The following is a 222,851-nucleotide window of genomic DNA, read 5'->3' as shown; positions in this document are numbered from 1 at the left end:
CTCGCGCGGGATCATCTGCTCGCTCACCTGGCGGCGCACGCCGGCCAGCAGTTCCTGGAATGCCTCGGGATCTCGGATCATGTTCGTCTCCTTCTTCAGATGACGCGGGCAGCGCGCAGCGCGGCCAGGTCGGAATCGGTCAGGCCCAGCGCGCCGTAGATGGCGGCGTTGTGCTCGCCGGTGGCGGGGCCGGTGCGCGGCGGCGCCGGCGTGTGCTGGCCGAAGCGCGGCACGGCGGCCGGCGCGGGCACCGAGCCCAGCTCGGCATCGGGCAGGCGCCAGAACGCCTCGCGCGCCTGGAAGTGCGGGTCTTCCAGCACGTCGGCGATCGAATAGATCTTGCTGAAGGGCACGCCGTGCGCCTCCAGTTGCGCGGCCAGCCCGGCGTACTCCTGCGTGGCGAACCATTGCGCGATGGCCCCGTCGATCTGGTCCAGGTGCCGCAGGCGCTGCGGGTTGCTCGCGAAGCGCGCATCGTCGGCCAGCCCGGGCTGCCCCATCGCCGTGCAAAGCCTGCGGAAGATCGCGTCGGAGGAGCCCACCAGCGTGATCCACTGCCCGTCCTGCGTGCGGTAGATGTTGGATGGCGCCGTGTAGCTGGCCCGCGCGCCGGTGCGGCCGCGCACCTCGCCCAGGCATTCGTGCTCGGCCGCCAGCGGCTCCAGCACGCGCAGCAGCGCCTCGGTGGCCGAGAGGTCGACCTCGCGCCCCGGCGCCTGCGGGTCGCGCGCCCGCTCGGCCGCCAGGCTCGCGATGGCGAAGGCACCGAACAGGCCGGCGATGGAATCGCCGAGCGGGAAGTTCATGTGCAGCGGGTTGCCGCCGGCCTCGCCCGTCAGGTGCGCCAGCCCGCCCATGGCCTCGAAGATCCGCGCGAAGCCGGGCCGTCCGGCATAGGGCCCGGTCTGGCCGAAGCCCGTGAGCCGCAGCACCGACAGGCGCGGGTTGGCCGCCTGCAGCGTGGCCCAGTCCAGGCCCCACCGGTCCAGCGTGCCGGGGCGGAAGTTCTCCACCAGGATGTCGAAGCCCGCGATCAGCTGCAGGAACAGCGCCCGCCCCTCGGGCTTGCGCACATCGAGCGAGACGCCGGCCTTGCCGCGGTTCAGCACCTTCCAGTACAGGCCGGTGGGCGCCAGGCCGCGCAGCGGGTCGTTGCCCTCGGGCAGTTCCAGCTTGACGACCTCGGCGCCCGCATCGGCGCACAGCGTGGCGCCGAAGGGCGCGGCCACCACGGTGGCCATGTCCAGGATGCGCAGGCCGGCCAGCGGGCCTCCAGTGGCGTGGGCCGCGGCGTGGGCCGGGGCGTCGGGCGTGGTGGGGGTCATGGCGCCGCCTTGGGCAGCGTTGAGCAGGGGTTCACCGGCATCGTTCGTCTCCGTCGTTCAGGTCGATCCGGTGCGCAGCTTAGGTTTGGCACCCTCCCGCCGCCAATGCTTGTTTCGCTATATTGAACGCGTGCACGCCGCCGCCGATCCCCGCTACGCCAGCAGCCTCGCCCATGGCCTGGCCCTGCTCGACGCCTTCGCCGACGCGCCGGCCGGCCTGTCCAACAAGCAGCTGGCCGAGCGCACCGGGCTGTCCAAGGCCAGCATCTCGCGGCTGAGCACACAGTTGCTCGCGCGCGGCCTGCTGCTGTTCGACGCCGGCACGCGGCGCTACCGGCTGGGCAGCAGCGCGCTGACGCTGGGCTATCCGCTGCTGGCCAGCCTGGGCGTGCGCCGGCTCGCGCGGCTGCCCATGAGCCAACTGGCCGAGGAACTGGGCGGCGCCGTCTCGCTGGCCATGCGCAACCACCGCCACATGGTCTATGTGGAGACCTGCCGCTGGCACCAACCTTCGGCCTTCAAGCCCGACGTGGGCGCCGCCCTGCCCTTGCTGGCCAGCGCCGTCGGCCGCGCCTGGCTGGCCAGCGCCGCGCCCACCGAGCGCGCCCAGGCGCTGGCTGCGCTGCGCGCGCACGAACCGGCCCAGCTTGCGGCCTGGGCGCCGGCGCTGGCCCAGGCCCGGCGCGACTTCGCGCAGCGCGGCCTGTGCTTCTCGCCCGGCCATTTCCAGAGCGAGGTGCACGCGGTGGCCGTGCCGCTGGACGTGCGCCTGGGCGGCGAACGCCTGGTGCTCAACTGCGGCCTGCCGGCCCGGCGCCTGGCACCCGGCGAACTGGCCGGCCGCGTCGCCCCGCGGCTGCTGGCCCTGGCCCGGCGCATCGAGCAGGAATGGCGCGCCGAATCCGCCGGCACCGCGCCGCCCGCTGCCGCCTGGCCGCCGCAGCCCGCACCCGCGCCGCCCGCGCGCCGCCGTGCCGGCGACGACCCGGCCACCGCCGCCGCGCAAACGCTGGCGCGCGGCCTGGACCTGCTGGCCTGCTTCCAGCCCGGCGACGAGGTGCTCGGCAACGCCCAGCTCGCGCGCCGGCTCGGCCTGTCGCCGCAGACGGTGGTGCGGCTCACCCACACGCTGGTGCAGCTGGGCCTGCTGCGGCGCAACCCGCTCGGCAGTGGCTACCGGCTGGGCGCGGCCACGGTGGCCATCGCCTACCCCATGCTGGCCGGGCTGCGCCTGCGCGCGCTCGCGCGGCCGGGCATGCTGGCGCTGTCGCAGCGCATCGGCGGCGCGGTCTCGCTGGGCCTGCGCCACCAAGCCGGCATGGTCTACGTGCAGACCGCCTGGCGCACCGACAACCGGCTGCTGCCGCCCGACACCGGCGCGGTGATGCCCATGCTGTCCACCGCCATGGGCCGCGCCTGGCTCTGCGGCGCGCGCCCCGCCGAGCGCCGTGCCGTGCTCAACGAGATCGCCGTGCGCGACCCGGCCGCGGCACACCGGCATGCGGGTGTGGTCGAGCGCGCCATGGCGCAGTTCGCGCGCCACGGCCATTGCAGCTCGCGCGACTTCCGGCCCGAGATCGAGGCCGTGGCCGTGCCCTTCGCCCAGCCCGTGGACGCGATCCGCTTCGTGCTCAACTGCGGCGTGCTGGCACCGCAGCCGCTGCCGGCGCGCCAGGTGCTGGCGCTGGGCAGCGCGCTGACCGAGCTGGTGCAGGAACTGGAGGCCGCGCTGGCCCCCTAGCGCCTCAGGCGCCTGCCAGCACGCGCATCGCGCCGTAGAACAAGGCCGCCAGGAACACCGTCTCCAGCACCATCAGCGCCACCGGCCTCCAGCCCACGTCCAGGATGTCCTTGAGGTGTGTCTTCATGCCGATCGCCGCCATCGCGGCGACCAGGAAGACCTGGGAGGCCTGGTTGCCCGCCGCCACGGCCGCAGCGGGCAGCACGTCCAGGCTGTTGACCGCCACCAGCACGACGAAGGCCGCCGCGAACCAGGGCAGCGGCGGCTTGTCCTGCGGCGCAGCATCGGCCGCCATGGGCTGGCGCGCCGCCTGCGCGTGCGTCAACCAGGCCGCCAGGCCGATCACGGGCACCAGCATCGCCACGCGCATGAGCTTGACCACGGTGGCCGCATCTCCGGTGGCGTGGCCCATGCTGTAGCCTGCGCCCACCACCTGCGCCACGTCGTGGATGGTGCCGCCCAGGAACAGGCCCGCCTGCAGCGGGTCCAGCCCGAGCCAGCGCGCCAGCAGCGGGTACAGCAGCATCGACAGCGTGGACAGGCTGCTGACCCCGATGACGGTGAACAGCGTGGCGCGCTCCTTCAGCGGGTGCTGCGGGAACGCCGCCGCGATGGCGAGCGCGGCCGATGCGCCGCAGATGCCCACGGCAGCGCCGGACAGCAGGCCGAAGAAGGTCTTGAAGCCCATGGCCCGCGCCATGGCGATGCCGAACGCGATGGTCGCGACGACCGAGATCGCCACCATCGCCACCGGTTCCCAGCCCATGGCCTGCACCTGCGCGGCCGTGATGCGCAGGCCCAGCAGCGCCACGCCCCAGCGCAGCACACGCCTGGCCGTGAACTCGATGCCGGGCCGGCAGCGCCCCTCCTGCGAGAGGAAGTTGACGGCCATGCCCAGCAGCAGCGCGAACAGCATGACCGGCGCGCCGTAGTGCCCCGACAGGTACAGGGCCGCCACCGCGACGATGGCCACCACCACCACGCCGGGCGACAGCGCGGACAGCCGGGCGCGCAGGGCGTGCATGGGTTCAGGCGGCCTTGCGCAGGAAGCCCTGCTGCGCGCCGTTGCGGTTCGGCGCGAAGCCATTCGCCAGCAGCGTCTCCTCCACCGTGTCGTAGAACACGCCGATCTTGCAGATCTCGCGCGCTTGCTGCGCCGTGGCGATCGGCCGGCCGAACTCGCGGCTGATGCGCACCAGTTGCTCCACCTGGGCCACGGTGCCGATCTTGGCGCTGCGCGACTGGTTCCACAGGTTGTCCTCGGTGCCGCAGCGCACATGCAGGCCCATGGCGATGCCCATCATGTTCACCGGCAGCACGTTGAGCACCGAGCTTTCCACCGTCAGCATCGCGCCGTCGGGCACGGCGCGCACGAAGTTGGCCAGGTTGTAGATATTGGGCGCGTCCATGCCGCCGCCGATGGCCACCCAGTTCAGCACCAGCGGGCCCTTGTAGATGCCGCGGCGCATCAGCCGCTCCACCGACTCGAAGCTGTTGATGTTGTAGCACTGGAAGGCGCTCTGGATGCCTGCGGCCGACAGGCGCCGGATGTGCTCCTCGGCCCAGCCCGGCTGGGCCGGCACCGTCATCTCCTTGTAGGCGTTGAACACCGCCGGGTCTTCCATCGAGGTGCCCTGGATGTCGCGCAGGTCGAACTGCTCCAGGATGTTCATCTGCGAGGTGTTGATCGTCACCGTGACCTGGTCGGGCTTGGGGTCGAGCTCGGCCAGCATGTGCCGCGTGTCGTCGCTGAGCCACTTGGCGGCCGCGCCGTCGCTCTCGGGTGCGAAGCTGATCGAGCCGCCGACCTGGATCACCATCTCGGGCACGCGGGCGCGCACGCCAGCGATGAGTTCGTTGAACTTGGACAGCCGCTTGCTGCCCTTGCCGTCCAGCTCGCGCACATGCAGGTGCAGCACCGTGGCGCCGGCGTTGTAGCAGTCCACCGCCTTCTGGATCTGCTCTTCCATGGTCACGGCGATCTCGCCGGGGAAGTCCGACGGCACCCAGGAGGGCGCGTACGGGGCGGCGGTGATGACCAGGGGCTGCTGGTTCTCGGGGAACAGGTGGCCGTCGAGGAAGTTCATGGCAAGGGTCTCCGTTGGGGTGGTTGTTCAGAAGGTCGGCGTGCCGACGATGCCCGCGCGTTCCATCTTGCGGTGGCAGGGCGGGTAGTCCATCACGGCGTAGTGCTGCGTGGCGCGGTTGTCCCAGATCGCGACGCTGTGGGGCTGCCAGCGCCAGCGCACCTGGTATTCGGGGATGGCGGCCTGGTTGACCAGGTACTGCAGCAGCGCGCTGGCGCCCTGCGTGAAATCCTGGCCAACCCTGACGTTGGCGGCGGTGTGGAAGTTGGTGAAGTGCGTGGTGAAGCCGTTCACGAACAGCAGCTTCTCGCCCGTCTCCGGGTGGGTGCGCACCACCGGGTGTTCGGCGTCGGGGAACTGGGCCTTGAGCGCCAGCCGCTTGTCCAGCGGCATGGCCGCGCCGAAGGTGGCTTCGATGCTGTGGCGGGCGCGCAGCGGCGCGATCAGGTCCTTGATGTGCTGCGGCAGCTTCTCGTAGGCCAGCGCCATGTTGGCCCACATGGTGTCGCCGCCCACAGGCGGGCATTCCACGCAGCGCAGCACGCAGCCCATGGCCGGCGTCTCGCGCCAGCTGCCGTCGCTGTGCCAGGAGTTCTCGTAGCGGTCGTTCGGCTGATCGGGCGACTTGTAGATGCGCACCAGGCCCGGGTGTTCCGGGTCGCTGCCGGCCACGGGGTGGTCTTCCAGCGCGCCGAAGCGGCGCGCGAAGGCCACATGCTCAGCACGGCTGAAGTGCTGGCCGCGCAGGAACAGCACCTTGTGCGCCAGCAGTGCAGCCTTGATCTCGGCGAACAGGGCGGCGTCGTGCGCGGCGTCGGACAGGCTCACATCCAGCAACTCGGCGCCCAGGGCGCAGCTCAGGGGTTCGATGCGCATGGCGTCTGCTCCTCAGATGACGAAGATGGACGAACCGGTCGTCTTGCGCGATTCCAGGTCGCGGTGCGCCTGCACGCAGTCTTCCAACGCATAGCGCTGGTGGATCTCGATGCGGATGCGGCCCGCCGCGATGTGGCCGAACACCTCGGCCGCCAGCTCGGCCTTCTCGGCCGGGTCGGCGATGTAGTCGGCCAGCGCGGGGCGCGTGACGAAGAGCGAGCCCTTGCGTGCCAGCAGCGCCGGGTCGAACGGCGGGATGGGACCGCTGGCCGTGCCCACGCAGACCAGCAGGCCGCGCCGCTTGAGCGAATCCAGCGAGGCCATGAAGGTGCTTTGGCCCACGCTGTCGAACACCACGTCCACGCCGCGCCCGCCGGTCAGTTCGCGCACGCGCTGCGCCACGTCCTCGTGGCTGTAGTCGATCGTGTGGGTGCAGCCATGCGCGCGCGCCAGTTCGGCCTTGGCCTCGGTGGAGACGGTGCCGATCACCGTGAGCCCCAGCAGAGCCGCCCACTGCGCCACGATCAGCCCGACGCCGCCCGCCGCGGCGTGCAGCAGGATGGTGTCGCCCGCCTTGAACGGGTGGATGCGGCGCATCAGGTAGGCGGACGTCAGGCCGCGCATGGTCATGGCCGCCGCCGTCTCGCACGAGATCGCCTCCGGCAATCTGATCAGCGCATCGGCGGGAACCAGGCGCTCCGTGCTGTAGGCCCCCAGGGTGTTGACGAAGCCCGTGTAGCTCACGCGGTCGCCCACGGCCACGTGGTGCACGTTGGCGCCCAGCGCCTGCACCACGCCCGCGCCCTCGACGCCGATGCCGCTGGGCAGCGGCACAGGGTAGGTGCCGTTGCGGAAATAGGTGTCGGCGTAGTTCAACCCGACGGCCACATGGCGCAGCAGCACCTGGCCCGGGCCGGGCTCGCCGACCTGCACCTGCTCGACACGCAGCACTTCGGGGCCTCCGGTGGTGTGGAATCTGACGGCTGTGGCCATGGCTTGTCTCGCTTTCGTTGGGGGGATTCGGTCTCTGGACTGTAGGAACCGGGGGCACGGCGCGCTTTGCAATCCATGCCAGGTGCTTAGCTTTCGATGCCAGAATCGCGTCCACCACAAGGGGGACGTTATGGCGGTGCAGGTGCGCGCGGCGGCGCTGACGAACTTCGCCGAGGTGGCCGCCAGCCTCGGGCTCGACGCCGCCCTGGCCCTGCGGCGCGTGGGGCTCCAACCCCGCGTGCTGCGCCAGCCCGACCAGCGCATCCCCACGAGCGCCGTGGTGCAGCTGCTGGAGCAGGCCGCCGCCGCCACGGGCTGCGACAACTTCGGGCTGCGCATGGCGCGCTCGCGCCAGCTGTCCGACCTCGGCGTGGTCAGCCTGCTGCTGACGCACCAGCCCACGCTGCGCGCCGTGCTGGCCACGCTCATCGCCTACCTGCACCTGGTCAACGAATCGCTGGCGATGCAGACCGAGGACGCGGGCCGCCTGGTGATCGTGCGCGAGGAGATCGTCTCCAGCCTGCCGGCGCGCCAGTCGGTGGAGCTGGCCATCGGCGTGCTGTACCGCATGTGCGCCGCGCTGTTCGCCGAGCGCTGGCGCCCCGTCAGCGTGCACTTCGCGCACGGCGCGCCGGCCGATGCGGGCCTGCACCGGCAGCTGTTCCGCTGCCGGCTGGTGTTCGACAGCGGCTTCAACGGCTTCGCCTGCGCGGCGGCCGATCTGGACGTGCCCAACCCGGCTGCCGACCCGGGCCTGGCGCGCTACGCGCAAGGCCTGGTCGAGGCGCAATCGCCCGGCCGCGACTCGGCGCAGCAGCAGGTGCGCAGGGCCATCTACCTGATGCTGCCCACGGGCCGCGCCACCTGCGAGGCGGTGGCGCAGGGCCTGGGCACCAGCCTGCGCACGCTGCAGCGCCAGCTCGACGCCGAGGGCGCCACCTTCGCGGCGCTGCTGCACGAGGTGCGGCGCGACCTGGCGCGCCAGTACCTGGCCAACGCGCGCTATGGCGTGGGGCAGGTGGCGGCCATGCTGGGCTACAGCACGCACAGCGCATTCACGCGCTGGTTCGTGGCCCAGTTCGGGTGTGCGCCGGAGGCATGGCGGCGGCAGGGCAAGCCGCTCGTGTGAGGGCGGCCTCGGTCGGCCTATCGCTCAGCTGCGCCCGCCACCGTGGTCCGGGCGGCGCCTGTCGTGTTTGACCACGAGAACGTGGATGTCCGCAGGATATGCGCGGTAGATGACTGTGTAGGGGAACCCTGTGGTCGGAAAGCCCCTGCGGCCTTTCGTTCTGGGGGTGCCGATGCCGGGGTTCGCGTGCAGGAGTTTGGCGACCCGGTAGAACTCTGCAAGGAACCTGGCAGCTACCGCAGGTGAGCCCTCGCGCTCGTAGAAGGATGCGGCTTCCTCGAGGTCTTGTTCCGCCAGGGGATGCAGGAAGATGCTCATCCGGGGAAGCGGGCCCGAAGCCGGGCCATTGCATCTTCCAGCGGAACGCCTGCGACGGTGCCGGAAGCCAACTCCGCGTCGCGTTCCGCGGCCACCGTCTCCCACTCTTGCTCCGCGTCGGCATCCACATCCAGGCTGGCGACCAGCCGTTCGAGCAGGCGGGAACGATCTTCCTTTGACAGACCCAGAATCTGGGCCTGCAGAATCTCAAGGGTGGCTGACATGGCCGGTCCGATCACGATGGTCCTCAGGAGGCGATAGCTTGCCACAAGCCTGTTGCCAGGACGGGCGACAGTGGCTTGCCGACCTACGCCCCCGCCTGCCTGCGCCATTGCAGCGCGCTGCACCCGAAGCTCGCCCGAAACCAGTGGCTGAACGCACTGGCCGACGAGAAGCCCAGCAGCGCAGCCACGTCGGCCAGCGGCAAATCACTCTCGCGCAGATGGCGCTGCGCCACGTCCACGCGCACCTGCTGCAGCAGGCCGGTGAAGCCCAGGCCGTCGGCCGCCAGGTGCCGGTGCAGCGTGCGCCGGTCCATGCGCAGGTGGTGGGCCACCTGCTGCGCGGTGCAGCGCCCGCCCGGCAGCAGGGCCAGCATCAGCTGGCGCACCGTCTCGACCGAGCCGACGCGCCGGCTCGACAGCGCTGATTCGAGGTAGCCGCGCGCAAAGCCCGCCACGCCCGGGTTGCTCGGCGCCTGCGCGATCTGCAGATCGGCGGCCGCGCACAGCAGGCCGTTGTAGTCCTGGTGGAAGGCCACGCGGCGGCCGAAGAAGGCGCGGTGCGCCGCCGGGTCGGCCGGTGGCCGGTGCGTGAAGCCCACGCCCAGCGGCCGCCACTGCGGGCCGATCAGCTCGCGCAGGATGCGGAACATCACGCCAATGGCCAGTTCCATGGACTGGCGCATGGCGCGCGGGCGGCGCAGCACGAGGTCTTCGCGGATCAGCACGGCGCTGCCCACCTCCTCGATGCGCGTGACGAGCGAGGCGTTCAGCAGCCGCAGGTAGCGGCACAGCGTGTCCAGCGCCTGGCGCGGCGTGGGCTCGTCGCGCAGCACCAGGCTGATGGGCCCGAGGTTGGACAGGTCGCGCATGGCGGCCAGGCGCAGCGCGAAGTCCTCGGTGCGCGTGGCGGCGGCCGTGTCTTCCAGCAGTTCGCAGACCGCGTCGGACGAGATCAGCGTTTCGGGGTCCTTCAACAGCCGCGCCGAGAGGCCGGCCGCGCGCAGCAGCGGCTGCGGGTCGTGGCCCAGCGCGTGCACCAGCTCGGTGTAGCCGCGCAGGCTGGCGCTGCGGATGGGTAGCAGGGTGTCGGTCACGGGCGATGTCCCAAGTGCGCAAGTATGTGTCCCAGATCATCAACTGCGGCCTGGGGAGTCTCCCTAGCATCGGGCCACGGCTTCCACCAGAGAAGACCTGCAAGGAGACAACGATGAAACACCGCAGCGCGTCCTGCGCACCCCTGCTCGGCCTCGCCGGCCTGGCCCTGCTGGCCGGCCCGGCCCTGGCCCAGACGCCCCCGCCCGCAACTGCGGGCGTGAGCCTGTACGGCGTGCTCGACGCCGGCGTGCTGTCGATCTCCAACACCTCGGCCGGCAGGGCCGGCTACGTGCCGGCCGCCAGCACCGGCGCGCGGCTGACGGGCTACAAGGACGGCGGCCTGGGCGCCAGCAACTGGGGCCTGCGCGGGCACGAAGACCTGGGCGGCGGCTATGGCGCCTTCTTCCAGCTGCAGGGCAACGTCAACACCGCCAGCGGCACCATCGGCGGGCCCAACAGCGCATCGGCCACGGCGGCGTTCAACCAGTTCTCGGTGGTCGGGCTCTCGGGGCCGTTCGGGCAGCTCAAGCTGGGCCGCCAGGTCACGCCGATGTACTTCGCCATGGCCAGCACCGACGCGCGTGGTGCGCGCTACTTCGGCAGCGCGCTGACGGCGCTGGTGGGGCTCAACAGCGCCAGCGGGGTGTTCATCGGCAACAACTCGAACGCGGCCTTCGGCGCCATCTACAACGACAACGCCGTCGTCTACACCTCGCCCACCTGGCAGCACCTGACGCTGAACCTGAGCCATGCCTTCGGCGAAGGCAACGGCGCGTCGAGCGCGAACCGGCAGCAGAGCGCCACGCTGCTCTACAACGACGGCAGGCTGCGCCTGTCGGCCCTGCTGTACGACGGCCACGGCAACAACCTGCCGGCCGCCACCGCGCTCTACACCGCGGCGCTCGGCAACGCCGCCGCCGGCCAGGCCGCCGCCACTGCCGCGGGCTTCACGCCCACCGCCCACACCAACCGGCTGGTGTCGCTCGGCGCGCTGTACACCTGGGATGCCTACACCGTCAGCGCAGCCGTCTACCGCGCGCGCAACCCGGCGCGCGCGCTGGTGCCGGGCGGCTCGGCCAGCCTGAACCTGTGGACCGTGGCCGCGGGCTGGCGCATCGCGCCGCTGGTGAACCTGACGGCCGGCTACTACCGCATGACGGACAACACCAACGCCGGCCACCAGGCCACCCAGTTCGCGGCCGGCGTGGACTACGCACTGTCCAAACGCACGATGCTGTACGCCCAGGGCGCGTCCGTGCGCAACGCGGGCGGCAACATGAACCTGAGCCCCGTCTATGCCACGCCAGTCGCCGCCGGCAAGAATGTGAGTGCCTGGATGGCCGGCCTGCGCCACACGTTCTGACGCCCACGCACCACGAACAGGAGACGCCATGACCACCCCGAATTTCCTCCCCACCGCACGCCGCACGCTGCTCGCCCTGGGCGCCGCGCTGCTGCTGTCACCCGCCCACGCCTGGACCGACAAGCCCGTGCGCATCGTCGTGCCGGCGCCGCCCGGCGGCACCATGGACGTGGCCGCGCGCATCGTCGCCGAGGCGCTCGCGCGCGAGATCCACCAGCCGGTGATCGTCGACAACAAGCCGGGCGCCGGCGGTGCCATCGGCGTGCAGGCGCTGCGCGCCGCGCCGCCGAACGGCCAGACGCTGATGTTCACGGCCAGCAATGTGCTGACCGAGATTCCGCTGGTCATGAAGGGCAGCTTCGACCCGCTCGTCGACGTGAAGCCCGTGGCTTTCGTCGCGCGCGGCACCATGGTGCTGGTCGGCACGCCGGGCCTGCCGAAGGACCTGAAGGGCCTGGTCGCCCAGCTGAAGAGCCAGCCGGGCAAGCTCAGCTTTGCCTCGTACAGCGCGGGCACCAGCTCGCACTATGCCGGCGTGATCTTCAACCAGAAGGCCGGGCTGGACCTGCAGCACGTGCCGTTTCCCGGCTCGCCGCCCGCGCTGGTGCAGGTGATGGCCGGCACCATCCCGATCATGTTCGACGGCCTGTCCACCTCACGGGCCATGGTCGCGGCCGGCAAGCTGCAGGTCTACGGCGTGGCCGCCAAGGCGCGTTCGCCGCAGCTGCCCGACGTGCCCACGCTGGCCGAACAGGGCTACCCCGAACTGGACTTCAGCAACTGGGTGGGCCTGGTGGCCGCCGGCAATGTGCCGGCCGAACTGATGGGCAAAATCCACGCCGCCGTGCTGCGGGCGGCCGCCCAGCCGCGCGTGCGCGAGCAGCTGGTGGCCAACGGCTTCGACCTGGTGGAAGACCTGGAGCCAGAGCAGATGGCGCAATCGGTGCGCGCCGAATACCAGCGCAACGCCGGCATCGTGAAGGCCTTCGACATCCGGCTGAACCAGTAACCATCGCCAACACCGCGCAGCCGCGCTGACCGAGCGCCGGTGCAGGCGCTGGAGAACGCGCCGGCGCCCCGGGCGCGCGGCCCGGTTCCAACCGGCCTCAGCGCAGGCGGCGTCGACCCAGACCCACCAGTCCGAGCAGGCCCGCGCCCAGCAAGGCGATGGACCCTGGTTCCGGCACCTCGATGGCCCTGCTGGTGATCGCCAGGTTGAAGTTGACGTTCGTCGTCATGAACTCCTGCGTGGTGAAGCCGATGCAGCCGGGACCAGCCGCCGCTGCCGCGCAGACGGCGTCGTCCAGGGTGCCCAGCGCAGGCGCCGCGAAGAAGCTCACGAAGTACTCGAAGCCGTCGTACACGAACGCCTCGTTGAGCGAACCGGCGATGACGAAGATGTCGTCGCACGCAACCGCGCTCTGCACCGCACAGGTGCCGGACACGTTGGGCGTCTCCGCGAAGTGGACCGTGTAGCTCGCCAGGTAGGAGGCGTAGGGCAGACCGGAGCCGCTGGGCCGCAATTGCAGCTGCGCGTCGATCTGCGTCGTCAGCAGCGACACGCTGTTGCGACCCAGGTTGCCGTTGTTGATGTGCGTGTAGGTGTTGGCCAGCTGCGATGCGCCGTCGGTCACCAGCACGCCGCTGCTCGGCGTGGCCGAGATCTGCAGCGCGCTGCGGTTCACGCCGACGTTGCCGTTCCCCACGCCCCAGCTGATCTGCAGGTTGGACGGCGCCACTGTGCCGCTGCTCGACGCGCGTCCGGCCGAGAACGTGGTTTGCGCGGCATCGAAGGCGCTGTCCACGATGTAATCCCATTGCGTGACCTGGGACGAGAACGCCGGGGCCGCCGATAAGGCTGCCGCGGCAACAAGACCTAATTTGACAAAATCCATTTTCTACTCCGGGTTGTCGCCATCATTTTTTCATCGGTACCGCACCAGCCATTGCCGCGGGCAGAAATGCGAAAGAGATATTCACAGGGCAAGAATCTTCCGATTGTTGATCCTCACCCTGTTACAAGGAAATGGCCTGCGCCGCCTCGCTTTTGAGCCGGGCTTCCAGCCAATGCGAATGCGGCCCATGCTCTGCCAATGCCTCCGCCAGCCTGGCGCGCAAAAGCCATCGGTTCATTTGGGAGCCCTCCATCCATTCGCAGTCAAACCGACGGCCGTTGGAGCGGACGGATGGCGGGTCGCATGAGATTCTGATTTGCTGCATGCTGTCCATGGCGAAAGCATCCTTGCGTTGTACAGAAGGAAACTGGTGAATCGCAACCGGCTTTGTGGTTCAAAGCCAGCGCAGTGGTTTCATGGCTTTTGTTGCAAGGCGCGGTACATGGCACTGCCAATCAGGCCATGCACCTGCGTGGTGGGATGCATCACGTCCCAGAACAAAAATGGCGGCAAGAACGCAGAGAAATTCACGTCGATACAGGTCGCCGGATTGCGGAACAGGCAATCTGCCGCGCCAGAACCGGGCGCAAGGTATTCCAGCGCGGGCAGTTCCGCCGACACCTGACCGGCGCCGACCACCGCTGCCCCCAGCGCAAACACGTCGACCGCCACGATGCGCGCTGCCGGCAGTTCATTCGAGAGTCGTCCCAGCGCTTCCTGCAGCAAAGCGTTGTGCGCCTGGCTCAGCTGCGTGAATGCCGGCCCCGCGTTCTGGACCTGGACGAAAGGCGTCAGCCCCAGGTCGGCCAGATTCGGCACCAGGAACGAACGTGCGCCCATGGCGTAGAGCTGCCGCACCGAGGCCGCGACGTTGTTCACCACCGTCGCGGGGGTGCTGGTGACGCCTTGCAGATAGTCGTTCGACCCACTCCAGACCACATACAGCGCATTGGCCGGCGCCTTTTTACCGGCCAGCAGTGCGTTGAACATCTGGATCTGGCCCAGCAGCCCCGGAACGGTGAACCCCAGCGGCGACTGTGAACTGACACCGGAGGTGGAACCACCGAAGGCGAAACTGACCCCCGCCTTCTTCACACGGCCATCGAGAACCAGGGACGGGGTCAGTTCTGAACCGTTCTTGCGGTTCATCAAATCCCAAAGATATTCAGCGGCGACCGGCCCATTGGTATAGCGCCCCTGCCAGTAAGTGGCATTGGGGGAACGTGAAGGCGGCAAGGCCGGCACCATTTGCTGCGCAGTGGTGGCGACCAAGGAGTTTCCCGTGTCCGACAGGCTGTCGCCAAACACATAAAGCTCTTGGTAATTCGACCGCCCGGCCCAGGAAAGCTGGGCCGCCCCGATTCCGACGACGACCAACAGGCTGCGACACAGGCTCTTTACACACGATTTCATGACTTACCTTTCAGGGGGCGGCCGCACTATAAGCGGGCAATCATGTGGGCGGCTGCGCGCCGGCGCTGCTTACAAAAAAAGAAGGAACTGTCTTACAAATGGGATTACCAGCCGCGGTTGGGCCGGCCTACGGGATTCCGGGTGCGCTGATTCACACAATAGCGCTGCCAATAAGCATTCGCATTTGCAACATTGGGTGGGGAAGCAGTACCGCGGGAGCGCCGAAACGGCTCCCCCGCTGCTCAGCCTCGCGGCATCCCGTCGAGCCAGCGCAGCCGCTCCGGCGCCCCGGCCCACAGCATGAGCCGCGTGTCCAGCCCCTCGGCCAGGGCGGGCGCCACGTTCGTGCCCAGCCAGCGCAGGCGCCGGCCCGACAGCTGCACGTAGCCCAGGCCGTAGCGCCGGCCCAGCGCCTGCCACAGCGCGTGGGCGCCGGGCGACTGGCGCGCGCCGCTCACCAGGCAGATGCCGCTGTCCAGCGCCCAGGCATAGACGGCGGCGGCGATGCCGCGGCGCTGGTAGGCCGGGCGGTAGCGCGAGTGCGGCGAACGCACATGCGGGTCCACGGTCCGGCCCACCTCGACCAGCCGGTTGAACACGGTGGTGCCGGCCAGGCAGCCGGCGGCCATGTCTTCCACGTAGACGTAATGCTCGCCGTCGGCCTGCCGATGCCACAGTCGCAGGCCCGGCAGGGGGCCGGGCAGCAGCAGGCAGGAGGCCTGCAGCGTGCCGTCGAGCAGGCGGCCGTGCAGGCCGTGCAGCTCGCGCGCCAGGCCGTCCAGCGGCCGGTCCACGTCGACGCGCAGGCAGGCCCATGGCGCCAGCCACCCGCGCAGCCGCTGCAGCGCACCGGGCAGCGGCCATGGGACCGTGTGCGCCGGGTGCCATGGCAGCGCGGCGCTCATGGCTGCGGGCGCACGCCGGCGCGCTGCGGTGCCAGCACCGACGGGCCACCTGGAGGCGCCAGCGGCACCGGCGCATCCACGCGGCGCATGCGTTGGCGCGCCAGCTCCGCGCTGGGCAACGGATCCGGCAGCCACAACACGTCGCAGGCCACGCGCGCGGCCAGTTGCCGGGCCAGGGCCGGGCGCAACAGGTCGGCCCAGCGGCTGCGCCGGGGCTTGCCCACCACCAGCAGCGAGGCGGCGCGGCTGTGCTGGGCATGCAGCAGCCGCGCCAGCGCCGGGCCCTGCAGCACCAGCGCCTGCCCGGCCTGCAGCCCGGCCTGCACGAGCTGCTGGCCCAGGGCCAGTTCGGCGCGCTGCTTGGCCGTCTCCACCCACGACTGCACGGTGTGCAAAGGCAGATCGGCCGCATGCAGGTGCCGCTGGATGGCCGGGTCCAGCACATGGCAGGCCAGCACGGCATCGGGGCGGCACAGCCACCCGGCCGCGCGCAGCAGAGGGCCTGCCTCGTCCGGGCCCGTCGCCACCAGCGCGCTGCGGTGCGCCGTGCCCGCCGGGCGCCGCACCAGCAGCACCGGCGCGCCCGCCTCGCGCAGCAGCCGCTCGGCCAGGCTGCCGTGCCACCAGGCCGTGGCGCCTGCCGGGCCCGCCGACGCGGGCACGACGACGAGGCTGGCCGTGCGCACCTGCCGCTGCAGCAGCGCGCCGCCCTCTCCTTCCAGATCCACCGCCACCGCCGGCCGGATGCCGATGGCGGCGGCCATGGTGCCGGCCAGGTCGCTCAGCGCCTCGCGCATGCGCACCGGCGGCGCACTGGGGCCATGGCGCGAGACGGGATGCCGGTCGGGCAGCGCCATCGGCGCCACCAGGCTCAGCGTGGCGCCATGCGCCCAGGCCAGGCGCGCGGCGCGCCAGCCCGCCTGCACACCGGCGGCGGACGCATCGACAACGGCAACGATCTGCCGCAATTGCATGGGAACTCCTTCATCGCACGAAGTGCGAACGCAACGACCACACCCGGCGCGCAGGCGCACCGGGACCTTGGGGCTGTGGGGCCCGGCGATCGGCAGCGAGGAAGGGGGAAGTGCTTCTGGTGCGGACCGCCGGGCTCAGGAATGGCCGGCGGTTCGGCGCGGAGCGGCGCACCGGGCCAGCACGCTGCGCGCGCGGCAAGGCCTGTCGGCGTGCGGGCGGGCGTGGTGGCGTGAAGGCATGGGCGGGGAGTCTAGGCCGCCTGGGTGGCATGCAGGCTCATGGCCCCACGGTCCTTGCCAGATTGGCAGCCTGGTGCGCTGCGCGAGGATGACTGCGGACTGCGCGGTGCAGCGAGCGTGCGCAGGCCGATACGGCCATGCCTTGGCGGCACGCGGGCTGCGCCCATGCGCGTACAAGCGGCACGCGGCCCTGGCTCAAGGGCTGTCGCCTGGCGCGCCCCAGCGCCCGGAGAGCAGGCGCCGCACGGTGACCAGGGCGATGGCATCAGCAGACGGCGGCCCGGCCTCGGGCTTGGTCACGGTGGTCCGCCACGGCCCGGCGGCCGACACCGCCGCACCGATGGCGCGCAGCAACTCGCGCATCTGCGCGTGCTCCTGCACCCAGCGCATGCACGCCGCGATGCCCACGGCCACGGCCAGCGCCGCGCCCAGCACCAGGCTGAACAGGTCGTAGCCGCCCATGCGCAGCACCTGCGGCGCAGGCGTGAGCGGCGGCGCCGGCACCGCGGCCCGGGCTGCCAGTTCCAGGGCTACCACGCGCTCGCGCAGCCGGGCCGCCTCGGCCTTGGCCTCCACCAGTTCCACCATGGCGGCCTTGAACTGCGGCGAGTCCTGCAGCGCGCGCAGCTGCGCATCGGACAGCTGCGGCTCCGGCGCCAGCGCCAAGCCCGCGAAGAGGCCCAGCACCAGGGCCAGCAGGGCCGCCAGCCACGGCCAGCCACTGGCCGGTGCCGTGCTGCCCCCGGCCGCCACCACGGGCCTCGACCGCAGGACGTGGAACAGCACCGCGATCACCGCCAGCGCGCACAGGCCGGTCAACACCCAGGCCAGCCACCCGGCGGACTGGAACTTCAGGCCGATGCCCTTGCCGAGGTTGATCTCCACGGAGGTGGGCACGGTCGTGGGGTCGACCGTGCATGGCGTGGCCGGCGCAGGCAACGGGCACGCGGCCGTGGGCGCCGTGGCCGGCGCCGATGCCGGTGCCACGGCGGCACTGGCGACGGCGACCGGCACAGGCGCCGATGGCGGTGCCGGGCTGCAGTACACGAAGTTCTGCAATAGCAGCGGCGCGGCCTTGGGCACTGGCACGGCCACGGGCCGCCCGGGCTGTCGCGGTGCCGATGCCGTGCAGGCAGGCGGTGCAGGCACGGGGTTGGGCGCATCGGCCAGCGCAGCTGCCGCGGCCAGGGCCAGCGCCCACGCACAGAGAAGCTGCACCAACCGCCGCGCCCCAGCGGAGCGAAGACACTGCACCATGGTCCCTCCCGTGCCGCCCTGATGGGCTGCGCGCAGCGTACTGCAGGAGCGTGCCGCCTTCCTCCTCCACCCGATGGAAGGATGGCGCGGAAGGGCCCGCCGCCGGCCCCCGCCGGCCATGGCGCACGGCCCGTTCAGCCCTCGCGCAGGAAGGCCAGCAGCGCGTCGTTGAATTGGCGCGGGTGCGAGGTGTTGAGCCCGTGCGGCGCACCAGGCACCGTCACCAGCTTGCTGTGCGGCACGGCGCGGTGCGTGCGCAGGCCCGAGCCCTCCAGCGGCACGATGCCGTCGGCATCGCCATGCAGCACCAGCGTGGGCACCGTCAGCTTCTGCAGGTCGTCGCGGAAGTCGGTGGTGCCGAAGGATTCCATGCAGGCCAGCGCCGCGTGTGGGCCAGACTGGCGGCACAGCGCCACGGCCTCGGCGCGCTGCTGCTCGCTGACCTGCAGCGCACCATTCGCCGAAAAGAAATCGCGTGTGAACTGCTCGAAGAAGGCCTCGCGGTCCTGCGCCAGGCTGCTCTTCATCTGCTGCGCCTTCTCGGGCGTGAGCGGGCCCTCGGGGTTGTCGGGCCCCTGCATCAAGAACGGCGGCACGGCCGCGGCGAACACCACGCTGCGCAACCGCGCCTGGCCATGGCGGGCCACGTAGCGCGCCACTTCGCCGCCGCCCATGGAGAAGCCCACCAGCGTCACGCCCTGCTGCAGGCCGCAGTGCTCCAACACCTGGGCCAGGTCGTCGGCCAGCTGGTCGTAGCCATAGCCGCCTGCGGGCTTGGCCGAGCGGCCGAAGCCGCGCCTGTCGTAGGCCACCACGCGGTAGCCGGCCGCGCTGAGCAGCGGCACCTGGGCCTCCCACGCCTGGCCGGACAGCGGCCAGCCATGGATCAGCACCACCGGGCGGCCGTTGCCGCCGCTGTCTTCGATGTGCAGGTCCACGCGCTCGCCGGCCATGGCCTTGCCGGCCGCCGCACCGCCCACCGCGCCGGCCACGCCGCCAAGGGCCCCGCCCACCACCACGCCCACCGGCCCGCCCACCACGGCGCCGACGGCCGCACCCGCCGCAGCACCGGCCAGCACGCCGCCGCCCGCCAGGGTGCTGCCGGCTTCGCGCGCGGCCTCGGCCGGCGACAGCGGCTGCTGCGCGCCCGGCCGCGGGTCTTGCGAGGGCACGCCGTAGCCCGGGCTGGCCTGCGCGGCCAGATCCGGGTCGGCGCCTGCAGGCGGCGTGATGGGGGTCGGGCTCTCGGGCTGGGACATGGCTGCTCCTGGTGGTTGGCAGCGGGCCGGCAAGGGGCGGCCCGCACCTTGTATTTGTAGAAGCCCGGGCCCGCCGCCAAGGCCGGCAGCCGCACCCTGGCACCGTGGGCTTGGCATGCCAGAGGCCGCGGGCCGGCACGCACTGCACCTGGCGGCCTGGGCGCAGGCCGGGCGTCGGCCGAGGCCTTGCCGGCGCAGGCGCGCCCGCCAGCGCGATCCCCTTGCGGTACCCGTGTAAACCCTAGGGCTTGCTACAGTGCGCCGCTTTCAAGGCAAGGGAGGCCCGGGCATGGCAGGCATGTTGGCGATCGTGGTGTCGTTGGTGTTATTGATGTATCTCGCGTACCGCGGTGTCACGGTGCTGCTGCTGGCCCCGCTGATGGCCGCGCTGGCCGTGCTGCTCTCGGGCGATGCGGCGCTGCTGCTGCCCATCTACACCGGCACCTTCATGCCCGCGCTGGCCAACTACGCGATGGCCTTCCTGCCGATTTTTCTGCTGGGCGCGCTGTTCGGCCAGCTCATCGCCGATTCGGGCGCGGCGCACACGCTGTCGGGCTGGATCGTGCGCGTGGTGGGCCAGCGCCATGCGGTGGTCGTGGTGGTGGCGGCCTGCGCGCTGCTGACCTATGGCGGCGTCTCGCTGTTCGTCGTCGCCTTCGCGGTCTACCCCATCGCCAAGGACTTGTTCCGCGCGGCGCAGATCCCCAAGCGGTTGATCCCGGCCAGCATCGCGCTGGGTTCGTTCACCTTCACGATGACCGCCCTGCCCGGCACGCCGGCCATCATCAACGCCATCCCGATCAAGTACTTCGGCACCAACAGCTTCGCGGCGCCGGGGCTGGGCGTGATCGCCGCCGCCATCATGCTGGGCGGCGGGCTGTGGTGGCTGCAGTCGCGCGTGGCGGCGGCGCGGCGCGCGGGCGAAGGCTATGGCAAGCACGAGGACGATGGCGCCACCGTGCCCGCCGGCGAGGCCATCAGCACGGCCGAGATGCCCGTGTGGCAGGCCCTGCTGCCGCTGCTGCTGGTGGTGGGTGTGAACGCACTCTTCACCTACATCGTGTTCCCGCGCATGGACCTGGGCTTCATGCGCGAGGCCTTCCCCAACCTCAACACCGCCACCAGCACCGGCCTGTGGTCGCTGATCGTGGCGCTGGCCCTGGCCTGCACGGTGCTGGTGCTGATGCGCCTGGGCCATTGGGCCGACCTCAAGGCCAGCGTGAACAAGGGCGTGTTCGGCTTCATGCTGCCGCTGTTCAACACCGCATCGGAGGTGGGCTACGGCGCGGTGGTGGCCAGCCTGGCGGGCTTCGCCATCATCAAGGAGGCGGTGCTCAACGTGTCGCCCGGCAACCCGCTGATCTCCGAAGCCATCGCCATGAACATCCTGGCCGGCATCACCGGCTCGTCGTCGGGCGGCCTCAGCATCGCGCTGGAGGCGCTGGGCGGGGACTATCTGCGCATGGCGCAAGAGGCCGGCATCAGCGCCGAGCTGCTGCACCGCGTGGCCGTGCTCGCGGCCGGCGGCATGGACACGCTGCCGCACTGCGGGGCCATCATCACGCTGCTGGCGATCTGCAAGCTGACGCACAAGCAGTCGTACCTGAACATCGCAGCGGTGACGATGGTGTTCCCCCTCGTGGCGCTGGTGACGGTGATTGCGCTGGGGACGGCGTTCGGCAGCTTCTGAAGCCGCAGCGCCCCCGCGTCGGGCGCCCGGCACCGCCAGCCGCCCCAGACCGCGCTGGCGGCCAACCGGCGCCGCCGGCGCCGCAGCGCCTCAGCTCGCCTTGCGGCGGCGCATGACCAGCAGGCCCGCCAGCGCCGCGCCCATCAAGGCGGTCGTCGCGGGCTCGGGCACGGCCGTCACCGTGACCGCATCCAGAGACAGGAAGCCGGCAGGGTCGAAGAAGTCGAAGCTCAGCGTCATGTTCTCCGCCGTGGTGAAGCCGCTGAACTGGTAGACCATGTAGTCGCTCGCACCGGTATCGGTCAGCGACAGCAACGTCTTGCCGCCGAACATCACCGTGAAGCTGTTCGGCAGGCCGCCATCGGGCAGGAACGCGAACGACAGGTTCCACATCTTGCCGACACTGCCGACATCGATGGTCTGCGCGATCCCGCTCTGCGACTCGGGGGAGCCGAAGTAGGCGCTGCAGTTGCCCGCATACACGCTGGGGCCCGGCCCGGCGCACTGGACGCCGTCGAACACGGCGTCACCGGTCTGCGCCCAGCCGGAGAAATCGCCGGTCTCGAACCCGCCGTTGGTGACGAGGTTGGCCTGCGCCGGCGCCGCAAAAGCCGCCGTGGCGGCCAGCACGATGCCTGCGATCGACGAACTGATCTTCTTCATGCTCTTTTCCTTCAGTAGACAAACAAAACAAGTGCGGGGCGCCATTACACAGCGGTGACCGTCACGCGGCCGCCCTGGTAGGAGATGCGGTACTGCCGCCCGCCCGACTGGAAGCTCGCACCCTCGGGCAAGCCTGCGAAGGTGCCGAGGATGCTGCTGCCCTGGATCAGGGTGTAGGTGTCGCCCGGGTTGGATGGCGCCGCCACCGACAGGCTCAGGTTGCCGCCGAGCGCCACAGCGCCGGAAGCCACCAGGCGCGAAGACACGCCGCCCGCCTTGAGCGTGGCGGCAAACGCGCCGCCGAAGCCGATCTTGGCGGTGCTGGCACGCAGCACATCGCCTGCGGCCACCGTCACATCGGCCACGACGGCGGGGATGCCCGCAGCCTCGGCCGCGGTGACGCCCGGCGACAGCACGCCGCCGGTCATGACGACGATGGCGCCCGCCACCGTGCCCGTTCCGCCCAGCGTGCCGCCGCTGGTGACCGTCACGCCCGAGCCGTTGGTGCCGACGACCGACAACTTGCCGCCCGCCACCGTCGACCCACCCGCATAGCTGTTGTTGCCCGTGAGGATGAGCGTGCCGCTGCCGGTCTTCGTCAGCGAGGCCGTGTACTGGCCGCGGTCGATCTTGCTCTGGATGTAGGCCGCGCGCGCGTCCATCCATTCCTTGCGCCAGGCCACCGCGTCCGCATAGGGGATCTTGTCGTAGGTCTCGGGCCGGCCGTTGGTGATGGCCTGGATGGCGGGGTCGTTCAGCAGGCCCTGGACCATGAAGGCCTGCGGGCTGAGCGTGCCGTTCTGGTTCAGCACGTTGGGGCTGAAGGGGCCGGCCAGGGCGATGCCCTGCTGCTTGTAGCTGGCCAGCCATTGCCGGTCTTCCTGCTCGCGCTGCTTGATCGCGACCTGGCCGATGTCGTTGGACCAGACATCCAGCGGCGCCTTGTTCATGGTGTAGACCATGGGGCTCAGGAACTGGCCCGGCCCGTGCACGCCCTTGGCCAGATCGGGAATGCCCCAGCCCCAGCGGTCGTCCGGCAGACCGTCGGGTGCCGTCCAGGCGATGGATGCGCCGGTGGGCGAGGTCTGGCCCATGCCGAGGAAGCGCGTGCGGTCGGACATCCGGTTGTTGGCCGTGGTCAGCATCAGGTCACGGACCTGCTTGGCGTCCATGTTCGGAAAGCGCGAGAGCAGCACGCCCATCACCGCGGTGGCGACCGGCGTGGCCGGCGACGTGCCGCTGGAGTTGGAGTAGGTGGTGTCGCCACCGCTGCCCGTGGTGCGCACGCTGTTCGACGGGGTCGACACCGACCACCACTTGGCCAGCCCTGCCTCGTTGTAGCCGAACTGCTTGGTGTATTCGGGATTGGCGGCCGTGGGCGGCTGCACCCCGCCCACCGCCACGAACTGGTTCTCCGCCAGGGGGTTGAACAGCGGATACGCGGGCCGGAAGTAAGGGTTGCTCCAGTCGTTGTTGCCGGCCGACCGGACGTTGACGGTGCCGGTGACCCTGATGGCCTCCCAGATGGCATCCATGAACGAGCGCCCCGGGTAGTTCGGGTTGTACTGGATGCCGCCGACCGAGTAGGTCTTCTTGGTGAAGAAGTACTGGTACTCCAGATCCTTCATCGTCTCGTTCGGGATCATGGACGCCATCGCGGCGGGGTTGGCGCTGTCCTTGCCGGCGATCTGGTACGCATTGGCCAGGTTGCCATTGGCGCCCAGATCGTTGCCCGAGCCGTCGAACTGCGAGCGGTTCAAGGTCTGGACATACGAGCCCCAGCTGCTGTTGATCACCTGGGCGCCGGCGTCCACCAGGGCCTTGTTGGCCGTGTACCAGTAGACGTAGTCGTGGAAGGGGCCGTGCGATTGCGTGTCGGAGCCGCCGGTCTTGGCCACCACCATCTTCGAGCCGAAGGCGATGCCATGCTGGTCGAGGCCATCGCGGATGCCGGAGGTCACGCCCAGCATGCCGGTGCCGTGCGAATAGTCGCTGGTTCTCGCCTGGTCGCCATCCACCACGAAGGACTCGCCCGCCGTGAACGGATTTCCCGGCGTGGGCGTGCTGCGGTAGCCGAAGCCGGAGGTGGCGTAGACGCCGCTGGCCCGCACCGGCGCGATCATCGTGGTCTGGAAGCCCTGGTGCGTCGTGCGGTAGCCCGAATCCATCATGCCCAGCGTGACGCCCTGGCCGTAGTAGCCCAGGGCGTAGGCCGTGGACGCGTTGACGGCGACGAGCTGCCACGGCGCATTGATGGCCGTGCCACCGCCCAGCGGGTTGACGCCGGTGTAGTAGCCGTACTCGGGCGTCTCCCAGCTGGCCCTGGCGCCGGGCACTTCCGGCGCGCTGCGCGCGACGAACCCGGGGTCGCCCGGATAGGACCACTGGTTGGCGCCAGCCGGCGCGGCCATCAAGGCCAGAAGCGACAGACAGGCCATGTGCACCTGCATGTTTTTCACCGCTGGTTTCGGTCGCCGCTTGATCCCCGTGCCATTCGTGCAGATTGGCTGATACATCCCTGAACCCTCCGTCGAAATTCTTCAATTGGTGTGCCGCCGTGCGCGCGCTGGACATGCCGGTGAAGGGCATGCGCGCGACTGGCAGAGCTGCTTGAGGGCGAGAACCCCCAGGGGCACTGCGCACGATCCATGCCACCGGCCGGACGCGGTGTTTCGGGGCCGCGCACCGGCCTGCGTGCGCGCCGGCTCGTGGGGCAAAGCCGCTGTGAGCACGCTCCGATCACCGGCCTGCACGCCCGCGGACAGAGCCATTCAGGAGAGCGCAGGCCCTGTGCGGCAGCACTCGCAGGCCGGCGGGTGGACCGGGCCGGCAGATCGATGGCGGCCGTCGACGGGGCGGGCAGGCAGACGGTTTTCCGAACGACCGGCACGCCAGCGTTCGGCTACCCGAACGCAGGGCCGCCGGGCGGCGCGCGCCCTGGGCTGTGCGATACGCCGCCAGGTGACGACTTCATCGTCGGAGTGGAAACGCGCCTGCTACCGGCCGCGCCAGCACCTTCATGCCCGCGCCGATCCACACGTACTTCGGCACCAACAGCTTCGCAGCGCCCGGCGTGGGCGTGAACGCGGCTGTAATCGTGCAGCGTGGGCTGTGTGGCTGCAGCCGCACGTGGCAGCGGGAGCGATGACACCCGCTGACTTGACGCAAATCAAGCGCGTGCAATTTGGTCGAAGCGCTGGCAAGCGCCATCTCCACCAATTGGTGGATATCACGCGCGCCCAAATTTCAACGCCCGCGCGAATCCCTCTTAGGATTGTTTCAGAAGGTTTCTGAATCGACATTCTGTACGAGAGGGAGACGATGGCAAGACGGCGCAAGTCCAGCACGGCCGACGATCTGATGGACCTCGTGGCGCTGCTGCCCTGGTGGGGCGGTGTTGCGCTGGCCGCGGTGTCGTACTGGGTGCTCCACGCCGTTGCCACCCGCCCCTTGCTGGCGGTGAAAACAGGCAAGCAGCTCAGCGAAGCGCTTCCCTCCATGCTCATCCAGGGCCTCGCCACGGGCGGCCAGTACCTGCTTCCGTTCATCTGCCTGCTGGGCGCCCTGGCGTCGTTCCTGCGTCGGCGCAAGCGCAAGGCACTGTTCGACACGGCCTCGCCAGCATCCGGCGCTGACGCACTCCAAGGCATGTCATGGCAGGAATTCGAGATGCTGGTCGGCGAAGGCTTCAAGCGCCGGGGCTACGGCGTGCGTGAGACCGGCGGCGGTGGCGCGGACGGTGGTGTCGACTTGGTGCTGACCAGGGGTGGCGAGAAATTCCTCGTGCAGTGCAAGCAGTGGAAGGCGTTCAAGGTGGGGGTGTCCACGGTGCGGGAGTTGTACGGGGCGATAGCAGCGGAGGGTGTGGCCGGTGGTTTTGTTGTTACATCCGGACGGTTCACGGGGGATGCGCAAGCGTTTGCGGCCGGACGGAATGTCCAGTTGCTCGACGGGCTGGCTTTGATGCAATTGCTGCGAGACGGCCGCAGTCAGCAAGCGACAAAGTCCCGCGCAGCCGAACCCGGCTCGTCGAATAAAACGGCTGCAGATGCGCAGCCAACTCCGGCAGCCAATCCCAAGCAGCCTCCCCCGGTCGCGGAGTCTGCAATCGACCCGAAATGCCCGCGATGTTCAAAACCCATGGTTCGGCGCGTGGCCCGAAAGGGAGCGACAGTGGGGAAAGATTTCTGGGGATGCTCGGCGTATTCAACCGGATGTCGCGGCACTAGAGAAATTTCCTCAGGAAATTGACTTTGATCTCGTTTATGAAGCTTAACTATCCGTCAAAGACAAGTGGCGGACGTGGGCAAGCTTGGCAAAGCTAGTGCTGTGCGCTCAAATTTTTAGCAGAATCGTTAGCCATCCGTATATATCTCGTTAGCCAACAAATGAAGCTCTTCTTCACGTGTATGGAATGCCTAAGCTGAATGGCGTTCCATCCAACGACTATGTTCCTATTGAGCTGCGCAATGATGGGCTCTATGAGTTCACTTGCACGAACGGGCACAGGGCGCTCACTGTACTTCAGGAGCAGAAGTTTGAGATTTTATTTGAAATTGGAGCCTATGCAATCCTCGATGGTTACTACAGAGAAGCTGTATCGAGCTTCTCGGCGGCGCTGGAGCGCTTCTACGAATTCAGTCTAAGTGTTTTCTGCATGAAGGCTGGGGTGCAAGACGAAGAATGGTCTAAATCTTGGAAGATAGTTGCAGCTCAATCCGAACGGCAATTCGGTGCCTTCGTCTTCTTGCACTCAGCAATCCTTGGCACATCACCAAGCGTACCAGCAGGAAAGTGGCGCGAGTTTAGGAACGATGTAGTGCACAAAGGGCGTATTCCCACTCGGCACGAGGCTCTTGAATACGGTGAAGTTGTCAGACTCTTGCTCCAGTCGGGCACAGCCACAATCCGAGAGAATTTTCAAGAGCAAATGCATCAAGCCATCTTCAAACACCTCAAGGCATCCTCAGCCGGGGCGCCAATTGGCGTTCAGGTCGCAACAATGTCCACCACCACAACCGTGTCACTCACGAGGGCAGCTGCCGCAGAAAAGAAAATGCCAGAAGTTCTCGAAGACCTTCGAACGCGGCGGCCTATCGTTGGCTAACCCTTCCTTCAAGTGGATATGCCCTCGGCACGCAGCTTAAGTCAAACGTTAGAAATGAGTGATCCAGTCTTTGTGTGCCCACACTGCGGAAACAAGACTCCGCACAAATCGGTTTTTTCGCATAGCTACGTCGGCGACTGGTATGGTTCTGACGGACAGCTCGCCAACGATCCTCCAACTTCGTACTACACAGGCTACGCTTGTGCTACATGCGGAGACCTCAGCATTTACGAGAATCACGAGTATGACGATGGCTCAGAACCAAATCTTGTATTTCCGTCGGACGTGAACCTGGATGGCTCGATCCCGGAAGTCGTGGCAAGAAATTACCGAGAGTCGAAGCGTGTTCAGAAGGTCTCGCCCAATGCGTTCGCAGTATTAATTCGTCGTTCCCTCGAGGCGTTGTGTGATGACAGAGGCGTAGCTAAAGGTACGCTTCACACACGGCTTAGGAGCCTTGCCGAGAATGGCGAGATTCCACCCGTCTTGGTTGAAGTAACTGACGTTCTCAGGACGCTCGGAAACTCCGGAGCGCACAACACTGATCAGCAGGTCACAGTTCCACTGACTTGGCAGATGGACAAATTCTTTAGAACCTTGGTTGAGTACGTCTATGTCGCGCCGGCACGATTGAAGGAGTTTCGTGAGAGTGTCGGTGTCGATGAAGCGGAGTGACGCTCATATCTAACCGATGAGTCGAGTGGAGCGCCTTCGGCGTCCGCCCATCTTTACGTAAGGCCTCTCAAGGAGAAAAAAGTGAAGCTCGCAACGCTCCGAATTAGGAATTGGCGCTCTATCAAGCAGCTTGAGATTAAGTTTCAAGACTTGATGATATTCATCGGCCAGAATAATCATGGGAAGTCAAATGTATTAAGCGCGATTCTCTTCTTCTTTGGTGAGATCAAACCTCAAGATCTCGACTTCAACTGCGGAGCACAGGAGCTCTACGTAGAGGCAGAATTCGCCGATCTGGACGAAGTCGACAAGGTTACGTTCAAGAAATACCTTCGCCACGACGGCGTAATTCAAGTGCGAAAAACCGCCTATACCGGAGGCAACTTCGATTACCGCGGATTTTTGCAGAATCCTGTGGATGACTGGCTCAAGGAGAGTAATGCTTCCTCATTTGCAAAGCGAGAAGTAGCGAACAGCCTCCCGTTTCATCCATTTCTGCCCAAAGATGGACGCCTGTCGAAACAAGATATCGTTGATGCACAGGCGAATTACATTGCACACAACCAGGCGGCAGTCGCCTTCAACTTTGAGCTTGAAGAGACGAACTTCCTTGGCCTCAAATCTGTCGCCAAAGGAATTTTCGGCGATATTTATTTCATCCCCGCAGTTAAGGACGCGACGGACGACTTCACCACCAGAGAGGCCAGCGCATTTGGAAAACTCTACGCTGCAATCATCGAATCGATGTCCGCCACCAACACTGACTGGAAGGACACAAAGGACAAACTACGGTCACTTTTTGGAACACTAAACCGACGTGACGCGAACGGGGCCGAGAATCAAGTCCGTCCTAAAGAGCTAACGGAGTTTGAGCGCCTGCTGAGTGTGGAACTGGCCTCGTGGCGCGCTGAGATTGACGTAGAAGTACTTCCGCCAAACATCGACGATGTGTTTCGCGCAAACACCCAAGTATGGATTGACGACGGCATGCGCACCGACATCCGCAGAAAGGGACATGGCCTACAAAGAGCTCTGACCTTTGCCCTGATAAAGGTTGTGTCGGATCGACTTAAGAAAGAGCGAGAAAAGCTTGCCGCTGACGAAAACCAAGTTCGCGCCGTTTCGGCTTCAACATATTTTATCTTGGAAGAACCGGAACTCTATTTGCACCCTCAGGCACAGAGATCACTCTTCGACACTCTCGCGGCACTCTCGGAATCAAAAAATCAAGTGATTCTCTGTACTCATGCAAGCGCCCTCATTGATGTAGAACGCTACAAATCAATTTGCATAGTTCGAAAGGATGACGACGTTCGCGGAACCGAGATTTGCCAATGTTTTGATGAAATTTTTAGCGGAGATGGCAAGAAGGACTTCAATCTTTCATACTGGATCAATCCTGATCGAAGTGAGCTGTTTTTCGCCAAGCGAGTTGTGCTGCTAGAGGGGCCAACGGATGAGACCTGCATCCCACTTCTAGCCAAGCGACTCGGTGTCTTCAGATACGACTACACACTTATCGATTGCGGCTCCAAAGATAACATTCCGCTCTACGTTCAACTATTGAACAAATTCAAAATTCCATACGTCGTTGTCTACGATATGGATCATCAAGCTCATAAGAATCATGATGCTATTCAAGCGGCCGATAAAAGCACATCCTTGATAGAGGCCGTACTAGATAAAGCGTTGGGATTTCCCGTAGTTTTCGCCAATGACATCGAGGAAGAGATCGGCGTGGCCGGTGGCCAGAAGAATAAGCCCTATGCTGCACTTGTTCATATTGAATCTCTGGAATTCAACATGTCAGCTGAACTTGAAAGAAAGATCAGGAGCATCTATTCGTGAGAGGTCCAACTGGTTTCTCCAGCGACGGCTTTGCCGCCCGATAAGCTGCACGTTAGGATTTCTAGCAATCGATATAAGTACTATGCTGAAAACATTTGATTCATTCCGTAATCACTGCCGCTCCTTGCGCGGAAAAGTTCTCTATACGGAAGCAAGGGGAAGGCCGTTTCGCGTGGAGGTTGACGGTAGCACTGTGTTTTTCATTCCGGAGTCATCCGGAAAAAGGCGTACGGCCAGCGGCGACAAGACGGAGCGTGTGCTGGCACTTTTGAAAGAGTCGAACGAGTGGTCGCCGGTAGCCTACCAAGCAATCACGTATCACGCCTCATACATTCTTGCCGTTGCAAAGGATGCGGGCGCCTAACTTTTTTGCAACGGACGGCTTCGCCGCAGGATAGGCTCACACGCTAAGTTTCGGCTATGGCCTCAGAACTATCGAGAAAATCCGCAGCTTCGACTAGAAGGTACAAACCATCAAATAGTCAGCAACAAGGAGAGTAATGAAGCAACTTCCAGTACTTCTACTGCTCATCACCTCCGCGTCAGCACAGGTTCCAACCATATTGCTGGAAGCCTGCAACCAGATGGAGCCAGCAAGCAAACGCCTCGAATGCCTAAAGGCCGCGGCAGGCGCCGCCTCGAACCAACAGAAATCGCAGCCGCATGCGGCAACGGGCAGCAGCCTATCCGCCGTGCCGAGCACAGCCCGTGCAGCACCGACCTCTTCCGGCCAAACCTGCTTCGTCGGCCCCCGCGGCGGCACCTACACCATCACCCGCAGCGGCAAAAAGAACTACGGCGGCTGCTGACATCTCACCCAGCCCTCGCCCGCGCCATCCCCTCCACCAAATACCTCCCCCCCAACCCCAACGGCCTCTCCCGCGACCACACCACGTCCACGCACAGCGCCATCCCGTTGTCCAGCGTCTTGAGCGGCAACGCCACCAATCTCCCCCGGTCCAGCCGCTCCTGCACCAGGCTGGTTGGCAGCCAGCCCCAGCCCAGGCCGGCTTCCAGCAGGCCCATCGCGGCCTCGGGGCTGTCGGTGTGCCACACGTGGCGGCCGAACACCACGCGCGCGTCGGCCACGCCGCCGTCGCGGCCGGCGATGACCACCTGGCGGGTGTTGGCCAGTTGCAGCGCGCCCAGGCCGCCCGGTTGATCGGCCTCCTGCAGCAGCGCATGGCCGGGCGCCACCACGGCCACCAGCGTCTCGTTGCCCACCTGGCGGAAGGCCTCGCGCCCGTCCAGCAGCGGGCGCTCGAACACCAGGGCCAGCTGCGCGCGGCCGGTGTGCAGCATCGCCAGCGCGTCGGCCTGGGGCGAGACCAGCACCTCCACGTCCAGCAGCGGGTGCTCGGCCGCCAGCTGCGCCAGCGGGCCCGTCCAGCGCGACGACAGCAGCTCGGGCGTGATGGCCAGCGTGAGCCGCTCCTCCAGCCCCTGTGTGAGGGCCAGCGCATGCGCGTCCAGCGCGCGCAGCTGCTGCGCGATCTGCCGGGCCTGCGGCTCCAGCGCACGCGCGGCGGCGGTGGGCTGGGGCTCGCGGCCGCTGCGGTCGAACAGCTGCACGGCCAGCTCGGCCTCCAGGTTGGCCACGGCCATGCTCACGGCCGAGGGCACGCGGCCGAGCGAGCGGGCGGCGGCGGAGAACGAACCCTGGTCCAGCACGGCCAAGAACAGGACGACGTTGTCGGATGTGAAGACCATGGCCACAATCTATCAGCTGCGCTGACATGAGTTGACTTTTTCTTTCAGCGCAGCGCTCATACAGTGCGGGCCATGCAAGGCATTCAACGCAAGATCGTCTACGTCACCCTCTACGAAGGGATCGCCATCCTGTGCGCCAGCGTGGGGCTGGCGCTGCTGTCCGGCCAGGGCGCGGGCACCTCCACGGCGCTGGCCACGGTGTGTTCTGTGATCGCCGTGGTGTGGAACCTGGTGTTCAACACGCTGTTCGAGGCCTGGGAAAAGCGCCAACCGGTGCGCGGGCGCTCGGTGATGCGGCGCATCGCCCATGCGCTGGGCTTCGAGGGCGGGCTGGCCGCCATCCTGGTGCCGCTGTTCGCCTGGTGGCTGAACATCGGCCTGTACGAAGCCCTGCTGTTCGACGCGGCGCTGCTGCTGTTCTTCCTGGTCTACACCTTCGTCTTCAACTGGGGCTTCGACCGGGTGTTCGGTCTGCCGGCCTCGGCAGCGGCCCAGCCGGCCTGACACGGCCTGCGCGGGGTGGGGCGTCAGCCGCCGCGCGGTGTGGCGGCCTGGTGGTTCAGGGCGCTGAAGTCTTGGGCACGGCGTCGTAGCGCATGTCGGCGGCCGTGTGTCGCGCAATCTCGTCCTTCTGGTCGCGCTCGGCCTGCACATGGGCCGGGCGCGCCAGCACCGTCTGCTGCCAGGCGGCCAGCGCCGGCAGCTCGTCCAGCAGGTTGAGGCTTTGCGCGATCTTGAGGATGGAGCCCAACATCAGGTCGGCCACCGAGAAGGCGTCGCCCACGAACCATGGGCGCCCACCGCGCGCCTGCTCCAGCAGCGCCAGCCGCTCCTTGGCCTGCGCCACGACCACGGGGCGCCTGGCGGCCTTCACCGCCGCGTCGTCCATGAAGTATTCGACCTCGGCCACGTTGAACAGGAAGGGCTCGACGGAGTTCAGGCCGGCCACCACCCACTGGATCGCGGCCGCGCGTTCGGGCGTTCCCTCGGCACCGATGCAGCGGCCCGCGCGCATGGCCACGTCGAGCACGATGGCGCCGCTTTCGAACAGGGGCGCCCGGCCCTCCTCTTCCAGCACGGGCAGCTGGCCGAAGGGCTGCAGGCCGCCGCGGTAGCCGGGCGATTTCATGGTCGGCGCGTCGACCAGCCGCACTTCGTACGGCCAGCCGACCTCGTTCAAGATCCAGCGCACGCGGTGGTCGCGCACCTGGCCGGCCGCGAACGGCGGCGCCCACTTCATGGCGGTGACGGTGATCATGGGATGCCCTCCAGTTGCAGGCCCATGCGCGGGCCACACGGCAGGGCCCCAACAGCCCGCGCACCGCGCCTGCCCGCGGTCGGATGCGCCGGGGCAGGCGTTCGAGTGGATGGCGCCCTGGCGCATGCGCGGGTCGGCCTGTAGCGCATCCGCATGCAGGCAGATGACGACAGGCACACCCGGCGTGTGGCCATGAACCGACCGACGACACGAGAGCCACGCGGGCTTGTACGCCCGCGCGCCCTGCCCTGGCGCTCTACCCGCCGTTCAGCGCGGCTGCTCGCCGCGGGCCAGCCGCTCGGCGATGGCGTCGAGCACGGGCAGCAGGTCGGCCACGGAATCGACCACGTAGTGCGCGCCCGCCGCACGCAGCTTGGCGGTGGCTTCGGCGCGGCGGCTGGCCTGCTCGGCCGGCGGCAGCGCCTGCCACTCGGCCAGCGGCAGGCCCATGGCATTGCCGCTCACCGCCACGCCCACGGCCCAGGTGCCGGCGTTCAGGCCTTCCTCGATGCCGACCTCGGTGTCGTCCACCTTCACCACGGTGGCCGGCCAGCAGATGCCCAGGTCGGCAAAGCAGCGCCACATCATCAGCGGCGTGGGCCGGCCGGTGGCCTGGTCGCCGGCGCAGACCAGGTTGTCGGGCACGTAGCCGCCCTTGGCGGCGATGGCCGTCACCACTTCCATGATGGGCCGGTTGTAGCCCGTGGTGGAGCCCACCTTGAGGCCGCGCGCGCGCACGGCGGCCACGGCCTCCAGCGCGCCGGGGATGAAGGCGGCGAAGTCGGGCACCACGGCGGCGTTGAGCGGCGTGAAGACTTCGTACAGGCGATCGACATCGGCCTTCGTGGGCAGGTGGCCGTATCGGGTTTCCCACTGCGCGGCGACATCGGGCAGCCGCGTGAGGGCCTGGATGTGGTCCCACTTGGCCAGGCCCATGGGGCCGCGCGCCTGGGCGATGCTGATGGTGATGCCGAACTGCTCGAACAGCCGCACGAAGGCGCCCATGGGCGCGCAGGAGCCGTAGTCGAGGATGGTGCCGGCCCAGTCGAAGACGACGGCGCTCAGCCGGTCGCGGGCGGTGGAGACGGCTGCCGGTGTCGGCGCAGGCGCAGTTGCGGGTGTGGTGGCGGGGGCGGTGTGTTGCATGGTCTTGTCTCTCAGGGTCGATGGGTTCACCACGCGGCGAACACGTCCTCGGCGATGCCGAAGGCGGTGCTGGCGCCGGTGCCGCTGGTGACCAGCACGACGCGGGTGGCGTCGTCGGGCCGGTCGATCAGGCAGTCGGTCTCGGCCGACGAAGGATAGGTGCCGACCCAGCGCTCCGTCACCTCGCAGCTGCGCAGCTGCAGCGTCTCGCGCAGGTGGCGCAGGATCAGCGCGTCCACGCGCTGGTCGGCGAAGGGCTCGGGCGCGGCGCCGTAGTGGTGCGAATCGCCCACCACCAGCGTGCCATCGGCGCTCTGCACCACGATGAGGTGGATGCCGTGCGCCAGCGATTCGCCCTCCTCGCGCTGCATCTGCGCCAGCAGCGGCGCGGCCTCGGGCAGGCGGCTGTAGCCGTGGTAGCGCACCAGGCTCAGGTCGGCCATCACCGCGCCTGGCAGGCGGAAGCCCGGCTCGGGCCGCACGCGCAGCATCTGCAGCTGGCACAGGCGCAGCGCGTGCGGCGCCAGCCGCTCGGCGAACAGGCCATGCAGCTCGGTGTTGGTGCACACGGCCACGCGCTCGGCGTGCAGCACCGCGCGCGATGTGCGCACGCGCGGCGTGGCAACTTCCAGCACCGCCTCGCCGAAGCGGAACACCACGCCATGCACCTCGGCCAGCCAGCGCGCCAAGAGGCCGATGGCGGTGCGTGATTCCACGCGCATCTCGTGCGGGCTGTAGAGCACGCTCTGCGCACCTTGCAGCTGCAGCGCGGGCACGCGGCGGGCGGCGTCGGGCGTGGCCAGCAGCTCGCAGCCGGCGCCCATCTCCGTGCGCATGAAGGCTTCGAGCACGGTGTGGGCCGCCGGGCGGAAGGCCGTGAGGTACAGGCCGTGGTGCACTGCGGCGATGCCGGCCTGCGGCGCCACTTCGCCCCAGACCTCGCGCGCACGGCGGGCACGCCGCCAGGTGTCGCCGGCGCCCTGGCCGGTGACGGTGATGAAGCCGAAGTTGCGGATCGAGGCGCCGACGCAGGCCGCGTCGCGCTCGACCACGCAGACCTTGAGGCCGCGGCGCGCGGCGGTGTAGGCATGGGCCAGGCCGACGATGCCGGCGCCGACCACGACCAGGTCGAAATGGGTGGATGCGTTCAGGGTGCTCATGGGGTGTCGCGCTGCAGGCGCAAGACCGGCCAGTGGCCTTGCTGCGCGTGGGCCAGCAGCCGCGCATCGGGGTCGACGGCGCAGGGGTGGCCCACCGCCAGCAGCAGCGGCAGGTCGTTGATGGAATCGCTGTAGAAGGTGGCGCTGGCCAGCGCGGCGTCGACATCCTCGCCGCGCGCGGCCAGCCAGTCGCGCAGCCGTGCGAGCTTGCCTTCGCGCATGTTCAGCGTGCCGGCGGTGCGGCCGGTGTAGCGGCCGTCCGCCGCGGTCTCCAGTTCGGTGGCGATCAGGTGCGGGAAGTCCAGCGCCAGGGCGCTGGGCTCGGCCAGGATGCGGCTGGAGGCGGTGGTCAGCACCAGCCGGTCGCCGGCCGCACGGTGCTGCTGCACCAGCGCGTGGGCGGCAGCGGGCAGGCGCGGGGCCAGCACGGTGGCGAAGTAGTCGTCGCGCAGCGGCTGCCATTGCTGCGGCGTGCGGCCGGCGAACAGCGCGGCGTAGAAGCCGCAGAACTCCGCGGGCGTGGCTTCGCCGGCGTGGTAGCGGTGGTCCATCTCGGCGTTGCGGGCGGCGGTGGCGGCATCGAGCAGGCCGCGTGCGCGCAGGTAGTCCAGCCACAGCACCTCGCTGTCGCCGGTCAGCAGCGTGTTGTCCAGGTCGAACAGGGCGAGCCGGGGTGGAGAACCTGCGCGCTGCGCGCTTCGGTGCCGAGCACCTTGGGGCGGCCCGGCGGTGCTCATCGCGCAGGTGCCTTCCAGGCCTGCGTGCGCCGGTCCACCAGCTTGCCCACCGCCAGGTAGAGCAGCGTGACCACGGCCGAGGTGGCGGCGATCAGGACGGCCATGGCCGCGGCCGGGCCGGTGTCGCCGGCTTCGTCCAGGTTCAGGATGGCGAGCGAGGCCACGCGCGTGTCGGGCGCATACAGGAACACCAGCGCCGAGATGGTCGTCATGGCGTTGATGAAGAAGTAGCGCGACACGTCCAGCAGCGCCGGCAGGCAGATCGGCAGCGTGACACGCCGCAGCGTGGTGAGCAGCGGCACCTTGAGCGAGGCCGACACGGCTTCGAACTCGCCGTCGATGGACTTGAGCGCCGTGACCATGGTGATGTGGCCCGTGGTGTAGAAGTGCACCACCGTGCACAGCACCATGAGTGCCAGCGTCTGGTACAGCCCACCCAGGGGGTTGCCCGGCGCGTTGAAGAAGAAGATGTAGCCCAGCCCCAGCACCAGGCCCGGCACGGCCATGGGCAGCGTGGCCATGAGCCGCAGCACCGGCCGCACCGCGCCCAGGCCGCGCGTCTTCTCCAGCAGGTAGGCGCCCATGAACACCACCAGCGTGCCCACCACCGCCGTGCAGGCCGCGAGCTTCAGGCTGTTGAGCATGGCGCCGCCCAGGCCCGCATCCAGCAGGCCGGCCACGTAATGGTTCAGGCTGGGCGCGAGGTTGTAGGGCCAGAAGGTGGCGAACGAGGCGAACACCGCCATGCCGAACATGGCCAGCACCAGCGCCACGATGGCGCCGCAGTACAGCGTCATCGCCAGGTCGAAGCCACGGCTGGGCCGCGGCACCAGCGCCACGGCGCGCGCGGTCAGCGTGGCGGTCTGGCGGCGCTGCACGGCCGCGTCGATGCCGAAGCTCAGCACCGCCGGCGCCAGCAGCAGCAGGGCCACCACCGCGCCGCGCTGGAAGTCCTGCTGGCCGATCACCAGCTTGAACACATCGGTGGCCAGCACGTTGAAGCTGCCGCCCACCACCTTGGGGATGCCGAAATCGGTGATGACCAGCGTGAAGCAGACCAGCGCGGCCGACACCAGGCCGTACTTGGCGCCCGGCAGCGTGACGGTGAAGAACTTGCGCACGGTGGAGGTGCCGAGCGCATCGGCCGCCTCGTACAGCCGCGCATCGGCCAGCGCCAGCGCGGTGACCAGGATCATCAGCACGTGCGGGAAGGTGGCGAAGCACTGCGCCAGCACGATGCCGCTGGCGCCGTAGATGCCATCGAAGCCCAGCGCCAGCCAGAAGTCCTTGGCGATGCCCTGGTTGCCGAACCAGTAGATGGTGGAGATGGCCGACAGCAGCGAAGGCGCCAGCAGCGGCAGCAGCATGGCGGTGCGCAGCAGGCCCTTGCACGGCATGCAGCTGCGCGTGAGCGCATAGGCGAAGGTGAAGGCCAGCGGCACCACGATGGCCGTGACCAGCAGCGACACCCACAGGCTGTTCCACAGGCTGCCCAGCAGCGCGGGCGAGGCCAGGTAGGCGATGAACGCGGCCGCGCCGCGCCCGCCCTGGAAGGCCTGCGCCAGGATGGCGACCAGCGGCGCCAGCAGGCCCACCACCAGCAGCAGCGCCACCACCAGCAGGCCGAGCTGCGGCAGCCGCTCGCCCAGGCCCTGGCGCAGCCGCGGCACCGGCAGGCGCACGGCGGCGGCGCCTGCCGTCATGCGGAAGCCCCTGGCGCGGGGAACACGCGCAGCCGGTCGGAACGCAGCGCGAAGCGCACGCGGCCGCCATGGCGCACCTGGAACTCGTCCATCTGGTTCAGCGAGTACTGCAGCTGCAGCTGCTGGCCGCCCAGGCCGTCCACCGCCACATCCGCCAGGCAGTTGCCGCCCAGGAACTCGATGCCGCGCACCGTGCCTTCGCACAGCGTGGGGTCGTCCTCGCGCAGCGGGCCGACGACGCGGTCTTCGGGCCGCAGGTACAGGGCCACCGGGCGGCCGGGGCGCAAGCCCGCGCCCTGGCCCGGTGCGCACTGCCAGCGCTTGTCGCCACAGCGGAACCACTGCGCGCCCTCGGCCACGGCGTCGAGCCGGTTGACCTTGCCGATGAAGCCGGCCACGAAGGGCGTGGCGGGCTCGCGGTAGACCTCGGTGGGCGTGCCGATCTGCTCGATCACGCCGTGGTTCATGACGACGATGCGGTCGGCCACGGACAGCGCCTCCTCCTGGTCGTGCGTGACCATGATGGTGGTCACGCCGAGCTCGCGCTGCAGCGCGCGCAGCTCGTTGCGCAGGTGCACGCGCACGATGGCGTCCAGCGCCGACAGCGGCTCGTCCAGCAGCAACAGGCCGGGCGAGGTGGCCAGCGCCCGCGCCAGGGCCACGCGCTGCTGCTGGCCGCCCGACATCTGCGCCGGGTACTTGCCGCCGCTGTCCGGCAGGCCGACCAGGGCCAGCAGTTCGCGCACCCGCGCGGCGACCTGCGCGCGCGGCTGGCGCCGGTTGACCAGGCCGTAGGCCACGTTGTCGGCGATGCTGAGGTTGGGGAACAGCGCGTACGACTGGAACACGATGCCGTAGTCGCGCTGGGCCGGCGGCAGCACCGAGATGTCGTGCCCGGCCTGCAGGATCTGGCCGGCGCTCTGCACCTCCAGGCCCGCGATGATGCGCAGCAGCGTGGTCTTGCCGCAGCCCGATGGGCCGAGGAAGCAGACGAACTCGCCGCGCCGGATGTCCAGGTCGATGGACTCCAGGGCCGTGAAGCCGCCGAAGCGCTTCTGAACGCCGGCCAGGCGCAGGTAGGCGGCCTCGGCCACCGCCGCCCTGCGTCCGGGCGCCGTGGCCACACCATCGTGGGCGGCGTGCATCACTTCTTCGCTTCGCTCTTGGCGTCGTAGCGCTTCGTCCACTCGGCCAGCACGCGCTCGCGGCTGGTGGCGGACTGGTCGAAGTCCATCTTGATCAGGCGCGACTCGTAGTCGGCCGGGATGTGGGCCAGCTTGGGCGCCACGCCGGGCTGCGCGGTCACGGCGAAGTTCTTGCCGTACAGCAGCATCGCGTCCTTCGACGATGCCCAGTCGGCCAGCTTCCTGGCGGCGTCGAGCTTCTTCGTGCCCTTGTAGATGGCGAAGCCTTCCAGGTCCCAGCCCAGGCCTTCCTTGGGGAACACCAGTTCGATGGGCGCGCCCTTGGCCTTGTTGGTGTAGCCGCGGTACTCGAACGAGATGCCGGCCACGAACTCGCCGGCCGAAGCCATGTTGCAGGGCTTGGAGCCGGAATGCGTGTACTGGGCGATGTTCTGGTGCAGCGCGTCCATGTACTTCCAGCCGCCGCCCTTGCCGTTGTCGTCGCCCCACATCTGCAGCCAGGCCGCCACGTCGAAGTAGCCGGTGCCGGAAGAAGCCGGGTTGGGCATCACCACCTGGCCCTTGAACTCGGGCTTGAGCAGGTCGTGCCAGCTGGTGGGCACCGGGATGTTGCGCTTCTTGGCTTCCACCGTGTTGAAGCACACCGTGGCGCCGAACACGTTCATGCCCCACCAGGCCGGCGGCGACTTCTTCGCGCGGTACTGGGACATGATGGCGTCCAGGTTCAGCGGCGCGTAGGGCTCGAGCATGCCGTTCTTGTCGAACAGCGCCAGGCTGGAGGCGGCCACGCCCCAGATCACGTCGGCCTGCGGGTTGGCCTTCTCGGCCAACAGCTTGGCGGTGACGACGCCGGTGGAGTCGCGCACCCACTTGATGGCGATGTCCGGATGCACCTTGTTGAAGGCTTCCTGGTAGGCCTTGAGCTGGTCGGTCTCCAGCGCGGTGTAGACCGTGAGGTCGGTCTTCTGCGCATGTGCAGCGGCACCGAAGGCCAGGCCGATGGCCAGCGCTGCGGCAGATTTGGAGAGGGGGGCGAACGGCATGAAACGACTCCTGGGTCTGGGAAGAACAGCCGGCAATGTGCCTAGAGCAAATGTCATCCTCATGACACGGACCCAATGCAAAATGCGCGCCAGGATCGTTGATTGTCAATTGCAGATCGCACATCGTAGACAATCTGCACTCTGTAACCCACCCTTCTTCAGCATGCCCACCAGCACCCAGAGCCACCCGACGATTGCACAGCTGCAGGGCAATTCCCTGGCCAAACTGGTGCAGAACGAGATCGAGCGCATGGTTCTGGAGGGCCAGCTGCTGCCCGGCGCCAAGCTGACCGAATCCACCCTGGCCGACCAACTCGGCGTGTCCCGCGGCCCGGTGCGCGAGGCCTTCCGGCTGCTCGAAGAGGCCGGCCTCGTCCGCACCGAGAAGAACCGCGGCGTGTTCGTGCGCGACGTGCCGGTCGAAGAGGCGCTGGAGATCTTCGAGGTGCGCGCGGTGATGGACCTGTACGTGGGCCGCAAGGTGGCGCAGACCGCCACGCCCGCCCAGGTGCGCGAACTGCGCCAGCTGGTCGAGGCGATGGACCAGGCCGTCAAGGCCGGCAATGCGCAGGACTACCACCGCTTCAACCTGCAGTTCCACGACCGGCTGCTGGAGCTGGCCGGCAACGCCAAGCTGACCGCAACCTACCGCAAGCTGGTCAACGAGCTGTCGCTGTTCCGCCGCAAGAACCTGACGGACGAGTCGATGGCCGTGTACTCGCGCGAGCACCGCGCCATCGTCAAGGCCATCGCCTCGGGCGACGCCGAAGCCGCCGGGCAGGCCATGTACGGCCACGTGATGAACAGCCGCGAGCGCACGCGGCAGAACTTCGCGGCGGCCGAACCGGCCGCAGCCGCCACGCCTGCGCGCGCGGCGCGGCGTTCGGTCACGGCCTGAGGCGGCCATGGCCTTGACGCTGGAGGACATCCGCACGCTGTTCGCGCGCCGCGGCGCCGAGCAATACAGCGGCGAGCCGGTGACGCAGCTGGAGCATGCGCTGCAGAGTGCCTGGCTGGCCGAGCAGGCCGGCGCCGGCGACGCGCTGGTCGCCGCGGCACTGCTGCACGACCTGGGCCATCTGCTGAACGACCAGGGCGCATCGCCCACGCTGCGCGGCATCGACGACCTGCACCAGTTCTACGCCCTGCCCTTCCTGCGCGGCCTGTTCGGTGCTGCCGTGCTCGACCCGATCCGCTGGCATGTGGACGCCAAGCGCTACCTGTGCGCCACGCGGCCGCACTACCACGCGGCGCTGTCGACAGACTCGCAGCGCAGCCTGGTGCTGCAGGGCGGCGTGTTCACGGCACAGCAGGCCGACGACTTCATCGCCCGCCCGCATGCGCACGAGGCCGTGCAGCTGCGGCTGTGGGACGACCAGGCCAAGGCGGCTGGCCTGGCCACGCCGCCGCTGGCGCACTTTCTCGCGCGCGCAGCACGCTGCAGCACCGGCGCCGCGGCGTGACGCTGAGCGGGCCCGTCATCCTGGCCGTGCTGTTCGCAGCGCTGCTGCACGCAAGCTGGAACGCGCTGATCAAGTCGGCGCCCGACAAGGCGCTGGACACCGGACTGGTCCACAGCATCGGCGTGTTGTTCGCGCTGCCCCTGCTGGCCTTCACCGGGCTGCCGGACGCTGCGGCCTGGCCCTACCTGGCGGCCTCGGCGCTGGTGCACGTGGCCTACTACATCGCGCTGGCCGGGGCCTACCAACACGGCGACCTGGGACTGACCTATCCCGTGATGCGGGGCACCGCACCGCTGCTGGTGGCGCTGGGCAGCCACACGCTGATCGGCGAGCGGCTGTCGGCCACGGCGTGGGCGGGCGTGGTGGCCGTGTGCGTGGGCGTGGTGGTGCTGGGCCTGTCGCCGGCCAGCATGCACGCAGCCCGTGGCAGCCGCAACAAGGCGCTGCGCTTCGCGCTGTTCAACGCCCTCGTCATCGCGTTCTACACCGTGGTCGACGGCCTGGGCGTGCGCGCGGCGGGCGACGCCGGGGCCTATGTGGCGGCGCTGTTCGTGATCGACGGCATCCCCTACCTGCTGCTGGTGCTGTGGCGCCGCGGCCCGGCCGGCCGGGCCGCGGCGATGGCGTACCTGGCGCGGCGTGCGCGCATCGCCTGGCTGGGCACGCTGGCATCGCTGGGCAGCTACGCCATCGCGCTGTGGGCCATGACGCGCGCGCCGGTGGCCGTGGTGGCCGCGCTGCGCGAGACCTCGGTGCTGTTCGCCGTGCTGATCGGCGTGCTGTGGCTGCGCGAGCCCTTCGGCGCGCACCGGGCCGTGGGCGTGGTGGTGATCCTGGCCGGTGTGCTGGCGCTGCGGGCGGGGTGAGAACCGCGCCCGACCGGCCTGGCGCACGGGCAGTCGCGCTGGCAGGGCGGCGCGCCCTGCTCCGCCCCTTGAACTAGTCGTTCGGCTTGCGCGCATCCAGCTGGTGGCCGATGCGCGGTGCCAGGTGCTCGCGCACATGGGCCGTGATGTCGGCCGCGGCATCGCCGCCCACCTCGTCGATCATCTGGCAGCTCACCGCGTAGTGCATGGCCAGCAGGTTGCGCAGCTTGGCGAAGGCCAGCGGGTTGTCCACGCCGGCCACCAGGCTGTCACGCGCCAGCACGCGCGCGGCCACGCCGGGCGCCAGCAGCGGCACGTGGCAGACGATGGCCATCTGCGCCACCTCCAGGTCGATGCTCTGCAGCAGTTCTTCCCAGTGGGCGGTGGTGAAACGTTCTTCGTGTTGGCTCATGCGGTGTGCTCCAGCAGCGCCAGCGTGTGGCGCGCAATCATCAGTTCCTCGTCGGTCGGCAGCACCCAGGCCGAGGCCCGGCTGCCGGCCTGCGTGATGCAGGGCGCGTGTGCGGCGTTGGCCGCGGCATCGGGCACCAGGCCCAGCCAGCCCAGCTGCGCGAGCACGCGGGCGCGCACCGGGGCGGCGTGCTCGCCGATGCCGGCGGTGAACACCAGCGCGTCCAGCCCGCCCAGCGCGGCGGCCAGCGAGCCGATCTCACGCACCACGCGGTAGACGAACAGGTCCACGGCCAGCGCGGCACGCGGCGCATCGCTGTGCAGCAGCACGCGCATGTCGCTGGAGATGCCCGAGACGCCGAGCAGGCCCGAGCGCTTGTAGATCAGGTCGTGGATGTCGGCGACGCTCATGCCGCGCTGCTGCACCAGGTAGAGCAGCACGCCGGGATCGAGGTTGCCGCTGCGCGTGCCCATGGGCAGGCCGTCGACGGCCGTGAAGCCCATGCTGCTGGCCACGCTGCGCCCGCCCTGCAGCGCGCAGGCGCTGGCGCCGTTGCCCAGGTGCAGCACCACCACGCGGCCGGCGGCCGCATCGGGTGCCAGCTCGGCCAGGCGGCCGGCAATGTATTCGTACGACAGGCCGTGGAAGCCGTAGCGCCGCACGCCGGCGTCGTGCAGTTCCTGCGGCAGCGCGAACATCTGCGCGATGGCCGGGTTGCTGCGGTGGAAGGCGGTGTCGAAGCAGGCCACCTGCGGCACACCGGGCAGGCGCTGCCAGGCCAGCCGGATCGGCGCCAGGTTGTGCGGCTCGTGCAGCGGCGCCAGCGGGATCAACTGCTCGAGCTCGGCCATCAGCGCAGGCGTGACCAGCACGGCCTGGTCGTGCGCGGCGCCGCCGTGCACCACGCGGTGGCCCACGCCGATGAGGTGCATGCCGGGCAGCAGCGCCTGCACGGCGGTGATGGCCTGCGCCAGCGCGGCGTCGTGGCCCAGCGCGTCGGTCCAGCGCTGCTCGGCCACGGTGCGGCCGGCGGCGTCGCGCGCGTGGAACACGGGGGCGCGGTCCAGTTCCTCGACCGCGCCGCGCAGCTGCAGCACCAGCGTGCCGCCAGCGCCCACGGCGTACAGCGCGAACTTGAGGCTGGACGAGCCCGCGTTGGCGACGGCGATCAGCGGCTGGGTGTCGGCCATGGCGCGTCCATCAGGTGGTAGCCGCCGTCCACGTACAGCGTGGTGCCGGTGATGAGGCGGGCGGCGTCGGCGGCCAGCATGGCGGTGGCATAGCCCACGTCGTCGATGCTGGCCAGCGCATGGGCCGGCGCGCGCAGCGCGGCCTGCTCCAGCAGCGCGTCGAACTCGGCCAGGCCCGAGGCCGCGCGCGTGCGGATGGGGCCGGGCGAGATCGCGTGCACGCGGATGCCGCGCGGGCCCAGCTCGGCCGCGAGGTAGCGCACCGCGGCTTCGAGCGCGGCCTTGACCGGGCCCATGAGGTTGTAGTGCGGCACCACCTGGTGCGCGCCCAGGAAGCTCATCGTGAACAGCGCGCCGCCGCGGTCCATCAGCGGCTCGGCCAGCTGCGCCATGCGGATGAAGCTGTGGCACGAGACGTCCATGGCCTGCAGGAAGCCCTCGCGCGAGCTGTCGGTCAACCGGCCCTGCAGATCGGCCTTGGGCGCGAAGGCGATGGAGTGCAGCACGGCGTCGAGCCGGCCCCAGCGCTGGCGCAGCGCGTCGAACACGGCCTCCAGCGCGCCGGGCTGCTGCACGTCCAGCGGCAGCAGTGCGGCGCCCAGCTGCGCGGCCAGCGGCTCCACATGCGGCCTGGCCTTGTCGTTGAGGTAGGTCACGGCCAGTTCGGCGCCGCAGGCGTGGAAGGCCTTGGCGCAACCCCAGGCGATGGACTGGTCGTTGGCGATGCCGGTGACCAGCATCTTCTTGCCTTGCAGCAGCTCTTTCATGCCTTGCCCTCGGTGCGGAACAGCGCGGGCAGGCCGAACAGGCCGTGCGGGCCGTAGGCCTGGCTCACCCACTGTGCGGTGGCGGTGTCGCGCAGCCAGCCGAGCTGGTCCAGCCCCTGCGTGATGTTCTGCGAGAACAGGTGTTCCCAGGCCAGCCAGGGGTTGGCCGGGTCCACCGGCTTGCGCTGCGTGCGGGCCAGCGCGGCCAGGCCGGCCAGCAGCGGCGCGCCGGGGCTCAGGCTGGACAGGGCCAGGTGCTGCTGGCGCAGCGGGTGCAGCCAGCGCAGCCACTCGCCCAGCTGCGGGCTGCCCACGGCGCGCACCAGCGGCTGCAGCCATTGGCGGTAGGCCTGCATGTTGGCCTCGGACAGGCGGGCGACATTGCCGAACAGGGCTTCGTCGCGGCGGCCATCGGCATTCAGCGCGCGGATGTCGTCCACGCGGCGCGGCGCGAAGTGCACCTCCAGCGCCTGCAGCTGCGTGGTGGCGGCGCGCGTCACCTGCGCATCGGCCGGCGCGGCGTCGGCCGTGGCCAGCGCCGTGGCGGCCTGGGTGGGGGCATCGCCGCCGTCGCGCGCCGTGATGGTCATCTCATACAGCCCCGGCGCCAGCGCGTCCACCTGGTCCAGCGCGTTGATGATCTGCGCGTGTTCGCGCTTGGCCACGGCCGCGCCCACGAAGATGCCCAGGTGGCCGATGCCGGGGTGCAGCAGGTAGACGATGGTGCGGTCGGCCGCGGCGATGGCGTCCTCATGGCCCCAGACGTCGATGATCCAGTCCAGCGCCTGCTGCGGCGGCGTGATGTTGTCGCCCCAGGACGAGAAGATGACCATGGGCGCCTCGATGGCGCGCAGGTCCACCGCCCTGCCCTCGACCACGAGCTCGCCTCGCGCGAGGCGGTTGCCGATGAACAGGTTCTCGACGATGGCCTCGATCTCCTCGCCCGTCATGCGGAAGTAGCCGCCCCACCAGCGCTCGAACTGCAGGAAGCGCTCGCGCTCGCCGTCCACATCGGCGTAGAGGTGGTAGAGCTTGCCCCACAGCGTGTTGGCGAGGTTCAGGCTCTCGAAGTTCTGCACCAGCCAGGCACCGTCGAAGCGGTCGCCCGACAGGTCGGAGGCCAGCGCCGCGAGCCAGGCGCCGCCCAGCACGCCGCCCGCATAGCGCATGGGGTTCTGCTGCGGGCTGCCGGACCAGTACGACAGCGGCGCGCCGTTGAGCACCAGCGGGCCGCGGATGCGCTGGTCCACCGCGGCCAGCCCGGCCAGCGCCCAGCCGGCCTGGCAGTTGGCCAGCACGGCCGGGTGCGGCGCACGCGGGTGGCGGGCGCGCACGGCGTCGATGAAGGCAGCCTCGGCGCGGGCCACGTCGGCCAGGGTCTGGCCGTCCACGGGCTCGGGCTGGAAGGCCACGAAGTACACGGGATGGCCCTGGCGCAGCGCCACGCCGATCTCCGAGTCGGGCTTGAAGCCGCCGATGCCGGGGCCGTGGCCGGCCCGCGGGTCGACGATGACGATGGGGCGCTGGCTGGCCACCACGCGCGTGCCGGCCGGCGGCACGATGCGCAGCAGCTGGTAGTTGCAGGGCTGGGGCAGCGTGCGGCCGTCGACCAGCGTCTCGTACGCGAAGTCGAGCAGCGGCGGCTTGCCGGCCGTCAGGTGTTCGAGAAAGCGGTCACCGCGCTCGCGCAGCACATCGAGCGTGAGCACCCCGCGCTGCAGCGCGTCGACCAGGTAGGACAGCGTGGCCAGCTGCAACGCCAGCGGTGCCGGGGGCGCTGGTTCGGAAACGGAATCTGCCATCGGTGGATGCCTTGTTCAGCCAGAATGGTGCACTGCAGCATACCCGAGCACCGTGTCGAATCCGGGCTCTACACTGGGGCAGCAGGGGGCATCCGGATGCCCCCATCCACTGGACGGAGGACTTTCATGCTGCACCTGCGCCGCACCCGCGCCGCCACCACACCGAGGACCCGCTGACATGGCGCAGCCCACCCACCCGCACTACGACCGCCTGATCGCCGCCGCGCGCGCACTGCCGCCGCTGCGCATGGCTGTCGTCCACCCCACCAACGCCGTGGCGCTGCAGGCCGCGCTGGAATCGGCCCGGCTCGGGCTCATCACGCCGCTGCTGGTCGGCCCGCGCGCGAAGATCGATGCCGCGGCGCGCGAACTCGGCGCCGACCTGGCCGGCGTGGAATGCATCGCCGCGCCGCACAGCCACGCCGCGGCCGAGGCCGCCGTCGCGCTGGTGCACGAAGGCCGCGCCGACGCGCTCATGAAAGGCAGCCTGCACACCGACGAACTGATGGGCGCGGTGGTGCGGCGCGAGGGCGGGCTGCGCACCGGCCGGCGCATCAGCCACTGCTTCGTGATGGACGTGCCGGGCCACCCGCAGCCGCTGGTGATCAGCGATGCGGCCGTCAACATCGCGCCCACGCTGGAGGAGAAGGTCGACATCGTGCAGAACGCGATCGACCTGGCCCATGCGCTGCGCTTTCCCGCGGTGCGCGTGGCGCTGCTGTCGGCCATGGAGACGGTGAACCCGCGCGTGCCCTCCACGCTGGACGCGGCGGCGCTGTGCAAGATGGCCGACCGCGGCCAGATCACCGGCGCCGTGCTCGACGGCCCGCTGGCCATGGACAACGCCATCGACCCCGAGGCCGCGCGCATCAAGGGCATCGTCTCGCCGGTGGCGGGCGTGGCCAACGTGCTGATCGTGCCCGACCTGGACGCCGGCAACATGCTGGCCAAGAGCCTGAGCTTCCTGGCCGGCGCCTACGCGGCCGGCATCGTGCTGGGCGCCAAGGTGCCCATCGTGCTGACCAGCCGGGCCGACGGCGAGGCCGCGCGGCTGGCGTCTTGCGCGCTGGCCACCATGGTGGCGCAGGCCGCGCGGGCGGGCAGCATCAAGGCGGTGGGATGAAGCGCCTCGGGCGCGGCGCACCGCGCACCAGCGAAGGCATCGCAGCCGCCTGAGACGCCTTGGCGCCTAGGCCGCGGCGAGGTCGATGCGAAAGCGCAGGCAGGGCTTGCTGCCGAACTGCGGCGGCTTGTCGAAGCGCTCGTGCAGCCGTCCGCCGGCGGCGAGGATCACCTTCTGGGAGGCCAGGTTGTCGGGGTCGGTGGTGATCTCGACATAGGGCAGTGCGATCGCGCGCGCCTCTTCGAGCACGCGCACGAGCGCCGCACTGGCGTAGCCGCGCCGCTGCCGCCACGGGACGACGGCATAGCCGATGTGCCCGAGGCAGTAAGGCGGAAGCGCCACGGTGCCTTGCTGCCAGCGCAAACCGATGCTCCCTGCGAACGCGCCGTCCCACATCCAGCGCCGAAAGCCCGGCAGGCGGGGGACCACGGAGCCATCCGGCATCGCCACGGGCGGGCCCTTGGCCTGCCTGTCGTCAAGAGAGGCGAGAAAGGCCGCAGGGTCGGCTTCGATCAGCGCCAGCTCTTCGCGCGAAGCCGCTAGGCCCCGTTCGTTGTTCGGGGACCACCCGCGCCGCAGCGCTGCGGCGTAGCTGGGCAGGTACTGCGGCACCGGCACCACGAGCTGCATCATGCGTGCCATCCGCGCGCCGGGCGCCCTGCGGCAGACATGGCTGGTGCACACGGCACGGGCCTATGCCCCCGGGCCACGCCACTCCCGCACGTGGGGCGCGGGGTCGGCCCGCTCGGCGGGGCGCTGGCCGGTGTTCTGCGGCGTGCCCACGTAGACGAAGCCCAGCAGCCGCTCGTTGCCGGCCAGGCCGAGGCCGGCGTGCACGGTGGCGTCGTAGGCATTGGGGCCCGAGACCCAGAAGCAGCCGTAGCCTTGCAGGTGCAGCGCGTTGAGCAGGTTCATCGCAGCCGCGCCCGTGGCCACGGTCTGCTCGATCTCGGGCACCTTGGGGTGAGGCTGCACATGGGCGACCACGGCCACCAGCAGCGGCGCGACCAGGGCCTTGCGGCGAAAGCGCTCGGCATCGTCCGCGGGATCGCGCAGGCGCGCGGCCTGCACGAACAGGTCGCCCAGGCGCTCGCGCGCCGCACCGCGGATCAGCACGAAGCGCCAGGGGCGCAGCGCACCGTGGTCGGGCGCGCACATGGCGGCGGCGAAGGCGCGCTGCAGCTCGGTTTCGCTCGGGATGGGTTCGGCCAGGGGCCAGGGGGAATGGCGCGTCAGCAGCAGGTCCAGGGCGTGGGCCCGGGGGCTGTGTGTCGCGCCGGCAGTCGGCGCTGTGGCAAGGGTCATGCGGGCACTATAGATAGGAATTTCTCTCAACCAGGAAACGCACGGCAATGACCCTGCGCGCGCGCCTCGCGACAAGCGCCAGCGGACGGTGCCGGAGGCCGGCTGCCGCCGTCGGCCGTGCTGCGGCGGCCGGGGCTTGGCAAGCCGGACCGATCTCGCCACAATCGCGGCCTTTGGCGGCACCGCAAGGTCTGCCACACCCGGCCAGCGTCTCGACGCGAACCGGCGTGGGATCGGGAGAGTCCGCACCGCAGCAGCATGCCGCGGTCGGCGCCGAAGGAGCAACCGCCCCGGAATCTCTCAGGCACAAGGACCGGCCCCACGAACGAACTCTGAAGAGCGCCCGGCGGCATCGCCAACCGGGTGCACCGAAGGAGCAAGCGCAGCCCCTCCCCTGGGTGGCCTGCGTGAATCTCTCAGGTCCAGAACAGAGGGGGTGTCCGTTGCACGGTCGTGCAGCGGTCCAACTCCCTGGCGCGCTCTGGAATCTGACATGAACCCATCCCACATCGCCGTGGTCGGCGGCGGCATCACCGGTGTCACCACCGCCTACGCACTGGCGCGCCGCGGCTTTGCCGTGACGCTGTACGAGCGCCACCGCTATGCCGCGATGGAGACCTCGTTCGCCAACGGCGGCCAGCTGTCGGCCTCCAACGCCGAAGTCTGGAACCTGCCGGCCACCATGCTCAAGGGCCTCAAGTGGATGCTGCGCGCGGACGCGCCGCTGCTGGTCTCGCCCAAGCCGAGCTGGCACAAGCTTTCGTGGTTCGCCGAGTTCATCGCCGCGATGCCGCACTACGCACGCAACACGGTGGAGACCGCGCGGCTGGCCATCGCCGCGCGCGAGCACCTGTTCGATTGGGCCGAGGCCGAGGGCATCGCCTTCGACCACCAGCGCGAAGGCATCCTGCACATCTACCGCGACCAGGCCGGCTTCGACCACGCCGGCCGGGTGTCCAGGCTGCTGGCACAGGGCGGGCTGGAACGCCGCGCCGTGACGCCCGGCGAGATGCGCGCCATCGAGCCCACGCTGGCTGGCGACTACTACGGCGGCTGGTACACCGAGAGCGACAGCACCGGCGACATCCACCGCTTCACGGTCGGCCTGGCGCAGGCCGCGGCGCGGCGCGGCGTGCAGTGCCTGTACGAGCAGCAGGTCGAATCGGTGCTGAGCGATGCCGGCGGCGTGCGCATCACCGCCACCGGCCCCGACGGCCAGCGCCACACGCGCCAGCACGACGGCGTGGTGGTCTGCGCGGGCGTGGCCAGCCGCAGGTTCGCGGCCGCGCTGGGCGACCGCGTGAACATCTACCCGGTCAAGGGCTACTCCATCACCGTGCACCTGGACGACGAGGCCAGCCGCGCCGCCGCGCCGCAGGTGAGCCTGCTGGACGACGCCACCAAGCTGGTGACCAGCCGCCTGGGCCCGGACCGCTTCCGCGTGGCCGGCACGGCCGAGTTCAACGGCGAGAACCGCGACATCCGCGCCGACCGCATCCGTCCGCTGGTGGACTGGGTGCGCGAGTGCTTCCCGGGCGTGGACACCCGCCGCGTGACGCCCTGGGCCGGGCTGCGGCCGATGCTGCCCAACATGCTGCCGCGCGTGGGGCGTGGGCGGTCGGCCAACGTGTTCTACAACACCGGACACGGCCACCTGGGCTGGACGCTGTCGGCCGTGACGGCGGACATGGTGGCGGGCACGGTGGCCACGGCCTTCGGTGGCGCCGGGTGGGCGGTGCCGCACGGCCCGCTGGGCGCTGCCGCCTGAGGTACGGCGCCGCGGCGAGGCTGGGCCTGGGGCCAGGCGCCGGTCGTCACTACACTTGCGCGCATGCACGCCGCCATCGCCCAGCACCGCCCCGGGATCTCGGCCATTTGCCAACGCTACCGCATCCGCCGCCTGGAGGTATTCGGCTCGGCCGCGCGCGCTGGCGACTTCGATCTGGCGGGCAGCGACGTGGATTTCCTGGTCGAGTTCGCCCCCGACGCGCAGGCCGACCTGCAGTCCTTCTTCGGCGCGAAGTCTGCCCTGGAGCAGTTGCTCGGCCGCGAGGTCGACCTCGTCGAGCCGGCCGCCGTGCGCAACCCGTACGTGTTGGCCGGCATCAATGCGCACCGTGAGACCGTCTATGCAGCGTGACCCGCGCGCTTTCCTGTGGGATGCGCGGGAGGCGGCGCTGGAACATCGCGCAGCGCGCGTTGCCGGGCCTGTTGACCACCCTGCAGGCCCTGTTCGACGAACTGGCATAGGCTGGGGCGGCACCGCCGCCCGTGGTCCGGCGCCCTGCCGGTGGCGGGCGCCCGGCACGCTCAGCGCAGGTCGATCCGCACCAGGCTCTCGCGCGCATCCTTGCGATAAGCAGGATGCTTCTCGCCACGCGGCGCCTTGACCGAGACGTACAGCGTGTTGCCGTCCGGCGTGAGGGCCAGGCTGTTCGGGTGCACCGGCAGGTCGATGCTGCGCTTGACGGCGTAGCCGGCGCCGTCGATCACGGTCAGCGCACCCGTGCCCTCGGGCTTCTCGCGCGAGACGCCGCGGTTGGTGGCGTAGATCTCATTGCGCTGCGGGTTGTAGGCCACGTCCAGTGCGCCGGTACCCAGCGGGACGGTCGCCAACGGCTTGCCGCTGGCGATGTCGAACACGTAGAGCTGGTTGGTGTTGGAGTCGACACTGAACAGGCGCTGGCCCTTGGCGTCCAGCGCCAGGTTGATGAAGAAGTGCTTCGAATCCTGCGCGGTGTTGCCCTTGGAATCGCCGGTGGAGAAGCGGCGAACGACCTGCCCCGCATCGGGGTCGATGGCCAGGATCTCGTGCACGCCGCCCTGGCTCACGTAGAGCCGGTTGGCTGCTGCGTCGTAGGCGGCGCCGGCCGTCCAGATGCCTTCGCTGCGGATGGTGTGCGTGAGCTGGCCCTTGGCGCCGTCGACGATCCAGACCACACCCGGCTGGCCGGGGCTGGTGACGAACACGCGGTTGTGCTTCTCGTCCACGATCACCTTGCGCGTGTGCGGCATGCTGTCCTTGCCGTCGGCCTTTTTCTCGGCCACGCCGAGCTGGATCTGGCCCTTGACGAGGCCGCTGGCAGCATCCACCACGGTCAGCGAGCCGTCCAGCGTGTTGCCCACGTACAGGGTATTGGTCACCGTGTTCAGGCCCAGCGCGAACGCGCGGCGCGGCAGCTGCACGGTCTGCAGCGGCTGCAGGGTGCGGGCATCGAGCCGGTGAACGTAGCCGGGCGAAGCCGCGTCGAACGAGGGCGCGGTCGCCACGAACACCGTGCCGGCCGCGGGGGCAACAGCGACCTCGTAGATGCCCTGGAACAGATCCTGGCGCAGCACGGGGGCCGCGCTGACGGCCGCCGCGCCGGTGCCCGCGGCGTGCAGGGACGGGCCGCTCTGGCAAGCCACCAGCGCCAGCGCGGCGGCCATGGTGGCGCCCAGGCGCCAGGCGCGCCGATGGACAGGACCGGTGACAGGACAGATTCGCATGCGAGACATCAAGACATTTCCTTGGGAAGAGGGGCCATCGCCGGTGCGCCATGGCGGCTGCACCTTCGGGCTCCGAAGCCGGCGCTGTGCGCCGGATGGGTGGAAGCGGCGGTGGGCATGCCGACCATTCGGTGCGCATGGGGCATGGGCCTGCCAGGCTGCAGCATAACGCCAAATGAAATCGATTCTTATTTGCCAACGCCGCCCAAGCGTCTCGATCGGTTGCGCCAAGCCGGTGCGCGCCAGTGCATGCTGCACCAGCTTGAATGGGGCGTAGGCACTGCAATTTCTGCCATGCATCCGCCTGTGCTCTGGAGATTCTCCTTGTGCGATGGCGCAGAGCTTGCTATGCCAGTCCAGCGTATGCACTGGAAGTCGGCACCCTTGCCGCTCTGATGCAGCGTGCCCTGCCCTTCACCCTGGAGTAAGCCATGCGAAGCCTGCGCAATGCCACGATGCCCGCCGGTGCCGTCCTGTTGACCCTTGCCCTGACGGGCTGCGGCGGCAGCGACGGAGATCCGGAACCGATCGCGATGACGCTGGAGCAGTTCCAGGCGGCCTGCGCCGCGCTCGACGGAACGGCCGTCACGGGCGGCGCGGTGAGCGAGTCCACGTTCACGGCTGCGTCCGATGGCCCCGTCACCGCAAGCTCGGTGCCGCAGCACTGCTTGCTGCGCGGTGCGATGAACCAGCGCACCGGCATCGACGGCAAGCCCTATGCGCTGGGCTTCGAGATGAGCCTGCCGTTCGGCTGGAACAAGCGCTTCTACTACCAGGGCGGGTCGGGTGTCGACGGCACCTTGTTCCGCGCCTTGGGTGCCTACACCGGCGGTGGCAACACGCGCAACGCATTGCTCGACGGCTACGCCGTGGTCACCACCGACTCCGGCCACCGGGCCGAGGCGGGGGTGGCCAACGGCGCCTTCCTGTTCGGCGCCGATCCGCAGGCACGCGACGAGTACGGGGACCAGCAGTTGCCCCAGGTGACGGCCGCGGCCAAGGCGCTGATCCGCAAGTTCTACGGCATCGTGCCGGTGCGCTCGTACTTCGTCGGCTGCTCCAACGGCGGCCGCCAGGCCATGATCGCGGCCCAGCGTTACCCCGACCTGTTCGACGGCATCGTCGCGGCGGCGCCGGGTTTCCGGCTCACGCAGGCATCGATCCAGGGCTCCGTCTACCAGGCGCAGATCGCAGCAGCCATCGCCCCAGCAGGCGCCGATGGGCGGCCCGACATCACCAAGCCGCTGACGGCCGACGACCAGGCCGTGGTGCGCCAGCGCATTCTCGGCGCCTGTGATGCGCTGGACGGCGCCACCGACGGCATGGTCAGCCGCATGAGCGCCTGCAAGCCCGATCCACTGGCCTGGGCCTGCCAGCCGGGTGAGAGCGGCAACTGCCTGTCCGCCGAGAAGGCCGACTACGTGAAGAAGCTGTTCGACGGTGCCAGGACATCCGCGGGCGCGCAGATCTATGCGCCCTGGCCGTTCGACCCCGGCATGGCGGCGCAGTCGGGCAATCCGTTCTACACGATCTTCGCGGGCGAGGCCTCGCACATCTACACCACGCCGCTGACGATCACGGCCGACCTGCTGGGCTACGGGCTGGGCGCCAGCGTGGACGCCGAGTTCGCCAAGCTCAGCGCGACCAACGCCACCTTCACGCGCTCGGGCAACGACTTCACCAACGCCGAGTCGCCGGACATGGACCGGTTCCGCGCGCGCGGCGGCAAGCTCATCGTCTTCAACGGAGCGGCCGACCTGGCGTTCTCCATCCATGACGTCGAGAGCTACTACAACAAGGTGCAGGCGCGCTACGGCGTCGACCAGGCCGCTGGCTTCGCGCGGGCCTTCTTCGTGGCGGGCATGGGGCATTGCTCTGGCGGCAGCTACGGCACCGACCAGTTCGACGCCGTGGGCGCGCTGGTGGACTGGGTGGAAAAGGGCACGGCGCCCGACGTGATGGTGTCCACGGCGCGGGCCGCCGCCGGTGTCGCCTGGCCCGGCCGCACCCGCCCCTTGTGTGCCTATCCCAAGGAAGCCATCTACAAGGGCTCCGGCAGCATCGAGGACGCCGCCAACTTCAGCTGCCAATAGCGCGCACAGGCGCATCCCCTGCATGCCCCGCACGCCCCCTGCCCCGTCGCACGACCCGCGCAACGACTATGCCGTCACCGAGCAGGTGGGGCACCTGCTGCGGCGGGCCTACCAGCGGCATGTGGCGCTGTTCCAGGCGGAGATCCCGGACTCGCAACTGACAGCGGCGCAGTTCGTGACGCTGTGTGCGGTGCGGGACATGGGGGGCTGCTCGCTCAACGATGTCGTCAAGCGCACGGCCATCGACCAGGCCACGGTGCGCGGCGTGGTGGAGCGGCTGGCGGCACGCGGCCTGCTCACCGTGTCGGCGCACCAGCGCGATGGACGCAAGCGCGAACTGGCGCTGACGGACGCTGGGGCCGAACTCGTGGCGGCCACCGTGCCGTTCGCCCAGCGCGTCACCGAGCGCACATTCGGCGACTTCAATCCCGCGGAGCGGCTGGCGCTGGCCTACCTGCTGCAGCGCATGGCCGACATGCCCTGAAACGGCAGGCCGCTCAGCGGAGCCGGGCTCAGCGGCCGACCATGTTCGCGGCCACCACCCACTGGTCGAACTGCTCGCCCGTCACGTGGCCCGAGGCGATGGCGGCCTCGCGCAGGCTCAGGCCTTCCTTGTGGCCCTTCTTGGCGATGTAGGCGGCCTTGTCGTAGCCGATGTGCGGGTTCAGCGCGGTGACCAGCATCAGCGACTGCTCGACCAGGTGGGCGATGCGCTCGAGGTTGGGCTCGATGCCGACCGCGCAGTTGTTGTTGAAGCTGACCATGCCGTCGGCCAACAGGCGCACGCTCTGCAGGAAGTTGTGCGCCACCACCGGGCGGAACACGTTGAGCTCGAAGTTGCCCGATGCGCCGCCGATGTTGATGGCCACGTCGTTGCCGAACACCTGGGCCGCGAGCATGGTCACGGCCTCGCTCTGCGTCGGGTTGACCTTGCCCGGCATGATGGACGAGCCGGGTTCGTTCTCGGGGATGCTCAGTTCGCCGATGCCGCTGCGCGGGCCGCTGGCCAGCCAGCGCACGTCGTTGGCGATCTTGGTCAGGCTGGCGGCCAGCGTCTTCAGCGCGCCGTGTGCGTGCACCAGGCCGTCCTGCGAGGCCAGCGATTCGAACTTGTTGGGGGCCGTGACGAACGGCAGGCCGGTGATGGCGGCGATCTCCTGCGCCACGCCCTCGGCATAGCCCTTGGGCGCGTTCAGGCCGGTGCCCACGGCGGTGCCGCCCAGCGCCAGTTCGTAAAGATGCGGCAGCGCGGCCTGCACGTGTTTTTTGCCGTGCTCGAGCTGCGCGACCCAGCCCGAGATCTCCTGGCCCAGCGTGAGCGGTGTGGCGTCCTGCAGGTGCGTGCGGCCGATCTTGACGATGTGGTCGAACGCCTTGGCCTTGGCATCCAGGGTGGTCTTGAGCAGGTCGATGGCCGGCAGCAGCTTGTTGGTCAGCGCGTCGACCGCGGCCACGTGCGATGCGGTGGGGAACACGTCGTTGGACGACTGGCTCTTGTTCACGTCGTCGTTGGGGTGCACCAGGCGGCCTTCGCCGCGCTCGCCGCCCAGCAGCTCGCTGGCGCGGTTGGCAATCACCTCGTTGAGGTTCATGTTGGTCTGCGTGCCCGAGCCGGTCTGCCAGACCACCAGCGGGAATTCATCGGGGTGCCTGCCCTCGATGACCTCCTGCGCGGCGGCGACGATGGCCTCCTTCTTCTTCGCGTCGAGCAGTCCCAGCGCGTGGTTGACCGTGGCCGAGGCCCGCTTGACCTGGGCCAGCGCGCGGATGATCTCGCGCGGCTGGCGCTCGCCGGAGATGTCGAAGTTCTGCAGCGAGCGCTGCGTCTGCGCGCCCCACAGCTTGTCGGAGGGCACTTCGATGGGGCCGAAGGTGTCGCGTTCAGTACGGGTGGTCATGGTGAGAGCCTTAACAAACAAGAGCAATTCTCATCTTAACGCGCACAGCTGCGCAGGGCACTCCGGCCCCGGCCCGGCATTCGACCCCGCGCCGAGCCCGGGAGGCACCGTTTGGGATAATTCCGCCCGCCTCCTACAACGATCCCACGACATGACCACGACCATCAAGCAGGCGGACCTGATCGAATCGATCGCCGCCGCGCTGCAGTACATCAGCTACTACCACCCCACCGACTACATCGCCCACCTGGCACGCGCCTACGCGCGCGAACAGAGCGCGGCGGCCAAGGACGCCATCGCGCAGATCCTGACCAACAGCAAGATGAGCGCCACCGGCCAGCGGCCGATCTGCCAGGACACCGGCATCGTCAACGTGTTCCTCAAGGTGGGCATGGACGTGCGCTGGGAAGGCTTCACGGGCAGCCTGGACGACGCCATCAACGAAGGTGTGCGCCGCGGCTACAACCATCCCGACAACACGCTGCGCGCGTCCGTGGTGGCCGACCCGCACTTCGACCGCAAGAACACCAAGGACAACACGCCGGCCGTGATCTTCACCGAGCTGGTGCCGGGCAACACGCTGGACATCACCGTCGCGGCCAAGGGCGGCGGCAGCGAGAACAAGAGCAAGATGGCCATGCTGAACCCCGGCGACTCCATCGTCGACTGGGTGCTCAAGACGGTGCCGACCATGGGCGCGGGCTGGTGCCCGCCCGGCATGCTGGGCATCGGCATCGGCGGCACGGCCGAGAAGTCGGTGCTGATGGCCAAGGAGTCGCTGATGGACGACCTGGACATGTACGAGCTGCAGGCCAAGAAGGCCTCAGGCGCCGAACTCAGCAAGGTCGAGGCGCTGCGCATCGAGCTGTACGAGAAGGTCAACGCGCTGGGCATCGGCGCCCAGGGCCTGGGTGGCCTGACCACCGTGCTGGACGTCAAGATCAAGATGTACCCCACGCACGCGGCCAGCAAGCCGGTGGCCATGATCCCCAACTGCGCGGCCACGCGCCATGCGCACTTCGTGATGGATGGCTCGGGCCCGGTCTACCTCGATCCGCCCTCGCTCGACCTGTGGCCCGACGTGGCCTGGTCGCCCGACTACAACAAGAGCAGACGAGTCGACCTGAACACGCTGACGCGCGAAGAAGTCGCCAGCTGGAAGCCCGGCGACACACTGCTCTTGAACGGCAAGATGCTGACCGGCCGCGACGCCGCCCACAAGCGCATCAAGGACATGCTGGCCAAGGGCGAGAAGCTGCCGGTGGACTTCACCAACCGCGTCATCTACTACGTGGGTCCGGTCGACCCGGTGCGCGACGAAGCCGTGGGCCCTGCCGGCCCGACCACCGCCACGCGCATGGACGGCTTCACCGAGATGATGCTGGCAGAGACCGGCCTGATCTCCATGATCGGCAAGTCCGAGCGCGGCCCGGTGGCCATCGAGGCCATCAAGAAGCACAAGAGCGCCTACCTGATGGCCGTGGGGGGAGCAGCCTACCTGGTCAGCAAGGCCATCAAGACCGCCAAGGTGGTGGGCTTCGCGGACCTGGGCATGGAAGCCATCTACGAGTTCGACGTGGTCGACATGCCCGTGACCGTGGCGGTGGACGCCCAGGGCATCAGCGTGCACAACACCGGCCCGGCGGAATGGTCCAAGCGCATCGCCACCGACGAATTCAAGGGCATCGAGCTAGCCTCCGCCTGATGGAGAGCGCCGCGCCGGGCTGCCCCAAGCAAGCTCGCTCCCCCTCGGGGGGCAGCGAACCTCGCGCAGCGGGGAGCGTGGGGGCCATATCCTCCATGCCGATGGGCGACCCCAGACCCATCGGCGTGTTCGACAGCGGCACGGGCGGGCTGTCGGTGCTGCGCGCGCTGCATGCGGCGCTGCCGCACGAGGACTTCGTCTACGCCGACGACAGCGGCTTCGCGCCATATGGCGAGCGCGATGCCGGCTTCGTGCAGCAGCGCACGCATGCCGTCACGGCGGCGCTGCAGGCGCGCGGCGTCAAGGCGCTCGTGATCGCCTGCAACACGGCGACGGCCGCCGCGGCCGAGGCGGTGCGCGCCGAATGGCCTGCCCTGCCCATCGTGGGCGTGGAGCCGGCACTCAAGCCGGCCGTGGCGGCCAGCCACACGCGCCGCATCGGCGTGATCGCCACGCGCGGCACATTGGCCAGTGCGCGCTTCGCGGCACTGCAGGCGGCGGTGGCCGGCGACGTGACCTGCGTGGTGCAGCCCTGCGACGGCCTGGCCGCGGCGATCGACGCCTCGGTGCACCAGCGCGACGAACCCGATGCCGTGCAGCCGCTCGCGGCGCACTACCTCGCGCAGATGGGCTCTTTCGGCACCGGGCCCGGCGAGATCGACACACTGGTGCTGGGCTGCACCCACTACGTGCTGATCGCGCCGCTGCTGCAGGCGCTGGTCGGCCCCTGGGTGCGGCTGGTGGCCACGGGCGAAGCCGTGGCGCGGCAGACCGTGCGCCGGCTTGGCCAGGAGGGTCTGGCGCGCCGCGCGCGGCTCGGCGAGCTGAGCCTGCTCAGCAGCGGCCCGACCGCCCAACTCGACCGTGCCGCTCGGCATTGGCTCGCGCGCCTGCACGTGCCCAACGCCTGTGGGACCATGGGCATGACCATCTGCGCCACGAGGCTGCCATGTCCCATGAGAACTCCCCTGCCCCACTCGCCGGCTGCATCGCCGTCGTGACGGGCGCCAGCCGCGGCGCGGGCCGCGGCATCGCCCTGGAACTCGGCGCCGCGGGCGCCACCGTGGTCGTGACCGGGCGCAGCACGCGCGGCCAGGCCGCGCCGGGCTACGACGGCATCCTCGCGCTCTCGGGCCAGAGCCAGCTGCCCGGCGACATCGACAGCACAGCCGAGGCCGTGACCGCCGCCGGTGGCCGCGGCATCGCGATCGCCTGCGACCATGGCGACGAAGCGCAGGTGCAGGCCTTGTTCGAGCGCGTGCTCGGTGAACATGGCCGCATCGATCTGCTGGTCAACAACGCCTGGGGCGGGCACCAGAGCTTCGACGGCGTGTTCGACGCGCCGTTCTGGCAGCACCCGCTCGCGCATTGGGACAGCATGCTGCAGCACGGCGTGCGCCACCACCTGCTGGCCAGCCGCGAGGCGGCGCCGGCCATGGTGGCGCAGGGCCGCGGCCTGATCGTGACCACCACCTTCCACGACCGCGGCCACTACCTGCGCGGCAACCTGTACTACGACCTGGCCAAGGCCGCGATGACGCGGCTGGCCCTCGGCATGGCCGAGGAGTTGCGGCCGCACGGCGTGGCGTCGATCGCGCTGTCGCCGGGCTGGATGCGCACCGAGTTCGTGCTGCAGGGCCACCGCACCGACGAGGCGCACTGGACGGAGCGGCCGGAACTCACGCGGACCGAATCGCCGCGCTACCTCGGCCGGGCCGTCGCCGCGCTGGCGGCCGACCCGCAGGTGCTGGACTGGAGCGGCCAGGTGCTGCTGGTGGCCGACCTGGCGCAGCGCTACGGCTTCACCGATGTGGATGGCCGGCAGCCGCCGGCCTTCACGCTCGACGCGCCGGCCGGGCGCTGAGCTTCAGACCGTGGCAGGTGCCACGGCCACGCCCTGCGCCTGCGCGGCCTGCTCCTGTGCCGCCAGCGCGCGCAGGTGGCCTGGCCGCTGGCGCAGCCGCTCCCAGTAGGCCTGCACGCTGGCCGGGTACTGGCCCGACAGGCCCACGAGTTCACCCAGCATCAGCGCATAGCCGACCGAGATGTCGGCGGCCGTGAAGCGGTCGGCCGCCAGGAAGGACTGGTGCTCCAGCCGCGCGCCGATCGCCCGCAGCCGCGCCAGGAACCAGCGGCCGTAGTCCTCGGCCACCTGGGGCTGGCGCCGCTCCGGTGGCTCGAAGCGGCCATAGCGCAGCACCAGGGTCTGCGGAAAGGTCAGCGTGGCCTCGCCGTGGTGCAGCCAGTTCAGGTAGTGGGCATGGTCGCGCTCGCCGCGGCCCACCCACAGGCCCAGGCGGTTGTCCGGGTCCTGCGTCTCCGCGAGGTACTGGCACATGGCGGCCGACTCGGTCATGGTCTGGTCGCCGTCTTCGAGGAAGGGCACGGTGCCCAGCACGTTGATGTCCAGGTAGCTGCGCTGCAGTGCGCGCGGCGGGAACGGCAGCATCTTGAGCGCGTACGGCACCTGCAGTTCTTCGAGCGTCCACAGGGGCCGGAACGAGCGTGCGCTCACGCAGTGGTAGAGGGTGGGCATGGCTGCGAAGGATAGCGTTGGCGTTGCAGGATTCTTGCGTCATTGCGCTGCCCGCGCTGTCGCGCGCAGGATATCGGCGTTGTGCAGGCGCCGGGGGCGGTGTGCTCTTGCGCAGCGGCGCGTGGCGCAGTGCAATGGGTGCGACAGGCCGCATCCGGCGGACCGGGAGACGACATGCAAGCACGGCAAGACACCCAGGCCAGGCACGGGCTGGCCGCTGGCGAAGCCGGCCGGCCCGCGCGCGCGGACTGGACCATCGCGCAGGACTGGGCGCAGTACACGGCCGCGGAACACGCCGTCTGGAAGACGCTGTTCGAACGCCAGAGCCGGCTGCTGCCCGGCCGCGCTTGCGATGCCTTCGTGCAGGGCATGCGCGAGCTGCCCATCGGCCCCGAGCAGATCCCCGACTTCGACCGCCTCTCCGAGATCCTGCACGCCCGCACGGGTTGGCAGGTGGTGGCCGTGCCGGGCCTGGTGCCCGACGAAGTGTTCTTCGAGCACCTGGCCAACCGGCGCTTTCCGGCCGGCCACTTCATTCGCAAACCGCACGAGCTGGACTACCTGGAAGAGCCCGACGTGTTCCACGACGTGTTCGGCCACGTGCCCATGCTCATGAATCCCGCGATCGCCGACTACATCCAGGCCTACGGCGTGGGCGGCCTGCGGGCGCAGCAGCTCGGCGTGCTCGACAAGCTGGCGCGCGTGTACTGGTACACGGTGGAGTTCGGCCTCGTGCAGCAGGCCGATGGCCTGCGCATCTACGGCGCGGGCATCGCCTCCTCGTACACCGAGACGGTGTTCGCGCTCGACGACCCCTCTCCCAACCGCATCGCCTTCGACCTCGAACGCGTGATGCGCACGCACTACCGCATCGACGATTTCCAGGAGAGCTACTTCGTGATCGACGACCTGGCGCAACTGCTGGAGCTGGCCCGCATCGACTTCGCGCCGTTGTACGCGCGCACCGAAGGCCAGCCCGAGCATGCGCCGGGCAGCGTGCTGGCCAGCGACCGCGTTCTCGTGCGTGGCACCGGGGCCTATCACGCGGGGAAGAGAGCCAACAACTTGGTATAGAATCGTGGGCTTTTGGCGCGATAGCAAAGCGGTTATGCAACGGATTGCAAATCCGTCTAGCCCGGTTCGACTCCGGGTCGCGCCTCCAGAGATTTCTTGAAGACCAGCAGCCCCTGCAGCCCTGTGCTCCAGGGGCTGTTTCGTGTCGGCAGGCATGCTTTGCCGATGCGCCCCGATGGTGAAACTGGCAGACACAGCGGACCACTAGCGGGTTCATATGTGGCGAACACTTGAAATGCGTTGTATATCAATAGTCTAGCGATCTCCGATGTGTCGTTGTTCTTGACGATTGCACCGACAGATCGCCCTGACAGCGCGCCTTGCACGACAGTCAAGCAAGCTTCATCCAGACGTCGCTGCTTTTGTTCCGCTGTTAACAGGCCTTCCAAAGCCTAAATTGGCCACCTGGCAACTCCGGGCAGACGGCTGCGGTGGTGCGTTTTCAGCTTGTTGCTCTGCAAAAGCCGGCCAATTCTCGGTCTGCTTCACGGACTATGCGGCCCTCCGATCAGCGCGGACTACCGCAGGCAATTCTTCAAGCCGGACCCAGCAATCCGGCCAAATTGCGAATCACCGCGTGCACTCCAACCCGCATCGGTCGCCTGATCCTGCAACTTGCAGATCTTGCGTTTGAGTGCTGCCGTAAGCAGAACTAGAATACCTGAAATTGCACCCAATAAGATTCGTTTCAAGCTTGGTTTTGGTTCCCATCAAGGAGGTTTCAGATGCTCGTTCAGGAACATCGGTCGTTGCCGGACGGCCAGCGTGCACGGCAAGCGGATACGCATCCCTTTCATGTCGCGGGAAGAGTCCGGCTGTGGCTGCTTGAACGTCGAGAACCCAGTTCGGTATGCATACAGGTGACCACCAGTGAGCTCCAGTTGCATGACACGCTGCGTCGCGAAGGCAAGCAGGTCACGAGTTGCTGGCTCGTGCAGCAGAGAGGATCGATTGACAACGACCTTGTGGTTTGTCGAATCAGCCATGTTTGGCGGGGTCTAGGAAGCGATTTAGGAAAACTCGTGTTCGACGGGGACTTCTGTCATGGAGAAGATTTGATCGCGAGAAAATCTGTGCTGATCTGGAGCAGCGAGCGAAACGACCGAAATACCAAGTCGATTTTCCTTGGGCAAGCAACGGACGACGGCGTGATGGCCAATGCCGCGCGCCTGAGCCTCGAGCAGCTGCGGCACCGCTACCCTTACATGTTCGACAGCGATTCTGAAGCTACCTTGGACTTCTTCAAAGGATGGTTACCTGACTTTGCACGCGCATGCGCCGCCATTGATCGATTGCTCGGAGCCGAGAAGCGTCAATTTCGCTGGATCCATGCAGGCGAGGAGCTCGGTGGCGCTCGATACGTCTTCGAAATGGACGGCGCCCCAATGGAAGCTTACGAAGACTTGCGCCACCAGAATCTCGACGAACGTTGTGGAACAGGCGACGCAACCGTAGACGCTATTCGTGGTGTTGTCCGAGATGTTATGGCCGAGAGTGAAGAAGCCTGCATGCTCTGTGGAAATCGTGGCCGTCTCAGCGGCCTCTTCGGCGCGGTGATGTGCTTGTGCGACGCCCATCGACGCATCGAAATTGCGAAAGACGTCTGGGAAATCTCTCGTTTAAACTGAGTTCACGACGTGGGCGAAAAATGAGGCTTTGCATTTTCCTGCCGTCACCGGCCTTGCGTCATGCGGACCCGACGGAACGGCTAAGTCATGGAAATCTGCATTGCTGAACCGACATTTTTTATGTAGATTGCGTTTGATCGGATGGTTCAGCAAGGAGGGTGGCTACAATAGCCCAGCTAGATGGTGTATTGGCAAGAGAGATTATGATCTGACTGTCACATCGCCTTCAGATTCTCTCGCAACCGATTCCCACCGTTATGACCGAACAGAATCCAGAGTATTCATTAACTGACTGCCTGGCTGATGAGGCGCATTGGACTAAAAACGAGAACGAGAGAGTGGAGAGTGAAATTTCTTCTCTTCCGGGGCGCGCCTATGTTGCGGAGCGCCTGCAGCAGCTTTACCTCTTTGAGGAGCCTAGCGACCTTCAGATACGGGCTGCACAACTCTTTTTCATTCGACGGTCCATCACGACTCAGAGGGCGTCGCTGTGGTGTTGCGACGGCAAGGGTTCGGCTGAGCGAATGCTTTTAGGGGATGCGGCACAGCCATTCTCGAAGTACGTGGTTCTCGGCGAATGCCACGCGTCTGACGACGCCGAATTGATAGCGCTGTGCCTGCGTTCCCCAATTGGCGGAACAAGGCGGACGATAAGGGTACTGAGCGTCCAATCTGGCGCTCTGCATGTGGATGTGGTGCAGGCAGGCGGTCCTACCGTCGCTTGGGCTCCGGACGGAACCGGCTTCTACTACATCTGCGATCCGAACTACGTGGACTCGCTCTTGAATTTTCCCGTGTTGACCAAAGCGGCAGTTTGTTTTCATCGGTTGGGATCTTCGCAGCACTGCGACAACATTGTTTTCACCAAGCAGGATGATTATCAATACGCTGTCGACCGCCGAGAAAACGGACGCTTCCTCACCATTCGGTTTTCTCGCTACGGTGTCCACAACTGCTGCGGGCTTGCGTTGAAGAATCTAAACGATCCAAACGACGTTGCGCGCGAATTCATCCGTGAGTCCTTGTCCGACTGGACGATCGTCGGAGAAATTGGACCGCGGGTCTACGCATTGACGACGAACGGCGCTTCACAAGGGAGAATCGTCTCAATCGACGTTGAAGAACCGAATCGAAGATTGGTCCGAACGATTCCGGCAGGCGCTCCAACGGAGCCCATGACATGCGCCGTGATGCTACGCGACTGGGTGCTTGTAACATACGCGGTAAAAGGATTCACGGTCCTCCGCCGCTTCCATTCGAATGGAGAACCGGCTGGGGACATTTCACTTCCCAGTTGTGGAAACGTGCTGGAACTCGTAGCTGGCGAGCGCACAAATGAGGCAATTCTCCTCTTCACGTCATACGGAGTTCCCCCGACCCTGCTGTGTATCAATGCCTCGCTCGGATCAGTCGATGTCCGCGTGCCGCCATTACGTAATCTTAATCTACCTGTAATTGCGGTAGAGCACGTCCCTAGATCTAAGGCAAGCGGGGGCATCGTCCTTTTGCGAAGCAATGAGACGAAGGGGCCGGCTCCTACACTGATGTGCATGAGAATGGCGTGCGACGATCCATCACCCGCCTACGATGCGCCGATGGCGCTCTGGCTTGCTCAGGGCGGCCAGATTGCACTTGTAAGTCCTCGAGTAGACTTTGAACGGCAGAAATCGTGGAAGAGGATGCTGCCGAGAACAAGGCGGCGCAGGATTAAAGCGGCCTTCGTCGCCGCTGCCGAATTTATGAGACGCGGGTCACTGGCGTCTTCCGTCGCGGTGCAGTGCGACCCTGGCCATTGGAGCGTCCTAGCCGAGATGGCATATTCCGGCGGCGCTCGCTTAGATGCTGTCCTGCTCGGGCAAGGTATTGGTGAACTCTCGGCTTCTTACACAAGGCGTACCGCAAGCTCCATAGATGCTCGAAAAAGGCGACCCGCGGCGGTGGAGGAAGACGATCTCTATGCAATAGAACCGGACTCCGCCGACAAAGCCGAGCGCTTAAACATTCATCCACCGACGCTTCTCACCACTTCGAGTTTCGGACCCATCGCACCGGCCCAGGCCTTTACGTACATCAATGCGTTGCGATCAGAAGGAGGACCGGTTCGGCCAAAGCTCTTTCAATGCGACGGCGGCCAGCCCACCAATCCTCTGGAGACCATCCAGCGGCAAGCAAATATCTTCTCCTTTGCTGCTTGGTGGAGCGAGCTGCCACTGCCGACTTGACCGAAATCGGTCACGCAAAAGCTGACGCGTTGCAGTTCGGCTTCCGGAACACGCCGGAGCGCCCTGCGCGCTCTATCCCCTTCGTGTGGTGAGAGCGAGTGCGCATTGCAAGAATCCGCCGAGCATGCCCACCGATCAGGACGCCAAGGACGATTTTGCACCTCTCGGCAGGTTGCCGTCCTCGAATTGCCGGACCTGCAGGCGCTCAACATCCTCCGCAACTTGCTCGAAGGCGAGGCGCAGGGCATCAGAAGTCGCAGTCGGGCAATAGGCAAGCGCAAGCAACGTCAAAGGGTGAACGCCGAACTCCGCGGCAAGGGCATCCACCTTGGTCAGCGTGGGAACTTTTATCCCTCTCTCGATAGCGCTTACGTACGTGCGCCCCGACGTGCGATCCTGAGGCACCTTGCTGGCGACCCGAACTGTCCTCAACGCTCTGCCGAAGGAATGATGGGAAAGAAGTGTTTCGCGCTTTCTAGACACCCGCTGATTGGGACATTTCGAATCCAATCGAACTACACCCTATAAGATGCTAAATCTCACATGCAGGGATGGGGAGGACTTGGCCACTATGTGAGCTTGTGCAGCGGCTCGCTGGGGCGGCGCAGTGCCAGCCGGTCGTGCCCGTATAGGACTACACAGATGATCGTCAACCATGCCCCGCGGCCCTCCTCCACAGACCCATGGAGCATGGCATGTCTCACGATCAATAGGCTGCGGATCACCTCGCAAGCGAAGCCGTGATCCGACCAGACCGAGCTTCCGAACCTGACGCACAGACCGAGCGTCTTGAGTGGGCGCGTGAGGGTCGGCTCATCATGTCGAAACAGTTGGGCAGGGCTTGGGGCTTGAGCAGCGCAGCGCTCGCAAAGGCTTGCGAGCGCCAGGTGCTGTTCCGACTGAAGGTCGGAAAGTTCTGGCTCTATCCTGCTGTGTTCCTACGCCTTTCGCCGGACAAGGTGCACCGAATCAATCGGGTGCTCAAGGGCAATGACACCGTTGGCAAGTTCATCTTTTGGCACCGCACCCACGAAGGGCTTGGTGGGCGGGACGTGAGCCAAGCACTACGGGACGGAATGTTCGATCGCGTACTTGAGTTGGCATCGGGGTGGTCGGAAGAACGAGGACTGGACCTATGACTATCAATGGTGCAGAGCTCGTTCGACAACTGCTTTGACGGCAACAATGCGCTTGGTTAGCGGACGCGGCCTGGGGTCGTCCGACCTATCTTCCTGGGGAGTTGGTCGATGACCGGAGATGTTGTTGCCGCCGTGCTCCGCGTCCTGTTCGACCCGAGGCGCTGGACACGCGCTGTCGCTTTCGCCGAGTTCCATCGATCAAAGCGGTCGTCAATCTCAAGGCTCATGCGAGCATGGTTTGCGAATCAGTAGCGGTTGATGCGAACAAGCTGATGTCGACAGACCGGACGTGTAGAACGGCGCCAATTCGAAGGAAGACCATTGAAGATCCCGCTTAGGAATGCCTGCCCGACCTACGTCTTCGCATCAAGCGCTTTCCGCTCCCGAGGAGCAGGGCTTGCGCACAGGAATTTCCGGCAGCGCGCATGGAACAAATTTGGCGCCGATCATCCGTCCCGTGACACGTGAACCATCTTCTGCTTCCTGAACCAGAAGTCGCGGATTGTCTGGATGCGCCGAGTAAGCGAAGATGCCCGGTCGGGTGAACACGCTGGACCGAGGTAGGCCAGGACGGCTCAGCGCACGCCCTAATTTTGGAAGCAACACGCGCGCAGACTCCGAGGCGGGCGTCTTTCGGGGTGCTGGCTCAGGTCCGGTGCGCACCAGTGCGAGGCCATCGCCCACCATTGCAATCAATGTGCCTTTCACTGACCGTTTGGAAACCATGGTTGCTCCTTTCATGCAGGGTCGCACGCGTTGCCTAAGACTGCGCAAGCATGCACCAAAAAAAGTCTGCGTCTGCTTGCGGGGGCCACCGTGCGAGATGCGTTGCAGACCGCGCACGTCTGTAGACGGTCAACCTCGACGACAGTGGCCCAGCACGGCCGATGCATGAGGCACTATGGGTTCCGCGCAGGGGGTCTTCGAGATGCCTTGCACGGGCGACATCGCATTCTCGCCACCGACCCCTCCCGTCAACACGTCGTGCGGTTTGGCCTCCTGCGGTCATGCCGCATGCCCCATTCTCTGCGTGATCGCGCATGCCAGTGGTGCCCGGCGCCCTCGCCGTAGCGCCGGTTCAGCTGCCCAAGGCGGCCATCAAGCGGCGTAAGTTGGGCCCTCACGTTTCGCCCAGCTCGAGCTCACGAAAACATCTTGCAGGAAGGGGTGAAAGTCCTTTCAATCACTGCCTTCAATGCCGCCCATTTCGCAAGCCTTCGCGCTCTACAGCCATCCTTCGGAGATGGAGCCGCTGCTGCCTGGCGAGCACCGGTTGCCACCGCTTCTTGAGCAAGCCCAAGAGCTGATCCGCAGCGCCGGCCGCCTCGCTGGCATGTGCCCACCCGGGGCCTTGCTGGGTCTGCGCGGACAGCTGCGGGCCATGCACTCGTACTACAGCAACAAGATCGAGGGCGAACACGCTTCGCCGGCCGAGATCGAGCAGGCCCTGCGCAACGACTACGCCAGCGATGCCGACATTGCGCGCCGTCAGCGGCTCGCCCTGGCGCACATGGCCACCGAAACCAGCATAGAACGTCAGGCGTCGCAATGGGACTGGGCCACGGTCTGGTCGCCACGGACGTTGCAAGGCATCCACCAAGATCTGTTTGCGCGCATGCCTCTGGACAACCGACGCTCCGAGCAGGAAGAGCCGGTAGCCCCAGGGGAACTGCGCACGCAGCAGGTCGGCGTGGGCCGGCACGCTGCCCCCGATGCCGTCAAGTTGCCGGACTTCCTTGAGCGCTGGAGCCGGCTCTATGGCGGCACGCATCACGGCGAACGACGTGTGCTCGCAGCGATGGCATCGCACCAGCGGCTTGCGTGGATTCATCCGTTCCGCGATGGCAATGGCCGCGTAGCTCGTCTGCACACGCATCTGCTGCTCGCCCAGCTGGGCTTGACGAATGGCATTTGGTCCGCCACGCGCGGTTTTGCGCGCAGCCAGGACGCGTACTACGCCCACCTGGCCGAAGCCGACGAAGCCCGTGCCGGCGATCTCGACGGCCGCGGTAGCCGCACCGAACGCGGCCTGGAAAACTGGATCAGCTATGCGCTGCAACTGTGCCTGGACGAGGTGCAGTTCATGTCCGGTCTGTTGGCGGTGGACGGCATGAAAGAGCGCCTTGCAGCCTGCTTGGCTCATGAGGAGCAGGTCGTGCGCCAAGGTGTAGGAAGCCAGGCCTTGGGCGCGCTGCATCACCTGTTCGTCACCCAAAGCGAACTGGATCGCTCCCACTTCGAGTCCATCCTAGGCCTTGACGACCGGCTGGCAACGACCCAGATCCGCGCGCTGCTCAAGCGCGGCCTGCTAAACAGCGATTCGCGTGATGGCCCACTGCGCTTCGGAGTGCCGCAGCAGGCACTGCGCTTCTACTTCCCTCGGCTCTGGCCGGCGGCCGAGGCGCAGTAGCGCCCCAATGGCTTCGGCCGTGGCGAAGCAGCACCGCTGTGGGCTGCTGCGAACGCTTGCCCGCTTCGACAGTGCGCCCCCGGCGCATGGCCCGACATCCTGATGCCAGCCCCGCCTTCGCGACATGAACGACAAGGGCCGTGACGACGCCACAGTTCCAGGTTGCACCTGCGGACACCTGATGCGACGGACGACGACCTCGTCGCCGCAAGCCTTGCGCCGTGAGTATCAAAGAACGTACGGTGCGACCGGTTGGTCCAGGGCGCAGGCTTTCCAGTCCGTAGCCAAGCGCGGAGCTTGGAGTGAACTCCACAGCCCCACCAGACCCCGTCTCGCGTCGGCGCTTCCGTGGCGTGCGACCGCACTCAAAGCTTGCACACGTGGCGCGAATCCACGGACCGTCGTACGATTCCGTTCACTCGATGGCCTTCCAGATGTCGACTCAGCGTCCTCTCGCCTCCTATCTGCTCGACCCGTCGGGTTCCGTCATGGAAGCCTGCGAGGATACGGTTCCGACTCCAGCGGTCGCGATGCCGATGACCAACGGGATTGAAGTATCGGGAAGAGGTCCACGCTTGCGGTGCGACAACACACGCTTGTTAATCTTTAGCGCCATGAGCATTCCTCAGCAGAGGACGCGCGCGAAGTGCCACGGGTGCGGCGCGGTGTACTGGGCGGCTTCGAAGAAAGACATCGAGAGCGAAGCTGCAAGCTTGGCACGTTGGCAGCGCTTCGAAAGCTGCTACCGGTGCAACGCCCCAAGGGCCGGGTTCGTGCGGGCTGAGCCACGCGAGGATCGGCTCGCGGCGACCCTGAAGCCCATCGTCCTTCAACGCGAGCCATCCTGAGCCATGGCCCCTGTTCTGTACTGCGGCGACCCTCATGGTTCGTTCGACCACATCGTCGAAGCGGCACTGCGAACGGACGCTTCTGCTGTCGTGCTGCTCGGGGACCTGGAGCCGAGGCGACCCTTGCACGAGGAACTTCAACGGATACGTGACCGTATATGGTGGATTCCCGGCAACCACGACGCCGACTCCGACGACCTTTGGATCCGTGTTTGGGGCAGCGCCCTCGCCGATCGAAACGTGCAAGGCCGGGTCGTGACGCTGCCGAACGGGACGCGGCTAGCTGGGCTCGGCGGGATTTTTCGGGAGGCTGTCTGGCATCCCTCACCAGGTGCGGCTCGTGGCGGCAGACCTGCGTTCCGTTCGCGCGATGAGCATGCTGTGTCAACGCCGCCATCTGAACGCTGGCGCGACGGTCATGCGCGCAAGCATTGGGGCACGATCTACCCGGACGAGGTGGATCGCTTGGCCGAACTGCACGCCGATGTTCTCGTCACGCACGAGGCCCCGGGCTATCACCCGCACGGGTTCGACCTTCTGGACACGCTTGCGCAGTCGATGCGCGTGCGTGCGCTCGTACATGGTCACCATCACGACCGCTTGGATTCCGGTTCGCGCTGGACGTCGCAAGGATTCGCATCCATCGGCGTCGGATTCCGGGGCATCTCCGCGGTCTCTATTGCACTTGACCTTGTGCGAGTCGAAATGGTGCGTAAAGGTGACCTCGACGATCAACGCGCCCGCCGCTAGGGGTTCCAACTCGCAACGCCGTGCACCGAACGTACTGCATGCTGCGGCAGACGATGACCCAGGTATAAGGGTCCTTAACCGACGAGCGTGACGGCGACGGGCTCCTTTGCGCCCTCTGCTGTCGGTCGCCTTGCTGACCTGAGCGGCCGCAGTGCAGCGGTTGCAGTCGGTCGCGCCGATCAACAAATCAGGCAACAGGCGGCCAAAGCAGACGTTGGCGAATGTCCGCATACATGGTGGCCGACGAGCTCAGCCTCTGCAAGGCGGAGTTGCCTCCCCTGGTATCCTGTCCTCATGCGCGCCATCTTTGGCCTCTTTCTTGTCTTGCTGTTCGCGGTTCATACTGCGTACGCGGCAAGCCCACGGCAGCCTGACTGCTGCGAGGTGACGTGCGGGGATGTCCACTGCGTGCCTGCTGGCTGCGTTTGTCAGCCGGTAAGCCCTCTTGCCTCCATGACTGAGCACCTCGGGCATGTTTCCGACGCTGTGACGGTGACACCCCTATTTGTGAACTTGGGAACAAGGATCGAAGACATCTGGCGACCGCCTTGGGCGCGGGCTTGATCAATGTTTCCCCTTCACTCAACCAAACGGATCGTTCATGAAAAAGCTACTTGCAATCTTCGCCCTTACGTTGGCCTCCACTGCAGTTTTCGCTGCGCAGCCCTGCTGCGATGGTGGCGACTGCTGCGACGAGGTCACGATGCCCTGCTGCGAATAAGCAGCGCGGTAGCCAGCTAGCCTGGCAATCCTGAAAGGCTGGCACCTCGGTGCCGGCCTTTTTTGTGTCTGGGCCACTGCGCCGAGACTGAAGCGGGCGAGCTCCGCGGCTTCAGCCGCGCGGCGTGCCGTTATTTTTGGGCTTCGCGCCGTGCGCGTGGCCGCCATGGCCGCGGTGCATGAAGACGTGCATCAGCGGGCAAGCGGCCAAGATGGCAAACGGCAGCAGCGCAAGAAAGTGGTCCCTGTGGGCGATCCACAGGTAGACGCTGGCGACCACCGCGATCAGGCTCGCGGCGATGCCGAAAGGCGTCTTCCAAAAAGAAGGGCGTGCGTGCTGTTGGTCCATGGGGGGCTCCTGGCCTAGCTACAGCATGAGCTGCGGACGGTTGTCGCTCCTTGATCAATCCCAACCGCAGGCGCCTTCTTCGGCCCGCAGCCGCACCCACAACCACGGGCTGCCTGTGGAGCCGCGGGGCGGGCGGATTCAGCCTGGACCTCCTCAGGCGTGTATCCAGCGTCGTGGATAGCTCCGACCAAGACCGCTGTTGCCACTTCGCCGTTTACATGGACGAGCTTGCGCGGAATGTCGACCTCCACGCGGGCTGACCTGTCGACCGAGGTGACTGCCTTGGTGATTGTGCTGGCGCAGTGCCCGCACGTCATGTCGTTGACTTTGAAGGTGACCATTGCTTTTCCAGTTCTGGTTGGGAAGGAGGTACTGTTGACCCTCTCATCATGTCAAGGTCAAGACTTATTTTCTGAAGATGGTGTTCAGGGCAGCAGACGGGAAGCTTGAACGCCTCGAAACAGGCGACAAGGTGCTGTCTATGGCCGCCCGAGATGATGAAACGCTCATCGTCACTGCCAACGAGCGCTGAAATAGAGCGCGGCCGGCTCAGCGTGCGTTGATGCAAGTCAACTCGCTGGGCCGGAACAACCGTATTGTGTAGCTGCGGGTTGTCCCCCCTTTACCGACAGACACAAAAGGAAGTTTCATGAAGCTGATTTCACGAGTAGTCCCCCTGATTGCATCTGCGCTTTTGTCCGTGGGGCTGGCCGGTTGCGCCGCTTCTGCAAAGAGCGACGACCATGCACATGCAACGATGGGCGCGAAGGACATGCAGTCCCATTGCGAGATGCACAAGAAGATGATGAGCGGCAAGCCCTCCGCAGAGCAGCAAACCATGATGGAAAAGCACATGTCGTCCATGACGCCGGAGATGCGCCAGCGAATGCAGGCAATGCACGAGCAGTGCAAGTAGGCTCGGGATGACCAGGCAAGTGGCGGCGTCGGCGGGTACCACCGAGAGCGGCCAGCTTTCCTCAGGTGCCTTGGCGCTCGGCGGCATCATCCTGATTGGACTGGGTTTCTACTTCATCTTTATTCGCCCGGCGCTGCTCCCGGAAGACCCTCGCTTCATGGGCACGACGCTGGAGCACATTCGTGTCGCCTTTCCCGGCCTGCTGCTTTGGCTGCCGCGCGTCTTCTGGGTGTTGGGCGGCTACATGGTGTCCACTGGGCTGCTGACTTGCTACTTGGCAAGAACCTGCTTCCGCAGCCGGGCGCCCGGCGCGGCCTGGGTTGCCGCGCTGAGCGCGGTCACCTCTATCGGATTGATGGTCGTCGTGAATTTCCTCATCGACTCTGACTTCAAATGGCTCCTCCTGCTGTTCACGGCACCGTGGCTGGTAGCGCTGGGGCTCTATGTGCGCGGGAAGTAGCGTCTCACCTTTGCGGACATCAAAAATGGGAGATGGGCAGTGTCGCGGCTTCACGTGCTGTGCACTTTGTGGGCATTTCCGGGCCGGCTATTTCCACCAACCCCCCTGCGCTACTACAATTCATCGGTGGTCAGCTTTCGCACGATCTTTCTGTGGCTCATGATGTTTGCGGTGCCTTTTCAAGGCTACGCGGCAGCAGCCATGGCTGTTTGCGCCCCAGGGTCGACCATGTCGATGGAAGCTGTTTCCGCCTCGACGGGCAGTCCCCATGATCATGGGGATGCCTTGTTGGCTTCGGGCCACCACGCAGACGCCCAAGTCGACGCGCATGACCACGGCACCGATGCTGGCCATGACGACGGGGGCCACAAATGTGGCAATTGCGCCCCCTGCCATGCTGTTGGATTAACCCCGGCCGTTGCTGACGTCAAGAACTTTGGCCTTCCTCAGGCCGACCTGGTAGAGCCTCTCTACGCGCTGGCGATCGTCTCGCCCGGCGTTCCTCAAAAACCTCCTCGCGCTTAACGCGTTCGCCGCCCGGCAGCTTGGCTGTCGGCGTCTGAACGCGCATGTATCGCTTGTTGTCGCTCCAGCCTTGTGGCTGCCGACCGCACTTCGTTCATGAACATCGCGAGGAACCCATGTTCAAAAAATCGCCGGCCGCGTGGCTGGCCAGCTTGACCACATTCGTGGCTTTCACGGCAGGCGCGCAGACTGCACCCGTCGTGGACGCTCCCTCGGCGACGCCGAGTTCTCTCTCCTACAACTCGGCGATGGATGGCTACAGAGCCTTCGCTGACGAAAAAGCCATCCCATGGAAGGCCGCCAACGACACCGTCAAAAGCCGTGGTGGATGGCGCGCCTATGCCAAAGAGGCAAGTGGCGAACCCTCTGACACCAAACCGCCTGCAGCGGCAGATCCACACGCCGGGCATGTCATGCCCGCACCCAAGGAGAAGCCATGACGCGCCCGCTGCGTTTGGCGCTCGGCGCCGTTGGCCTTGCGGTTCTGACAGGCTGTGCTTCCCTCGGCATCGACGATGCCGTCAAGCAGACAAACAGCTCCGCGGCGCAGTTCACAGGAGGCAACCTGGAGCTGAGCCGCACCCAGGAACAGCGTGACGCACGCCTTGCGGTCGCCGATGAGCTTCTGGGCAAGCCCCTGACGCAAGATGCCGCAGTGCGCCTCGCCCTGGCGAACAGCCCTGCGTTGCAGGCAATGGTGGCCCAAAGCTGGGCCGAGATCTCCAACGCGAACCAGTCGGGCAACATTCCCAACCCGGTTTTCAGCTTCGAGCGGCTGCGCATTGGAGACGAGCTCGAAATCGGGCGGCTTTTGTCGTTCGGCGTGGTCGACCTGATCCTCCTGCCGCGACGCATGTCCATTGCGCGCAGCCAGGGGATCCAGGCGCAGATTCAACTCACGACCACCGTGGTGGACCAGGTGACTCAGGTTCGCCAAGCCTGGGTGCGCGCCATCGCCGCGCAGCAGTTGCTGCAATACGCCGAGCAAGTCAAGCAGTCAGCCGAGGCCAGTGCTGAGCTGGCGCGGCGGATGCAGCTGATCGGAAACTTCAGCAAGCTGCAGCGAGCGCGCCAGCAGGTGTTTTATGCCGATGCGACGACGCAACTGGCCTCGGCACGTCATGCCGCCACTTCGGCCCGGGAGGAACTTGTCCGCGCGCTGGGTCTGGACGACAGCCAGGCCGCGAAGCTGCAGCTTCCGGAACGTTTGCCCGATCTGCCCAAGGCACCCCGTCCAGCCCAGGACGTTGCCAGCACCGCCGGCGCACAACGCCTGGACGTGCAGCAGGCACGCGCGCAGCTGGAGATGGCAGGCAGGTCGCAAGGCATCAACCAACTTTCCACGTTCATCGACGTGGAAGCTGGCATCCGGCGTGACACCGTCTTCGACAACCAAGAGGGGACGCGCAGCACCGGGCGAGGGTTTGAGCTGGACATCCGGCTGCCCCTGTTCGACTGGGGCTCCGCTCAGCGCGACGCACTGAACGCTCAATCTCTGGTGGCCGCCAACCGCTACGACGCAGCCGTCCGCGGTGCGACCTCTCAGCTGCGCCAGGACTACTCGGCGTATCGCACGACTTACGACATCGCACGCCACTACCGCGACGAAATCGTCCCACTGCGCCAAGCGATGGCCGACGAGAACGTCCTTCGCTACAACGGGATGCTGATCGGTGTCTTCGAGCTCTTGGCCGAGGCACGCGATCAGATCTCGAGCGTGACCAACGCGATCAATGCCCAGCAGCAGTTTTGGTTGGCGGATGCGGCGCTCGTCGCCTCGGTGATCGGCAAACCCTCTGCCATGGTCTCCCCGGCTGCCGGTGGCGCCAGCTCCCAAGCTGCCGCCGCACCGGCCCATTGAGCAAATCTTCAAGAGCTGCACATGAACAACAGACGCAACTTTCTAAGCGGTGCGGGGGCCATCACGGGCGCCATCGCCGCCGCCACGGTGAGCAAGGTAGCGATGGCTGCCTTGCCAGAACCGGTCTTCCAGGGAAAGCCGGACACCATGCCTCCGCTGGCTCCCTCAACGGGCCGTCCTTACAACCCTGTCGTCACGCTCAACGGCTGGACCTTGCCCTGGCGCATGAACAACGGGGTGAAGGAATTCCACTTGGTCGCCGAGCCGGTGGTGCGCGAGATGGCGCCCGGCTTCAAGGCCAACCTCTGGGGCTACAACGGCCAATCGCCCGGCCCGACCATCGAGGTGGTCGAAGGCGACCGGGTGCGCATCTTTGTCACCAACAAGCTGCCCGAGCACACCAGCATCCACTGGCATGGACAACGCCTGCCCAACGGCATGGACGGCGTCACCGGTTTGAACCAGCCGGGTATTCAGCCAGGCAAAACGTTCGTCTACGAGTTCGTCGCGCGTCGGCCCGGCACCTTCATGTACCACCCCCACGCAGACGAGATGGTGCAAATGGCGATGGGCATGATGGGCTTTTGGGTCACGCACCCCAAGGCCGAGCATCCGCTGATCGAAAAGGTGGATCGCGATTTCGTGTTCCTGCTGAATGCCTACGACGTGGAGCCAGGCAGTGCGACACCCAAGATCATGACGATGCTGGACTTCAACCTTTGGTCCTGGAACAGCCGGATCTTCCCCGGTATCGACTCGCTCAACGTTCGGCAAAACGACAAGGTCCGGATCCGTTTCGGCAATCTGACAATGACGAACCATCCGATGCATCTGCATGGGCATGAATTCCTCGTCACTGGCACCGACGGCGGCCCGACGCCGAAGACCTCCAGGCAGTACGAGGTGACCACCGATGTGGCGGTCGGGCAGATGCGGCAGATCGAATTCCTCGCGGACGAGGAAGGCGACTGGGCATTCCATTGCCACAAGAGCCACCACACGATGAACGCCATGGGCCACGACGTGCCCACCATGATCGGCGTCGACCACAAGGACGTCGTCAAGCAAATCACCAAGCTCGTGCCCGACTACATGGTGATGGGCGAGCGCGGCATGGCGGACATGGGTGAGATGGAGATGCCGCTGCCCGACAACACGGCGCGAATGATGTCCGGCGAGGGACCCTTCGGCTCTGTCGAGATGGGCGGCATGTTCAGCGTGCTGAAGGTGCGCAAGGACCAGAAGCGCGGCGACTACTCAAACCCAGGGTGGTTCAAGCACCCACATGGGACCGTTGCCTACGAATTCAACGGTACCTCTGCTGAGCCGCCCCGCGCACGCGACGCGGGCTCAGCCGCGATGCCTGCGCAGAACATGCCGGCCAAAAACATCGAAGTGCAAGTCCGTAAACCAGCAGCCAAAGGCCATGCGGGCCATTGATCCCACGTCTTTTTTCAACAAAGGAAATCACATGAAGATCCAGACCATTCGCTTTGCAGCTGTCGCTGCGATCACCGCCCTTGGCGCTGTTGGTGCTTTGGCTGCCGGTAGTCATGCCGGCGGTCACGACGCCACCGACGCCATCGGCAAGCCCGGTGTGGCCGCCAAGGCAACCCGCACCGTCAAGGTGGACATGACCGACTCGATGCGCTTCACCCCCGCGAGCATCGACGTCAAGCAGAACGAGACCGTGCGCTTCCTCATCACCAACTCGGGAAAGATCAAGCACGAGCTTGTCCTGGGTACCGAGAAGGAGCTCAAGGAGCACTACGAGGTCATGAAGAAGAACCCCGAGATGGAGCACGACGACCCGAACATGGTCACGCTCGCGCCCGGCAAGAGCGGTGAAGTCGTCTGGCAGTTCACCAAGGCCGGAAAGGTCGACTTCGCATGCCTGCAGCCGGGCCACTACGACGCCGGCATGAAGGGCGCGGTCAACGTCGCCAAGTCCGCTGGAAAAAATTCGAAGTAACCCTCTTGGCTCAGCGCGAAGCGCTGGGCCTGCATCCCTCATTCAAAGGAAAAACGCTATGAACAAGTTCCATTTTGCGATCGCGGCTTCGACAGCAGCCCTCGTGATTTCCACGGCTGGTGTGGCCGGAGCGCAGAACACGAGCGCTCCTGCCGCTTCCGCCGCTTCCGCAGAGATGGCCGAGGGCGAAGTGCGCAAGGTTGACAAAGAGAACCAGAAGCTCACTATCAAGCACGGCCCGCTCAAGAACCTCGACATGCCCGGCATGACGATGGTGTTCCAAGTCCAGGACGCGGCAATGCTCGAGAAGGTTCAAGCCGGCGACAAGGTCCGCTTCGTTGCTGAGAAGTTGGATGGGAAATTTACTGTCACCAAGATGGACTCAAGTCGCTGACACCAGTCGCCGGCGAAGCGCCTCCTAGCGGTGCCTCGTCAGTTCGAACCAATTTTTCCCCGCTGAAGGAGCTTCCATGAAGATGAATTTTTTGACACGTCCCCTCTCGGTAATCGCCTTTGCTGGCGCACTGCTTCAACCAGTGGCTTTTGCACAGCCTGCGGCGCAGCACGGTCACCCAACGGCTGGTGCCCCTGGCGCCACCGGCATGCACGGTGGCATGAAGGGCAACATGGACATGAAGTCCATGATGAAGGACATGAACGACAAGATGGCCTCGATGTCCATGAGCGGCAATCCGGACGTCGACTTCGCGATGATGATGCGAATGCACCACCAGGGCGCCATCGACATGGCCCAAGCTGAATTGCAGGCAGGCAAGGACCCCCAGATGCGAAAGATGGCCACAAATGTCATCAAGGCGCAGAAAAAGGAGATTGGCGAACTCGACAAGTTTCTCGCCAAGCACGGTCACTCCGGCGAAGCGATGAAGAAATAGCCTGCTGCCTCTCAGGTAGGTTGTCCTTGGCGCCTCTCGGCGCTTCCTCCCATGCCGCGAAGCTCGCGTGCGTCTTGACCTTCCCACGATGGGAAGGCCAAGACTTACCTCCGAAAGAGGAATCTTATGCAGCCCAGCGACAAACAGAGCCACGACCACGCACATTGCGGGCACGGTGCTACGGCACCGCAGAGCGCCTCAGATGGCGTCTCTGCAAGTGCCTTGGCACCACCTTCTCACGCAGCTACTCCGGACCACGCAGCACCCGGGGGCGAGGCGGGGCGCGCTGTTGATCACGCGGGCCACCACGGTCACGTGACGCGCAGCGCGGCTGACAAAGCTTCTCCTGTAGCGGGGCAGGGGCAGGTCGAATACACCTGCCCCATGCACCCCCAGGTTCGCCAGATGGGCCCGGGCAGTTGCCCGATCTGCGGGATGGCATTGGAGCCTGTGGTGGCAAGCGCCGAGACCGGAGAAAGCCCCGAGCTGCGCGACATGACCAAGCGTTTCTGGGTGGGGCTGGCCCTGACGGTGCCTGTCTTCATCTTGGAGATGGGTGCTCACCTGGTGAACCTGCATGCGCTCATCGCGCCGCAGCTGTCCAACTGGATTCAGTTTGTCCTGGCGACACCGGTGGTGTTGTGGAGCGGCTGGCCATTCTTTGTACGCGCAGCGGCCTCCGTGAAAAACCGCAGCCTCAACATGTTCTCGCTGATCGCCTTGGGGACGGGCATCGCTTGGATTTACAGCATCGTCGGCACCCTCGCGCCGGGCATCTTCCCAGCAGAGTTTCGCGGACCGGAAGGCGCGGTGGCGGTCTACTTCGAAGCAGCCGCCGTGATCACGGTGCTTGTCCTCCTCGGCCAGGTGCTCGAACTGCGGGCCAGGGAAAAAACCTCGGGCGCCATCAAGGCACTCCTCGGGCTGACTCCAAAGACGGCCGTGAAAGTCGGTTCTGGCGGAACGGATGAGACAGTGCAGGTCGAGGCCATTCAAGTCGGCGATCTGCTGCGCGTGCGGCCCGGCGAAAAGGTCCCTGTCGACGGCAAGCTCATCGAGGGGAAGGGCAACGTCGACGAGTCCATGGTGACGGGCGAGCCGGTGCCCGTCGCTAAAGCCATCGACTCCCAGGTCACTGCCGGCACGCTGAACCAGACCGGCGGTTTCGTGATGCGTGCGGAGAAGGTGGGAGCAGACACACTGCTCTCGCAGATCGTCCACATGGTGGCGGCCGCGCAGCGCAGCCGCGCCCCGATTCAGCGCATGGCCGACCAGGTGGCGGGGTGGTTCGTTCCTGTGGTGATCGCTGTCGCCCTGCTCACCTTCGGTGCGTGGTTTATCTGGGGGCCGAGCCCGGCGTTCTCGTACGCGCTGATCGCCGCCGTGGCTGTCCTGATCATCGCGTGCCCCTGCGCCTTGGGCCTCGCCACGCCGATGTCCATCATGGTCGGAGTTGGGCGCGGCGCGCAAAGCGGCGTTCTGATCCGCGATGCAGAGGCGTTGGAGCGCATGGAGAAAGTCGACACCTTGGTGGTCGACAAAACCGGGACTTTGACCGAGGGCCGCCCAAAGGTCGTAAAGGTGCAGCCTTTGAACGGTTTCGAGGCCAACAACGTGCTCCAAAAGCTCGCGAGCGTTGAACGTGCCAGCGAGCATCCCCTCGCGGCGGCAATCGTGGGTGACGCATTGGCGCTCAAGCTCACCCTGTCACCCGTCACCGACTTCGATTCGCCGGTGGGCAAGGGGGTGATCGGCGCGGTGGACGGTGTTCAGGTTGTTTGTGGCAGTGCCAAGTTTCTGGCCGAGCACGCCATCGATGTTGGAGCCGCCGACCAGGAGGCCGAACCCATCCGGGCCAAGGCTGCCACGGTCATCTTCGTCGGCATCGGTGGTCGACTCGCGGGCTTCGTCGGCATTGCCGATCCCATCAAGGCAAGCACAGCCCAGGCCATTGCCAGCCTTCGCAAGAGCAAAATACGCGTGGTCATGCTGACCGGCGACGGCAAGACGACGGCGCAAGCAGTGGCCCGCGAGCTTGGCATCGACGAGGTTGTCGCTGAGGTGCTGCCGGAGGACAAGGCTTCTGTGGTGCAACGCCTGAAAAGCGAGGGGCGCGTTGTGGCGATGGCCGGCGACGGCGTGAACGATGCACCTGCGCTGGCAGCAGCCGATGTCGGCATCGCCATGGGGACGGGAACAGACGTCGCCATGGAAAGTTCGGGCATCACGCTGCTACAAGGCGATCTGATGGGCATTGTGAAGGCACGTCAACTGTCGCAGGCCACCATGAGCAACATTCGACTGAACCTGTGGTTTGCTTTTGGCTACAACGTGCTCGGGATTCCGATCGCGGCTGGCGTGCTGTATCCGTTCTTTGGCATCCTGCTTTCGCCCGTCGTTGCTGCTGCTGCGATGGCGTTTTCGTCGGTCAGTGTGATCGCAAACTCGCTGCGTTTGCGCACGAGCAAGCTTGAGGATTGAAGCGGGGAATTGACGCTCGGTTTTCTTCCGAGACTACGCGGTGAACACCCTTCCAGCGCGCATTGCTCAAGCTACGCGCCTCAGCCTTGCCGTGTGCCTAGCGATGGGGGAGCCGGCTTTGGCTCCCGGTGGCTTTGGGCTCGTCGTCTTCGTTGCCCTCGTGCCAATACCTTCAAGCGATGACCCGCGGGATGCCTCGCGAATGTCTGCTGTAGGGCATCTCGGCGAAGGAACTTGACCTCCGCTTGGGGCCCAATCCAGTCTGTCGAGGAGTTGAGAAGCAGTCGCTGCCGACGGCGGCGACCGATGAAGATGCCCTGCGTTTCGGTGCCAGTCAGCGTCTTGCGGCCCGCGCGGACGAGCCTTTATCGGTGGGGATGCACCACAGATTCCACCCACCTGAAGTTTCACTTGGCACCCCCGCTGGCCTTCGACACGTAGAGCGCCAGCGCCGCAATCTCTGCTTCGGTGAGCTTGTCCTTGTACGAGGGCATCTGGCCCAGCCCGTTGCGCAGCGCCTTCGCCACGCGCGCAGCGTCGGGCTTCAACTCGTCGAGGACCGGGCCGACGGCGCCCTCGGCACCTGCGGCCTGCAAGGTGTGGCACACGGCGCACGACGGGACGACGCCCTGCAGGAAGAGCTTCTTCCCCAGGGCGAGTTGCGCGCTTTCGTCGGCCGCCAGCGCGGGCAGAGCGGGCAGTGCCAGGCCTGCGACGAGCACCGACGCGACTTTCAAGGCATGCACCACGAAGTGCTGGTGGATGGTGTTGCGCATGTTCAGGCCACCGTCACTTTCACGGCGTGGTCGGCCCAGCTCGTGTTGTTGTAGCCGCCGGCGTTTTCCATCCGCTGTTCGGGCTGCACGTTGCCGGCCGTGTCGGTGGCGCGGCTGGCCAGCGTGTGGCTGCCAGCGGGCAGCTTCGCGGCCAGCACGAACTGTCGCCAGGCATAGCGGCCCAGGTCGGGCCCGGTGAGCCGCGCGTCGTTCCAGGTCTTGCCGCCGTCCAGCGACACCTCGACGCGCTTGATGCCGTTCAGCCCGCCGAAGGCCACGCCTTGCACCTGCACCAGGCCGGCCTTGACGCTGGATGCATCAGGCGCCGGCGAGTTGATCCACGACTTGACCGACATCTCCTGCACCGACGGCTGGCTCGGGTCGCCCTTGCCGCCCGGCGGCGAGATGCGGTAGCCGTGCGACATGATCTTCGCCTCGGTTTCCTTGGCCGTGAAGGCCAGGCGCTTGATGTACTTGATGTTGTTCACGCCGGTGTAGCCGGGCACGATCAGGCGCAGCGGCCCGCCGTGGGCCAGCGAGATCGGCACGCCGTTCATCTCCCAGGCCAGCAGCGCGTCGGCCATCGCGGCGGCCGGCACCGAGCGCTCGACGATGATGCTCAGCGGGTCCAGGCCTTCGGGCAGCTTCTCGCCGCCGGTGCCGGTCAGGTAACCGGCGCCCGGCACGACGCCGCCCAGCGCTTCGGCCACCACGCGCACCGGAACGCCGGTCCACATCACGCAACCCGCCGCGCCCACCTGCCAGGGTGTGCCACTGGGCTTGCTGGGGAAGTAGCCGCGACCATTGCCCGAGCACTGCAGCACCATCGCGGTCGTCTCCACGCCCATCGTCTTCAGCTCGCGCAGCGTCAGCGTGCGCGGCGCCTTCACGCCTTCGATGGCCACCTGCCAGGCGTCGCGGTCGGCGACGATGGACGCGTCGGGCGCCGGCAGGTTGTTGCGGATGTAGAGCTGCTCGCCCGGCGTGATGACCCCGCTGCCGAAGGCTGCGCGCTTGGTCTCGATGGTGGTGCTGCTGTGCACGATGACGCTGGCCGGGTCTTTCCACGCCACGTAGGCGGGCAGCGGCTTGGGCGTGGCGCTGGCCACTGGGGTTTCGCCAGCCGCGGCGGCACCGCGCGTGAAAGTGGCCAGGCCGGCCGCGGCCAGGGCGCTGGCGCTGCCGGCCAGCATCTGGCGCCGCGGCAGCGAGTTCAAGGTCTTGTTCATCGGGTCTCCTTGGGGGTCGGTGTGGAATTCGGTGGGGACATGTCGGTGGCTGGACCGAACTGGCTTTGCGCCACGGCCAGGGCCTGCTTCTTCTGCGCCACCAGCACCAGCGGCTTGCCGTCGCGCGAGGTGATGACTTTCCAGTGCACGTTGCCCCACCAGCCGCTGCCCTCCGTCAGTGCCACCGCCTTGTCGAAGGCGAACACGGTGACCATGCCGCCCTTCTCGAAGAAGGTGGTGAGGTGGTAGACGAGGTGGCCGTCGATGTCGCAAGGCCGCATCAGCTGCGGGAAGCCGGGCACCACCTGTTGGCCGGCCAGCCCCAGGTGCTGCAGCAAGGGCGCGCTGGCCATGAAGGTGCCGCGCAGCGTGCGCTCGAAGTATTCGTGTTCGATGGCGCCGCGCACGAGTTCTGGCGGGCGCATGGCCAGCACGGCGCCGGTGCCGCTGCCTGCCAGCAGCAGGCCCAGCACGGCGCGCTGGAAGCTGCGCCGCGCCATTAGCGGCTGCGCCTTGCGGTACAAGTGCGGCGGGGCGTCGATGGGCTCGAAGGCCAGCGCCAGTTCGGCGCGCGTGCGCAAGTCGAACGCGCTGTCGGGCAACTCGGGCGGCCGGAGTTCGCGCTTCATGACGGGGTCTTCCGCAAGGGCGTGACCTGGGCGCCGCCGGGTGCCCGCACTGGCACGCCCATCACCTGCTTCAGCGCGTCGCGCGCGCGAGCCAGGCGCGACAGCACGGTGCCGGGCGCAATCTCCAGCGCCTCGGCCATCTGCGCGGTGGGCATGTCGTCGAAATAGAACAGCACCAGCACCTCGCGGTGGATGGGCGCCAGCCGCGCGAGCGCCTTGACCACGTCCAGCTTGTCGTCCAGCCCGGCGTCGGGGGCGGCCTGCTCGGGCTGCTCGTCGTCGTCCAGCGACTGCATGCCCGGCGCGGCCTGGCGGAAGGCGGCGCGCCGCATGATCTGGAACAGCCAGGCCCGCGCCAAGGCCGCATCGCGCAACTGCTCGCGGTGCTTCCAGGCGTTGGCAAAACAGTCCTGCACCACGTCTTCGGCGATGGCACGCGAGCCTGTCAGCGCCCAGGCGCTGCGCAGCAGGAAGCGGTAATGGTCCCGCACCCATTGGTTGTAGCGGGACTCGGCAGACTGGAACAGCATGGTGATCAAGAGCGGACAGCGCTGCGGTTCATTCCATCGCCATCGTCAGTGCTTACCCTCAGGCTGGGCATCACGGCCCGCGCGTGCCACCCAGCGATGGAAATTCGGCTGCCGAACCCGCGCTAGAGCGCTGCTGCAAGGCCGCCAGCCGCCGCGTCATGCTCTCGATCTCGATGGTCTGGCCGGCGATGATCTCCTCCGCCAGTTGCCGCGTGGCCGGGTCGCGGCCGTGCTGCAGCACCAGCCGCGCCATGTCGACGGCGCCGGCGTGGTGCGGAATCATCATCGCCAGGAAGTCGATGTCGGCCTGGCCCACGAAGCCCGGGCCGTGCATGTCTTGCATCATGCGGGCCATCGAAGCGTCCATCTCGCGCTCGAAGGCACTGACTCCATGTTGGGCGTGTCCGCCCCTCATGCCCTTCATGCCCTTCATGCAGTCTGCCCCTTGGCACCCACGCGCACGTAGACCAGGTTGATGCTCTTCTTGTTGCGCAGCGCTCCGGAAGGCAGGGTCAGGTTGCCCAGCGGAATCTGCGCGATGAAGACCGGCTTCAGCGGGTCGCTGACGTCGAAGGCGCTGCACACTGTCTGGCCGGCGTTGGGCGTGCCGGGCAGTTCGTCCTGCTCGTGGGCGATGTAGAGCAGCGTGTTTTCGGGGTTGGTCCACAGCCCGTGGGCTTCGCGGCCGTGGCTGAAGAAGCTGCCCACCACCTTGCGCTGCCCGCCGGCGGCGCTGCGGTCGATGATGGCGATGGGGCTGGAGGCCACGCCGCCGGGGCCGCCGTCGTCGATGCGCGCCAGGCTGGCGTAAACCACGCTGCCGCGCGCGTTGCTGACGAACTCGACGTGGTTGGGCCGCGCGCCCATGCCCAGCGGCACGCTGTCAATGAGGTCGAAACCGCCCCGCGTCGAGCGAGAAGACAGCGCATCGGCCAGCTTGTGCGAGAACCACACCTCGGCGCCGTCGGGCGTGGTCTTCATGAAGGGCGTGAAGCCGGGCTTGTCCTGCGCACTGATGTCCAGTGTCGTCACGCGCTGCGGCTGGCTGTGGCCATCGGCGCCCGGGTTGACACGGAACACGTCGACCTGCGACACCTTCTGGCTGGCCACGAAGGCCAGCGTGCCTTCGCGGTTGAACCATACCTGGGCCGGGCCGTTGATCGTCGGCAGGAACTGGCGGATGGCCGTCGAACCTGTGTTGTCGGTGCCCTTCAACTGACGCAGGGCGAGTTCGACGTTGACGATGGCGATGCGGTCTTCCCCGCGCAGCGTCACCCAAAGCTCCTTGCCGTTGCGCGTGAAGGTGGGCTCGTGCGGTTCTCGGCCCAGCAGCAGGCCGCTGCTCAGGCGTTCGGGGTTGGTGGTGGGGCCGGCAGCCGGGTTCGGCGTGTTGCCGATGACGCGGCGCTGCTCGGCGTCGATGAGGTAGATGTTGCTCGAGCCGCGCCCGCTGGTGGCCAGCAGGCGGCCGTCGGGAGACGGCACCGCGCCGTGGGCGTCGATGCAGCCGTGGTACAGCGGCTTGTGGATCATCGCCGCGTGCGTGGGCGCCACGCCGGCGGTGACGTAGCGGAACGGCGGCCGCGGGTCTTCGTCGAAGCTGGTCAGGTTGATCGTGCTCTCGACGGTGTTGGTCTTGGGATCGATGACGACGAGCGTGTTGGAGTCTTCGTTGGTGATGAAGACGCGGTCGCGCGGGTCGATGCCGGGGCCAGGCGCTGTCGTGCTGGTGCTTGTGCTGGCGGCCGGTGCCTGGGCTTGTGCTGCGGGCAGCGCGCTGGCTGCCGCGGCGGCCAGCGAGTATTTGAGGATGTCGCGACGTTGGGTGGTCATGGGTGCTTTCTTTGTTCAGTGCAAAGGTGGACTGGGGCCCGTGACGCGCGACCTTGCACCCAACGAAGGGCTGTGTCGGTGCGTCAGGCGCTCGCAGCAAAGAGCGCGCTTCAGGCCAATTCATTCCATGGCGGTGCAAACCGCCTGCGCTGCGGGACTTGCCGTGGCCTTCAGCGCGGTGCGCCCAGCTGTTGGTAGACCTCGGCCGACACCCGCGCCAGCACGCTGCGGTCGGCGTCGGACGACAGCGCATAGCCGAAGGGCCCGTCGACCCAATAGAACACGTTGACGGCGCCTTCCTGCGCGAAGCGGAAGGCGGTGTCAGCGTTCTTCGCACCCGGTTTCGCATCCGGTTTCGCGGCCCCGCCCGAGCCCGCGGCGCTGCCGACGTCGGCCACGTCATTGGACACGTACAGCGTCAGCTTGCTGCCCTGCTGGTTGCGGTACATGAACTGAGCCACCGGCCCCTGGCCACCTGGCAGCAGGCGCCCACCTTCCAGCGTGTAGCCCTGCGCCTGCAGGTGCGGCGGTTTCATCGGCGCGCCCATGCGCTTGGACAGCCAGGCCACGAGCTGGTCTTCGTGCGCGGCGTCCACTTCCACGGGCCGGCGCACATCGGGGCTGTAGACCGCGTGCGCGACGGCGGCACGCTGCGCGAAGCCACCCGCAGACACCAAAGTCAAACCACCTGGGGCCGGTTGCACAGCCGCCATGCGGGCGGCATCGTCACCGGCTGTTCCAGGTCCGACGCCGCGCAGCCCCCAGCCCGTGGCGCCGCTGATGACGGCGATAGCCAGCCCGGCGGCCAAGCGCTGCAGGTACCAAGGCGTCGGCGATACGGCGCGCGGGCGCGCCGACTTCAGCAGGCGTTGCGGCGGCTGCTCGTCCAGCACGGGGTCGAACAGGGCGTGCAGCTCGCGCTTCTGCGCACGGTAGGCCTCGACGCGCTGCGCATCGTCGGGGCGCGCGGCCAGGTAGGCGGCGATCTCGGCCTCACGCTCTGCGGGCAGACGGCCATCGACAAACGCATGCAGCTCGGCCTCGGTGACCGGGGGGGGGGGGGGGGGGGTGGGCGGCGATGGGCGATCGGTACTCATAGGGTGCTTCGCAATGCATTCATTTGACGACCTTCAGCCGCACGGGTTCGGCACGACCTTCCATCAGGCCGCGCAGGCGCTCACGGCCGCGCGACAAGCGCGACATCACCGTGCCGATGGGAATGCCCAGGGCCTGCGCCACGTCGGCATAGGCCATGTCTTCCAGCGCCACCAGCAGCAGCACTTCCTTCTGCTCGACGGGCAGCAGGTCCAGCGCGGCCTGCAGGTCCAGCACCGCCAACCTGTCGCCTTGCGTCGGCATCACCGGCACCTCGGGGGTGTCATCGTCCATGGTCACGGTGTGCAGCCTGGGCCGGCGCACGCCATCGACGTGCAGGTTGTGCATGATGCTGAAGAGCCAGGCGCGCATGTCCGCCACGCTGCCCCACAGGCCCGACTTGGCCCAGGCCCGCTCCAGCGTGTCCTGCACCAGGTCGTCGGCGTCGTCACGGTTGTTCACCAGCGCCCGGGAATAGCGGCGCAAACGCGGCACCCAGCTCAGCAGTTGATGGTCGTCGTTCATCAAGATGTTGACGATGGGGTGAGCCCGCGCGAAGCTGGGTGTGCAGGCGGGTGTACAGGCGTCATTCCTTGATGATGTGCCAGACCTGTTTGAAGTTGTCGCCGCTGCGGTCGCCGGCCTTCTGGTCGGCCTTGTAGGTGTACACCGGCTTGCCCTTGTAGGCCCACTGGCGTGACCCATCGTCGCGAGTGACGATGCTGTAGGCACCCGTGGTCTGGTCGGTGGCGGTGGCCATCATCGGCGGCCACAGCGCGGCGCAGCCGCCGTTGCAGGCGCTCTTGCCGCTGTTCGCCACGTCCTGGTCGAAGGTGTAGAGGGTCATGCCGCCGGGTGTGACGAGTGCGCCGCCAGACAACATGGCGGGCGCCTTGGCAGGCGGCTCGACCATGTTGGCACAGCCGGCAGTGACCAGAAACGTTGCCGCAGATGCGGCGATGGCGAGGGTTTTGAACATGGGAAGCTCCGTGGAGGTGGTGGCGGATTGGGCAGCGTGGGTGAGATGTTGCTCACATCGGGGCAGACGGCACGCTCAGGCCTTTTATTCCGCAGGCGTGAAAAAAAGATGGGGTGTTGGTTGTGCAGGGTGGCGGGCTGCCCCTGCCCTGTGCGTCGAGCGCGGCTCCATGGTCGGAGCCGCGCGGCCTCGTTCTCAGGGTTCGGGCGTCAGGTTTTGGCCGTTCTCGACTGGGCTGATGCCCACGACGTGGCTGACGCTGCGGGTGCGATTGGCGTTGTCGGTGACCCGGGCGGTGATCGTGACCGAACGCTTGCCCGCGGGCATCAGGAGCGATCCGCCCACCACCCAATCGGCCGTCGTCACGACATAGCCGTCAGCGTCCAGCTCGCTGCCGGCAACGTTGAAGATCGGCGCCAGGTTCGAGCCCGCCGGCACCACGTTGCCGTTGGGCTGGCGCAAGGGCACGTCGAAGGTCACGTTCAGACCCGGGAAATTGCGGTTCGTGCCGTTGCTGGGATGCGTGATCGGGTTCTGGATCTGGCTGCCATCCAGGATGGTTCCCAACACCGAGCGGGCCGCCGTGCCTTGGCCGTTTTCGCTGACGCCGATGCCGTGACGCGAGCGGTCCAGCGCCGCCACTTGAATGAAGAACAGCGATGCATTCGCAGGCGGCGTCGGATTGCCGGTTTGCGGCCCGGGTGACACACGCGACGGCACGCGGGGCGCGATCATCGTCACCTCCGGTCCGTCCGCGTCGTCGATGCCGTCATCGAACACATCGATCGGAAGGGGCGTCAGTGCCTGCCCCGATGTGATACCGCCGCGCAGCACCGCCATCGAGACCCTGTCGAAGCCGATGCGACCGGCGGTGTCGACCACGGCGGTGGTGATGTTGAAGCGGCTCGTGTCGAGCGGCAGCGATTCAAGCACGTGCCAGCCCAGCCACAGCGTCACGCCCGCGCCGGGCGTGTCGTCGGTGCCCAGGATGTTGAAGAGGTTCGCCAGGTTGGTGTTCTTCGGGATCACGCCACCGTCGGGCTTGACGAGGTCGGTGTCGAGGAAGACATAGAGGCCCGGAATGTTCGGGTTGACCTGGCCGAGAAGCGCGGTGTTTCTGATGTTGAGCGATTCTTTCGCGGCGATCGGTGTCGCGTCGCGCGTGACGACCTCGATGTTCAACACGAAGCCGGTGCCATTCACGCTGCCTGCGCCAATGCGGCCTTCGCCCGGCACGATCTGCGAATCCGCCAGCGGCGAGACGATGCGTGCGATCGGTGCGAGGTCGCCGCGTGCGCCCATGCCGTCCCGTATCTTGATGATGTTCGGATACGTCAGCGATTCAGCGCCGTCTGCAGCGTGGCCGGGCAGTGAAGCAAGGCCTGCCGCGGCCGCGAGGGCAGCATGCATCAGCACGGCCGAAAGTTTGGAAAGCGGGTGTCGCATGGGGAGCTCCTGGGTGGATGGGTGAGCAGTGCGTCAACCACTTCAATCAGGTCGACGCACGGGCGCTTGCGGGTATTCCGTTGTCAACTGCGGGGAATGAACCCGAACGACGCAGGTGCGCACCGCCCCCGGTCTGGCCCGGTGCGGCGCGGCGCTGGTGGATCAGTAGGTCGCGGTCTTGCCGGCGGTTTCGGCCGTGGCTGCCAGGGCGACGTTCAACTTGGGGTCGATCTGCCACGTTTCGCTGACGATCTTGCCTTCGCGGTAGGTCAGCACGTAGCGCACCTTGATGGGCATCTTGCCTTCGAAGACGACGTTGGCGGAGACCGTCGAGCCCTTGGGGTTGGCCGATTCTTCGATGGAGCCGATGGTGAGCTTCAGCGGGCCGACGGCCTTGCCGAACTTTTCCCAGGTGCCGCGGATGGCGTCGGTGGTGGCGTAGGTGCCGTCCAGCGGGCCGCCGACCCAGTTCAGCTGGGCCTGGTCGGCGTAGGCGCGCATCACGATCTGGGTGTCGCCCGAAGCGATGGCCTGGAAGTGCGTGCGGGCGTCGTCGGAAGGGGCGGCGAAGGCGCTGCCAGCGGCAAGCGTCAGGGCAGTGGCAGCAAAGGCGAATGTCTTGAACATGGAGGGCTCCGTTGAAGGCTTGATGTGAAGTGAGGGGTGGTCGGTGGTGGATGAAGGGTCCATGAGGTCCCGACACAAGGGCAGACGGCGCCGGCAGGCGGTCTATTCCGGCCCACGCAAAAACTTTTTCTGTCACGCCATCGGCAGTTGACCCGCCCGACACGCTCCACCAATTGCTCCGATGAAGCGAACCCTGACCTTCCTGCTGCTGGCCAGCTTGTTCACCGCCGCGACCGGTGCGCTGGCGCAAGGCATCACCGACCCCATTGGCGACCTACTGCCCACGTACATCGGTCCGCAGAACGGCGACGTGGATGTGGCGAGCGCGTTCGCCGGCTACGACCCGGCCAGCGACACCTTCAGCTTCTCGGGCACCTTTGCCGACGCCCTCGGCACCACGGCGGGCGCCTTCTAGTTGCGGGGCCTGGACCGCGGTGTCGGCACCGAAGGTTTCGTGAGCGGCAGCCCATCGGTCGGCCAGCGCATGAAGTTCGACGCCGCCGTGTTCCTGTGGCCCGACGGCATGGCTCGCGTGATCACCTTCGTGGGGTTGGTAGGCACGGGCGTCGAACTCGGGGCTGGTACTGCCACTATTGCCGGCGGCTGCGCGCCTCAGGGCGCCAGCCGCTGACCGTCTTGCGCGAACACCACCCCGCCGGCGTAGTGCGCGGTGATCGACGCCTTCACAGCGTCACGCTGCGCGTCGAGCGCGGGCGACAAGTGGCTCAGCAGCAGCTGGCCGGCGCGCACCGCATCGGCCACTTCGCCGATTGCCTTGGGCGGCGTGTGCAACGTGTACAGCACGTCGGGGGAGCCGGGTGGGTCGAGCACCACGCTGTTGAAGACCAGCAGGCTGGTGCCTTGGGCGATTCGCCGCAGACCCGCCAGCCCGCTGGCGTCGATGTCGCCGCTGAAGGTGATGCTCTTGCCGGCGTGGTCGATGCGGTAGACGACGGCCGGCGCGTCGCGGTGGTGGCCGGCCACGGCGCTGATGCGCAGGCCGCCTTCATCAAACAAGGTGCGCACCTCGGGCAGCGCCGCCGCCGTGGCGGGTGCGTCGATGTCGGTCACTTGAAAGCGCAGCGGCGTTGAGAAGTCCTTCAGGTAGCCGAAGGCGCCCTGCTTGCCGAACAAGAGGTCAATGAAGCGGCTGGTGGCCGGGAAGTCGGCATCGTCGGCATCGAGCGCACGCCGCCCGGCCGGCCCGAAGATCTTGAAATCGACCGGCCCGCGGTTGGACACCGCACGGGCCTTAAAGAGGCCTGGCAGTCCACCGGCATGGTCCACATGAAGGTGCGTCAGCAGCACGATGTCGGCCCGACCCAGCGCCAGCTTGGCTTCACCCAGGCGCACGAAAGATCCCGGGCCGGCGTCGACGAAAACACGCGCCACGCCATCCACCAACACCACGAAGGCCGAGCCCGCGCGGCCGGTGGCACCCGGGCCGCCCGAGCCCAGCACCACGAGTTCCAGCGCCGGCGGGGCGGCCGTCTGGGCCTGAGCTGCGAACGCGGCGGGCAGCGTGCACATGGCCAGACAAAGTGCCGCCAAGCGGCGCCGGCAGGGGTTGGCCAGAGTTTTCATTCGATCCTTTGTGCGGGCGGGGCGACAACGGGGCGAACCGGAAGCGGCAAGCCCCCGGCTCGGTCGTGCGGTGCGCCGGTTCTCTGACAGTTCCCGGTTTTCAGTACGCCGCCACCGCCTGCGCAGCGGCCACCGTGGCGACGATTCGCTGCCCGGCACGCTCGACCTTGGAGATGCTCAGGTCCTCGTTCAGCACGTAGGCCGTCTTGGCGTCGCGCGTGAACACGATGGCCTGGCGCGGCTGCTTGAAGCCGGCGATGGTGGCCACCACCTTCAGCGTGGCCACGTCGATCACCGACACCGTGTTATCGGCCAGATTGCCCGAGTAGATGAAGCGGCCGTCCGGCGTGAGCGCAGCGCCGTAGGGGTCGCGGCCCACCGGCACGGTACTGGTGACGCGGCGCGCGGCGATGTCCACCACCGCGATGTCGTTGCTGCCGCTGTTGGCCGCAAACAGGGTCTTGCCGTCGGCGGTGACCGAGATGGCGCGGATCTTGTTGAAGCCCGCGATCTCGCCCTCGATCTTGTCGGTCTGCGTGTCGACGATGGTGACCTTATCGCCCAGGAAGTTGGTGACGTAGAGCTTTGCGCCGTCCGGGCTCAGGCGCACGCCCTGGCGCGGCTGCGCAAAGCCGGTGATCACGGCCTTGGCCTGCCCGCTGGCGGTGTCCAGTCGCGTCACGGTGCTGCTGGCCTGGTTGTTGACGTACAGCGCGCTGCCGTCCTTGCTGAGCGCGGTGCCGAAGGCGCCGGGGCCGGCCGCCAGCGTCGACGCGGTGGCCAGCGGCTTGAGCGTGGTGGTGTCCAGGCGCGTCACCGTGCCCAGGCTGCTGTCGGAGACATAGAAGCTCTTGCCGTCGGGCGCGAAGACGATGTTGCGCGGCGTGACGTAGCCGCGCAGCACACCGCGCACGGCGCCGGTGACCAGGTCGTAGACGATGACATCGGGCCGTTCGCTGTAGGACACGACGGCCGTGGCCTCGTCGGGGCTCAGGGCCAGCGAGTTGTTGCGGATCTGGCCGTCGAAGGTGACGCGGGCCGGGGTTGCTTCGGCGGCGCCTGCGGGCAGGGTGGCCGTCACGAGGACGAAGGTGCTGCACAAGGCCAGCGCGGTGGTGCGGAAGAAGGTATTCATGGGATGTCTTTCGGAGAGTGTTGAGAAAAGAGGGAAAGGCTTGCTGTGGTGGACGAGGAGAGCCCGTGGTTTATTCCGTCGGGCCGTGAATTCGAGGCTTCAGCCGAGCAGGGCCGGTACCCAGCGGTTGATCAAGGCACCGCCGACGATGAGCCAGCCGAACAGGATCAGCGCCAGCAACAGCGGCTTGGCACCGGCCTTGCGGATGGCGCCGATGTGCGTGGACAGGCCGAGTGCGGCCATGGCCATGGCCAGCAGCGCGGTGTCGATCTCGGTGGTCACCGCCACCACCGAGGCCGGCAGCCACTGCAGCGAATTGAACAACACCACCGCGACGAAGCCGAAGGCGAACCAGGGCACGGCGAGCTTGCCTGGGGCCTGGCCCGTGGCGGCGGAAGTGTGGGCGTGGCGTTTGTCGTCACGTGCCAGCCAGGCCGACAACATCACCAGGAACGGCGCCAGCATCATCACCCGCACCATCTTCGCGATGACGGCCGAGTTGGCCGCGTCCGGGCCCACCGAACGCGCCGCGGCCACCACCTGGGCTACCTCGTGGATGGTCGAGCCGGCGTAGACGCCGAAGCCGTTGGCGCCACCCGGAATCAGCGCCCAGTGCTGGTTCAGCTCGAACAGCGCCGGGTACAGAAAGATCGCCAGCGTGCCGAACACCACCACCGTGGCCACCGCCACCGTGACCTGCTCGGCTCGCGCCTTGACCACCGGTTCGGCAGCCATCACCGCGGCGGCGCCGCAGATGGAGCTGCCGGCGCCGATCAGCATCGCCGTCTTGCGGTCCAGGCCCAACCAGCGCGTGCCGATGAAGCAGGCCAGCGCGAAGGTCGAGCCCAGCACCAGCGCGTCGATGGCGACGCCGGCGATGCCGACGTGGCCGATGTCCTGCACCGTCAGCCGCAGGCCGTACAGCACGACCCCCAGGCGCAGCAGGTTCTGCTTGGACACGTTGACGCCGGCACCGCTGGCCGCGGCCAGGCGCGGCACCAGCGGATAGACCGTGTTGCCCACCAGCATGCCCAACACGATGGCCAGCGTCAGCGCACTGAAGCCGTGGTCCTGCAGCCAGCCGATGTGGCCCAGCGCGATGCCGGTCGCGGCCAGGGCGCCGCTCAAGGCGAGGCCGGGCAGCAGGGCTGCCAACTGCAAGCGCAACCGCGCTGCCCGGTGGCCGGCTGACGGGCCAGGGCTGGCTTGTGAGGTCGACAGCGCGTGCATCACGCCAGCACCCAGATCAAGGCGATGCCGGCGCACAGCAGCACGGCCGCCATCGGCACTGCGACCGGCATCCAGCGCAGCACCTGCGGGTCGATGCTGCTGTCGGCGGCCAAGGTGGTCGAGACGGCATGGGCCACGTCGCGGGTCGGCCCCATGAAGCCCGCCACTGGCCGCCGGGCAGCAACCCATTGAAGGGCATGCAGTGCCTGTGGGGCCAGCGGGCCGGGTGCTGCGGGGCGTGGGGTTGTTCGTTCAAGGGTCAGCATGTCGGGCTCCAGATGCCGGTGGTGGCGCGGCGGGCCGCCGCCCCGTGATCGAGCGGCCAGGCAAATTTAGAGCTTGGCAATCAACCCGTCCAACGGGTTGTATGACTAAGATGTACCTGCGAAATCGATAACAACGGCAATCACCGTGGACGTGCTTCGACTCACCCTGCGTCAGCTGCAGATTTTTGTCGCCGTGGCGCGCAGCGGCAGCACCACGGCGGCCAGCGCTGAGATAGCGCTGTCGCAATCGGCCACCAGTTCGGCCGTCAACGAGCTGGAACGCCTGCTGTCGCTGCGCCTGTTCGACCGCGCCGGCAAACGCCTGCTGTTGAACGACAACGGCCGCGCGCTGTTGCCGCGGGCTTTGGCTTTGCTCGACGGCGCCGCAGGCATCGAGCAGATGTCGCGCGACGGCAGCGCGCAGGCGCAGTCGCTGCGCATCGGCGCCAGCACGACGATTGGCAACTACGTGTTGCCCAAGCTGCTCGCTGGCTTCATGGGGGCACAGCAGCCCGGCAGCGCCGCCGCCTGGCGGTCGAAGGTCGTTATCGGGAACACCGCCGCCATCTGCGATGCCGTGACCGCTTTCGAACTCGACGTGGGGCTGATCGAGGGGCCCAGCCACCAGCCGGAGCTGGTGGTCACCCCCTGGCTGCAAGACGAGATGGTGGTCGTGGCTGCGCCCGACAGTGCGCTGGCCCGGTCGAGTACGGCAGGCGAGCGCATTCCCCTGCGCACGCTGCGTGAGGCGGTCTGGCTGGTTCGCGAAACGGGCTCTGGCACGCGCGAGGCCACCGACCAGAGCTTGCTGCCCCACCTGCGTTCTTACCGGCGCAGCATCGAGCTAGGCAGTTCGGAAGCCATCCAGCGTGCCGCTCAGGAAGGGTTGGGGGTGGCTTGCCTGTCCGCCTGGGTAGTGAACGATGCGCTGGAAGCTGGACGTCTGTGCCGCGTCTCCACGACATTGCCGCGGCAGCTTCGGCAATGTCATCTGGTTGTGCATCGTGAGAAGCAGTCGACGCCCGCGTTGCTGGCGTTCATCGCCCAGGCAGATGCGACCGCTGGGGCTGCCCGCTAACGTCCCGGCCCCGCTTCGCATGTCGAAGGTTCAGCCCTCGGCGACACGCGATTACCCTTCAGCTAGCTAGGCGCCGACGCCCGCTCCGCCCACCTGCCCATTGATCGAAGCTTTGATGCAATGAGCTGGTCTGGGTAATCGACGTCCGCTTCCGGACGCACCACCCAACGGCTGCTTGTGGCCGAGAGCGCCAGTTCGCAATCTCACAACCCTACGCTCACCTCGGTATAGCGGTACCTCGGCGTTGCTTCTGTTTCGAGTGCCCAACATCAGTCACCGTTCTCCGCGCTGCAAGTTTCACGGCGCTGTCACCTCAGCGTCACGTCAAAGGCAGCGCGCTTCGCCCGCTCTACTGCTCGGCAAACTCATACTGGCCGCCGGCCTCGGGTGTCTGCTCGCTCGCATAGCGCCGGGTACGACCTGGCCAATCGCTGCCATCGCGAGGCCTGCATCAACGATCTTCGGCCCATCCGGTGCGGGGACCGGCGCCACCCAAACGCCGCCCAGGCTCCAGCCGTAGCTGTCGGTCTTCGGCGCTCCAGCCTGGCCCAGCGCTGGAACGTCAACGCAGCCAGCGCCCAGCGCGCACGCTCGCCATAGGCCTGGCGCCGCTCTGGGGCATCGATGCCCGACAGTCGAACCTGACTTACAGATACGCCCCAGGCGCGTCGCAGCGGGCCGCCAAGGTGTCGCCATCGCTCACCCCACCACGAGGCACACCCGGGCCTACCCGAACGCCTGGGCCCCGGGGCATGCCATGACAGCCGCCGCCAGGATTTGTCGCCAGGCCTTCACGCTGGCGGCCGAGCGCGCTTGGCGGTCGGCGGGATCGGCGCAGCCACTGCCACCAGCATTTCCGCCGGGTACTGCTGCATGAAGTCCATGGAGCGCTCGGGCGGCGCGTCGAGCCAGGCGTCGTGCAGGATCACGACCATCCGCTTCTCGTCGTCCGGCTTGTGGAAGTTTTTCATCAGCGCGTGGTTGTCGGCGTTGACGGTCAGCATGGTGAAGCTGCCAAGACACCGCCGTCCGGCGCCCGCCAGCCCGTCCACAAGCCGGCGATGCCCATGGGCTTGCCGTCGGCACGGCTGATCCGCGTGGGCACCGCCTTGCCGCTGCGCCAGTCGGGTTCGTAGATCGCCTCGGCCGGGATGAGGCAGTGCTGCCCGCGGCGCCAGGCGTCGCGAAAGCTCGGCTTCTCGCGCACCGTCTCTGACCTGGCGTTGTACGTGCGCCGTGCGGCCACCAACGCCGCCTTGGCGTCGAGCGCCTTGGTCCAGTGCGGGACCAGCCCAAACCCACCGCCAGCTGCCTCGCGTGCCGGCACCGCGTCGTCGCCGCTTCCCCATTCCTTGGGCCGGCGGAGAAAGATCGACTCGTAGCCCGGCCACACGTCGAACTTGACGCCGGCCGGCATGATAACGCCGAAGTGTTCGGCCAGCCGCTTCGGATCGGAGACGCCTTCGTAGTGAGAACACATGGCGAGATCGTACGGCGCCCGCCTATACTGGATGTGTGAACAGTGTTGATCTGCCCTGCCCTCCCGTCCTGGTCGGCACCCCGGTGCTGCTGCCGCTGGCCGGGTGCGGCGTGCAGGCCGGGTTCCCGTCACCAGCCGACGATTTCTTGGTGCAGCGGATCGACCTCACACGGGAACTGATCACCCACCCGCAGGCCACCTTTTTGCTGCGCGTCTCTGGCGAAAGCATGCGCGATGCCGGCATCTTCGATGGCGACATGCTGGTGGTGGACAAGGCCGTAAAGCCCAGGCACGGGCACGTCGTGGTGGCTGTCGTCGATGGCGAATTCACGGTCAAGTTCCTGTACCAGCGCGCCGGACGCATCAAGCTCCGGCCGGCGAACCCTACCTTCCCCGACATCACGCCGCGCGAGGGCCAGACCATGGAAGTCTGGGGCGTGGTGACCGCCAGCATCAAGCGCTTCACGTGAGGCCGACATGTATGCGCTGGTGGACGGGAACAACCCCTATGTGAGCTGCGAGCGGGTGTTCCGGCCCAGCCTGCAGGGCCGACCGGTCGTGGTGCTGTCCAACAACGACGGCTGCGCCATCGCCCGGTCGAACGAGGCCAAGGCCCTGGGCATCAAGATGGGCGCGCCCTGGTTTCAGATCCGCCACATGGAGGACTCCGAGGGGCTGGTGTCGCTGTCGGCGAACTTCACGCTGTACGGCGACATGAGCGACCGCATGATGAGCCTGGCGGCCGGGCTCGGCCCGACGCAGGAGATTTACAGCATCGACGAAAGCTTCATCGGCTTGGCCGGCGTGCGGGGCGATCTGGTGGAGCGCGGCCGCCGCGTGCGGGCGCGCATCCTGGCCTGGACCGGCGTGCCGTGCGGCATCGGCATCGGCAGCACCAAGACGCTGGCCAAGCTCGCGAACCACATTGCCAAGACCGCAGAGCGCAAGCCAGGCTCGTACCCGCCCGATCTGGCCCAGGTCTGCAACCTGGCGGCGCTGCCTGTGGCAGGCCTGCACGCAGTGCTGGATGCCACCGAGGTCGGCGAGGTTTGGGGCGTGGGCCGCAATATCGGCGCAGCGCTGCAGGAGGCCGGCGTGCGCACGGTGCTGGACTTGGTGCGCAGCGACCCTGCCACAATCCGGCGCCGCTGGGGCGTGGTGCTGGAGCGCACCGTGCGCGAGCTGCAGGGCATGCCGTGCGTGGGCCTGGACGACGCACCGGCACCGAAGAAGGAGATCGCCTGCACGCGGTCCTTCGGCCGACCGATGACGGACATCGAACCGCTCATCGAGGCCGTGAGCGAGTTTGTCGGGCGGGCAGCGGAGAAGCTGCGCAGGCAGGACGGGCACGCGGGCCAGGTGCTGGTGTTCGCGCACACGTCGCCCCATCGGCCCGGGCCGCGCTTCCATCGCAGCTGATCGTGCCGCTGCGCCGGCCCACTGCGGACACGCCCGCCCTGGTGCGCGCCGCGGTGGCTGGGGTGCACCAGATCTTCGAGTCGGGCTACGAGCTGATCAAGGCCGGGGTGATGCTGCTGGACCTGACGCCAGCCAGCCGCGTGCAGCACGAGCTGGACCTGGAGGACGACGCAGCCGACCCGACGCGCGCGCGGCTGATGTCTGCCATGGACGCACTGAACGGGCGATATGGCAAGGGCACCGTGCACGCAGCCAGCACCGGCGTCAACGACCACCGCCGCGAGTGGGGCATGCGGCAGGAACGCAGGACGCCGAACTACACCACCGACTGGCGCGAAGTGCCGGTGGCTCGGGCGTAGGGCGTACGTGCGTGCACCTCCCTAGCGCCTATGCTGAGCATCCACCACCGGCGACCGTGAGGGCATGGACATGAGCACAGACATCGAGGCGTTGACGTTTTAACAAGCTGCGGCCGCCGGCCTGGATCTGGACAGGCGTCATCCCGTGGACCACTAGAGGCTCGTGCCGATCCTCACTGGCGAGCAAGCATTCATGTCCGCGCAGGCAGCGGACGCCGGCGGCCGGCACGCCGCCATGGTTGAGCAGCTCAGTGATTCGACGGAGCGCATGGCTGCCAGCCCCTGAGGTTCGCGGGCTCGTGGCCTGGGTCGCGCTCCAGTGCGCCCGCTCGGCAGCGCAGCCGCATGAGGCGCCAGGCGACGCCATCACGGCCGCGTTCGAATGGACCGACTGGTGTCACGGACTAGGCCAAGGCAATGTCGTCCATATGCGCGTGCGGCTCATCGGAGCGCCGCAACTGACCATCGGCCGGCGAGCGCTCGCAAGGGCACGGGTCAGCGACGTGATCCTGCGCGAACGGAAGACCTCAGACGATGCATTCGTTGCCGACAACGCCAGGCTCGCGACGGCTCTAGGAGGGCGCGGCGAAAGGGGTTCTGCAGTTGGCCATGACCGGAGCACTCAACGGCGCGCGCCGGTGGGCGTGCGCCCCAGATTCATCTTCACCAGGGGCCCGTTCCGACACACCCGGCCTATGGCTATCGACATTTGGATTGCGTATGCTTCGGCCCCTACATGGACTGGACTTCCGGATGATGATGAAGTGAGTTCGGGAAGCCCTCAAGCGGGGGCTTCCACACCGAGGTCAACGGCTGGGATGCGGCGAAGCCAGGCCTTCCCAACGCGTCTTCGACGGGGTAGGCTTGTTGCACGCACGAATCTCTGTCCATCACCTCGATGTATGCCCACGGAAGTTCGACCATCTAAGCGCCGCTCGGACCTGTACGTGTCCGCTGCCCAATCGACCGCGCTGCTACGGTCTGGCCTGCAGCACCGTCGTGATCGGCTGGAAGCCGCCGACATGATCACCATCGACGCCGCAGCCGTGCTTGCAGGAACAAGCGGCATGACGATCCACGCCTGGATCAACGCGGGGCGCTGCATTGGCGTTCCGAACCTTCCCAGTGGCTTCATGTTGCCACGCTGGCAGTTCGAGCCCGGCATCTGGCAGCTGCTACAGCGATTGGCCAAGTGTCTGGGTACGAATGACGGCTGGCAGTTGCTCTCTTTCATGGAAACGCCTTCCATGGCCTTGGACGGCACGACTCCACGCACGGCACTGGAGCAAGGAGTTCCAGGTGACCGCATCTTGGCGCTGGCAACGGCTCAGGCTCACTGAACGATTGCTTGGGAAACAGGAAAGCCGATGCCACCGTCGCGATACCACGATGTTGCCCTCCATGCAGGCGCAGATTCCATTCCGGTCGAGTGGTTACGCCAGGGCCTGCTCGTCAACTCCGGCGAGTTGAGCCACGCCTGGGGGACGAGTCTTCGGTCGTTCAACCAGTCATGCGCGCGCAACGCGCTGTTTCGTCTGAAGATTGGTAAGGACCACCTGTACCCCGCCGTCTTTGCGAGCCTTCCTGCGGAGTCCGTGCAGCGCATCAATCTGGCGCTTCAAGGCGACGACGCGGTCGGCAAGTTCATCTTTTGGCACCGCAAGCATGGTGGTCTCGGCGGGCGTGCCGTGAGCCAGGCGCTCAAAGAGGACATGCTCGACCGCGTGATCGAACTGGCTATGGGCTGGTCGGAAGAGCGCGGCTTCGGTCCCGTCATTCCGCATCCCTGATCTAGGACCCTTCCAGCACCTTCTGCCAATCAACCAGGGGGGTGGGTTCGGTCGGGGATCGGGGGCCTTGAGTTGGGCCGGAAGGTCGGCTGCTGGTTTCATTGATCTGCTCATGTAACGGCTATTGCTGCAAGGCAGGCCTGAGGCGTCACCTCAGGAAAACAGATCTCGCACGCGGGCAAAAACATGGCCGGACTCAGCCGCGTGTCGCACCTTCCGGGAAATCACGTGGTTGATGGGATCGCTCGCTCCAATGCGTCATTGAGTCGGCCGCGGTTTGCGGACTGGATATTTCCATTTACCCCAGTGGCCGAGAATGCGGGCGTGGCGCGCCCCCAGCGACTCGCGAAGGCCGGTTGGGGAACAGGAAGTCATCCGACCTCGGTCCAGCCTGTTGATCCACGCCGACGGTGCCGCTCGCACGGCGGCTGTGATCTCGAACTGGACCGGGCGCTGCGTCGTGTGCTGCATGACGATGGTCCGCGCGGCAACTTGGTCGCTGTGGCACACGTCGCGGACCTTCAGACCAACAAGGACGCACCCGCGCAGTTTGCTGTCGATGCCAACGTTCGACAGGCCAGCTCACGGCCCGGCCTTCCATCTGGAGCCGGGGCGCGCAGCGCCCAGATGCTCGCAACTTGAACGGTGCTTTCTGTCGCAATCGCTTTTGTTCCTCAGTTGGTGGTGGATGCACTGCTGGCAGTTTCCATGCTGGTCTCCCATCGAGTTGAGGGCCTTGTAGAGCGCGTGTGCGGCAGCTGTCGTCGCGAGTTGCCACGTCCGACAAGCAGGGATAAAGGCTGCATTCAACCATCGCGGTGGGTAGGCGCTCTTGGCCATCAGCAGTCGTTGCGCCCGCGGCGGTGAATGTCGGGTCAAGACTGAATCCGGAAGTCCACCAACTTCCGCTTCGAGGTGCCTCAAATCACATTGCTTTCGCGAATCAGCCCGGACTCTATTGTCTGAACTTGAGGAGATAAAGTTAGGGAAGGTCTGCGCAATGCGCTTTGAGATGTGCTGATGCGACCTGATCGAGCCGATTCGCAAACTGAGCCAGTCGCGCGGCGGCCTTGGGGGCCTTGCATACCTGCTTTGCGGCCGTTTGGCCGTTTGCAGGCGCACTCATGCCTGCACTCCCATCAGAGTTCGCCGCGCCATCCACAGGTTGGACAGCGCGAACAGCGGGTGCAGTTGCGCGGTGTTCTTCGCCAGCCCGCAGTAGCGCACCTTGACGTGGCCGAACTGGCGCTTGATCACCCGGAACGGATGCTCGACCTTGGCCCGGATGCTGGCCTTGATGCGTTCGAGCCGGTCGGTCAGGTCCTCGACCAGTTTGGTCTTGTCCAGCAGCTTGCGTTTGCCCGGGCGCATGGCGATGTTCCAGCGCACGCCGTCCTTGGCGTCAGGTCGCTTGGCCGTGCCCTGGTAGCCGGCATCGCCCCAGGCTTCGGTTTCCTCGCCGTGCAGCAAGGTGTTGGCTTCGACAACATCGTTCACGCTGCCGGCTGTTCCCCGCACGGTGTGCACCAGGCCCGAGTCGGCATCCACGCCGATGTGGGCTTTCATGCCGAAGAACCATTGCTGACCCTTTTGGCTCTGCTTCATCTGCGGGTCACGCTCGCCCGAGGCGTTCTTGGTCGAACTGGGCGCGGCAATCAGCGTGGCATCGACCACCGTGCCGGCGCGCAGCAGCAGGCCCTTGGCGCCCAGCAATTCGTTGACCAGCGCCAGGATCTGCGGGGCCAACTTGTGTTCTTCCAGCAAGCGGCGGAACCGAAGAATCGTCGTCTCGTCAGGCACGGCGGTGTCCCAGTTCAGCCCTGCGAATTCACGGAACAGCGGCACGTCGCGCAGCGCCTCTTCCATGGCCGGATCGCTCAGCGTGAACCACTGCTACTGAGATGGACCCGACGCCACCTTCGCCGCAAACTGGGCGTCCTTCACAACTTGCTACCGGGGGCTCATCATGGACGTAGACATTCTGGGCATCGACTTGGCCAAGCGCGTGTTCCAGTTGCACGGTGCCGATCGTCGCGGTCGTGCACTGCATCGAGCCAAGGTCACTCGATCGGAGTTGCTGGAATCCGTCCGGCGACTTCATCCACGAACCATCGCAATGGAGGCCTGCAGTTCGGCGCACCATTGGGCAAGACAGTTCCAAGCCATCGGCATCGAGGTCAAACTGGTCAGTCCTCACTACGTCAAACCCTTCGTCAAAACGAACAAGAACGATCGCAATGATGCTGAGGCGATCGTCGAGGCGGCTTGAACCGCCCCGGTTTTCGCGGAGGCTCAACACTCTGAGAGGATTGAGCCATGAGCAAGTCGAACAAGTTCTCGCCCGAGGTGCGCGAGCGCGCGGTGAGGATGGTGCAGGAGCAGCGTGGTGAGTACCCATCGCTGTGGGCGGCCATCGAGTCCATCGCCCCCAAGATTGGCTGCGTGCCGCAGACGCTGAACGAATGGGTCAAGCGCGCCGAGGTCGATGCCGGCGGGCGTGAAGGCGTGACCAGCAGCGAAGCGCAACGGATGAAGGAGCTGGAGCGCGAGGTAAAGGAGCTGCGCCGGGCCAACGAGATATTGAAGCTGGCCAGCGCGTTTTTCGCGCAGGCGGAGCTCGACCGCCGACTGAAGTCGTGAAGGCCTTCATCGACAAGCACCGCGATGCCTTCGGGGTCGAGCCGCTCTGCAAGGTTCTGCAGGTCGCCCCGTCGGCGTATTGGCGCCATGCTGCGCTGCTGCGCAAGCCCGACAGGCGCTGTGCCCGCGCCAAACGCGACGAGATGCTGATACCGCAGATTCAGCGCGTCTGGCAGGCCAACATGCAGGTCTACGGTGCCGACAAGGTGTGGCGCCAACTGGCGCGCGAAGGCACTGCCGTGGCCCGCTGCACGGTCGAGCGACTGATGCGCCGCATGGGGCTGCGCGGCGTGATGCGCGGCAAGGTCGTGCGCACCACCATCAGTGATGCCAAGGCTCCGTGCCCACTGGACCGGGTCAACCGGCAGTTCCGTGCCGAGCGGCCCAACCAGTTGTGGGTCAGCGACTTCACCTACGTTCCCACGTGGCAGGGCTGGTTGTACGTGGCCTTCGTCATCGACGTGTTCGCCCGGCGCATTGTGGGCTGGCGAGTCAGCAGCTCGATGCGCACGGACCTCGTGCTCGATGCGCTGGAGCAGGCCTTGTACGCCCGCCAGCCCGAGCGCGATGGCAGCTTGGTCTGCCACTCCGACAGGGGGTCGCAATACGTCAGCATCCGCTACACCGAGCGACTGGCCGAAGCCGGCATCGAGCCGTCCGTGGGCAGCAAGGGCGACAGCTACGACAACGCTCTGGCCAAGACCATCAACGGCCTGTACAAGGCCGAGCTGATTCACCGCCGGGCGCCATGGAAAACCAGGGAAGCCGTCGAGTTCGCCACGCTCGAATGGGTCTCCTGGTTCAACCACCAACGCCTGCTCGAACCCATCGGCTACATCCCGCCAGCGGAAGCCGAGGCAAACTACTACCGGCAACTCGCCAGTCAGACCACCGCGGTGGAGGCCTGACTTAAACCAAACAGCCTCCGCGGAAACCGGGGCGGTTCAAATAGATCCTGCAGTGCAGTGACCGCACGGCGCCCCAAAACTGCAAGCGGCAGCCCTTAAGTAAACCAAGAAATGCGCTTTATCTCAGACGGACCTTCGCTCCCCGATGATTTGCTGATCGCCCACGATGCCGGCGACGTCCTGTTCTTCTGCGGCGCAGGAGTCTCCTTCGCACAGGCAAGGCTGCCCGACTTCGCAACTCTGGCTGAGTCCGTTCTCAACTCGCTGGGATCCGCTTCCGAGAGTCCGGCTCGCAGGGTGTTCGAAGCCTCAAGAAAGTTCGAGGAAGAGACGAAACTCCGAGGCTTGGTCGCGACCGATCGCGTCTTCGGCATGCTGGAGCGCGAGTTCGATCCCCGCGACGTTCGGTCGGCGGTTGCAGCTGCGCTCAAGCCGAAAAACGGCGTGAGTCTTGCGGCCCATCGCATCCTGCTCGACCTGTCGACAAGCCCCACCGGATCGACCCGATTGGTGACCACGAACTTCGACCGCCTCTTCGAGCAATGCGACCCCGGACTGAAGCACTACAGTCCGCCGAGCCTGCCGGATCCCCTGAGACCGCGCGACTTCAACGGCGTGATCCACCTCCATGGTTGTGTTGACCACGCGTACCGCCATGCCATCGATGACGAATTGGTGCTTTCGAGTGCCGACTTTGGGCATGCGTACCTTTCCGACGGATGGGCCGTCCGCTACATCCAAAGGCTGCTGCAACGCTTCACCATCGTCTTCGTGGGCTACTCGGCCGACGATCCACCGGTCCAGTACTTGTTGGAAGCCCTGAACCGCTTCTCGCGAAGTGCCCATCGCATGTATGCCTTTCAGGAGGGGGTTGCCGAGCGGGCCCTTGCTCAGTGGTCGCACAAAGGCGTCGTGCCCATTCCCTTCGACGCATCGAACAACTTCGGCGCGTTGTGGAACACGTTGCTCGCATGGTCACAACGGGCCGTCGACACGGAAGGATGGCACCGAAAGACGCTTGACTTGGCGAGGGACGGACCGACATCGTTGACACCAGTTCAACGTGGGCAGTTCGTTCACTTGCTTCGGACGGAGCTTGGCACGAGCCTCCTTGCCCAAGCAATGAAACCTCCGCCAGCGGAATGGTTGATCTCCGTAAGTTGCGGTGCATTTGCGCTCGAGGTTACGAACGTCGGCGGCCGACCGGCCGAGGACGATGCGGAGCCCCTGCTGGACTTCAAGCCTGACGAAGCCGAAACCGACGACCTGCTTCCGGCGGCGCTTGCACGTCGTCCACAAGAGGCTTTCGAAGAGCGGTTCGACGCAAGCCTGGAACCCGCTGTGGCTGCGGATGGCCATTGCGCAACTGGTATCCACCTAAAGGGACCGCACTCGATCCAGCCCCCGTCCCTTTCGCCACGCTTGCTTCGTATCTCCGAGTGGATCGCCTCCGTCGCCCCACAGCCTGCAGCCTTGTGGTGGGCCAGCCGTCAGATTGCACTGCATCCCACAGCCGTGGCGCTTGTCGAACGAGAGTTGCGGTACCACAGAGAACGCTTCACGCCCGCGATTCGCGGAGGATGGCGACTGCTGCTGCAGGCGTGGCAGCAAACCACTGCGCAGCCTCCCTTCGACCGATACGACATCCAACGAGAAGCTGACTCAGACGGCTGGAGCCGAGCGCTCGTTCGCCAAGCCATAGCGCTGTTCCGACCGCGAATCGAAGTTCAGAATCACCGTTCTAACAGACCCCCTGGCGTTGCGTCGGTTGACAGTGGGGACCCGGTTGTGGATTTCGACGTCGAGTACCCGCGTCCGCCCGAGCCGTTTGAATTTCCAGACGCTCAGTTGCCATACGCGCTTGAGCAGCTGCGGCAAACGCTCCAATACGCGGTAGACCTGGAGCGGGACGTAAATCCGACTGGGTCATTGTTCTTCGATACCGTGAGGACCAACGACGGCTCGCCGCTCGACGAAGACGGGCATGGCTTGACCGGCCCACTCGCCACATTCGTCAACATGATGCGCAGACTGATGACCGTGGATTCGCAACAGGCGCGCAAGGAAGCGACCATGTGGGCGGGCAGGTCGGACGCGCTTTTCACGCACTTGCGAATTTGGGCCTTTGGCCAACAGCAACTTTGCTCTGGCGTGGAGGCTGCCGAACAGACCATGGAGCTGTGCCGAGCGGCATTCTGGGAAGACCTACATGAGCGGGATCTGTTGATCTCTCTGCGCGACCGCTGGGCTGAATTCACCGAAGCACAGCGTCGCGCGATCGAAGGACGTCTCATCGACGAACCGCAGCCGTACGACGGCATGCCCGACGAGTCGAACTTCGTCGCTCATCAGCGGCTGAACAGGCTGCATTGGCTTATGCGTCATGGTGCCAAGCTGTCCGCAGACTCCTTTGTACGACTTGAAGAACTGCGAAGACAGGCGCCGCGGTGGACCGATGACGCTTTGGAAACCGTGGCCCAGCCACGTTTCGGCCAGGTCTACGCCATCACGACCGATTTCTCACCCGCTGAGCTGACTGCGCTTCCCCTAGGGCGAATCCTTGAGGAAGATCTTCAGGCACAGCGGCGCGACGCGTGGTCAAAAGTCCAGAAACATCCGTTCCCAGGGCTAGCTCAAGAACGGCTTCCTCGCGCCCTCGTGGCGCTCACCGACGCGAAGAGGAAAGGTCAATTCCCAGATCAGGCATGGAACGTGGTCTTGCAGTCGGACGGCCCGGACGCCTCCAACTGCCGTGTGCTCCACGTGATTTCATGGCGGCTGTCGCGACTTACGCAACAGCACCTGGCGGAGATCTCTCACTCCGTGACGCAGTGGATGTTCCGCCATGCGAAGCAACTCGTGACCAGCCAACCGGAGGCGTTCGAGGCCCTGTGGAAGGCGATGCTGCGCGCACTGGCATTGGAGACCGCGATGCCGTCCGATACGTCTTGGCAGTGGAGTCAACATGCTTCGAATCGGCCCGCCGGCAAGCTGGTCGAGGTGGCCTCCATCGCGGCGGGCCTGACGTCAATTTCACCTGGTCAAACCCTTCCGACATCGTGGAAGCTGCGCATGCAGCAGCTTGTTGCGCTGCCCATTGCGCGCCGACCCTACGCCATCGCGGCGTTGACTCGCCTGCTGCCACGGCTGCATCAAGCGGAGCCAGAGTGGACGTGCGAGCTACTTCACCGCTTCGCCGAGCGATCAGGTCCCGACGGAGAGGCCTTCTGGGCGGGCTTCGCTGCCTCGCCCTCGCTTCCTGCGCCCGAGCTGTTCGGCGCACTGTGGCCTCATCTTGCCAAGCTACCTGCAAGCGAGACGCTCGAACGCCGCCTGGTAGAGAAGCTTGCCGCCACCCTGCTCAACCAGTGGCTGGAAGATAAGCCTGAGGCGTCGCATGCTCTCCTCTCGAGCACGCAGCTTCGCGACGTGCTGATTCGAGCTCGCAACAGCTTTCGCGTGGCGGTGCTCCGTCAGCTTCGCCGCTGGGCCGCTCGGCACAACGACGCGAAGGCCGGAGTGCTTAGGTTCCTCAAGGACGCTTGGCCGAAGCAGTTGACGGCCAGGTCACCGACGGCCTCTCAGGAATTGATCGAGCTTGCGCTTTCCGTGCCGGATCTCTATTCGGCCATCATGGACGTTGTTCTTCCTGCCCTCGTGCCCGTCGCGGATCCCTATCGGGTCGTCATGCCCCTGAAGACAAGCGTGTCACTTGCTCGGCAGTATCCGGCAACCATGCTCTCCATGTTGTCGGTCGCGCTCGCAGGTCACCGCTTGAGCCCAACTCCCGAACTGTCCGCGGTCCTATTGGCACTTCAATCATGCCCCGAAGTTCTACTGGATTCACAGCTATCAGAGTTGTTCCGGCGTTCGCAGATTCGTACGGCCTAGGCCTCGCTTAGGACATCCTGGTGCAGTGGAATCCCTGCCTTTGAGGGGCAAGCGCCTGTCCTTCTTGAGGGCCAACTGCTGCATTGGCTGCACGTGACCGAAACGTGAAACCGCGAATTAGCGCCAGAGCTTAACGCGGCGGCGCGGCGTCGAACTGAAAGCGCTTCCCGGTGTCGCGCATGGCCCCGCCCCGGCGTTCATTCCACACGGACCTGGCAATTTGCAGCGTCCTGCAGTAGAGCCAGCCGGCTGCCTGGAGGCCTGCCCCCTCTACCGCTGACCCCCTTGGCAGTGCACCACCATCTCCAACCTGCCTTGCCCAACCGCAACGCCGGTAGCTGGCCGGGCCATGCGCTGGTGACGCCGGAGGCTAGTTGCTGCCGTTGAAGACCGTCACATTAAGGACCTGCGGGTCGGCGCTGAACATGATGCCATGGGGCGTATGATCCACGGTGACGGTGTCCAGCGCCCGGGGCGCCGCTGGCTCAAATCGATCAGGCTGATGGTGTCGGCGTCCCCCTGCCGAAACCCAGGCTGATCACGCAGGGCCGCCCGTTGGTGGACGTCGAAGTCATATTGACCCATCCTGGCATAGACCTCGCGCGCTTCGCGCGTCGCCGTCTCGCACACCACCTTAAGCAGCCAGCCGGTTGACTAGTTCACCGACCCCCATTTGGCGCCGGGTCCGCGGCTCATACGGGCCAACTCATTAAGTGCGACGTAAGAGGGCAAGAAAGCTCAGAAGCTGTAGAGGCAGCCTACGTCCTGGATCGCGCGTCGGGGGGAACTTGCGCGCTCGCCTGCAGGATTTAGGGCCGCCGTCTATGTCCGAAGCTGAACTCCTACGACGAACTTCAGCTGGGCTGCCCGAAGGAAGGAAGTGTACTTCTTGCTGATGGCGGCACCACGATGAGCGGACGTCCCACTCGAAGCTCACGATTCTCCTCTCGAAGCGTATATACCTCTTCCAAGAGATTAAGCTCGCGTTCCAAGGATTCGTCGAGAAGGGCTGAAAGCCTCTTCACCTCCTTTTTTAAATCTTGAGACGGCTCTGTTCTTCCCGCATCCTCAAAATTTACCGGTTCCACCGATGCAGCATCGATTTCCTTGATGAGATCCGCGTAGTCCTTGCGACTGCGTTTGATCGATCCGGCCCCGCTACCGGCCTCGCGGGCGACCGAGTCCAGATTGATAGGCCCGCCGCGAGTCACGAGTCTCGCCAATGCAAGCCTGTACTTTTCAACCTGTAATTTCGCCGGCATTATTCAGCTCCTAAATTTCTCTCGAGCTTGAAGTAGGACACGTAGGTTGTCAGCTTCAAGGCGGTATTCGACGCTCCCCTGTTCGCCTACCAAGGCTGCCACCACAGACTCCTGCGTCTTAATCACATGATCAAGTCGCTTTCCAATCACAACCTGATTAACGCAGTTCTTTTGTACACAGTCCCAAGGCAGAGGCGACAACGGAGTGCTGCTGCACTCTTGGAGCGAGGTGCAGCCGCCAAGAACTGTTTCTCGATAGGCGATCTGGCCTCTCTCAAAAAGCTGCAGTGCTTCACCTTGTGTCCTTGAACCCAAGGTGTTTGACATTCGATCTGCACCTCTTCCAAACACCTCTGTCCCTTCGAGCAAGATTCCAAGAGTGTATGCCAGAAAACTGCTTTCCGCCTTGGCGGCATTCCACTCATGAGAGAAATGGTCTTTGTCCAAAACGAGATTCGTAGCCCTTGAGAACCCATCGGAATAATAAGCTCGCATTTCATCTGTGATGTGCTGTAGCTGCGCTTTTAACCCCGGCAAGCTAACCATACCGGACCTATGCGCATAGACTGATAGGCTACGACGAAGTTGATGGTAGCCAAGCGGCCAGACCGATCCCACCTCAATCCCCTCGCGCTGCCAGCCCCGCGCCAGCTCCAACTGATTCAGTTCATCTATGTCGCGTTGCTCAATGACCGGAGAAAAGTTCGCGAGCACCGCCGATCGAGATGAGCGCAGCCCACCAGCTGGCCGTTCCTTACACGAATTGCTTAAGGTCGGAAAAAGATAAGGTCTTCCTTTGCCGGAACTACCATGTCCATGCTTCTCAACGACCGCCTCGGAGATTCTTTGAGCGAGTTGCACAGCGCGCGCACCTTCCTTGCTCGTGATCCAAGACGCGGGTTTTGGCAACCCCTTATTGAATTTTGTCGTGAACCCGCAAATCTCGTAATGGGTAGATCCGCCATCCTCGAACTCACGCAAACATTCAGTTAAACGAATCGAACTAGCTTCGCTTCTACGCATTCCCGAAAATGCGACGACGCAAAGCATCAGCACTGCCTGATAATAATCAAGCCGACTCTCGACCTCGACGGGGATACCCGCCGAATCATACTCTTTTGCAGTATAGGGCCCCAGCCTGACTGGCTTTGGATTAAAATATAGTGGGATAAGAGAATCTAAATCTTTCTCGATTTCATCAAGAGAACTGACAAGACGAGACAATATCTGAAGATAGATGTTTGATGGTATAAGCGGGGTTTGCCGATAGGCGCCACGAGATGCGAGCTCTTCACCTAATACCGTCCTTGCCAATTTCAGCGGCACTTCACCGCTGAATGAAAGCCGACTACGGTTCCTTGCAAGGGTGGATATGAGTGCAGATGTCTGACTGAGATAGTTAATATTGAAGCTTCCGGCATATCCTGCGACAGCACTGGGATCTCTAAGGAGTGCAAAAAGGTCAGTCCCACACCCCCGGCAGATCTCGCACCAAGCTCGAACTGCATAATTGGAGTGGCGGATCGTACGCACCGACCGCATTCTTCCTTTGTCGATGTGGCACCACATCAACCCTTTGTTTTGCTCGCGTAGCAATGCATCCAAAGGCGTCGGACCTTTATGAAATTTGAGCGTTTCGTAGACGTCTTCCGCATCCGAATACCTGTACTTCCACTCGTCGTCGCCATAAATGGACGCCACAATTCCATCAAGATTTCTGCTTATAACGGTGCCCGGGGGAAATAAATGCGTTTCGCTCAGAAAACTAGTTTTTGGCTCACTGCCAATCCGGCATTCTTGCTTTAATAGATTCATCATGCTAAGCAATAATCTGCAAGAGATATAGCTGCTGAAGTTTTCCCTGCCAGTATACGGTTAAGTTACCTTCTTCCAGAACATCCGAAGAGACGCGGTCGTAGATCCCGCTCATAGAATCTTTCATTTCTTCAAGATAGCGATCAATTTTGTGGAGAACGGCAGAATAAACGCGATCTGCAGTTACTGAAACACCACTAAAGGGTATGAGCTTTTGCAGGACGTACCGGCACGAGAGCAATTTGCGCAAGTCCATCTCATCGGCGTGCAAACAAAAATTCTCACAGAAGAAGCATCCTTCCGCTTTCCGGCAGTCCGGCTCGACGACCACGGGCGCGTCCATGGGACGAGGATCGCCAAATTTCTGACAGCTCCCCGCCATGACACCTGTATGCGGCACCCCATTCGGACGCTCTACAGTCAGCTCGACAACGCGTTTTCCGAGCGAATCAAAAAAAGTGCTCATTTCCGCTCTAGCAGACTCAGCGTTTGCTTTACAATAACTTCGAATCGCTGTTTCAATTGTGTGACCCATTGCGTGTGCAGCGACCACCACCCCGTTTCTGCGGGCAAAATATCCGTTTTTGTGCACGCGCAACTGTTTAAACGTCACATCTGGCAAGGTAACGCCAACTCGCTGCAGGTTGCGCCGGAGAGACACCAAAAAATTTTGACTGATAGGAGCTGCACTGGTTGTTGGCCGAAAGGCTCCTTCCTCGTATCTGCCGCGGATGAGGAAATTCGGCGGCTTGAGCCCCCTCAACATGTCAATCAATCTTTTTCGGATTGCAAGATATTCAGCCAATCGACTCAAGGTTATCGCAGTGAGGTACACCGGTACCTCCTTTCCATTTGCCCGAAATTTTACGACCTTCTGTTTTAAACCGACACGGTCGGGAGTCTCCAACTGATTTTCGTGGTTTTCCGGCAGGACGTAGTCGATAGCGACTTGAAGGTTCGCCCCAGAGTCAGCCATAAAAATTGCTGCAAATGAATGACATGCGAGGTCCGCCAGTCGGGCGATGCAGTAATGACTACGCAAATGCAGAGTCACCGATCCGTTCATTGTGGACGCTTCTATGGATACAGGACCAATGATCTGGTTTTTGCCATCCGCATATCGGCGCAAGAATGCCGCTGTGGCATCGAAAACCCCTTCTGCGTAGGATACGAAGAGGGCGACGTCCTTTTCTGCTGGCGCTACAGTTCCGCTCGCTCCGCCCCGACCGAGCGGCTCAATAAGATCCACGAAATCTTTCCCGTGGATTTCGCTCATCATATTGATGACTCGTTGCTCGCGATCCGCTGCAGAACTTAGGGCGATCTCGCCGACCATCACTTGGTTTCGCAGATAGGAATGATATGCCTCGAGCGACTCAAGCGCAATTTCCTCATCGCCTAACACTCCCTCGTAACGCTGGCCGTGTTCCAGCCTGTCCGCCCACGACATGAACATGGAGAAGGCATAGAATGCTGAAGAGATAGTGCGAGGCCTCGCATTGATGATCGCATGCCACGCCGACAACCTGCCGATCGCAGCGGGAACATCAGTTATGCGAGTTTGCGAAAGTGATCGCTCATCGACGAAATGCGTGTTCCTATGGAGCCGACGAGTCGTGTAGCACCAGATCAGAAGCGGAAAATGCTTTCCATCTTCAAATTGAAGCGCGCAGTTCTCTACCAAAAACGCTTCCGGTGCGGCTGCGAAAGGGTATGGCAAGGACGGCAAAGACTTAACCGTTGCAGGTTTCAGAGTCCGAAACGCGTCGTCTGAACTAGCCATTGACTATCGGCCGTCAGCCAATTCTGTTAAGTACTTCTCCCAGCCTCGTTGCGCCTCCTCAACTGCCCGTATCTTGCCGCGATAGGTGAGGTAACGATCAGTGGTTTCTGCGCTTTTGTGCCATAACAGTTTTCGAAGTTGGTCTCGCGCCCAAGAAAACTTTTCAGGGGATGCGCTTTCGCCCATAGTGGAATCAACCCAGTTCAAACCAAAAGTGGCCCGTAGATCATGATACCGATAAGTGAAATTCGGCAATGTCTTCTGAACCTCAGGAATGACCCTTAGCTTGATGAACTCCCGAAGGTTTTGGCCTATTGGCGAAGACTTCTTAAGCGACACAGTGGAAGCGCGTAGCATCTCTACGTCATCTTTGCACTCATAGTAAGGACCTCCATGGCTTGTGAGAAACAGATAGTTTGATGGATCTTCCCTTTTTTTTGATCTAGCACGCCGCCGTTCGGCTCGACCGGAAATTGCATACATGTGCAGCTTCATATAAAGCCACTGCGGAATGGACAGCCACACATTTGTAGCGTTGTTCTTTGTGTCTATGCCAGTTCCCGGACCGCACCGAATTTTGAGCGGCCAACTGATTTCGCAAGGCATTTTCGCAAAGATGCCCCACGGCAAAGTTAGCGCCGTCATCTCCCTCGCGCCCGTTAGCAATGCTACGCAGTGCATCAGGAAATACTCCTGGTTCCCAATTTTTTTCAACGCAGCAACGAGAGCCTTCTGCTCATCGCGAGCCAGAGGCCGTAGCTTTCCGCCGTCCATGATCGACTCTAAGAATGGATCATCCCTGTTTTTCTCTCGAATGGCCAAGTCGGTGGAGGCCACCGTGCGAAGTTGGCGCCTACCCTTGGAGTCCATTAAGGCGATGGTGACATCTTTCTCGTTCCAAGGCGGGTGATCAGGCGTGAATCTCATTCGGACGTCTGTTTGCAAGAACCTGTAGAACAGGATCACCGAAGACATTCGGCCACTTGCAGTGCTAGATGCAAGCGAGCCAGAGTTCACCAGTCTTAAAAGGTGCGTTCGGTAAACATAGGTAGGGCGTGTATTTTTGTTCGCAGAAGAAAAATCTCGCCAGTCCAGGCACAGTCCCTCTAGATGCTCCAAATAGTCCCTCAAAGCGCGAGCATTTGTGCCAAGACCTGCAATGCCTGTCGGATTTGCTTGCGCCCTATTGAGGAGCCACAGGCAAGCCTCTTCCCAGGGAGCGCCGCTGCTTGTTAGCACCAGTGGCACCCTTAAAAGCACTGTCCATTTGTATGCTCCGTCAGCCTTGGGAACACGCCAATAGCCTATGCGCCGCCCAATGCTGTCCTGCCCGATTTGCAGGGAATTTGATCCAGCATCACGGCTGACCTTCGACAACCGTACGTTCGGAAGAGTGTGCAGTCTCGGGACCGTCATCTTGGTCGAGCTCCAACAACTTTATCTGGTGCCGGCGGTGGGATTCGAACCCACACACCTGAGGTCGGGGATTTTAAGTCCCCTGCGGCTACCGTTACGCCACGCCGGCTATAGATTCGATTTTACGTGAATTCCTTGCGTGTCGGTAAACAGCAAGGTACTGCGACGTGTTTAAGCACTACTCCATCGAGCGCGCCATGTGTCTTTGTGTCAAACCAGCAAGTGGGTTGTGCGGAAAAAAACCTGCTAGTAACGGACTTAAAATCCGCCGCTTACCCGCGAGGGGGCGTACCGGTTCGATCCCGGTTCGGGGCACCAAGTCCAGCAAATCAACCGCTTAGCGGTGCATTGCTGGCTACTCGTCAGTAACTGAACACTCCGAGTGTTCCGCCGTCCGCGATGACAGGACTCAGGTTCGCTGCAACGGTCGGATGGCAGCGTCCGTCGCCCACCGGCTGGCCGCAGTCACCGCTCTCGTCCTCAGGCGCGATGGCGGAGGGGTACCAGCGCCGCTTGCGCGAGACGCGCACGCGGGGCGCTTGCGACGCAAGCTGAAACGACGGGTAGGACGGCCACCCGCCCCACGCCAGCGGCCACATGGCGAGAGGCGCTGCCACGGCCGACACCCAGTGAACCGCAACGCCATCCGCGTCACGCGCACACGGGTCGTCTGGCTGCGCCAGCGGATCCTGGTCGCGCCCATCACTGCGCTCGGCAGAGCGCGAGGCACTTGCTGCACAAGCCCGACGCTGGTCATGGAAGCTCCAGGCGTGAAGACGTTCGACGCGCCGGCCTGGAAAGGCGTGGCTCAGATGCCCGCATACCACTCGTAGCCGCGGTCTTCCCAGAATCCGCCCCGGCCGCCCCACAGGCCGCTGTAGGCATCGACGACCTCGATGCGCATCAGGTACTTCGCCTGTTTGTAGCCGAGCTGCCGCTCCACCCGCAGCCGCAGCGGCGCCCCGTGCGCCACCGGCAAGTCCTTGCCGTTCATGCCGTAGGCCAGGATGGTCTGCGGGTGGTAGGCATCGACCAGGTCGATGCTCTCGTAGTAGCGGCCGCTGCCGTCGAGCGTGCGCTCCAGTTCGTCTGCGCAGTGGAAGACGACATAGCGCGCGCCAGGCTTGAGGCCAGCGGCGTCGAGCACGAGGCCGAGCGGCACGCCCTGCCATTGGCCGATGGCGCTCCATCCTTCGACGCAGTCGTGCCGGGTGATCTGCGTGCGGGACGCGAAGCGCCGCAGCTCGGCCAGCGACAAGCGCTGCGGGCGCTGCACCAAGCCGTCGACCTGCAGGCGCCAGTCCGCAAACCCATGCTCCAGCAGACGCGCGTAGTCGTCGGAATCCGGCATCTGCGTGCCGTTGGCACGGAACACCGGCGAGAGATCGGCCTCGCTGAACTCCTGCGCCAAGGCCTGCCGTCCGAGCAGCAGGCGCTGGCTGCGCAAGGTCAGCTTCTCCGTTTGCCGCAACACGCCGTCCACTTGCGCGTTCTGGGCCAGACCGTCGCAGCCTGCGAGTGCCCATGTGCCCGCACCGGAGGCCAGCCCCATCAGCAGACGCCGGCGCGAGAGGTGTGGTGCGCTCATGTCTTGTCTCCTTCATCCGTGATCGCGTAGCGGCCGCTGAGCATGGACCGCAGGTTGTTCCAGAGCCCCGAGGCGATGACCATCGCCACGTGCACCGCGACGAACAGCACCAGCAGCGCGGCGCTGATGAAGTGCAGGCTGCGCGCGGAGGCCCGGCCGCCGAACAAATCGGCCAGGAACGGGAACGCCGCATCGAGGCCAGGCGACATCGTCAGCCCGGTGAGCACCATCATCGGCAGCAGCCCGAAGACCACCGCCAGGTAGCTGAGCTTTTGCAGCGCGTTGTAGCGCCGCGCGGCGTCGCCCCGGGCAAAACGCAGGCGCGCATGGTCGCGGATCTCCTGCCACAGGTGGCGCGGCGCCAGCTGGTCGCGGCTGGGCAGCAGGTCGCGCTGAAAGTGCCGCCGCCACAGCCCATGCACCAGATAGACCAGCCCGTTGAACACCAGCAGCCAGGCGAAGAAGAAGTGCCAGCGCCGGCCTGCCCCCAGGTCGTGGTAAGAAGGCACCGTGAGCCAGGCCGGGAATGCCCGTGCGGTGGCCGTGCCGTTCTCATCGGAAACGCCGAGCCAGCCCGTGGTCTCGATGCGCAGCCGGCCGATCTCGAAGAAGCCCTGCGCGGCATCGCCTTGCTGCCTGGTGCCGATGGCGATCCAGGGTTGGTCCGCGTCGGCGCCGTACTTGCCCCAGTACAGCCGCGGGTGCGCGTTGAAGATCTGCAGCCCGCTCATCAGCAGCAGGGACAGGCACAACACGTTGAGCCAGTGGGTGATGCGCACGGTCAGCGCATGCCGCCGGATGAACTGGCGCTGGGCCGGGCGCGCATGCACCAGGGCGTGGGGCGGTGGAGGAAGATGCATAGCACTCGCTTCGGGCCGGCTGCGGCCTAGGGGTGCGACGCGCGCAACGTCGGGCTCGTCCAGGACTGCGGCGTGGCCCCCAGCGTCGGGTTGATGGAGAGTCGCGCTGACGGCCCTGCGAAGGGCCGGGCGAAGGGCCCGTCGATGCCAGCCCGCTCGGCCGGCACCGGCCTCGGCTTCCCGCCGAGGTTCAGCAGCAGGTCGATGCGGCCATAGGCATCCAGCGTGTGGGCCACCAGCATGTCGGTGCTGGCTTGGCGCGCCGGGTCTGCCGCTCTGTACTGGGCGCACCCGCCCTCCTCCGCGATCCGGGCCACCAGCGCGTGCAACGCGGACAGGCTCCGGCCTCCCAGCATCAGCATGGCGCCTTGGCTGGCCAACAACCGTGCAGCGGCCGCGCCGGCATGGCTGCACGCGCCCGCGATGGCCACGACCTGGCCGTGCATGTCTGGATTGAATGGCATGGTTGGGCTCCGGAACTGCAGTGGATGGAGGAAGAAGTGCCCCGCCGGGCGATCACATCGGCGGCACGACGCCGTTCTTGCCCACGATCACCTGGCCGGAACTGATGGCGCCGTTGGCGCCCTTCTCGGCAGGCACGAAGACCACCGCCCCGGGCTTGAGGTCCGCGGCCGTTGCCGGCGCCAGCGTGACGACCGGTGTGTCCCGCTGGATGGAGATCTTCTTGTCCTGGCCGTGGTAGCTCACGGTCACCACGCTGCCCTGCACCGACTTGACCGCATCGCCCACGGTGGCGTTGGTCATGGTGCTGTTGGGTTGAAGGTCCCAGCCGTAGCTGCCTTCGCCCGTTCCCTTCATCTGCGGCGGGAAGATCAGCACTTCCAGGGCGCCGTCGCCCCCCTCCGACTTGGGCAGCGAGGCGATGCCGACGTAGTCGCCCTGCTTGATGTCGTTCACGCTGGCTTTGGCAACCGCCGCGACCGACCAGCCGGGCTTGAGCGCGATGTGGACGGTGTCGCCTTCGCGCGACTTGACTTGCAGCTGCTCGCCGGCCAGCGCGACGACGGTGCCGCGCACGCGGATCTTCTGCGCGGCCGGCTCGGCGGCGACGGCACTGCCGAGGCTGCCGAACGTGCCGAGGGCAAGCAGTGCACCGGCAAGCACGCAGTGGAGGGACTTGGTGTGGCGTTCGATGTTCATGGGTTTCTCCGGTGCGACCTCTGTCGCGGATGGGGGGCGCGGCGCTACCAGGCCATGGCTCCGATGGCACCGCAGTGCGGAGATGCCTATTCGCATCACCGTGGTTCTCACTGTAGGGAGCGCCCTTTAGCGGACGCTTAGGGATTTCTTAGCCCGGCGTTAGCCGAACATCAGCCGGCAGACTCGAGCCGCGCGATGAGTCCGCTGCGGTCGTCCCGGTTGTGCAGGCTCAGCTTCAAGCCACAGCGCTGTGCGGCGGCCTGCGCGATGGCCAGGCCCAGGCCGCTGCCGCCCGGGGCGCTGCCGGGCACGCGGTAGAAGCGGTCGAACACACGCCCCAACAGTTCGGGCGCGATGCCGGGGCCGGTGTCGACCACTTCCACCGTGGTGCGGCCCGGTGTGTGGACGAGGCGCACGTCCACCACGCCGCCTTCGGGCGTGTAGCGCAGCGCGTTTTCGATGAGGTTGTCCAGCGCGCTGCGCAGGTCGCCGGCGCTGCATGGCAGCCGCAGCGGCCCCAGGCCCTCGGCCGCGACCAGGCCCAGGTCGATGCGGCGCTGGTCCGCCAGCGCGATCAGCGTGTGGATGCTGTCGCGCACGTGCGCCTGCACGTCCACGCTGGCGCCGCTGTCGGCCGCGGCCGCCTCCTGGCGCGACATCTTGAGCAATTGGTCCACGAGCCGCTTGGCGCGGCCCACGCCGGCTTCCAGCTGCTGGAAGTGCTGCGCCGCCGGCCCGGCGGCCAGGTCTTCGCGCAGGTTCTCCAGCTGCAGCCCCACGGCGGCGATCGGCGTGCGCAACTCGTGCGCTGCGTCCTGCACGAACAGGCGCTGCGCGGCAAAGCTGTCGCGCAGCCGCGCCAGCAGGTGGTTGAAGGACGCCACCAGCGGGCGGATCTCCTCGGGCACGCGCTCCAGCGGAAGCTCGGCGATGCTCTGCGCGTCCTGCTGCGCCGCCTGCTGGCCGATGCCGCGCAGCCGCCCGGAGATGGCACGCACCACGCCCCACAGCACCAGCATCGACAGCGGCAGCAACAGCAGCACCGGCAACGCGGCTTCGCCAGCGCGGCCGAAGGCCAGGTTGGCGCGAAAGCTGCCGCTTTGCAGCACCTGGACCATCTGGCCGTCCTGCGTCGCGGCGGCATAAACCCGCCAGCGCTGCCCGCCGTCCTCGAGGTTCTGCAGGCCCGGGTGCGGCATGCGCCGCGCCACCACCCCGTTCCACGACGCCATCAGTGGCTGGCCATCGGCGGCGAAGAACTGCAGGACGTACAGGCCACGCCCGTGCACGCCTTCGGCGCTCAGTTCCGGCGCCTGGCCAGGATGGCCCTGCCGGGCCATCGCGTCGCCCAGCTGCACCATCTGGTCGTCCAGGAAACCGGCCGCCATGTGCGTGACCATGCGGTACGACAGCCCCGCGGAGGCCAGCGCCACCGCAAGGAAGGTGGGCACCAGCCAGAGCATGAGCGTGCCGCGGATCGAGCGCATGCGGCCGGCGCCGAACAGCCAGTTCATGGCGGCGGCGCCACCACACGCCAGCCCAGGCCGCGCACGTTGCGGATCGTGTCCGGGCCGAGCTTGCGGCGCATGCCGTGGATGAGCACGTCCACGGCGTTGCTGCTCACCTCTTCGCCCCAGCCATAGATGCGGTTCTCCAGTTGCTCGCGCGACAGGATGGCGCCGGAGCGCTCCATCAGCGCATGCAGCAGCGCGAACTCACGGGCGGACAGCTGCGAACGCACGCCGCGCACCAGCACTTCGCGCGTGCCGAGATCCAGTTGCAGCGCGCCCTCCTCGCCGATCAGCGACTGGGCCGCGCCATCGCGGCGCCGGATCACGGCGCGCATGCGGGCCAGAAGCTCGCGCAGCTCGTAGGGCTTGACCAGGTAGTCGTCGGCGCCCAGGTCCAGGCCGTCCACGCGGTCGTCGAGCCCATCGCGCGCCGTCAGCACCAGCACCGGCGTGGTCTCGCCCGCCGCGCGGGCGCGGCGCAGCACCTCCACGCCATCGCGCTGGGGCAGCCCCAGGTCCAGCAGCACGCAGGCATAGTCGCCATCGGCCAGGGCGCTTTGGGCCAGCACACCGTCCTTGACCCAGTCCACCGACCAGCCCTGGCGCGTCAAGGCCTCGCGCAGGCTCAGCCCGATCATTTCGTCGTCCTCGACCAGCAGTACACGCATGGGCTGCAGCTTAGCGGGCCTCCGTTAGGCGAGCATTAGCGCGATCCGGGCAGCGCGATCATGTGCCATGGGCGCTGGGCAACGCGCTGCACACGGCACTGCCCGGGCAGGAAGTGGGGGCCATGTGCGTGCCCCGCATCTCAACGCATGCCGCCCGAGCCCAGGATCACCTCGCCGGTCACCCAACCCGCATCGTCCGACGCGAGGAATGCAACGATCGGCGCGATGTCCTGCACCTGGCCGATGCGGCCCAGCGGCGTCCGCGCCTCGTTCCACGCCTGGAAGTCCGAGCCCACGGCTCCGGCGGCGTGCGTGCCTTCGGTCTCGACCAGGCCGGGGCTCACCGCGTTGACGCGGATGCCCCGCGGCCCCAGCTCGCGCGACAGCACACCGGTGATGGCATCGATCGCGCCTTTCGTGCCGGTGTAGACCGCACTTTCGGCGGGCAGCACGCGCGTGACGTTGGAGCTGATGTTGATGATGCTGCCGCCCTTGCCCAGATGCGGCGCAGCCGCGCCCGCGACCAGCAGCGGGCCGAGCACGTTGATGTCGAACTGCTGGCGGTACAGCGCTTCGGTGGTCTCCTCGATCTTGGCGAACTGGTAGATGCCCGCGTTGTTGACGACGATGTCCAGGCGTCCGAAATAATCGATGGCCGCCTTGACCAGCGACTCCACCTGATCGCGGTTGGTGACGTCCGCGCCCACCGCCAGGGCCTCGCCGCCGGCGGCTTCGATGGCGGCGACCACCGTCTCCGCATCGCGCTTGCCCGAGGCGTAGTTGACGACCACCTTCGCACCTTCTGCTGCGAGCCTGCGGGCGATCTCCGCCCCGATGCCCTTGGACGCGCCGGTGACGATCGCGACCCGGTCCTTCAATCTGCTCATCGATGATTTCCCCGTGGAGCTGGGCCGGCACGGCCCAGCGAGGGCGCGAATGATGGTGCAGGGGACATGCTTTGCCTACTGCCATTGCTGCACGGTGCCTGTACGTTTTTGAACGGCCAGCCTCAGGCCTGCAGGTTCGCGATGTGGTCGTTCGCGGTGGCGATGAAGGCGCGCAAGCGGTTCAGCCGTCGCAGGTCGCGGTGGTAGCCCATCCAGATGTCCCGGGTTGGCGGCTCGGCCGGCAGGTGCAGGCGACGCAGGCCGCCCACCTGGTGGCCCACCACCTGCGGTAGCACGGCGATGCCGATGCCCTGGGCGCACATGCGCGCCTGCACGTTGCGGTTGTTGGACGCCAGCAGCGGCCTGGCGTTCGGGAAGCTGGCGTGCAACCATGCGATGTCGGGGAACTGGCCGGTCGAGGTGTCGTGCGTGATGAGCCGAAAGCCTGCGCCATCGCCGAACACCGGGTCGGCTGAAGCCACCGCGATGTACACCCCGTAGGGCAGCCGGACCAGCCGGCGCTGCACCACGTCCTGCGCGTTGAAGGGCACGATGCGGAATGCGATGTCGGCCTCGCGCTGCGCCAGGTTGAACAGGCGCGTGCCCGTCAGCACCTCGACATCGACATGCGGATACGACCTGGCGTAGTCCGCGACGATCGGCGGCAGCACGTAGGCGCCGAACCAGTCGGCCGACGAGATCCGCAGGCTGCCTTGCAGCTTCTCTTCCCGCCCCGCCAGGCGCCGCTCCATCGCGAGCGCGCCCTCCTCCATCTGCTCGGCGAGCGCGACGATGCCCGCGCCCTCGTCGGTGGGAACGAAACCGTCCGCGGTGCGCTGGAACAGCGTGTGGCCCACGGCCTGCTCCAGCGCCCGAAGACGGCGCCCGATGGTCGGGTGGCTCAGGTGCAACGCACGCGCCGCGCCGCCCAGGGTGCCAGACCGCACGACGGCCAGGAAGATGCGGACATCGCTCCACTCCACGCCGTACCCCTTTCAAAAATGAACGGCGAGCGTACAGCATTGGCAGTTGCCGAACAGTTTCAGATCGCTAGATTCACTCCATGCCGGTGCTGCACCGGACACCCTTTGGGATCAGCCTGCGCACCGCGCCGGCCCCGCACGACACCGAAAGGAAAGCATGGAAAAGACTTGGTTGATCACGGGCTGTTCGGCAGGCCTGGGCAGAGCACTCGCCGAATCCGTGGCCGCGCGCGGCGACCGGCTGGTGGCCACCGCGCGCTCCGCCAGCGCGCTGCAAGACCTGCGCGACCGCTACCCGGACACCGTGCAGGCGGTCTCGCTCGACGTCACCCGCCCCGGCGACGCTGCCCGCGCGGTGGCTCTGGCCGAGCGTGCGTTCGGAGGCCTGGACCTTCTCGTCAACAACGCAGGCGTCGGCTTCATCGGCGCCATCGAGGAAGGCGAACCCGGCGAGTACCGGCCGGTCTTCGAGACCAATGTCTTCGGCCTGATCGAGACCACCCGCGCCGCGTTGCCGGCCCTGCGCCAACGCAAGGGGGCGCGCATCGTCAATCTCTCGTCCGGCGCCGGGATCGCGGGCTCGGCCGGCTCCGGCTTCTACAACGCGACCAAGTTCGCGGTGGAAGGGCTCTCCGAAGCGCTGGCCGCCGAACTCGCGCCGCTTGGGGTGCGGGTGGTCATCGTGGAGCCCGGGCCTTTCCGCACCGATTTCCTGGGACGCTCGATTGCCTCGGCGGCCCGCCGGATCGACGCCTACGCCGAGACGGCGCAGGCGCGGCGCCACTACCGCGAACACAACGACGGCCGGCAGGCCGGTGATCCGGCCAAGGCCGCCGCCGTCATCCTGCAGGCCGTCGATGCCGACGACCCTCCCCTGCATCTGCCCTTGGGGCCGGCGGCCCACCGCATCGCCGCACGCAAGCTGGATGCCTTCCGCGCGGACATCGTGGCGTGGCGCGACATCTCCATCGCGACTGATTTCGAGGGGCACGCCCCCCAAGGAGGGAGGTGAGTCATGGACATTGGCATCCTCGGCCTAGGCGCGATGGGCACCGCCATGGCGAAGAACCTCGCGGCCGCTGGCCACCAGGTGCGCGCCTGGAACCGCTCCGGCGGCTCTGTGGAAGGCGTCACCCTGCTGACCGATCCGCGCGACGTGTTCGATGCGGATGCGGTCCTCACCATGCTGGCGGACGACGCGGCGGTCCGCAGCGTCGTGCTGGATGCAGGGCTGCTGGCAGCCGCGCGCCCCGGGCTCGTCCATGTCGTGTCGTCGACCATCTCGCTCGCCTTCGCGCAGGAACTGGTCGACGCCCACGCCCAGGCCGGCATCGGCTTCGTCTCGGCACCCGTGCTCGGGCGGCCGGATGTGGCCGCGCGCGGTGAACTGAACGTGCTGACCGGCGGCGCGCCGGCGGCGATCGACCGGGTGCGGCCCCTGCTGGAGGCCATCGGCGCACGCGTCTGGCCCCTGGGCGCGCACCCGCCCGCGGCCAACGCTGCCAAGATCGCCTGCAACATGATGATCGCCGTGGCCATCGAGGCCATGGCCGAGGCCGTGGTGCTGACGGAGGCCAGCGGCGTGCCGCGCGCGCGCTTCTTCGAACTCATGCTCGGCACGCTGTTCGACTGCCGGCCCTACCGGACCTACTCGGCCACCATCGCGGCGGGGACCTATGCACCGGGCTTCAAGGCCCGGCTGGGCCTGAAGGACCTGCGCCTGGCGAGCGAGGCAGCCGGTGCAGCAGAGCGCACGCTGCCGATGCTGGAGGCGGCGCGCCAGCGCATGGCGCAGGCCGTCCAGGCCGGTTGGGGCGAGCAGGACTGGTCGGCCATGGCGCGCTTCACGCTCGAAGACGGCCGGCAATTGTCATGAAGGCGGCCCTGCCCCTGTCGGCGCCCGCGCGCGACGGCAGTGATCCCCGCCGCTGGCTGGCCCTGTGCGTGCTGCTGGCCGGCACGCTGCTGCCGCCACTGGATTTCTTCATCGTCAATGTTGCCCTGCCTGCCATCCAGGCCGACCTGCAGGCGACGCCTGCGCTGGCCCAACTGGTCGTGTCCGTGTATGCCGCGGCCTATGCCGTCACGCTGATCCTCGGCGGGCGGCTGGGCGACCTGTATGGCCGCAAGCGCATGTTCATCGCCGGGATGCTGGCATTCGGCGCCGCATCGGCACTGTGCGGCTGGGCGCCCTCGCCCGGCGTTCTGGTCGCGGGCCGGCTGCTGCAGGGCATCAGCGCGGCCGTCATGGCGCCGCAGTCGCTGGCGTCCATCCATGCCATCTTCCCGGCCCAGGAAAAGGCGCGTGCGCTCGGCATGTACGGTGCCACCTTCGGCGCGGCATCGGTGGCCGGCCAATTGCTGGGCGGCCTGCTGGTCTCGGTCGATCTGTTTGGACTGGGCTGGCGCACGGTCTTTCTGATCAATTTGCCGGTCATCGCGCTGGCCGTTCCGGCGGCGGCCGCCTGGGTGCGCGACAGCCGCTCTGAACAGACAGGGCGCCTGGACATCGTGGGCGCGCTGCTGCTGGCAGCAGGCCTGCTGGCGGTGGTGGTGCCCCTCATCGAAGGGCGCGAGCGCGGCTGGCCATGGTGGTGCGTCGGCCTGCTGGCCCTGGGGCCGCCGCTGCTGCGCGTGTTCTGGCGTTGCGAGCAGCGGCAAGAGCGCGGGCACGGCACGCCGCTGGTCCCGCCATCCGTGCTGGTGTCGCCGGGCTTGCGGCGCAGCCTGGCGGCCACGTTTTTCTTCTACACCATCGCGCCCTTCTTCCTGGTGTTCGCGGTCTACGAGCAGACGGGGTTGGGCCACGGCGCGTTGGCCGCGGGGCTGGCCGTGCTGCCCTTGGGCATCGGTTTCCTGCTCGGTCCACTCTGCAGTGCGGCCGTGGCACGGCGGCTGGGCGCCGACACGGCGGCATTCGGCATGGGCCTGGAAGTGCTGGGCATGCTGGCCGCCGCAGGCCTGGCCTGGGCCGATGCACCCGCGTGGCTGTCGGCGCCGCTGTTCCTCATCGGGGTGGGCCAGGGCATCGCGCTGCCCGCGTTGGTGCGGCTGAATGTGGACCAGGTGGATGCACGCTGGGCCGGCCTGGCGGCGGGCCTGGTGAGTGCCACGCTGCAGATCAGCGCGGCCGTGTCGACGGCCACCATCGGCGGCCTGTTCTTCGCGCTGTCGTCCCATGGCACGGGCCCGGGCCCAGTGAAAACGGCCTTCCCGGTCGCGCTGCTGGCCATCGCTGCGGGCCTGGCGCTGGCGGCAGTGTTGAGCCGAACGCCAGCGCCGCCCAGGATCGGCGGTCGCTGATCGACGCCCTCACACCGGATCGCTTTGTGGACATGGTGGCGGCTTCTGCCGGCTTTCGCGCTCGGCCAGCATCTCCACGAAAGCCCGCACCTTGGCCGGCCGGAACCGCGCCGTCGGAAACACGGCATGGATGCCGCCGGAGGGCAGCACCCACTGCGGCAGCACCTGGATGAGCCGCCCGGCAGCCAGGTCGTCCGCGATGGCGAAGTCGGGCAGCACCGACAGCCCGACGCCCTCGCGCACGGCTTCGCACACGGCCAGCGTCGCGTCCAGAAAGATGGCCGGATGCACACGCACCTGGCGCCGCTCGCGCTCGCCCCGCGCAAAGCTCCAGCGTGCGTGGTCGCGCAGGACGGTGTTGGCCACGAAGGGCAGCGCAGCGATCTCGTCGGGATCGGCCAACCGGGCCACCTGCGCGCGCCAGCTGGGCGCCGCTACCAGCAGTTGGCGGAACGTACCGATCTGCCGCGCCTGCAGGTGCAGGTCGGTCAACCAGCCCACGCGGATGGCCAGTTCCACCTGGCCCGACATCAGGTCCAGCGACTGGTCGCTGAGGGCCGCGTCGACCTTGCATTTGGGGTACTTGTGCACGAACGCGGCGATGGCCGGCACCACCGCGCTGATGCCGTAATCCAGCGGCGCGGTAAGCCGCAAGGTCCCCGCCGGTTCTTCGGCCGTTTCGGCCAGTTCATCGAAGGCATCGCCCGCTTCGCGCAGGATCAGCGCGCAGCGCTGGTAGAAGGCCTTGCCGGCATCCGTGGGCAGCACCTTGCGGGTGGTGCGCGTCAACAGCGTGGTGCGAAAGTCCCGCTCCAGCCGCGCCACCTGCTGGCTGACGACGGCCTTGGTGATGCCAAGGCGGTCCGCAGCGGCGGTGAAGGAGCCCGCTTCCACCACCGCCGCGAAGTACGCCAGCCGCTTGAGGTTGGCGAAGTGGCCCAGGGCGGGCTCGGTTTGATTGTCTGCTGTTGGCATACGCTGTATCTATTTGATCGGTCTTTATCTGTCAATGCCCCTTGCCTACAGTGGCACCACCGACCGACAGCCCTCACCTCAGACCAGGACCACCATGTTGACCCGCAGAGACTTTGTTCAAGCCGCCACCGCAGCCGGCGCTGCCACGGCCCTCGCCGCAACCAGCACCAGCGCGCTGGCCGCCACCGCCTTGCAGTGGAAGCACTTCCCGGCTGGCGAGCGCGGCTTCTTCCGCGCGCCCGTTCTGCTCTCCGGCGAGAAGGAAGCCATCCTTCTCGATGGCGGTTTCTCGCTGCCCGATGGCCGCGCTGTGGCCAAGGCGATCAAGGCCTCGGGCAAGACGCTGACCACCATCTACATCAGCCAGAGCGATCCGGACTACTACTTCAGCCTGGCCCCGATCCAGGCGGCCTTCCCCGCCGCCAAGGTGATCGCAGCGTCCGCCACCATCGCCGCCATCCGGGCGAGCGTGGAGAAGAAGATCGCCACCTGGGCGCCGCAGCTCAAGGAGAACGGTCCGCAGAAGCTGGCCGACATCGTCATGCCGCAGGCCTTCGACGGCGCCGCGCTGAGCCTGGAAGGGCGCACCATCGACATCGTCGCCGCGCAGGGCCTGGACAACCGCCGCTACCTGTGGGTGCCCTCGCTGAACGCGGTGTTCGGCGGCGTGCTGGTGTTCTCGGGCCTGCATGTCTGGACGGCCGACACCGCCACGCCAGCGGCGCGCGCGGCCTGGGTCAGGAATCTGGACGCCATCGCCGCGCGCAAGCCGGCCGTGGTGGTGCCCGGCCACATGGCCGCCGATGGCGCGCTCGACGTCTCCGCCGTCATCTACACCCGCGACTATCTGCTCGCATTCGAGGAAGAGCTTGCCAAGGCGGCCGACAGTGCGGCGTTGATCGCGGCGATGACGCGCCGCTACCCCAGCGCCGGGCTGGCCACCGCGCTGCAGATCGGCGCCAAGGTGGCCAAGGGAGAGATGAAGTGGGGCTAGGCGACACCGCGCGTCCGAGGGGAAGCCGCGCCCATGCCCATGCTGCGTGAGACCCTGGCCCTGCTGCACGCGGGCCGCTGGACCGAGGCGCACAACCTCGTGCAAGACGACGGATCGCCGCTGGCCGCCTGGCTGCACGGCATCCTGCACATCCAGGAAGGCGACCTGGAGGATGCAGAGTACTGGTATGGCAACGCCAGCCGGCACTTTCGCAGCCGGGGCACGCTGCAGGAGGAACTTGCGCTGTTCGAGGCGGGGTTGCCGGCTTCGGCCGACCCCACTCTGGGAACGCCGCCCGGCACGTCTGCTTGTCACCCACGCTGAGCATGCCCGCCGTGTCGGCGTCGATGGCCTCAAGCCCGCAGACGCCACCTTGAACTGGACAAGGCCGAGCAGCGCCGGCGCGCCACCTGCAGACGCTGGTCGGCATGCGGGCCAGGCAGCAACGCCCGCATCGCAGACCGCCCCGCTACATCGCCTGGGCGGTCGGCGGCCGGCGGCAGCGGGCGGGCGCTATCGGACCGTCACGTCCACGGGCGGCGCCACGATCACATAGCTGTACGTGCCGTCGCCCATCGCGTAGCGGTAGCCCGGCATCACCACGGCGGTGCCCGGACCCGTGAAGGTGACGGTGCCGTCGGCCGCGGTGGTGTGTGGCGCGGTGCCACCCATGACGGCGGCGGCGTTGCTCGTGGCGGCACTCGGCACGCCGGCCTGCGTGGTCAGCGTGACGGCCATGCCGAAGGGCTGCCCTGCCACGGCGTCGGCGCTGCCGGCGCTGGAGATCTCCACCGGAAAGTTCTGCGCCCACCAGGCGTAGTCGGTGGTCAGCCCGTGCGTGCCGAGGCTATAGAAGCGGTGGAAGGCGGTCTGGTCGTTGATCGTCCACGGCCAGAAAGTGATGCCGCGGTGCTTGCCCGCCTCCATCGCCGCCGCGCTGAGGTTGGCATAGGCGGGGTTGAAGGTTGCCGAGTACTGCTGTGTGGAGCCCAGGATGTTGCGCAGGTCCACCAGCGGGTCGCTGCCGCCGGCCGCGCTGTTCAGGTAGCCCACCGTCACCTCGGGCAGGGTCGCGCCCATGCGCGTGAGCTGGTTGCCGTCGAAGGAGATCGCCACCACCTGGTCGCGCGCGCCCATCGCGTCGAGCTCCTGCTGCAGCAAGGGCACGATGTCGGCATTGGCGCTCTTGAGTTCCACGAAGTGCGTGACGGGGCGGCCCTTGAACTCCTGCAGGAACGCGCGCAGCGTGGGCACCTGGCGGCCCCGTGTCTTGGTCTGCAGCGCCTGCACCTGCGCCAGCGTCATGTTCTCGATGTTGCCGGTGCCGTTGGTCGTGCGGTCCACCGTCGCATCGTGCATGACGACCAGGTGGCCGTCGGTGGTCCGGTAGATGTCGTTCTCGATGGCGTCGGCGCCGGCCGCCGCCGCGGCACGCGCACCCTCCAGCGTGTTCTCGTCCTCGGTGGACGGCATGCCGCGGTGGCCGGTGACCAGCGGCTTGCGCAGCAGCGTGCCGGCCGGCAGCGCGCGCATCACCTGGGCGAACGCGCGGGTGTCGGCGGCCAGCACGCCGTTGACACCGGTGGTCAGCACGGCCGCCGCCTCAGCAGACGTGGCCGCGCCCGTGTGCGCCCAGGCCGTGATCAGGAGGCGCTGCAGGTGCGCGACCGTGGCCCGGTTGGTCATGGCCGGAGGCAGCACGGCGATCTTGGCCTTGGCCCGGTTGGTCGCGCCGACCACCTGCAGGATGTCCTGGGTGGTGTTGCCCAGCGTGGCCATGTGCGAGAAGTCCACCGCGGTCCGCACCGCCGGCAGCGCACGCCGCGCGCTGGCCAGCAGGTCGACATCGGTGGACAGCAGCGTCACGTCGCCCAGGTCCAGCTGGTCCTGCGCGGCGGCCAGCGCATTCACGGTCGCCGCGTCGGCAACGCGCAGCACCGGGATGGTTGCACGGCCAGCGCCGGCCAGGTACTGGGCCAGCGTGCCCAGGCCCTCGCCGTTCTGGGCCTGCAGGTTCAGGCCGGCATCGAGGGTGTAGAGCGCATTGCTGGCACCGCTGGCCGCGAGGTCGGTGTTGGCCGCCATGGCCTGCACCAGTGTGGGCGCCATGGCAGCCCGCGTGCCCGTCTCCTGCACTGCGACGAGCTTGCCGATCTCCGGGAGTGCCTTGCGTTGTTCGGTCACCTTCACGCTGCTCACGCGCATCACCATGCCCGTGGTTTGCAGGCCGATGCCGCCCTGGGCCATGGCCTCGTCCAGCGTCATGTCGTGCAGGAGCACGTTGTCCAGGTACTGGCGCACGCGCTTGCCATGGACGACCACGGTGGCGGTGTAGGTCTTGCTTGGGTCGATGTTCTCGCTGAACGCCTTGGTGCCCTGGACGTTCCAGCCGTTGTTGCGGCGCAGGGCGAACTCGGTGCCGTTGGCGGCGGTCGCGGCCTGGCGGATCGCGAACTGGTAGTAGGGCTCGTGCGGGACGGTGGCACCGGCCAGGCCGGCCCGGTACATCACGCTGCCCCAGCGGCTGGTGTTGTTGGCCTGCGCGAAGGTGAAGGCCACGTCGATGCGGTAGTTCGACATCTGTTCGAACTGCGCGGGCAGCATCACCGCCGTCATCAGCGAACTGTGGGCACGACCGTCGATGACCAGGGCACCGTCCGCCACCGAGACCGTGCCGCGGTTGTTGCTGGGCACAGTCCAGCCGGCGGGCAGCGCGCTCAGCCCGGCGAAGCTCTGCTCGAGCAGGACCTGGGGCTGGACCTCAGGCTCCGGCGCTGGTTCGGTGGGGCCCGGTTCGGGCGCGGGTGCCGCCTGGTTGTCGTCGCCACCGCCGCACGCTGCCAGCGCGGTTGCCAGGGCCAGAACGCCGACCCACTTCATCTTGTCCATCGCCATGCTCGGAGATTCCCTTCCAAAAAGGGGCGGACTCTAGAAAGCGCGCATGACGCCAAGATGTCTTTCGGCACGGCCTGTGCGGGAATGTGCGCCCGCCACCGGTGGGGCGTATCGCGTGCGCGCGGATGGGCGTTCAGGAGGAAACGGACACCTCGAACCAGGCCGCAGTCACGTCGGCCAGGCTCTGCAGGCCGGTGTAGCGCGCCGCGGCGTTGGCACGCTCCCAGCGACGGACCAGCTCCGGCGCCACTGCCTCGCCATCGCGCTCTGCCTGCATGAGCTGGCGCAACAGGGTGGCCACCTGCTCGGGCGGCCCCAGGCGGTCTTCCAGGGCCGCCCGGAAGCGCGTTTCGGCCGCGGCGCGTTGCTGCGCCGTCATGCCCGCGTCCTCGCGCAGCACCGCGGCATACGGCGGCGGTGGTGGCGCAGGCGGAGGTGGAGGGGCCGGAGGTTGAAGATCCAAGCAGAGCTGGACGGGATCCATCGCGCAAGGGGCAAGCTGTATTTAATTCCAGTATATGTGCCTGCATGCCCTGCCAGATCGGCCCGTTCCCGCATGTTGCAAAATACGCGCCTTGCCAACTTCCGCCGGTATCCCCATGCGAGGCGTGACACGGCCTGGCGGCCCGGCGAATGCGGTGCGCGCCCTAGCGCATCCGCGCTGCCCGACCGCGCTTGCGGCCCCGCCGGGCACCGCGTTGGCATGGCCCCACGCACCCGCTACCATCCCCCTATGTCACGTTACAACGCCCCCTTCGAGATCCACGTCCACGGCCAGGTGCCGTTGCGCGCGGACGTGAACTACGAGCAGATCCAGGAGGCGCTCAAACCCCTGTGGAAATACGCCGGTGCGCGCTCCCTGGCGGCCGCCGCGGCCAGCGCCTACGAAGAGGAGCCCGGCATCCGTTTCGAGCCTGCCGAGCACCTGCTGGACATGTGCTGGACGGTGCCCGGCGACGAGGACTTCAAGCAGGCGCTGGACGAGATGTGCATGAGCCTGAACGAACTGTCCGGACAGGGCGCGGCCATCGAGGTCAGCTTCTACGACGCCGAGTTCGATGAAGACGACGAGGAAGCGCCCGACGACGAGGAGTCGCGCGACGATTTCGTCATGCTGTTCGTCGGCCCCAACCCCGCCGCCATCATGCAGGTGCAGCGCGACCTCCTGGTGCAGGACGTGATCCACACCATGGAGCGGCACTTCGACGCGAGCGAGCTGTCCGGCGTGGTGGCCGAGATCGACAAGCTGTTCACGCAGCGCTTCGACGCGCTGACGAACTCGCTGGACCTGGGCAAGCCATCGCGCGGCCCGGGCTCCGGCGGCGGCAGCCACGGCGGCGGCGGTGGCCGTCGCCCGCGCCACCTGCACTGAAGCCCGTACCGATCAGGCGCGCGGCCCGGCGCCCCTGGTCGCTGCGGGCGCTGGCGCGCGCCACAGGTTCAGCAGGTTGCCCGCCAGGATCAGCAGCGTGCCCAGCGCCATGAGCAGGTCGATGCGCTCGGCATAGAGCAGCCAGCCGACCAGCGCAGACAGCGGCACGCGCAGGAAGTCCATCGGCACCACCACCGTCGCGTCGGCATGGCGCATGGCGCTGGCCATGCAGTAGTGCGCATAGGTTCCGGCGATGGCGATCAGCGTGACCCAGCCCCAGGTGGCCGGCGTCGGCCAGCGCCACACGGCCAGCGCGGGCCACAGTCCCAGCACCGACTGCACCAACAGCATCCAGAACATGATGGTCACCGCGTGCTCGGTCCGCGACAGCGACTTCACCAGGATGATGGACACCGCGAAACCCAGCGCCGCCGCAAGCGCAATGGCCTGGCCGGCGCCCACCGCGGAGCCGCCGCCGGGCAGCGCGATCATCGCCACGCCGATGGCGCCGAACACCACGGCCGCCACCTTCCAGCGGTTCAACCGCTCGCCCAGGAACAGCGCGGCCAGCACCACGGTCCAGATCGGCATCGTGAATTCGATGGCCACCACCTGGCCCAGCGGGATCAGCGTCAGCGCGAGGAACCAGCCGTACTGCGCAGCGTAGTGGACGATGTTGCGGCCCACGTGGCGCGGCAGCTGGCGGCTGCGCAGCACGCCGATGCCACCGGCCATGCGCACCAGCGGGACCAACAGCACCAGCCCCATCACCGAGCGCATCAGCATGATCTGGAACACGTCGAGTTCGCGCGTGGCCTGGCGGCCGGCCACCGCGACCACCAGCATCAGCAGCAGCCAGCCGGCCATCCAGGGCACCGCACGGCGGGCCTGCTGGGGCACGGTCAGCGGAATGGCGGCGGAATGCGGATGGATGCTGGACATGCAATGCACCGGCCTGCGCACTGTGGCGTGGCCGCTTGTCTCCTGGTCTTCGGGCCGCCACTGTACTGCCTGCACCAGGGCGCGGCGGTCACGCAGCCGGCGCGCGCCTCCACGCTAAGCTAGACGCATGCGTCGGCGCACCGTCGACCTGCAACAGCCGGCGCCGACCGGCACACCGGAGACAACCCATGAGCCTGCACCGCCAGCTGCAACAGCGCGCCTTTGATGACCGCCCCATCCGCATCGGCCTGATCGGCGCCGGCAAGTTCGGCTCCATGTACCTGGCACAGGTGCCGCGCACGCCCGGCGTGCACTTGGTTGCCATCGCCGACCTCTCGCCGGCGGCCGCGCGCGCCAACCTGGCCCGCGTGGGCTGGCAGGCCCACCAGAGCGCCGCCCGCTCGGCCGACGACGCCCTGCGCGAAGGCACGACCTGGGTCACCGAGGACTGGCAGGCCATCACGCGGCACCCGCAGATCGACGTGGTGGTGGAATGCACCGGCCATCCGGTGGCGGCCGTGGCGCATTGCCTGGACGCCTTCGCCCACGGCAAGCACGTGGTGAACGTGACGGTGGAGGCCGATGCCTTCTGCGGCCCGCTGCTGGCGCGCCGCGCGCAGCAGGCGGGCGTGGTCTATTCGCTGGCCTTCGGCGACCAGCCGGCGCTGATCTGCGATCTGGTGGACTGGGCGCGCAGCTGCGGCTTTCCGGTGGTGGCAGCCGGGCGCGGCCACAAGTGGCTGCCGCACTTCAGCGCGTCCACGCCCGAGACCGTCTGGGGCCACTATGGCCTCACGCCGGAACAGGCGCAGCGCGGCGGCCTCAATCCCAAGATGTTCAACAGCTTCCTGGACGGCTCCAAGCCCTCCATCGAGAGCGCGGCCGTGGCCAATGCCACCGGGCTGGCCGTGCCCTCCGACGGCCTGCTCTACCCGCCGGCTTCCATCGACGAAATCCCCAACATCACGCGGCCGCGCAGCGAGGGCGGCGTGCTGGAGCACAAGGGCATGGTCGAGGTGGTGTCGTCGCTGCGCACCGACGGCACGCCCATCGGCTACGACATCCGCATGGGCGTGTGGGTCACGGTCGAGGGCGAGACCGAGTACATCCGCAACTGCTTCGAGGAATACAACGCCCAGACCGACGACAGCGGGCGCTACTTCACGCTGTACAAGCGCTGGCACCTGATCGGGCTGGAGGTGGGCATGTCGGTCGCCAGCGTGGCGCTGCGCAAGGAGCCCACGGGCGCGGCCGTGGGCTGGCATGCCGACGTGGTGGCCACCGCCAAGCGCGACCTGGCGGTGGGCGAGACGCTGGACGGCGAAGGCGGCTACACCGTCTGGGGCAAGCTGCTGCCGGTGCAGCGCTCGCTGGGCTTCGGCGGCCTGCCGCTGGGGCTGGCCCACGACGTCAAGCTCGTGCGCCCCGTCCAGCAGGGCCAGAGCCTGTGTTGGGACGACGTGGTGCTGGACCAGACCACGCCGGCCTTCCAGCTGCGGCGCGAACTCGAGACGCTGTTCGCGCGCTGATCAGCCCTCGGAAGTCTCCAGCACGCCGCGCGTGATCTGGTCGCGCTCCAGCGACTCGAACAGCGCCTTGAAGTTGCCCTCGCCGAAGCCTTCGCGGTAGTCGCCCTTGCGCTGGATGAACTCGAAGAACACCGGGCCCAGCAGCGGCTCGGAGAAGATCTGCAGCAGCAGCCGCGGGCGGCCGCCCTCGGTCGTGCCGTCCAGCAGGATGCCGCGCGCCTGCAGCTCGGGCACCGGCTCGCCATGGCCGGGCAGGCGCGTCTCCAGGTTCTGGTAGTAGATGTCGTTGGGTGCGCTCAGCACCGGGATGCCGGCCAGCTGCAGGCTGTCGATGGCTTCCAGCAGGTTGTCCGTCAGCAGCGCGATGTGCTGGATGCCTTCGCCGTTGAACTGCATCAGGAACTCCTCGATCTGGCCGCCGCCCTTCTTCGATTCCTCGTTGAGCGGGATGCGGATCAGGCCGTCGGGCGCCGTCATCGCTTTTGACGTTAGGCCCGTGTACTCGCCCTTGATGTCGAAGTAGCGAATTTCCTGGAAGTTGAACAGCTTGTTGTAGAAGTCCGCCCAGTGCGTCATGCGGCCGCGGTACACGTTGTGCGTGAGGTGGTCCACCACCTGGAAGCCGTGTCCCTTGGGCCGGCGGTCTACGCCCGGCAGGAACTCGAAGTCGATGTCGTAGATGCTCTTGCCGTCCTCGAAGCGGTCGATCAGGTACAGCGGCGCGCCGCCGATGCCCTTGATGGCCGGCAGGCGCAGCTCCATGGGGCCGGTGCCGATCTCGATGGGCTGGGCACCGAGCTCGAGCGCGCGGTTGTAGGCCTTGTGCGAATCCTTGACGCGAAAGGCCAGGCCGCAGGCCGAGGGGCCGTGCTCGGCCGCGAAGTAGCCGGCCTCGCTGCGCGGTTCGTTGTTGACGATGAAGTTGATCTCGTTCTGCCTGTAGAGCAGCACGTTCTTGGAGCGGTGCTTGGCCACCAGCGTGAAGCCCATCTTCTCGAACAAGGGCTCCAGCAGGCCGGGGGTGGGCGAGGCGAATTCCACGAACTCGAAGCCGCACAGGCCCATGGGGTTGTCAAACAGGTCGGCCATGTCTTTTCTCCGATGAAGTGGGGGCTTAGCTCCCGAAACCTCAATGCTAGGCAATTCCCACGCACGATTCCTGCGTTCTTTGGAGAGTTCACGCCGCCGCCTGCAGGATTCGCGCGGCTGCTGCGTTCAGACCAGCCCGCTGACGGGGATCGCCGCGCCATGCACGGCGCGCGCGGCGTCCGAGGCCAGGAACAGCATGACGTCGGCCAGCGCGTCCGGGTGGACCCATTGCCCGGCATCGGCGTCGGGCATCGCGGCGCGGTTGTCCGGCGTGTCGATGATGGAGGGCAGCACGCAGTTGACGTTCACGCCCCGCCCCTTGAGTTCGGCCGACATCGATTCCGTGAGCCGGATCAGCGCGCTCTTGGACGCGGCATAGGCGCCCATCTGCGCCCCGCCCTTGAGCGCGGCGCCCGCGCCCACGGTGACGATGCGGCCACCACCGTGCGCCAGCAGGTGCGGCACCAGCACGGCCGCCACATGGATGAGGCTGCGCGCGTTCAGGTCCATCAGGAAGTCCCAGGTGGCGCCCGTGGTCTCGTGCACGGCCTCGCCCATGCGAAAGCCGCCGGCGATGTGGAGCAGCGCGTCCACCCGGCCCGCCCGCTCGATGTGCGGCGCCAGCGCGGCGGCCAGCCCCGCGCGGTCCAGCAGGTCGGCGGCGACCTGGCCGTCGGCGTCGCCATAGGCGCGCTGCAGCGCGCTGGCATCGCGGTCCAGCAGCAGCAGCCGTGCGCCCTGCGCGCGTGCGCGGGCGGCCACGGCGCGGCCCAGGTGGCCGGCGGCGCCGGTGATGAGGATGGTGCGTGCGGTGTCGGTCATGGCAATGCTCCTGTGGGTGGTCGCGGCGCGGGCCGCCTGGGGCGCAGTGTCGCTCGCCGCGGCGTTGCCGCGGGGTTGCCTGGGCAAAGCGCATAAGCTCGCGGCATGCAAGACCTCGGCAACTGGACCCCTTCCTCCTGGCGCGCGCGCCCGGCCCTGCAACTGCCGGCCTATGCCGACGACGGGGCCCTGCGCGCCGCCGAGCAGCGCCTGGCCACGCTGCCGGCGCTGATCTTCCCGGGCGAGATCGCGCAACTGCGCACGCGGCTGGGCGCCGTCGCGCGCGGCGAGGCCTTCCTGCTGCAGGGCGGCGACTGCGCCGAGAGCTTCGACGAGGTCGGCCAGGACGCCGTGGAATCCACCTTCCGCGTGATCCTGCAGATGGCCGTGGTGCTCACCTATGCCGCCGCCTGCCCGGTGGTCAAGCTGGGCCGCATCGCCGGGCAGTTCGCCAAGCCGCGCTCCTCGGACAGCGAGACCGTGGACGGCACCACCCTGCCCTCGTACCGCGGCGACATCGTCAACGGCAGCGCCTTCAGCGCCGCCGCACGCCTGCCCGATCCGGCCCGGCTGCTGACGGCCTATGCCCACTCCACCACCACGCTGAACCAGCTCCGCGCACTGGCCCAGGGCGGCTTCGCCGACCTGCACGAGGTGCACCGCTGGACGGCCGACTTCGTGCGCACCAGCCCGCAGGGCGCGCGCTTCGCCGAGCTGGCCGACCGCATCACCGAATCGCTGGGCTTCATGGAGGCCTGCGGCTTCGACGCGGCACGCACGCCGCAGCTGCACGCGGTGGAGTTCTACACCTCGCACGAAGCGCTGCACCTGCACTACGAACAGGCCCTCACGCGGCACGACGCGCGCAGCGGCCGCTGGTACGGCGGCTCGGCCCACATGCTGTGGCTGGGCGAGCGCACGCGCCAGCTCGAGGGCGCGCACATCGAGTACCTGCGCGGCATCGACAACCCGGTGGGTGTCAAGCTCGGCCCCAACGCGGCGGCCGACGACGTGCTGCGCCTGCTCGACCGGCTGGACCCGGACAACCAGCCCGGGCGCAGCGTGTTGATCAGCCGCATGGGCAGCGACAAGGTGGCCGAACGCCTGCCGCCGCTGCTGCGCGCCGTGCGCCGCGCCGGCCGCACGCCGGTGTGGTGCTGCGACCCCATGCACGGCAACACCGTGACGGCCTCCAACGGCTACAAGACGCGCGACTTCGAGCGCATCCTCGGGGAGATGCGCGGCTTCTTCTCTGCGCACGCACAGGAAGGCACCTACGCCGGCGGCCTGCACTTCGAGATGACGGGCCAGGACGTGACCGAGTGCCGCGGTGGCGCCCAGGCGCTGAGCGACGAAGGCCTGGCCAGCCGCTACCGCAGCGCCTGCGACCCGCGGCTGAACGGCTCCCAGAGCCTGGAGCTGGCCTTCCAGATCGCCGACGTGCTGAAGGCGGCGCGGGCCTGAGCCCGGCGGCGCTGCGCGCGCGTCAATCCAGCACCACGTTGGCCTTCCTGGCCAGCGTCGCGTAGCGCGCCGCCTCGCTGCGGAAGAACTTCGCGGCGTCTTCAGGCGAAGTCGGCCGGATCACGTTGCCCTGCCGGGCCATGGCCTCGACCACCTCGGGGCTCTCGAAGCCCCTGACGAACGCATCGTGCACGCGCCGCACCTCGGCCGCCGGCAGCTTCGCGGGGCCGACGACAGCAACCCAGCCCTCCACGTCGTAGTCGGGCAGGCCCTGCTCGGCGATGGTCGGGATCTCGGGGGCGGCCGGCGAGCGCTGCGCGCCGCACAGGCCGATGGCCTTCACGGCGCCGCTCTTGATGTGGGCCTGGATCGCCGGCAGCGCCACCACGCCGAACTGCACCTGGCCGCCCAGCAGGTCATTGACCATGGGCCCGGTGCCCTTGTAGGGAATGTGGCGCGCCCGGATGCCGGCCTGTTCCAGGAACATCTCGCCGGCCAGGTGGATGATGGTGCCGTTGCCCGACGAGGCATAGTTGAAATCGTCCGGCCGCGCCTTCACCAGGGCCACCAGCTCCCGCACGTTGCCGGCCGCCACGCCCTTGCCCGCCACCAGCACCAGCGGCGTGGCGCCGAGCACGGTGATGGGCGTGAAGTCGCCGATCGCATCGAAGGGCATCTTCTTGTAGACCGCCGGATTGATCACGTGGTTGTTGGAGACCAGCCCCAGCGTCAGCCCGTCGGGGGCGGCCTTGGCCACGGCCGCGGCACCCGTGATGCCGCCGGCCCCCGGCAGGTTCTCCACCACCAGCGGCGCACCCAGCGCCTTGCCGACGGCGACCGAGGCGGCGCGCGCGATCACGTCCACGCCCGAGCCGGCGCTGATGGGCAGGATCAGCCGCACGGGTTTGTCGCCCTGGGCGAGGGCCGGCAGGGCCAGCGTGGCACAGGCGGCCAGCAGGCCGCGGCGGGTCAGGTTCTGGGTGGGCATGGTCTTGTCTCCGTTGTGCATGGTGTGTGTTCAGTGTGCGGGCACCGGCCGCAGCGCGCCCAGGATCTCGTCGGTGTGCTCGCCCACCCGGGCCAGCGGCATGCGCACACCGGGGCGGCGCCCGCCCAGGGTCAGCGGCAGCAGCACCACGTCGGTCGTGCCGCCGTCGTCGGTGGCCATGGGCACTAGGCCGCCGCTCTGCCGCAGGTGCGGGTCGGCGCAGAGCTGCTCGGGCCGCACGATGGGCGCATAGGGGATGCCCGCCGCCTCGAGCCGCGGCGCGAGGTCCGCGACCCGGTGGTGCGCGAGGATCTCGCCCAGCACGGCCAGCAGCTGCGGGCGCACGGCCACGCGCGCGGCGTTGTCTTCGAAGCCGGGGTACTGCAGCAGGTCTTCGCGTCCCAGCACCTTGCACAGCGTGACGAACTGCTTGTCGCTGACGGCGCCGATGAAGAGCTGTTCGCCTTCGGCCAGCGTGAACACGTCGTACACGCTCCAGGCCGACACGCGGGACGGCATGGGCGGCGGCGGCTCGCCTGTCATCAGGTACTGCTGCATGTGCTGGGACGAGAGGAACACGCAGTTCTCGAACAGCGCGCTCTGCACCTCCTGGCCGCGGCCGGTGCGCTCGCGCTCGCGCAGCGCGGCCAGCACGCCGATGGCGCCGAACATGCCGCCCATGATGTCGTTGACCGAGGTGCCCGCCCGCAGCGGCCGGCCGACGGGCCCGGTCATGTACGACAGGCCGCCCATCATCTGCACCACCTCGTCGAGCGCGAGGCGGTTCTCGTAGGGGCCGGGCAGGAAGCCCTTGTGCGTGACATAGATCAGCCGGGGAAAGCGCGCCGACAGCGTCGCGTGGTCCAGGCCCAGCGTCTGCATGAGGCCGGGGCGGAAGTTCTCCAGCACCACATCGCACTGGCCCGCCAGCTCGGCGGCCGTGGCACGGCCCTCTTCGCTGGTGATATCCAGCACGATGCTCTTCTTGTTGCGGTTGAAGCTGCGGAAGAAACCGATGCCCAGGCCCGGCAGCTTGCGCGTTTTGTCACCGCCCGGCGGCTCGACCTTGATGACCTCGGCACCCAGGTCCGCGAGGACCATGCCGCAGGTCGGCCCCATGACCATGTGGGTGAATTCGAGGACGCGGATGCCCGCCAGGGGCAGTTGCGCTGCGTGTTCCATGTGTAGCTCCGAAGTGTCAGGCGGCGATGCGGGTGGCGTCGAAGGTCTTGGGCAGGCCGGCGCGCCACAGCGTGCCGTGCAGCACCTCGCCCTCCAGCCAGGCCGCGACCTGGTGGCGCAAGGCAAGCAGCTTGTGCAGGTCGATGCCGGTATCGATGCCCATGTCCTGCAGCATGAAGGCCAGGTCTTCGCTGGCGGCATTGCCGCTGGCGCCGGGCGCGTGCGGGCAACCGCCGATGCCGGCCAGCGTGGCGTCGAAGCGGTCCACGCCAGTCTGCAGCGCGGCGTAGACATTGGCCAGCGCCAGGCCGCGCGTGTCGTGGAAGTGGCCGCAGCACAGGCGCTCGCCAGCGATGGCGCGGGCCTGCCCGAACAGGGTGGCCACGGCGCCGGGGTTGGCGTAGCCCACGGTGTCGGCGATGCTGACGCGGTCGGCGCCGGCGTCCAGCAGCGCCTGCATGCAGCGCAGCACCTCGGCCGGCGCCACATGGCCCTGCAGCGTGCAGCCGAAGGCCGTGCCGATGCCGCCCTCGATCAGCGTCTTGGAACCGGCGGCATCGCGCGCGGCGCGCATCCTCGCCACCTCGGCCACCACGTCGTCGGGCGTCTTGCGCAGGTTGGCCAGGCTGTGCGCGTGGCTGGCCGACAGCGGCACCAGCATCACGTCGGCATCGGCAGCGATGGCGCTCTCGGCACCGCGCAGGTTGGGCACCAGCACCGAGACAACAAGGCCGGGCAGCGCCTTGGCATAGGCCACCAGCTCGGCCGTGTCCGCCAGCTGCGGCAGCAGCCGTGCTGGCACGAAGGAGCCGACCTCGATCTCGCGCTGTCCGGCGGCGTGCGCGCCGCGGATCCATTCCTTCTTTCGCGCCGTGGGCAGCACGGCCTGGATGCTCTGCAGGCCGTCGCGCAGGCCGACTTCGCGCACCACGGCGCGGCGGGGTTGGGTCACGGTGTGTCTCCGATGGGGGTTGGGCTGCACTTTAGGCATGCCGATCCAGATCAAGAAGCGATATTCTTTCGGACCTGACCTGCCATTTCGGAACGTCTCCATGCACGACCTCGACCTCACCACGCTGCGCCTGTTCGTCGCCACCTGCGAGCTGCGCAACATCGCGCGGGCCGGCGAGCAGCAGCACATCGGCGCCTCGGCCATCAGCAAGCGGCTGGCGCAGCTGGAGCAGACCGTCAACGCGCCGCTGTTCGAGCGCCGCCGCCGCGGCGTGGTGCCCACGGCCGCCGGCGAGATCCTGCTCGAGCATGCCCGCGCCATGCTGGCCAGCGCCGACCGCGCCGCGCGGGACATGGCCGCCTACCGGCACGGCATCAAGGGCCAGGTGCGTGTGCTGGCCTCGATGTCGTCCGTTGCCGAGCAGCTGCCCGACGACATCGCCAGCTTCCTGCAGGACCCGGCGCATGCCGAGATCCGCGTGGACCTGGAGGAGCAGGTTTCCAGCGCCATCGTGGGTGCCGTGCGCGAGGGACTGGCGCCGCTGGGCGTGTGCTGGGACGCGGCCGACATGGAAGGCCTGCAGGTGCGCCGCTACCGCAGCGACCGGCTGGTGCTGGTGGCCCACCCCCGCCACCCCGCCGCACAACAGGCGCGCTGCAGCTTTGCCGACAGCCTGGGGCACGAGCACGTGGCCCTGCCCGCCTCCACCGCGGTGTACGGCATGCTGGCGCGGGCGGCCGCCATCGCCGGGCAGCCGCTGAACTACCGCACCGTGGTCTCCACCTTCGAGGCCAGCCTGCGCTGCGTGCACGCGGGCCTGGGCATCGCCGTGGTGCCGCGCGAGGTGGTGCAGCTCTCGGCTGCGGACAAGGGCCTGCGCGTGGTGGAGCTCACCGACGCCTGGGCCACCCGGCATTTCGCGATCTGCTTTCGCGACGAGGAGCTGCTGTCGCCCTCCGCACGGCTGCTGCTGGCGCACCTGCAGGCGCAGGCCACCAGCGCCGCCGGCTGAAGCGGCGGCGCGGCCACGCTCAGAAGGTGGCCTGCGGCAAGTCCTTCGGGCCGAACACCAGCGACACGCGGGCTTCTTCGGGGATGGGCGGCATCTGCGCATCCAGTGCCTCCCAGGCCGCGCGCAGCTCGGCCAGGCGGGCGGGTTGGCGGGCGGCCTGGTTGGCGCGCTCGCGCGGGTCGGCCACCACGTCGAACAGGAACTCCGTGCCGTCCTGGCGCAAGTACTTCCAGTGGCCGCGCAGCAGCGCGCGCTGGCCGCGGTGCTTCATGCGCCAGAACAGGTCGCGTTCGGGGTCCGGCGCGGCCGGGTCGGCGAAGTGCGGCAGCAGGCTCTGGCCGTCCAGCGGGTAGTCCGGGTGCGGTGCGACGCCGGCTGCATCGAGGAAGGTAGCCGTCCAGTCCATGGTCATATTGGGCCGCGCGCTGACGCCGCCGGCCGCGATGCGCGCAGGCCAGCGCGCCAGCAGCGGCACGCGCAGACCACCTTCGAGCAAATCCATCTTGCCGCCCACAAACGGCCAGTTGTTGGAGAAGCGCTCGCCGCCGTTGTCGCTGGTGAACACCACCAGCGTGTTCTCGGCCAGGCCGCGCCGGGCCAGCGCGTCCAGCACCTGGCCGATGCCCTCGTCCATCTGCGTGACCATCTTCTGGTAGGTGGCCAGGCTGCCGCCGTCCAGGTGCTTGAGGCCGGCGCCGATGCGTGCGGACTCGGCCGCGTCCTCGCGCGTGAGCCAGGGCCAGTGCGGCGCGCTGTAGTGCAGGCTCAGCAGGAAGGGCCGCTCGGCGCTCTGGCGTTCGATGAACTCAACAGCGCGCGCGCTGAGCAGGTCGGTGAGGTAGCCATCGCGGTGGATCTCGGTCTCGTTCTCCCACAGGTCGTGGTTGCCGCGCGGGTCCAGGTGCGAGAAGTAGTCGGCCCCACCAGCGTGGAAGCCCCAGAACTCGGCGTAGCCCGACAGGCGCGGGCCGAAGTGCGGCGGATAGCCCAGGTGCCACTTGCCGACCAGCGCCGTGGCATAGCCGGCGCCCTTCAGCAGCGAAGGCAGCGTGGGGTGCGCGGGCGGCAGGCCCAGCACCTTGTCGCCATGGGCCGCGGCCAGCGGCTCTTCGGCCGCGCCGCGCAGGCGGTACTGGTAGCGGCCGCTGACCAGCGCGAAGCGCGTGGGCGAGCAGACGGCCGAGTTGGCATAGCCGCGCGTGAAGCGCAGGCCCTCGGCGGCCATGTGGTCGAGCCGCGGGGAGACGTCGACTGGCAGGTTGGCGGCGTCGCGCGCGCCGGTGCAGCCCAGGTCGGCATAGCCCAGGTCGTCGGCGAGGATGAAGATCAGGTTGGGTCGGTTCTCTGGCATGCGCGGCACTCTACGCCAAGCCCTGGCCGCAGCGGCCCGCCGCCATCAGGCCGGCGTGGCGATCTCGTCGTAGCCGCGGCCCAGGAACTGCAGCAGGCAAAAGCCGTTGCCGAAGGGATCGGCCAGCAGCGCGATGCGGCCCCAGTTGGCGCTGCGGGCCGCTTGCTCCAGCGTGGCGCCGGCAGCCACTGCGCGCCCCACCGCGGCATCGACATCGTCCACCACGATGTCGAAGTGCACCGGCGTCCAGTGCCGCGCGTAGTCGCGCACCTGCGTCGCGCCGGGGAACGCCGGGCTGCCGGCCGGCTTGACCAGCAGGTAGAGCGGCGCGGTGCCGCCCAGCAGCTCGACGCCGCCCGTGCCGAAGCGCCGGCCGGTGCGCAGCGCGAAGGCGGCGCAGTAGAAGTCGGTGGCGCGGGCCAGGTCGTCGACATCGATGTTCACGAGCAGCTGCATGGGGCCCTCCTTGCTGGGACAGCGCTCACTTGCGCGGCTTGGCCTGGCGCTCGAACTTGCGCCAGTACTGGAAGGGGTCTTCGTGCACCTCCAGGTCGAGCTCGGCCACGCGGGCCTGCAACCGTTCCTGCACATCGGCCACGGCCTGGTTGTAGACCACCGGGCCGATCTCCTCGAGGAAGAAGCCCAGCAGGCCGCCCGCGGCGATGTTGCCGATGGGCTCGTCCATGTGTTCGCGGAAGTAGCGCTCGATGGAGGCGATGGCCTCCTTGCGGGTGTCCTTGGGCAGTTCGATGGCCATGGTGGCTTGCGCGGCGGCCCCTACTTGACCCGGTGGATCGCGCAGAGCTTGTGGCCGTCCGGATCGCGCACATACGCCAGGTGCAGGGCGCCCATGCCGCTCTCGCGCAGGCCGGGTGGGTCTTCGATCGAGCGCCCGCCGTGCGCCACCGCGACATCGTGGAACTGCTTCACCTGCTCGGGCGAGTTGCACTTGAAGCCGATGGTCCCGCCGTTGGAACAGGTGGCCGCTTCGCCGTCGATCGGTTGGCTCAGGCAGAAGGAGCTGCCGTCGTGGCGGTAGAACAGCCGCACATGGCCAGAAGAGGCGACGTTGCGGACGCCCTCGCCCGCGCCGAGCACGGCGAGCAGGGCGTCGTAGAAGCGCTTGGAGCGGTCGATGTCATTGGATCCGAGCATCACGTGGTTGAGCATGGGGAGTAACAGTGGTTGGGGAAGAGATGGATGGTAGAACGACGGTCGGCGGCAGAGCTGAGCCGCGGGCGACGGCGAACCAGCCCCTCCAACTGGCAATCAAGCCCCAAGCGGCAACCTGGACAGATTCTTGAGAGCGGGAAGCCTCTGCAGGTAGAGCTTCGCCAGGTCGGCGCCCGTGGAAATTCTGACGAAATCATCCCGCTTGATCTTGAGAAACTGCACGCCCTTCTCGGCATTGGTCTCGACGAATCCGACCTCGACCGCCTTCAGTGCACTGATCCAATGCCAGCACACCTCCTGCCCGACGTTTTCCATGACTGCATACCAGACGGGCATTCTGAATATGCGCTCGAAGGCTATTGCCTTTTTGACCTCTTCTTCCAGCGGGAGTGTGTAATAGACAATTTTGTTCGGCTGATAAGGCGTGATGTTCTTCGCATCTACCGCAATCATGCCGAGCGAGTCGAACAGCAAGAGGAAATCCGGCCGCTTCACCTCGTGCCTGAACAACCTGGCAAACGTGTCCTTGTTCTGGCTGACGGCCACATACGCCAAGCCATTGTCGGAAAACCATTCTGCCAGGGCCTGCTCCCCCTCTCGGCCTTTCTCGCCTATAGATTTTTCTGGGGGCGTTGCAATCTTTTGAGGAAGCACTTCGGAGGTGCGGGGCTTCAACAAGGGAATATTCTTCTTGGACGGGTTGAATGCCATGTAGCGATGGATTTAAATGAGGCGCTGCGGGTGAGCGAGTTCAGTGGCGGTGCTGGCGGCAGCTTGCGATCTCTCGCCCTCTGCGGATCAAAGCGGAAAATTCGTAAGATGATCTTGCATCGCCTCCAATCGAATCAATGCGTTCATCTCCATCTGCAGAACCTACTGATTCAGACTTCATTTGCAGTTGCGTTGGAAATCCGCGCCGCTCTGGCACTTGAGTTCACCCACGGACGGAAGCGGCGGAGCCCGCTGTGGGCCGTCGCGTGCAACGAAGGGTTGGCCCGTGTCATGACGGCTCGGGCATCTTTGCTCTGAGAAGAGCCAGAAACTCCTCCGGCAGAGCAGCTCCGTTCGAACGAGCGAGTTTCACAGCGGCCCATGCTTGTGAATACTGCCCTCTCCAATAGTGCGCCGTCGCCAGGGAGGCGTAGACATAGCCTTTGTTCGGATCTTTGGCCAAAGCATCAGCGTACAACGCGTCGGCCTGAACAAAGAGCTTGCTGCGCTCTTCATCTGATGTTTTGTCGCCGATGGCGCACAGGGTGATGACGCGCGCGGCATCGGGGTTCATGCCTTTGATGTAACGACCAAAGGACAGCGCTTTCTGAAACTGGGCCATTGCCTCGCAGTTCATGCCTTTGTCGTGCAGAACCGCGCCAAAGCCCCAATAGGCCTCTGGATTGTTCGGATCAAGAAGCCAAGCCTGATTGAACCGCCGCATGGCCGCGACGAGATCGTCGCGGTTGTAGTACGCGAATCCGTTGCTGACAAAAGCTGCACTGGCCTTCTCGCGGGTGCCATAGTGCTTGGTGGTCTCAGCGATCAGGCGATCGTCTGCAGCCTTTAGCTGAGCATTACCCGCTCGATCGGCCCCTCCGTACATGGGTAGCTGATCGATGGGCTGCGCGAGCGCACAACTGAGCAAAAGGCCCCAGAGCGCTAGCAGAAAGGTCGGCTTGGATAGAACCATGGCATCTCCTCAACATTCTGCGCACGCGCTAAATATTCCTTGGCCTTCTGACCCACGTATCGGCGGCGGGCGGCGAAGCCGTCCACTGCATCAACAGGTCAGAGTCCATGTCCGTAAGCATTAGGAATAAACCTCTCCATGAGGATCTCCGGGCGTGCTGGCGGCGTGAAGCCGTACTTGGCATAAAGCCGATGCGCCGTACTGGTGTGAAGCATGAACCGACGCAGGCCCTGCAGACGGGGGTGTGCCATGACCGCCGCCATGAGTTGTGCGCTGTAGCCTCGGTCGCGATGCTCTGGAAGAACAAAGACGTCAAGGAGGTCTGCGAACGTAGCGTAGTCGGATACCACTCGCGCGTAGGCGATCTGAGACGCACCAATCAAGCCTCCGAAGTTCAAGGAGTTCCTAACCGATTCGCGAACAGTCTCGAAAGGAATGCCTTTGGCCCATGCGGACTCTTGCGACAGAAATCTGTGGATGAGCACAACATCTTGCTTGTCAGCAGCAGTAACTATTTGCAGCGATTCCATGCTGAGTTCTAACGCTCAAGCTCAGCGGGCGGCGAAGCCGTCAGCTGCAGCGAAGTGTTAAAGGTAACGGGCTCTTTCATTGCTCTTCGGGAAGGTGCTTTTTGTCTATCCGAGAGAATACATAGCTTGACAATACGAAAAAGCTGAGCCAAACAACGGTTGCTTCAATAAAGCCGGCATCACCGGATCTCTTGCCGAGCCAGAACCCAAATAGCATGCCAAAACCTGTGGCCGCAGCGACCGAGACTTGGACATGCTTTTTTTTATATGCGTGCTCCATCGTCGTCACCTTTAACTTGTTGTATCACGCACCCAACCGCGATTTATCACAACCCTTGTCGTGTGATTCGATCGCCGAATGCGCAAATAGCTCGTTGATCTTCATCACTTTTCATCCAATTTACTGGATCTTCATCCAGTGATAAATTTGCCGCCGAACCTCTCGGCTGTTACAAACTTGCTTGACCGCCGCGCCATGTTGCCATGAGGGACTGCCGATGTCCCCTTCCGCCATTGCATTCGATCGCCGCAGTTTGCATGCGAACAACGTCGTTGCCCTTCCGCCCCTGCAAGCGCCCCGGCTGCTCGATCGGCTCCGCGAGCGCATTCGTCTCATGCACTACAGCCTGCAGACCGAGCGGGCCTACGTCCACTGGTGCCGCGCGTTCATCCGCTTCCACGCCCTGCGTCACCCGTCCGACATGGGCAAGGAGGAGGTCGAGGCGTTCCTGACGCATCTGGCTTCCGATCGGGGCGTGGCACCGTCCACGCACCGGCAGGCACTGTCCGCCTTGCTGTTTCTGTACGGCAAGGTGCTGGAGGTGCAGCTGCCGTGGATGGCCGAGATCGGCCGGCCTGTGCCCAAGCGGCGCCTGCCAGTGGTGCTGTCGGCAGACGAGGTGGCCGCCGTGCTGGCCCACCTGACTGGCGAACACGCGCTGATGGCCAGGCTGCTGTATGGCACCGGCCTGCGCATCAACGAAGGCTTGCGCCTGCGTGTGAAGGACCTCGATTTCTCGCAGCGCGCCGTGTTCGTGCGCGAGGGCAAGGGCGGCAAGGACCGCGTGGTGATGCTGCCCGACAGCCTCGTGGCCGATCTGCGCGCGCAGCTGGGCGGCAGCCGGCTGATCTGGGGCGCCGACGTGGCAGCCGGCCAGGGCGGTGTCGAGCTACCCCACGCGCTGGAGCGCAAGTACCCGCGCGCCGGCAGCAGCTGGACGTGGTTCTGGGTGTTTCCACAAGACCACCTGTCGACCGATCCGCGCAGCGGCGTCATCCGGCGCCACCACCTCTATGCCGAGACCTTCCAGCGCGCCTTCAAGCGCGCCGTGCAGCGGGCCGGCATCGCCAAGCCGGCCACACCGCACACGCTGCGCCATTGCTTCGCCACGCACCTGCTGCAGGCCGGCAGCGACATCCGCACCGTGCAGGAGCTGCTGGGCCATGCCGATGTGGCCACCACCATGGTCTACACACACGTGATGCGCATGGGCGGCATGGCCGTGCGCAGCCCGCTCGACCGGCTGGTCGGCGCTCATGCCTGACTGCCGCCGCCCTCCTCGCCTGCGCCCTCCTCGGCCCCCGTCAGCCCCGGCACCGCCGCCCGCATCGCCGCCACGAAGCGCAGCAGCCGCGAGGGGTAGTAGCGCGCCTGCGGGTAGACGATGTAGACGGGCAGCGGCGCGGCCTCCCACTGTGGGGCCAGGTGCAGCAGCCGGCCCTGGGCGATGTCGTCCTCCAGCAGCCAGGCGGAGCCCGCGCACACGCCCAGGCCCTGCAGGGCCGCGCTGCGCAGCGCGTACAGGCTGTCGGTGCTCATGCGCGGCTGCATCGCGATGCGCGCCAGCCGGCCGCTGGCGCGGTGGCGCAGCGCAAGTTCATGGCGGTAGAAGGTCTGCAGCGCCAGCCAGGGCAGCGCGGCCAGCGCCTGTGCGTCCTGCGGTGGCGGTGCGCCGCCCAGCAGCTGCGGCGCGCCGACCACGATGCGCGGCACCTCCGACAGGCGCACCGCCACCACCGAGGGGTCGGCCGGCTCACCGACCTGCACGGCGCAATCGATGCCGGTCGCGATGAAGTCGCGCACGTCGTCGCGCAGCAGCCATTCCACGGACACGCGCGGGTGCGCACGCAGAAAGCCGGCCAGCGGCGCGACGAAGCGCTCCTGGCCGAAGGCATGCGGCATGGCCACGCGCAGCAGGCCCTCGGGCTCCTGCTGGGCGCCGCGCAGTTCGGCCTCGAACGCGTCCCAGCTGGCCAGCAGCTCCTTGGCGCGGGCGAAGCAGCGCTCGCCATCCACCGTGAGCCGCATCGCATGCGTGGAACGCTGCAGCAGGCGCACGCCCAACGAACGTTCGAGCAGCTGCAGCCGCCGGCTCACCGTGGGCTGGGTGGCCTGCAGCTGCGCCGCCGCGGCCGACAGGCTGCCGGCCTCGACGATGCGCACGAAGGTTTCCATGAGCAGCAGCCGGTCGCCCGCCGCAGGGCTGGTTGTCGCATCATTCATGCGCTGAGCGTATAGCAATTGTGCGGGCTGCGGTACTTCCAACAGGAGGGCCGCAGACCGACACTCCTTTCTGTTGAATCACCGAAGGAAGGCATCATGCAAACCATGAATATCAAAACCGATGCGATGCCGGCCCAGCCGGCCCCGTTGCCAGCGCCTCTGCTGGGCCTTCTGGCCACGGGCGCCGGCATGGGCGTGGCCGCGCTCTACTACAGCCAGCCCATGCTGGGCCGCATGGCGGCCGACCTGCAGGCCACCACAGGCGCGGTGGGCGCCGTGCCCACGCTCACGCAGCTGGGTTATGCGGCCGGCATCGCCCTGCTGGCGCCGTTGGGCGACCGCTTCGACCGGCGCGCCATCATCCTCGTCAAGGCCGCGGTGCTGGCCGCCATGCTGCTGGCCACGGCCGCCGCGCCCACGCTGCACCTGCTGCTGGCCACCAGCCTGGCGATCGGCCTGGCCGCCACCCTGGCCCAGGACATCGTGCCGGCCGCCGCCACGCTGGCGCCGGCCGCCGAGCGCGGCAGGGCCGTGGGCACGGTCATGACGGGGCTGCTGCTGGGCATCCTGCTGTCGCGCGTGGTCAGCGGCTTCGTGGCCGAGCACTGGAACTGGCGCGTGGTCTACGCGGGCGCCGCGGTGGGCGTGGCGGCCGTGGGGTTGGCGGCCTGGCGCATGCTGCCGCGCTTCGCGGCCACCACGCAGCTGGGCTATGGCGCGCTGCTGGCGTCGCTGGCGCAGCTGTGGCGGGCGCACCCGGCGCTGCGCCGCGCCACGGCCGCGCAGGCGCTGCTGTCGGTCGGCTTCAGCGCGTTCTGGTCCACGCTGGCCGTGATGTTGCAGGCCGCGCCCTTCCACATCGGCGCCAGCGTGGCGGGCGCCTTCGGCCTGGCCGGGGCCGCCGGTGCGCTGGCCGCTCCGCTCGCGGGCCGGCTGGCCGACCGCAGTGGCCCGGCCCGTGTGGCACGCCTGGGCGCCGGGCTGGCCGCCGTGAGCTTCGTGGTCATGGGCCTGGGTGCCTCCCTGCCGGTGGCCGCGCAGCTGGTGCTGCTGGCCCTAGGCGCCGTGGCCTTCGACCTGGGGGTGCAGGCCACGCTGGTGGCGCACCAGAGCATCGTCTACGGCATCGACCCGGCCGCGCGCAGCCGGCTCAACGCGGTGCTGCTGACGGGCATGTTCGTCGGCATGGCCGCCGGCTCGGCCCTGGCCGCCGTGCTGCTCGCGCAGGCCGGCTGGGCTGCGGTGATGGCCCTGGCCGCCGCCGCCTCGGGCCTGGCCTGGTGGCTGCGCCGCTGAGCGGCGGCTAGACCCCGGCTGCGTGGCGCCCGGCGATGTAGCCGAAGGTCATCGCCGGGCCCAGGTTGATGCCGCCCGAGGGGTAGCAGCCGCCCAGCACGCTGGCCATGTCGGTGCCCACCGCGTACAGGCCGGCGATGGCCGCACCGTCGGCACCCAGCACGCGCGCGCTGGCATCGGTGCGCAGCCCGGCGAAGGTGCCGAAGCTGCCGGGCAGCACCTTCACGGCGTAGAACGGCCCTTGTTCGATGGGCGCCACGCAGGGGTTGGGGCCGCGGTGCAGCGCATCGCCCATCTTGCGGTTGTAGGGCGTGCTTCCGCGGCCGAACGCCGGGTCTTCGCCGCGCCGCGCATGGTCGTTGAACTCCTGCACCGTCGCGGCCAGCGCCGCCGGTGCGATGCCGCAGGCGCGGGCCAGGGCCTCGATGGTGGCCCCGCGCTGCAGGTAGCCGCTGCGCACGGCCGGGCCCACGGGCAGCGGGAAGGGCCGCGCATGGCCCAGGCCGTACAGGCGCTGGAAGCGGTGGTCGCAGACCAGCCAGGAACACACCTCCTCGCCCGCGGGCGCCTGGGCCACCATGGCGGCCGTGTAGTCGTGGTAGCCGTCGGCCTCGTTGACGAAGCGCCGGCCGGTGGACAACACGCCGATCACGCCGGGCTTGCCGCGGTCGATGATGTGCGGAAAGTGGCCGACCGTGCCGTCTGCATGCGGCACGCGCGAGACCGGTGCCCAGGCCACGGGCGAGGCCAGGCCGGTGGCCAGCACGCCGCCGGCCGCTTCGCCCAGGCGGATGCCGTCGCCCGAACAGCTCTCTGGCGGCAGCGCCAGGTGTTCGTGGCCCGTGGGCGTGCGCGGGAACAGCGCCTGTCGCCGCGCCGTGTCGTGCGGGAAGCCGCCGGCCGCCAGCACCACGCCGCGGCTGGCGCGGATCTCGGTTTCGCCACCGTCCATGGCCACGACGGCGCCGCACACCCGCCCCTGCTCCAGCAACAGCCTCCGGGCTGGCGCCGAGGCGATCAGCTGCACCTGGAGATCCTGCGCCGACTTGGCGAGCCGCCCGACGAGCGCCACGCCGTTCACCAGGTGCATGGCACGGCCGTGCAGCGCGAGGTCGCGCAGGTGGCGCAGGAAGCGGCCCGTCACGTGCAGGAAGGACTTGGCCGAACGCGTCATGCTCAGGAAGGCCGCGAGGTCGGCGCCCGCCATGATGGGCATGCCCAGGAACGATGTCTCGCGCATGGTCGGGCGCAGTTGCTTGTTCAGTGCGCCGAGGGTGCGCGCGTCGCAGGGCGCGGCGATGAGCTGGTGGCCGCCCGTGGCCGCGCCGGGCACCTGCCCATGGATGTCGGGGATGCCGTTGCCGTCCACGAACTGCAGGGCCGTGTGCTGCTCGAAGAAGGCCACCATGGCCGGCGCGTTGTCCAGGAAGGCATCGACGCGTGCTGCGTCGTAGTGCGGCCCCAGTTCGTTGCGCAGGTAGGTGCGCGGCTGCTGCGGGTCCTCGTGGATGCCGGCACGCTTCGCCAAAGGGTTGCCAGGCGCCCACATCCAGCCGCCCGACCAGGCCGTGGCGCCGCCGAACACGGGGGCCTTCTCGACCACGACGACCTTCAGGCCATGCCAGGCCGCGGTGACGGCAGCGGAGAGCCCCGAAGCCCCCGAGCCGACAACCAGCAGGTCGCAGTCGATGCGCCGTCCAGCAAGACCTCCGCGCTGCGCGCTGCGGTGCTGAGCACCTTGGGGCGGCCCGGCGGTGCTCATTCGCCCACCTGCGCGAGCACGCGCCGCGTCGCGGCCAACGCCCGGCGCGCGCGCTCGGTCGCATCGACGGTGCGCGCCAGCGTCTGCCTCGGCACCTCGATGCTGAGCGGGATGCCGGCCGGCACGGCGCGCAGCAGGGCCACGAGGTCCAGCTCGCCCTCGCCCGGGAACAGCCGCTCGGCGCGCGCCTCGGCCAGGATCGCGTCCATGCTCGACGGGATCGCGGCCGGCACGTCGCAGAACTGCAGGTAGCGCAGCTGTGCGGGCGGCACCAGCGCGATGTCCTCGAGACGGCTGCGCGAGCGGCTGAAGTGGAAGGGGTCGATCAGCACCCCCGCATTCGCGCAGCCGCTTTGCGCCACGGTGCGCGCGGCCGCGGCCAGGTCTTTCGCGTCCGTCCAGGGCATGAACTCCAGCACCGCGCCCAGGCCGTAACGGCCGGCCAGTGCGCAGAACGCGGCAAAGGCGTCAAGCTGGCGCGCGTCGTCGGGGTCGTTGCCGGCCACCAGCAGTTCGCGCGCGCCCAGCCGCGCCGCGGTGGCGACGGCGGCCTCGTACGCCGCCACGCGCTGGCCCGGCAGCAGGCGAAAGATCTCCGCATCGAGCACCTGCACGCCGGTGTCGGCCAGCGCAGCCTCCACCTCGCGCAGCAGCGGCGTATCGCCCACCAGGTCGTGCTGCGGGTCGGTGCCGGTCGCGGGGATCAGGCGGATGCCGATGTGGCTGTAGCCGGCCTCGGCAGCGCAGCGCACCATGGCGGGCGGGGTCAGCTCGAGCACCGTGAGCGCGGCGAGCGAAAGCGGGCGGGTCATGCGGATGGCTCCTCGGGAAGCCGGCACTCTACTGACGACACTTCGCGTCAACAAGCACCCAGATGTGGTTCTATGATTCACGAACCGTGAACCTCAACTTCCAGCTCGACGACCTGCGCGTGTTCTGCCTCGCGGCGCGCAAGGCCAGCTTTGCCGCCACCGCGACCGAGCTCGGCACCTCGCCCGCCTATGTCAGCAAGCGCATCGCGCTGCTGGAGAAGGCACTGGGCGTGACGCTGTTCCACCGCGCCGCGCGGCGCGTGACGGTGACCGAGGACGGCGAGCGCGTCTACGCGGCGGCCCAGCAGATCTTCCAGGGCGTGGACCACCTGGGCGAGACCGTGGCCGGCGGCCGGCTGGCCCCGCGCGGCACGCTGCGCGTGACGACGAGCTTTCGCCTCGGCCGGCGCCACATCGGCCCCCTGCTCTCGCAGTTCGCGCAGCGCCACCCGGCGCTGGACATCACGCTGGACGCGGTGGACCGCCGCGTCGACCTGATCGCCGAGAACGTGGACCTGGATGTGCGCGTGGGCGCCGTCGACGAGCCGCACCTGGTGGCGCACCAGCTGGCCGCGGGCGCGCGCCTGCTGTGCGCGGCGCCGAGCTACCTCGCGCGGCGCGGCGCCCCGGCCAGCGTGGCCGAACTCAGCCGGCACGACTGCCTGGTGCTGCGCGACCGCAACCAGGCCTTCGGCGTGTGGCGCCTGGCCGGCCCGGCCGGCGAGGAGAAGGCCAAGGTCACCGGCCGGCTCGCGTCCAACAACGCCGAGATCGTGCGCGGCTGGGGCATCGACGGCCACGGCATCGTGCTGCAGGCCGACTGGGACCTGCACGACGACCTGGCCGCCGGCCGGCTGGTGCCGGTGCTGCCCGGCAGCACGCAGCCGGCCGACATCTGGGCCGCCAGCACCGTGCGGCTGAGCCATTCGGCCAAGGTGCGGGCCTGCGTGCAGTTCCTGCGCGAGGAGCTCGCGGGCGACGGGCCGTTCGCGCTGCGGCGAGCCGCTGCCGCGCCCGGCTAGAGACGGGCCGAAGACAGCACGCCGGGCGCCGACCGCGCCGGTGCGCTGAGCCAGCTGCCCACGATGCACAGCGCGAAGGCCAGCGGCACGGTGACCAGCGCCGGCGGGTCCAGCGGCACCACCGGCGCCGCATGCCCGAGCACCTTGACCCACACCGACGGCCCCAGCACGGTGAGCACCAGCGAGGCCACGATGCCGGCACCGCCGCCCAGCACGGCGCCGAACGCGGTCAGCTTCTTCCAGTAGATGGCCAGCAGCAGCACCGGGAAGGTGGAGGAGCACGCGATCGAGAACGCCAGGCTGATCATGTAGGCCACGTTCTGGCCCTTGAAGGCGATGCCCAGCACCACGGCGAAGACACCGAGCACCACCGTCGCGATGCGCACGATGCGGAACTCCTCGCGCTCGGTGGCAGCGCGCCTCTTGAAGATCGCGCCATAGATGTCGTGGCTCACCGCAGACGCGCCCGACAAGGTGAGGCCGGCCACGACCGCCAGGATGGTGGCGAACGCCACGGCCGCCACGATGCCGTACATCACGTCGCCGCCCAGGATGCGCGAGAGGTGCAGCGCCGCGGTGTTGCCGCCGCCGACCAATGCACCGGCGGCATCCAGGTAGGTCTTGTCCGCGCGCACCAGGGACAGCGCGCCGAAGCCGATGACGAAGATCAGCGCATAGAAGCCGTTCATGCACACCGCCGCCCACAGCACCGAGGTGCGCGCGGCCCTGGCATCGGGCACCGTGAAGAAGCGCATCAGCACGTGCGGCAGCCCGGCGGTGCCGAACATCACCGCCAGGCCCAGCGAGAACGCCGACCAGGGGTCGCGGGCCATGGTCGCGGTGCCCAGGATGGCTTGGCCCTTGGGGTGCAACGCCACCGCGCTGGCCAGCAGCGCCGCAAAGCTGTAGTCGAACCGCGCCAGCACCATGATGGAAATCGCACAGCCCACGCACAGCATGAGCACGGCCTTGACGATCTGCACCCAGGTGGTGGCCAACATGCCGCCGAAGGCCACGTACAGGATCATGAGCACGCCCACCAGCACGATGGCCAGGCTGTACTCGATGCCGAACAGCAGCTGCACCAGCTGCCCCGCGCCCACCATCTGGGCGACCAGGTAGAAGGCCACGATGGTCAGCGACGCGCAGGCCGAGAAGATGCGCACGCCGTTGCCGCCCAGCTTGGCGCAGACCACGTCGGTGAAGGTGTACTTGCCCAGCTGGCGCAGCTTGCCCGCCATCAGGAACACCACCACCGGCAACCCGGTGGTGTAGCCGATGGCGTAGTACAGCCCGTCGAAGCCGCTGCCGAACACCAACGCCGACAGCCCCAGGAACGCCCCCGCCGACAGCGCGTCGCCGGTGATGGCCAGCCCGTTCTGCAAACCCGAGATGTTGCCCCCGGCCGCGTAGAAATCGTTGGTCGAGGCGGTGCGCCGCGCGGCCCACCAGGTGATCAGCAGCGTGATGCCGATCACGCCGGCGAACAGGGCCAGCGCGATCGGGCTGGTCGCTGCCGCGCCGCCGCCCTGTGCCAGTGCGCCCGTGCAGCCCAGGGCGGCGAGGACGGTCAAGAGCTTCTTCATTTCAAGGCTTCCTTGCGGTTGGTGAGCACGACATAGACGACGGTCAGCACCACGCCCGTGGCAATGACGGCCAGGCCGGACAGGAATGCATACGGCACGCCGCTGCGCGTTGCCGCGCCGCTGGCGAAACCGGGGTCGAAGCAGCAGGCCGCGACGAACGCGAAGTACACGAGCAGCTGGAGCGCCGTGAGCACCAGGCCCAGGCCGACCCGCTCTTGTGCATGGGATGGGGTTGCGGATGGCATGAGGGCTTCCGTCAGGCGGTTGCGGCGGTGGCCTGCGGCATGGCAGCGCAGGCAGACGCGCCCCGCGCGCGCAGCAGCGCAGCGGCCTGCTCGGCCACGCGCCGCACCACCAGCGCGGCGGGCGGCACATCGGACACCAGGCCAATGGCCTGGCCCACGGTGACGTTGGCGCAGTCGTGGTCGCCGGCCTCGCAGGCGCTCTCCACCCGCACCTTCTCGTCCTGCCACACGGCCTTGAGCGCTTCCTCCCGGCCGTGCCAGCGGCGGATGAAGTCGTTCACCATCAGCCGGCCCGTGTATTCGGGCGGCCACTGGCGGCCCCGCGCGATGTCGTAGACCGAGGTGCGCACGGTCTGCCCGCCCGTCGCCCCGACCACCAGCGCCTTGGCTGCAGGGTGGATCAGCGCTTCCTGCGTGGCCCAGAAGCGCGTGCCCATCAGCACGCCGTCGGCGCCCAGCATCAGGGCTGCGGCCAGGCCACGGCCGTCGGCAATGCCGCCCGCGCTGAGCAGCAGCGTGCCGGGCGCATGGCCGGCCAGGTGGTCGGCCACCTCGGGCGTGAAGGTCATCGTGGCCTGGCGGTCGAAACCGTGGCCGCCCGCCTCGGTGCCCTGCGCGACGACCACCGCGGCGCCGCAGTCGACCGCGCGCTGCACATGCGCCAGCGTCTGCACCTGGCAGATCAGCGGCACGCCGGCGTCCGTCACCATCCGCGCGTAGGGCGCCGGGTCGGAGAACGAGAGCATCAACGCGCGCGGCCGGCGCGCCAGCGCCCGCTCGAGCAGCGACACATCGCGGCCCATGGACCAGGTGATGAAGCCGCAGCCGATGGCGGCATCGCCGGCCAGGTCGAACTCCGCTTGCAAGGTGTCGTGGCTGCCGTAGCCGCCGCCCAGCAGGCCCAGCCCGCCGGCGTTGGAGACGGCGGCAGCGAGCCGGCCGCCGGAAGCCGGGTCCATGGGAGCGAGCGCGATTGGCACCTTCAAGCCGAAGCGCTGCGTGAATCGGGTACTGAGCATCTGGGATCTCCACTGGGTTGAACTCGGCGGCGATGCTAGGGAGAAGCACTCATCGCGAGAAACGATTTGTAGAGATACAAACCATCCTGATAAAAGATGCTTTGATCGGGTGCGCCGCCAGGCCGACGACGCACCATTGCAGAGCCCAGAGCGCACCGAACGGCGGCACACACACCGCGCCGTGCCGGCATGCTTCGTGCATCCATCTTTAGTTCAGAATGATCGATGCGGTTGTGAATCTTCGAAAGGGATCGATGTGGAAGTCGCCGACCTGACCACCTTCGCTGCCGTGGCGCGTTGCGAAGGCATCACGCGCGCAGCCAAGGAACTGCACACCGTGCAGTCCAACGTGACCAACCGCATCAAGGCGCTCGAGGAGGAAGTGGGCATGCGCCTGTTCGAGCGGCACAGCCGCGGCGTCGTGCTCACAAGCGCCGGCGAGCGCCTGCTGCCCTACGCCGCGCGCGCCGCAGCGCTGCTGCTGGAGGCCACCGCCACCGCGCGCGACGACGGCCAGGCCAAGGGCACGTTGACCATCGGCACCATGGAGACCACCGTGGCCGTGCGGCTGCCACCGGTGCTGGCCGCGTTCGGCGCCCTGTGCCCGGCCGTGGAACTCGTGGTGCGCGCCGGGCCCACCGCCGAGCTGGTCGACAAGGTGCTGGCGAACGAGGTCGACGGCGCCTTCGTGGCCGGGCCGATCGACCACCCCGCCCTGCAAGTGGAGCGTGCGTTCGAGGAGGAACTCGTCCTGGTCACCTCGCGCCGCTGGGCCGACCTGTCCATCCTGCGGAACGACCCGGCCCCGCTGACGGCGTTGATGTTCCGCACCGGCTGCTCGTACCGCCAGAAGCTCGAACAACTGCTGGTGCAGATCGGCAAGCCCGCGTTCAAGCGCCTGGAATTCGGCTCGCTCGATGGCATCCTGGGCTGCGTGGCGGCCGACGTGGGCATCACGCTGCTGCCCCGGCAGGTGGTCGACCGCTACCCCGCGCCGGCCGAACTGCTGGTGCACCAGGTCGATGTGAGCATCGCGCGCGCGCCGACGCTGTTCATCCGCCGCAAGGAAGCCTACGAGACCACGGCCATGAAGGCCTTTGCGCAATGCCTGGCCGCGCAGTCGCCGCTGGCGCCGCGACTGTACCCGCTGGCCCAAGCCGCTGCCTAGAGACGATCCGGGCGCGGCCGGCCCAGTGCCCTCTGGGACAGCGCCGCCCAGAGGCCACATCGATACTCGCGCCGTCTCACCGCAAGGACATACATGACCGTGAAACCATCCGCACGCCAGGTCTGCGTCGTCACCGGATCCTCCTCCGGCATCGGCGCCGCCACCGCCCGGCTCTACGCATCCCACGGCTGGGACGTGGCCGTCAACTACTCGCGCGATCCGGCGCCGGCCGAGGAGGTGGCGCAGCAATGCCGCGCGCTCGGCGCCGACGTACTGGTGGTCAAGGCCGACGTGTCCAACGATGCCGACTGCCGGCGCTTCGCCGCCGATGTGCAGGCGCGCTGGGGCCGCACCGACGTGCTGGTCAACAACGCTGGCACCACGCGCTTCGTGCCGCTGAAGGACCTCGACGCCCTGCAGGCCGAGGACTTCCAGCGCATCTACGCCGTCAATGTGGTCGGCGCCTGGCAGATGACCCGCGCCTTCGTGCCGCTGCTGGAGCAGCACCCCGTCACCGCCGTCGTCAACGTGTCGTCCACCGCCTCGTTCATGGGCGCGGGCTCGTCGATCGCCTACATGGCGTCCAAGGGCGGGCTCAATGCGATGACCATCGGCCTGGCGCGCGCACTCGGGCCGAAGATCCGCGTCAACGCCATCGCGCCCGGCCTGGTCGATTCGCCCTGGCTCAAGAACGGGCTGGGCGAGACGACCTACGCCGCCTCGGTGGAGAGCTACAAGCAGCGCGCCGCGCTGGCCGAGATCATCCAGCCAGAAGACGTGGCCCAGGCGGCCTGGTGGCTCGGCGTGGGTGCGGCCAAGACCACGGGCGAGATCCTGGTGGTCGACGGCGGCATCCGCCTCACGCGGGGCTGAGCCGCGGCGTTCAGAAGGCCTCCCAGTCCGCCTCTGCCGTCGCCTTCTCTTTCTCCTTGACCGTGGCCTTGGGCGGCAAGGCGCGCGCGGCGGATGCCCCCGGCGTGCGCACGGTGGCCGGCCGCTGCGGACTGCGCGGCGGCATCGGGGCCGCCGCCCGCGGCACCGGCTCCAGCGGTGCCGAGGCGTTCGCCGCCACGCGGAACACCGCCACCGCGCCCGTCATGCGCACCGCCTGGCTCTTCAAGCTGTCGGCCGCGGCCGCCATCTCCTCGACCAGGGCCGCGTTCTGCTGCGTGACCTGGTCCAGCTGCGAGACCGCCTCACCGATCTGCCCGATGCCGCTGCTCTGCTCGCGGCTGGCGGCGCTGATCTCGGCGATGAGGTCGTTCACGCGCCGCACCTGGCCCACGATCTCGTCCATCGACGTGCCGGCCTCGGCGACCAGCCTGGCGCCGCTCTCGACGCGGTCGCCGCTCTGCGTGATGAGCTCCTTGATCTCCTTGGCCGCGTCGGCGCTGCGCTGCGCCAGGCTGCGCACCTCGCCGGCCACGACCGCGAAGCCGCGGCCCTGCTCGCCCGCGCGCGCCGCTTCCACGGCGGCGTTCAGCGCCAGGATGTTGGTCTGGAAGGCGATGCCGTCGATCACGCCGATGATGTCCGCCACCTTGGAGGAGGACTGCGAGATGCCCTGCATGGTCTGGATGACCTCGGACACCACGCGCCCGCCGGCCTGGGCCGAGGTCGAGGCCGACTGCGCCAGCTGCGCGGCCTGCTGCGCCGTGTCGGAGTTCTGCCGGATCGTGGCCGTCAGCTGCTCCATGGAGGCGGCCGTCTGCTCCAGGCTGCTGGCCTGGGCCTCGGTCCGCGCGCTCAGATCGGAGTTGCCGCTGGCGATCTCGGTGGAGCCGGTGGAGATCGAGTCCGAGCTGTCGCGCACCTGGAACACGATGGTGGCCAGCTTCGCGTTCATCTCGCGCAGCGCGCCCAGCAGCACGCCGGTCTCGTCCTTGCTCTGCACCTCGATCACCGAGGTCAGGTCGCCCTGCGCCACGGTCTGCGCCACCTGCACCGCGCGCGCCAGCGGCTGGGTGATGGAGCGTGTCAGCAGCCAGGCGAGCGCGGCGCCGAGCACCACCGCTGCAGCGAGGATGCCGATGACCTCCAGCCGCGCCTGCGAGAACGTGCTTTGCGACTGCGCGTAAGCCTCCTCGCCGCCCTGCACCTGCAGCGCGACGGCCTTGTCCAGCGAGGCCACCAAGGCGCTGTATTCCTTGCCGCTGTCGGCCGTGTAGAGGCGGCGGGCCTCCTCGGCACCCGCCTCTGCCTTGCGCGAGGCGACCAGCATCCTGTCGACCGCCCCGAAGTAGGCCTGCTGCCCCGCCGTGATGGCTGTCGCCAGCCTGCGCTCCTCACCGTCCCCGACCAGCGGCGCATAGCGCTGCCAAGCCTTGTTCATCGTGCCCTGCGCCGCCTTGATGGCCGCCTCCTGCGCGTTCATGTCGCCTTGCGCCGTGGCCGACAGGTGCGCGCCCTCGGCGTTGCGAACCACCGCCAGCTCGGTGCGGTAGTCGTCGAGCGCGTCCATCGACACCAGCCAGTTCGTGGCCATGTCCCGGGTCGCGTCGTTGACGGTGCCCAGCCGGTGCAGCGCGAGCACGCCGACCAGGACCGAGAGCAGCAGCACGGTGCCGAAGCCGACGCCCAGGCGTGGGCCGATGTTCAGGCGGGACAGAAACTTCATGGAGACCCCCAAGCGCTTTGTGGTGAAACCAAGCCCTGGCGACCCTGCGAACCCGTGTCCACGAGCCCAGCCTGCCCAACGCATCCAGCCGGCCTCCTCCCGTCGCCGCCACAGCCATCAGGGGGATTTCTACCACGCCCCCGCAGTGGCCGTCACCGGCCCTGACCCGCGCACGCGGCCGCCACCCACAGCCTTGACGCCCTGTGGGCGACATGCCTGTAGGCCCGCGATGCCGCGCACTGGCTGCGTGGGCCTACATCGGCGCGGCTTGCGGCTGGCCAGCATAGGGGCTCCTACAACTCCCCACGAAGGACCCACGCCATGGCCACGACCAAGACCACCAAGGACGCCTGCGATCTGCTGGACGCCGACCACCGCGCTGTCAAGAAGCTGTTCAAGGAATACGAGGAACTGGCCGGCTCGCGCGCCCGCACCGCCGTGGCCCGTAAGGAGGAACTCGCGCGCGAGATCTGCCTGCAGCTGACCGTGCACGCGCAGATCGAAGAAGAGATCTTCTACCCGGCGCTGCGCGCCGCGATGTCGGCCACCGACCTGCTGGACGAGGCCGAGGTGGAGCACCAGAGCGCCAAGGACCTCATCGCGCAGATCGAGGCCGGCAACGACAGCCCCGAACTGCACGACGCCAAGGTCAAGGTGCTGGGCGAGTACATCGACCACCACGTCAAGGAAGAGCGCAACGAGATCTTCCCCAAGGCCCGCAGCGCGCGCAAGCTGGACCTTGTCGCCATGCGCGACCAGCTGGAGGCGCGCAAGGCCGAACTGCTCGAGGAGCACATGGCATCGGCCTGAAGCCGCGAGCCCTGCACGGCCTCACGCCAGGCTCAGGCGTGAAGCTGGTGCTTGGCCTCGTCCAGCAGGTCCACGGCCACGAGGCTCTCGTTGTGGCGCACATGCCAGGCGGCCTCGCTGAGCTTGGCCAGCTGGGGCTCCAGCGCCTTGTCGTCGCAGGCCTCGAGCAGCTGCATGGCGTGCCGGATCGCGACCAGCGCTTGCGCGCGGTGGTCGCAGTACAGCTCGACCTGGGCCATCTGCAGGTCATGCCGGGCCTCGCGCTCGGCGGCCTCGTGCGAAGCCTGTGGCGCACTGGCGTCCAGGTGGCCGTCGTAGCCACCGGCACCGACGATGGCGCCGAGCAGGACCGAATGGGAAGCGGTGTCGTTGTACATGGTGAACTCCTTTCGAGGAATGCTGTTGTGATGGATCGATGGTGCACCGCAGGCATTGCCGCCGGGCTACGCCGCGGGCGGCGCCGGTTGCATCTGCAACATCTCAGCGCCAGTGGTGGCCGCCCCAACCCCAGCCGGTGTCGACCTCCACGCCCACAGGCGCGGCCCAGGGCCGCTGCACCACCACGGGCGCCAGCACCGTGGTGCCGCCGTAGGCCACGGGTGCGGGCTGCACCACCGCGTTCGCCGGCGTCACGCTCACGTTGAGCGGCACGTGGTCGCCGGGGTCGCTGGCCAGCCGCGTGCTGTAGCGCTGGCCGTTGTAGTCGTAGACCACATCGAAGCCGACCAGCCGGTTCTCCACGCGCTGCTCCTGGTGGCAGGTCTGCACGGGTGTCACCACGGTCGGTGCGCCATTGGCTTCCACGTTGTTGCCGGTGATGGAACCGGCCAGCACGCCTACGCCGGTGGCGAGCGCCCGCCCGCCGCCGTGGCCGATGAGGTTGCCGGCCCCACCGCCGACCAGGGCGCCGATCAATGCACCGGCACCGCTGGGCTGGGCCCGGCTGATCTGGTCCTGCCGCACGCACTGCTGCACCGGCATGGCCACCTGGCTGTAGACGGCCGTCTTGGAGACCACGGTGCCGTATTCGGTGGCCATGGCGTTGCCGGCCAGCAGCGCGGCGGCTGCAGCCAGGGCCTGCACGGCCCGGCGGTTCGACATGTTGCGCATGGTGGATTCCTTTCCTCTGCGTGACGGGCCGGGTGCGCCATGCGCCAGCGGCTCCGTTGGCATCCACTCTGCGCCCGCCCGGTTACGCCGCCATGCGGCCCGGCACCGGGCCGGTTACGTTTGCAACCCGGGCTGCAGCGCCTGCGCCACGGCCCGCGCCAGCTCGGCCCGCGCCAGCGGCTTGGCCACCAGCACGCGCACACCGGCCGCGGCCGCGCGCTGTGCGAGCCCGGGGCCACCGTAGCCGCTGGCCAGCACCACGGGCAGGTCTGGCCGGATGCGGCGCAGCGCCGCCACCAGCTCGGTGCCGGACAGGCCGGGCATGCGCTCGTCGCTCAGCACCAGGTCGAAGCGATCGGGCGCGGCCGTGAAGCGCGCCAGCGCCTCCGTGCTGGAGGCCAGGCCGAAGGGCTCGTAGCCCAGGCCGGCCAGCATCTCCTCGGCCAGCGCCACGAGCGCAGGCTCGTCGTCCACCACCAGCACCGCCTGGCCCTGGCCGAGCGGCAGCGCGCCGCCGGCCACCGGGGCCGCGGCATCGGCCGGCGCATCCAGGCACGGGAAGTACAGCGTGAAGCAGGCGCCCTCGCCCGGCCTGCTCTGCACGTCGATGGCGCCGCCCAGTTCGGCCACCACGCCATGCACCACGGCCAGGCCCAGGCCCGTGCCCTTGCGCGGGCCCTTGGTCGTGTAGAAAGGTTCGAACAGCCGGTCCAGCGCCTCGGGCGCGATGCCGGTGCCGCTGTCCTGCACGCGCAGCCGCGCGTAGCGGCCGGGCTGCAGTTGCGCCTCGAACAGCGTGCGCGGCGCGTCCACGCACTCCACATCCAGCAGCACGCGCAGCGCGCCGCCGTCGGGCATGGCCTGGACACCGTTGGTGCACAGGTTCAGCACGGCCTCGTAGACCAGCGTGGGGTCGCCGGCGAGCACCGCAGCGGGGGCCTGCAGGTCCGGCGCCAGCTGCACGCCGGCCGGCAGCGAGGCGGCCAGGAGCTGCAGCACCTCCTCGACCACGGGCTGCAGCGCAAAGCGCTGCGCCACATGCGGCGTGCCGCGGCTGAACGACAGCACGCGCTCGACCAGCGCCTTGCCGCGCTGGCCCGCCTGCAGCACCTGGTCGAGCTGGCGCGCCTGGTCCGAGCCCTCGCCCGCGGCCGCGCGCGCCAGCTCGCCATAGCCGACCACCGAGGCCAGGATGTTGTTGAAGTCGTGCGCCACGCCGCCGGCCAGTGTGCCGATGGCTTCGAGCCGGCGCGCGCGCTGCAGCTGGTCCTCCAGCGCGCGTTCGCGCGCGCGGCCCTCCACTTCCTCGCCGACATCGGCCGCCATGCCGGAGAACAGCAGCGGCGCGCCGGCCGCATCGCGCCGGGCATTGCCGCGCAGGCGCACATGGCGCCAGCCGCCGCCCGACTGGCGCATGCGCACCGTGGCGTCGAACAGCGGCCGGCGGCCGCGGGCATGCCCGGCCAGCGCATGGCGCAGCGCGCGCAGGTCGCGCGGGTGCACGCGCTCGCGCAACAGCGCCATGGGGTCGGGCGGCACGGGCGCGTCGCGCGCCAGGCCCAGCAGCTCCTTCATGCGTGGCGACAGGTCCACGCGCCCGGTGCGCGCATCCCACTCCCAGTTGCCTTCCTGCGCGGCCTGGAAGGCGCGCAGCGCGCGCTGCTGCTCGGCCGCCAGTGTCTGCTGCGCCGCCAGCCGCAGCCGCTGCTCGCGCACGTTGCGTCCCAGCAGGAACAGCGTGACCGTCAGGGCCGAGGCCGCGAAGGCCGCCACCAGCCAGGCCTGTTCGGTCCAGTCGGCCAGCGCCGGCTGCAGGTCGCGCGCCACCACCACCATGAGCGGGTGGCCGTGCAGGGCCTGTGCCGCCACCAGGCGCTCGCGGCCGTCGGGCAGGCGCACGCGGTGCGGCGCCGGCGCGTCCCAAAGCGCATCGGTCACGCTGGACGGCAGCAGCTGGGACGGATCCTCGCCAGGGCCGTCGGACACCAGCACGCGGTCGCTGCGGTAGATCGCCAGGCTGGTGTCGGCGGCCGGGGCGATGCGGCGGAAGTCGCCGTCCAGCACCTCGGGATCGGCCAGCAGCACCACCGCGCCGAGGAAGCCGCCACCGCTGCCATTCCAGGGCATGGCGACGCCCACCAGCGGCCGGCCATCGCGCAGGCTCGGAAACGGCGTGCCGACGAAGGTCCGGTCCGCCAGCCCGGCTTCGGCCGCGCGGAAGAAGTCCAGCCCCGCCAGCGTGCCGTCCGGGGGCGGCCCGGGCACCGAGCTGGCAAGGATGCGGCCCGCTGCATCGGTGATCGCCAGCGCGCGAAACTGCGGCAGCGCCGCCATGCGCGTGTGCAACAGGTTCTGCGCGGCCTCGGTCCCGGGCCGGATCAGGCGTTCGGCCAGTTCGGTGCGGGTGGCGCGCAGCGTGGCCTCGGCCACGTCCAGGCCGGCATCGGCCTGCGTCGCCATGGCCGCGGCCAGCGAGCCCAGCCGGCGCAGCTCGCCATCCAGCGACTGCTGGCGCAGCACCCACAGGCCCCAGGCCAGGGCCAGCAGGGTCAGCGCCTCCACCAGCAGCACGGCGGTGACGCCGCGCAGGTGCGCGCGGTCGGGGCCGGGCGGTGGCGCGGCTATAGTGGAATCGTCCATTGCATCGAGCCCATCGGAAGTCCCAAGTATGTCCGCCACGCCCCCGCCAGCAGCACCTGCCGGCCACATCCTGGTCGTCGACGACGACCCAGCCGTGCGCGCGCTGCTGCTGGAGTACCTGGCCGCCAACGAGCTGCGTGTCTCGGCCGTGGCCAGCGGCGCGGCCATGCTGGAGCTGCTGGACCGCGAGGCCATCGACCTCGTGCTGCTGGACCTCAAGATGCCCGGCGAAGACGGCATGCAGCTGGCCCGCGCGCTGCGCGAGCGCGCCGGCATTCCCATCGTGCTGCTGACCGGCAAGGCCGAAGAAGCCGACCGCGTGATGGGCCTGGAGCTTGGCGCCGACGACTACGTGACCAAGCCCTTCAGCCCGCGCGAGCTGCTAGCCCGCATCCGCGCCGTGCTGCGGCGCTACCACGTGCAGACCGAGCTGGCCAGCCGCGACGACAAGCGCCGCGCCTACCGCTTCGCGGGCTGGGAGTTCAACCTGCGCACACGCAAGCTCGGCCATGCGGACGGCCGCCGGATGGACCTCAGCAACAACGAGTTCAGCCTGCTGGCGGCCTTTTGCAGCGCGCCGCAGCGCGTGCTGAGCCGCGACCAGCTGCTGCAGCTTTCGCGCCTGCACAACGCCGAGGTCTACGACCGCACGGTGGACGTGCAGGTGCTGCGGCTGCGCCGCAAGATCGAGGCCGACCCGTTCAACCCGCAGCTGATCCTGACCGAGCGCGGCGCGGGCTACCTGTTCAACGCGGGCGTCGAGACGCTGTACTAGCGGTGGGGCGCAGCCATCGGCTGCGCCGTCTTTCCTTCTGACCCCCCAAGGCGCGTGCGCCGCGCCGTGGCGCCCGGCCCGCAGCCGGCTCTTGCGCCGCTGCTCAGACGTCCCAGTTGCCGCCGAGGCCGCCCGCGTCGGCGTCCGCGTCCGTCGCATCGTCCCAGCCGCCACCAGCACCGCGGATGCCGAAGTCCGGATCGGACCAGCCGTCCGCGGCCGGTGCCGCCTGCGCCAGCGGCGCCGCGTAGGGCGCGGGCGCAGCCACGGTGTCGTGGCCGAACAGGCGCCGGCCCAGCTCCTGCCCCGCCACGGCCGCAGCGCCGGCAGCCAGGCCACCGGCCACACCGGCCGCCACATGCGAACCCCAGCCCGGACCGGCCGGAGCCGGCGCGGCCGCTGCGCCACCCCAGGGCGCCGGACCATCGGCGGCCACGGGGCCGCGCGGCCAGGCCATGGACGGGCCCGCCGCGGCCATCGGCGCCATGCCCGGGGCCGGCGGGGCCAGGCGCGGCCGGTTGGCGCGCGTGAGCAGCCAGCCCAGCAGCGCGCCGAAGACCACGGCCAGGGCCAGGCCCCATCCCAGCGACCGTCCATGCGCGGCCTCGGCCGCCGGCATCGTCAACGGGCTGCGGCTGGCCGCCACGGGTGCCTGGTCGAGCACGCGGCGCAGGTGTTGCAGCGACTGGTCCTGCACGAAGGGCAATCCGGGCGCGAGCCGCTCGGCCGTCGCCAGCTCGGTGCGCGCCGGCCCGAGGCGGCCCTGCTGGGCCAGCAACTCGGCTTCGACGTAGTGGGCCTTGGCACTGCCCGGGTGGTCGCGCAGCACCGGGTCCATCATCTGCAGGGCCTGGTCCACATGGCCGCCGTGCGCGGCCTGGTAGACCTGGTCGAGGCTGGCGTCGGCAGCCAGCGCAGGGCCGGCCAGCGCGGCGGCGCAGGCCAGCCCCAGCAGCAGGCGGGCCGCACCGCGGCGGCGGGAAGAGGTGGTCGGATCAAGCATGCGCGTCTCCTGCAGGCGGCAGGACGGGCGCCCTGCCATGGACGCACTGTGGCGCGCGTGCACTGCAGCCCCGTTGCAGCGGCGCGCGCCTGGATGACATTTGCAACGCGGCGCCGATGGCCGCCTGCGTCAGCGCGGATCCAGCCAAGCCTCGCGCGAGCGGTCGTGGCTGTCGAGCCGGCACACCGGTCGCTCCGGCCGGCCCGCGCGCTGCACGGCTGGCGGCGCCGCCGGCACGGGGGCAGGCGCTTCCCGCTTCCACAGTTGCAAGGGGCAGCGGGCGGAATTGTGGCCTTCGCGGCCGCAGGCGATGCAGTGCATGGCGTACTCCTCAATCGATCTCCAGCTTGCGCCTGCCGCCGCCCTGCGCACCAGCGCGGTTGGCCGATCTTCGCGTCGGCAGCTGCGCACAGCGCGCCGGCCGATGCGCACAGGCCTGTCGGACGGGGCGCCGCAGGCCATCAAACAAATCAATGGGTGTGCATCAGCAATCCGTATTTCCGTGATGGCCGGGGTTCTGGAACAGTGCCCTCACCGCAGCGCACCGCGCCGCCACACTGGAGACAAGCCCTTGACCGCGCCATCCTCTCGCCCCGTGACCAACGTGGCCGCCCTCGTCGCCCGCAGTGCGCGGCGCCATGCCGCGCGCCCGGCCATCGTCACGCCCGAACGCAGCCTCAGCTACGCCGAACTCGATGCGCGCGCCAACCGCCTGGCCAACGCCCTGCTGGGCCTGGGCCTGGCGCGTGGTGACCGCGTCGGCATCTACCTGCCCAACTGCGCCGAGATCGTCGAGACCGAACTGGCCTGCTACAAGGCCGCGCTGGTCAAGGCGCCCTACAACGCGCGGCTGTCGCCGGCCGAGGTGGGCGCCACCGTGGACAACAGCGAGGCCAGCCTGGTGATCACCACGGCGGCGCGCGCCGAGGCCTTCCGCCCGCACGTGCGCGGCGCCATGCCGCGCCTGCTGCTGCTCGACGGCCCGGCCGGCAGCGGCTACGAGGCCCTGCTGGCCCGCGCCAGCGACCGCTTCGAGGCCGTGGCCGTGCACGCCGACGAGCTGGCCGTGCTGCACTACACCTCGGGCTCCTCGGGCGTGCTGAAGGCGGCGATGCAGACCTTCGGCAACCGGCTCGCGCAGCTGCGCAAGTTTTTGATGCGGCCGGACACCACGCGGCCGGACCACATCCTCGGCCTGGTCGGCCCGGTCACGCACGCCTCGGGCATGCAGCTGGTGCCGGCGCTGTGCAGCGGCACCACAGTGCGGCTGTTCAGCGGCTTCGAGCCCGGCCGCTTCCTGGCCGAGATGCGGGCCGAGCGCGTGACCCACACCTTCCTCGTGCCGACGATGATCAACATGCTGCTCGCCGAGCTCGAGGGGCAGTATCGGCCGCTGCCCGATCTGCAGCGCCTGGGCTACGGCGCCGCGCCCATGGCGCCGGCCCGCATCCTGCGCGCGATGGACGTGTTCGGCCCCGTGCTGTCGCAAGGCTACGGCGCGGGCGAGACCACCTCGGGCGTCTGCGGCCTCAGCGTGGAAGACCATCTGCACGCCCGCGCAGCGCGGCCCGAGCGCCTGGCCTCCTGCGGCCGGCCGCTGCTCGAATGCGACGTGCAGATCCTGGACGACGCCGGCCAGCCCGTGGGCCTGGGCGAGATCGGCGAGATCGTGGTCGGCGGCGAGGACGTGTTCGCCGGCTACTGGCGCGCGCCTGAGCTCACGGCCGAGGTGCTCAAGGACGGCCGCTACCACACCGGCGACCTCGCGCGGCTGGACGAGGAAGGCTTCGTCTACATCGTCGACCGCAAGAAGGACATGGTCATCAGCGGCGGCTTCAACGTCTATCCCTCCGAGGTCGAGGCCGTGCTCTACCAGCACGACGCCGTGGCCGAGGCCTGCGTGTTCGCCGTGCCCGACGACAAGTGGGGCGAGTCCGTCGCCGCCCACGTGGTGCTCAAGCCTGGCCAGGCCGCGGACGCGCGTGCGCTGGACGCCTTCTGCGCCGAGCGGCTGGCCGGCTTCAAGCGGCCGCGCCACCTGGAATTCGTCGCCGCGCTGGAGAAGAACAGCAACGGCAAGGTGGCCCGCAAGGCCATCCAGGCGCCCTACTGGGCCCAGCACGACCGCAAGGTGAACTGAACCATGACCGCCATCCCCCAACCCCTGTTCGACGGCCCTTTCGAGGGCAGTGCCCGCGCCGCCGAGATCGTCGCCCGTGTGCAGGACTTCCTGCACGGAGAACTGGCCGAACTGGCCCGCGCCCACGGCATCGACCACGAGCACGGCGCCGACCGCGCGCTGCTGCAGCAGGTCTGGCGCCGCGCCCACGCGCTGGGCTTCTACGGCATGACGCTGCCCGAGGAGATGGGCGGCCTCGGCCTGCCGGTGCTCGACCATGTGCTCATCAAAGAAGCCATCTACGCCAGCGGCTCGCCGTTCGCGCCGCACGTGTTCGGCGAACTCAGCGGCCCGCCGCGCGTGGGCGCGCTGGCACGCCAGGCCACACCGCAGCAGATGGCGCAGTTCATCGTGCCCGTGGCCCAGGCCGAGATGGCGATCTGCTTCGCGCTGACCGAGGCCGAGGCCGGCTCGGACGCCGGCGCCGTGCAGACGCGCGCCGTGCTCGAAGGCGAGCACTACGTCGTGAACGGGCGCAAGCGCTTCATCTCGGGCTCGCCCTTCGCCGATGCGGCCGTGCTGCTGGCCTCCACCGCCGCCGAGGGCGCGGCCGAGCGCGAGGTCACGGCCTTCTTCGTCGACCTGCGCAGCCCCGGCGCGCGCGTGGAGTCGGGCTACAAGACCATGGCCGGGCAGACCAGCACCGGCGACATCGTGCTGGAGGACTGCCGCGTGCCGCTGGCCAACCGCATCGGCGCGCCCGGCCGCGGCCTGGCGCTGGCGCTGGGCCGCATCAGCGTGAACCGGCTGCTGCACTGCCCGGCCATGCTGGGCCTGGCGCAGCTGGCGTTGCGCGACGCACGCGACTACGCGCTGCAGCGCCGCCAGTTCGGCCGCAGCATCGCGCAGTTCCAGGCCATCCAGCACATGCTGGCCGAGATGGCGACCGAGCTGGCCGCGGCGCGCGCACTGATGCTGGGCACGGCCCGCGCGCTGGACGCGGGCGGCGCCGCCCGCGCCGAGACCTCGATGGCCAAGCTGTTCTGCTCGGAGACCGCGTTCCGCGTGGCCGACCGGGCGGTGCAGATCCATGGCGGCGAGGGCATCGTGCAGGGCCGGCGCGTGGAGTTCCTGTTCCGCATGCTGCGCATGTACCGCGTGCTGACGGGCACCAGCGAGATCCAGAAGAACACCATCGCCAAGGAATTGCTCGAATCCGCCTGAGCGGGCTTGGCCAAGAACTCCGGAGACAGACAGATGACGACACCATTCGACCCGCACCGCCGCGCCCTGCTAAGCGCCGGCCTGGCCGCCGCGCTGGCGCCCCTTGCACCCATGGCCCACGCCGCCGATCCCTACCCCAGCCGCCCGATCAAGTGGCTGCTGCCCTACCTGGCCGCCACCGGCCCGGACAACACGGCCCGCATCCTGGCCGAGGCCGTGGGCCCGCTGCTGGGCCAGCCCGTGGTGATCGAGAACAAGGGCGGCGCGGCTGGCAACATCGGCGCGCGGCTGGCGGCCAAGGCACCGGCGGACGGCTACACCTGGGTCTACTCGGCCGCACCCATGGCGGCCAACATGCGCATGTACCGGCAACCAGGCTTCGATGCGCTGAAGGACTTCCGCCACGTGATGCGGCTCACGAGCTCGGACATCGTGCTGATCGTGCGTGCGGACTCCGGCATCGACAGCGTGCAGGCGCTGGCCGCCCGGCTGCGCGCCGCGCCCGGCACGCTTGAATACGCCTCGGGCGGCGTGGGCACGCCCTCGCACCTGGGCATGGAGCTGCTGCTCAGCGCGCTGGACGCACGCGCGCTGCACGTGCCCTACAAGGGGGCCTCCGAGCTCGTCAACGCCGTGCTGGGCAAGCAGGTGGTGTTCGGCACGCCCATCCTGTCGGTGCCCTACCAGCAGATCAAGGCCGGCCAGCTGCGCGCGCTGGCCGTCGCGGGCCCGCGCCGCAACCCCATGCTGCCGCAGGTGCCCACGCTGGCCGAGGCCGGCGTGCCGGGCGTCGAGCTGGTGTCCTGGGGCGGCGTGTCTGTGCCGGCCGGCACGCCGGACGCGGTGGTCGAGCGCATCCGCGCCGCCTTTCGCACCGCGCTGCAGCAGCCGCAGGTGGTCGAGGCCCTGCAGGCCCAGGGCGGCGGCGTGGACATGCAGGACGGCGAGGACTACGTGCGCGGCTTCACCCGCGAGATGGCCTTCACCGAGGCCATGATGAAGCGCGTGGGGCTGGCGCCGATGTGAGGCCTGCGGCCAGCCGCAGCGCCGCAGGCCGGCGCGGCGCCGGGCCCGGTCTTACAGTGGCGCCCGTGGAACTCCGAACCCTGCGCTACTTCATCGCCGTGCTGGAGGCAGGCAGCCTGTCGCGTGCGGCCAGCACCCTGTACGTGGCCCAGCCCGCGCTGACGGCACAGATCCGCAAGCTGGAGGACGACCTCGGCGCGCAGCTGTTCGAACGCTCGCACGCCGGCATGACCCCCACGCCGGCCGGGCTGCAGCTGTACCAGGACGCACGCCGCCTGCTGTCCGACGCCGCCGCCGTGCGCGAGCGCGTGCGCAGCCTGCCGCAGGGGCCCGAGGGCTCGGTCACCGTGGCCCTGCCGTTCCTGCTGGCCTCGTTGCTGATGGGCCCGGTGCTGACGGCACTGAAGGCCTCGCACCCGCGCATCCGCGTGTTCGTGCTCGACGACCTGAGCCTGCTCGTACGCAAGGCCATGGTGGACCGCCGCGCCGATGTCGGCATCCTGGTGGACACCGCCCAGGTCGACGGGCTGCGCAGCCGCCCCTTCGCACGCGAGGCCATGTACTTCTGCGGCCACGACACGGCGGGCACGGTGGCGCCGCTGCTGCAACGCGGCGCGCCGCGCACGCGCCATCCGCGCATTGCGTTCGCCGATGCGGCCGCCCAGCCGCTGGTGCTGCAGTCGCGCCGCTTCTCGATCCGCCAGCGCGTGGAGGAGGCCGCCGCCAGCCAGGACGTGGTGCTCAACATCGCGCACGAGCACGATTCGGCACGTGTGATCCGCTCGCTCTATGCCAGCGGTGCCGGCTTCACGTTCACACCCGCCTGCGCCCTGCCCGACGCCGGGCGCCGCGCGGCGCCCTGGCTGGTGGCCCGCGTGGTCGAGCCCGAACTGCAGCGCAGCTACAGCCTCGCCACGGCCGCCGACAGGCCGCTGGACGCTGCGGCCACGGTGGTGGTGCAGGCGCTCGAACACCAGGCGCGCGCCTTGATCGCGAACGGCCGTTGGGAAGCCGAGTGGCTGGGCGAGACCGATGCGCCACCCGCCACGCGGGCCAGGGCCCGGCGCCCCGCGCGGTAGGCGGCGGCCACCGGGCGCCAGCGCCCGCCGAACGGAACCGCCCGCAGGCCCAGCAGCGCCAGTGCCCACAGCGCGAGCGTGGGCGGTTCGGGCACCTCGGCGGGCGGCGTGGCATCACCCGCGAGGTACAGGTCGGAGCGGCCGGTGGCATCCGTCACCTTCAGACCGAGCACGAACTGCCCGCGCTCCCATGCGGCCAGCAGGTCGGCGAAGACACCCTGCAGATCGAGCGTGAGCCACAGGCTCGGCGTGGCGTCGGGATCGTCGTAGGCGAAGGCCAGGCCGATGTCGGGCACGAAGCCGGCACTGCCCGGCGGCAGCGCGATCGGCACGCCGCCCAAGCTGCCGCCGACCGGAGTCAACGCCACCGTGGCGCCGCTCTCCTGCAGCGCCTGGCGCGCCGCCTCCACGTCCGCCGCCAGCACGTTGGCCAGGATGACGGAAGGTGCGCCGTCCACCAGTTTCTTGGCCTCCGTCAGGCTCAGCCCCGTCAGGTCGCGCACCACCTTGATGACGGCGACCTTGCGGGGGCCGACGCTGGACAGCACCAGGTCGTAAGCCGTCGGCGCGGCGCCGGGCAGCGAGGCTCCTTCGTTCGCGCCGGCAGGCACGGACGGGTTCTGGCGGCTGTTGAGCGCCACCACGGCGCCGGCGCTCTCCAGCGCCTGCTTCAGTTGCGCATTGCCGTCGGGGCTGGAGGCCGTGCGGACCACGGTGGGCGCACGGTCCACCAGGTCTTTCGCGGCGCCGGGCGTGATGCCCAGCGCGTCCGACAGCGTCTTGATCACCGCGATCTTGCGGCTGCCCGGGTCGGTCAGCAGCACATCGTAGAGCCGGGTCTCGGCCAGGCGCACCCGCGGACCGCCCGACAGGCTGTCCCGGGCGATGGCGCCCGTGGTGTCCTGCAGGTACAGGCCGGTGATCCGGGCGCCCGGCCCGCCGGCCGTCGTCAGCTGCAGCTGGGCCTGGCTGGCGTTGTCGGCCGGCTCCAGCGCCGCGATGAAGCGGCCTTCGGTGTCCGGCGTGCCGTTGTCCGTTGCCTTGTGCAACACGATGGGCGCGGCGTGCGCCTGCTGCCATGGGCCGGCGAGCAGAACCCCGCAGAACACCGCCAACGCCACCGCAGCGGCACGCAAGCACGTCTTGACCATCGCGAACCTCCGAGATTCCAGCACGGGAGCCCCGGTGCAGGCGCACCATGCGCCACGGGGGTGGTGGCGCGAGTATGGGGAGGCCGTGCGCCCGCGAACATCCCGCGATCGCGGGACGCGCCGGTGCGGCCGGGCCGCCCGGCAGCGCGGCGCCGCTCAGCCCGTGGCGCGGCGGCCTGCGGCTTCCAGCGCCGGCTTGACGCTCTCGAGCGCGCCGCCGCCATCGCAGGGGATCAGCGCCCCCGAGATGTAGGCCGCATAGGGCGAGCCCAGGAACAACGCCAGGTTGGCGATGTCGTCCAGGCTGCCGAAGCGCTGCAGCGGCACCTGGTCGAGCGCGAAAGCGCGGTCTTCGGCCGTCGGCGCCATCAGCTTGCGGAAGCCCTCGGTGCCGTCGATGGGGCCGGGCGAGATCGAGTTCACGCGGATGCCCTCGCCGCCCCACTCCAGCGCCAGCGTGCGCGTGAGCTGGTCCACGCCGGCCTTGGCCGCGCTGGCATGGGCCTGGTAGCGCATCGGCACGAAGGACTGCGGCGCCGTGATCTGGATCACCGACGCCCCCGGTCTGCGCAGGTGCGCATGCGCCTGGCGCAGCACGTGGAAGCTGCCGACCAGGTCGATGTCCACCACCACCTTGAAGCCGTTGGACGACATGGCCTCGGCCGCGCACAGGAAGTTGCCGGCCGCGCCGGAGACCAGCACATCGACCGGGCCGAAACGCGCGACCGACTGCGCAAACGCCCCGCCCACGGCGTCGAAGTCGCGCACATCGGCCACGACGCCCAGCACCTCGCCGCCGGCCGTGCTCAGCTGCGCCACCGCGGCGTCCACGTTCTCCCGCCGGCGGCTGGCCACGGTCACGCGCGCGCACTGCCGCGCGAACGCCTGTGCAATGCCGAAATTGATGCCCGTGGTGCCGCCGAACACCACGACATGGCGGCCGGCATAGTCGAGATCGATCTGCATCTTCAGTGGTAACCGAGGCGTGGCACACCGGCGCCGCTGGCGTACAACGCGAGCTTGCGGCTCCCCGCGAAGATGGACTTGGGCGTGAGCCCGTAGACCTGGCGGATCGAGTGGCTGAAATGCGTGGAATCGGGGTAGCCCGCGTCCAGCGCGATGTCGGTGAGGTTGCTGCTTTGCGTCACGTAGTACAGCAGGCTGCGCGCGCGCTGCCAGGTGCGAAAGCTGCGGAACGGCGAGCCGGTCTCGGCCTTGAACAGGTGCAGGAAGCGCGAGACCGACAGGTGCGCGGCCACCGCGCACTCCTGCGCCGAGACATGGCCGTTGGGGTCGGACTTGATGCGGTCCAGCACGGCCTGCACGCGCGCATCGAGCGCCCGGGTGCGCAGCGGTGCGCCGAAGAAGGCCTCGTCGAAGGCCGCCGTGCTCGCGTAGCGCCGGTTGTCGGCGCGGCGCAGGATGTCCAGCGCCTCGCGCATGCGCTGCAACGCCGCCGGTGCGTCCACGGCGCCCCGGCCCGCGCGCAGGTGCGCCGGCAGCGCCGCCACGTCCACCGTCTCGGCCTCGACCAGCAAGTTGCAGATCATGCGTTCGCCGGAGACGATGCGGTGGCGCACATAGGGCGGCACGACCGAGACCGCGCAATCCTGCCAATCGCCGCCGTCCACGCAGATGCGGTGCGTGCCGCGCAGCGAGAGGTAAACGGAGAAGCCGCCGAAGCAGCGCACCGTGGGCTCGCCCAGCAGGCCCAGGTAGAGCACGCGGTCGGCGTTGATCCACATCATGCGTTGCCGGTCGGCATCGGGCGGCGGGCGCGCGCCCTGCAGGCCGCTGCCCTGGAAATCGATCTGCATGCCTTGTCTCCTGTTGCTGCTGGTGCGGCTGGCGCTCAGCGGTACTTTGCCAGTTCGAGCTTGCCGATCTGCGCGCAATGGACTTCGTCCGGACCGTCCGCCAGCCGCAGCAGCCGGGCGGTGGCGTAGGCCGCCGCGATGCCCAGGTCGTTGTTGGTGCCGCCGCCGCCATGCGCCTGGATCACCCAGTCGATGACCTGGCAGGCCATCTGCGGGGCCGCCACCTTGATCATCGCGATCTCGGCCTTGGCCGCCTTGTTGCCCACGGTGTCCATGCGGTGCGCCGCGTTGAGCGTGAGCAGCCGCGCCTGGTCGATCAGGATGCGCGACTGGGCGATGCGCTCCAGCGTCACGCCCTGCTGGGCCAGTGTCTTGCCGAAGGCAGTGCGCGACAGGCTGCGCCGGCACATGCGCTCCAGCATGCGCTCTGCCAGGCCGATCAGCCGCATGCAGTGGTGGATGCGGCCCGGCCCCAGCCGGCCCTGCGCGATCTCGAAGCCGCGGCCCTCGCCCAGCAGCATGTTCGACACCGGCACGCGCACGTTCTCGAAGACCACCTCGGAGGCGCGGTCCGGCACGCCGTAGAAGCCGAACACCGGGATGGCGCGCAGCACCTGGACGCCCGGCGTGTCCATGGGCACGAGCACCATGGACTGCTGGCGGTGGCGGTCGGCGTTGTCGGGGTCGGACTTGCCCATGAAGATGCAGACCGCGCAGCGCGGGTCGGTCGCGTTGGTCGTGTACCACTTGTGGCCGTTGATGACGTAGTGGTCGCCATCGCGCACGATGGAGCTTTCGATGTTGGTGGCGTCGCTGGAGGCCACGGCCGGCTCGGTCATCGCGAAGCACGAGCGGATCTCGCCGGCCAGCAGCGGCTTGAGCCAGCGCTCCTGGTGCTCTGGCGTGGCGTAGCGGGCCAGCACCTCCATGTTGCCGGTGTCCGGCGCCGAGCAGTTGAAGACCTCGGGCGCCAGGTGCGACCTGCCCATGATCTCGCACAGCGGCGCGTACCCGAAGTTGGTGAGGCCGGCGCCGTGCTCGGAAGCCGGCAGGAACAGGTTCCACAGGCCGGCCGCGCGCGCCAGCGGCTTGAGTTCGTCCAGCACCGGTGCCACCTTCCAGGGCCCCAGTTCCTCGGCCTCGCGGTAGTAGCGCTGCTCGTTGGGGTAGATGTGCGCCTCCATGAAGGCCGCGAGGCGCTGCTGCAGATCCTGGACCTTGGGCGGGAACTCGTACACGTCTTCCTTTCGGGGCGGCAGGCGTACCGCGGGGGGAACGGGCAGGAAAGGCACCCGCGCGGGCACCTGCTTGGCGCCGGATGGTAGGGCTGGATTGTCAGACAATCATCAGGGTTTGTCCGGCGTAGTGCTGCGATGGCGCAAGCGTAGCCGGCGCCACGCCCGGCGTCTTGCGCCCAGGCACTGTGGCCTGCGCGAGAATGCCGGGGCCATGGAGTTCCTGCCCTTCTTCCGTGCTGCCCGCCGCGCGGCCCGCCTTGCCGGCTGTTGCGCCGCCCTGCTGCTCGCCTGCGCCGCGCCCGCCAGCGCGCAGCCGGCCAGCGGTGCGCCGGCCGGCCTGCTGGCCGACACCGTCCATGCACTGGAGGGCAGGCTGACCTACTACGCGCGCCGGCTCGCCGGCCGCCCGACGGCCAGCGGCGAGCGCTTCGACCCGGAGAAGATGACCATGGCGCACGAGACGCTGCCGTTCGGCACCCTGGTGCGCGTGACCAACCTGCTCAACCGGCGCAGCGTGGTGGTGCGCGTGAACGACCGCGGTGCCTGGAGCACCGACCGCATCGGCGACGTCTCGACAGCGGCCGCGCGCGAGCTGGGCATGCTGGGGCGCGGTGTCGTGCGCGCCCAGCTGGAGCTGGTCGAAGCCAGCCACACGCCGCAGTAACGGCGGGTTCGGTGCCGGGGCACGCTGCAGCCGATGCCAGGTTGCAGGCCGCAAATGTCCGCCGATATTGCCGGACAATCTGCCGACGATGGCGCATGGTGCGCAAGGCGGCGATGCCGCCGCGCGCTTCTTGCGGAACGCAGCATCGCGCAGACCGAGGCAGACCTGTGAACACCACCCTACCCCAGAGCGCGGCGCCCGCGGCACGCGCGGCCCTGCGCGCAGGCGCACCGGCAGAACGCCACCCGCGCAGCACGCCCGACCGCGTGGCCGATGCAATCAGCAAGGGCATCCTGATGCGCCGCTTCGCGGTGGGCCAGCGCCTGGTGGAGGCAGATCTCACCCGTGAACTGCAGGTCAGCCGCAGCACGGTGCGCGAGGCCCTGCGCATCCTGGCCGCCAGCGGCGTGGTCGAGCTCACGCCGCACCGCGGCGCCGTGATCCGCTCGCTCACGCACGAGGACGCGGCCAACCTGCTGGGGGTGCTGGAGGTGCTGTCGGGCCTGGCGGCCCGGCTGGCCGCGGTGCACATCGGCATCGGCGACAACGCGCGCCGCTTCGCCGCCGCGGCGCACAAGCTCGTCACCGCCGACACACCCGAGGCACTGGACCGCGTGCTCGATGCACGCGCCAACTACTACAAGGTGATGTTCGACATCGCCGGCAACCGGGAACTCGACCGCGTGCTGCCGCAATCGCGCGCCCACCTGTTCCGTGCCCAGTTCTACCATGCACTGACGGCGGCCGACCTGCGCGCCATGGTGGCCGAGTACCGCGGCATCACCGAGGCCATCCTGGCCAGCGACCCGGCCCTGGCCGAGAAGCGCATGCGCAGGCATCTGCAGAAGTCCGGCGAGCGCACGCTGCCGCGCATGGCGCGGCTGTCGCTCTAGCGGCAGGCGCGGCGCGCCCACAATGCGCGCATGCAGGCCCTCGCCACCGCCGCCGCCCGCGCACTTGCCATCGGCGATGCGCTGGGCGCGCTGCGCCTCATCGCCTTGCACGACGACCCCACGGCGCTGGCGCTGCGCGGCATCGCCATGGCCCAGCTCGGCGAGCACGGGCGCGCCCGCGCACTGCTGCGCCGCGCGGCCCGCGGCTTCGGCCCGCGTGCCACGGTCGCGCGGGCGCGCTGCGTGGTGGCCGAGGCCGAGATCGCGCTGGCTGTGCGCGAACTGGGCGGCCCCGCGCGCCCACTGCTGGCCGCACTGGCCACACTGGAGGCGCAGGGCGACCTGGCCAACGCACTGCTGGCGCGGCTGGTGGCGGTGCGGCGCGCGCTGCTGCTGGGCCGGCTCGGCGATGCAGCGCAGGCGCTCGCGCCGCTGCATCCCGCACCGGCCATGCCCGCGCGGCTGCGCGCCGTGGCCGAGCTCTGCGCGGCCGAGCTCGACCTGCGTGCGCTGCGCACCGGCCCTGCGCGCGCCGCGCTGGCGCGCGCGCAGGAGGCCGCTGCGCGGGCGGGCGTGCCCGCCCTGCAGGCCGAGGTGGCTGCGGCCCAGGCCGCACTGGAGTGCCCGGCCGCCCGGCGCGTCGACCAGGGCCGCGCCGAAGCGCTGACGCTCGATGCGGTGGCCGCCCTGCTCGCCTCGGGCGCGCTGGTGGTCGACGGATGCCGCCGTGGCCTGCAATGCGGGCCGCACTGGATCGCGCTGGCACGCCGGCCCGTGCTGTTCACGCTCGCGCGCGCACTGGCCGAGGCCTGGCCCGGCGCGGCCGACCGCACAGCGCTGATCGCCACGGCCTTTCGCATCCGCCAGCCCGACGAGACGCACCGCGCCCGGCTGCGCGTCGAACTGGGCCGGCTGCGCGCGCTGCTCAAGGGCTGCGCGGGGGTCGAGGCCACGGCCACGGGCTATGCGCTGCGGCCAGCGGCGGCGCCAGAGGTCGCGGTGCTCGCACCCCCGATCGCCGGAGAACAGGCCGCGCTGCTCGCGCTGCTGTCCGATGGCGCGGCCTGGTCCACCTCGGCACTGGCGCTGGCACTGGACGCGAGCCAGCGCACCATGCAACGGGCGCTCGTGGAACTGGCAGAACAAGGCCGCGTGCGCGCGGTCGGCCAGGCCCGCGCAAGGCGCTGGCTGGCGCCCCCGCTGGCCGGATTCACGACGGTCTTGTTACTCCCCATGGCGCTGCCCCCGGGCTAACAATGGCTTCACCAGGCGCCCTTCGGTGCCGCCACAGGAGAAGCCCGATGTCCACCGCAACCCAAGCCCCCGTCCACACCGCCGAAGTCGTGCGGGAGTACGGCCCCTTCCCCGCCGCCCCACGCGTGCACGGCGTCTCGCACGATGGCCGCCAGGTCTGGGCCGCGACCGATGGCGCGCTGCGCGCGTTCGACCCCGCGACCGGCGAGCCCACGCGCCAGCTGGACCGCGCCTGCGACGCCGGCACGGCCTACGACGGCAAGCACCTCTGGCAGATCGCCGGCGCGCGCATCGAGAAGCTCGACCCGGCCACGGGCGAGATCCTGCACGCCATCCCCGCGCCCGGCGAGGGCAAGGACTCGGGCCTGACCTGGGCCGAGGGGCACCTGTGGGTCGGCCAGTACAGCGACCGCGCCATCCACCAGATCGACCCGGCCACCGGCGCCGTGCTGCGCACCATCGCATCCGATCGCTTCGTGACCGGCGTGACCTGGGTGGAAGGCGAACTCTGGCACGGCACCTGGGAGCACGACGAGAGCGAGCTGCGCCGCCTCGACCCGGCCAGCGGCGCCGTGCGCGAGCGCCTGCGCATGCCCAGCGGCCTGCACGTGAGCGGCCTGGAATGGGACGGCGCCGGCCTGTTCTACTGCGGTGGCGGCTCCAGCGGCAAGGTGCGCGCGGTGCGCCGGCCGCGGCACGGCTGACCAGGACCATGATCTCGGGACTCGCGCCCAAGACTTCGTACGGCGAATCTCGCAGCCGCCGCCACGGCAGAATGGCCGCCCGCCGCATGGCGGGAAGGATGCCCTGTGCCGACCAACCAGCTCTCCGTCTACTTTTTCCTGCAGATCGCGGTGATCATCGCCAGCGCCCAACTGGTGGGCCGCTTGGCCCAGCGCCTGGGTCAGCCCCAGGTGGTCGGCGAGATGATTGCGGGCGTGCTGCTGGGGCCCTCGCTGTTCGGCTGGCTGTGGCCGCAGGCGCAGCAGGCCCTGTTTCCCAAGGAAACGCTGGGCATGCTCTACGTGGGGGCCCAGCTCGGCGTGGGGCTGTACATGTTTCTCGTCGGCACGGAGTTTCAGGCCGGGCACTTCCGCAGGCGGCTGCGCAGCGCGGCGTCGGTATCGCTGGCCGGCGTGCTGGTGCCCTTCGTGCTGGCGTTCGCGCTGGTGCCGGCGCTGCACGACGTGCCCGGCCTGTTCGCCGCGCGCGTGCAGCCGCTGGAAGCATCGCTGTTCCTGGGCGCCGCGATCGCGATCACGGCCTTCCCGATGCTGGCGCGCATCATCCAGGAGCGCGGCCTGGCCGGCACCTCGCTCGGCACGCTGGCCTTGACCGCGGGCGCGGTGGACGATGCGCTGGCCTGGTGCATCCTGGCCGTGGTGCTGGCCAGCTTCGGCGGTTCCTGGGGCGGGGCCTGGCTGGCCATCGGCGGCGGCGCCGCCTATGCACTGTTCATGGTGTGCGTGGGCACGCGGCTGCTGCGCGGGCTCGGCAGGGGCCTGCAGGCTGGCATGCCCGTGGGCAATGCCTCGCTGGCCATCGTTCTGGTGCTGTTCGCGCTCAGCGCGTTCGCCATGGACGCCATCGGCATCCACGCCGTGTTCGGTGGCTTCCTGCTCGGCGCCTGCATGCCGCGCGGGGTCTTTGTGCAAAAACTGCGCGAGCAGTTGCAGCCGTTTGTCGTGGTCTTCCTGCTGCCGATGTTCTTCACCTACTCGGGGCTCAACACGCGCCTGGACGTGCTGTTCGATCCGGCCATCGGCGTCGCCGCGCTGGCCATCCTGGCGGCCTCGTTCGGCGGCAAGGGCCTGGCGTGCTGGGCCGCCGCCCGGCTGGCCGGCGAGCCGCAGCGCGATGCCCTGGCGATCGGGGCGCTGATGAACGCGCGTGGCCTCATGGAGCTGATCATCATCAACATCGGCTTGCAGGCCGGCGTCATCCTGCACGGGCTCTTCGCCATCCTGGTGCTGATGGCCATCGCCTCGACGCTGCTGGCCACGCCGGCGTTCAACTGGGCCATGCGCGCGCAACGCGACGAGGTGTCCGGCAGAGCAACGCGCTAGCGGCGCGACCCAGCCCCTCGGCAGGATCGATCGGAATCACGGCCACCCACCGCCTTGGAATCGGGAGCCACGAAAGACCGGTCCAACGCTGGTTGCGGTCGGCCGAGTCCGTCCCAAGGACGCACAGCGCACCGGAGATCGCCAACGCTCTGCACACGTGCGCCGCCAGCAGCCGGAAACAGGCCTTGGTCCATCGCCTCGTGGCGCCTCGAAAGCTCGCCGCGCGACGGATGCAGCCAGGCCATGCGGCGGGCCACATGCGCGGCTACTGCCAGTCTGCCGGAGACAATTGACCGGCGTTCACATCGACGTACCGGTAGAGCGGCACACCCGTCCATTCGGTCAGGTTGAAAACGGTGGCGGAATCGGCCAGCTTGCGCACCTCCACCGTGGCCACCGACAAAGGTGTCAGCGGCTTGCAGACGGCGGGGGGGATCGAGGGACGGACAAAGTAGACGGCGCTTTCAGTCGTCGTCGACGGGTTGGTGACGCGGGTCGCAGTGACCGGACGGCCGTCACCATTGCCTTGCACCAGGAGGGCGGTTTCGACACCAATGCCGATGCCCCGCGCCGTCCTGTCGCCGCTGGAAGACGCCGGAAGAACACCGCCGCTGCATCCGTAGACGCTGCCCGACATGTTGACGGGCGCGACGATGCGCGAGATGAAGGTCACCAGGCGTCCCATGCGATCGCGGCTGTCGAAGTGTGAATCGAAGATCAGACTCTGCAAGGCAGGCGGTGCAATGAAGCCACCGCTCAGGCTCAAGGGAGAGGGGTCGAACGTGATGTCCCTGTAGAACGGATCGAGCATCGCCAGCTCTGACGTCGCCGAGTGGTAGAGCGCCGAATAGTCGAACTGCCCGAGCACCGCCAAGCCCGCGCTCGTTCCGCCGAGGGGGACGTTTCTTTGCATCAAGCCTTTGAGCGTCTGCTCCAGCGCTGTCCCTTTCCAGAACCGGATGTACTGGCCTTGGTCGCCACCTGCGATGAAGACCACATTGGCCTTGGCGACGATGGCATTCACGGCAGCGCTGTTGGCCGCCTTCACGCTCGGAATCACGAGCGTTTCGACCGACGACAGGCCTAGAGAGGCACCACCGACCCACTGGTCTGCGACCTTGTCGGACGTCGAGAGGCTTTCATCGCTGTAGAGGATATAGGGGTTGTATGCGTCGGTTCCACTGGCGCGAATCACGACCAGGCGCCCGCCACTACCGCGCGTGATGCCCGCGCGTCGAATCAGCCACCGGAACGCGGAATCCACGTCCGGGCCGCCGCCCATCAGCACGAACGAGGGCGTGGGGAGCGATGTGGGCGCCTTGACCACGGCGTTGACATTGCCCTCGGCGTAGTAGGAATAGAGCGGAACCGGCTTGGCGACCTCGAAGACGGCTTGCGCGAACACAGGGGGGCCCGCGATCCAGGACACAACGGCCATCGCTGCCGGGACAGCCACACGGTGGCAGAGCCGCGCGAGAGAAGCGCGAAGAAGGGAGCTTGACGGCATGGTTGGTCCTGGAAGAACGCGCAGTTCGGGACGGGGGCACCCGCGTCTGGGACGCGCGTCAGGCGGGTTGCGCCCTGGATGGGCGCCACTTGCCGACGCCCAGCATCGCCAGCAGCCCGCCCAGCATCAGCGAGAGCACTTGCGGCTCCGGCACCGTGGAAACGCCGAAAGCGAGCGTTCCAAATCGCCACATGCCCTCGGGTTCGTCGAACGCCAGGTCCTTGTAGGCATCGTGAAACTCCAAACGCAGCAATCCGTCGTCGCCCAGCTGGAAGTGCTGGCCAAGCAGGCGCAGGTCCTGGAATCCGGCGTAGCTGCTGCTGCCTTCGAAGTCGTCACCGCCGCCCGGAGTGAAGGTCACGCCATTGCCGAGCGAGTCGCTGAAGGTCAGTTGCATCTCTGACAGATAGCTCGGGTCGTAGCTGGTGAGCTGGAGGTCCCACTTCAAGCTCTCGATGGTCGCTCCTGCGCCAACAGACAGTTCTCTGACGATGTTGGTTTCGGCGCCTCTCTCGTCCATGTCCAGGGTGCCGGAAACGTCCACGGTCACATACACCTGGCTGGCTTGCGCAGCCCCGATATGCAGTGCGGAACCAAGTAGGAGCATGGCCGAGACGCGCGTCACGGAGGCCAAAAGCGTCATGGGGTCTCCTGCAGACGATGAGGTGACACCAGGAGTGGTCGAAGAACTCGAACCAGATCGGCTGCGTCGTGAAATCTGCATGCCGGGCAGTGTGTTGGAGCGGGCGGCCAGCCGTAAATACCGTGTTGGCGGGATGCACAGGCCGGCCCCCTCCTGCGTGGGACCACCTCGGCCGGCGGCGGTCGCCCGCAGCGCGGCAGACTTTCCACGGCCCGTGTCTCCCATTCCGGCAGCCGGTCTTCCCCGGCACGCGCCATCAGCGGCTACGCAGGGCGCCCACGCGCGCTCCGCAACCGCCCGACGATCCCGCTCGGGAAGAAGTACACCGCCAGCACGAACACCAGCCCCAGCCACAGCATCCAGCGGTCCGGGTGGAACAGCGCGGGCAGCAGCGGCAGGCCCTGGGCGCCTTCGCTCACGCCGCCCAGCAGGCTTTGCAGGTAGTTCTCGGCCAGCACGTAGAGCGTGACGCCGACCACCGCGCCGTAGACCGTGCCCAGGCCGCCGATCACGGCCATCAGCAGGATGTTGAGCATGACGTTGAAACCCACCGTGGTCTGCGGCCCCACGTAGCGCAGCCACAGGGCCATCAGCACGCCGGCGCAGGCGGCCATGGCGGCTGCCAGGCAGTTGATCGCGATGCGGTAGTGCAGCGTGCGGTAGCCGATGGCCTCGGCGCGGAAGTCGTTCTCGCGGATCGCCTGCAGCACGCGGCCGAAGCGCGAATTGACCACCCGCAGCATGAACAGGAACAGCACCAGCGACACCGCGAACACGAGGTAGTAGACGAAGACCTTGCCGTTGACCGTGACGCCGAACACATCGCCCTCGAACGGCCGGAACGCCGGCATGAGCACCTCCGGCAGGCGGAAGCTGCGGCCATCGTCGCCGCCCGTGAGATCCGACAGGCGCAGCACCAGCGCACCGAAGGCGGCGCCGAAGGCGAGCGTCATCATGGTGTAGAAGATCGCGCGCACGCGCAGCGAGATCAGTGCGATCAGAAAGGACAGCAGCACCGCCAGCGCGATGCCCGCAAGCGCGCCCAGCGCCATGGCGCCCCAGGTCGGGCCGAGACGGTGCATGGCGATGGCCACGCCATAGGCCCCGATGCCGTAGAACATGGCATGCGCGAACGAGACCACCCCGCAGTAGCCCAGCAGCAGGTCGAAGGACGCGACCAGCACCACGAACACGCAGACCGTGGCCGCCACGTTGAGCGCACGCGCGCCCGGGAACAGGAAGGGCGCGGTCGCCAGGTACAGCAGGATCAGCAGCAGCACGCCCGAGAGCACACGGCTGCGCGGGAAGTCGCCGGAGAGCAGGTGGGTCAGCATGGTCAGTGGTGGTTGACGGGGTACAGGCCCTGCGGGCGCCACAGCAGCACGCCCGTCATGACGAGGATGCTGGACACCAGGGCCAGGTCCGGCAGCAGGAAGCTCACGTAGTTGCTGGCCAGCGCGATCAGCATGGCGCCTGCGAAGCAGCCCGTGACCGAGCCCAGCCCGCCGATCACCACGATGATCAGCATCTGCACCAGCACCTCGGCACCGATGGCCACCGTGAACTGCTCGCGGTAGAAGGCCCACATCACGCCGCCCAGCCCCGCCAGCGCCGAGCCGGCCACGAACACGCCCACGAAGATGCCGCGCACGCGGTAGCCCAGGGCCTCGACCATGGCGCGGTTCTCCACGCCGGCGCGGATCAACAGGCCGATGCGCGTGCGGTTGAGCAGCAGCGTGAGCGCCACGAACACCACCGCGCCCACGCCCACGGCCACGAGCCGGTAGCGCTCCACGCCCACCTCGCCGATGACGATCGAGCCGCGCACGGCCTCCGGCAGCGGCAGCAGCATCTGGTTGACGCCGAACAGCACCAGCACCAGCTGCTCGATGATGATCATGGCGCCGATGGTCACGAGGATCTGCTTCAGATGGTCGCCGTAGGCCGGCCTGACGAACAGCCGCTCGTAGGCCCAGCCCAGCGCGGCCGTCACGGCCATGGCTGCCACGATCACGGCCGCGATCGCGGCGAGGCCCGCCCCCACCGCGGGCGAGGCCAGCAGGCCCTTGAGCGGCGCCACCAGCAGCGTGGCCGTGTACGCACCCACGGCCACGAAGGCCGCGTGGCCGAGGTTCATGACGTCCATGAGGCCGAACACCAGCGTCAGCCCGCTGGCCATGATGAACAGCATCATGCCCATGGCCAGCGCGGCCACCGTCAGCGTGATCCAGGTCGGCACGCTGCCGATCAGCGGGAGCGCCAGCGCGATGAAGCCGACGATCATGGCGGCCGGCAACCAGTCGCGCTGGCGGCCCGGCAGCGGCTCGGGCACGGCGGCGGCCGGCGGCGGTTCGAGGACGGCCATGGCTTCTCCAGGGGATGGGGTGGCGGTGCGCATCAATGAACAGCCCCGGCGTGCAGGCCCAGCAGACGGGACTGCAGGGCCTCGTCGGCCGACAGCGCGGCCATGGCGCCCGTGTGCACGATGCGGCCGTCGTCCATCACGGCCACGTGGTCGCCCAGGCCGCGCACGAAGTGGAAGTTCTGCTCCACGAGCAGGATGGTCGTGCCCCGCGCCTTGAGGTCTTCGAAGGCCTGGGCGAGGTTGTCGACGATGGCCGGGGCCAGGCCCTTGGTCGGCTCGTCGATCAGCAGCAGCTGGCGCGGCTCGACGATGGCCCGCGCGATCGCAAGCATCTGCTTCTGCCCGCCCGAGAGCAGGCCGCCGGGCCGCAGCCAGAAGCGCTTGAGCGCGGGGAACAGGCCGAAGATCCAGTCCAGCCGGGCGGCGTCGAAGCGCCCTGCGATGGCCGCCAGGCGCAGGTTCTCCTGCACCGTGAGGCCGGCGAAGATGCCCATGTCCTCGGGCACGAAGGCGATGCCCGCGCGTGCGATCTCGGGCGTGCTGGCAGAGGTGATGTCGCGGCCCGCGAAGCTGGTGCGGCCCCGGCTAGCCTGCCACAGGCCCATGATGGTGCGCAGCGTGGTGCTCTTGCCCGCGCCGTTGCGGCCCAGCAGCACCGTGAGCGCGCCACGCGGCACGGTGAGGTCCACGCCCTGCAGGATGTGGTACTCGCCGATGTGGGTGTGCACGCCTTCCAGGCGCAAGAGCGTGTCCTGGGCGTCATCAGGCATGCGCGGCCTCCTTGCGCACGCGGCGCACACCCAGGTAGGCCTCCTGCACGATGGACGAGGCCATCACCTCGGCCGGCTGGCCGTCGGCCACGAGGCGGCCGTTGTGCAGCACCACGATCCGGTCGGCCAGCGAATGGATCACGTCCATCTTGTGTTCCACGAGCAGGATGGTCTTGTCGCCGCGCGCCTTGAGGCGGCGGATCAGCTCCAGGATGACGGGCACCTCGTCCACACCCATGCCGGCCGTGGGCTCGTCGAACATCACGACCTCTGGCGCCAGCGCCATGAGCATCGCCACCTCCAGCTTGCGCTTGTCGCCATGCGGCAGGCTGGCCGCCAGGTCATCGCGGCGCGCGGCCAGGCCTACCTCTTCCAGGCAGGCCTCGGCCTCGGCGATGAGGTCGGCGCGCTGGCGCCACAGCGCCAGCATGTTGAAGCCGGCGCGGTGCCGGCTCTGCACCGCCAGCCGCACGTTCTCGGCCACGCTCAGCCGCGGGAACAGGTTGGTCAGCTGGAACGCGCGGCCGATGCCGCGCGCCGTGCGCTGCGCCGCAGACAGCCGCGTGATGTCCTCGCCCTTGTAGAGCACCGCGCCCGCACTGGCCTTCAGCTGGCCCGACAGCAGGTTGAAGTAAGTGGTCTTGCCGGCGCCGTTGGGCCCGACGATGGCCGTCAGCGTGCCGGCCTCGAAGGCTGCGCTCACGTCGTCGACGGCCGCGTGGCCGCCGAAGCGGATGCCCAGACCGCGGCTGGCCAGCGCGGGGGTGTCGGCCATCGGCTCAGCGCTTGACGGTGACCGGCACCGGCATCTCGGCAGCCGGGATCTCGCGCACGAGATCGAACAGGTCCCACTCGCCCTGCCCGTCCTTCTTCATGCGGAACTGGTACTGCACCTGCATGGCCTGGTGGTCTTCCTTGCGAAAGCTCATCTTGCCCTTGGGCGTGTCGAACTCCATGCCCTCCATGGCCGCGATGAGCTTGGGCGTGTCGACGCTGCTGGCCTTGCGGATGCCGGCCACGATGGCGGCCGCGGCCGTGAAGCCGCCCGCGGTGAACAGGTCCGGCGGCACGTTGTAGCGCTTCCTGTGCTCGGCCACGAGCCAGTCGTTCATGGGGTTCTTGGGGAAGTCGTAGTAGTAGAAGGTGCCGCCGCCCACGTCCAGGCCCTTCCAGGGCTTGGCGTTGTCCAGGTTGGCGCCACCGATGGACAGGAACTCGATGCCGTAGCGGCCCGGGTTCAGTTCGGAGATCTTGCGGATCGGGTTGGGCGCGCCCCAGATCACGACCAGGTACTTCTTGCCCTTGAGGTCCTTCATGCGGTCGAAGATGCGCTGCATGGGTGCCGTGAAATCCGTGGTCGACAGCGGGATGAACTCCTCGTGCGCGAGGTTCACCTTGCGCTTGGTCGCGCCCAGCGCCTCCTTGAAGGCCTTGACGCCGTCCTTGCCGTAGACGTAGTCGGGCGCGAGGAAGGCCACGTTGTCGCCATCGCCCAGCGCTGCGGCCGTGGCCAGCGCGTCCTGGAAGGAGTTGCGGCTCGCGCGGAACAGGTACTTGTTCCAGGCCGAGCCGGTCAGCGAGTCGGCGATCGCCGGCTCCAGCATGAGGATCCTGCCGTACTCCTCGGCCACGGGCGCCATGGCCAGCGCGCCGCCCGACCAGGAGGTGCCGATCGCGATGTCGGCCTTGTCGTCGGCGAAGGCCTGGGTCAGCAGCGCCTTGGACTGCTCGGGCTTCATCTGGTCGTCCTTGACGATGAGCTCGATCTTGCGGTCCAGCAGCGTCATGGATCCCTGCGTCAAATAGTCCAGCGCCAGTCGCACGCCGCGCTCGGTGTCGCGCGCGTACTGCTCCGAGGGGCCGGTCTTGCTCGCGATCAGTGCGATCTTGATGGGCTTGCCGGCCTGGGCCAGCACGGTGTGCGGCAGGGCCCAGCAGGCCAGGGCCGCGGTGGCCGCGAGGACGAGGTTCTTGTGCATGGCTTGTCTCCTTGGGTGTGTTCTTGGCGCGGTCAACCGACGGCGCGGCGCTGGCCCTGCCAATACGGCTCGCGCAGCACGCGCTTCAGGATCTTTCCGCTCGGGTTGCGCGGCAGCGCGTCGACGATGTCCACGCTCTTGGGGCACTTGAAGTGCGCGAGGTGCTCGCGCATGAAGCCGATGATGGCGGCCGCATCCGCGGCCATGCCCGGCCGCAGCACCACGCAGGCCTTGACGGCCTCGCCCCAGGTCGGGTCGGGCACGCCGATCACGGCCCCGTCGGCCACGGCCGGATGGCGCATGAGCACGTTCTCGACCTCGGCCGGGTAGATGTTCTCGCCGCCCGAGACGATCATGTCCTTGATGCGGTCGTGGATGTAGAGGTAGCCGCCCTTCAGGTAGCCGCCATCGCCCGAGCGGAACCAGCCGCCGTTGGCGTTGCGGCCTTCGGGGTAGGCGGCGGCCGTGGCCTCGGGGTTGCGCCAGTACTCCAGCAGGTTGCGGTCGGATTCGATCCAGACCTCGCCGACCGCCCCCTCGGCCAGGTCCTCGCGCGTGATCGGGTCGACGATGCGCAAGCGCGCGCCGCCGATGGGCCTGCCGGCCGCGCGCAGCAGTTCGGCGTCGCCGCCGCGGTGGTCGGCCGGCATCAGGAAGGTGGCCGGGCCCGAGACCTCCGTCAGGCCATAGACCTGCAGGAAGTCGCAGCCGAACACGTCGAAGGCCTGCTGCAGCACGGTCTCGCTGATCGGCGAGCCGCCATAGGCGATCAGCTGCAGAGCGGGCTTGGGCATGTCTCTCGCGCCCGGCACCTGCAGCATGAACAGCAGCATGGCCGGCACCACGAAGGTGTGGGTGATGCCGTGGTCCGCGAACGCCGCCAGGTAGGCCTTGGGGTCGAAGTCCGGGTACGAGGCGGTCTGTCCGCCCGTGTAGAGCGTGAGCAGCAGCATGGTCATGCCGGCCACGTGGAACACCGGCAGCGGGTTGCCCAGCACATGGCGGGCGTCGAAGTTCCAGTCGCGCGAGACGACACGCGAGGTCGACAGCAGCCCCGCGTGGGAGAGCACCACACCCTTGGGCAGGCCGGTCGTGCCGGAGGAGTACAGCTGCAGCGCCGCGTCCTGCGCATCCACCGGCACGGGCGTGCGCTGCGCGTCGAAGCCGGCGTACCAGTCGGCCAGGCCGGGCACGGCGCCGCTGCCGCCCCGCGTGCTGACCAGCGTGGTGATGCCCGGCAGGTCGGCCGCCTGCACGGTGGGCAGGAAATCGGCATCGGCCATCAGGAAGCGGGCCTCGCCGTGGTTGACGATGTAGGCCACCTCGGCCCCCGTGAGGCGCCAGTTCACGGGCATGCAGACGGCGCCGAGCTTGCACGCCGCCAATGTGACCAGCAGGCACTCGATGTGGTGCCTGGTCAGCACCGCAATGCGGCTGCCGCGGGACACGCCGGTGGCCGCCAGCGCGTTGGCCAGCCGGTTGGTCTCGCGCTCCACGTCGGCGAACGTGAGGCGGCGCTCGCCGCAGCGGTAGGCCGTGGCCTGGGGCCGGGTGGCCAACTGGCGGGCCAGGCCATCGACCAGGGTGCGGTCGTTCGTGGCGGGGTCTTGCATGCGCATGTCCTTCGTTGGAAAGCAGGTCCGGCCGGCCCAGCAGCCGGCCGCCTGCAACCGGCCACCATGCCCGCGTGGCGATGCCGAAGGCTACCGGCGGGGTTGCACCGGCTCTTGCGTCAACTCGCTGAGGCACTGCGGGTCTGCCCGGACGGACCGCCGGTCAGCGCAGCGCCTGGGCGCAAGACATGGCGGCGCTTGCGATGGAGCAACGCGCGTGCAAACGTCGCGCAGGGACGCACGCGTGCCAGCGCCTGGCATGGCCGGCGTGCGGCGCCTGCGCGCCCGCCGCTCAGAACCCGTACAGCGCGGCCGGGTTGTCCACGAGGATGTGGCGCGTCTTCCCTGCGTCGCCGATGCACTCCAGCGCCCAGTCGAGCAGCGCCCGGTTGTCGGGTACGGGCTGCACGTTGGGGTGCGGCCAGTTGCTGGCCCACAGGCAGCGCTCCGCATGGTGCGCGGCCAGCGCGCGCGCCAGCGGCGCCACGTCGGCATAGGCGGGCGGGCCACTGCGCGAGGTCTCGTAGGGCGCGGCCAGCTTGATCCAGCAGCGGCCGGCGTCGAGCACGCGGCGCAGCGTGCCGAAGGCCGCGTCGTCGGGCGTGGTCGGGCCCAGAAACTTGCCGATGTGGTCGATCACGAGCCGGCCCGGCAGCCGGCGCAGCCGCTCCACATGCAGCGGCATGTCGCGCCCGTCGAACTGCAGGTCGATGTGCCAGCCCAACGGCTCGACGCGCGCGGCCAGGGTCTCCAGGGCGTCCCATGCCAGCAGGCCGCCGGACAGCATCATGAAGCGGATGCCGCGGGCGCCGGCACCATGCAGGCGCGCGAGTTCGGCATCCGTCACCTCGGGCGGCACGACCACGACAGCGCGGGCGTCCTCGCCCAGCTCCGCCACGGCCGCCAGCGTGCAGGCGTTGTCGAAGCCGTAGCCCGTGGGCTGCACGACCACCGCGCGGCGCAGGCCCAGGGCCTGTTGCACGGCGCGGTAGGCCGACAGCGGCGCGTCGGGCGGCGTGAAGGTGGCGGTGGGCGCCAGCGCGTAGCCGGGCGTGTAGATGTGCACGTGGCAATCGCACGCGCCGTCGAATGCAGCAGAGGTCATGGAGCTTTCGGGAAGGTCAGGCCGGGGTGGCGGCGAAGGCGGGCCAGCGCCGCACGCGTGTGGCATCGCCCGCGTTGACGGCGCCGGGCGGCATCTCGCCGCGCACCAGCGCGCCCACCTGCGCGACGGTCTCCAGCGCCTGGTGCTCGATGGCCGGCGGCGTGAGCCCGCCGATGTGCGGCGAGGCCACCACGCGCGGGTGGGCGGCCAGCGCGGGGCTGGGCATCTGGTCCGGCGCCATGCCGACGTCCAGCGCGGCGCCGCGCAGGTGGCCGCTGTCCAGCGCGGCCCGCAGCGCGGCTTCGTCCACGAGCTCGCCGCGCGCTGCGTTCACGAAGAAGCTGCCCGGCCGCATGGCGGCGAAGGCAGCAGCGTCGAACAGGTGGTGGGTCTCGGGCTTGGCGGGCGCGAGGCAGACCACGAAGTCGCTCTCGGCCAGCAGCGCGGGCAGCGACGCCGGGCGCAGCGCGCCCTGTGCGGGCACGGCCTCGGGCGCGGCCACGCGCACCTGCATGCCGAGCGCCAGCGCCACATCGCACAGGTAGCGCGCGATCTGGCCGTAGCCGACCACGCCCAGCGTGCTGCCGCGCAGCTGGCGTCCCATCACTGGCGCCGGCACCTCGCCCGCGTGGTAGGCCGCGGTGTAGCGGCTCGTGCCGCGGCCCAGGTCGACCATGGCGCCGACGGTCCATTCCGACACAGAAGCGATGAAACCGGCGCTGGCCTGGGTGACCAGCACGCCGTGGCGGCTGGCGGCCGGCACATCCACGGTGCGGATGTCGATCGCGCAGCGCACGAAGGCGGCCAGTTGGGGCCGCGCCGCGAACAAGGCCTCGGGGCCGGCGGTGCCGCGGTAGGCGATCAGCGCATCGCAGCCGTCGAGTGCATCGACGAGCTCGGGCAGCGTGAGTTCGCGCGCCTCGGGGTTGCAGCGCACCTCGGCCACGCTGCGCAGCTGCGCCAGCGCGCGCTGGCCGAAGTAGTGGTCGAACTTGTCTTGCGGATGGCTCACGAAAACCGTCGTCATGTCTGCCTTGTTCTCATTGCGGTGGCGCCGCCACCGAGGCGCGCTCGACGAGCCGCACCTGGCGGAAGATCTGCTCGGGCGGCGGCGCTCCCTCGCCCGCGATGGCCTCGACCATGGCCTGGGCCATCTCGCGGATGGGCAGCTGCACGTGGGTCAGGCCGGGGTTGGACAGCGCTGCGAGGAACAGGCCGTCGATGCCCACCACGGAGACCTGCCGGGGCACGGCCACGCCGCCCTCGCGCAGCCCGGCCATGAGGCCCAGCGCCATGAGGTCGTTGAGCGCGACCAGGCCGGTCGGCCGCTCGGGATCGGCCGCCAGCTGCAGGCCCATGGCCCGGCCGACCTCGGCGATCACCGAGTCGCCGTATTCGTCCAGCGGGCCGCCGTCCAGCACTTTGGCGCTGCCGGCCAGGCCCGCGGCCGTGGCCGCGGCGTGGAAGCCCGCCATCTTGTCGCGCCGGCTCATGGTCATGCCGGCGACGGTGACGAAGGCCAGGCGCCGGTGGCCATGCGCGACCAGGTGGGCCGTGGCCAGGCGGCCGGCCTCGAAGTTGTCGGGCGTCACGTGGCCCACGGCCGAGGGCTGGCCCGGCGTGGCGCGGCGGTCGTAGCTCATGACGGCCATGCCGCGCTCCACGGCCGACTCCAGGTGGCGCTCCTCTGCGAGCGAAGAGATCACGATCACGCGGCGCACGCCATGGGCCAGCATGTCCTCGAAGAAGGCGGCCTCCTTGGCCGCGTCGCGGTAGGTGCTGCCGATCAGCAGGCGCAGGCCGAAGCGCTCCTGCGCGCAGCTCTCGACCTCGCGCGCGATGAAGCCGTACATGGGGTTGGCCATGGAGGGCACGAGCAGGCCGAGCAGCGGCGTTTGCCCGGTCTTGAGCTGCTGGGCCAGCTTGCTGGGGCGGAACTGCAGGGCCGCGATGGCGGCCTGCACGCGCTCGCGCGTCTCGGGCCGCATGCGGTCGCCTCGGCCGTTCAACACGTTGGACACGGTGCTGGCCGAGACCTCGGCATGGCGGGCGACATCCTGGATGGTGGTCACATTGGCAACGGGCATCGGCTACAGGCCGAGCCGGTTCGGCAGCCACAGCGAGAACGCAGGCACGACCACCAGCACGATGAGCGTGGCCAGCAGCACTGCCAGGTACTTCATCATAGGGCGCGCCACATCGCGCACCGTGGTGCCGGTGATGGCGCAGGTGGCGAACAGGCCCAGGCCGATCGGCGGCGCGAACAGGCCCAGGCCCATGGCGATCACCATGACGGTGCCGAAGTGCAGCAGATCGATGCCCAGTTGCTGCGCGATGGGTGCCAGCAGCGGGCCGAAGATGATGAGCGCGGGGGCGCCCTCCAGCACGGCACCGAACACGATCATGATGCCCACGGCCAGCAGCAGGAACATGGTGCTGCCGTAGTCCTGTGCGAAGGCGATCATCCAGCCCGAGACCATCTGCGGGATCTGCTCGATGGTCAGCGCGAACGACACGCTGGAGGCCGCCGCCACGATGAACAGAATGCTGCCCGCCATCGACGCCGAGCGCACGAACAACCGCGCCACCGAGGCCATGGTCAGCTCGCGGAAGGCCAGGCCGCCGACCACCAGCGCGTAGACGACGGCGAAGGCCGAGACCTCGGTCGACGTGGCCACGCCCGATGTGACGCCCTTGCCGATCATGCCGACCATCAGCAGCGCCACCAGCGCGCCGCCGATCAGGGGCAGCATGGCCGTGCGCTTGTCGAAGGCGTCGTCGGGGTTGATCTTCTTGCCCACGATGACGGCGATCACCGCCAGCGACAGCGCCAGCACCGCGGCCGGGATCAGCCCCGCCATGAACAGCCCTGCGATGGAGATGTTCGCGACGAAGCCCATGATGATCATGTTGATGCACGGCGGGATCGTCTCGGCCATCACCGCGGTGCAGGCCAGCAGGCCCGCGGCCTCGTTCGGGTCCTGCTTGGTGCGGCGCACGGCCGGCATGACGATGCCGCCCACGGCGGCGATGTCGGCCAGCTTGGAGCCCGACACGCCCGAGAAGAAGGCGGTTGCCAGGATGGAGATGATGCCCAGCCCGCCGCGCACGCGGCCGAACATGCGCAGCAACAGCTCGATGAGCCGGGCCGACATGCCGTTGGCCTCCATCAGCAGGCCGGCCAGCACGAAGAACGGGATCGCCAGCAGCACGAAGTGGTCGGCCCCGGCCATCACCTGCTGGGAATACACCAGCATCGGCAGGCTGGGGTCGGACAGGAAGTACAGCAGCGCCGCGAACGCCAGCGCGAAGCCGATCGGCACGCCCAGCACCAGGCCGCCGACGAAGCCCACCGCCAGCAGCAGGCCGTGCGGGATGGCGTGGCTGGGCAACACGAGGTTCCAGCCGTAGACCACCAGCGCGGCGACCACGCACCCGATGAGCGTGGCGCGCACCAGGCGGCCCGGGCCGTTGCAGGCGTTGGCGATGCCGAACAGCGTCATGAACGCGCTGCCGAACACCACGGGGAACACGTAAAGCCACTGCGGCAGCCCGATCGAGGTGGTCTGCTCCCAGGAATCCACCAGCAGCAGCACCGAGGACAGGCACAGGCTGGCCGACACGCCCGCGATGATCCAGTGCACGACCTGCACCATGGCCGGCCGCCAGCGCGTGGGCAGCATGTCGCGGAACAGGTCCACCCCCACGTGCTGGCTGCGCGCCAGCACCGTGGCGGCGCCGAAGAAGACCAGCACGATCATCAGGGCACGCGCGATCTCCTCGGCCCAGTCCACCGGGTCGTGCAGGAAGTAGCGGAACACCACCGACAAGAAGACCACGACCACGTCGACGGCGAGCACGATGCCCGAAAGGGCCTCGGTCGCGCGCGTGAGGCGGCCGAGCCAGTTGCCGGCCGTGGTGTCGGAGCGGAAACCCAGCGTCGGCGCGGTGCCTGCCGCTGCGCTCATGCCTGTCCCCGCGCTGCGTCGATGGCCTTGAACAGCGGCTCGGTCACCGGATGCTGCCTGGCGAAGCCGGACCACAGCGACTTCTGCATCTCGGCACGCACTGCGGCACGCTCGGCCGCGGCCATCGGGAAGAAGGTCATGCCCTTGGCCTTGAGTTCCTCCACGGCCGCCGTGCTCTTCTGGCTGGCGATGGTGCGCTGCTGCGCGGTGGCCGTCGCCACGGCCTGCATGAAGGCCGGCTGCAGGTCGGCCGGGATCTTGCCCATGCCGCGCTTGCCGATCACCACCACCATGGGGCTGAACAAATGCTCGGTCAGCCAGCAGGACTTGGTGACTTCGTTGAGCTTGCTGGCCAGCACCGTGGCGGCGTCGTGCTCGAAGCCGTCGACCACGCCGGTCTGCGCCGCCATGTAGAGCTCGCCGAACGGGATCGGCGTGGGGATGGCGCCCATGGCCTTGAAGGTCTCGATGAAGGCCGGCGTGGGCAGCACGCGCAGCTTGACGCCCTTGATCTCCGCGAGCGACTTGACGGGCGCCTTGGTGTAGACGCTGCGCGCGCCGAAGTGCGAGGCCCAGGTCAGCACCGAGCAGCCCGAGCGCTTGTTGAGGATCCCGTCGAGCTGCCTGCCGACGCTGCCGTCCAGCGCCTTGCCGGCATGGGCGTAGCTGTCGAAGAGGTAGCCCAGATCCAGCATGCCGATTTCCGGCGCCACGGTGGCGAAGATCGACGAGCCGGTGACCATCATGTCGATGGAGCCGACCTTGACCTGCTGCACCACGTCGGCTTCCTTGCCGAGCTGGTTGTTCGGGAAGTAGTCGATCTTGAAGCGATCGCCGGTGCTGGCTTTCAGCGCCGTCTCGAAGCTGCGGTACCAGACGAAGTGCGCGGCGTTGTCGTCGGCCAGCATGGAGGAGGAAAAGCGCAGCGCGATCGGCGCCTGGGCGCGCGCCACCCATGGCGCGGCGGCGCTGGCACCCACGGACGACAGGGCGGCGGTCTGCAAGAAGCTGCGGCGGGATGGCATGGCGGTCTCCGGTTTGTGCATCGGTTTACTGAATCGATTTACTATATCGATGCACAGCAGAGGAGGCCTTCGGGTTTACCCACCGTCTGCACCAGGTTGCGCGCGTGGAATCCGTCACAGTTGCGCGACATTTGCGGCTGACTTCGTCCTACAGTGGTCCAGTCCCGGCAAAGACCGGGTTCCACAACAACAGGACCACGACGATGTTGAGCAACCTGAGCATTCGCGCCCGGCTGAGCCTGGCGTTCGGCGGCCTGGCCGCCCTGGTGCTGGCCGTGGCCGGCCTGGCGCTGGTGGAACTGGCTGCGGCCAACGACCGCTTCCTTCAGTACACCCAGGGACTGAGTGCCCGCGCCACCGTGGCCGCCCACGTGCGCGCCGCCGTGGACGACCGCGCCATCGCCGCGCGCAACCTCGTGCTGGTCACGCAGGCGGCCGACCTGGCCACCGAGAAGGCCGCCGTCGCCGCTGCACACCAGCAGGTGCAGGACCAGCTGGCGCAGCTGGGCCGCATGCTGGCGGCCGACACCACTGTGTCGGAGCAGGCGCGCAAGCTCGTGGCCGACATCGGCCAGGTCGAGCAGCGCTATGGCCCGGTGGCGCTGGCCATCGTCGAACTGGCGCTGAACCAGCAGCGCGAGCAGGCTGTGGCCCGCATGAATGCCGAATGCCGGCCGCTGCTGGCTGCGCTGGTGCGCGCCACGAACGCCTATGCGGATTACACCGAACAGCGCACCCGCGACCTGCAACTGCAGGCCGCCGTGGACTACGGCCGCCAGCGCGGCCAGTTGATCGCGCTGTGCCTGCTGGCGGTGGCCGCAGCCATCGTGGCGGGCTGGTGGATCACGCGCGGCATCACGCGGCCGCTGAACCGGGCCGTGCACGCAGCCGACCGCATCGCCGCCGGCGACCTGGGCACGCTCATCGCAGCCACGGCGCGCGACGAAACCGGCCTCTTGCTGGCCGCGTTGGAGCGCATGCAGCAAGGCCTGGTGGACACCGTGCAGGCCGTGCGCGGCAACGCCGAGAGCGTCTCGGCCGCCAGCACGCAGATTGCCCAGGGCAACAACGACCTGAGCCAGCGCACCGAGGAGCAGGCGTCGGCGCTGCAGCAGACTGCCGCTGCCATGGAGCAACTGGGCAGCACGGTGCGCCACAACGCGGAGAACGCGCGCCAGGCCGGCGTGCTGGCCGGAGATGCCTGCGCGGTCGCCGTGCGCGGCGGCGCCGTGGTGGGCGATGTCGTGACCACCATGGGCGGGATCCAGGACAGCACGCAACAGATCGGCGCCATCATCGGCCTGATCGACGGCATTGCCTTCCAGACCAACATCCTGGCGCTGAACGCCGCCGTGGAGGCAGCCCGGGCCGGTGAGCAGGGCCGCGGCTTCGCGGTGGTGGCCAGCGAGGTGCGCACGCTGGCGCAGCGCAGCGCCGAAGCGTCCAAGCAGATCCGTTCGCTGATCACAGCCAGCGTGTCGCGCGTCGAGCACGGCACGGTGCTGGTCGGCCGCGCTGGCGACACCATGCAGGAGATCGTGGCATCGGTCCAGCGCGTGTCCGAACTCATGGCGGCCATCAGCATGGCCAGCCAGGAGCAGAGCCTGGGCGTGGAACAGATCGGCCAGGCCGTGGCGCAGATGGACCTCACGACCCAGCAGAACGCCGCTCTGGTCGAGGAAAGCGCCGCGGCAGCCGCCAGCCTGCAAAGCCAGGCCAGCGAGCTGGTCGAGGCGGTGGCGGTGTTCCGCCTGACGGCCGACGAGGCAGAACGGCCTGCCGCGCACCGCCCGGAGCGCGGTGCCAGCGCCTCGCGCCTGCGGGGCGACGCCTTGCCCGTGGGCTGGGCCGGCGCCTGAGAACGGCCCACCCGCGCGCGACACCGCGCCCCGGGCCGCCGCGCTAGAGTGCGCGGCATGAACACCACCACACCCTCCCCCGCCGCGGCGGCACTCCCGGGCTGGCGTCGTCTGCAGAGCAACGGCATCGCCATGGCCGCCAGCGTGGTGGCAGCGGCGCCGGGCAAGCCGACCGTCGTGCTGCTGCACGGCTTCCCGGAACTGGCCTACTCCTGGCGCCACCAGATCGACGCCCTGGCCACCGCCGGCTACGGCGTGCTGGCGCCCGATCTGCGCGGCTACGGCGCCACCGGTGCGCAGGGCGCGATGGAGGACTACCGCATGCAGAACCTCGCGCTGGACGTGACGGGCCTGCTCGATGCGCTGGGCATCGCGCGCGCGGTGGTCGTCGGCCACGACTTCGGCGGCGCACTGGCCTGGACGCTGGCACGCGACCATGCGGACCGCGTGCTGGGCGTCGTCTCGCTGAACACGCCTTACACGCGCCGCACCGAGACCGACCTGGTGGAGACCATGCGCCGCACGCGCGGCCCCACGCACTACATGGTGCAGTACCAGGAGCCGGGCGTCGGAGAGAAGCTGCTGGGCGAGGATGTGGACGCCACCTTCCGCGGCCTGATGCGCCGGCCCGGCGTGACGCTCGAGCAGTTCGCACAGGTGCCGCAGGCGTTGCAGGCCCTGCCGGCCGAGCTGTTCAAAGGCGATGAGAAGGTGATGGGGGCACCGCTGCTCAGCGATGAAGAACTGGCCGTGTTCGTGCGCGCCTACGAACGCAACGGCTTCACGGGCCCACTCAACTGGTACCGCAACCTGCGCCGCAACTGGGAGGACACCGCCAACACGCCCGACCGCATCGAGGTGCCGGCGCTGATGGTCTGCGCCGCGCAGGACATCTTCCTGCCGCCCTCGACCACGCGCGGCATGGAACGCATCGTGCCCGACCTGGAGCGCCACACCGTGGCCGACTGCGGGCACTGGACGCAGCAGGAGAAGCCGGAGGAGGTGAATGCACTGCTGCTGGACTGGATCGGGCGGCGCTTCCCCTGAGGTTCGCTGGCGCCTGGCACATCCACGGTGAAGCACGATGTCGACAACATCTAGGCGAGCCGCCGTCGTGGTTCCGACGGCGGCCGAAGACAGAGCCATCAATGCGGCTGCGCGCAGCGATCCGGACGCCCAGCCGCTGACGCCTGCGCAACTCAAGGCCATGGTTCCCTTGCGCGCATTGCGCGGCCGCCCCCCGTCGAACAACCAGAAGGTGCTGGCGTCGGTGCGTTACAGCCGCGAGGTGGTGGACTACTTCAAGTCAACCGGCGACGGTTGGCACTCGCGCATGGACGAGGTGCTGCGCAAGCACGTGAACCGGCGCGCACGCAGCGGCTGAGTGCCTCGTCAGCGCCCCGTCCACACCGGCTTGCGCTTCTCGTTGAACGAAGCCAGGCCTTCGCGCGCGTCCTCGGTCATCGCCAGCAAGGCGATCTGGCTCTCGGTGTAGGCGATGCCTTCGTCGAAGGACATCGTGGCCATCGCGCGCATGGCGTACTTGCCGCGCCGGATCGCGGTGGGTGATTTGCCGGCCAGGCGCTGCACCAGCCACTCGGTCTTGGCGTCCAGCTCGGCGCCGGGCACCACGTGGTTCACGAGGCCGGCCTCGCGCGCTTCGGCCGCGCTGAAGGGCTCGCCGGTCAGGCACCACTCGCGCACGGTGCGGCGTGGAACGATGTCCTGCAGCAGGCTCAGCACCTGCATGGGGAAGAGGCCGATCTTGACTTCGGGCAGGCCGAATTGCACATGGTCTGCCGCAATGGCCAGGTCGGTCATGCAGGCCAGGCCCACGCCGCCGGCCATGCACACGCCGTTGATGCGCGCGATGGAGGGCAGCGTGCCGTTCTGCACCTCGCGCAGCATGTCGGCGTAGTCCACGCTGGGCTGCGACAGGTCGAACGCGAAGCCGGCGCCGGGCTGCAGGTCGCCACCGGCGCAGAAGGCCTTCTCGCCCGCGCCGGTCAGCACGATCACGCGCACACCGGGGTCGGCATGGGCGGCGCGCCAGCCGGCGCGGATGCCGGCCACCACGTCCTTGTTGATGGCGTTGCGCTTGTCGGGCCGGTTGATCGTGATCCACAGCGCGTGGCCGCGCTTCTCGCAGACCACGGGCTCGGGTGCGGTGTCCATGTGCTTCTCCTGTCGGTGGCTCAGGCGGTGGCCGCAGCTTCGATCTCGGCGACCACGCGCTGGGAGGCGACCTGGTCGCCTGTCTTCACGTGCAGCGCCACCAACCGGCCGCTGCAGGGCGCGGCGTGGATGTGTTCCATCTTCATGGCCTCCAATGTCACCACCGGCTGGCCCGCCTGCACCACGTCGCCCACGGCGGCCAACACGGCCACCACGCGGCCATTCATGGAGGCGCGCAGCTTGCCGTCACCGCCCTGCTCGCCCTGGCGCTGCGCCACCGCGCGGGTCTGGTCCAGCACGCGCAGCGGCTGGCCGCGCAGGAGCAACAGCAGGCTGGCGCCATCGCGGTGGAACACCACGCGTTCGGCCAGGCCGCCGCAGGTGAAACGCGCGGTGCCTGCGCCGAGTTCGTCCAGCACCACGTCGTGGCGGGCTTCGCCGATCTCGACCTGGTAGCGGTGGCGGCTGGGCTGCGTCAGCCGCGCGCCGACGGCCTGGCCGTGGAGCTCGAAGCGCAGGCCGGTCGGCAGGCGGTGCGTCATGCGCTGCGCCGAGGGCGCACGCTGCGCGCCCGTGGTCTCGTCCAGCAGCACGGCGGCGATGGCCGCAGCGCGGGCGTGCAAGGCAGCGTCCTGCATCAGCAGCGCCTCCTGGTGCTGCGCGATGAAGGCCGTGGTGGCGCCGCCGGCCGCGAACACCGGATGCGCCAGGCAGCGCTGCAGGAAGGCCTGGTTGGTGGTGACGCCCAGCGCCACGGCATCCTCCAGCCCCGACAACAGCTGGCGGCGCGCGGACTCGCGCGTATCGCCGTGCGCGATGAGCTTGGCGATCATCGAGTCGTAGAACGGGGGAATCTCGGCGCCCGGCTCCAGCGCATGCTCCACGCGCAGCGCGCCGGGCATCTGCCACAGCGCCATGGTGCCGCTCTGGGGCATGAAGCCCTTGTCCGCATCCTCGGCGCACAGGCGCACCTCGATGGCATGGCCCGAGAAGCGCACGTGCTCCTGCGTGAGCGGCAGCGCCTCGCCGGCGGCCACGCGCAGTTGCAGCGCCACCAGGTCGAGGCCGGTGACGGCCTCGGTCACTGGATGCTCGACCTGCAGCCGCGTGTTCATCTCCATGAAGTAGAAGTTGCCTTCGCGGTCGAGCAAAAACTCCAGCGTGCCGGCGCCTTCGTAGCGGATCGCCTGCACGGCCCGCACGGCCACGGCGCCCATGCGCGCGCGCAACTCGGCGGTCACGGCTGGCGATGGTGCCTCTTCCACCAGCTTCTGGTGGCGGCGCTGCACCGAGCAGTCGCGCTCGCCCAGGTGGATGGCGTGGCCGTGCCGGTCGGCGAAGACCTGGATCTCGATGTGGCGCGGCTCGACGATGGCGCGCTCGAGGATCACCTCCGGATCGCCGAAGGCGCTCTGCGCTTCCGAGCGCGCGCTGCGCAGCAGTTCGGGGAACTCCTTGGCCGAAAGCGCCAGCCGCATGCCACGCCCACCGCCGCCGGCCGTGGCCTTGATCATGACCGGGAAGCCGATGCGCGCGGCCTCTTGCGCCATGCGTTCCTCGCCCTGGTCCTCGCCTTGGTAACCGGGGATGCAGGGGACGCCAGCCTCGATCATCAAGGCCTTGGCACCGGCCTTGTGGCCCATGGAACGGATGGCCTCCGCCGACGGGCCGATGAAGACCAGTCCGGCGTCCTTGCAGGCCTGGGCGAAGTCTTCGTTTTCGGCCAGGAAGCCGTAGCCCGGGTGCACTGCATCGGCGCCGGCAAGGCGGGCCGCCTCGACGATGGCGGGGATGCGCAGGTACGACTGTGCGGGCAAGGGATCGCCGATGCAGACGGCCTGGTCGGCCTCGCGCACGTGGCGCGCACAAGCGTCGGCCGTCGAGTACACGGCCACCGTGCGGTAGCCGAGCGCGCGCGCCGTGCGGATGATGCGCAGCGCGATCTCGCCGCGGTTGGCGATCAGGATCTTGCGGAAAGGGGTGGTGGGGGTGGTCATGTCGGTTGTGCGTGGCGCTGGGCTGCTGGGGTCGCGTGCAGGGGTGGCGCTTCGGCCGAGGCCACCGGGTGGCTCCTTCCGCGAATGTCCCCCGCCAGGGCCGCAGGCAGCCCCGGCTCCTCCTTTATTTCGCTGCAGGAGCCACCCGGTACCCTCGACCTTGGAGACGCCTCGTCGTGCTGGCACATGCGACGCGAGGCTGATAGACCACGTCGATGGCATGCCCTGTGCAGCGAAATAAAGGAGGAGCCCCGGGCCGCCTGCGGCCCGGGGCGGGGGACATTCGCGGAACAGGGCATGCCGTCGGCGGGGTCCCGCGCCGCGGCCAGCAGGAATGCGTGCAACGGCATGTCAATGCCCCGTCGGGAACGTGCCCATGAACTTCGACAAGATCTGCAGCATCACCTCGTCCGCCCCACCGCCAATGGACGTCAACCGCCCGTCGCGGAAGATGCGCGAGATCGGCGTTTCGTCCATGTAGCCCATGCCGCCCCAGAACTGCAGGCAGCCGTCGGCCACCTCGCGGATCACGCGGCCGGCCTTGAGCTTGGCCATGGTGGCGGTGCGCGTGGCGTCCTGGCCGGCCACGACCTGCTGCACGCCCTGCCAGCTCAGCGCGCGCAAGGCCGCCACCTCGGTCTGCAGTTCGGCCAGCTTGAAGTGCACCCACTGGTTGTCCAGGATGGAGCGGCCGAAGGCGCGGCGCTCGCGTGTGTAGGCGACGGTGGTGTCGATGGCGCGCTGGGCCATGGCACCGCAGTTGAGTGCGCCCCACAGACGCTCGATCTGGAACTGCTCCATCTGGTAGATGAAGCCCATGCCCTCCTCGCCGATCCGGTAGCGCTGCGGCACGCGCACGCCGTCGAAGTGCAGCTGCGCCGTGTCAGACGCGTGCATGCCCATCTTGCGGAGCTTGCGCGCCACGCTCACGCCGGGCGTTTTCATCGGCACGACGATCAGCGACTTGTTCTTGTGCGAGGCGCCTTCCGAGGTGTTGGCCAGCACCACGCAGAAGTCGGCCTGCGTGCCGTTGGTGGTCCACATCTTGCCGCCGTCGATGACGTAGTCGCCGCCCTCCTTGCGCGCGGTGGTCTTGACCGAGGCCACGTCCGAGCCGCTGCCGACTTCGGAGACGCCCAGGCAGGCCACGTACTCGCCGGAGATGGCGGGCGCGAGGAACTCGTCGCGCAGCTCCCGGCTGCCGCGGTGGGCGAGCGCCGGCGTGGCCATGTCGGTCTGCACGCCGATGGCCATGGGGATGCCACCGCAGTGCATGTGGGCCAGGGCCTCGGCCATCACGGCGCCGTAGGAGTAGTCCAGGCCGGCGCCGCCGTTTTCGGCAGGCTTGGTCAGGCCCAGCATGCCGAGCGCGCCCAGGCGGCCGAAGACCTGGTGGGCGGGGAAGATTTCAGCGCGCTCCCATTCGTCGACGAACGGATTGACCTCCTTGTCGATGAAGCGGACCAGCGTGTCGCGCACGCTCTCGTGTTCGGGCGTCAGTTGCATCGCTGGGGTCCTTCAGGGACGGGCTACGGAAAACTGCATCGGCTGCGGCTGGCGCAGCGCGGCATCGCGGCAGATCGACAGCACACGGGCCAGCACCTCGCGCGTGTCGCGCGGGTCGATCACGGCATCGTCCAGCATGCGCGCGCTGGTGGTGAACACGCTCATCTGGCTGTCGAAGCGATCGATGATGCGGCGCTCCATCTCGGCCAGCTTGGCGCGGTCGACCTCGCCGCCCTTGCGCTTCATCGCGGCCTCGGTCACGTTGACCATGGTCTGCGCCGCCTGCTCGCCGCCCATCACGGCGGTCTTGGCATTCGGCCAGGAGAAGCAGAAGCGCGGGTGGAAACCGCGGCCACACATGCCATAGTTGCCGGCGCCGAACGAGGCGCCGCAGTAGATGGTGATCTGCGGCACGGTGGCGTTGGTCACGGCCTGGATCATCTTGGAGCCGTGCTTGATGATGCCGGCCTCCTCGTACGACTTGCCCACCATGAAGCCCGTCGTGTTGTTGAGGTACAGGATCGGCGTGCGGCTCTGGCAGCAGGCCTGGATGAAGTGCGTGGCCTTGCTCGCGCCGGCCGGGTCGATCGGGCCGTTGTTGGTGACGACGCCCAGCGGCATGCCCTCGACCTTGATGTGGCCGACCACGGTGGCGCTGCCGTAGTTGGCGCCGAACTCCAGGAACTCGGAATCGTCAGCGATGCGCGCGACGACCTGCTTCATGTCCACCGGGCGCTTGTGGTCCATGGGCATGATGCCCAGCAACTCCTCGGCCTCGTAGCGCGGCGGCTTGAAGCTGCGCGCGGGCTCGGCCGGCATGCCGCGCTGCCAGTCGATGCCGGCCAGGATCTCGCGCGCCAGGCGGATCGCGTCGCGGTCGTCCTCGGCCAGGTAATCGCCCAGGCCCGAGATGGTGGTGTGCATCTCGGCGCCGCCCAGCTCCTCTTCCGTCGCGATCTCGCCGGTGGCGGCTTTGAGCAGCGGCGGGCCGGCCAGGAAGGCGCGCGAGCGGCCGCGCACCATGACGATGTAGTCCGACAGGCCGGTCTGGTAGGCGCCGCCCGCCGTGGACGAGCCGTGGGTGACGGTGACCACCGGCAGCCCTGCGGCAGAGATGCGCGCGATGTTGCGGAACAGGTTGCCGCCGGTGACGAACTCCTCGACCTGGTAGGTCATGAGGTTGGCGCCGGCGCTCTCGACCAGCTGCACATAGGGCAGCTTGTTCTCCAGGGCCAGCTCCTGCAGGCGCAGCTGCTTGGGGATGCCCATGGGCTGCAGCGCACCGGCGTCGATGCCCGAGTCCGAGGCGTTGACCATCACGCGCACACCCGACACCCAGCCGATGCCGCCGATCACGCCGCCGCCGGGCACGCTCTTCTCCAGATCGGGGTTGTCCAGGCCGAGGCCGGCCAGCGCGCCGATTTCCAGGAACGGCGTGCCGGGGTCCAGCAGCAGCGCCAGGCGTTCGCGTGGCAGCAACTGGCCCCGTTTCTCGAAACGCTCACGCGACTTGCCCGAGGTGGCGACGCTGCGCTGTACGTAGCCGTCCACGCGTTCGAGCAGGGCCAGCATGCCGGCACGGTTGGCTTCGAAGGCGTCGCTGCCGGGAAAGATGGTGGACTCGATGGTGCTCATGGTGCTGTTGGCTCGGGTGTGGCCAAGAGCTTAGGCAGCGGCCCGAAGGCGGTCTTGCGCCAACTGGCTGCGGGCCACAAGGGCTCAGAGGCCCAGCTGCCGCGCCGCGAGGTCCTTCATGACCTCCTCCGACCCGCCGCCGATCATCATGACCTTGACCTCGCGGTAGATGCGCTCGCTGGCCGTGCCGCGCATGAAGCCCATGCCGCCCAGCAGCTGCACCGCCTGATCGGCGCAGAACTGCATGGCCTGGGTGGCCTGCACCTTGGCCAGGCAGACGCGGGCCACGAGCTGGGCCGGGCGCGCATGCCGGTGCTCGATGCGCCAGGCCAGCTCATACAGCAGCGTGCGGGCACTGTCGATGCGCTGGGTCATGTCCATCAGCTTGTGGCGCACCACCTGGCGTTCGGCCAGCGCGCTGCCCGCGATCTGGCGCTGGCGCGCCCAGTCCACGGCCTCGCGCAGGCAGACCTCGGCGAAGCCGCAGGCCAGCGCGGCCATGAACAGGCGTTCGCTGTTGAAGTTCTGCATGAACACCTTGAAGCCATGGTTCTCCTCGCCCACGAGGTTGGCCACGGGCACGCGGCATCCGTCAAAGCGCAGGTGGGCGGTGTCCGAGCTCCACCACCCCATCTTGCGCAGCGGCGTGCGCGTGAGGCCTGGTGTGTCGCCATCGACCACCAGCACCGAGATCCCGCCCGCGCCCTTGACCGCGGGGTCGGTGCGCACGGCCGTGGTGATGAAGTCGGCCCGCATGCCGGAGGTGATGAAGGTCTTCTCGCCGTCGACCACATAGTGCCCGCCATCGCGGATGGCCGTGGTGCGCAGGTGCGCCACATCGGAGCCCCCGCTGGGCTCGGTCACGGCGAGGGCGGCGATCTTCTCGCCGCGCAGCACGGGGGGGATCACGCGCTGCCGGATGGCGGCACTGCCGGCCTTCAAGATGGGCGGCAAGGCGATGCTGTGCGAGTTCAGCGAAGCCTGCACGCCGCCACAGCCGCAGCGGGCGAACTCCTCGGCCACGATGAGCTGGTAGAAGATGTCGGCCGGCGTGCCGCCATACTCTTCGGGATAGCCCAGGCCCTGCACGCCGAGCGCCGCCACCCGCGCATACAGCTCGCGCGGGAAGGTCTCGGCCTCGTCCCAGGCGTTCACGTGCGGCGCGATCTCGCGCGCGATGAAGCCACGCAGCGTGGCACGGAACTGTTCGTGCTCGGGCGTGAAGTAGAAGGGCAGCGCGGGCGCGTCGAGAAAGTCCATGGGGCCTCCTGGTAGGCGCCAAGGCTAGCGGCCAGCACGCGCCCCGGTCTTGCGCGAACTGGCTGGCGCCGCCCCTTGCAGCGCCGCTCAGCCCGGCAAGGCCGGGCGTGCGTCGTGCACGCTGCCCACCCGGAACACCGACACCAGCCCGGCCAGGCCCTGCGCCTGCTCACGCAGGCTTTGCGCGGCCGCTGAACTCTGCTCGACCAGGGCGGAGTTCTGCTGCGTCATCTGGTCCAGTTCCGCGACCGACCGGTTGACGCCGGAAATGCCCTGGCTCTGCTCCGATGTGGCGCTGCGGATCTCGCCGATGATGTCGTTCACGCGCTGCACCGAACGCACGATCTCCTCCATCGTGCGGCCCGCGTCGGCCACCAGCTGGGTGCCGCTCTCGACTTTCTGCACCGAGTCGCCGATCAGGCCCTTGATCTCCTTGGCCGCCTCGGCCGAGCGGCCGGCCAGGCTGCGCACCTCGCTGGCGACGACGGCGAACCCGCGGCCCTGTTCGCCCGCGCGCGCAGCTTCTACCGCCGCGTTGAGTGCCAGGATGTTGGTCTGGAACGCGATGCCGTCGATGACGCCGATGATGTCGCTGATCTTCTTGCTGCTGGTGTTGATGTCGCTCATGGTGCTGACCACCTGCGACACGACCTGGCCACCGCGCGAGGCCACCTCGCTGGCCGAGGCCACCAGCTGGCTGGCGGTACCGGCCGAGCCCGCCGTCTGCTGCACCGTGGCGGTCAGCTGCTCCATCGACGAGGCGGTGCTCTGCAGGCTGCTGGCGGTCTGCTCGGTGCGGTTGGACAGGTCGGCGTTGCCTTGCGCGATCTCGCTGGAAGCGGTGGCGATGCTGTCGGTGGACGAACGCACGTTGCCCACGATGTTCGCCAGCGAGCTGTTCATGTGCTGCAGCGCGCGCATCAGTTCGCCGAATTCGTCGAAGCGGCGCGCATCGATGCGCTGCGTGAGGTCGCCCTCGGCGATCGCGGTGGCCACGCGGATCGACTCCTGCAAGGGCTGGCGGATCGAGCGCACCAGCCACCACGCGACCAGCATGCCCAGCAACACCACGACGACCGCGCCCGCCGCGCCCCAGGAGGCGCTGGCCTCGCGCGCGCGGTCGGCCGCGGCGGCCGCATCGACGCCCTTTTTGCGCTGCAGCTCGACGAACACGTCGATCGACTCCAGGTAGGCGCGCGCGGCGGCGCTGTACTCGCCCTGGACCAGTGTGATCGCGGCGGCCCGGTCGCCAGAGGCGCCGAGTTCGCGGGCCTTGCGGCTGGCCGCCAGCAGCGCGCCGCCCTTGGCGACGATGTCCTTGAGCTGGGCCTGGTCCGTGGGCGCAGTGGCCTGTTGGGTGATGCTCTCGCGCAGCTTGGCGATGCGGTCGGCGTCGCCGGCCACGTTGGCCTTGAAGAGCTCGCCCACCGCAGGGTCGGCGCTGATGGCCGACGCCATGCTGCGGATGACCGCCGCTTCGGTCAGGCCCTTCCAGAGCATGGACTGCTCGATCAGGGCATTCGCCGACGTCATGGCCAGCAGGGACTGGCGGTACGCCTTGCCGGCGTTGTAGAGCGTCAAGCCGCCGAGCGCCACGACGGCGAGCAACAGCAGCAACATGGAAGACCAGAGCTTGTGCGCGACGCGCAGGCGGTTGAAGAACATGGTTGAAACGGGCTGAACGCCGGGGCCGGATGTCTGGAGGACGCCACCCGGCGGGGACCGGGGGCAGTATGCGAGAGCGGTTACTTGTCTGAAAATTGAACGATATTTGCGCTGATTATGCGAGGCCTATCGATCAAATTGCAATGCGCTTCGCCAGCGCCTCGACACAAGCGGCGGCGGCGGCCTTGGGGCTAAGCTGCTTGTAGCCACCGACAGGAGACCCCTCATGACCACCGCCGCCACCACCGCCAAGACCGTCCGCATCGGCGGAGCGTCCGGCTTCTGGGGCGACAGCATGGTGGCGGCGCCGCAACTCGTGCTGGGCGGACGGCTCGACTACCTGGTATTCGACTACCTGGCAGAGACCACCATGGCCATCCTGGCCGCCGCACGGGCCAGGAAGCCGGAGCTGGGCTATGCGACGGACTTCGTCGACATCGCGATGAAGTCCGTGCTGGCCGAGGTCAAGCGCCAGGGCATCCGCGTGGTCAGCAACGCCGGTGGCATCAACCCAAGGGGCTGCGCTGCGGCCCTGCAGGCGCTGGCCGAATCGCAGGGCGTTGCGCTGCGCATCGCCGTCGTCGAGGGCGACGACGTGAGCGCACAGATGCCGGCGCTGCGCACGGCCGGCGCGCACGACATGTTCACCGGCGAGCCTCTGCCCGAGAAGGTGCTGAGCGCCAACGCCTACCTGGGCGCCACGCCCATCGCGGCCGCGCTCGCGGCCGGTGCCGACGTCGTCATCACGGGCCGCTGCGTGGACAGCGCCGTGACGCTGGGCGCGCTCATGCACGCCTTCGGCTGGGCGGCCGACGACTACGACAGGTTGGCCTCGGGCAGCCTGGCCGGCCACATCATCGAATGCGGCTGCCAGGCCACCGGCGGCCTGCACACGGACTGGGAGGACGTCCCGGACTGGGCCCACATGGGCTACCCGGTCGTGGAGTGCAGCGCCGATGGCAGTTTCGTCGTGACCAAGCCCGAGGGCACGGGCGGCAGGATGCTGCGCGCCAACGTGGCCGAGCAGCTGCTCTACGAGATCGGCGACCCGGGTGCCTACCTGCTGCCCGATGTGCGCTGCGACTTCCGCTACGTGGAGATCACGCAGCTGGATGCGGACCGCGTGCACGTGGGTCCGGCCCGTGGCAGCGCTCCGACGCCGCATTACAAGGTCTCGGCCACGCAGCTCGATGGCTTTCGCTGCGCCGGCAGCATGGTGTTCATCGGCATCGACGCGGCGAAGAAGGCGCGCCGCACGGGCGAGGCCATCCTCGAGCGCACGGGTGAGATCCTGCAGGCCCAGGCCCTGCCGCCCTATACCTCCACCTACCTGGAGGTGCTGGGTGTCGAGACGTTGTACGGACCGCATGCACGCACGGGAGCGGCGCGCGAGGTGATGCTGCGCGTGGTGGCCAACCATCCGGACAAGAACGCGCTGGCGATGTTTGCGCGCGAGATTGCGCCGTCGGGGACGTCCTGGGCGCCTGGCACGACCAGCCCGGGCGGCGGCCGGCCCGCGGTGTCGCCGCTGGTCAAGCCCTTCGCCTTCCTGCTGGACAAGCGCGCGGTGCAGGTCGGCCTGTGGCTCGATGGCGAACGCCAGGCCGTGGAAGTGCGGGCTGGCGGCGAGCAGAGCGCGACCGCACCGCTGCCGCACGTGCCGGCCTGGCACGAACCCGACGAGCCTGCGCAGGAAGTGCGCCTGGTCGAACTCGCTTGGGCGCGCAGCGGGGACAAAGGCGACATCTCCAACATTGGCATCGTCGCGCGCCGGCCCGAATGGCTGCCGCTGCTGTGGAACCGGCTCACGCCGCAAGTGGTGGCGGCCTACTTCGCGCACATGGCGCACGGCCCTGTCGAACGCTTCTACCTGCCCGGCATCGCGGCCATGAACCTGCTGTTGCACGAGGCGCTGGACGGCGGCGGCCCGTCGTCCATGCGCATGGACCCGCTGGGCAAGGGCATGGCGCAGATGCTGCTGGACCTGCCGATCAGGGTGCCCGCCAGCGTGGCGCACGCAGCCAGCCGCCGCTAGCGCGGACAAAGAAAAAAGGCCTTGCGACGAATCGCAAGGCCTTTTGATCTGGAGCGGGAAACGAGACAGGCACTAGGGCGCTAAATCCTTGTTTCCCAATCACTTTCTCCGCCGCCGTGAGCAGCGAAGGCCTGAATTGTAGCCTTGTTTTTCGTCCTCGGCAACACAGTTCATCCAACGAGCTCCATCCACGTCCTTAGACTGCCATGGGCTTGACCCATGTCGACGTGGCCAGATGCACATGTATTGCAACTACGCGAAGGTGCACAGGATGTTTGCCGAGGAAAACCCGCCCGTGGGCCTGATCCTCTGCGCGGTTAAGGGCATGCTTTGGCGCGGTACGCGTTGCGAGGCTTACCCAGCCCCGGCCAAGAAGCAGCATCATGGCCGGTCGCGCTGTCGTGCGTGGCATCGAGCCGCGCATCCCCAGATCCGGCGTCCTGAACGCGTGCTCCGACTAATTCACCTGGTGCTCCGCAATCTTCAAGTAACCAAGATGCTGCGAGGCTGGACGACTTGTGTGTAATGGGATGGCGTAAGGCACCTGCGACAGCAATAATTAAAGCACCAATGCGCCCGGCGTATCGCCGTCAGGTTCGTGGGCTGCGTCCCGTCCTTCAGCCGGTCAGATAAAGAGCGATCAGGCCCACTGGAACAGTTTTCTTGGGGATAATCGGGCCATCGGTTCCTTACGAAAGTGGCGCTTGCCTATAAACGATTCGGAGTTCGTGGATGAGCTCGACCACATAGCAATTGCAATATGTCACCAGCACGTCACCCGCAACGGTTGATCAGGCTCCACTCGGCGCCTCACGATGTTCGAACCCATCCCATTACACACGTCTCACAGCATTTGCCGGGCAAACCGCGGTTGCCAGAACCCCCTTGCCAGCCACTGGATCTGGCAAGCGAGCCAAACCGCTGCTGGGCATTGGACTTCATGCACGATGCGCTGTATTGCGGTTCCGGATTGGCGCGCGTGGCCTTAGCAGTCCCGATTGTGCTTCCTGCGCCAAGCACGTTGTGGACCACCACGGTGTTAGCACAAGAGGCTTGCGCAACGCCTTGGCAAGGTCGCGCGCAACTCGATCAGTCGGACCGCCTGCTGCGGATGGGCCGATCAGCGTGATGGCCTTGCCCTCTGCAGGAAAATCCGACGCAGATGCACTGAACGGTTCGTCGAGGCACTACCAACTGGCGAGTGTTGAGGCAATGGCGTTGGTTATTCTTCGCATGATCAAACCGATTCGATTGCTTATCTTGATGTAGCGGAAGAGCGGTTGCGAGATGCTCTGATTTATCCGTTCTGAATAATGTTTAGCACATTGTCCACGGAAACTGGGACTTCCGCGTACTGAATATCTGGCTCAGCGCCGTACTTTTCCGCAACAATCGCTCTCCATTCACCTGCATAGCATTTCTCCGCGTCAGCCTTCGTCTCCCAAAGATAGATTCCACCTGCCCGATCACCAGACTCGGACACGAAATAGTACTTCCGTATCAGTCCAGGCTTCCCCAAATATTTCGGAGCGGTCGAGTTAAAAACCGCGGCCGCCTCGGCAATTGTCCACGACTTGGTAAGTTTAAAAGTCACCGTTGCAACGATCATGATTGCTCCTCTTGGCTGGATTGAACCAATTATGGTTCGATGGAAATCTGCGAAAAATCAGCGATGCACTTTTGATATGCATTGCCAGAAAATAATCTAAATATTCTGTGCTGGCTGTCGTCCAGGATCAAACGGTCGGCAAAAGAGGCGCGCCAGATAAGCCTCCACGTCTTGCGTGAGTTGCCGGTCACTGGCCGTCATCACGCCCCCCATGGTCTCAATGCATCGCACCGAGCTGATCCATATGCTCCGCTGGACCTAGCCGGCGTCATGGCGCGACCGACTGCCGTTGGTGGCGCCATGCTAGCCAGCCCAGCATGGTCAGCACGCCCGCAATGAGCGGCAGCATCAGGCTGTTTATGGTTTCCCAGCCTGAGGTGTTCAGCAGCCGGCCCGATCCGAAAGAGGCTGCGGCCACGGTGCCGAACACCAGGAAATCGTTGAGCGCCTGCACCTTGGCACGTTCGGGTGCGTTGTAGCAGTCGGTCACTAGGGCCGTGGCGCCGATAAAGCCGAAATTCCAGCCTACGCCCAGCAGGATCAGCGAGCCCCAGAAGTGCAGAAGTTCGAGCCCGGTCAAGGCTAACAGCCCCGAGGCCCCGATCAACACCAGTCCGCACGCCGTGATGGCGATCTTGCCGAAACGCGCGATCAGGCGGCCGGTGAAGAAACTCGGCGCGAACATGGCCAGCACGTGCCACTGGATGCCCAGCGCGGCCTCGCCCACGGTGTGGCCGCAACCCACCATGGCCATTGGCGCGGCGGTCATGATGAAGGCCATCAGGCCGTAGGACACGATGCCCGCCGTGACAGCCACGACGAAGTCTGGACTGCGCGCGATCACCCCAAGCGGACGCGCCGTGCCCACGACGGCGGCCGCCTGGGATCGCGGCATGCGCAGCATCAGCAGCAGCGGTAAGGCCAGCAGCGCCAAACCCGCCTGCCCCAGGAAGCTGCCAGCGAACGGCGCCATGGGCCAGGCGTCGCGCGTCCAGATGACGACCTGCGGGCCAATGACCGCGGCGATCAGGCCGCCGATCATGATGCGCGAGATGACGGTGGCGCGCTGCGGCACCGGTACCGCATCGCTGGCCGCGAAGCGGTAGCTTTGCACGCACGCACCGTAGAAGCCGGCCATCGCCGTGCCCACGCAAAAGGTCTCGAAGCTGCCCCATAGCACGCCCAATGCAGCGATGAGCCCGGAAATCGAACCCAGTAGCGCCCCCAACGCATAGACCGCGCGCCGGCCCAGGCGGCGCATCAGCAGGGCCGCAGGAATGGTCGACAGCGCCAGCCCCAGGTTGTAGAGGCTGACCGGCAGTGTGGCCAACGAAGGGGTGCTGGCCAGCATCTGGCCAACGATGCCGCCCAGCGAAATGATGATGGGTGGCGCGGCGCCGCCCAGCGATTGGGCGGCCATCAGCAGTCCCACATTGCGGCGAGCGTCTGTCGCAGTGGGTGGTGGCAGCGAACCAGATGGGGGCATGGATGGATCCGGAAGTGAGATGTCAGGTGAAAGCACGCCTTCGCATGAGAACACCGGCCGGAAGATGTACTGCACAGCCTGTCTCGAAGCAGCGCCTTGATCTTTTATTAGCGTATGCTAAATTAGAAAAATATGAAATACAAGCTACCATGATGAGTAACAAAAAAGACCAGTTGTTTTTGCAGCATGGCGCGACCAAGGCTGCAGCCATGCTGCGGGCCGTCGGCAATGAGCATCGTCTGCTCGTTCTCTGTCTGCTGATCTCGCATGGCGAGATGACCGTCGGTGCGCTGCTCGAAAACGTGGCGTTGAGCCAGTCCGCCTTGTCCCAGCACCTGGCCAAGATGCGCGAGGAAGGTCTGGTGACCTACCGGCGCGAGTCGCAGACGCTGCATTACCGTGTCGACAACCCGGACGTGGCCAGACTCATCACCACGCTCAAAGCCATCTTCTGCCCATGAGCCACCCTCGGAGGCCGTTGCCGTGTCCCTGAAATTGATCTCACCCCATGCCGCGCGCGAACTCATGAACCAAGGCGCCATTCTGGTGGACATTCGTGCGGCGGGCGAACACGCCCGTGAGCGCATCGCGCAGGCACGCCATGTGCCCATGGACCGGCTGCAAAGCGCCGGCTTCCCAATTGATGCTGCTCCCGCCGTCATCTTCCACTGCCGCTCGGGCAACCGGACCCAGGGGAACGCTTCGGCGCTGGCGGCCTGCACGGGCTGCGACGCCTACGTTCTCGAAGGCGGGCTGGACGCCTGGAAGAAAGCAGGCCTGCCTGTCGTGGCCGATGCCTCTCAACCCCTGGAGCTGCAACGACAGGTGCAGATTGTCGCGGGCTCGCTGATCGTACTGGGCGCAGCGCTGGGCTCCATGGCCTCGCCCTGGTTCCATGTGCTCTCGGGCTTTGTGGGCGCTGGGCTGGTCTTTACCGGTGTCTCGGGGTTCTGTGGACTCGCGCGTCTGCTGATGCGCATGCCTTGGAACCGCCGCATGCTGGGTGGCTGAGCCTGCGGGTGGAGAAGCGATTTCTTCACTCGGCCCTCGGCCAGTAAGAACATGCAACGGCAAGAATTTTTAATTTTGAATTAATCCCGCGCGAGCACCATCTGAAATTTGAGAACGAACCAGCAAACACCCGACCAAAAGGAGCTTGGACGAAAACAAGCGGGTCATACTTTCAGCGAGGCAAAGGCACCGTGAAGATCGAACCCTTCTTTGATGAGGACAGCAGCACCTTCAGCTACATCGTGCTGGACACGAAAAGCGGTCAGTGCGCCATCATCGACAGTGTGCTCGGCTACGACCCCAAATCTGGTCGCACCTCGCGCGTCGGCGCGGATCACATGGCTGACCGTGCGCGGGAACTGGGGACGAGCGTTCAGTGGATTCTGGAGACGCATGTGCACGCCGATCACCTGAGCGCCGCGCCGTATCTGCAGTCGCTCCTGGGTGGACGAACCGGCATCGGGGCGAACATCCGCACCGTACAGCAGGTGTTCGGTCAGCTCTTCAACGCAGAGCCGGAGTTTGCGCGCGATGGTCGGCAGTTCGACCGTCTGTTCGATGACGGCGAGACCTTCATGCTCGGCACGCTGCAAGTGCGAGCCATGCACACCCCCGGCCATACGCCTGCGTGCATGACCTATGTGATCGAGGACAAGGCTACACCTGATGCGCCTGCCGCGGCCTTCGTGGGTGACACGTTGTTCATGCCCGACTACGGCACGGCGCGCTGCGACTTTCCTGGTGGCGATGCGCGCACGCTGTTCCGCTCGATCGGCCGCGTGCTGTCGCTGCCGCCGGATACCGTGCTCTACATGTGCCACGATTACCGCCCCGAGGGGCGCGAGCTTCAATGGAAGACCACCGTGGCCGAGGAACGCACGAAAAACATCCATGTGCGTGATGGCATCAGCGAGGATGATTTCGTGGCCACGCGCGAGCAGCGCGATGCCACGCTGGCGATGCCCGTGCTGCTGCTGCCATCCGTGCAGGTGAACATGCGGGCCGGCCAGTTGCCGCCTGTCGAATCCAACGGCGTTCACTATCTCAAGATTCCCATCGATGCCCTGTGAGCGCGGCGCCGGCCGGCTGAAAGGACAATTTCGAACCAGGAGACCTTGATGGATATCAAAGCTTTGAACCAGGAACTGGCCGTCAGCGGCCAGATCGCTGCCACCGACCTGAAGGTCATCGCCGAGGCCGGTTACCGATCGGTGATCTGCAATCGGCCCGACGGAGAAGCGGGCGACCAGCCCGGCTTCAATGAAATCGAGCAGGCCGCCCAGGCGCTGGGTATGACGGCCGCCTACCTGCCCGTGGAGCCCGGCAAGGTGACCGATGAACAGGCGCGCAGCTTCGGTGCGCTGATGACGCAGCTGCCTGGTCCGGTGTTCGCCTACTGCCGCACCGGAACACGCTCGGCCACGCTGTGGGCGCTGAGCCAGGCGCAGCGTCGGCCGCTGGCATCCATCCTCGAAGCCGCACGCGGGGCCGGCTATGACCTTTCCGGCGTGGCCCGGCGGATTACAAATGGTGGACGCACGCCCGTCGACGTCGTGGACGCCACGCACGACATCGTGATCGTCGGCGCAGGCGCGGCGGGCATCGCGGTGGCGTCCAGCCTGCTGGCGCGCAGGCCGGATGCGGATATCGCCATCATTGATCCGGCGGACGTGCACTACTACCAGCCTGGGTGGACGATGGTGGGCGCGGGCGTATTTCCGCCCGCCCGCACGGCACGCACGATGGCGAGCGTGCTGCCGCGCGGCGTCAAGTGGATCAAGATGGCCGTCGCCGCGTTCGAGCCCGAGTGCAACGCCGTGGTGCTCGATGGCTGCCGCATCGTCAAATACCAGCAGCTCGTAGTCTGCCCAGGCCTGAAACTCGACTGGAACGGCATTGAGGGCCTGCCGGAAACATTGGGCCGCAACGGCGTCACCTCCAACTACCGCTACGATCTCGCGCCCTACACCTGGGAGTTGGTGCAGCAGCTCAGGAGCGGCAAGGCCCTGTTCACACAGCCGCCCATGCCCATCAAGTGCGCGGGTGCGCCGCAGAAGGCGATGTACCTTTCGGCCGATCACTGGAAGCGGCAGGGCATGCTCAAGAACATCCACATTGAGTTCTGCAACGCGGGAGGCGTGCTCTTCGGCGTGCCGGACTACGTGCCCGCACTCATGGAGTACGTGAAGGCCTACGGCATCGACCTGCAGTTCAACAACCAGCTCGTGGCCGTCGATGGTCCAGCACATGAAGCCACTTTCGTCTGCACGCATGCCGACGGCACCCAGGAACGCGTCACCCGCTCGTTCGATCTGCTGCATGTCGTGCCGCCACAGAAGGCGCCGGACTTCATCCGTGTGAGTCCGCTGGCGGACGCAGCCGGCTGGGTGGATGTGGACCCATCGAGCCTGCGCCACAAGAAGTACGCCAATGTCTTCGCACTCGGCGACTGCACCAACACCACCAATGCCAAAACCGCTGCTGCCGCGCGCAAGCAAGCGCCGGTGGTCGCGCACAACCTGCTCGCCGCCCGGAGCGAGTCCATGCGTCTGGCCAGCTATGACGGCTATGGCTCCTGCCCGCTCACCGTCGAGCGCGGCAAGATCGTGCTAGCCGAGTTCGCCTACGGTGGCAAGCTGGCACCGTCGTTTCCAAAGTGGCTTATCGATGGCAAGCGGCCTTCATCGCTGGCGTGGCTGCTGAAGGAACGCATCCTGCCGCCAGTCTATTGGGACGGCATGCTCAAGGGCCGAGAATGGCTGGCGCAGCCTGTCCTCACAGACGGTGAGCAGCCGTCTGCATCGTAGCCGGGGCACGGGCAGTCGATGTCTCTTTTAACTTTCGCTTAATCCAGTCTAACCATCATTCTCGCGATTCACGTGTGAGATTCGTAAAATAAGCTGAGGCAAGCCCTGATGGAACACTGGAGCATTGGAATGCTCAGGCCGTGAGCATGCTCGTGAGGTGGCGAAATGCCATAGCCTTGGCGCTCGCCGGTAGCGCACATGCGTTAACGTTCGCCTCGGATCCGTTGCCTCAGTGGTCGCTTCCCGTCGTTCAAATTCTCGCGCTGGCGGTGCTGGCCCGCGCCAGCTTCGCTGCCGAGCGCGGCAGGCAGGCATTCCTTCGTGGATGGGGCTTCGGCTTCGTCTATTTTGCTGTTGGCCTGTACTGGCTGTTCATCAGCGTCCATGACTACGGTGGTTTGTCCGCTCCACTGGCCGGTGCGAGCGTCGTGGCGCTGTCTGCCTTTCTCGCGCTGTTTCCTGGTCTTGCCTGTGCGATCAGCAAGTGGCTACAGTCTCGCATTCGGCCGGGAGCGGCATTGCCACAAGTGCTGGCCTGGTCGGCTGCTTGGGCAGCCTCGGAGTGGCTGCGCAGCGTGCTGTTCTCGGGCTTCCCGTGGCTGAACATTGGCTACGCCCATGTAGACAGCCCGTTGGTCGGCTGGGCGCCGTTGCTAGGCGTGCATGGCGTCGCGCTGCTCGCAGCGTACGCCTCGGGGACAGTGGCGTTCCTGTCGCGTCCGGTCGCGGCTTCTATACGTTCGCACATATCCTTGCTGGTGACGGTTCTGATCCTGATCGCAATGGGATGGACACTGGCTCGCATCGATTGGTCGACGGCCGAAGGCGAACCACTGAATCTAAGGCTGGTGCAGGGCAATGTCGATCAATCGCAGAAGTTCGATCCCACTCTGCTCGAAGACGGCATCATCAGTCATTTGCGGCTGGCTGCACAGCCACCGGGTCCCAGGGAGCCACATCCGGATCTGATCGTACTGCCAGAGACTGTCATGCCTGTTTTCCAGGATCAGCTCGACTCGACTATCTGGAAAACATGGCTTGACGTAGCGGCGAACCAGCGCAGTGTGATTGCGATGGGCGTACCTTTGCATAGCATTGCTGCCGACGGAAGCTCGCGCTACACCAACAGCGCCATCGGCTTCGACGCCCGCACGCCTTTGCAGCAGCTTGTCGAGGCATCCCTGCCGCTACGCTACGACAAGCACCACCTTGTTCCCTGGGGCGAGTATGTACCGGCGGGGTTCGCGTGGTTTACGCGAATGCTGGATATGCCGCTGGGCGACTTCGATCGTGGCGCCCCAGTCCAGATGCCGTTTTCGGTGAGTGACCAGCATTTGGCGTTTAATATCTGCTACGAGGATGTTTTCGGTTCTGAGCTACTCCCGTCGCTCCTGCCGAACCCCGGCGGCGGACCCGGTGCGAGCATTCTCGTGAACTTGAGTAATCTCGCTTGGTTCGGCAAGACTTGGGCGCTTCGCCAGCATCTGCAGATCGGGCGGTTGCGCAGCATCGAGACCGCTCGGCCCATGTTGACCTCCACAAATACAGGCATCACGGCCTCGATCGATCCAAAGGGACGGATCGCTGCAGCTCTCCCGCCCCATATACCGGGCGTATTGTCCGTTACCGTACAAGGCATGAGCGGCCTAACGCCGTATGTTCGTTATGGAGACCAGCCCGTCCTATTGCTTATAGGGATAGTGCTGGCTGGTCTCGTACGGCGTTCGTCACCACTGTAGTCGCAAGAGCGGCAGCCGCACGAGCATTGCCATGCGGCTGGTCCCTGCGGATGGTTACTCCCATGTCAAGCGATGGATGGTGGATCGAACGAAGGCGAACCACATCAGCGTGGATCCGTCCATCAGCCGTATCAGCGCTATCCATAGCATGGCGCAAGTTTATGGTTCTGAATGCAAATTACGCCCCGCAGACTAAACTTGGCTTTTCTTAGGAACAGTGTCAGTTGGCACGAAAAATTTCGCAACCAGGCCTCCCCCTTCCCGGGGTTCGAGATTCAGTACCCCGCCAAATCTCTCCGCAATAGCCCGTACAATCGAAATACCTAAGCCCGCCCCGTCCTTGCTTTTCCGGCCCTGATCGCCGCGCCAGAAACGTTGGCCAATCTGGGATGCCTGCTCGGCAGTCAGCCCGGGGCCACGGTCCGATACGGTAATCAAACACCGCTGTGCGCTCGGATCCAGGAACACCCCGACTTCGATCGCAGCATCTCGCGGCGAGTAGCGTATTGCGTTGTCAACCAAATTGCGAACCGCCGTCTCCAGCATCGACTTGGGCACCGGAGTTCCGATGTCCTCGCCGCTAATGTTCAACGACAAGCGTTCACTTTGTTCAGGTTTCCACAGGTCCAGCACGCTGCCGATGGAAGCGATCACAGAGGTGCAACCATCCGCCTTGTCGGCGGACGCCTCGGCGCGGGCGAGTATCATCATCTGGTCCAAGGTGCGCCTCAGTCGTTTTACGCCTTCCTCTGCACTGGAAAGAGAGGACGCCACTTCGTCGCCTTCACTAATTCGGGCTACCTGCAGATGCGTATCGATTACGGTCAACGGCGTCCGCAACTCGTGCGCTGCGGCATCGGTAAATGCCCGCTGGCTGGCGAGTGTCCGTGCCAAGCGCTTGAGCAGCCCATTCATGGCGTCCAGAACCGGACGCAGTTCCGAGGGCGAATGGTTGACGGCGATTGGGGAGGTGTCGTCCGCGTGTTTGTCACGCAATTGCTGCGACAGAGTCTCCAGCGGAGCCAGTCCCCGGCCGATGCCGATCCAAAGAGCAGCCAGGCCGCCAAGAAAAGCAATCAGGAATGGCACGCCAGCCACACTCAGCAATTCATCGATCAGCATATCCCGCTGATCCACGCGATCCGCCGTCGTGATCTGGTAGCCATTGGCACGGAGAACGTAGACTCTCCATTGATGTCCCAAAACATCCTGCGTGCTGAGGCCGGCTGGCAGTGACTCGAATTCTGAGTGAGGTCCAGTGTTTGTTCGTGCCAGGATTTCTCCTTGCAAGGATCGGATTTCGCAGGCGATACCCTCCTTACCACTGACGCGCACCGCCTCGGTGAAGTCGGTGGCCGCCGAATTCGGAGCCAGCGCTGCGCGCTCAAGAAGCCCCGACACCATGCGTGCCGACATGGCAAGGCGGCCGTCGAGGGTTCGATCGAGATTGGAATGAACGCCGCGCATCATCCAGCCGGCGGCAGCACCCCATAGAACCAACAGCGAAATACCAGCGATCAGAACGGCGCGAAGGCGCAGGCTCATGATGCAAGCCTCCAGCCCAGCCGATAGCCGAGCCCACGGACCGTCTGGATGGCTTCAGCGCCGAGCTTGCGGCGGATGTTGTGGATATGCACGTTGAGCGCATTGCTGCCGATTTCTTCCCCCAGACCGTATAAGCGCTCGTTGAGCATGTCAGGCGGGACCCACCTGCCATCGGCGCTGGCGAGCTGGGCCAGCAGATCGACCTCGCGGCGCGACAAGGTGACGGACGCGCCCTGGAACCAGGCCAGCCCGCTCTCCGGCTCCAATCGAAGGGGGCCGGCCGAGATGACCTGGGCCGCACGGCCTTGCGTGCGCCTGACCAGCGCGTGCAACCGAGCTGCAAGTTCACGCAGATCGAACGGTTTGACCATGTAGTCGTCAGCGCCTTCATGCAGCCCCTTGAGCTTGTGTTCGATGGCATCCCGTGCAGTGAGGATCAAAACCGGCAGCTGAGGCTCGACGGTTCGCACGCTTCCTAGCAGGTCCAGGCCATCACGGTCGGGCAGACCGAGATCGAGTACCAAGGCATGGAAGGTCTCTTCCGCATGCGCAGCGTCTGCTTCCTCTGCCGAACTGACGTGGTGGACGATGATGCCGTGCTTGCGCAAACCGGCCACAATGCCCTTGCCGATCAGTTCGTCGTCCTCCACCAGTAGCACCCGCATTTTCGCTCCATCTCGTTCGTCCCAACGATCATGTTAGGCCAGAAATCCGTCTCGCGTCAGCGAACGAAGATGACCTCGTGGCGCTTAGTTTCGCTTAATCGGGCCGATGCATCATCTGGCAGCTTTGCCTGGAGGATTCCGATCTAGCTGCTCATCGGCGCGTAGTTGCGGCGGAGGATTCAACTTTCGATCACGAGGCCCAGGGCTGTGAAGTGACCCGCGCCCCCCCCATGTGCAGGGGCGCCAGATAAGCCACCGCTTTCTGCGTGAGTTGCCGGTCACTGGCCGTCATCACGAGCCCCTCATGGTCTCAATGCATCGCACTTGAAACCGAGCTGATCCATACGCTCCGCTGGACCCAGACGGCGTCATGGCGCGACCGACAGCCGGCGTTGGCGCCAGGCCAGCCAGCCCAGCATGGTCAGCACGCCCGCGATGAGCGGCAGCATCAGGCTGTTGATGGTTTCTCAGTCTGAGGTGTTCAGCAGCCGGCCCGCCCCGAAAGAGGCTACGGCCACGGTGCCGAACACCAGGAAATCGTTGAGCGCTTGCACCACCGACCCTGGCCGTATATGCGGCCAGGGTCGGCAGGCGCTAAGACCGGGCCGTTGCCAGATCCAGATGCACGCTCAGGAAGGCTGCAGCCTGCTCCATAGCTGTCTGCGCTGCCGGCAGCACGCCGGCCATTTCGATGAAGCCATGGATCATGCCCGGGTATTCGATGTACTCCACGGGCACGCCGGCCTCACTCAGCGCATCCCTGTACAGTCGGCCGTCATCCAGGAGGATGTCGCACTCCCCGGTCACGATCAGGGCCGGCGGCAGTCCGTGCAGGTCAGACGCAAGCCGTGGCGACACGCGCGGATCGCGGGTGTCGAAACCATTGGCAAGGAACGGGATGACCATGGCCCGCATCGCTTCCAGAGTCAGCGGCGGCACCGCGCCATTCTTGCGCCGCGAGTCGAATGCATCCCCGGCAGGACTCACGTCGGTGCACGGATAGATCAGCACCTGGGCGCGTAGTGACACCTCGCTGCCACGCAACTGCTGACAGACCACCGCCGCCAGGCTGCCGCCGGCACTGTCGCCAGCAATGGCCAGCCGGCTGGCATCCAGTCCCAGCGTCGTGGCCTGCGCCGCGACCCAGCGCACCGCGGCCACCGCGTCGTCCGGCGCTGCTGGTGCCGGGTGCTCGGGAGCGAGTCGATAGTCCACCGCAACCACCGCGCACCCGGTCGTGTTGACCAGCCGTCGGCAAACCTTGTCGTGGGTGTCCAGACCGCCCAGCGACCAGCCGCCGCCATGCAGGTAGATCGTGGTGGGATAGGGCGCGACGCCTGTCTTGGGTACATAGAGCCGCAAGGGAATCGGGCCGCCCGGTCCGGTGGCATGCAAGTCCCATGTTTCTCCAACTGGTATGGGCTCATCGCCCAGGAGCGCGCCCACCTGCAGGTAGGCCATGCGCATTTCGGTGATGGGCAATGACTCCAGCGCCGGTGCCCCGGAGGCCGCCATGTCGGTCAGCACCGCCAGGACGTCCGGGGCCAATCGGGTTGGGTCGAAAGGATCTGCTTGCATGGAAATCTCCAAAAATGCGGCGCAAAATCGCGCGAGGGTCAATCGATGAGCATCAGCGCATCCAGCACCGCCACGTCCAGGCCCTGGGGCGGGGCCAGAATTGTCCCGCTTGACCGGGAAGAGGGGGATCGAGTACCGCCCAATGTCGATCGGAAAGGTCGTGTCGGCGAAAGAACTCTGTCATGAAAGTTGCGGCTGGTGGATCCTATAAGCAAACTGGTCCGTGTTAATGGTCAAGCTGCTCGGGTCCCCCGGCGTCATCTCCACGGCCCGTTGACTCGCCGGACAATCAAGAGGAATCAACCAGGACGCCCGTCTTCGCTCCCCTCAGCCGTTACGCCGCCGGTGTAGGTCAACGCACCCAGCACGATCGCGACGAGCAACAATGCAGGCACGTCACCCAGCATATGGCCCATATGCGAACCTGGGCCGAAGGATTGGACCGCCATGATCAAGCCGTGCACAACACTGGACCAAATCGTAAAGTCAATCAGCGACCGATGCGCCATCGGATTGCGTGAAGCGCGGATCAACAACACTCCCAGAGTTGCGTAAATGCCCACAATCATCATGAAGTAGTGAGAAGAGGCTGGCGGCCCTACGTGCCACAGCCATCCCGATGGCCATACAACCGCGATCGGATAAACCAAGCAAAATATGGATCCGAAAACCAGCAGAGCGATCTTCAGAAGATTCAAACGAGATATCGACACTTTTGTTCTCCGGTAGCTGATCGTAGTACCTGATTCGCACGTCCTTCAGCGAGGAACGGAAAACCCCGTAGAAAGAGCCACCGTTTGTGGGAGGGGCTTCAGCCCAGACGGACTTTCGCGGCCGGCCGTCGGAGCTGAGGCCCTCCCACAGGGGGAAGAGCTGAAAAATTTGTGCTAATCAGATCGTACTAAGCGTCAATCATTCCGTTCAACGTAGCTTCTAGCTCTGTCGAATAGGGCGCCCGCATCAGCAGATTGGACTCCCCGCCTGCGCTTTGCAGCAGCACGGGCTTGGCGTTACTAAACGCACGGAACCCGTACTCGCCGTGGTAGTGCCCCATGCCCGATGCGCCGACGCCCCCGAAGGGCAACGCGTCGATGAGCACATGCGTCGCTGCATCGTTCACAATCAAGGCACCTGATGAGGTCAGCGCGTCGACTTTCGCGCGCTCACTTTCATCTTCGCTGAAGTGATAGATAGCGAGCGGGTGAGGACGCTTGTTGATGTAGGCGATGGCCTCGTCGAGAGTCTGACACGCGATGACCGGCAGGACCGGGCCAAAAATTTCTTCCTGAGTCACGCGCATTGAATCGGTGGCACCGACGACCAGCGTGGGCGGCATTTTGTGGAGGCCAACGTCTGACAAATCTTCGCCTGCCGGCGAGAGATTTGCGATTTTTGCCCCCTTGCTGCGTGCGTC

General features: G+C 67.7%; 204 protein-coding genes, 2 tRNA genes, 7 pseudogenes, 1 riboswitch and 1 other annotated feature (2 of these 215 cut by a window edge). Of the genes and pseudogenes, 83 read left to right on the top strand and 130 right to left on the bottom strand.

The window, feature by feature from the left end; all coding sequences use genetic code 11:
* Together DES41_RS26875 and DES41_RS26870 are read right to left on the bottom strand one after the other, a co-directional pair.
* Positions 1–81 carry the 5' portion of an acyl-CoA dehydrogenase family protein gene (locus DES41_RS26875; RefSeq protein WP_114470676.1) on the bottom strand. The gene continues 1,089 nt to the left of window position 1, outside the view, so only the first 81 of its 1,170 coding nucleotides appear in the window; it begins with the start codon at positions 79–81; its stop codon lies beyond the left edge, outside the window.
* Positions 82–95: 14 nt separating this feature from the next.
* Entirely contained in the window at positions 96–1,325 is a 1,230-nt protein-coding gene (locus DES41_RS26870; protein ID WP_114470675.1) for a CaiB/BaiF CoA transferase family protein, read from the bottom strand.
* Positions 1,326–1,455: 130 nt separating this feature from the next.
* Between DES41_RS26870 and DES41_RS39775 the strand changes: the two genes are divergently transcribed.
* Positions 1,456–3,066, top strand: a complete 1,611-nt coding sequence (locus tag DES41_RS39775) for an IclR family transcriptional regulator (RefSeq protein WP_342769691.1) — start codon at positions 1,456–1,458, stop codon at positions 3,064–3,066.
* 4 nt (positions 3,067–3,070) lie between these two features.
* Here DES41_RS39775 and DES41_RS26860 read toward each other — a convergent pair whose 3' ends face one another.
* The 4 genes from DES41_RS26860 to DES41_RS26845 are packed head-to-tail and all read right to left on the bottom strand — an operon-like array spanning position 3,071 to position 7,022.
* Positions 3,071–4,090, bottom strand: coding sequence for a YeiH family protein (locus tag DES41_RS26860; protein WP_114470673.1), 1,020 nt, complete (start codon positions 4,088–4,090; stop codon positions 3,071–3,073).
* A gap of 4 nt (positions 4,091–4,094) precedes the next feature.
* On the bottom strand, positions 4,095–5,153 hold the full coding sequence (locus DES41_RS26855; RefSeq protein ID WP_114470672.1) for a beta-keto acid cleavage family enzyme: 1,059 nt from the start codon (positions 5,151–5,153) through the stop codon (positions 4,095–4,097).
* Between the two features lie 27 nt (positions 5,154–5,180).
* Positions 5,181–6,029 (bottom strand): TauD/TfdA dioxygenase family protein, encoded by an 849-nt coding sequence (locus tag DES41_RS26850; protein WP_114470671.1) that lies wholly within the window; start codon positions 6,027–6,029, stop codon positions 5,181–5,183.
* Between the two features lie 12 nt (positions 6,030–6,041).
* Positions 6,042–7,022, bottom strand: coding sequence for a quinone oxidoreductase family protein (locus DES41_RS26845; protein WP_114470670.1), 981 nt, complete (start codon positions 7,020–7,022; stop codon positions 6,042–6,044).
* A gap of 130 nt (positions 7,023–7,152) precedes the next feature.
* On the opposite strand from DES41_RS26845, the gene DES41_RS26840 reads away from it, so the two are divergent.
* Positions 7,153–8,151 (top strand): AraC family transcriptional regulator, encoded by a 999-nt coding sequence (locus tag DES41_RS26840; protein WP_114470669.1) that lies wholly within the window; start codon positions 7,153–7,155, stop codon positions 8,149–8,151.
* A 24-nt stretch (positions 8,152–8,175) separates the two neighbouring features.
* On the opposite strand, the gene DES41_RS26835 is transcribed toward DES41_RS26840, so the two are convergent.
* The 3 genes from DES41_RS26835 to DES41_RS26825 all read right to left on the bottom strand — a co-directional run bounded on the left by DES41_RS26835 (position 8,176) and on the right by DES41_RS26825 (position 9,787).
* The gene (locus DES41_RS26835; protein WP_114470668.1) at positions 8,176–8,469 is read right to left on the bottom strand and encodes a type II toxin-antitoxin system RelE/ParE family toxin; all 294 of its coding nucleotides are present in this window, start codon (positions 8,467–8,469) and stop codon (positions 8,176–8,178) included.
* Positions 8,466–8,693, bottom strand: a complete 228-nt coding sequence (locus tag DES41_RS26830) for an addiction module protein (RefSeq protein ID WP_114470790.1) — start codon at positions 8,691–8,693, stop codon at positions 8,466–8,468. The genes DES41_RS26835 and DES41_RS26830 overlap by 4 nt, the downstream gene beginning before the upstream one ends.
* Positions 8,694–8,776: 83 nt before the next feature.
* Positions 8,777–9,787 carry an AraC family transcriptional regulator gene (locus DES41_RS26825; protein ID WP_114470667.1) on the bottom strand — a complete coding sequence of 337 codons (1,011 nt, stop codon included), beginning with the start codon at positions 9,785–9,787 and terminating at the stop codon, positions 8,777–8,779.
* A 113-nt stretch (positions 9,788–9,900) separates the two neighbouring features.
* Between DES41_RS26825 and DES41_RS26820 the strand changes: the two genes are divergently transcribed.
* Positions 9,901–11,151 (top strand): porin, encoded by a 1,251-nt coding sequence (locus DES41_RS26820; RefSeq protein ID WP_170168298.1) that lies wholly within the window; start codon positions 9,901–9,903, stop codon positions 11,149–11,151.
* Positions 11,152–11,179: 28 nt separating this feature from the next.
* Positions 11,180–12,160, top strand: a complete 981-nt coding sequence (locus tag DES41_RS26815) for a tripartite tricarboxylate transporter substrate binding protein (RefSeq protein WP_114470665.1) — start codon at positions 11,180–11,182, stop codon at positions 12,158–12,160.
* Between the two features lie 97 nt (positions 12,161–12,257).
* Here the strand turns inward: DES41_RS26815 and DES41_RS26810 are convergent, their stop codons facing one another.
* The 6 genes from DES41_RS26810 to DES41_RS26785 form a co-directional block, all read right to left on the bottom strand.
* Positions 12,258–13,046 (bottom strand): THxN family PEP-CTERM protein, encoded by a 789-nt coding sequence (locus DES41_RS26810; protein ID WP_114470664.1) that lies wholly within the window; start codon positions 13,044–13,046, stop codon positions 12,258–12,260.
* Between the two features lie 414 nt (positions 13,047–13,460).
* Positions 13,461–14,459, bottom strand: coding sequence for an SGNH/GDSL hydrolase family protein (locus tag DES41_RS26805; protein ID WP_114470663.1), 999 nt, complete (start codon positions 14,457–14,459; stop codon positions 13,461–13,463).
* A 242-nt stretch (positions 14,460–14,701) separates the two neighbouring features.
* Positions 14,702–15,364 carry an N-acetyltransferase gene (locus DES41_RS26800; protein WP_114470662.1) on the bottom strand — a complete coding sequence of 221 codons (663 nt, stop codon included), beginning with the start codon at positions 15,362–15,364 and terminating at the stop codon, positions 14,702–14,704.
* Entirely contained in the window at positions 15,361–16,338 is a 978-nt protein-coding gene (locus DES41_RS26795) for a universal stress protein (protein WP_114470661.1), read from the bottom strand. Before DES41_RS26795 ends, DES41_RS26800 begins: the two co-directional genes overlap by 4 nt.
* Before the next feature lie 435 nt (positions 16,339–16,773).
* On the bottom strand, positions 16,774–17,796 hold the full coding sequence (locus tag DES41_RS26790; protein ID WP_147282970.1) for a hypothetical protein: 1,023 nt from the start codon (positions 17,794–17,796) through the stop codon (positions 16,774–16,776).
* Between the two features lie 173 nt (positions 17,797–17,969).
* Positions 17,970–19,094, bottom strand: a complete 1,125-nt coding sequence (locus DES41_RS26785; protein WP_211333088.1) for an alpha/beta fold hydrolase — start codon at positions 19,092–19,094, stop codon at positions 17,970–17,972.
* Between the two features lie 289 nt (positions 19,095–19,383).
* On the opposite strand from DES41_RS26785, the gene DES41_RS26780 reads away from it, so the two are divergent.
* Positions 19,384–20,784: a GntP family permease gene (locus DES41_RS26780; protein WP_114470659.1), complete on the top strand. Its 1,401-nt coding sequence runs from the start codon at positions 19,384–19,386 to the stop codon at positions 20,782–20,784.
* Positions 20,785–20,874: 90 nt separating this feature from the next.
* Here DES41_RS26780 and DES41_RS26775 read toward each other — a convergent pair whose 3' ends face one another.
* Both DES41_RS26775 and DES41_RS26770 read right to left on the bottom strand, forming a co-directional pair.
* Complete coding sequence (locus DES41_RS26775) at positions 20,875–21,447, bottom strand: PEP-CTERM sorting domain-containing protein (protein WP_211333087.1); 573 nt, start codon at positions 21,445–21,447, stop codon at positions 20,875–20,877.
* A gap of 44 nt (positions 21,448–21,491) precedes the next feature.
* The gene (locus tag DES41_RS26770; protein WP_211333086.1) at positions 21,492–23,897 is read right to left on the bottom strand and encodes a S8 family serine peptidase; all 2,406 of its coding nucleotides are present in this window, start codon (positions 23,895–23,897) and stop codon (positions 21,492–21,494) included.
* 871 nt (positions 23,898–24,768) lie between these two features.
* Between DES41_RS26770 and DES41_RS26765 the strand changes: the two genes are divergently transcribed.
* The 5 genes from DES41_RS26765 (at position 24,769) to DES41_RS38015 (ending at position 29,886) form a co-directional block, all read left to right on the top strand.
* Positions 24,769–25,698 (top strand): restriction endonuclease, encoded by a 930-nt coding sequence (locus DES41_RS26765; protein ID WP_114470656.1) that lies wholly within the window; start codon positions 24,769–24,771, stop codon positions 25,696–25,698.
* A gap of 163 nt (positions 25,699–25,861) precedes the next feature.
* Positions 25,862–26,554 carry a hypothetical protein gene (locus DES41_RS38020; protein ID WP_147282969.1) on the top strand — a complete coding sequence of 231 codons (693 nt, stop codon included), beginning with the start codon at positions 25,862–25,864 and terminating at the stop codon, positions 26,552–26,554.
* Positions 26,555–26,608: 54 nt separating this feature from the next.
* Positions 26,609–27,229 (top strand): DUF4145 domain-containing protein, encoded by a 621-nt coding sequence (locus DES41_RS26760; protein ID WP_170168296.1) that lies wholly within the window; start codon positions 26,609–26,611, stop codon positions 27,227–27,229.
* A gap of 81 nt (positions 27,230–27,310) precedes the next feature.
* Positions 27,311–29,077, top strand: a complete 1,767-nt coding sequence (locus tag DES41_RS26755; protein ID WP_114470654.1) for an ATP-dependent nuclease — start codon at positions 27,311–27,313, stop codon at positions 29,075–29,077.
* A 500-nt stretch (positions 29,078–29,577) separates the two neighbouring features.
* Positions 29,578–29,886: a hypothetical protein gene (locus DES41_RS38015; RefSeq protein WP_147282968.1), complete on the top strand. Its 309-nt coding sequence runs from the start codon at positions 29,578–29,580 to the stop codon at positions 29,884–29,886.
* 4 nt (positions 29,887–29,890) lie between these two features.
* Here the strand turns inward: DES41_RS38015 and DES41_RS26750 are convergent, their stop codons facing one another.
* The gene (locus DES41_RS26750) at positions 29,891–30,787 is read right to left on the bottom strand and encodes a LysR family transcriptional regulator (protein WP_114470653.1); all 897 of its coding nucleotides are present in this window, start codon (positions 30,785–30,787) and stop codon (positions 29,891–29,893) included.
* Positions 30,788–30,859: 72 nt separating this feature from the next.
* Between DES41_RS26750 and DES41_RS26745 the strand changes: the two genes are divergently transcribed.
* Positions 30,860–31,291, top strand: coding sequence for a PACE efflux transporter (locus DES41_RS26745; RefSeq protein WP_114470652.1), 432 nt, complete (start codon positions 30,860–30,862; stop codon positions 31,289–31,291).
* 55 nt (positions 31,292–31,346) lie between these two features.
* Here the strand turns inward: DES41_RS26745 and DES41_RS26740 are convergent, their stop codons facing one another.
* The 7 genes from DES41_RS26740 to DES41_RS26710 all read right to left on the bottom strand — a co-directional run bounded on the left by DES41_RS26740 (position 31,347) and on the right by DES41_RS26710 (position 38,979).
* Positions 31,347–32,045, bottom strand: a complete 699-nt coding sequence (locus tag DES41_RS26740) for a glutathione S-transferase family protein (protein WP_114470651.1) — start codon at positions 32,043–32,045, stop codon at positions 31,347–31,349.
* A 267-nt stretch (positions 32,046–32,312) separates the two neighbouring features.
* Positions 32,313–33,191, bottom strand: coding sequence for a phosphonoacetaldehyde hydrolase (phnX, locus tag DES41_RS26735; RefSeq protein WP_114470650.1), 879 nt, complete (start codon positions 33,189–33,191; stop codon positions 32,313–32,315).
* Positions 33,192–33,217: 26 nt separating this feature from the next.
* Positions 33,218–34,351, bottom strand: coding sequence for a TIGR03364 family FAD-dependent oxidoreductase (locus DES41_RS26730; protein ID WP_114470649.1), 1,134 nt, complete (start codon positions 34,349–34,351; stop codon positions 33,218–33,220).
* Positions 34,348–35,088: an HAD family hydrolase gene (locus tag DES41_RS26725; protein WP_114470648.1), complete on the bottom strand. Its 741-nt coding sequence runs from the start codon at positions 35,086–35,088 to the stop codon at positions 34,348–34,350. The genes DES41_RS26730 and DES41_RS26725 overlap by 4 nt, the downstream gene beginning before the upstream one ends.
* Positions 35,085–36,791 (bottom strand): putative 2-aminoethylphosphonate ABC transporter permease subunit, encoded by a 1,707-nt coding sequence (locus DES41_RS26720; protein WP_114470647.1) that lies wholly within the window; start codon positions 36,789–36,791, stop codon positions 35,085–35,087. The genes DES41_RS26725 and DES41_RS26720 overlap by 4 nt, the downstream gene beginning before the upstream one ends.
* Complete coding sequence (locus DES41_RS26715; protein ID WP_114470646.1) at positions 36,788–37,936, bottom strand: putative 2-aminoethylphosphonate ABC transporter ATP-binding protein; 1,149 nt, start codon at positions 37,934–37,936, stop codon at positions 36,788–36,790. Before DES41_RS26715 ends, DES41_RS26720 begins: the two co-directional genes overlap by 4 nt.
* On the bottom strand, positions 37,936–38,979 hold the full coding sequence (locus tag DES41_RS26710; protein WP_114470645.1) for a putative 2-aminoethylphosphonate ABC transporter substrate-binding protein: 1,044 nt from the start codon (positions 38,977–38,979) through the stop codon (positions 37,936–37,938). The genes DES41_RS26715 and DES41_RS26710 overlap by 1 nt, the downstream gene beginning before the upstream one ends.
* Before the next feature lie 163 nt (positions 38,980–39,142).
* Between DES41_RS26710 and DES41_RS26705 the strand changes: the two genes are divergently transcribed.
* The 3 genes from DES41_RS26705 to DES41_RS26695 are packed head-to-tail and all read left to right on the top strand — an operon-like array spanning position 39,143 to position 41,308.
* Positions 39,143–39,877 (top strand): phosphonate utilization associated transcriptional regulator, encoded by a 735-nt coding sequence (locus DES41_RS26705; RefSeq protein ID WP_114470644.1) that lies wholly within the window; start codon positions 39,143–39,145, stop codon positions 39,875–39,877.
* Between the two features lie 7 nt (positions 39,878–39,884).
* Positions 39,885–40,442: a phosphonate degradation HD-domain oxygenase gene (locus tag DES41_RS26700; RefSeq protein ID WP_114470643.1), complete on the top strand. Its 558-nt coding sequence runs from the start codon at positions 39,885–39,887 to the stop codon at positions 40,440–40,442.
* Positions 40,439–41,308, top strand: a complete 870-nt coding sequence (locus DES41_RS26695; RefSeq protein WP_114470642.1) for a DMT family transporter — start codon at positions 40,439–40,441, stop codon at positions 41,306–41,308. The genes DES41_RS26700 and DES41_RS26695 overlap by 4 nt, the downstream gene beginning before the upstream one ends.
* A gap of 73 nt (positions 41,309–41,381) precedes the next feature.
* On the opposite strand, the gene DES41_RS26690 is transcribed toward DES41_RS26695, so the two are convergent.
* From DES41_RS26690 to DES41_RS26675, 4 genes are read right to left on the bottom strand one after another with little or no spacing between them, the layout of a single operon-like run.
* Positions 41,382–41,720 (bottom strand): hypothetical protein, encoded by a 339-nt coding sequence (locus DES41_RS26690; RefSeq protein WP_114470641.1) that lies wholly within the window; start codon positions 41,718–41,720, stop codon positions 41,382–41,384.
* Positions 41,717–42,910, bottom strand: a complete 1,194-nt coding sequence (locus DES41_RS26685) for an acetate/propionate family kinase (RefSeq protein WP_114470640.1) — start codon at positions 42,908–42,910, stop codon at positions 41,717–41,719. Before DES41_RS26685 ends, DES41_RS26690 begins: the two co-directional genes overlap by 4 nt.
* On the bottom strand, positions 42,889–43,677 hold the full coding sequence (gene fabI, locus DES41_RS26680; protein WP_114470639.1) for an enoyl-ACP reductase FabI: 789 nt from the start codon (positions 43,675–43,677) through the stop codon (positions 42,889–42,891). The genes DES41_RS26685 and fabI overlap by 22 nt, the downstream gene beginning before the upstream one ends.
* Positions 43,674–45,479, bottom strand: coding sequence for a DUF3141 domain-containing protein (locus DES41_RS26675; RefSeq protein WP_114470638.1), 1,806 nt, complete (start codon positions 45,477–45,479; stop codon positions 43,674–43,676). Before DES41_RS26675 ends, fabI begins: the two co-directional genes overlap by 4 nt.
* Before the next feature lie 178 nt (positions 45,480–45,657).
* Between DES41_RS26675 and DES41_RS26670 the strand changes: the two genes are divergently transcribed.
* The gene (locus DES41_RS26670; protein ID WP_114470637.1) at positions 45,658–46,602 is read left to right on the top strand and encodes a phosphate acetyltransferase; all 945 of its coding nucleotides are present in this window, start codon (positions 45,658–45,660) and stop codon (positions 46,600–46,602) included.
* Positions 46,603–46,668: 66 nt separating this feature from the next.
* Here the strand turns inward: DES41_RS26670 and DES41_RS26665 are convergent, their stop codons facing one another.
* Both DES41_RS26665 and DES41_RS26660 read right to left on the bottom strand, forming a co-directional pair.
* The gene (locus tag DES41_RS26665) at positions 46,669–47,235 is read right to left on the bottom strand and encodes a GNAT family N-acetyltransferase (RefSeq protein WP_114470788.1); all 567 of its coding nucleotides are present in this window, start codon (positions 47,233–47,235) and stop codon (positions 46,669–46,671) included.
* A 60-nt stretch (positions 47,236–47,295) separates the two neighbouring features.
* Entirely contained in the window at positions 47,296–47,907 is a 612-nt protein-coding gene (locus tag DES41_RS26660) for a nitroreductase family protein (RefSeq protein WP_114470636.1), read from the bottom strand.
* Positions 47,908–48,131: 224 nt separating this feature from the next.
* Positions 48,132–48,233: riboswitch (glycine riboswitch) on the top strand.
* Between the two features lie 167 nt (positions 48,234–48,400).
* On the opposite strand from DES41_RS26660, the gene DES41_RS26655 reads away from it, so the two are divergent.
* Entirely contained in the window at positions 48,401–49,675 is a 1,275-nt protein-coding gene (locus tag DES41_RS26655; protein ID WP_114470635.1) for a D-amino acid dehydrogenase, read from the top strand.
* A 63-nt stretch (positions 49,676–49,738) separates the two neighbouring features.
* Positions 49,739–50,047 carry a nucleotidyltransferase family protein gene (locus DES41_RS26650; protein ID WP_114470634.1) on the top strand — a complete coding sequence of 103 codons (309 nt, stop codon included), beginning with the start codon at positions 49,739–49,741 and terminating at the stop codon, positions 50,045–50,047.
* Between the two features lie 170 nt (positions 50,048–50,217).
* On the opposite strand, the gene DES41_RS26645 is transcribed toward DES41_RS26650, so the two are convergent.
* Complete coding sequence (locus DES41_RS26645) at positions 50,218–51,405, bottom strand: YncE family protein (protein ID WP_245965880.1); 1,188 nt, start codon at positions 51,403–51,405, stop codon at positions 50,218–50,220.
* A gap of 422 nt (positions 51,406–51,827) precedes the next feature.
* Here DES41_RS26645 and DES41_RS26640 point away from each other — a divergent pair, with 422 nt between their 5' ends.
* Together DES41_RS26640 and DES41_RS26635 are read left to right on the top strand one after the other, a co-directional pair.
* Positions 51,828–53,489, top strand: coding sequence for a tannase/feruloyl esterase family alpha/beta hydrolase (locus DES41_RS26640; protein ID WP_114470632.1), 1,662 nt, complete (start codon positions 51,828–51,830; stop codon positions 53,487–53,489).
* 22 nt (positions 53,490–53,511) lie between these two features.
* Complete coding sequence (locus tag DES41_RS26635; RefSeq protein WP_114470631.1) at positions 53,512–53,973, top strand: MarR family winged helix-turn-helix transcriptional regulator; 462 nt, start codon at positions 53,512–53,514, stop codon at positions 53,971–53,973.
* Positions 53,974–54,001: 28 nt separating this feature from the next.
* Here the strand turns inward: DES41_RS26635 and fumC are convergent, their stop codons facing one another.
* Complete coding sequence (gene fumC, locus DES41_RS26630) at positions 54,002–55,387, bottom strand: class II fumarate hydratase (protein WP_114470630.1); 1,386 nt, start codon at positions 55,385–55,387, stop codon at positions 54,002–54,004.
* 151 nt (positions 55,388–55,538) lie between these two features.
* Between fumC and DES41_RS26625 the strand changes: the two genes are divergently transcribed.
* From DES41_RS26625 to DES41_RS26615, 3 genes are all read left to right on the top strand, one after another.
* Positions 55,539–57,092 (top strand): fumarate hydratase, encoded by a 1,554-nt coding sequence (locus tag DES41_RS26625; protein ID WP_114470629.1) that lies wholly within the window; start codon positions 55,539–55,541, stop codon positions 57,090–57,092.
* A gap of 101 nt (positions 57,093–57,193) precedes the next feature.
* Complete coding sequence (gene murI / locus DES41_RS26620; protein WP_114470628.1) at positions 57,194–58,093, top strand: glutamate racemase; 900 nt, start codon at positions 57,194–57,196, stop codon at positions 58,091–58,093.
* A complete protein-coding gene (locus tag DES41_RS26615) occupies positions 58,042–58,956 on the top strand; it encodes an SDR family NAD(P)-dependent oxidoreductase (RefSeq protein ID WP_114470627.1) in 915 nt (304 codons plus the stop codon). Before murI ends, DES41_RS26615 begins: the two co-directional genes overlap by 52 nt.
* A gap of 3 nt (positions 58,957–58,959) precedes the next feature.
* Here DES41_RS26615 and DES41_RS26610 read toward each other — a convergent pair whose 3' ends face one another.
* Positions 58,960–59,628, bottom strand: a complete 669-nt coding sequence (locus tag DES41_RS26610) for a glutathione S-transferase family protein (RefSeq protein ID WP_114470626.1) — start codon at positions 59,626–59,628, stop codon at positions 58,960–58,962.
* Positions 59,629–59,802: 174 nt separating this feature from the next.
* Between DES41_RS26610 and phhA the strand changes: the two genes are divergently transcribed.
* From phhA to DES41_RS26590, 4 genes are all read left to right on the top strand, one after another.
* Entirely contained in the window at positions 59,803–60,702 is a 900-nt protein-coding gene (gene phhA / locus DES41_RS26605; protein ID WP_114470625.1) for a phenylalanine 4-monooxygenase, read from the top strand.
* Between the two features lie 14 nt (positions 60,703–60,716).
* Positions 60,717–60,790, top strand: a tRNA-Cys gene (locus DES41_RS26600).
* Between the two features lie 637 nt (positions 60,791–61,427).
* On the top strand, positions 61,428–62,330 hold the full coding sequence (locus DES41_RS38010) for a hypothetical protein (RefSeq protein ID WP_147282967.1): 903 nt from the start codon (positions 61,428–61,430) through the stop codon (positions 62,328–62,330).
* A 257-nt stretch (positions 62,331–62,587) separates the two neighbouring features.
* A complete protein-coding gene (locus tag DES41_RS26590; protein WP_114470623.1) occupies positions 62,588–64,552 on the top strand; it encodes a prolyl oligopeptidase family protein in 1,965 nt (654 codons plus the stop codon).
* Positions 64,553–64,687: 135 nt separating this feature from the next.
* On the opposite strand, the gene DES41_RS39325 is transcribed toward DES41_RS26590, so the two are convergent.
* Complete coding sequence (locus DES41_RS39325; RefSeq protein WP_281277232.1) at positions 64,688–64,957, bottom strand: helix-turn-helix domain-containing protein; 270 nt, start codon at positions 64,955–64,957, stop codon at positions 64,688–64,690.
* A 413-nt stretch (positions 64,958–65,370) separates the two neighbouring features.
* Here DES41_RS39325 and DES41_RS38005 point away from each other — a divergent pair, with 413 nt between their 5' ends.
* On the top strand, positions 65,371–65,691 hold the full coding sequence (locus DES41_RS38005) for a hypothetical protein (RefSeq protein WP_147282966.1): 321 nt from the start codon (positions 65,371–65,373) through the stop codon (positions 65,689–65,691).
* A 366-nt stretch (positions 65,692–66,057) separates the two neighbouring features.
* Here DES41_RS38005 and DES41_RS38890 read toward each other — a convergent pair whose 3' ends face one another.
* Entirely contained in the window at positions 66,058–66,417 is a 360-nt protein-coding gene (locus tag DES41_RS38890) for a hypothetical protein (RefSeq protein WP_211333085.1), read from the bottom strand.
* Positions 66,418–66,886: 469 nt separating this feature from the next.
* Here DES41_RS38890 and DES41_RS26580 point away from each other — a divergent pair, with 469 nt between their 5' ends.
* Entirely contained in the window at positions 66,887–68,101 is a 1,215-nt protein-coding gene (locus DES41_RS26580; protein WP_211333084.1) for a Fic family protein, read from the top strand.
* Between the two features lie 851 nt (positions 68,102–68,952).
* Positions 68,953–69,699, top strand: coding sequence for a metallophosphoesterase family protein (locus DES41_RS26575; protein WP_114470621.1), 747 nt, complete (start codon positions 68,953–68,955; stop codon positions 69,697–69,699).
* Between the two features lie 832 nt (positions 69,700–70,531).
* Here DES41_RS26575 and DES41_RS26570 read toward each other — a convergent pair.
* Entirely contained in the window at positions 70,532–70,768 is a 237-nt protein-coding gene (locus DES41_RS26570; protein WP_114470620.1) for a DUF2933 domain-containing protein, read from the bottom strand.
* 14 nt (positions 70,769–70,782) lie between these two features.
* Positions 70,783–71,109 (bottom strand): cation transporter, encoded by a 327-nt coding sequence (locus DES41_RS39770; RefSeq protein WP_114470619.1) that lies wholly within the window; start codon positions 71,107–71,109, stop codon positions 70,783–70,785.
* 308 nt (positions 71,110–71,417) lie between these two features.
* On the opposite strand from DES41_RS39770, the gene DES41_RS38000 reads away from it, so the two are divergent.
* From DES41_RS38000 to DES41_RS26525, 9 genes are all read left to right on the top strand, one after another.
* Positions 71,418–71,684: a hypothetical protein gene (locus DES41_RS38000; protein WP_147282965.1), complete on the top strand. Its 267-nt coding sequence runs from the start codon at positions 71,418–71,420 to the stop codon at positions 71,682–71,684.
* 7 nt (positions 71,685–71,691) lie between these two features.
* Entirely contained in the window at positions 71,692–72,144 is a 453-nt protein-coding gene (locus DES41_RS26560) for a hypothetical protein (protein ID WP_114470618.1), read from the top strand.
* 641 nt (positions 72,145–72,785) lie between these two features.
* Positions 72,786–73,109 (top strand): hypothetical protein, encoded by a 324-nt coding sequence (locus DES41_RS26555; protein WP_114470616.1) that lies wholly within the window; start codon positions 72,786–72,788, stop codon positions 73,107–73,109.
* Complete coding sequence (locus tag DES41_RS26550) at positions 73,106–74,530, top strand: TolC family protein (protein ID WP_114470615.1); 1,425 nt, start codon at positions 73,106–73,108, stop codon at positions 74,528–74,530. Before DES41_RS26555 ends, DES41_RS26550 begins: the two co-directional genes overlap by 4 nt.
* A gap of 21 nt (positions 74,531–74,551) precedes the next feature.
* The gene (locus tag DES41_RS26545; RefSeq protein ID WP_114470613.1) at positions 74,552–75,970 is read left to right on the top strand and encodes a multicopper oxidase family protein; all 1,419 of its coding nucleotides are present in this window, start codon (positions 74,552–74,554) and stop codon (positions 75,968–75,970) included.
* 31 nt (positions 75,971–76,001) lie between these two features.
* Positions 76,002–76,502, top strand: a complete 501-nt coding sequence (locus DES41_RS26540) for a cupredoxin domain-containing protein (RefSeq protein WP_114470611.1) — start codon at positions 76,002–76,004, stop codon at positions 76,500–76,502.
* A 58-nt stretch (positions 76,503–76,560) separates the two neighbouring features.
* The gene (locus tag DES41_RS26535) at positions 76,561–76,896 is read left to right on the top strand and encodes a copper-binding protein (RefSeq protein WP_114470609.1); all 336 of its coding nucleotides are present in this window, start codon (positions 76,561–76,563) and stop codon (positions 76,894–76,896) included.
* A gap of 76 nt (positions 76,897–76,972) precedes the next feature.
* Positions 76,973–77,395 (top strand): DUF305 domain-containing protein, encoded by a 423-nt coding sequence (locus DES41_RS26530; RefSeq protein ID WP_245965879.1) that lies wholly within the window; start codon positions 76,973–76,975, stop codon positions 77,393–77,395.
* A 126-nt stretch (positions 77,396–77,521) separates the two neighbouring features.
* Positions 77,522–79,876, top strand: a complete 2,355-nt coding sequence (locus DES41_RS26525; protein WP_425466397.1) for a copper-transporting P-type ATPase — start codon at positions 77,522–77,524, stop codon at positions 79,874–79,876.
* A 407-nt stretch (positions 79,877–80,283) separates the two neighbouring features.
* Here DES41_RS26525 and sorU read toward each other — a convergent pair whose 3' ends face one another.
* From sorU to DES41_RS26470, 11 genes are all read right to left on the bottom strand, one after another.
* A complete protein-coding gene (sorU, locus tag DES41_RS26520; RefSeq protein ID WP_004306453.1) occupies positions 80,284–80,652 on the bottom strand; it encodes a SorU family sulfite dehydrogenase c-type cytochrome subunit in 369 nt (122 codons plus the stop codon).
* 2 nt (positions 80,653–80,654) lie between these two features.
* Entirely contained in the window at positions 80,655–81,881 is a 1,227-nt protein-coding gene (gene sorT / locus DES41_RS26515) for a SorT family sulfite dehydrogenase catalytic subunit (RefSeq protein ID WP_004306455.1), read from the bottom strand.
* On the bottom strand, positions 81,878–82,510 hold the full coding sequence (locus tag DES41_RS26510) for a hypothetical protein (protein ID WP_004306457.1): 633 nt from the start codon (positions 82,508–82,510) through the stop codon (positions 81,878–81,880). The genes sorT and DES41_RS26510 overlap by 4 nt, the downstream gene beginning before the upstream one ends.
* Positions 82,507–83,040: an RNA polymerase sigma factor gene (locus DES41_RS26505; RefSeq protein ID WP_031943585.1), complete on the bottom strand. Its 534-nt coding sequence runs from the start codon at positions 83,038–83,040 to the stop codon at positions 82,507–82,509. Before DES41_RS26505 ends, DES41_RS26510 begins: the two co-directional genes overlap by 4 nt.
* Positions 83,041–83,110: 70 nt before the next feature.
* Positions 83,111–83,455 (bottom strand): DUF305 domain-containing protein, encoded by a 345-nt coding sequence (locus DES41_RS26500; RefSeq protein ID WP_036231484.1) that lies wholly within the window; start codon positions 83,453–83,455, stop codon positions 83,111–83,113.
* 14 nt (positions 83,456–83,469) lie between these two features.
* The gene (locus DES41_RS26495) at positions 83,470–84,873 is read right to left on the bottom strand and encodes a YncE family protein (protein WP_004306463.1); all 1,404 of its coding nucleotides are present in this window, start codon (positions 84,871–84,873) and stop codon (positions 83,470–83,472) included.
* A gap of 170 nt (positions 84,874–85,043) precedes the next feature.
* On the bottom strand, positions 85,044–85,970 hold the full coding sequence (locus tag DES41_RS26490) for an anti-sigma factor family protein (RefSeq protein WP_114470606.1): 927 nt from the start codon (positions 85,968–85,970) through the stop codon (positions 85,044–85,046).
* Positions 85,971–85,989: 19 nt separating this feature from the next.
* Positions 85,990–86,493: an RNA polymerase sigma factor gene (locus tag DES41_RS26485; RefSeq protein WP_004306467.1), complete on the bottom strand. Its 504-nt coding sequence runs from the start codon at positions 86,491–86,493 to the stop codon at positions 85,990–85,992.
* A gap of 61 nt (positions 86,494–86,554) precedes the next feature.
* On the bottom strand, positions 86,555–86,881 hold the full coding sequence (locus tag DES41_RS26480) for a COG4315 family predicted lipoprotein (protein ID WP_051021707.1): 327 nt from the start codon (positions 86,879–86,881) through the stop codon (positions 86,555–86,557).
* Positions 86,882–87,142: 261 nt separating this feature from the next.
* Entirely contained in the window at positions 87,143–88,393 is a 1,251-nt protein-coding gene (locus tag DES41_RS26475) for a hypothetical protein (protein WP_004306471.1), read from the bottom strand.
* Between the two features lie 162 nt (positions 88,394–88,555).
* Positions 88,556–89,020 carry a nuclear transport factor 2 family protein gene (locus DES41_RS26470; protein WP_004306473.1) on the bottom strand — a complete coding sequence of 155 codons (465 nt, stop codon included), beginning with the start codon at positions 89,018–89,020 and terminating at the stop codon, positions 88,556–88,558.
* Positions 89,021–89,201: 181 nt separating this feature from the next.
* Between DES41_RS26470 and DES41_RS26465 the strand changes: the two genes are divergently transcribed.
* Together DES41_RS26465 and DES41_RS38510 are read left to right on the top strand one after the other, a co-directional pair.
* Complete coding sequence (locus tag DES41_RS26465; RefSeq protein ID WP_004306475.1) at positions 89,202–89,435, top strand: hypothetical protein; 234 nt, start codon at positions 89,202–89,204, stop codon at positions 89,433–89,435.
* Positions 89,436–89,474: 39 nt separating this feature from the next.
* Positions 89,475–89,651, top strand: coding sequence for a hypothetical protein (locus DES41_RS38510; protein WP_156466619.1), 177 nt, complete (start codon positions 89,475–89,477; stop codon positions 89,649–89,651).
* On the opposite strand, the gene DES41_RS26455 is transcribed toward DES41_RS38510, so the two are convergent.
* From DES41_RS26455 to DES41_RS38505, 4 genes are all read right to left on the bottom strand, one after another.
* Positions 89,633–90,571: an MBL fold metallo-hydrolase gene (locus DES41_RS26455; protein WP_211333083.1), complete on the bottom strand. Its 939-nt coding sequence runs from the start codon at positions 90,569–90,571 to the stop codon at positions 89,633–89,635. The two genes, DES41_RS38510 and DES41_RS26455, sit on opposite strands and share 19 nt — an antisense overlap.
* 133 nt (positions 90,572–90,704) lie before the next feature.
* Positions 90,705–91,739 (bottom strand): beta-propeller fold lactonase family protein, encoded by a 1,035-nt coding sequence (locus tag DES41_RS26450; RefSeq protein WP_004306481.1) that lies wholly within the window; start codon positions 91,737–91,739, stop codon positions 90,705–90,707.
* A gap of 99 nt (positions 91,740–91,838) precedes the next feature.
* On the bottom strand, positions 91,839–92,906 hold the full coding sequence (locus tag DES41_RS26445) for a YeiH family putative sulfate export transporter (RefSeq protein ID WP_004306484.1): 1,068 nt from the start codon (positions 92,904–92,906) through the stop codon (positions 91,839–91,841).
* Between the two features lie 62 nt (positions 92,907–92,968).
* Positions 92,969–93,124 (bottom strand): hypothetical protein, encoded by a 156-nt coding sequence (locus DES41_RS38505; RefSeq protein ID WP_156147846.1) that lies wholly within the window; start codon positions 93,122–93,124, stop codon positions 92,969–92,971.
* 256 nt (positions 93,125–93,380) lie between these two features.
* Here DES41_RS38505 and DES41_RS26440 point away from each other — a divergent pair, with 256 nt between their 5' ends.
* Complete coding sequence (locus DES41_RS26440) at positions 93,381–94,313, top strand: LysR family transcriptional regulator (RefSeq protein WP_004306488.1); 933 nt, start codon at positions 93,381–93,383, stop codon at positions 94,311–94,313.
* A 791-nt stretch (positions 94,314–95,104) separates the two neighbouring features.
* Here the strand turns inward: DES41_RS26440 and DES41_RS39765 are convergent.
* A complete protein-coding gene (locus tag DES41_RS39765; protein ID WP_342769690.1) occupies positions 95,105–95,317 on the bottom strand; it encodes a hypothetical protein in 213 nt (70 codons plus the stop codon).
* The gene (locus DES41_RS26430; RefSeq protein ID WP_342769689.1) at positions 95,311–95,793 is read right to left on the bottom strand and encodes an SOS response-associated peptidase; all 483 of its coding nucleotides are present in this window, start codon (positions 95,791–95,793) and stop codon (positions 95,311–95,313) included. Before DES41_RS26430 ends, DES41_RS39765 begins: the two co-directional genes overlap by 7 nt.
* A gap of 83 nt (positions 95,794–95,876) precedes the next feature.
* Here DES41_RS26430 and DES41_RS26425 point away from each other — a divergent pair, with 83 nt between their 5' ends.
* The 4 genes and pseudogenes from DES41_RS26425 to DES41_RS26410 all read left to right on the top strand — a co-directional run bounded on the left by DES41_RS26425 (position 95,877) and on the right by DES41_RS26410 (position 99,361).
* Positions 95,877–96,263 carry a LexA family protein gene (locus tag DES41_RS26425; RefSeq protein WP_245965877.1) on the top strand — a complete coding sequence of 129 codons (387 nt, stop codon included), beginning with the start codon at positions 95,877–95,879 and terminating at the stop codon, positions 96,261–96,263.
* Between the two features lie 7 nt (positions 96,264–96,270).
* Positions 96,271–97,571 (top strand): annotated as a pseudogene (locus DES41_RS26420) (Y-family DNA polymerase).
* A 1,022-nt stretch (positions 97,572–98,593) separates the two neighbouring features.
* Positions 98,594–98,911: a hypothetical protein gene (locus DES41_RS26415; RefSeq protein WP_114470604.1), complete on the top strand. Its 318-nt coding sequence runs from the start codon at positions 98,594–98,596 to the stop codon at positions 98,909–98,911.
* Positions 98,912–98,938: 27 nt separating this feature from the next.
* Positions 98,939–99,361 carry a hypothetical protein gene (locus DES41_RS26410; RefSeq protein ID WP_114470602.1) on the top strand — a complete coding sequence of 141 codons (423 nt, stop codon included), beginning with the start codon at positions 98,939–98,941 and terminating at the stop codon, positions 99,359–99,361.
* Between the two features lie 1,122 nt (positions 99,362–100,483).
* Here the strand turns inward: DES41_RS26410 and DES41_RS26405 are convergent.
* A pseudogene (locus DES41_RS26405) lies at positions 100,484–101,254 on the bottom strand (IS5 family transposase); the annotation flags it as partial.
* A 73-nt stretch (positions 101,255–101,327) separates the two neighbouring features.
* On the opposite strand from DES41_RS26405, the pseudogene DES41_RS26400 reads away from it, so the two are divergent.
* The 3 genes and pseudogenes from DES41_RS26400 to DES41_RS26390 form a co-directional block, all read left to right on the top strand.
* Positions 101,328–101,627: pseudogene (locus DES41_RS26400) on the top strand (IS110 family transposase); the annotation flags it as partial.
* 50 nt (positions 101,628–101,677) lie between these two features.
* Positions 101,678–102,909, top strand: a protein-coding gene (locus DES41_RS26395; RefSeq protein WP_114470600.1) for an IS3 family transposase whose coding sequence is annotated in 2 segments (ribosomal slippage) — positions 101,678–101,966 and positions 101,966–102,909 — 1,233 coding nt in all. Because the reading frame shifts where the segments join, the coding sequence is not laid out codon by codon here.
* Positions 101,956–102,072, top strand: a sequence feature (AL1L pseudoknot). Its footprint overlaps the gene before it by 117 nt.
* Before the next feature lie 150 nt (positions 102,910–103,059).
* On the top strand, positions 103,060–106,800 hold the full coding sequence (locus tag DES41_RS26390) for an SIR2 family protein (RefSeq protein ID WP_211333082.1): 3,741 nt from the start codon (positions 103,060–103,062) through the stop codon (positions 106,798–106,800).
* Positions 106,801–107,654: 854 nt separating this feature from the next.
* On the opposite strand, the gene DES41_RS26385 is transcribed toward DES41_RS26390, so the two are convergent.
* The 13 genes from DES41_RS26385 to DES41_RS26335 form a co-directional block, all read right to left on the bottom strand.
* Positions 107,655–108,062, bottom strand: coding sequence for a hypothetical protein (locus DES41_RS26385; protein ID WP_211333081.1), 408 nt, complete (start codon positions 108,060–108,062; stop codon positions 107,655–107,657).
* A 3-nt stretch (positions 108,063–108,065) separates the two neighbouring features.
* Positions 108,066–109,877: a hypothetical protein gene (locus tag DES41_RS37995; protein WP_147282964.1), complete on the bottom strand. Its 1,812-nt coding sequence runs from the start codon at positions 109,875–109,877 to the stop codon at positions 108,066–108,068.
* Between the two features lie 4 nt (positions 109,878–109,881).
* The gene (locus tag DES41_RS37990) at positions 109,882–111,597 is read right to left on the bottom strand and encodes a hypothetical protein (RefSeq protein ID WP_147282963.1); all 1,716 of its coding nucleotides are present in this window, start codon (positions 111,595–111,597) and stop codon (positions 109,882–109,884) included.
* A gap of 66 nt (positions 111,598–111,663) precedes the next feature.
* A complete protein-coding gene (locus tag DES41_RS26380; protein WP_245965876.1) occupies positions 111,664–112,635 on the bottom strand; it encodes an integrase in 972 nt (323 codons plus the stop codon).
* A gap of 467 nt (positions 112,636–113,102) precedes the next feature.
* Positions 113,103–113,185: transfer RNA gene (locus DES41_RS26375), tRNA-Leu, on the bottom strand.
* Positions 113,186–113,884: 699 nt separating this feature from the next.
* Positions 113,885–114,664, bottom strand: coding sequence for a molybdopterin-binding protein (locus DES41_RS26370; RefSeq protein ID WP_114470597.1), 780 nt, complete (start codon positions 114,662–114,664; stop codon positions 113,885–113,887).
* Positions 114,661–115,524, bottom strand: coding sequence for a cytochrome b/b6 domain-containing protein (locus tag DES41_RS26365; protein WP_114470595.1), 864 nt, complete (start codon positions 115,522–115,524; stop codon positions 114,661–114,663). Before DES41_RS26365 ends, DES41_RS26370 begins: the two co-directional genes overlap by 4 nt.
* A gap of 26 nt (positions 115,525–115,550) precedes the next feature.
* Entirely contained in the window at positions 115,551–115,988 is a 438-nt protein-coding gene (locus tag DES41_RS26360) for an SDR family NAD(P)-dependent oxidoreductase (RefSeq protein ID WP_114470593.1), read from the bottom strand.
* 52 nt (positions 115,989–116,040) lie between these two features.
* Complete coding sequence (locus tag DES41_RS26355; protein ID WP_114470592.1) at positions 116,041–116,685, bottom strand: hypothetical protein; 645 nt, start codon at positions 116,683–116,685, stop codon at positions 116,041–116,043.
* A gap of 170 nt (positions 116,686–116,855) precedes the next feature.
* On the bottom strand, positions 116,856–118,199 hold the full coding sequence (locus DES41_RS26350) for a sensor histidine kinase (protein WP_114470591.1): 1,344 nt from the start codon (positions 118,197–118,199) through the stop codon (positions 116,856–116,858).
* A complete protein-coding gene (locus DES41_RS26345) occupies positions 118,196–118,864 on the bottom strand; it encodes a response regulator (RefSeq protein ID WP_114470590.1) in 669 nt (222 codons plus the stop codon). The genes DES41_RS26350 and DES41_RS26345 overlap by 4 nt, the downstream gene beginning before the upstream one ends.
* A 140-nt stretch (positions 118,865–119,004) precedes the next feature.
* On the bottom strand, positions 119,005–119,751 hold the full coding sequence (locus DES41_RS26340; protein ID WP_114470589.1) for a glucose 1-dehydrogenase: 747 nt from the start codon (positions 119,749–119,751) through the stop codon (positions 119,005–119,007).
* A gap of 122 nt (positions 119,752–119,873) precedes the next feature.
* Complete coding sequence (locus DES41_RS26335; RefSeq protein WP_114470588.1) at positions 119,874–120,734, bottom strand: LysR family transcriptional regulator; 861 nt, start codon at positions 120,732–120,734, stop codon at positions 119,874–119,876.
* Between the two features lie 157 nt (positions 120,735–120,891).
* Here DES41_RS26335 and DES41_RS26330 point away from each other — a divergent pair, with 157 nt between their 5' ends.
* The 3 genes from DES41_RS26330 to DES41_RS26320 are packed head-to-tail and all read left to right on the top strand — an operon-like array spanning position 120,892 to position 124,037.
* Positions 120,892–121,746: an oxidoreductase gene (locus tag DES41_RS26330; RefSeq protein ID WP_114470586.1), complete on the top strand. Its 855-nt coding sequence runs from the start codon at positions 120,892–120,894 to the stop codon at positions 121,744–121,746.
* Positions 121,747–121,749: 3 nt separating this feature from the next.
* The gene (locus DES41_RS26325) at positions 121,750–122,610 is read left to right on the top strand and encodes an NAD(P)-dependent oxidoreductase (protein WP_114470585.1); all 861 of its coding nucleotides are present in this window, start codon (positions 121,750–121,752) and stop codon (positions 122,608–122,610) included.
* Positions 122,607–124,037 (top strand): MFS transporter, encoded by a 1,431-nt coding sequence (locus DES41_RS26320; protein WP_114470584.1) that lies wholly within the window; start codon positions 122,607–122,609, stop codon positions 124,035–124,037. Before DES41_RS26325 ends, DES41_RS26320 begins: the two co-directional genes overlap by 4 nt.
* 9 nt (positions 124,038–124,046) lie before the next feature.
* Here DES41_RS26320 and DES41_RS26315 read toward each other — a convergent pair whose 3' ends face one another.
* Complete coding sequence (locus DES41_RS26315) at positions 124,047–125,012, bottom strand: LysR family transcriptional regulator (protein WP_114470583.1); 966 nt, start codon at positions 125,010–125,012, stop codon at positions 124,047–124,049.
* A gap of 94 nt (positions 125,013–125,106) precedes the next feature.
* Here DES41_RS26315 and DES41_RS26310 point away from each other — a divergent pair, with 94 nt between their 5' ends.
* Positions 125,107–126,006 carry an MBL fold metallo-hydrolase gene (locus DES41_RS26310; protein ID WP_114470582.1) on the top strand — a complete coding sequence of 300 codons (900 nt, stop codon included), beginning with the start codon at positions 125,107–125,109 and terminating at the stop codon, positions 126,004–126,006.
* Positions 126,007–126,039: 33 nt separating this feature from the next.
* On the top strand, positions 126,040–126,330 hold the full coding sequence (locus DES41_RS26305; protein WP_114470581.1) for a hypothetical protein: 291 nt from the start codon (positions 126,040–126,042) through the stop codon (positions 126,328–126,330).
* A 189-nt stretch (positions 126,331–126,519) separates the two neighbouring features.
* Here the strand turns inward: DES41_RS26305 and DES41_RS26300 are convergent, their stop codons facing one another.
* The gene (locus tag DES41_RS26300; RefSeq protein ID WP_114470579.1) at positions 126,520–128,901 is read right to left on the bottom strand and encodes a glycerophosphodiester phosphodiesterase family protein; all 2,382 of its coding nucleotides are present in this window, start codon (positions 128,899–128,901) and stop codon (positions 126,520–126,522) included.
* Positions 128,902–129,034: 133 nt separating this feature from the next.
* Positions 129,035–129,280 carry a hypothetical protein gene (locus DES41_RS26295; RefSeq protein WP_147282962.1) on the bottom strand — a complete coding sequence of 82 codons (246 nt, stop codon included), beginning with the start codon at positions 129,278–129,280 and terminating at the stop codon, positions 129,035–129,037.
* A gap of 354 nt (positions 129,281–129,634) precedes the next feature.
* Here DES41_RS26295 and DES41_RS26290 point away from each other — a divergent pair, with 354 nt between their 5' ends.
* Entirely contained in the window at positions 129,635–130,273 is a 639-nt protein-coding gene (locus DES41_RS26290) for a DUF6806 family protein (protein ID WP_114470577.1), read from the top strand.
* Between the two features lie 12 nt (positions 130,274–130,285).
* On the opposite strand, the gene DES41_RS26285 is transcribed toward DES41_RS26290, so the two are convergent.
* The gene (locus DES41_RS26285; protein ID WP_114470783.1) at positions 130,286–131,215 is read right to left on the bottom strand and encodes a DMT family transporter; all 930 of its coding nucleotides are present in this window, start codon (positions 131,213–131,215) and stop codon (positions 130,286–130,288) included.
* A 188-nt stretch (positions 131,216–131,403) separates the two neighbouring features.
* Here DES41_RS26285 and DES41_RS26280 point away from each other — a divergent pair, with 188 nt between their 5' ends.
* Positions 131,404–132,744: an NAD(P)H-dependent oxidoreductase gene (locus DES41_RS26280; protein ID WP_114470576.1), complete on the top strand. Its 1,341-nt coding sequence runs from the start codon at positions 131,404–131,406 to the stop codon at positions 132,742–132,744.
* Here DES41_RS26280 and hppD read toward each other — a convergent pair whose 3' ends face one another.
* Positions 132,745–133,833, bottom strand: coding sequence for a 4-hydroxyphenylpyruvate dioxygenase (gene hppD / locus DES41_RS26275; RefSeq protein ID WP_114470574.1), 1,089 nt, complete (start codon positions 133,831–133,833; stop codon positions 132,745–132,747). It abuts the gene before it with no gap.
* Positions 133,834–133,959: 126 nt separating this feature from the next.
* Entirely contained in the window at positions 133,960–134,655 is a 696-nt protein-coding gene (locus DES41_RS26270) for an SDR family NAD(P)-dependent oxidoreductase (RefSeq protein WP_114470573.1), read from the bottom strand.
* Positions 134,656–134,760: 105 nt separating this feature from the next.
* On the opposite strand from DES41_RS26270, the gene DES41_RS26265 reads away from it, so the two are divergent.
* A complete protein-coding gene (locus DES41_RS26265; protein ID WP_114470572.1) occupies positions 134,761–136,119 on the top strand; it encodes a class II 3-deoxy-7-phosphoheptulonate synthase in 1,359 nt (452 codons plus the stop codon).
* Positions 136,120–136,141: 22 nt separating this feature from the next.
* Here DES41_RS26265 and DES41_RS26260 read toward each other — a convergent pair whose 3' ends face one another.
* The 3 genes from DES41_RS26260 to DES41_RS26250 are packed head-to-tail and all read right to left on the bottom strand — an operon-like array spanning position 136,142 to position 139,280.
* On the bottom strand, positions 136,142–137,107 hold the full coding sequence (locus tag DES41_RS26260) for a tripartite tricarboxylate transporter substrate-binding protein (RefSeq protein WP_114470782.1): 966 nt from the start codon (positions 137,105–137,107) through the stop codon (positions 136,142–136,144).
* Between the two features lie 30 nt (positions 137,108–137,137).
* Complete coding sequence (locus DES41_RS26255; RefSeq protein ID WP_114470571.1) at positions 137,138–138,289, bottom strand: CaiB/BaiF CoA transferase family protein; 1,152 nt, start codon at positions 138,287–138,289, stop codon at positions 137,138–137,140.
* 16 nt (positions 138,290–138,305) lie between these two features.
* Positions 138,306–139,280, bottom strand: coding sequence for a hydroxymethylglutaryl-CoA lyase (locus DES41_RS26250; protein ID WP_114470781.1), 975 nt, complete (start codon positions 139,278–139,280; stop codon positions 138,306–138,308).
* Positions 139,281–139,341: 61 nt separating this feature from the next.
* On the opposite strand from DES41_RS26250, the gene DES41_RS26245 reads away from it, so the two are divergent.
* Entirely contained in the window at positions 139,342–140,253 is a 912-nt protein-coding gene (locus DES41_RS26245; RefSeq protein ID WP_114470570.1) for a LysR family transcriptional regulator, read from the top strand.
* A 19-nt stretch (positions 140,254–140,272) separates the two neighbouring features.
* On the opposite strand, the gene DES41_RS26240 is transcribed toward DES41_RS26245, so the two are convergent.
* From DES41_RS26240 to DES41_RS37985, 8 genes are all read right to left on the bottom strand, one after another.
* Positions 140,273–141,604, bottom strand: a complete 1,332-nt coding sequence (locus DES41_RS26240) for a sulfatase family protein (RefSeq protein WP_114470569.1) — start codon at positions 141,602–141,604, stop codon at positions 140,273–140,275.
* A gap of 45 nt (positions 141,605–141,649) precedes the next feature.
* On the bottom strand, positions 141,650–142,060 hold the full coding sequence (locus DES41_RS26235) for a VOC family protein (RefSeq protein ID WP_114470567.1): 411 nt from the start codon (positions 142,058–142,060) through the stop codon (positions 141,650–141,652).
* 25 nt (positions 142,061–142,085) lie between these two features.
* Entirely contained in the window at positions 142,086–142,361 is a 276-nt protein-coding gene (locus DES41_RS26230) for a DUF2164 domain-containing protein (RefSeq protein WP_114470566.1), read from the bottom strand.
* A 20-nt stretch (positions 142,362–142,381) separates the two neighbouring features.
* Positions 142,382–142,774, bottom strand: coding sequence for a VOC family protein (locus DES41_RS26225; RefSeq protein WP_114470565.1), 393 nt, complete (start codon positions 142,772–142,774; stop codon positions 142,382–142,384).
* A 99-nt stretch (positions 142,775–142,873) separates the two neighbouring features.
* Entirely contained in the window at positions 142,874–143,488 is a 615-nt protein-coding gene (locus DES41_RS26220) for a hypothetical protein (protein WP_211333080.1), read from the bottom strand.
* Positions 143,489–143,777: 289 nt separating this feature from the next.
* Complete coding sequence (locus tag DES41_RS26215) at positions 143,778–144,461, bottom strand: tetratricopeptide repeat protein (protein WP_245965875.1); 684 nt, start codon at positions 144,459–144,461, stop codon at positions 143,778–143,780.
* A gap of 98 nt (positions 144,462–144,559) precedes the next feature.
* Positions 144,560–144,991: a GNAT family N-acetyltransferase gene (locus DES41_RS26210; RefSeq protein WP_114470564.1), complete on the bottom strand. Its 432-nt coding sequence runs from the start codon at positions 144,989–144,991 to the stop codon at positions 144,560–144,562.
* 76 nt (positions 144,992–145,067) lie between these two features.
* Positions 145,068–145,271: a hypothetical protein gene (locus tag DES41_RS37985; protein WP_147282961.1), complete on the bottom strand. Its 204-nt coding sequence runs from the start codon at positions 145,269–145,271 to the stop codon at positions 145,068–145,070.
* A 217-nt stretch (positions 145,272–145,488) separates the two neighbouring features.
* Here DES41_RS37985 and DES41_RS26205 point away from each other — a divergent pair, with 217 nt between their 5' ends.
* Positions 145,489–146,535: an integron integrase gene (locus DES41_RS26205; protein ID WP_114470562.1), complete on the top strand. Its 1,047-nt coding sequence runs from the start codon at positions 145,489–145,491 to the stop codon at positions 146,533–146,535.
* Here DES41_RS26205 and DES41_RS26200 read toward each other — a convergent pair.
* Complete coding sequence (locus tag DES41_RS26200; protein WP_114470561.1) at positions 146,526–147,494, bottom strand: LysR family transcriptional regulator; 969 nt, start codon at positions 147,492–147,494, stop codon at positions 146,526–146,528. The two genes, DES41_RS26205 and DES41_RS26200, sit on opposite strands and share 10 nt — an antisense overlap.
* A gap of 96 nt (positions 147,495–147,590) precedes the next feature.
* Between DES41_RS26200 and DES41_RS26195 the strand changes: the two genes are divergently transcribed.
* Positions 147,591–148,790, top strand: coding sequence for an MFS transporter (locus DES41_RS26195; RefSeq protein ID WP_114470560.1), 1,200 nt, complete (start codon positions 147,591–147,593; stop codon positions 148,788–148,790).
* A gap of 7 nt (positions 148,791–148,797) precedes the next feature.
* On the opposite strand, the gene DES41_RS26190 is transcribed toward DES41_RS26195, so the two are convergent.
* Both DES41_RS26190 and DES41_RS26185 read right to left on the bottom strand, forming a co-directional pair.
* Positions 148,798–150,552, bottom strand: coding sequence for an FAD-dependent oxidoreductase (locus tag DES41_RS26190; protein ID WP_114470559.1), 1,755 nt, complete (start codon positions 150,550–150,552; stop codon positions 148,798–148,800).
* Positions 150,549–151,364 (bottom strand): sugar phosphate isomerase/epimerase family protein, encoded by an 816-nt coding sequence (locus DES41_RS26185; RefSeq protein WP_114470558.1) that lies wholly within the window; start codon positions 151,362–151,364, stop codon positions 150,549–150,551. Before DES41_RS26185 ends, DES41_RS26190 begins: the two co-directional genes overlap by 4 nt.
* An 86-nt stretch (positions 151,365–151,450) precedes the next feature.
* Between DES41_RS26185 and DES41_RS26180 the strand changes: the two genes are divergently transcribed.
* A complete protein-coding gene (locus DES41_RS26180) occupies positions 151,451–152,386 on the top strand; it encodes a LysR family transcriptional regulator (RefSeq protein ID WP_342769688.1) in 936 nt (311 codons plus the stop codon).
* On the opposite strand, the gene DES41_RS26175 is transcribed toward DES41_RS26180, so the two are convergent.
* Genes DES41_RS26175 through DES41_RS26165 form a run of 3 tightly spaced genes read right to left on the bottom strand, consistent with a single transcriptional unit; the run spans position 152,383 to position 155,236 of the window.
* Positions 152,383–153,972, bottom strand: a complete 1,590-nt coding sequence (locus DES41_RS26175) for a sodium:solute symporter family transporter (protein ID WP_114470556.1) — start codon at positions 153,970–153,972, stop codon at positions 152,383–152,385. The two genes, DES41_RS26180 and DES41_RS26175, sit on opposite strands and share 4 nt — an antisense overlap.
* On the bottom strand, positions 153,969–154,217 hold the full coding sequence (locus DES41_RS26170; RefSeq protein WP_114470555.1) for a DUF485 domain-containing protein: 249 nt from the start codon (positions 154,215–154,217) through the stop codon (positions 153,969–153,971). Before DES41_RS26170 ends, DES41_RS26175 begins: the two co-directional genes overlap by 4 nt.
* A gap of 11 nt (positions 154,218–154,228) precedes the next feature.
* The gene (locus DES41_RS26165; protein ID WP_114470554.1) at positions 154,229–155,236 is read right to left on the bottom strand and encodes an NAD(P)H-dependent flavin oxidoreductase; all 1,008 of its coding nucleotides are present in this window, start codon (positions 155,234–155,236) and stop codon (positions 154,229–154,231) included.
* A 256-nt stretch (positions 155,237–155,492) separates the two neighbouring features.
* Here DES41_RS26165 and DES41_RS26160 point away from each other — a divergent pair, with 256 nt between their 5' ends.
* On the top strand, positions 155,493–156,404 hold the full coding sequence (locus tag DES41_RS26160; RefSeq protein WP_114470553.1) for a LysR family transcriptional regulator: 912 nt from the start codon (positions 155,493–155,495) through the stop codon (positions 156,402–156,404).
* A 93-nt stretch (positions 156,405–156,497) separates the two neighbouring features.
* A complete protein-coding gene (locus tag DES41_RS26155; RefSeq protein WP_114470552.1) occupies positions 156,498–157,277 on the top strand; it encodes an SDR family NAD(P)-dependent oxidoreductase in 780 nt (259 codons plus the stop codon).
* Between the two features lie 10 nt (positions 157,278–157,287).
* Here the strand turns inward: DES41_RS26155 and DES41_RS39635 are convergent, their stop codons facing one another.
* Positions 157,288–159,021 (bottom strand): methyl-accepting chemotaxis protein, encoded by a 1,734-nt coding sequence (locus DES41_RS39635; RefSeq protein WP_114470551.1) that lies wholly within the window; start codon positions 159,019–159,021, stop codon positions 157,288–157,290.
* Between the two features lie 321 nt (positions 159,022–159,342).
* On the opposite strand from DES41_RS39635, the gene DES41_RS26145 reads away from it, so the two are divergent.
* Positions 159,343–159,831: a hemerythrin domain-containing protein gene (locus tag DES41_RS26145; protein WP_114470550.1), complete on the top strand. Its 489-nt coding sequence runs from the start codon at positions 159,343–159,345 to the stop codon at positions 159,829–159,831.
* Between the two features lie 32 nt (positions 159,832–159,863).
* On the opposite strand, the gene DES41_RS26140 is transcribed toward DES41_RS26145, so the two are convergent.
* The 3 genes from DES41_RS26140 to DES41_RS26130 form a co-directional block, all read right to left on the bottom strand.
* Entirely contained in the window at positions 159,864–160,208 is a 345-nt protein-coding gene (locus DES41_RS26140) for a hypothetical protein (RefSeq protein ID WP_114470549.1), read from the bottom strand.
* Between the two features lie 103 nt (positions 160,209–160,311).
* Positions 160,312–160,941, bottom strand: coding sequence for a glycine zipper 2TM domain-containing protein (locus DES41_RS26135; protein ID WP_170168294.1), 630 nt, complete (start codon positions 160,939–160,941; stop codon positions 160,312–160,314).
* 114 nt (positions 160,942–161,055) lie between these two features.
* Positions 161,056–163,581: an ATP-binding protein gene (locus tag DES41_RS26130; protein WP_114470547.1), complete on the bottom strand. Its 2,526-nt coding sequence runs from the start codon at positions 163,579–163,581 to the stop codon at positions 161,056–161,058.
* 28 nt (positions 163,582–163,609) lie between these two features.
* On the opposite strand from DES41_RS26130, the gene DES41_RS26125 reads away from it, so the two are divergent.
* Complete coding sequence (locus tag DES41_RS26125; protein WP_114470546.1) at positions 163,610–164,356, top strand: response regulator; 747 nt, start codon at positions 163,610–163,612, stop codon at positions 164,354–164,356.
* 103 nt (positions 164,357–164,459) lie between these two features.
* On the opposite strand, the gene DES41_RS26120 is transcribed toward DES41_RS26125, so the two are convergent.
* Entirely contained in the window at positions 164,460–165,359 is a 900-nt protein-coding gene (locus DES41_RS26120) for a tetratricopeptide repeat protein (protein WP_114470545.1), read from the bottom strand.
* 129 nt (positions 165,360–165,488) lie between these two features.
* The gene (locus DES41_RS26115) at positions 165,489–165,680 is read right to left on the bottom strand and encodes a hypothetical protein (RefSeq protein ID WP_114470544.1); all 192 of its coding nucleotides are present in this window, start codon (positions 165,678–165,680) and stop codon (positions 165,489–165,491) included.
* 250 nt (positions 165,681–165,930) lie between these two features.
* On the opposite strand from DES41_RS26115, the gene DES41_RS26110 reads away from it, so the two are divergent.
* The 4 genes from DES41_RS26110 to DES41_RS39300 all read left to right on the top strand — a co-directional run bounded on the left by DES41_RS26110 (position 165,931) and on the right by DES41_RS39300 (position 170,807).
* The gene (locus DES41_RS26110; protein ID WP_245965874.1) at positions 165,931–167,499 is read left to right on the top strand and encodes an AMP-binding protein; all 1,569 of its coding nucleotides are present in this window, start codon (positions 165,931–165,933) and stop codon (positions 167,497–167,499) included.
* Between the two features lie 3 nt (positions 167,500–167,502).
* Positions 167,503–168,702: an acyl-CoA dehydrogenase family protein gene (locus DES41_RS26105; protein WP_114470542.1), complete on the top strand. Its 1,200-nt coding sequence runs from the start codon at positions 167,503–167,505 to the stop codon at positions 168,700–168,702.
* 33 nt (positions 168,703–168,735) lie between these two features.
* The gene (locus tag DES41_RS26100; protein ID WP_114470541.1) at positions 168,736–169,728 is read left to right on the top strand and encodes a tripartite tricarboxylate transporter substrate binding protein; all 993 of its coding nucleotides are present in this window, start codon (positions 168,736–168,738) and stop codon (positions 169,726–169,728) included.
* A gap of 65 nt (positions 169,729–169,793) precedes the next feature.
* Positions 169,794–170,807 carry a LysR family transcriptional regulator gene (locus DES41_RS39300; RefSeq protein WP_114470540.1) on the top strand — a complete coding sequence of 338 codons (1,014 nt, stop codon included), beginning with the start codon at positions 169,794–169,796 and terminating at the stop codon, positions 170,805–170,807.
* Positions 170,808–171,178: 371 nt separating this feature from the next.
* Here DES41_RS39300 and DES41_RS39295 read toward each other — a convergent pair.
* From DES41_RS39295 to DES41_RS26075, 4 genes and pseudogenes are all read right to left on the bottom strand, one after another.
* Positions 171,179–171,958 (bottom strand): annotated as a pseudogene (locus tag DES41_RS39295) (ribosomal protein L7/L12); the annotation flags it as partial.
* Positions 171,959–172,114: 156 nt separating this feature from the next.
* Entirely contained in the window at positions 172,115–172,924 is an 810-nt protein-coding gene (locus DES41_RS26085) for an SDR family oxidoreductase (RefSeq protein ID WP_114470538.1), read from the bottom strand.
* 2 nt (positions 172,925–172,926) lie between these two features.
* Positions 172,927–173,775 (bottom strand): helix-turn-helix domain-containing protein, encoded by an 849-nt coding sequence (locus tag DES41_RS26080; RefSeq protein ID WP_245965873.1) that lies wholly within the window; start codon positions 173,773–173,775, stop codon positions 172,927–172,929.
* 35 nt (positions 173,776–173,810) lie between these two features.
* The gene (locus DES41_RS26075; RefSeq protein WP_170168290.1) at positions 173,811–175,013 is read right to left on the bottom strand and encodes an acyl-CoA dehydrogenase family protein; all 1,203 of its coding nucleotides are present in this window, start codon (positions 175,011–175,013) and stop codon (positions 173,811–173,813) included.
* Positions 175,014–175,224: 211 nt separating this feature from the next.
* Between DES41_RS26075 and DES41_RS38880 the strand changes: the two genes are divergently transcribed.
* From DES41_RS38880 to DES41_RS26050, 5 genes are all read left to right on the top strand, one after another.
* Positions 175,225–175,677 carry a septal ring lytic transglycosylase RlpA family protein gene (locus DES41_RS38880; protein ID WP_211333079.1) on the top strand — a complete coding sequence of 151 codons (453 nt, stop codon included), beginning with the start codon at positions 175,225–175,227 and terminating at the stop codon, positions 175,675–175,677.
* Positions 175,678–175,844: 167 nt separating this feature from the next.
* Positions 175,845–176,570, top strand: a complete 726-nt coding sequence (locus DES41_RS26065; RefSeq protein ID WP_170168293.1) for a GntR family transcriptional regulator — start codon at positions 175,845–175,847, stop codon at positions 176,568–176,570.
* Positions 176,571–176,600: 30 nt separating this feature from the next.
* Positions 176,601–177,824 carry a helix-turn-helix domain-containing protein gene (locus tag DES41_RS26060; protein ID WP_114470536.1) on the top strand — a complete coding sequence of 408 codons (1,224 nt, stop codon included), beginning with the start codon at positions 176,601–176,603 and terminating at the stop codon, positions 177,822–177,824.
* Positions 177,825–177,871: 47 nt separating this feature from the next.
* On the top strand, positions 177,872–178,528 hold the full coding sequence (locus DES41_RS26055; protein WP_114470535.1) for a Vgb family protein: 657 nt from the start codon (positions 177,872–177,874) through the stop codon (positions 178,526–178,528).
* A 105-nt stretch (positions 178,529–178,633) separates the two neighbouring features.
* A complete protein-coding gene (locus tag DES41_RS26050) occupies positions 178,634–179,890 on the top strand; it encodes a cation:proton antiporter (protein WP_114470534.1) in 1,257 nt (418 codons plus the stop codon).
* 265 nt (positions 179,891–180,155) lie between these two features.
* Here DES41_RS26050 and DES41_RS26045 read toward each other — a convergent pair whose 3' ends face one another.
* From DES41_RS26045 to DES41_RS25985, 13 genes are all read right to left on the bottom strand, one after another.
* Positions 180,156–181,295, bottom strand: coding sequence for a cyanophycinase (locus DES41_RS26045; RefSeq protein ID WP_211333078.1), 1,140 nt, complete (start codon positions 181,293–181,295; stop codon positions 180,156–180,158).
* A 160-nt stretch (positions 181,296–181,455) separates the two neighbouring features.
* Positions 181,456–182,040, bottom strand: a complete 585-nt coding sequence (locus tag DES41_RS26040; RefSeq protein ID WP_114470532.1) for a PEP-CTERM sorting domain-containing protein — start codon at positions 182,038–182,040, stop codon at positions 181,456–181,458.
* Between the two features lie 263 nt (positions 182,041–182,303).
* Positions 182,304–183,374, bottom strand: a complete 1,071-nt coding sequence (locus tag DES41_RS26035) for a branched-chain amino acid ABC transporter permease (protein WP_114470531.1) — start codon at positions 183,372–183,374, stop codon at positions 182,304–182,306.
* Positions 183,375–183,376: 2 nt separating this feature from the next.
* Positions 183,377–184,405: a branched-chain amino acid ABC transporter permease gene (locus DES41_RS26030; RefSeq protein WP_114470530.1), complete on the bottom strand. Its 1,029-nt coding sequence runs from the start codon at positions 184,403–184,405 to the stop codon at positions 183,377–183,379.
* A gap of 32 nt (positions 184,406–184,437) precedes the next feature.
* Positions 184,438–185,175 (bottom strand): ABC transporter ATP-binding protein, encoded by a 738-nt coding sequence (locus DES41_RS26025; RefSeq protein ID WP_114470529.1) that lies wholly within the window; start codon positions 185,173–185,175, stop codon positions 184,438–184,440.
* Positions 185,168–185,950 (bottom strand): ABC transporter ATP-binding protein, encoded by a 783-nt coding sequence (locus DES41_RS26020; protein WP_114470528.1) that lies wholly within the window; start codon positions 185,948–185,950, stop codon positions 185,168–185,170. The genes DES41_RS26025 and DES41_RS26020 overlap by 8 nt, the downstream gene beginning before the upstream one ends.
* Before the next feature lie 4 nt (positions 185,951–185,954).
* Positions 185,955–187,154 carry a substrate-binding domain-containing protein gene (locus tag DES41_RS26015; RefSeq protein WP_114470527.1) on the bottom strand — a complete coding sequence of 400 codons (1,200 nt, stop codon included), beginning with the start codon at positions 187,152–187,154 and terminating at the stop codon, positions 185,955–185,957.
* A gap of 32 nt (positions 187,155–187,186) precedes the next feature.
* Positions 187,187–188,767, bottom strand: a complete 1,581-nt coding sequence (locus DES41_RS26010; protein ID WP_170168292.1) for a long-chain-fatty-acid--CoA ligase — start codon at positions 188,765–188,767, stop codon at positions 187,187–187,189.
* 292 nt (positions 188,768–189,059) lie between these two features.
* Positions 189,060–189,872 carry an amidohydrolase family protein gene (locus DES41_RS26005; RefSeq protein WP_114470525.1) on the bottom strand — a complete coding sequence of 271 codons (813 nt, stop codon included), beginning with the start codon at positions 189,870–189,872 and terminating at the stop codon, positions 189,060–189,062.
* A gap of 16 nt (positions 189,873–189,888) precedes the next feature.
* Positions 189,889–190,899 carry a hydroxyacid dehydrogenase gene (locus DES41_RS26000; RefSeq protein ID WP_114470524.1) on the bottom strand — a complete coding sequence of 337 codons (1,011 nt, stop codon included), beginning with the start codon at positions 190,897–190,899 and terminating at the stop codon, positions 189,889–189,891.
* A gap of 13 nt (positions 190,900–190,912) precedes the next feature.
* Positions 190,913–191,959, bottom strand: a complete 1,047-nt coding sequence (locus DES41_RS25995; protein WP_114470523.1) for a LacI family DNA-binding transcriptional regulator — start codon at positions 191,957–191,959, stop codon at positions 190,913–190,915.
* A gap of 3 nt (positions 191,960–191,962) precedes the next feature.
* Positions 191,963–193,840: a TRAP transporter large permease gene (locus tag DES41_RS25990; RefSeq protein ID WP_114470522.1), complete on the bottom strand. Its 1,878-nt coding sequence runs from the start codon at positions 193,838–193,840 to the stop codon at positions 191,963–191,965.
* A complete protein-coding gene (locus DES41_RS25985) occupies positions 193,837–194,865 on the bottom strand; it encodes a TRAP transporter substrate-binding protein (RefSeq protein WP_114470775.1) in 1,029 nt (342 codons plus the stop codon). The genes DES41_RS25990 and DES41_RS25985 overlap by 4 nt, the downstream gene beginning before the upstream one ends.
* Positions 194,866–195,068: 203 nt before the next feature.
* On the opposite strand from DES41_RS25985, the gene DES41_RS39630 reads away from it, so the two are divergent.
* From DES41_RS39630 to DES41_RS25970, 3 genes are read left to right on the top strand one after another with little or no spacing between them, the layout of a single operon-like run.
* On the top strand, positions 195,069–196,724 hold the full coding sequence (locus tag DES41_RS39630) for a methyl-accepting chemotaxis protein (protein WP_147282960.1): 1,656 nt from the start codon (positions 195,069–195,071) through the stop codon (positions 196,722–196,724).
* Positions 196,725–196,781: 57 nt separating this feature from the next.
* The gene (locus DES41_RS25975) at positions 196,782–197,771 is read left to right on the top strand and encodes an alpha/beta fold hydrolase (protein ID WP_114470521.1); all 990 of its coding nucleotides are present in this window, start codon (positions 196,782–196,784) and stop codon (positions 197,769–197,771) included.
* 37 nt (positions 197,772–197,808) lie between these two features.
* Positions 197,809–198,108, top strand: coding sequence for a BrnA antitoxin family protein (locus DES41_RS25970; protein ID WP_114470520.1), 300 nt, complete (start codon positions 197,809–197,811; stop codon positions 198,106–198,108).
* Positions 198,109–198,116: 8 nt separating this feature from the next.
* Here the strand turns inward: DES41_RS25970 and DES41_RS25965 are convergent, their stop codons facing one another.
* From DES41_RS25965 to DES41_RS25940, 6 genes are all read right to left on the bottom strand, one after another.
* Entirely contained in the window at positions 198,117–198,899 is a 783-nt protein-coding gene (locus tag DES41_RS25965) for an enoyl-CoA hydratase/isomerase family protein (protein WP_114470519.1), read from the bottom strand.
* Between the two features lie 20 nt (positions 198,900–198,919).
* Complete coding sequence (locus DES41_RS25960) at positions 198,920–200,896, bottom strand: acetyl/propionyl/methylcrotonyl-CoA carboxylase subunit alpha (protein WP_114470518.1); 1,977 nt, start codon at positions 200,894–200,896, stop codon at positions 198,920–198,922.
* Between the two features lie 351 nt (positions 200,897–201,247).
* Positions 201,248–202,402 (bottom strand): acyl-CoA dehydrogenase family protein, encoded by a 1,155-nt coding sequence (locus DES41_RS25955; protein WP_114470517.1) that lies wholly within the window; start codon positions 202,400–202,402, stop codon positions 201,248–201,250.
* 12 nt (positions 202,403–202,414) lie between these two features.
* Positions 202,415–204,037, bottom strand: coding sequence for an acyl-CoA carboxylase subunit beta (locus tag DES41_RS25950; protein WP_114470516.1), 1,623 nt, complete (start codon positions 204,035–204,037; stop codon positions 202,415–202,417).
* 84 nt (positions 204,038–204,121) lie between these two features.
* Positions 204,122–205,297: an acyl-CoA dehydrogenase family protein gene (locus DES41_RS25945; RefSeq protein ID WP_114470515.1), complete on the bottom strand. Its 1,176-nt coding sequence runs from the start codon at positions 205,295–205,297 to the stop codon at positions 204,122–204,124.
* Between the two features lie 87 nt (positions 205,298–205,384).
* The gene (locus tag DES41_RS25940; protein WP_114470514.1) at positions 205,385–206,962 is read right to left on the bottom strand and encodes a methyl-accepting chemotaxis protein; all 1,578 of its coding nucleotides are present in this window, start codon (positions 206,960–206,962) and stop codon (positions 205,385–205,387) included.
* A 226-nt stretch (positions 206,963–207,188) separates the two neighbouring features.
* Here DES41_RS25940 and DES41_RS25935 point away from each other — a divergent pair, with 226 nt between their 5' ends.
* Complete coding sequence (locus tag DES41_RS25935) at positions 207,189–208,997, top strand: acyclic terpene utilization AtuA family protein (RefSeq protein ID WP_114470513.1); 1,809 nt, start codon at positions 207,189–207,191, stop codon at positions 208,995–208,997.
* Positions 208,998–209,226: 229 nt separating this feature from the next.
* Positions 209,227–209,441, top strand: a pseudogene (locus tag DES41_RS25930) (PDDEXK nuclease domain-containing protein); the annotation flags it as partial.
* Positions 209,442–209,960: 519 nt separating this feature from the next.
* Here the strand turns inward: DES41_RS25930 and DES41_RS39280 are convergent.
* The 3 genes and pseudogenes from DES41_RS39280 to DES41_RS25915 all read right to left on the bottom strand — a co-directional run.
* Positions 209,961–210,163, bottom strand: a pseudogene (locus DES41_RS39280) (tripartite tricarboxylate transporter substrate binding protein BugD); the annotation flags it as partial.
* Positions 210,164–210,294: 131 nt separating this feature from the next.
* Positions 210,295–210,606 (bottom strand): YdhR family protein, encoded by a 312-nt coding sequence (locus DES41_RS25920; RefSeq protein ID WP_114470512.1) that lies wholly within the window; start codon positions 210,604–210,606, stop codon positions 210,295–210,297.
* 268 nt (positions 210,607–210,874) lie between these two features.
* The gene (locus tag DES41_RS25915; RefSeq protein WP_425466396.1) at positions 210,875–212,026 is read right to left on the bottom strand and encodes an MFS transporter; all 1,152 of its coding nucleotides are present in this window, start codon (positions 212,024–212,026) and stop codon (positions 210,875–210,877) included.
* 215 nt (positions 212,027–212,241) lie between these two features.
* Between DES41_RS25915 and DES41_RS25910 the strand changes: the two genes are divergently transcribed.
* The 5 genes from DES41_RS25910 (at position 212,242) to lnt (ending at position 217,649) form a co-directional block, all read left to right on the top strand.
* Positions 212,242–212,553 carry an ArsR/SmtB family transcription factor gene (locus tag DES41_RS25910; RefSeq protein ID WP_114470510.1) on the top strand — a complete coding sequence of 104 codons (312 nt, stop codon included), beginning with the start codon at positions 212,242–212,244 and terminating at the stop codon, positions 212,551–212,553.
* Between the two features lie 22 nt (positions 212,554–212,575).
* Complete coding sequence (locus DES41_RS25905) at positions 212,576–213,103, top strand: rhodanese family protein (protein ID WP_114470509.1); 528 nt, start codon at positions 212,576–212,578, stop codon at positions 213,101–213,103.
* A gap of 191 nt (positions 213,104–213,294) precedes the next feature.
* Positions 213,295–214,173 carry an MBL fold metallo-hydrolase gene (locus DES41_RS25900; protein WP_114470508.1) on the top strand — a complete coding sequence of 293 codons (879 nt, stop codon included), beginning with the start codon at positions 213,295–213,297 and terminating at the stop codon, positions 214,171–214,173.
* Between the two features lie 48 nt (positions 214,174–214,221).
* Complete coding sequence (locus DES41_RS25895; RefSeq protein ID WP_114470507.1) at positions 214,222–215,910, top strand: bifunctional protein tyrosine phosphatase family protein/NAD(P)/FAD-dependent oxidoreductase; 1,689 nt, start codon at positions 214,222–214,224, stop codon at positions 215,908–215,910.
* 146 nt (positions 215,911–216,056) lie between these two features.
* Positions 216,057–217,649 (top strand): apolipoprotein N-acyltransferase, encoded by a 1,593-nt coding sequence (gene lnt / locus DES41_RS25890; RefSeq protein WP_211333093.1) that lies wholly within the window; start codon positions 216,057–216,059, stop codon positions 217,647–217,649.
* Between the two features lie 192 nt (positions 217,650–217,841).
* Here the strand turns inward: lnt and DES41_RS25885 are convergent, their stop codons facing one another.
* From DES41_RS25885 to DES41_RS25860, 6 genes and pseudogenes are all read right to left on the bottom strand, one after another.
* The gene (locus DES41_RS25885) at positions 217,842–219,194 is read right to left on the bottom strand and encodes an ATP-binding protein (RefSeq protein WP_114470505.1); all 1,353 of its coding nucleotides are present in this window, start codon (positions 219,192–219,194) and stop codon (positions 217,842–217,844) included.
* A complete protein-coding gene (locus tag DES41_RS25880) occupies positions 219,191–219,859 on the bottom strand; it encodes a response regulator (protein WP_114470504.1) in 669 nt (222 codons plus the stop codon). The genes DES41_RS25885 and DES41_RS25880 overlap by 4 nt, the downstream gene beginning before the upstream one ends.
* 368 nt (positions 219,860–220,227) lie before the next feature.
* Positions 220,228–220,413, bottom strand: a pseudogene (locus DES41_RS39275) (MFS transporter); the annotation flags it as partial.
* A gap of 40 nt (positions 220,414–220,453) precedes the next feature.
* On the bottom strand, positions 220,454–221,437 hold the full coding sequence (locus DES41_RS25870) for an alpha/beta hydrolase (protein ID WP_114470503.1): 984 nt from the start codon (positions 221,435–221,437) through the stop codon (positions 220,454–220,456).
* 299 nt (positions 221,438–221,736) lie between these two features.
* Positions 221,737–222,135: a DUF6632 domain-containing protein gene (locus DES41_RS25865; protein ID WP_245965872.1), complete on the bottom strand. Its 399-nt coding sequence runs from the start codon at positions 222,133–222,135 to the stop codon at positions 221,737–221,739.
* Between the two features lie 203 nt (positions 222,136–222,338).
* Positions 222,339–222,851, bottom strand: partial view of a coniferyl aldehyde dehydrogenase gene (locus DES41_RS25860; RefSeq protein ID WP_114470501.1) — the end only. It continues 927 nt past the right edge of the window; the window shows 513 of its 1,440 coding nt (coding positions 928–1,440); its start codon lies beyond the right edge, outside the window; the stop codon is at positions 222,339–222,341.

Source organism: Pseudorhodoferax soli (assembly GCF_003337555.1).
GTDB classification, from domain to species: domain Bacteria; phylum Pseudomonadota; class Gammaproteobacteria; order Burkholderiales; family Burkholderiaceae_C; genus Pseudorhodoferax; species Pseudorhodoferax soli.
Note: the sequence above shows the minus strand (reverse complement) of the source record. Positions and strands in the feature narration are given on the sequence as shown.

What these genes read in the sequence shown, in the direction of transcription:
- DES41_RS26870 (WP_114470675.1), bottom strand. Translation starts at nt 1,325, where the DNA reads ATGACCCCCACCACGCCCGACGCCCCGGCCCACGCCGCGGCCCACGCC.
- DES41_RS26860 (WP_114470673.1), bottom strand. Translation starts at nt 4,090, where the DNA reads ATGCACGCCCTGCGCGCCCGGCTGTCCGCGCTGTCGCCCGGCGTGGTG.
- DES41_RS26855 (WP_114470672.1), bottom strand. Translation starts at nt 5,153, where the DNA reads ATGAACTTCCTCGACGGCCACCTGTTCCCCGAGAACCAGCAGCCCCTG.
- DES41_RS26850 (WP_114470671.1), bottom strand. Translation starts at nt 6,029, where the DNA reads ATGCGCATCGAACCCCTGAGCTGCGCCCTGGGCGCCGAGTTGCTGGAT.
- DES41_RS26845 (WP_114470670.1), bottom strand. Translation starts at nt 7,022, where the DNA reads ATGGCCACAGCCGTCAGATTCCACACCACCGGAGGCCCCGAAGTGCTG.
- DES41_RS26840 (WP_114470669.1), top strand. Translation starts at nt 7,153, where the DNA reads ATGGCGGTGCAGGTGCGCGCGGCGGCGCTGACGAACTTCGCCGAGGTG.
- DES41_RS26835 (WP_114470668.1), bottom strand. Translation starts at nt 8,469, where the DNA reads ATGAGCATCTTCCTGCATCCCCTGGCGGAACAAGACCTCGAGGAAGCC.
- DES41_RS26830 (WP_114470790.1), bottom strand. Translation starts at nt 8,693, where the DNA reads ATGTCAGCCACCCTTGAGATTCTGCAGGCCCAGATTCTGGGTCTGTCA.
- DES41_RS26820 (WP_170168298.1), top strand. Translation starts at nt 9,901, where the DNA reads ATGAAACACCGCAGCGCGTCCTGCGCACCCCTGCTCGGCCTCGCCGGC.
- DES41_RS26815 (WP_114470665.1), top strand. Translation starts at nt 11,180, where the DNA reads ATGACCACCCCGAATTTCCTCCCCACCGCACGCCGCACGCTGCTCGCC.
- DES41_RS26810 (WP_114470664.1), bottom strand. Translation starts at nt 13,046, where the DNA reads ATGGATTTTGTCAAATTAGGTCTTGTTGCCGCGGCAGCCTTATCGGCG.
- DES41_RS26805 (WP_114470663.1), bottom strand. Translation starts at nt 14,459, where the DNA reads ATGAAATCGTGTGTAAAGAGCCTGTGTCGCAGCCTGTTGGTCGTCGTC.
- DES41_RS26800 (WP_114470662.1), bottom strand. Translation starts at nt 15,364, where the DNA reads ATGAGCGCCGCGCTGCCATGGCACCCGGCGCACACGGTCCCATGGCCG.
- DES41_RS26795 (WP_114470661.1), bottom strand. Translation starts at nt 16,338, where the DNA reads ATGCAATTGCGGCAGATCGTTGCCGTTGTCGATGCGTCCGCCGCCGGT.
- DES41_RS26785 (WP_211333088.1), bottom strand. Translation starts at nt 19,094, where the DNA reads ATGTCCCAGCCCGAGAGCCCGACCCCCATCACGCCGCCTGCAGGCGCC.
- DES41_RS26780 (WP_114470659.1), top strand. Translation starts at nt 19,384, where the DNA reads ATGGCAGGCATGTTGGCGATCGTGGTGTCGTTGGTGTTATTGATGTAT.
- DES41_RS26775 (WP_211333087.1), bottom strand. Translation starts at nt 21,447, where the DNA reads ATGAAGAAGATCAGTTCGTCGATCGCAGGCATCGTGCTGGCCGCCACG.
- DES41_RS26770 (WP_211333086.1), bottom strand. Translation starts at nt 23,897, where the DNA reads ATGCAGGTGCACATGGCCTGTCTGTCGCTTCTGGCCTTGATGGCCGCG.
- DES41_RS26765 (WP_114470656.1), top strand. Translation starts at nt 24,769, where the DNA reads ATGGCAAGACGGCGCAAGTCCAGCACGGCCGACGATCTGATGGACCTC.
- DES41_RS38020 (WP_147282969.1), top strand. Translation starts at nt 25,862, where the DNA reads ATGCCTAAGCTGAATGGCGTTCCATCCAACGACTATGTTCCTATTGAG.
- DES41_RS26760 (WP_170168296.1), top strand. Translation starts at nt 26,609, where the DNA reads ATGAGTGATCCAGTCTTTGTGTGCCCACACTGCGGAAACAAGACTCCG.
- DES41_RS38015 (WP_147282968.1), top strand. Translation starts at nt 29,578, where the DNA reads ATGAAGCAACTTCCAGTACTTCTACTGCTCATCACCTCCGCGTCAGCA.
- DES41_RS26750 (WP_114470653.1), bottom strand. Translation starts at nt 30,787, where the DNA reads ATGGTCTTCACATCCGACAACGTCGTCCTGTTCTTGGCCGTGCTGGAC.
- DES41_RS26745 (WP_114470652.1), top strand. Translation starts at nt 30,860, where the DNA reads ATGCAAGGCATTCAACGCAAGATCGTCTACGTCACCCTCTACGAAGGG.
- DES41_RS26740 (WP_114470651.1), bottom strand. Translation starts at nt 32,045, where the DNA reads ATGATCACCGTCACCGCCATGAAGTGGGCGCCGCCGTTCGCGGCCGGC.
- phnX (WP_114470650.1), bottom strand. Translation starts at nt 33,191, where the DNA reads ATGCAACACACCGCCCCCGCCACCACACCCGCAACTGCGCCTGCGCCG.
- DES41_RS26730 (WP_114470649.1), bottom strand. Translation starts at nt 34,351, where the DNA reads ATGAGCACCCTGAACGCATCCACCCATTTCGACCTGGTCGTGGTCGGC.
- DES41_RS26725 (WP_114470648.1), bottom strand. Translation starts at nt 35,088, where the DNA reads ATGAGCACCGCCGGGCCGCCCCAAGGTGCTCGGCACCGAAGCGCGCAG.
- DES41_RS26720 (WP_114470647.1), bottom strand. Translation starts at nt 36,791, where the DNA reads ATGACGGCAGGCGCCGCCGCCGTGCGCCTGCCGGTGCCGCGGCTGCGC.
- DES41_RS26715 (WP_114470646.1), bottom strand. Translation starts at nt 37,936, where the DNA reads ATGCACGCCGCCCACGATGGTGTGGCCACGGCGCCCGGACGCAGGGCG.
- DES41_RS26710 (WP_114470645.1), bottom strand. Translation starts at nt 38,979, where the DNA reads ATGCCGTTCGCCCCCCTCTCCAAATCTGCCGCAGCGCTGGCCATCGGC.
- DES41_RS26705 (WP_114470644.1), top strand. Translation starts at nt 39,143, where the DNA reads ATGCCCACCAGCACCCAGAGCCACCCGACGATTGCACAGCTGCAGGGC.
- DES41_RS26700 (WP_114470643.1), top strand. Translation starts at nt 39,885, where the DNA reads ATGGCCTTGACGCTGGAGGACATCCGCACGCTGTTCGCGCGCCGCGGC.
- DES41_RS26690 (WP_114470641.1), bottom strand. Translation starts at nt 41,720, where the DNA reads ATGAGCCAACACGAAGAACGTTTCACCACCGCCCACTGGGAAGAACTG.
- DES41_RS26685 (WP_114470640.1), bottom strand. Translation starts at nt 42,910, where the DNA reads ATGGCCGACACCCAGCCGCTGATCGCCGTCGCCAACGCGGGCTCGTCC.
- fabI (WP_114470639.1), bottom strand. Translation starts at nt 43,677, where the DNA reads ATGAAAGAGCTGCTGCAAGGCAAGAAGATGCTGGTCACCGGCATCGCC.
- DES41_RS26675 (WP_114470638.1), bottom strand. Translation starts at nt 45,479, where the DNA reads ATGGCAGATTCCGTTTCCGAACCAGCGCCCCCGGCACCGCTGGCGTTG.
- DES41_RS26670 (WP_114470637.1), top strand. Translation starts at nt 45,658, where the DNA reads ATGGCGCAGCCCACCCACCCGCACTACGACCGCCTGATCGCCGCCGCG.
- DES41_RS26665 (WP_114470788.1), bottom strand. Translation starts at nt 47,235, where the DNA reads ATGATGCAGCTCGTGGTGCCGGTGCCGCAGTACCTGCCCAGCTACGCC.
- DES41_RS26660 (WP_114470636.1), bottom strand. Translation starts at nt 47,907, where the DNA reads ATGACCCTTGCCACAGCGCCGACTGCCGGCGCGACACACAGCCCCCGG.
- DES41_RS26655 (WP_114470635.1), top strand. Translation starts at nt 48,401, where the DNA reads ATGAACCCATCCCACATCGCCGTGGTCGGCGGCGGCATCACCGGTGTC.
- DES41_RS26650 (WP_114470634.1), top strand. Translation starts at nt 49,739, where the DNA reads ATGCACGCCGCCATCGCCCAGCACCGCCCCGGGATCTCGGCCATTTGC.
- DES41_RS26645 (WP_245965880.1), bottom strand. Translation starts at nt 51,405, where the DNA reads ATGTCTCGCATGCGAATCTGTCCTGTCACCGGTCCTGTCCATCGGCGC.
- DES41_RS26640 (WP_114470632.1), top strand. Translation starts at nt 51,828, where the DNA reads ATGCGAAGCCTGCGCAATGCCACGATGCCCGCCGGTGCCGTCCTGTTG.
- DES41_RS26635 (WP_114470631.1), top strand. Translation starts at nt 53,512, where the DNA reads ATGCCCCGCACGCCCCCTGCCCCGTCGCACGACCCGCGCAACGACTAT.
- fumC (WP_114470630.1), bottom strand. Translation starts at nt 55,387, where the DNA reads ATGACCACCCGTACTGAACGCGACACCTTCGGCCCCATCGAAGTGCCC.
- DES41_RS26625 (WP_114470629.1), top strand. Translation starts at nt 55,539, where the DNA reads ATGACCACGACCATCAAGCAGGCGGACCTGATCGAATCGATCGCCGCC.
- murI (WP_114470628.1), top strand. Translation starts at nt 57,194, where the DNA reads ATGGGCGACCCCAGACCCATCGGCGTGTTCGACAGCGGCACGGGCGGG.
- DES41_RS26615 (WP_114470627.1), top strand. Translation starts at nt 58,042, where the DNA reads ATGTCCCATGAGAACTCCCCTGCCCCACTCGCCGGCTGCATCGCCGTC.
- DES41_RS26610 (WP_114470626.1), bottom strand. Translation starts at nt 59,628, where the DNA reads ATGCCCACCCTCTACCACTGCGTGAGCGCACGCTCGTTCCGGCCCCTG.
- phhA (WP_114470625.1), top strand. Translation starts at nt 59,803, where the DNA reads ATGCAAGCACGGCAAGACACCCAGGCCAGGCACGGGCTGGCCGCTGGC.
- DES41_RS38010 (WP_147282967.1), top strand. Translation starts at nt 61,428, where the DNA reads ATGCTCGTTCAGGAACATCGGTCGTTGCCGGACGGCCAGCGTGCACGG.
- DES41_RS26590 (WP_114470623.1), top strand. Translation starts at nt 62,588, where the DNA reads ATGACCGAACAGAATCCAGAGTATTCATTAACTGACTGCCTGGCTGAT.
- DES41_RS38005 (WP_147282966.1), top strand. Translation starts at nt 65,371, where the DNA reads ATGTCGAAACAGTTGGGCAGGGCTTGGGGCTTGAGCAGCGCAGCGCTC.
- DES41_RS38890 (WP_211333085.1), bottom strand. Translation starts at nt 66,417, where the DNA reads ATGGTTTCCAAACGGTCAGTGAAAGGCACATTGATTGCAATGGTGGGC.
- DES41_RS26580 (WP_211333084.1), top strand. Translation starts at nt 66,887, where the DNA reads ATGCCGCCCATTTCGCAAGCCTTCGCGCTCTACAGCCATCCTTCGGAG.
- DES41_RS26575 (WP_114470621.1), top strand. Translation starts at nt 68,953, where the DNA reads ATGGCCCCTGTTCTGTACTGCGGCGACCCTCATGGTTCGTTCGACCAC.
- DES41_RS26570 (WP_114470620.1), bottom strand. Translation starts at nt 70,768, where the DNA reads ATGGACCAACAGCACGCACGCCCTTCTTTTTGGAAGACGCCTTTCGGC.
- DES41_RS39770 (WP_114470619.1), bottom strand. Translation starts at nt 71,109, where the DNA reads ATGGTCACCTTCAAAGTCAACGACATGACGTGCGGGCACTGCGCCAGC.
- DES41_RS38000 (WP_147282965.1), top strand. Translation starts at nt 71,418, where the DNA reads ATGAAGCTGATTTCACGAGTAGTCCCCCTGATTGCATCTGCGCTTTTG.
- DES41_RS26560 (WP_114470618.1), top strand. Translation starts at nt 71,692, where the DNA reads ATGACCAGGCAAGTGGCGGCGTCGGCGGGTACCACCGAGAGCGGCCAG.
- DES41_RS26555 (WP_114470616.1), top strand. Translation starts at nt 72,786, where the DNA reads ATGTTCAAAAAATCGCCGGCCGCGTGGCTGGCCAGCTTGACCACATTC.
- DES41_RS26550 (WP_114470615.1), top strand. Translation starts at nt 73,106, where the DNA reads ATGACGCGCCCGCTGCGTTTGGCGCTCGGCGCCGTTGGCCTTGCGGTT.
- DES41_RS26545 (WP_114470613.1), top strand. Translation starts at nt 74,552, where the DNA reads ATGAACAACAGACGCAACTTTCTAAGCGGTGCGGGGGCCATCACGGGC.
- DES41_RS26540 (WP_114470611.1), top strand. Translation starts at nt 76,002, where the DNA reads ATGAAGATCCAGACCATTCGCTTTGCAGCTGTCGCTGCGATCACCGCC.
- DES41_RS26535 (WP_114470609.1), top strand. Translation starts at nt 76,561, where the DNA reads ATGAACAAGTTCCATTTTGCGATCGCGGCTTCGACAGCAGCCCTCGTG.
- DES41_RS26530 (WP_245965879.1), top strand. Translation starts at nt 76,973, where the DNA reads ATGAAGATGAATTTTTTGACACGTCCCCTCTCGGTAATCGCCTTTGCT.
- DES41_RS26525 (WP_425466397.1), top strand. Translation starts at nt 77,522, where the DNA reads ATGCAGCCCAGCGACAAACAGAGCCACGACCACGCACATTGCGGGCAC.
- sorU (WP_004306453.1), bottom strand. Translation starts at nt 80,652, where the DNA reads ATGCGCAACACCATCCACCAGCACTTCGTGGTGCATGCCTTGAAAGTC.
- sorT (WP_004306455.1), bottom strand. Translation starts at nt 81,881, where the DNA reads ATGAACAAGACCTTGAACTCGCTGCCGCGGCGCCAGATGCTGGCCGGC.
- DES41_RS26510 (WP_004306457.1), bottom strand. Translation starts at nt 82,510, where the DNA reads ATGAAGCGCGAACTCCGGCCGCCCGAGTTGCCCGACAGCGCGTTCGAC.
- DES41_RS26505 (WP_031943585.1), bottom strand. Translation starts at nt 83,040, where the DNA reads ATGCTGTTCCAGTCTGCCGAGTCCCGCTACAACCAATGGGTGCGGGAC.
- DES41_RS26500 (WP_036231484.1), bottom strand. Translation starts at nt 83,455, where the DNA reads ATGAGGGGCGGACACGCCCAACATGGAGTCAGTGCCTTCGAGCGCGAG.
- DES41_RS26495 (WP_004306463.1), bottom strand. Translation starts at nt 84,873, where the DNA reads ATGACCACCCAACGTCGCGACATCCTCAAATACTCGCTGGCCGCCGCG.
- DES41_RS26490 (WP_114470606.1), bottom strand. Translation starts at nt 85,970, where the DNA reads ATGAGTACCGATCGCCCATCGCCGCCCACCCCCCCCCCCCCCCCCCCG.
- DES41_RS26485 (WP_004306467.1), bottom strand. Translation starts at nt 86,493, where the DNA reads ATGAACGACGACCATCAACTGCTGAGCTGGGTGCCGCGTTTGCGCCGC.
- DES41_RS26480 (WP_051021707.1), bottom strand. Translation starts at nt 86,881, where the DNA reads ATGGTCGAGCCGCCTGCCAAGGCGCCCGCCATGTTGTCTGGCGGCGCA.
- DES41_RS26475 (WP_004306471.1), bottom strand. Translation starts at nt 88,393, where the DNA reads ATGCGACACCCGCTTTCCAAACTTTCGGCCGTGCTGATGCATGCTGCC.
- DES41_RS26470 (WP_004306473.1), bottom strand. Translation starts at nt 89,020, where the DNA reads ATGTTCAAGACATTCGCCTTTGCTGCCACTGCCCTGACGCTTGCCGCT.
- DES41_RS26465 (WP_004306475.1), top strand. Translation starts at nt 89,202, where the DNA reads ATGAAGCGAACCCTGACCTTCCTGCTGCTGGCCAGCTTGTTCACCGCC.
- DES41_RS26450 (WP_004306481.1), bottom strand. Translation starts at nt 91,739, where the DNA reads ATGAATACCTTCTTCCGCACCACCGCGCTGGCCTTGTGCAGCACCTTC.
- DES41_RS38505 (WP_156147846.1), bottom strand. Translation starts at nt 93,124, where the DNA reads ATGGGGCCGACCCGCGACGTGGCCCATGCCGTCTCGACCACCTTGGCC.
- DES41_RS39765 (WP_342769690.1), bottom strand. Translation starts at nt 95,317, where the DNA reads ATGCTGACCGTCAACGCCGACAACCACGCGCTGATGAAAAACTTCCAC.
- DES41_RS26430 (WP_342769689.1), bottom strand. Translation starts at nt 95,793, where the DNA reads ATGTGTTCTCACTACGAAGGCGTCTCCGATCCGAAGCGGCTGGCCGAA.
- DES41_RS26415 (WP_114470604.1), top strand. Translation starts at nt 98,594, where the DNA reads ATGATCACCATCGACGCCGCAGCCGTGCTTGCAGGAACAAGCGGCATG.
- DES41_RS26410 (WP_114470602.1), top strand. Translation starts at nt 98,939, where the DNA reads ATGCCACCGTCGCGATACCACGATGTTGCCCTCCATGCAGGCGCAGAT.
- DES41_RS26385 (WP_211333081.1), bottom strand. Translation starts at nt 108,062, where the DNA reads ATGCCGGCGAAATTACAGGTTGAAAAGTACAGGCTTGCATTGGCGAGA.
- DES41_RS37995 (WP_147282964.1), bottom strand. Translation starts at nt 109,877, where the DNA reads ATGAATCTATTAAAGCAAGAATGCCGGATTGGCAGTGAGCCAAAAACT.
- DES41_RS26380 (WP_245965876.1), bottom strand. Translation starts at nt 112,635, where the DNA reads ATGTCTTCGGTGATCCTGTTCTACAGGTTCTTGCAAACAGACGTCCGA.
- DES41_RS26370 (WP_114470597.1), bottom strand. Translation starts at nt 114,664, where the DNA reads ATGAGCGCACCACACCTCTCGCGCCGGCGTCTGCTGATGGGGCTGGCC.
- DES41_RS26365 (WP_114470595.1), bottom strand. Translation starts at nt 115,524, where the DNA reads ATGCATCTTCCTCCACCGCCCCACGCCCTGGTGCATGCGCGCCCGGCC.
- DES41_RS26360 (WP_114470593.1), bottom strand. Translation starts at nt 115,988, where the DNA reads ATGCCATTCAATCCAGACATGCACGGCCAGGTCGTGGCCATCGCGGGC.
- DES41_RS26355 (WP_114470592.1), bottom strand. Translation starts at nt 116,685, where the DNA reads ATGAACATCGAACGCCACACCAAGTCCCTCCACTGCGTGCTTGCCGGT.
- DES41_RS26350 (WP_114470591.1), bottom strand. Translation starts at nt 118,199, where the DNA reads ATGAACTGGCTGTTCGGCGCCGGCCGCATGCGCTCGATCCGCGGCACG.
- DES41_RS26345 (WP_114470590.1), bottom strand. Translation starts at nt 118,864, where the DNA reads ATGCGTGTACTGCTGGTCGAGGACGACGAAATGATCGGGCTGAGCCTG.
- DES41_RS26340 (WP_114470589.1), bottom strand. Translation starts at nt 119,751, where the DNA reads ATGAGCAGATTGAAGGACCGGGTCGCGATCGTCACCGGCGCGTCCAAG.
- DES41_RS26330 (WP_114470586.1), top strand. Translation starts at nt 120,892, where the DNA reads ATGGAAAAGACTTGGTTGATCACGGGCTGTTCGGCAGGCCTGGGCAGA.
- DES41_RS26325 (WP_114470585.1), top strand. Translation starts at nt 121,750, where the DNA reads ATGGACATTGGCATCCTCGGCCTAGGCGCGATGGGCACCGCCATGGCG.
- DES41_RS26320 (WP_114470584.1), top strand. Translation starts at nt 122,607, where the DNA reads ATGAAGGCGGCCCTGCCCCTGTCGGCGCCCGCGCGCGACGGCAGTGAT.
- DES41_RS26315 (WP_114470583.1), bottom strand. Translation starts at nt 125,012, where the DNA reads ATGCCAACAGCAGACAATCAAACCGAGCCCGCCCTGGGCCACTTCGCC.
- DES41_RS26310 (WP_114470582.1), top strand. Translation starts at nt 125,107, where the DNA reads ATGTTGACCCGCAGAGACTTTGTTCAAGCCGCCACCGCAGCCGGCGCT.
- DES41_RS26305 (WP_114470581.1), top strand. Translation starts at nt 126,040, where the DNA reads ATGCCCATGCTGCGTGAGACCCTGGCCCTGCTGCACGCGGGCCGCTGG.
- DES41_RS26300 (WP_114470579.1), bottom strand. Translation starts at nt 128,901, where the DNA reads ATGGCGATGGACAAGATGAAGTGGGTCGGCGTTCTGGCCCTGGCAACC.
- DES41_RS26295 (WP_147282962.1), bottom strand. Translation starts at nt 129,280, where the DNA reads ATGACGGCGCAGCAACGCGCCGCGGCCGAAACGCGCTTCCGGGCGGCC.
- DES41_RS26290 (WP_114470577.1), top strand. Translation starts at nt 129,635, where the DNA reads ATGTCACGTTACAACGCCCCCTTCGAGATCCACGTCCACGGCCAGGTG.
- DES41_RS26285 (WP_114470783.1), bottom strand. Translation starts at nt 131,215, where the DNA reads ATGTCCAGCATCCATCCGCATTCCGCCGCCATTCCGCTGACCGTGCCC.
- DES41_RS26280 (WP_114470576.1), top strand. Translation starts at nt 131,404, where the DNA reads ATGAGCCTGCACCGCCAGCTGCAACAGCGCGCCTTTGATGACCGCCCC.
- hppD (WP_114470574.1), bottom strand. Translation starts at nt 133,833, where the DNA reads ATGGCCGACCTGTTTGACAACCCCATGGGCCTGTGCGGCTTCGAGTTC.
- DES41_RS26270 (WP_114470573.1), bottom strand. Translation starts at nt 134,655, where the DNA reads ATGACCGACACCGCACGCACCATCCTCATCACCGGCGCCGCCGGCCAC.
- DES41_RS26265 (WP_114470572.1), top strand. Translation starts at nt 134,761, where the DNA reads ATGCAAGACCTCGGCAACTGGACCCCTTCCTCCTGGCGCGCGCGCCCG.
- DES41_RS26260 (WP_114470782.1), bottom strand. Translation starts at nt 137,107, where the DNA reads ATGCCCACCCAGAACCTGACCCGCCGCGGCCTGCTGGCCGCCTGTGCC.
- DES41_RS26255 (WP_114470571.1), bottom strand. Translation starts at nt 138,289, where the DNA reads ATGGAACACGCAGCGCAACTGCCCCTGGCGGGCATCCGCGTCCTCGAA.
- DES41_RS26250 (WP_114470781.1), bottom strand. Translation starts at nt 139,280, where the DNA reads ATGCCTAAAGTGCAGCCCAACCCCCATCGGAGACACACCGTGACCCAA.
- DES41_RS26245 (WP_114470570.1), top strand. Translation starts at nt 139,342, where the DNA reads ATGCACGACCTCGACCTCACCACGCTGCGCCTGTTCGTCGCCACCTGC.
- DES41_RS26240 (WP_114470569.1), bottom strand. Translation starts at nt 141,604, where the DNA reads ATGCCAGAGAACCGACCCAACCTGATCTTCATCCTCGCCGACGACCTG.
- DES41_RS26235 (WP_114470567.1), bottom strand. Translation starts at nt 142,060, where the DNA reads ATGCAGCTGCTCGTGAACATCGATGTCGACGACCTGGCCCGCGCCACC.
- DES41_RS26230 (WP_114470566.1), bottom strand. Translation starts at nt 142,361, where the DNA reads ATGGCCATCGAACTGCCCAAGGACACCCGCAAGGAGGCCATCGCCTCC.
- DES41_RS26225 (WP_114470565.1), bottom strand. Translation starts at nt 142,774, where the DNA reads ATGCTCAACCACGTGATGCTCGGATCCAATGACATCGACCGCTCCAAG.
- DES41_RS26220 (WP_211333080.1), bottom strand. Translation starts at nt 143,488, where the DNA reads ATGGCATTCAACCCGTCCAAGAAGAATATTCCCTTGTTGAAGCCCCGC.
- DES41_RS26215 (WP_245965875.1), bottom strand. Translation starts at nt 144,461, where the DNA reads ATGGTTCTATCCAAGCCGACCTTTCTGCTAGCGCTCTGGGGCCTTTTG.
- DES41_RS26210 (WP_114470564.1), bottom strand. Translation starts at nt 144,991, where the DNA reads ATGGAATCGCTGCAAATAGTTACTGCTGCTGACAAGCAAGATGTTGTG.
- DES41_RS37985 (WP_147282961.1), bottom strand. Translation starts at nt 145,271, where the DNA reads ATGGAGCACGCATATAAAAAAAAGCATGTCCAAGTCTCGGTCGCTGCG.
- DES41_RS26205 (WP_114470562.1), top strand. Translation starts at nt 145,489, where the DNA reads ATGTCCCCTTCCGCCATTGCATTCGATCGCCGCAGTTTGCATGCGAAC.
- DES41_RS26200 (WP_114470561.1), bottom strand. Translation starts at nt 147,494, where the DNA reads ATGAATGATGCGACAACCAGCCCTGCGGCGGGCGACCGGCTGCTGCTC.
- DES41_RS26195 (WP_114470560.1), top strand. Translation starts at nt 147,591, where the DNA reads ATGCAAACCATGAATATCAAAACCGATGCGATGCCGGCCCAGCCGGCC.
- DES41_RS26190 (WP_114470559.1), bottom strand. Translation starts at nt 150,552, where the DNA reads ATGAGCACCGCCGGGCCGCCCCAAGGTGCTCAGCACCGCAGCGCGCAG.
- DES41_RS26185 (WP_114470558.1), bottom strand. Translation starts at nt 151,364, where the DNA reads ATGACCCGCCCGCTTTCGCTCGCCGCGCTCACGGTGCTCGAGCTGACC.
- DES41_RS26175 (WP_114470556.1), bottom strand. Translation starts at nt 153,972, where the DNA reads ATGAAGAAGCTCTTGACCGTCCTCGCCGCCCTGGGCTGCACGGGCGCA.
- DES41_RS26170 (WP_114470555.1), bottom strand. Translation starts at nt 154,217, where the DNA reads ATGCCATCCGCAACCCCATCCCATGCACAAGAGCGGGTCGGCCTGGGC.
- DES41_RS26165 (WP_114470554.1), bottom strand. Translation starts at nt 155,236, where the DNA reads ATGCTCAGTACCCGATTCACGCAGCGCTTCGGCTTGAAGGTGCCAATC.
- DES41_RS26155 (WP_114470552.1), top strand. Translation starts at nt 156,498, where the DNA reads ATGACCGTGAAACCATCCGCACGCCAGGTCTGCGTCGTCACCGGATCC.
- DES41_RS39635 (WP_114470551.1), bottom strand. Translation starts at nt 159,021, where the DNA reads ATGAAGTTTCTGTCCCGCCTGAACATCGGCCCACGCCTGGGCGTCGGC.
- DES41_RS26145 (WP_114470550.1), top strand. Translation starts at nt 159,343, where the DNA reads ATGGCCACGACCAAGACCACCAAGGACGCCTGCGATCTGCTGGACGCC.
- DES41_RS26140 (WP_114470549.1), bottom strand. Translation starts at nt 160,208, where the DNA reads ATGTACAACGACACCGCTTCCCATTCGGTCCTGCTCGGCGCCATCGTC.
- DES41_RS26135 (WP_170168294.1), bottom strand. Translation starts at nt 160,941, where the DNA reads ATGCGCAACATGTCGAACCGCCGGGCCGTGCAGGCCCTGGCTGCAGCC.
- DES41_RS26130 (WP_114470547.1), bottom strand. Translation starts at nt 163,581, where the DNA reads ATGGACGATTCCACTATAGCCGCGCCACCGCCCGGCCCCGACCGCGCG.
- DES41_RS26125 (WP_114470546.1), top strand. Translation starts at nt 163,610, where the DNA reads ATGTCCGCCACGCCCCCGCCAGCAGCACCTGCCGGCCACATCCTGGTC.
- DES41_RS26120 (WP_114470545.1), bottom strand. Translation starts at nt 165,359, where the DNA reads ATGCTTGATCCGACCACCTCTTCCCGCCGCCGCGGTGCGGCCCGCCTG.
- DES41_RS26115 (WP_114470544.1), bottom strand. Translation starts at nt 165,680, where the DNA reads ATGCACTGCATCGCCTGCGGCCGCGAAGGCCACAATTCCGCCCGCTGC.
- DES41_RS26105 (WP_114470542.1), top strand. Translation starts at nt 167,503, where the DNA reads ATGACCGCCATCCCCCAACCCCTGTTCGACGGCCCTTTCGAGGGCAGT.
- DES41_RS26100 (WP_114470541.1), top strand. Translation starts at nt 168,736, where the DNA reads ATGACGACACCATTCGACCCGCACCGCCGCGCCCTGCTAAGCGCCGGC.
- DES41_RS26085 (WP_114470538.1), bottom strand. Translation starts at nt 172,924, where the DNA reads ATGCAGATCGATCTCGACTATGCCGGCCGCCATGTCGTGGTGTTCGGC.
- DES41_RS26080 (WP_245965873.1), bottom strand. Translation starts at nt 173,775, where the DNA reads ATGCAGATCGATTTCCAGGGCAGCGGCCTGCAGGGCGCGCGCCCGCCG.
- DES41_RS38880 (WP_211333079.1), top strand. Translation starts at nt 175,225, where the DNA reads ATGGAGTTCCTGCCCTTCTTCCGTGCTGCCCGCCGCGCGGCCCGCCTT.
- DES41_RS26060 (WP_114470536.1), top strand. Translation starts at nt 176,601, where the DNA reads ATGCAGGCCCTCGCCACCGCCGCCGCCCGCGCACTTGCCATCGGCGAT.
- DES41_RS26055 (WP_114470535.1), top strand. Translation starts at nt 177,872, where the DNA reads ATGTCCACCGCAACCCAAGCCCCCGTCCACACCGCCGAAGTCGTGCGG.
- DES41_RS26040 (WP_114470532.1), bottom strand. Translation starts at nt 182,040, where the DNA reads ATGACGCTTTTGGCCTCCGTGACGCGCGTCTCGGCCATGCTCCTACTT.
- DES41_RS26035 (WP_114470531.1), bottom strand. Translation starts at nt 183,374, where the DNA reads ATGCTGACCCACCTGCTCTCCGGCGACTTCCCGCGCAGCCGTGTGCTC.
- DES41_RS26030 (WP_114470530.1), bottom strand. Translation starts at nt 184,405, where the DNA reads ATGGCCGTCCTCGAACCGCCGCCGGCCGCCGCCGTGCCCGAGCCGCTG.
- DES41_RS26025 (WP_114470529.1), bottom strand. Translation starts at nt 185,175, where the DNA reads ATGCCTGATGACGCCCAGGACACGCTCTTGCGCCTGGAAGGCGTGCAC.
- DES41_RS26020 (WP_114470528.1), bottom strand. Translation starts at nt 185,950, where the DNA reads ATGGCCGACACCCCCGCGCTGGCCAGCCGCGGTCTGGGCATCCGCTTC.
- DES41_RS26015 (WP_114470527.1), bottom strand. Translation starts at nt 187,154, where the DNA reads ATGCACAAGAACCTCGTCCTCGCGGCCACCGCGGCCCTGGCCTGCTGG.
- DES41_RS26010 (WP_170168292.1), bottom strand. Translation starts at nt 188,767, where the DNA reads ATGCAAGACCCCGCCACGAACGACCGCACCCTGGTCGATGGCCTGGCC.
- DES41_RS26005 (WP_114470525.1), bottom strand. Translation starts at nt 189,872, where the DNA reads ATGACCTCTGCTGCATTCGACGGCGCGTGCGATTGCCACGTGCACATC.
- DES41_RS26000 (WP_114470524.1), bottom strand. Translation starts at nt 190,899, where the DNA reads ATGACGACGGTTTTCGTGAGCCATCCGCAAGACAAGTTCGACCACTAC.
- DES41_RS25995 (WP_114470523.1), bottom strand. Translation starts at nt 191,959, where the DNA reads ATGCCCGTTGCCAATGTGACCACCATCCAGGATGTCGCCCGCCATGCC.
- DES41_RS25990 (WP_114470522.1), bottom strand. Translation starts at nt 193,840, where the DNA reads ATGAGCGCAGCGGCAGGCACCGCGCCGACGCTGGGTTTCCGCTCCGAC.
- DES41_RS25985 (WP_114470775.1), bottom strand. Translation starts at nt 194,865, where the DNA reads ATGCCATCCCGCCGCAGCTTCTTGCAGACCGCCGCCCTGTCGTCCGTG.
- DES41_RS39630 (WP_147282960.1), top strand. Translation starts at nt 195,069, where the DNA reads ATGTTGAGCAACCTGAGCATTCGCGCCCGGCTGAGCCTGGCGTTCGGC.
- DES41_RS25975 (WP_114470521.1), top strand. Translation starts at nt 196,782, where the DNA reads ATGAACACCACCACACCCTCCCCCGCCGCGGCGGCACTCCCGGGCTGG.
- DES41_RS25970 (WP_114470520.1), top strand. Translation starts at nt 197,809, where the DNA reads ATGTCGACAACATCTAGGCGAGCCGCCGTCGTGGTTCCGACGGCGGCC.
- DES41_RS25965 (WP_114470519.1), bottom strand. Translation starts at nt 198,899, where the DNA reads ATGGACACCGCACCCGAGCCCGTGGTCTGCGAGAAGCGCGGCCACGCG.
- DES41_RS25960 (WP_114470518.1), bottom strand. Translation starts at nt 200,896, where the DNA reads ATGACCACCCCCACCACCCCTTTCCGCAAGATCCTGATCGCCAACCGC.
- DES41_RS25955 (WP_114470517.1), bottom strand. Translation starts at nt 202,402, where the DNA reads ATGCAACTGACGCCCGAACACGAGAGCGTGCGCGACACGCTGGTCCGC.
- DES41_RS25950 (WP_114470516.1), bottom strand. Translation starts at nt 204,037, where the DNA reads ATGAGCACCATCGAGTCCACCATCTTTCCCGGCAGCGACGCCTTCGAA.
- DES41_RS25945 (WP_114470515.1), bottom strand. Translation starts at nt 205,297, where the DNA reads ATGGACTTTCTCGACGCGCCCGCGCTGCCCTTCTACTTCACGCCCGAG.
- DES41_RS25940 (WP_114470514.1), bottom strand. Translation starts at nt 206,962, where the DNA reads ATGTTCTTCAACCGCCTGCGCGTCGCGCACAAGCTCTGGTCTTCCATG.
- DES41_RS25935 (WP_114470513.1), top strand. Translation starts at nt 207,189, where the DNA reads ATGACCACCGCCGCCACCACCGCCAAGACCGTCCGCATCGGCGGAGCG.
- DES41_RS25920 (WP_114470512.1), bottom strand. Translation starts at nt 210,606, where the DNA reads ATGATCGTTGCAACGGTGACTTTTAAACTTACCAAGTCGTGGACAATT.
- DES41_RS25915 (WP_425466396.1), bottom strand. Translation starts at nt 212,026, where the DNA reads ATGGCCGCCCAATCGCTGGGCGGCGCCGCGCCACCCATCATCATTTCG.
- DES41_RS25910 (WP_114470510.1), top strand. Translation starts at nt 212,242, where the DNA reads ATGATGAGTAACAAAAAAGACCAGTTGTTTTTGCAGCATGGCGCGACC.
- DES41_RS25895 (WP_114470507.1), top strand. Translation starts at nt 214,222, where the DNA reads ATGGATATCAAAGCTTTGAACCAGGAACTGGCCGTCAGCGGCCAGATC.
- lnt (WP_211333093.1), top strand. Translation starts at nt 216,057, where the DNA reads ATGCTCGTGAGGTGGCGAAATGCCATAGCCTTGGCGCTCGCCGGTAGC.
- DES41_RS25885 (WP_114470505.1), bottom strand. Translation starts at nt 219,194, where the DNA reads ATGAGCCTGCGCCTTCGCGCCGTTCTGATCGCTGGTATTTCGCTGTTG.
- DES41_RS25880 (WP_114470504.1), bottom strand. Translation starts at nt 219,859, where the DNA reads ATGCGGGTGCTACTGGTGGAGGACGACGAACTGATCGGCAAGGGCATT.
- DES41_RS25870 (WP_114470503.1), bottom strand. Translation starts at nt 221,437, where the DNA reads ATGCAAGCAGATCCTTTCGACCCAACCCGATTGGCCCCGGACGTCCTG.